At 73.7% G+C, this 230,686-nt stretch carries 178 protein-coding genes, 1 tRNA gene and 3 pseudogenes (1 of these 182 cut by a window edge); 99 read left to right on the top strand and 83 right to left on the bottom strand.

The window, feature by feature from the left end:
* Positions 1 to 229 precede the first annotated feature (229 nt).
* The 5 genes from IEZ04_RS10245 (at position 230) to IEZ04_RS10265 (ending at position 6,949) form a co-directional block, all read left to right on the top strand.
* Positions 230 to 655: an SHOCT domain-containing protein gene (locus IEZ04_RS10245; protein WP_189216414.1), complete on the top strand. Its 426-nt coding sequence runs from the start codon at positions 230 to 232 to the stop codon at positions 653 to 655.
* 63 nt (positions 656 to 718) lie between these two features.
* On the top strand, positions 719 to 1,159 hold the full coding sequence (locus tag IEZ04_RS10250) for a DUF7144 family membrane protein (protein ID WP_189216415.1): 441 nt from the start codon (positions 719 to 721) through the stop codon (positions 1,157 to 1,159).
* A gap of 16 nt (positions 1,160 to 1,175) precedes the next feature.
* Entirely contained in the window at positions 1,176 to 2,570 is a 1,395-nt protein-coding gene (locus IEZ04_RS10255) for a diacylglycerol/lipid kinase family protein (RefSeq protein WP_373296284.1), read from the top strand.
* 96 nt (positions 2,571 to 2,666) lie between these two features.
* Positions 2,667 to 5,462, top strand: a complete 2,796-nt coding sequence (locus IEZ04_RS10260; RefSeq protein ID WP_189216416.1) for an MGH1-like glycoside hydrolase domain-containing protein — start codon at positions 2,667 to 2,669, stop codon at positions 5,460 to 5,462.
* Positions 5,459 to 6,949 (top strand): alpha-amylase family protein, encoded by a 1,491-nt coding sequence (locus IEZ04_RS10265; RefSeq protein ID WP_189216417.1) that lies wholly within the window; start codon positions 5,459 to 5,461, stop codon positions 6,947 to 6,949. Before IEZ04_RS10260 ends, IEZ04_RS10265 begins: the two co-directional genes overlap by 4 nt.
* Positions 6,950 to 7,033: 84 nt before the next feature.
* On the opposite strand, the gene IEZ04_RS10270 is transcribed toward IEZ04_RS10265, so the two are convergent.
* Positions 7,034 to 7,510 (bottom strand): RDD family protein, encoded by a 477-nt coding sequence (locus IEZ04_RS10270; protein ID WP_189216418.1) that lies wholly within the window; start codon positions 7,508 to 7,510, stop codon positions 7,034 to 7,036.
* A complete protein-coding gene (locus IEZ04_RS10275; RefSeq protein WP_189216419.1) occupies positions 7,507 to 8,343 on the bottom strand; it encodes a hypothetical protein in 837 nt (278 codons plus the stop codon). The genes IEZ04_RS10270 and IEZ04_RS10275 overlap by 4 nt, the downstream gene beginning before the upstream one ends.
* A gap of 155 nt (positions 8,344 to 8,498) precedes the next feature.
* Here IEZ04_RS10275 and IEZ04_RS10280 point away from each other — a divergent pair, with 155 nt between their 5' ends.
* The gene (locus IEZ04_RS10280; protein WP_189216420.1) at positions 8,499 to 9,875 is read left to right on the top strand and encodes a diacylglycerol/lipid kinase family protein; all 1,377 of its coding nucleotides are present in this window, start codon (positions 8,499 to 8,501) and stop codon (positions 9,873 to 9,875) included.
* A gap of 311 nt (positions 9,876 to 10,186) precedes the next feature.
* Entirely contained in the window at positions 10,187 to 11,026 is an 840-nt protein-coding gene (locus IEZ04_RS10285) for a restriction endonuclease (protein WP_189216421.1), read from the top strand.
* Positions 11,027 to 11,029: 3 nt separating this feature from the next.
* Here IEZ04_RS10285 and IEZ04_RS10290 read toward each other — a convergent pair whose 3' ends face one another.
* From IEZ04_RS10290 to IEZ04_RS10310, 5 genes are all read right to left on the bottom strand, one after another.
* Entirely contained in the window at positions 11,030 to 12,205 is a 1,176-nt protein-coding gene (locus IEZ04_RS10290) for a zinc-dependent alcohol dehydrogenase (protein ID WP_189216422.1), read from the bottom strand.
* A complete protein-coding gene (locus tag IEZ04_RS10295; protein WP_189216423.1) occupies positions 12,202 to 13,203 on the bottom strand; it encodes an SRPBCC family protein in 1,002 nt (333 codons plus the stop codon). The genes IEZ04_RS10290 and IEZ04_RS10295 overlap by 4 nt, the downstream gene beginning before the upstream one ends.
* A 159-nt stretch (positions 13,204 to 13,362) precedes the next feature.
* Positions 13,363 to 13,515: a helix-turn-helix domain-containing protein gene (locus IEZ04_RS10300; RefSeq protein ID WP_268245663.1), complete on the bottom strand. Its 153-nt coding sequence runs from the start codon at positions 13,513 to 13,515 to the stop codon at positions 13,363 to 13,365.
* 669 nt (positions 13,516 to 14,184) lie between these two features.
* The gene (locus IEZ04_RS10305) at positions 14,185 to 15,147 is read right to left on the bottom strand and encodes a helix-turn-helix transcriptional regulator (RefSeq protein ID WP_189216424.1); all 963 of its coding nucleotides are present in this window, start codon (positions 15,145 to 15,147) and stop codon (positions 14,185 to 14,187) included.
* A gap of 190 nt (positions 15,148 to 15,337) precedes the next feature.
* The gene (locus IEZ04_RS10310; protein ID WP_189216651.1) at positions 15,338 to 16,135 is read right to left on the bottom strand and encodes an SDR family NAD(P)-dependent oxidoreductase; all 798 of its coding nucleotides are present in this window, start codon (positions 16,133 to 16,135) and stop codon (positions 15,338 to 15,340) included.
* Positions 16,136 to 17,189: 1,054 nt separating this feature from the next.
* Between IEZ04_RS10310 and IEZ04_RS34685 the strand changes: the two genes are divergently transcribed.
* On the top strand, positions 17,190 to 17,891 hold the full coding sequence (locus IEZ04_RS34685; RefSeq protein ID WP_229820928.1) for a helix-turn-helix domain-containing protein: 702 nt from the start codon (positions 17,190 to 17,192) through the stop codon (positions 17,889 to 17,891).
* Positions 17,892 to 17,979: 88 nt separating this feature from the next.
* The gene (locus tag IEZ04_RS10320) at positions 17,980 to 18,258 is read left to right on the top strand and encodes a metal-sensitive transcriptional regulator (protein ID WP_189216425.1); all 279 of its coding nucleotides are present in this window, start codon (positions 17,980 to 17,982) and stop codon (positions 18,256 to 18,258) included.
* A gap of 103 nt (positions 18,259 to 18,361) precedes the next feature.
* On the opposite strand, the gene IEZ04_RS10325 is transcribed toward IEZ04_RS10320, so the two are convergent.
* The 5 genes from IEZ04_RS10325 to IEZ04_RS10345 form a co-directional block, all read right to left on the bottom strand.
* On the bottom strand, positions 18,362 to 19,615 hold the full coding sequence (locus IEZ04_RS10325; protein ID WP_189216426.1) for a wax ester/triacylglycerol synthase domain-containing protein: 1,254 nt from the start codon (positions 19,613 to 19,615) through the stop codon (positions 18,362 to 18,364).
* 127 nt (positions 19,616 to 19,742) lie between these two features.
* Complete coding sequence (locus IEZ04_RS10330; RefSeq protein ID WP_189216427.1) at positions 19,743 to 20,951, bottom strand: beta-ketoacyl-[acyl-carrier-protein] synthase family protein; 1,209 nt, start codon at positions 20,949 to 20,951, stop codon at positions 19,743 to 19,745.
* On the bottom strand, positions 20,948 to 21,223 hold the full coding sequence (locus IEZ04_RS10335) for an acyl carrier protein (protein WP_189216428.1): 276 nt from the start codon (positions 21,221 to 21,223) through the stop codon (positions 20,948 to 20,950). The genes IEZ04_RS10330 and IEZ04_RS10335 overlap by 4 nt, the downstream gene beginning before the upstream one ends.
* Before the next feature lie 323 nt (positions 21,224 to 21,546).
* Positions 21,547 to 21,900: a DUF1330 domain-containing protein gene (locus IEZ04_RS10340; RefSeq protein WP_189216429.1), complete on the bottom strand. Its 354-nt coding sequence runs from the start codon at positions 21,898 to 21,900 to the stop codon at positions 21,547 to 21,549.
* Between the two features lie 322 nt (positions 21,901 to 22,222).
* Positions 22,223 to 24,097 carry a glycoside hydrolase family 2 protein gene (locus IEZ04_RS10345; RefSeq protein WP_189216430.1) on the bottom strand — a complete coding sequence of 625 codons (1,875 nt, stop codon included), beginning with the start codon at positions 24,095 to 24,097 and terminating at the stop codon, positions 22,223 to 22,225.
* Between the two features lie 228 nt (positions 24,098 to 24,325).
* Between IEZ04_RS10345 and IEZ04_RS10350 the strand changes: the two genes are divergently transcribed.
* The 3 genes from IEZ04_RS10350 to IEZ04_RS10360 all read left to right on the top strand — a co-directional run bounded on the left by IEZ04_RS10350 (position 24,326) and on the right by IEZ04_RS10360 (position 26,105).
* Entirely contained in the window at positions 24,326 to 25,339 is a 1,014-nt protein-coding gene (locus tag IEZ04_RS10350) for a LacI family DNA-binding transcriptional regulator (RefSeq protein WP_189216431.1), read from the top strand.
* A 180-nt stretch (positions 25,340 to 25,519) separates the two neighbouring features.
* Complete coding sequence (locus IEZ04_RS10355) at positions 25,520 to 25,732, top strand: hypothetical protein (RefSeq protein WP_189216432.1); 213 nt, start codon at positions 25,520 to 25,522, stop codon at positions 25,730 to 25,732.
* Positions 25,733 to 25,904: 172 nt separating this feature from the next.
* Positions 25,905 to 26,105, top strand: coding sequence for a hypothetical protein (locus IEZ04_RS10360; protein WP_189216433.1), 201 nt, complete (start codon positions 25,905 to 25,907; stop codon positions 26,103 to 26,105).
* A 60-nt stretch (positions 26,106 to 26,165) separates the two neighbouring features.
* Here IEZ04_RS10360 and IEZ04_RS10365 read toward each other — a convergent pair whose 3' ends face one another.
* From IEZ04_RS10365 to IEZ04_RS10375, 3 genes are all read right to left on the bottom strand, one after another.
* A complete protein-coding gene (locus tag IEZ04_RS10365; protein WP_189216434.1) occupies positions 26,166 to 27,824 on the bottom strand; it encodes an FAD-dependent oxidoreductase in 1,659 nt (552 codons plus the stop codon).
* Between the two features lie 44 nt (positions 27,825 to 27,868).
* Complete coding sequence (locus tag IEZ04_RS10370; protein WP_189216435.1) at positions 27,869 to 28,786, bottom strand: AurF N-oxygenase family protein; 918 nt, start codon at positions 28,784 to 28,786, stop codon at positions 27,869 to 27,871.
* A gap of 945 nt (positions 28,787 to 29,731) precedes the next feature.
* The gene (locus IEZ04_RS10375; protein WP_346158611.1) at positions 29,732 to 30,277 is read right to left on the bottom strand and encodes a superoxide dismutase family protein; all 546 of its coding nucleotides are present in this window, start codon (positions 30,275 to 30,277) and stop codon (positions 29,732 to 29,734) included.
* Positions 30,278 to 30,712: 435 nt separating this feature from the next.
* Between IEZ04_RS10375 and selA the strand changes: the two genes are divergently transcribed.
* Together selA and IEZ04_RS10385 are read left to right on the top strand one after the other, a co-directional pair.
* Positions 30,713 to 32,095 carry an L-seryl-tRNA(Sec) selenium transferase gene (gene selA / locus IEZ04_RS10380; protein WP_189216437.1) on the top strand — a complete coding sequence of 461 codons (1,383 nt, stop codon included), beginning with the start codon at positions 30,713 to 30,715 and terminating at the stop codon, positions 32,093 to 32,095.
* A 7-nt stretch (positions 32,096 to 32,102) separates the two neighbouring features.
* Positions 32,103 to 33,809, top strand: a pseudogene (locus IEZ04_RS10385) (GTP-binding protein); the annotation flags it as partial.
* A gap of 107 nt (positions 33,810 to 33,916) precedes the next feature.
* Here IEZ04_RS10385 and IEZ04_RS10390 read toward each other — a convergent pair.
* Positions 33,917 to 34,009 (bottom strand) — tRNA-Sec (locus IEZ04_RS10390).
* Positions 34,010 to 34,129: 120 nt separating this feature from the next.
* On the opposite strand from IEZ04_RS10390, the gene selD reads away from it, so the two are divergent.
* From selD to IEZ04_RS10410, 4 genes are all read left to right on the top strand, one after another.
* On the top strand, positions 34,130 to 35,188 hold the full coding sequence (gene selD, locus IEZ04_RS10395) for a selenide, water dikinase SelD (protein WP_189216438.1): 1,059 nt from the start codon (positions 34,130 to 34,132) through the stop codon (positions 35,186 to 35,188).
* 186 nt (positions 35,189 to 35,374) lie between these two features.
* Entirely contained in the window at positions 35,375 to 36,565 is a 1,191-nt protein-coding gene (locus IEZ04_RS10400) for an acyl-CoA dehydrogenase family protein (protein ID WP_229820930.1), read from the top strand.
* The gene (locus IEZ04_RS10405; protein ID WP_189216439.1) at positions 36,562 to 37,413 is read left to right on the top strand and encodes a phosphate/phosphite/phosphonate ABC transporter substrate-binding protein; all 852 of its coding nucleotides are present in this window, start codon (positions 36,562 to 36,564) and stop codon (positions 37,411 to 37,413) included. Before IEZ04_RS10400 ends, IEZ04_RS10405 begins: the two co-directional genes overlap by 4 nt.
* The gene (locus IEZ04_RS10410; protein ID WP_229820931.1) at positions 37,410 to 38,672 is read left to right on the top strand and encodes a ferritin-like domain-containing protein; all 1,263 of its coding nucleotides are present in this window, start codon (positions 37,410 to 37,412) and stop codon (positions 38,670 to 38,672) included. Before IEZ04_RS10405 ends, IEZ04_RS10410 begins: the two co-directional genes overlap by 4 nt.
* Positions 38,673 to 39,250: 578 nt before the next feature.
* On the opposite strand, the gene nrfD is transcribed toward IEZ04_RS10410, so the two are convergent.
* The 4 genes and pseudogenes from nrfD to IEZ04_RS10430 form a co-directional block, all read right to left on the bottom strand.
* A complete protein-coding gene (gene nrfD / locus IEZ04_RS10415) occupies positions 39,251 to 40,339 on the bottom strand; it encodes an NrfD/PsrC family molybdoenzyme membrane anchor subunit (RefSeq protein WP_189216440.1) in 1,089 nt (362 codons plus the stop codon).
* On the bottom strand, positions 40,336 to 41,355 hold the full coding sequence (locus IEZ04_RS10420) for a 4Fe-4S dicluster domain-containing protein (protein ID WP_189216441.1): 1,020 nt from the start codon (positions 41,353 to 41,355) through the stop codon (positions 40,336 to 40,338). The genes nrfD and IEZ04_RS10420 overlap by 4 nt, the downstream gene beginning before the upstream one ends.
* An 89-nt stretch (positions 41,356 to 41,444) precedes the next feature.
* Positions 41,445 to 44,669 (bottom strand): annotated as a pseudogene (fdh, locus tag IEZ04_RS10425) (formate dehydrogenase); the annotation flags it as partial.
* 75 nt (positions 44,670 to 44,744) lie between these two features.
* Entirely contained in the window at positions 44,745 to 45,398 is a 654-nt protein-coding gene (locus IEZ04_RS10430) for a YceI family protein (RefSeq protein WP_189216443.1), read from the bottom strand.
* A gap of 182 nt (positions 45,399 to 45,580) precedes the next feature.
* Here IEZ04_RS10430 and IEZ04_RS10435 point away from each other — a divergent pair, with 182 nt between their 5' ends.
* Together IEZ04_RS10435 and IEZ04_RS10440 are read left to right on the top strand one after the other, a co-directional pair.
* Positions 45,581 to 46,408, top strand: a complete 828-nt coding sequence (locus IEZ04_RS10435; RefSeq protein ID WP_189216444.1) for an SDR family NAD(P)-dependent oxidoreductase — start codon at positions 45,581 to 45,583, stop codon at positions 46,406 to 46,408.
* 100 nt (positions 46,409 to 46,508) lie between these two features.
* Complete coding sequence (locus IEZ04_RS10440) at positions 46,509 to 46,787, top strand: hypothetical protein (RefSeq protein WP_189216445.1); 279 nt, start codon at positions 46,509 to 46,511, stop codon at positions 46,785 to 46,787.
* Between the two features lie 153 nt (positions 46,788 to 46,940).
* On the opposite strand, the gene IEZ04_RS10445 is transcribed toward IEZ04_RS10440, so the two are convergent.
* Positions 46,941 to 47,612, bottom strand: a complete 672-nt coding sequence (locus tag IEZ04_RS10445) for a hypothetical protein (protein ID WP_229820933.1) — start codon at positions 47,610 to 47,612, stop codon at positions 46,941 to 46,943.
* Between the two features lie 484 nt (positions 47,613 to 48,096).
* Here IEZ04_RS10445 and IEZ04_RS10450 point away from each other — a divergent pair, with 484 nt between their 5' ends.
* Both IEZ04_RS10450 and IEZ04_RS10455 read left to right on the top strand, forming a co-directional pair.
* Entirely contained in the window at positions 48,097 to 48,957 is an 861-nt protein-coding gene (locus IEZ04_RS10450; protein ID WP_189216446.1) for an esterase/lipase family protein, read from the top strand.
* Between the two features lie 173 nt (positions 48,958 to 49,130).
* Positions 49,131 to 50,111: an alpha/beta fold hydrolase gene (locus tag IEZ04_RS10455; RefSeq protein ID WP_189216447.1), complete on the top strand. Its 981-nt coding sequence runs from the start codon at positions 49,131 to 49,133 to the stop codon at positions 50,109 to 50,111.
* Between the two features lie 16 nt (positions 50,112 to 50,127).
* Here IEZ04_RS10455 and IEZ04_RS10460 read toward each other — a convergent pair whose 3' ends face one another.
* Entirely contained in the window at positions 50,128 to 51,513 is a 1,386-nt protein-coding gene (locus tag IEZ04_RS10460) for an amino acid permease (protein WP_189216655.1), read from the bottom strand.
* A gap of 451 nt (positions 51,514 to 51,964) precedes the next feature.
* Between IEZ04_RS10460 and IEZ04_RS10465 the strand changes: the two genes are divergently transcribed.
* A complete protein-coding gene (locus IEZ04_RS10465; protein ID WP_189216448.1) occupies positions 51,965 to 52,360 on the top strand; it encodes a hypothetical protein in 396 nt (131 codons plus the stop codon).
* Between the two features lie 66 nt (positions 52,361 to 52,426).
* On the opposite strand, the gene IEZ04_RS10470 is transcribed toward IEZ04_RS10465, so the two are convergent.
* Positions 52,427 to 52,900, bottom strand: coding sequence for a carboxymuconolactone decarboxylase family protein (locus IEZ04_RS10470; protein ID WP_189216656.1), 474 nt, complete (start codon positions 52,898 to 52,900; stop codon positions 52,427 to 52,429).
* A gap of 179 nt (positions 52,901 to 53,079) precedes the next feature.
* On the opposite strand from IEZ04_RS10470, the gene IEZ04_RS10475 reads away from it, so the two are divergent.
* From IEZ04_RS10475 to IEZ04_RS10490, 4 genes are all read left to right on the top strand, one after another.
* A complete protein-coding gene (locus IEZ04_RS10475) occupies positions 53,080 to 55,800 on the top strand; it encodes a SpoIIE family protein phosphatase (protein ID WP_189216449.1) in 2,721 nt (906 codons plus the stop codon).
* A 47-nt stretch (positions 55,801 to 55,847) separates the two neighbouring features.
* Complete coding sequence (ltaE, locus tag IEZ04_RS10480; RefSeq protein WP_189216450.1) at positions 55,848 to 56,897, top strand: low-specificity L-threonine aldolase; 1,050 nt, start codon at positions 55,848 to 55,850, stop codon at positions 56,895 to 56,897.
* Between the two features lie 194 nt (positions 56,898 to 57,091).
* Positions 57,092 to 57,289: a hypothetical protein gene (locus IEZ04_RS10485; RefSeq protein WP_189216451.1), complete on the top strand. Its 198-nt coding sequence runs from the start codon at positions 57,092 to 57,094 to the stop codon at positions 57,287 to 57,289.
* 115 nt (positions 57,290 to 57,404) lie between these two features.
* Positions 57,405 to 60,932: a protein kinase domain-containing protein gene (locus IEZ04_RS10490; protein WP_189216452.1), complete on the top strand. Its 3,528-nt coding sequence runs from the start codon at positions 57,405 to 57,407 to the stop codon at positions 60,930 to 60,932.
* A gap of 78 nt (positions 60,933 to 61,010) precedes the next feature.
* Here the strand turns inward: IEZ04_RS10490 and IEZ04_RS10495 are convergent, their stop codons facing one another.
* Positions 61,011 to 62,303 carry a YeeE/YedE family protein gene (locus tag IEZ04_RS10495; protein WP_189216453.1) on the bottom strand — a complete coding sequence of 431 codons (1,293 nt, stop codon included), beginning with the start codon at positions 62,301 to 62,303 and terminating at the stop codon, positions 61,011 to 61,013.
* Between the two features lie 473 nt (positions 62,304 to 62,776).
* On the opposite strand from IEZ04_RS10495, the gene IEZ04_RS10500 reads away from it, so the two are divergent.
* From IEZ04_RS10500 to IEZ04_RS10520, 5 genes are all read left to right on the top strand, one after another.
* A complete protein-coding gene (locus IEZ04_RS10500; protein ID WP_189216454.1) occupies positions 62,777 to 63,169 on the top strand; it encodes a hypothetical protein in 393 nt (130 codons plus the stop codon).
* Positions 63,170 to 63,447: 278 nt separating this feature from the next.
* Complete coding sequence (locus IEZ04_RS10505) at positions 63,448 to 64,365, top strand: class I SAM-dependent methyltransferase (RefSeq protein ID WP_189216455.1); 918 nt, start codon at positions 63,448 to 63,450, stop codon at positions 64,363 to 64,365.
* Positions 64,366 to 64,524: 159 nt separating this feature from the next.
* On the top strand, positions 64,525 to 65,673 hold the full coding sequence (locus IEZ04_RS10510) for a glycoside hydrolase family 12 protein (RefSeq protein WP_189216456.1): 1,149 nt from the start codon (positions 64,525 to 64,527) through the stop codon (positions 65,671 to 65,673).
* A gap of 175 nt (positions 65,674 to 65,848) precedes the next feature.
* Positions 65,849 to 66,934, top strand: coding sequence for a lytic polysaccharide monooxygenase auxiliary activity family 9 protein (locus tag IEZ04_RS10515; RefSeq protein ID WP_189216457.1), 1,086 nt, complete (start codon positions 65,849 to 65,851; stop codon positions 66,932 to 66,934).
* Positions 66,935 to 67,144: 210 nt separating this feature from the next.
* Complete coding sequence (locus tag IEZ04_RS10520; RefSeq protein WP_229820973.1) at positions 67,145 to 67,768, top strand: tellurite resistance TerB family protein; 624 nt, start codon at positions 67,145 to 67,147, stop codon at positions 67,766 to 67,768.
* Positions 67,769 to 68,278: 510 nt separating this feature from the next.
* On the opposite strand, the gene IEZ04_RS10525 is transcribed toward IEZ04_RS10520, so the two are convergent.
* Positions 68,279 to 68,920, bottom strand: coding sequence for a flavin reductase family protein (locus IEZ04_RS10525; protein WP_189216458.1), 642 nt, complete (start codon positions 68,918 to 68,920; stop codon positions 68,279 to 68,281).
* A gap of 193 nt (positions 68,921 to 69,113) precedes the next feature.
* Between IEZ04_RS10525 and IEZ04_RS10530 the strand changes: the two genes are divergently transcribed.
* Positions 69,114 to 70,982, top strand: a complete 1,869-nt coding sequence (locus IEZ04_RS10530) for a CocE/NonD family hydrolase (RefSeq protein WP_189216459.1) — start codon at positions 69,114 to 69,116, stop codon at positions 70,980 to 70,982.
* An 84-nt stretch (positions 70,983 to 71,066) separates the two neighbouring features.
* On the opposite strand, the gene IEZ04_RS10535 is transcribed toward IEZ04_RS10530, so the two are convergent.
* On the bottom strand, positions 71,067 to 71,414 hold the full coding sequence (locus tag IEZ04_RS10535) for an STAS domain-containing protein (protein ID WP_189216460.1): 348 nt from the start codon (positions 71,412 to 71,414) through the stop codon (positions 71,067 to 71,069).
* A gap of 285 nt (positions 71,415 to 71,699) precedes the next feature.
* On the opposite strand from IEZ04_RS10535, the gene IEZ04_RS10540 reads away from it, so the two are divergent.
* Together IEZ04_RS10540 and IEZ04_RS10545 are read left to right on the top strand one after the other, a co-directional pair.
* Positions 71,700 to 72,182, top strand: coding sequence for a hypothetical protein (locus IEZ04_RS10540; RefSeq protein WP_346158613.1), 483 nt, complete (start codon positions 71,700 to 71,702; stop codon positions 72,180 to 72,182).
* 100 nt (positions 72,183 to 72,282) lie between these two features.
* Complete coding sequence (locus tag IEZ04_RS10545; RefSeq protein WP_189216461.1) at positions 72,283 to 72,975, top strand: response regulator; 693 nt, start codon at positions 72,283 to 72,285, stop codon at positions 72,973 to 72,975.
* Between the two features lie 332 nt (positions 72,976 to 73,307).
* Here IEZ04_RS10545 and IEZ04_RS10550 read toward each other — a convergent pair whose 3' ends face one another.
* The 6 genes from IEZ04_RS10550 to IEZ04_RS10575 all read right to left on the bottom strand — a co-directional run bounded on the left by IEZ04_RS10550 (position 73,308) and on the right by IEZ04_RS10575 (position 79,072).
* Positions 73,308 to 73,925, bottom strand: a complete 618-nt coding sequence (locus IEZ04_RS10550; protein WP_189216462.1) for a TetR/AcrR family transcriptional regulator — start codon at positions 73,923 to 73,925, stop codon at positions 73,308 to 73,310.
* Positions 73,926 to 73,936: 11 nt separating this feature from the next.
* On the bottom strand, positions 73,937 to 74,518 hold the full coding sequence (locus IEZ04_RS10555) for a sugar O-acetyltransferase (protein ID WP_189216463.1): 582 nt from the start codon (positions 74,516 to 74,518) through the stop codon (positions 73,937 to 73,939).
* 67 nt (positions 74,519 to 74,585) lie between these two features.
* Complete coding sequence (locus IEZ04_RS10560) at positions 74,586 to 75,965, bottom strand: GH1 family beta-glucosidase (protein WP_189216464.1); 1,380 nt, start codon at positions 75,963 to 75,965, stop codon at positions 74,586 to 74,588.
* A gap of 31 nt (positions 75,966 to 75,996) precedes the next feature.
* Positions 75,997 to 76,848 (bottom strand): carbohydrate ABC transporter permease, encoded by an 852-nt coding sequence (locus tag IEZ04_RS10565; protein ID WP_189216465.1) that lies wholly within the window; start codon positions 76,846 to 76,848, stop codon positions 75,997 to 75,999.
* Between the two features lie 5 nt (positions 76,849 to 76,853).
* Positions 76,854 to 77,804: a carbohydrate ABC transporter permease gene (locus tag IEZ04_RS10570; RefSeq protein ID WP_189216466.1), complete on the bottom strand. Its 951-nt coding sequence runs from the start codon at positions 77,802 to 77,804 to the stop codon at positions 76,854 to 76,856.
* Positions 77,805 to 77,812: 8 nt separating this feature from the next.
* Positions 77,813 to 79,072 carry an ABC transporter substrate-binding protein gene (locus tag IEZ04_RS10575; RefSeq protein WP_189216467.1) on the bottom strand — a complete coding sequence of 420 codons (1,260 nt, stop codon included), beginning with the start codon at positions 79,070 to 79,072 and terminating at the stop codon, positions 77,813 to 77,815.
* A gap of 471 nt (positions 79,073 to 79,543) precedes the next feature.
* Here IEZ04_RS10575 and yicI point away from each other — a divergent pair, with 471 nt between their 5' ends.
* Positions 79,544 to 81,814: an alpha-xylosidase gene (gene yicI, locus IEZ04_RS10580; RefSeq protein WP_189216468.1), complete on the top strand. Its 2,271-nt coding sequence runs from the start codon at positions 79,544 to 79,546 to the stop codon at positions 81,812 to 81,814.
* Positions 81,815 to 81,892: 78 nt separating this feature from the next.
* Here the strand turns inward: yicI and IEZ04_RS10585 are convergent, their stop codons facing one another.
* On the bottom strand, positions 81,893 to 82,681 hold the full coding sequence (locus IEZ04_RS10585) for a glucose 1-dehydrogenase (protein ID WP_189216469.1): 789 nt from the start codon (positions 82,679 to 82,681) through the stop codon (positions 81,893 to 81,895).
* A gap of 174 nt (positions 82,682 to 82,855) precedes the next feature.
* On the opposite strand from IEZ04_RS10585, the gene IEZ04_RS10590 reads away from it, so the two are divergent.
* Complete coding sequence (locus IEZ04_RS10590) at positions 82,856 to 83,437, top strand: TetR/AcrR family transcriptional regulator (protein WP_229820934.1); 582 nt, start codon at positions 82,856 to 82,858, stop codon at positions 83,435 to 83,437.
* A gap of 110 nt (positions 83,438 to 83,547) precedes the next feature.
* Here IEZ04_RS10590 and IEZ04_RS10595 read toward each other — a convergent pair whose 3' ends face one another.
* A complete protein-coding gene (locus IEZ04_RS10595) occupies positions 83,548 to 83,934 on the bottom strand; it encodes a nuclear transport factor 2 family protein (RefSeq protein WP_189216471.1) in 387 nt (128 codons plus the stop codon).
* Between the two features lie 542 nt (positions 83,935 to 84,476).
* The gene (locus IEZ04_RS10600) at positions 84,477 to 88,808 is read right to left on the bottom strand and encodes a GH92 family glycosyl hydrolase (protein ID WP_189216472.1); all 4,332 of its coding nucleotides are present in this window, start codon (positions 88,806 to 88,808) and stop codon (positions 84,477 to 84,479) included.
* Between the two features lie 238 nt (positions 88,809 to 89,046).
* Between IEZ04_RS10600 and IEZ04_RS10605 the strand changes: the two genes are divergently transcribed.
* Positions 89,047 to 90,162: an AI-2E family transporter gene (locus IEZ04_RS10605; protein ID WP_189216473.1), complete on the top strand. Its 1,116-nt coding sequence runs from the start codon at positions 89,047 to 89,049 to the stop codon at positions 90,160 to 90,162.
* 102 nt (positions 90,163 to 90,264) lie between these two features.
* On the opposite strand, the gene IEZ04_RS10610 is transcribed toward IEZ04_RS10605, so the two are convergent.
* Positions 90,265 to 91,299: a zinc-binding alcohol dehydrogenase family protein gene (locus IEZ04_RS10610; RefSeq protein ID WP_189216474.1), complete on the bottom strand. Its 1,035-nt coding sequence runs from the start codon at positions 91,297 to 91,299 to the stop codon at positions 90,265 to 90,267.
* 169 nt (positions 91,300 to 91,468) lie between these two features.
* On the opposite strand from IEZ04_RS10610, the gene IEZ04_RS10615 reads away from it, so the two are divergent.
* A complete protein-coding gene (locus tag IEZ04_RS10615; protein WP_308429790.1) occupies positions 91,469 to 91,834 on the top strand; it encodes a winged helix-turn-helix transcriptional regulator in 366 nt (121 codons plus the stop codon).
* 30 nt (positions 91,835 to 91,864) lie between these two features.
* Here the strand turns inward: IEZ04_RS10615 and IEZ04_RS10620 are convergent, their stop codons facing one another.
* Together IEZ04_RS10620 and IEZ04_RS10625 are read right to left on the bottom strand one after the other, a co-directional pair.
* Entirely contained in the window at positions 91,865 to 92,179 is a 315-nt protein-coding gene (locus tag IEZ04_RS10620; RefSeq protein WP_189216476.1) for a putative quinol monooxygenase, read from the bottom strand.
* 289 nt (positions 92,180 to 92,468) lie between these two features.
* Complete coding sequence (locus IEZ04_RS10625; protein WP_189216477.1) at positions 92,469 to 93,638, bottom strand: L-talarate/galactarate dehydratase; 1,170 nt, start codon at positions 93,636 to 93,638, stop codon at positions 92,469 to 92,471.
* A gap of 219 nt (positions 93,639 to 93,857) precedes the next feature.
* Between IEZ04_RS10625 and IEZ04_RS10630 the strand changes: the two genes are divergently transcribed.
* The 4 genes from IEZ04_RS10630 (at position 93,858) to IEZ04_RS10645 (ending at position 98,797) form a co-directional block, all read left to right on the top strand.
* Positions 93,858 to 94,733 (top strand): LysR substrate-binding domain-containing protein, encoded by an 876-nt coding sequence (locus IEZ04_RS10630; protein WP_189216478.1) that lies wholly within the window; start codon positions 93,858 to 93,860, stop codon positions 94,731 to 94,733.
* Between the two features lie 232 nt (positions 94,734 to 94,965).
* Positions 94,966 to 95,886, top strand: coding sequence for a 5-dehydro-4-deoxyglucarate dehydratase (kdgD, locus tag IEZ04_RS10635; protein ID WP_189216479.1), 921 nt, complete (start codon positions 94,966 to 94,968; stop codon positions 95,884 to 95,886).
* A 64-nt stretch (positions 95,887 to 95,950) separates the two neighbouring features.
* A complete protein-coding gene (gene gudD, locus IEZ04_RS10640) occupies positions 95,951 to 97,297 on the top strand; it encodes a glucarate dehydratase (RefSeq protein ID WP_189216480.1) in 1,347 nt (448 codons plus the stop codon).
* Positions 97,298 to 97,459: 162 nt separating this feature from the next.
* Positions 97,460 to 98,797 carry a gluconate:H+ symporter gene (locus IEZ04_RS10645; protein ID WP_189216481.1) on the top strand — a complete coding sequence of 446 codons (1,338 nt, stop codon included), beginning with the start codon at positions 97,460 to 97,462 and terminating at the stop codon, positions 98,795 to 98,797.
* 105 nt (positions 98,798 to 98,902) lie between these two features.
* Here the strand turns inward: IEZ04_RS10645 and IEZ04_RS10650 are convergent, their stop codons facing one another.
* Together IEZ04_RS10650 and IEZ04_RS10655 are read right to left on the bottom strand one after the other, a co-directional pair.
* On the bottom strand, positions 98,903 to 99,667 hold the full coding sequence (locus tag IEZ04_RS10650; RefSeq protein WP_189216482.1) for an MBL fold metallo-hydrolase: 765 nt from the start codon (positions 99,665 to 99,667) through the stop codon (positions 98,903 to 98,905).
* Between the two features lie 113 nt (positions 99,668 to 99,780).
* Positions 99,781 to 100,311: a hypothetical protein gene (locus IEZ04_RS10655; protein WP_189216483.1), complete on the bottom strand. Its 531-nt coding sequence runs from the start codon at positions 100,309 to 100,311 to the stop codon at positions 99,781 to 99,783.
* Between the two features lie 299 nt (positions 100,312 to 100,610).
* Here IEZ04_RS10655 and IEZ04_RS10660 point away from each other — a divergent pair, with 299 nt between their 5' ends.
* Positions 100,611 to 101,471 (top strand): helix-turn-helix domain-containing protein, encoded by an 861-nt coding sequence (locus tag IEZ04_RS10660; RefSeq protein ID WP_189216484.1) that lies wholly within the window; start codon positions 100,611 to 100,613, stop codon positions 101,469 to 101,471.
* 39 nt (positions 101,472 to 101,510) lie between these two features.
* On the opposite strand, the gene IEZ04_RS10665 is transcribed toward IEZ04_RS10660, so the two are convergent.
* Positions 101,511 to 102,563 carry an alpha/beta fold hydrolase gene (locus tag IEZ04_RS10665; RefSeq protein WP_189216485.1) on the bottom strand — a complete coding sequence of 351 codons (1,053 nt, stop codon included), beginning with the start codon at positions 102,561 to 102,563 and terminating at the stop codon, positions 101,511 to 101,513.
* 198 nt (positions 102,564 to 102,761) lie between these two features.
* Between IEZ04_RS10665 and IEZ04_RS10670 the strand changes: the two genes are divergently transcribed.
* Complete coding sequence (locus tag IEZ04_RS10670; RefSeq protein WP_189216486.1) at positions 102,762 to 103,208, top strand: DNA-binding protein; 447 nt, start codon at positions 102,762 to 102,764, stop codon at positions 103,206 to 103,208.
* Between the two features lie 16 nt (positions 103,209 to 103,224).
* Here the strand turns inward: IEZ04_RS10670 and IEZ04_RS10675 are convergent, their stop codons facing one another.
* The 6 genes from IEZ04_RS10675 to IEZ04_RS10700 all read right to left on the bottom strand — a co-directional run bounded on the left by IEZ04_RS10675 (position 103,225) and on the right by IEZ04_RS10700 (position 112,075).
* On the bottom strand, positions 103,225 to 106,038 hold the full coding sequence (locus IEZ04_RS10675; protein ID WP_189216487.1) for a M4 family metallopeptidase: 2,814 nt from the start codon (positions 106,036 to 106,038) through the stop codon (positions 103,225 to 103,227).
* Positions 106,039 to 106,555: 517 nt separating this feature from the next.
* On the bottom strand, positions 106,556 to 107,908 hold the full coding sequence (locus IEZ04_RS10680; protein ID WP_189216488.1) for a serine hydrolase domain-containing protein: 1,353 nt from the start codon (positions 107,906 to 107,908) through the stop codon (positions 106,556 to 106,558).
* A 203-nt stretch (positions 107,909 to 108,111) separates the two neighbouring features.
* Positions 108,112 to 108,732 carry a histidine phosphatase family protein gene (locus IEZ04_RS10685; protein WP_189216489.1) on the bottom strand — a complete coding sequence of 207 codons (621 nt, stop codon included), beginning with the start codon at positions 108,730 to 108,732 and terminating at the stop codon, positions 108,112 to 108,114.
* Between the two features lie 58 nt (positions 108,733 to 108,790).
* A complete protein-coding gene (locus tag IEZ04_RS10690; protein WP_189216490.1) occupies positions 108,791 to 109,645 on the bottom strand; it encodes an alpha/beta hydrolase in 855 nt (284 codons plus the stop codon).
* A gap of 52 nt (positions 109,646 to 109,697) precedes the next feature.
* Entirely contained in the window at positions 109,698 to 111,266 is a 1,569-nt protein-coding gene (gene ulaA, locus IEZ04_RS10695; RefSeq protein WP_189216491.1) for a PTS ascorbate transporter subunit IIC, read from the bottom strand.
* Positions 111,267 to 111,286: 20 nt separating this feature from the next.
* Positions 111,287 to 112,075 (bottom strand): PTS sugar transporter subunit IIAB, encoded by a 789-nt coding sequence (locus IEZ04_RS10700; protein ID WP_189216492.1) that lies wholly within the window; start codon positions 112,073 to 112,075, stop codon positions 111,287 to 111,289.
* Positions 112,076 to 112,399: 324 nt separating this feature from the next.
* Here IEZ04_RS10700 and IEZ04_RS10705 point away from each other — a divergent pair, with 324 nt between their 5' ends.
* Positions 112,400 to 113,587, top strand: a complete 1,188-nt coding sequence (locus tag IEZ04_RS10705; RefSeq protein ID WP_189216493.1) for a DUF418 domain-containing protein — start codon at positions 112,400 to 112,402, stop codon at positions 113,585 to 113,587.
* Positions 113,588 to 113,602: 15 nt separating this feature from the next.
* Here the strand turns inward: IEZ04_RS10705 and ppk2 are convergent, their stop codons facing one another.
* From ppk2 to IEZ04_RS10720, 3 genes are all read right to left on the bottom strand, one after another.
* On the bottom strand, positions 113,603 to 114,625 hold the full coding sequence (gene ppk2 / locus IEZ04_RS10710; protein WP_373296286.1) for a polyphosphate kinase 2: 1,023 nt from the start codon (positions 114,623 to 114,625) through the stop codon (positions 113,603 to 113,605).
* Positions 114,626 to 114,692: 67 nt separating this feature from the next.
* Positions 114,693 to 114,935, bottom strand: coding sequence for a DUF6411 family protein (locus IEZ04_RS10715; protein ID WP_189216495.1), 243 nt, complete (start codon positions 114,933 to 114,935; stop codon positions 114,693 to 114,695).
* Positions 114,936 to 115,019: 84 nt separating this feature from the next.
* Entirely contained in the window at positions 115,020 to 115,346 is a 327-nt protein-coding gene (locus tag IEZ04_RS10720; protein ID WP_189216496.1) for an ArsR/SmtB family transcription factor, read from the bottom strand.
* A 123-nt stretch (positions 115,347 to 115,469) separates the two neighbouring features.
* Between IEZ04_RS10720 and IEZ04_RS10725 the strand changes: the two genes are divergently transcribed.
* Positions 115,470 to 116,576, top strand: coding sequence for an alkene reductase (locus IEZ04_RS10725; protein WP_189216497.1), 1,107 nt, complete (start codon positions 115,470 to 115,472; stop codon positions 116,574 to 116,576).
* A gap of 188 nt (positions 116,577 to 116,764) precedes the next feature.
* On the opposite strand, the gene IEZ04_RS10730 is transcribed toward IEZ04_RS10725, so the two are convergent.
* Positions 116,765 to 117,094 carry a hypothetical protein gene (locus tag IEZ04_RS10730; protein ID WP_189216498.1) on the bottom strand — a complete coding sequence of 110 codons (330 nt, stop codon included), beginning with the start codon at positions 117,092 to 117,094 and terminating at the stop codon, positions 116,765 to 116,767.
* A gap of 58 nt (positions 117,095 to 117,152) precedes the next feature.
* On the opposite strand from IEZ04_RS10730, the gene IEZ04_RS10735 reads away from it, so the two are divergent.
* From IEZ04_RS10735 to IEZ04_RS10750, 4 genes are read left to right on the top strand one after another with little or no spacing between them, the layout of a single operon-like run.
* Entirely contained in the window at positions 117,153 to 118,388 is a 1,236-nt protein-coding gene (locus tag IEZ04_RS10735; RefSeq protein ID WP_189216499.1) for an aminotransferase class V-fold PLP-dependent enzyme, read from the top strand.
* A 46-nt stretch (positions 118,389 to 118,434) separates the two neighbouring features.
* Positions 118,435 to 119,484, top strand: coding sequence for a Gfo/Idh/MocA family protein (locus tag IEZ04_RS10740; protein WP_189216500.1), 1,050 nt, complete (start codon positions 118,435 to 118,437; stop codon positions 119,482 to 119,484).
* Between the two features lie 38 nt (positions 119,485 to 119,522).
* Complete coding sequence (locus IEZ04_RS10745) at positions 119,523 to 120,149, top strand: GntR family transcriptional regulator (protein ID WP_189216659.1); 627 nt, start codon at positions 119,523 to 119,525, stop codon at positions 120,147 to 120,149.
* A gap of 31 nt (positions 120,150 to 120,180) precedes the next feature.
* Positions 120,181 to 121,197, top strand: coding sequence for a 2,3-butanediol dehydrogenase (locus IEZ04_RS10750; RefSeq protein ID WP_268245664.1), 1,017 nt, complete (start codon positions 120,181 to 120,183; stop codon positions 121,195 to 121,197).
* Positions 121,198 to 121,290: 93 nt separating this feature from the next.
* On the opposite strand, the gene IEZ04_RS10755 is transcribed toward IEZ04_RS10750, so the two are convergent.
* Together IEZ04_RS10755 and IEZ04_RS10760 are read right to left on the bottom strand one after the other, a co-directional pair.
* The gene (locus tag IEZ04_RS10755; RefSeq protein ID WP_189216501.1) at positions 121,291 to 122,112 is read right to left on the bottom strand and encodes a carbon-nitrogen hydrolase family protein; all 822 of its coding nucleotides are present in this window, start codon (positions 122,110 to 122,112) and stop codon (positions 121,291 to 121,293) included.
* 96 nt (positions 122,113 to 122,208) lie between these two features.
* Entirely contained in the window at positions 122,209 to 123,567 is a 1,359-nt protein-coding gene (locus IEZ04_RS10760) for an MFS transporter (RefSeq protein WP_189216502.1), read from the bottom strand.
* A 214-nt stretch (positions 123,568 to 123,781) separates the two neighbouring features.
* Between IEZ04_RS10760 and IEZ04_RS10765 the strand changes: the two genes are divergently transcribed.
* A complete protein-coding gene (locus IEZ04_RS10765; protein WP_189216503.1) occupies positions 123,782 to 124,468 on the top strand; it encodes a DUF2848 domain-containing protein in 687 nt (228 codons plus the stop codon).
* Positions 124,469 to 124,556: 88 nt separating this feature from the next.
* Here IEZ04_RS10765 and IEZ04_RS10770 read toward each other — a convergent pair whose 3' ends face one another.
* A complete protein-coding gene (locus tag IEZ04_RS10770; protein WP_189216504.1) occupies positions 124,557 to 125,444 on the bottom strand; it encodes a GntR family transcriptional regulator in 888 nt (295 codons plus the stop codon).
* Positions 125,445 to 125,752: 308 nt separating this feature from the next.
* On the opposite strand from IEZ04_RS10770, the gene IEZ04_RS10775 reads away from it, so the two are divergent.
* Genes IEZ04_RS10775 through IEZ04_RS10815 form a run of 9 tightly spaced genes read left to right on the top strand, consistent with a single transcriptional unit; the run spans position 125,753 to position 138,944 of the window.
* Positions 125,753 to 127,687, top strand: coding sequence for an FAD/NAD(P)-binding protein (locus IEZ04_RS10775; protein ID WP_189216505.1), 1,935 nt, complete (start codon positions 125,753 to 125,755; stop codon positions 127,685 to 127,687).
* Positions 127,684 to 128,868, top strand: coding sequence for a C45 family autoproteolytic acyltransferase/hydrolase (locus IEZ04_RS10780; protein ID WP_189216506.1), 1,185 nt, complete (start codon positions 127,684 to 127,686; stop codon positions 128,866 to 128,868). The genes IEZ04_RS10775 and IEZ04_RS10780 overlap by 4 nt, the downstream gene beginning before the upstream one ends.
* The gene (locus tag IEZ04_RS10785; RefSeq protein ID WP_189216507.1) at positions 128,865 to 130,409 is read left to right on the top strand and encodes an ABC transporter substrate-binding protein; all 1,545 of its coding nucleotides are present in this window, start codon (positions 128,865 to 128,867) and stop codon (positions 130,407 to 130,409) included. Before IEZ04_RS10780 ends, IEZ04_RS10785 begins: the two co-directional genes overlap by 4 nt.
* A complete protein-coding gene (locus IEZ04_RS10790) occupies positions 130,410 to 131,351 on the top strand; it encodes an ABC transporter permease (RefSeq protein ID WP_189216508.1) in 942 nt (313 codons plus the stop codon).
* 3 nt (positions 131,352 to 131,354) lie between these two features.
* A complete protein-coding gene (locus tag IEZ04_RS10795; protein WP_189216509.1) occupies positions 131,355 to 132,239 on the top strand; it encodes an ABC transporter permease in 885 nt (294 codons plus the stop codon).
* On the top strand, positions 132,239 to 133,423 hold the full coding sequence (locus IEZ04_RS10800) for a M24 family metallopeptidase (protein WP_189216510.1): 1,185 nt from the start codon (positions 132,239 to 132,241) through the stop codon (positions 133,421 to 133,423). Before IEZ04_RS10795 ends, IEZ04_RS10800 begins: the two co-directional genes overlap by 1 nt.
* Positions 133,424 to 133,451: 28 nt before the next feature.
* Positions 133,452 to 135,530, top strand: a complete 2,079-nt coding sequence (locus tag IEZ04_RS10805) for a dipeptide ABC transporter ATP-binding protein (RefSeq protein WP_189216511.1) — start codon at positions 133,452 to 133,454, stop codon at positions 135,528 to 135,530.
* Between the two features lie 34 nt (positions 135,531 to 135,564).
* Positions 135,565 to 136,632, top strand: a complete 1,068-nt coding sequence (locus IEZ04_RS10810; RefSeq protein WP_189216512.1) for a peroxidase-related enzyme — start codon at positions 135,565 to 135,567, stop codon at positions 136,630 to 136,632.
* Positions 136,629 to 138,944, top strand: a complete 2,316-nt coding sequence (locus IEZ04_RS10815) for a molybdopterin-dependent oxidoreductase (protein WP_189216513.1) — start codon at positions 136,629 to 136,631, stop codon at positions 138,942 to 138,944. The genes IEZ04_RS10810 and IEZ04_RS10815 overlap by 4 nt, the downstream gene beginning before the upstream one ends.
* A gap of 127 nt (positions 138,945 to 139,071) precedes the next feature.
* Here IEZ04_RS10815 and IEZ04_RS10820 read toward each other — a convergent pair whose 3' ends face one another.
* A complete protein-coding gene (locus IEZ04_RS10820; protein WP_189216514.1) occupies positions 139,072 to 139,791 on the bottom strand; it encodes a cation efflux transmembrane domain-containing protein in 720 nt (239 codons plus the stop codon).
* Positions 139,791 to 140,126 (bottom strand): ArsR/SmtB family transcription factor, encoded by a 336-nt coding sequence (locus IEZ04_RS10825; RefSeq protein ID WP_189216515.1) that lies wholly within the window; start codon positions 140,124 to 140,126, stop codon positions 139,791 to 139,793. The genes IEZ04_RS10820 and IEZ04_RS10825 overlap by 1 nt, the downstream gene beginning before the upstream one ends.
* A 114-nt stretch (positions 140,127 to 140,240) precedes the next feature.
* Between IEZ04_RS10825 and IEZ04_RS34700 the strand changes: the two genes are divergently transcribed.
* From IEZ04_RS34700 to IEZ04_RS10850, 5 genes are all read left to right on the top strand, one after another.
* On the top strand, positions 140,241 to 140,588 hold the full coding sequence (locus IEZ04_RS34700; protein WP_308429791.1) for a MerR family transcriptional regulator: 348 nt from the start codon (positions 140,241 to 140,243) through the stop codon (positions 140,586 to 140,588).
* Between the two features lie 281 nt (positions 140,589 to 140,869).
* Positions 140,870 to 147,394: a type I polyketide synthase gene (locus tag IEZ04_RS35585; protein ID WP_189216517.1), complete on the top strand. Its 6,525-nt coding sequence runs from the start codon at positions 140,870 to 140,872 to the stop codon at positions 147,392 to 147,394.
* 42 nt (positions 147,395 to 147,436) lie between these two features.
* Positions 147,437 to 148,669, top strand: a complete 1,233-nt coding sequence (locus IEZ04_RS10840; protein WP_189216518.1) for a geranylgeranyl reductase family protein — start codon at positions 147,437 to 147,439, stop codon at positions 148,667 to 148,669.
* 272 nt (positions 148,670 to 148,941) lie between these two features.
* Positions 148,942 to 149,460: a lytic polysaccharide monooxygenase auxiliary activity family 9 protein gene (locus IEZ04_RS10845; RefSeq protein WP_189216519.1), complete on the top strand. Its 519-nt coding sequence runs from the start codon at positions 148,942 to 148,944 to the stop codon at positions 149,458 to 149,460.
* Between the two features lie 157 nt (positions 149,461 to 149,617).
* Complete coding sequence (locus IEZ04_RS10850; RefSeq protein ID WP_189216520.1) at positions 149,618 to 150,352, top strand: chitinase; 735 nt, start codon at positions 149,618 to 149,620, stop codon at positions 150,350 to 150,352.
* Between the two features lie 119 nt (positions 150,353 to 150,471).
* On the opposite strand, the gene IEZ04_RS10855 is transcribed toward IEZ04_RS10850, so the two are convergent.
* Positions 150,472 to 151,335, bottom strand: a complete 864-nt coding sequence (locus tag IEZ04_RS10855) for a glycoside hydrolase family 16 protein (RefSeq protein ID WP_189216521.1) — start codon at positions 151,333 to 151,335, stop codon at positions 150,472 to 150,474.
* 244 nt (positions 151,336 to 151,579) lie between these two features.
* Between IEZ04_RS10855 and lplAB the strand changes: the two genes are divergently transcribed.
* On the top strand, positions 151,580 to 152,641 hold the full coding sequence (lplAB, locus tag IEZ04_RS10860; RefSeq protein WP_189216522.1) for a lipoate-protein ligase LplAB: 1,062 nt from the start codon (positions 151,580 to 151,582) through the stop codon (positions 152,639 to 152,641).
* A gap of 198 nt (positions 152,642 to 152,839) precedes the next feature.
* On the top strand, positions 152,840 to 153,019 hold the full coding sequence (locus IEZ04_RS10865) for a hypothetical protein (protein WP_189216523.1): 180 nt from the start codon (positions 152,840 to 152,842) through the stop codon (positions 153,017 to 153,019).
* Positions 153,020 to 153,111: 92 nt separating this feature from the next.
* Here the strand turns inward: IEZ04_RS10865 and IEZ04_RS10870 are convergent, their stop codons facing one another.
* From IEZ04_RS10870 to IEZ04_RS10885, 4 genes are all read right to left on the bottom strand, one after another.
* Positions 153,112 to 154,335 carry a beta-ketoacyl-[acyl-carrier-protein] synthase family protein gene (locus IEZ04_RS10870; RefSeq protein WP_189216524.1) on the bottom strand — a complete coding sequence of 408 codons (1,224 nt, stop codon included), beginning with the start codon at positions 154,333 to 154,335 and terminating at the stop codon, positions 153,112 to 153,114.
* Positions 154,322 to 154,582, bottom strand: coding sequence for an acyl carrier protein (locus IEZ04_RS10875; RefSeq protein ID WP_189216525.1), 261 nt, complete (start codon positions 154,580 to 154,582; stop codon positions 154,322 to 154,324). The genes IEZ04_RS10870 and IEZ04_RS10875 overlap by 14 nt, the downstream gene beginning before the upstream one ends.
* Before the next feature lie 38 nt (positions 154,583 to 154,620).
* Positions 154,621 to 155,520 carry an acyl-ACP desaturase gene (locus IEZ04_RS10880; protein WP_229820977.1) on the bottom strand — a complete coding sequence of 300 codons (900 nt, stop codon included), beginning with the start codon at positions 155,518 to 155,520 and terminating at the stop codon, positions 154,621 to 154,623.
* Between the two features lie 291 nt (positions 155,521 to 155,811).
* Positions 155,812 to 158,838 (bottom strand): MMPL family transporter, encoded by a 3,027-nt coding sequence (locus tag IEZ04_RS10885; RefSeq protein ID WP_229820936.1) that lies wholly within the window; start codon positions 158,836 to 158,838, stop codon positions 155,812 to 155,814.
* A 312-nt stretch (positions 158,839 to 159,150) separates the two neighbouring features.
* Here IEZ04_RS10885 and IEZ04_RS10890 point away from each other — a divergent pair, with 312 nt between their 5' ends.
* Together IEZ04_RS10890 and IEZ04_RS10895 are read left to right on the top strand one after the other, a co-directional pair.
* Positions 159,151 to 166,452 carry a non-ribosomal peptide synthetase gene (locus IEZ04_RS10890; protein WP_189216527.1) on the top strand — a complete coding sequence of 2,434 codons (7,302 nt, stop codon included), beginning with the start codon at positions 159,151 to 159,153 and terminating at the stop codon, positions 166,450 to 166,452.
* 102 nt (positions 166,453 to 166,554) lie between these two features.
* A complete protein-coding gene (locus IEZ04_RS10895; RefSeq protein WP_189216528.1) occupies positions 166,555 to 166,785 on the top strand; it encodes an MbtH family protein in 231 nt (76 codons plus the stop codon).
* A gap of 51 nt (positions 166,786 to 166,836) precedes the next feature.
* Here the strand turns inward: IEZ04_RS10895 and IEZ04_RS10900 are convergent, their stop codons facing one another.
* From IEZ04_RS10900 to IEZ04_RS35945, 3 genes are all read right to left on the bottom strand, one after another.
* Positions 166,837 to 167,133 (bottom strand): hypothetical protein, encoded by a 297-nt coding sequence (locus IEZ04_RS10900; protein WP_189216529.1) that lies wholly within the window; start codon positions 167,131 to 167,133, stop codon positions 166,837 to 166,839.
* A 200-nt stretch (positions 167,134 to 167,333) separates the two neighbouring features.
* A complete protein-coding gene (locus IEZ04_RS34720; protein WP_346158620.1) occupies positions 167,334 to 167,906 on the bottom strand; it encodes an SLC13 family permease in 573 nt (190 codons plus the stop codon).
* Positions 167,906 to 168,463, bottom strand: coding sequence for an SLC13 family permease (locus tag IEZ04_RS35945; RefSeq protein WP_229820937.1), 558 nt, complete (start codon positions 168,461 to 168,463; stop codon positions 167,906 to 167,908). The genes IEZ04_RS34720 and IEZ04_RS35945 overlap by 1 nt, the downstream gene beginning before the upstream one ends.
* Before the next feature lie 245 nt (positions 168,464 to 168,708).
* Between IEZ04_RS35945 and IEZ04_RS10910 the strand changes: the two genes are divergently transcribed.
* Together IEZ04_RS10910 and IEZ04_RS10915 are read left to right on the top strand one after the other, a co-directional pair.
* Positions 168,709 to 169,572, top strand: a complete 864-nt coding sequence (locus tag IEZ04_RS10910) for a DMT family transporter (RefSeq protein WP_189216530.1) — start codon at positions 168,709 to 168,711, stop codon at positions 169,570 to 169,572.
* Between the two features lie 362 nt (positions 169,573 to 169,934).
* Positions 169,935 to 170,657, top strand: a complete 723-nt coding sequence (locus IEZ04_RS10915) for a VOC family protein (protein WP_189216531.1) — start codon at positions 169,935 to 169,937, stop codon at positions 170,655 to 170,657.
* Positions 170,658 to 170,676: 19 nt separating this feature from the next.
* Here IEZ04_RS10915 and IEZ04_RS10920 read toward each other — a convergent pair whose 3' ends face one another.
* Together IEZ04_RS10920 and IEZ04_RS10925 are read right to left on the bottom strand one after the other, a co-directional pair.
* On the bottom strand, positions 170,677 to 172,257 hold the full coding sequence (locus tag IEZ04_RS10920; RefSeq protein WP_189216532.1) for an alkaline phosphatase D family protein: 1,581 nt from the start codon (positions 172,255 to 172,257) through the stop codon (positions 170,677 to 170,679).
* Between the two features lie 166 nt (positions 172,258 to 172,423).
* Positions 172,424 to 175,852 (bottom strand): phosphodiester glycosidase family protein, encoded by a 3,429-nt coding sequence (locus IEZ04_RS10925; protein ID WP_229820938.1) that lies wholly within the window; start codon positions 175,850 to 175,852, stop codon positions 172,424 to 172,426.
* A gap of 209 nt (positions 175,853 to 176,061) precedes the next feature.
* Here IEZ04_RS10925 and IEZ04_RS10930 point away from each other — a divergent pair, with 209 nt between their 5' ends.
* From IEZ04_RS10930 to IEZ04_RS10940, 3 genes are read left to right on the top strand one after another with little or no spacing between them, the layout of a single operon-like run.
* Positions 176,062 to 177,033, top strand: a complete 972-nt coding sequence (locus IEZ04_RS10930) for a TIGR03557 family F420-dependent LLM class oxidoreductase (RefSeq protein WP_189216661.1) — start codon at positions 176,062 to 176,064, stop codon at positions 177,031 to 177,033.
* Between the two features lie 40 nt (positions 177,034 to 177,073).
* Positions 177,074 to 178,636 (top strand): NAD(P)-binding domain-containing protein, encoded by a 1,563-nt coding sequence (locus tag IEZ04_RS10935; protein WP_189216534.1) that lies wholly within the window; start codon positions 177,074 to 177,076, stop codon positions 178,634 to 178,636.
* Positions 178,629 to 180,077, top strand: a complete 1,449-nt coding sequence (locus IEZ04_RS10940) for a class I adenylate-forming enzyme family protein (protein WP_189216535.1) — start codon at positions 178,629 to 178,631, stop codon at positions 180,075 to 180,077. Before IEZ04_RS10935 ends, IEZ04_RS10940 begins: the two co-directional genes overlap by 8 nt.
* Positions 180,078 to 180,197: 120 nt before the next feature.
* Here the strand turns inward: IEZ04_RS10940 and IEZ04_RS10945 are convergent, their stop codons facing one another.
* The 4 genes from IEZ04_RS10945 to IEZ04_RS10960 are packed head-to-tail and all read right to left on the bottom strand — an operon-like array spanning position 180,198 to position 185,477.
* Positions 180,198 to 181,451 carry a cation:proton antiporter gene (locus tag IEZ04_RS10945; RefSeq protein WP_189216536.1) on the bottom strand — a complete coding sequence of 418 codons (1,254 nt, stop codon included), beginning with the start codon at positions 181,449 to 181,451 and terminating at the stop codon, positions 180,198 to 180,200.
* Positions 181,448 to 182,827, bottom strand: coding sequence for a cytochrome P450 (locus IEZ04_RS10950; protein ID WP_189216537.1), 1,380 nt, complete (start codon positions 182,825 to 182,827; stop codon positions 181,448 to 181,450). The genes IEZ04_RS10945 and IEZ04_RS10950 overlap by 4 nt, the downstream gene beginning before the upstream one ends.
* Positions 182,821 to 183,906, bottom strand: a complete 1,086-nt coding sequence (locus IEZ04_RS10955; protein ID WP_189216538.1) for an alpha-hydroxy acid oxidase — start codon at positions 183,904 to 183,906, stop codon at positions 182,821 to 182,823. The genes IEZ04_RS10950 and IEZ04_RS10955 overlap by 7 nt, the downstream gene beginning before the upstream one ends.
* Positions 183,903 to 185,477, bottom strand: a complete 1,575-nt coding sequence (locus IEZ04_RS10960) for an NAD(P)-binding domain-containing protein (RefSeq protein ID WP_189216539.1) — start codon at positions 185,475 to 185,477, stop codon at positions 183,903 to 183,905. The genes IEZ04_RS10955 and IEZ04_RS10960 overlap by 4 nt, the downstream gene beginning before the upstream one ends.
* 61 nt (positions 185,478 to 185,538) lie before the next feature.
* On the opposite strand from IEZ04_RS10960, the gene IEZ04_RS34730 reads away from it, so the two are divergent.
* Positions 185,539 to 187,059, top strand: a complete 1,521-nt coding sequence (locus tag IEZ04_RS34730) for an aromatic amino acid ammonia-lyase (RefSeq protein WP_229820940.1) — start codon at positions 185,539 to 185,541, stop codon at positions 187,057 to 187,059.
* Here IEZ04_RS34730 and IEZ04_RS10965 read toward each other — a convergent pair.
* Together IEZ04_RS10965 and IEZ04_RS10970 are read right to left on the bottom strand one after the other, a co-directional pair.
* The gene (locus IEZ04_RS10965; protein ID WP_229820941.1) at positions 187,040 to 188,269 is read right to left on the bottom strand and encodes a sensor histidine kinase; all 1,230 of its coding nucleotides are present in this window, start codon (positions 188,267 to 188,269) and stop codon (positions 187,040 to 187,042) included. The genes IEZ04_RS34730 and IEZ04_RS10965 overlap by 20 nt on opposite strands.
* A gap of 26 nt (positions 188,270 to 188,295) precedes the next feature.
* Positions 188,296 to 188,976 (bottom strand): response regulator transcription factor, encoded by a 681-nt coding sequence (locus IEZ04_RS10970; protein WP_189216540.1) that lies wholly within the window; start codon positions 188,974 to 188,976, stop codon positions 188,296 to 188,298.
* A gap of 329 nt (positions 188,977 to 189,305) precedes the next feature.
* Here IEZ04_RS10970 and IEZ04_RS10975 point away from each other — a divergent pair, with 329 nt between their 5' ends.
* From IEZ04_RS10975 to IEZ04_RS11000, 6 genes are all read left to right on the top strand, one after another.
* Positions 189,306 to 196,748, top strand: a complete 7,443-nt coding sequence (locus IEZ04_RS10975) for a non-ribosomal peptide synthetase (RefSeq protein ID WP_189216541.1) — start codon at positions 189,306 to 189,308, stop codon at positions 196,746 to 196,748.
* A gap of 1 nt (position 196,749) precedes the next feature.
* Positions 196,750 to 197,946: an FAD-dependent monooxygenase gene (locus IEZ04_RS10980; RefSeq protein ID WP_189216542.1), complete on the top strand. Its 1,197-nt coding sequence runs from the start codon at positions 196,750 to 196,752 to the stop codon at positions 197,944 to 197,946.
* Positions 197,943 to 198,413, top strand: coding sequence for a nuclear transport factor 2 family protein (locus IEZ04_RS10985; RefSeq protein WP_189216543.1), 471 nt, complete (start codon positions 197,943 to 197,945; stop codon positions 198,411 to 198,413). Before IEZ04_RS10980 ends, IEZ04_RS10985 begins: the two co-directional genes overlap by 4 nt.
* Before the next feature lie 58 nt (positions 198,414 to 198,471).
* Entirely contained in the window at positions 198,472 to 198,729 is a 258-nt protein-coding gene (locus IEZ04_RS10990) for a hypothetical protein (RefSeq protein ID WP_189216544.1), read from the top strand.
* A 14-nt stretch (positions 198,730 to 198,743) separates the two neighbouring features.
* Positions 198,744 to 199,082 carry a DUF6233 domain-containing protein gene (locus IEZ04_RS10995; RefSeq protein WP_229820942.1) on the top strand — a complete coding sequence of 113 codons (339 nt, stop codon included), beginning with the start codon at positions 198,744 to 198,746 and terminating at the stop codon, positions 199,080 to 199,082.
* 166 nt (positions 199,083 to 199,248) lie between these two features.
* A complete protein-coding gene (locus IEZ04_RS11000) occupies positions 199,249 to 199,860 on the top strand; it encodes a hypothetical protein (RefSeq protein ID WP_189216545.1) in 612 nt (203 codons plus the stop codon).
* 74 nt (positions 199,861 to 199,934) lie between these two features.
* On the opposite strand, the gene IEZ04_RS11005 is transcribed toward IEZ04_RS11000, so the two are convergent.
* The 3 genes from IEZ04_RS11005 to IEZ04_RS11015 form a co-directional block, all read right to left on the bottom strand.
* A complete protein-coding gene (locus IEZ04_RS11005) occupies positions 199,935 to 200,591 on the bottom strand; it encodes a 4'-phosphopantetheinyl transferase family protein (RefSeq protein ID WP_229820943.1) in 657 nt (218 codons plus the stop codon).
* Positions 200,588 to 201,442 carry a metallophosphoesterase family protein gene (locus tag IEZ04_RS11010; RefSeq protein WP_189216547.1) on the bottom strand — a complete coding sequence of 285 codons (855 nt, stop codon included), beginning with the start codon at positions 201,440 to 201,442 and terminating at the stop codon, positions 200,588 to 200,590. Before IEZ04_RS11010 ends, IEZ04_RS11005 begins: the two co-directional genes overlap by 4 nt.
* A 65-nt stretch (positions 201,443 to 201,507) precedes the next feature.
* Complete coding sequence (locus IEZ04_RS11015; protein ID WP_189216548.1) at positions 201,508 to 202,011, bottom strand: MarR family winged helix-turn-helix transcriptional regulator; 504 nt, start codon at positions 202,009 to 202,011, stop codon at positions 201,508 to 201,510.
* 57 nt (positions 202,012 to 202,068) lie between these two features.
* Between IEZ04_RS11015 and IEZ04_RS11020 the strand changes: the two genes are divergently transcribed.
* The 3 genes and pseudogenes from IEZ04_RS11020 to IEZ04_RS11030 all read left to right on the top strand — a co-directional run bounded on the left by IEZ04_RS11020 (position 202,069) and on the right by IEZ04_RS11030 (position 203,599).
* Positions 202,069 to 202,905 (top strand): alpha/beta fold hydrolase, encoded by an 837-nt coding sequence (locus IEZ04_RS11020; protein ID WP_229820944.1) that lies wholly within the window; start codon positions 202,069 to 202,071, stop codon positions 202,903 to 202,905.
* Positions 202,906 to 202,971: 66 nt separating this feature from the next.
* A pseudogene (locus IEZ04_RS11025) lies at positions 202,972 to 203,052 on the top strand (2Fe-2S iron-sulfur cluster-binding protein); the annotation flags it as partial.
* Positions 203,053 to 203,329: 277 nt separating this feature from the next.
* On the top strand, positions 203,330 to 203,599 hold the full coding sequence (locus tag IEZ04_RS11030; RefSeq protein ID WP_189216550.1) for a hypothetical protein: 270 nt from the start codon (positions 203,330 to 203,332) through the stop codon (positions 203,597 to 203,599).
* 33 nt (positions 203,600 to 203,632) lie between these two features.
* Here IEZ04_RS11030 and IEZ04_RS11035 read toward each other — a convergent pair whose 3' ends face one another.
* Together IEZ04_RS11035 and IEZ04_RS11040 are read right to left on the bottom strand one after the other, a co-directional pair.
* Complete coding sequence (locus tag IEZ04_RS11035; protein ID WP_229820945.1) at positions 203,633 to 204,208, bottom strand: class I SAM-dependent methyltransferase; 576 nt, start codon at positions 204,206 to 204,208, stop codon at positions 203,633 to 203,635.
* Positions 204,209 to 204,333: 125 nt separating this feature from the next.
* On the bottom strand, positions 204,334 to 205,269 hold the full coding sequence (locus tag IEZ04_RS11040) for a DMT family transporter (protein WP_189216552.1): 936 nt from the start codon (positions 205,267 to 205,269) through the stop codon (positions 204,334 to 204,336).
* A gap of 78 nt (positions 205,270 to 205,347) precedes the next feature.
* On the opposite strand from IEZ04_RS11040, the gene IEZ04_RS11045 reads away from it, so the two are divergent.
* On the top strand, positions 205,348 to 205,980 hold the full coding sequence (locus IEZ04_RS11045) for a TetR/AcrR family transcriptional regulator (protein WP_189216553.1): 633 nt from the start codon (positions 205,348 to 205,350) through the stop codon (positions 205,978 to 205,980).
* 99 nt (positions 205,981 to 206,079) lie between these two features.
* On the opposite strand, the gene IEZ04_RS11050 is transcribed toward IEZ04_RS11045, so the two are convergent.
* The gene (locus IEZ04_RS11050; protein WP_189216554.1) at positions 206,080 to 207,117 is read right to left on the bottom strand and encodes a sodium:calcium antiporter; all 1,038 of its coding nucleotides are present in this window, start codon (positions 207,115 to 207,117) and stop codon (positions 206,080 to 206,082) included.
* Between the two features lie 295 nt (positions 207,118 to 207,412).
* Between IEZ04_RS11050 and IEZ04_RS11055 the strand changes: the two genes are divergently transcribed.
* The 6 genes from IEZ04_RS11055 to IEZ04_RS11080 all read left to right on the top strand — a co-directional run bounded on the left by IEZ04_RS11055 (position 207,413) and on the right by IEZ04_RS11080 (position 216,127).
* The gene (locus tag IEZ04_RS11055; RefSeq protein ID WP_189216555.1) at positions 207,413 to 207,658 is read left to right on the top strand and encodes a DUF5133 domain-containing protein; all 246 of its coding nucleotides are present in this window, start codon (positions 207,413 to 207,415) and stop codon (positions 207,656 to 207,658) included.
* Between the two features lie 391 nt (positions 207,659 to 208,049).
* On the top strand, positions 208,050 to 209,591 hold the full coding sequence (locus tag IEZ04_RS11060) for a CYTH and CHAD domain-containing protein (RefSeq protein WP_189216556.1): 1,542 nt from the start codon (positions 208,050 to 208,052) through the stop codon (positions 209,589 to 209,591).
* A 735-nt stretch (positions 209,592 to 210,326) separates the two neighbouring features.
* Positions 210,327 to 211,643, top strand: coding sequence for a UDP-glucose dehydrogenase family protein (locus tag IEZ04_RS11065; protein WP_189216557.1), 1,317 nt, complete (start codon positions 210,327 to 210,329; stop codon positions 211,641 to 211,643).
* A 62-nt stretch (positions 211,644 to 211,705) separates the two neighbouring features.
* On the top strand, positions 211,706 to 212,923 hold the full coding sequence (locus IEZ04_RS11070; RefSeq protein WP_189216558.1) for a glycosyltransferase: 1,218 nt from the start codon (positions 211,706 to 211,708) through the stop codon (positions 212,921 to 212,923).
* 116 nt (positions 212,924 to 213,039) lie between these two features.
* On the top strand, positions 213,040 to 214,782 hold the full coding sequence (locus IEZ04_RS11075) for an MDR family MFS transporter (RefSeq protein ID WP_189216559.1): 1,743 nt from the start codon (positions 213,040 to 213,042) through the stop codon (positions 214,780 to 214,782).
* Positions 214,783 to 214,903: 121 nt separating this feature from the next.
* Positions 214,904 to 216,127: a lipase family protein gene (locus tag IEZ04_RS11080; protein WP_229820946.1), complete on the top strand. Its 1,224-nt coding sequence runs from the start codon at positions 214,904 to 214,906 to the stop codon at positions 216,125 to 216,127.
* Positions 216,128 to 216,211: 84 nt separating this feature from the next.
* Here IEZ04_RS11080 and IEZ04_RS11085 read toward each other — a convergent pair whose 3' ends face one another.
* Both IEZ04_RS11085 and IEZ04_RS11090 read right to left on the bottom strand, forming a co-directional pair.
* On the bottom strand, positions 216,212 to 218,785 hold the full coding sequence (locus IEZ04_RS11085) for a glycoside hydrolase family 9 protein (RefSeq protein WP_229820979.1): 2,574 nt from the start codon (positions 218,783 to 218,785) through the stop codon (positions 216,212 to 216,214).
* A 277-nt stretch (positions 218,786 to 219,062) separates the two neighbouring features.
* Positions 219,063 to 219,803, bottom strand: a complete 741-nt coding sequence (locus IEZ04_RS11090; protein WP_189216560.1) for an AraC family transcriptional regulator — start codon at positions 219,801 to 219,803, stop codon at positions 219,063 to 219,065.
* 54 nt (positions 219,804 to 219,857) lie between these two features.
* Here IEZ04_RS11090 and IEZ04_RS11095 point away from each other — a divergent pair, with 54 nt between their 5' ends.
* A complete protein-coding gene (locus tag IEZ04_RS11095; RefSeq protein WP_189216561.1) occupies positions 219,858 to 221,069 on the top strand; it encodes an MFS transporter in 1,212 nt (403 codons plus the stop codon).
* Complete coding sequence (locus IEZ04_RS11100; protein WP_189216562.1) at positions 221,066 to 221,329, top strand: hypothetical protein; 264 nt, start codon at positions 221,066 to 221,068, stop codon at positions 221,327 to 221,329. The genes IEZ04_RS11095 and IEZ04_RS11100 overlap by 4 nt, the downstream gene beginning before the upstream one ends.
* A gap of 203 nt (positions 221,330 to 221,532) precedes the next feature.
* Here IEZ04_RS11100 and IEZ04_RS11105 read toward each other — a convergent pair whose 3' ends face one another.
* The gene (locus tag IEZ04_RS11105; RefSeq protein WP_229820947.1) at positions 221,533 to 222,009 is read right to left on the bottom strand and encodes a MarR family winged helix-turn-helix transcriptional regulator; all 477 of its coding nucleotides are present in this window, start codon (positions 222,007 to 222,009) and stop codon (positions 221,533 to 221,535) included.
* A gap of 90 nt (positions 222,010 to 222,099) precedes the next feature.
* Here IEZ04_RS11105 and IEZ04_RS11110 point away from each other — a divergent pair, with 90 nt between their 5' ends.
* The gene (locus IEZ04_RS11110; protein ID WP_229820948.1) at positions 222,100 to 223,206 is read left to right on the top strand and encodes an ABC transporter permease; all 1,107 of its coding nucleotides are present in this window, start codon (positions 222,100 to 222,102) and stop codon (positions 223,204 to 223,206) included.
* A 65-nt stretch (positions 223,207 to 223,271) separates the two neighbouring features.
* On the opposite strand, the gene IEZ04_RS11115 is transcribed toward IEZ04_RS11110, so the two are convergent.
* Both IEZ04_RS11115 and IEZ04_RS11120 read right to left on the bottom strand, forming a co-directional pair.
* Entirely contained in the window at positions 223,272 to 224,612 is a 1,341-nt protein-coding gene (locus IEZ04_RS11115) for an MFS transporter (protein WP_189216563.1), read from the bottom strand.
* A 243-nt stretch (positions 224,613 to 224,855) separates the two neighbouring features.
* Positions 224,856 to 225,539, bottom strand: coding sequence for a helix-turn-helix domain-containing protein (locus tag IEZ04_RS11120; protein WP_189216564.1), 684 nt, complete (start codon positions 225,537 to 225,539; stop codon positions 224,856 to 224,858).
* 464 nt (positions 225,540 to 226,003) lie between these two features.
* On the opposite strand from IEZ04_RS11120, the gene IEZ04_RS11125 reads away from it, so the two are divergent.
* The 4 genes from IEZ04_RS11125 to IEZ04_RS11140 all read left to right on the top strand — a co-directional run.
* Positions 226,004 to 227,278, top strand: coding sequence for a cytochrome P450 (locus tag IEZ04_RS11125; protein ID WP_189216565.1), 1,275 nt, complete (start codon positions 226,004 to 226,006; stop codon positions 227,276 to 227,278).
* Between the two features lie 214 nt (positions 227,279 to 227,492).
* Positions 227,493 to 228,119, top strand: coding sequence for a hypothetical protein (locus IEZ04_RS11130; protein ID WP_189216566.1), 627 nt, complete (start codon positions 227,493 to 227,495; stop codon positions 228,117 to 228,119).
* Positions 228,119 to 229,753 (top strand): DUF6545 domain-containing protein, encoded by a 1,635-nt coding sequence (locus IEZ04_RS11135; protein WP_189216567.1) that lies wholly within the window; start codon positions 228,119 to 228,121, stop codon positions 229,751 to 229,753. The genes IEZ04_RS11130 and IEZ04_RS11135 overlap by 1 nt, the downstream gene beginning before the upstream one ends.
* Before the next feature lie 381 nt (positions 229,754 to 230,134).
* Positions 230,135 to 230,686: the 5' portion of a glycoside hydrolase family 15 protein gene (locus IEZ04_RS11140; RefSeq protein ID WP_189216568.1), read on the top strand. Its footprint extends 1,251 nt past the window's final position; 552 of the gene's 1,803 nt are visible here — the first part of the coding sequence; its start codon is at positions 230,135 to 230,137; its stop codon lies beyond the right edge, outside the window.

Genomic DNA, 230,686 nt, shown 5'->3' on the forward strand with positions numbered 1-230,686 from the left:
CGCCGGACCGCCGAAGGCGTCCCGTGCTCACCCCACCGGGGCGGACGCCGCCCCGGATCACCCGCCGGGGGTGATCCGGCGGTGTCCGGCGCGCGGCACGCCACGGCGCGACGGTGGACCGTTCACCCGTCTCGGGTGAAGCGCCCGGTGTCCACGGCGAACACGCTGGAGGGGACACGACCGGCACGCGACGCGGGGCAGGGCGCACGCCCTGGAACGGAGGAGAGAAGTGGACGCACAGCTGTACCTCGCCTACGACTACCCGCTGTTCAGCGCCTTCTGGACGATGCTCTGGTTCTTCCTGTGGATCCTGTGGTTCATCCTGCTCTTCCGGATCGTCGTCGACCTGTTCCGCGACGACGACCTGGGCGGCTGGGCCAAGGCGGGCTGGCTCGTCCTCCTCATCGTGCTGCCCTTCCTCGGTGTGCTCGGCTACGTCATCGCGCGCGGCAAGGGCATGGGCCGGCGCGAGGCCGCCCATGTGCGCGCGCAGCAGCAGGCGTTCGACTCCTACATCCGCAGGACGGCGGCCGGCCCCGACCACTCCCACGGCGGCAGCGAGATCGCCGACCTGGCCAGGCTGTCGGACATCCGCGCCCGGGGCGACATCTCCGACGAGGAGTTCCGGCTGGCGAAGGAGCGGATCCTGCACTGACCCGCGACGGCTGCCGCACCGGCCGCGCCGGGACGGCGCCGACCGACGAGACGAGGCATCAGGATGACCACGACACATCCACACCGGGTGGCAGCGAAACAGCAGTTCGCCGGGGGCCTGACGGCCTTCGCGGCCGTCATGCTGGCCATCGTCGGGGTCCTCGACATCTGCCGGGGCATCATGGCGATCGTCCAGGACGACATCTTCGTCGCCACGCCCGACTACATCTTCGCGTTCGACCTGACCGGCTGGGGCGTGGTCCACCTCGTCCTCGGCGCGGTGGCCGTCGTGGTCGCCCTCGGGCTGTTCCGGACAGCGACCTGGGCACGCGTCGCCGGAGTGGTCCTCGCGGCGTTCGTCGTCATCGCCAACTTCCTGTCCCTGCCCTACTTCCCGGTCTGGTCACTGGTGATGATCGCCTTCTCCGGGTTCGTCATCTGGGCCCTGTGCGTGATGCGGCGCGACGACGCCGGGCCGTACGAGCGCCTGCCGCGAGACCTGTGAACCGCCGGACCCGAGGGTGAGCCGGGACAGGGGACGGCACGGTGCGCCGGGTGAGGGACGGGCGGCGCCCGCCCGCGAGGGTCACGCCGGGTGGGCGCGCCTGGCACTGCTCGCCCTGCTGGGCAGCGTCCTGGTGCCGCTCGTCGTCGCCGGACTGCGCAGCGTGTTCTGGATCCTGCTCGGCGTCGCGGGGCTCGCCCTGACCGCGGCCGGCCTGTGGTGGACCCTCGCGCACACCGCCCTGCTGCGCGTGAGCGGCATGGTGCTGTCGATCGCCGCCCCGGTCACCGTCCTCGCCGTGTACGCCGCGTACGGCCTGCTGTGGCCCGCCCTCGTCTCGCTCGGGCTGTGGGCGCTGGCCGTCCTCGCGGCCCGCACCGCGCTGGCCCCGGGCGGCGCGGCCGGCGCGCACGAGCAAGGACCGCGGCCCGCCCCGCCCCCGCTCCACCCGTGGATCGTGATGAACCCGCGCTCCGGCGGCGGCAAGGTGGAACGCTTCGGCCTGGTCGAGAGGGCGCGGGCCGCGGGCGCCCGGGTGACCCTGCTGGACACCGGGCAGCCACAGGACGTGGCCGGACTGGCCCGCCGCGCGGTGGCCGACGGCGCGGACCTGCTGGCCGTCGCGGGCGGGGACGGAACCCAGGCACTGGTGGCCGAGGTGGCGTGGCGGTACGGCCTGCCGTTCGCGGTGGTCCCCGCGGGCACCCGCAACCACTTCGCCCTGGACCTCGGCCTGGACCGCGACGACCCGGCGGCCGCCCTCGACGCCCTCACCGACGGTGTCGAGCTGCGCGTCGACCTCGGGCTCGCCGCCGACCGGGTGTTCGTCAACAACGCCTCCTTCGGGGCCTACGCGGCCGTCGTCGGCGACCCCGCCTACCGCGACGACAAGACGCGCACCGCCCTGCGCACCCTGCCCGGCCTGCTCACCGGCGACGGTCTGCCCCGGCTGCGGATGCGGACCGCGGACGTGCGGCTCGACGGGCTGCAGGCGCTGCTGGTGAGCAACAACCCCTACCGGGGCGGCCTCGACCCGGTGCACCCGGGCCGCAGGGAGCGCCTGGACTCGGGGCGGCTCGGGGTGCTGTGCGTGCGCGTCGACAACACCGCCGGGGCGGTGGGCACGCTCCGCGGCCCGTCCTCCTCCGGTGTGACCCGGCTGACCGCGCGGGAGGTCGTCGTCGAGACGGACTCGCCCACCGTGCCGGCCGGCATCGACGGGGAGGCGGTGAGCCTGTTGGCCCCCGTGGTGTGCCGGACCGTGCCCGGGGCACTGCGGGTCCGGGTGCCGCGGAACCGTCCCGGTACGCCCGTGAGCAGGCCACCGGCCGACTGGCAGCGCGTGCTGCGGCTCGCGCTGGCCACGGGGCGGGGCCGGCACGCCACGGGCCGGGGCCGGCACGCGAGGTGAGGCCGGGCGGGCCTCACCCGGTGCGGGGGAGGCCCGGGCCGGGAAAGGCGCCGACACTGTGCCCGGGATTCCTGCGAGCCGGATCGGGTGAGCGCGATGGCCACACGGGACAAGGCGCGGAAAGCCACCAGGGCCACCACGGCCAAGAAGGCCACGAAAGCCTCCAGGGCGCCACGGAGCAGGGCGCAGCGCACGGAACGCGAGCGCGCCGGGGACGCGGCCTGGCGGCAGTGGGGGCCGTACCTCGCCGAGCGGCAGTGGGGCACGGTCCGCGAGGACTACAGCCGGTCCCAGGACGCGTGGTCCTCCTTCCCGCACGACCACGCCCGCTCCCGCGCCTACCGCTGGGGAGAGGACGGCCTCGGCGGCATCAGCGACGACCGGCAACGGCTCTGCCTGGCCCTCGCGCTGTGGAACGGCCGCGACCCGATCCTCAAGGAGCGCGCCTTCGGGCTGACCAACGCGGAGGGCAACCACGGGGAGGACGTCAAGGAGTACTACTTCTACCTCGACAGCACACCGAGCCACTCCTACCTGCGCTACCTGTACAAGTACCCGCAGGCCGCGTACCCGTACGACGAGCTGGTGGCGGTCAACGGGGCGCGCAGCCGGCAGGAGTTCGAGTACGAGCTGCTCGACACCGGCGTCTTCGACGACGACCGCTACTGGGACGTGACCGTCGAGTACGCCAAGGCCGCCCCCGACGACATCCTGATGCGGATCACCGCCGCCAACCGCGGACCCGCCGAGGCGACGCTGCGGGTGCTGCCGACGCTGTGGTTCCGCAACACCTGGTCGTGGCCGGATCCGCCGAACGCGGGCGCGGCACTGGCGAAACCGCGCCTCACCGCGGCCGGCGGCGTCCCCGGCGAGACGGCCGTCCGGGCCGAGCACCCGGACCTCGGCACGTGGGAGCTGCGCTGCGCGGACTGCGCGGGCGAGGACGCGCTGCTGTTCACGGAGAACGAGACGAACACCGAGCGGCTGGACGGCACCCCGAACCCGTCGCCGTACGTGAAGGACGGCATCGGCCGGTACGTCGTCGACGGCGAGACGGCGGCCGTCAACCCCCGGCGCACCGGCACCAAGGCGGCCGCGGACCACTCGCTGACCGTCGCGCCGGGGGGCTCCGCGAGCGTCCGGCTGCGGCTGGTGCGCGTGTACGGGGGCGCCGAACCCGCCGCCCTGGGCGACGACCGGGCCGACGCGGTGCTGGAGGAGCGGCGCGCGGAGGCCGACGCCTTCTACCGTGCCCTCACCCCGCCGGGCCTCGGCGAGGACGAGGCCCTGGTGCTGCGGCAGGCGCTGTCCGGGATGCTGTGGAGCAAGCAGTACTACCGGTTCGACGTCAACGCCTGGCTCGCCGAGCACGGCGTCGACCCCTTCGGCCCCGCGGCGGACGGCATCCGCAACCACGACTGGTTCCACCTGAGCGCCGACCACGTGGTGTCCATGCCCGACACGTGGGAGTACCCCTGGTTCGCGGCCTGGGACCTCGCCTTCCACGCGGTCGCGCTCGCCATGGTCGACACCGTCTTCGCCAAGGAGCAGCTCGAACTGCTCCTCACCGACCTCTACCTGCATCCCAATGGGCAGATACCGGCGTACGAATGGAACTTCACCGACGTCAACCCGCCCGTCCACGGCTGGGCCACGTACTTCGTGTACCAGCTGGAGAAGCGGCTCACCGGCCGCGCGGACCGCGCCTTCCTGGAGCGCGCCTTCCAGAAGCTGCTGACCAACTTCACCTGGTGGGTCAACCGCAAGGACCCCGACGGACGCAACGTCTTCCAGGGCGGCTTCCTCGGCCTCGACAACATCGGCGTCTTCGACCGCAGCGCGCCCCTCCCGACCGGCGGGCACCTCGAACAGGCCGACGGCACCGCGTGGATGGCGCTGTACTGCCAGACCATGCTCCAGATGGCGCTCGAACTCGTCGAGGACAACCCGTCCTACGAGGACCTCGTCGTCAAGTTCGCCCAGCACTACCTGTGGATCACGGCCTCCCTGGACCGCGTCGGCGACCACGACGACGAGATGTGGGACGACGAGGACGGCTTCTTCTACGACGTGCTGCGGCTGCCCGACGGCCGGGCCCAGCGGCTGAAGGTGCGCTCCATGGTGGGGCTGCTGCCGCTGTGCGCCGCCACCGTCATCCAGCCCCGGCAGCTGGCCCGGGTCGCCGGGCTGCGGGAGCGGATGGACCGGTTCGTCGGCCGGCATCCCTCGCTGGCGGCCGTCTGGGCGTCGGCCATGGCCGGTTCCGCCGGCGGCCCCCGGCTGCTGTCCGTCGTGGACGACAAGAAGCTGGAGCGCGTCCTCGCCCGTCTGCTCGACGAGGAGGAGTTCCTGAGCCCGTACGGCATCCGGTCGCTGTCCCGGTACCACGCCGGCCACCCGTACACCCTCACCGTGCACGGCGAGGAACTGCGCGTCGGCTATCTGCCCGCCGAGTCCGACTCCGGCATGTTCGGCGGCAACTCCAACTGGCGCGGACCGGTCTGGCTGCCGATGAACATGCTCGTCGTCCGCGCACTGCTCAACCTGTACGGCTTCTACGGCGACGAGCTCACCGTGGAGTGCCCCACCGGCTCCGGGAACCGGGCGACCCTGTACGAGGTGGCGCGGGAGATCTCCGGCCGGGTCGTCCGCATCTTCCTCGCGGAACCGGACGGGCGGCGGCCCGTCCACGGCGGCCAGGAGAAGTTCCGCACCGACCCGCACTGGCGGGACCTGATCAGCTTCCACGAGTACTTCCACGGCGACAACGGCGCGGGCATCGGCGCCGCCCACCAGACCGGCTGGACGGGCCTGGTCGCCACCCTGATGATCACCTTCGGCAGGCTCGGCCCCGAGGACTTCCGCGACCCGTGGGACGGAGACGAATCATGAGCGCGCTGCCCGCACAGCCCGTCGTGCACGAGGTGAACACCCGCGTCTGGCTGCGGGAGACCGAGCGGCGCACGGGACGCCCGGTACGCCTCGGCGACGTGCCCAAGGACGCCTGGGACGAGCTCACCCCGCACGGGGTGGACGCCGTCTGGCTCATGGGCGTGTGGGAGCGCAGCCCCGAGGGGCTGCGGATCGCCCTGGAGGACCCCGGCCTGCGTGAGTCGTTCGCCCGGGCCCTCCCGGACGCCGCCCCCGAGGACATCGCCGGATCGCCGTACTGCGTCCGCCGCTACACCGTCGACGGCGCCCTCGGCGGCACCGCCGGGCTCAAGGCCGCCCGCGCCGAACTCGACCGCCGCGGCGTCGGCCTGGTCCTCGACCACGTGCCGAACCACGTCGCGCCGGACAGCCCCTGGCTCGCCGCCCACCCCGACTGCTTCGTCCGCGGCACCGAGGACGACCTGCGGCGCGACCCGGCCGCCTACCTCGCGGCGCACGGCCGGGTCTACGCACGCGGCCGGGACCCCTTCTTCCCGCCGTGGCCCGACGTCGTCCAGCTCAACGCGTATCGCCCCGCGCTGCGCGCGCTGACCGCCGACACCCTCACCCGGATCGGCGACCTGTGCGACGGGGTCCGCTGCGACATGGCGATGCTGATGATGAACGACGTGTTCGCCCGGACGTGGGGCGGACGCGCCGGGCCCGCGCCCGACGAGGACTTCTGGCCGGCCGTGCTGCCCGCCGTGCGCCGCCGCCACCCCGGCATGCTCTTCCTGGCGGAGGCCTACTGGGACCTGGAGTGGGCCCTGCAGCAGCAGGGCTTCGATTACGCCTACGACAAGCGGCTCTACGACCGGCTGCTGCACGAGGACGCCGGTGCCGTCCGGGACCACCTGCGGGCCGACGAGGGCTACCAGCGCGGCCTGGTCCGCTTCCTGGAGAACCACGACGAGCCGCGCGCGGCGGCGACCCTCGCGCCCGTGGCCCGGGAACGCGCGGCGGCCGTGGTGACCGCCACGCTGCCGGGCGCGACCCTGTGGCACGAGGGCCAGTTCACCGGGCGCCGCGTCCGGCTGCCCGTCTTCCTGACCCGGCGCCCCGACGAACCGGCCGACGACGGACTGCGGGCCTTCCACGAACGGCTGCTGACCGCGGTCCGCAACAGCCGTATGCGCGACGGCCGCTGGCAGTTGCTGGACGCGACGGGCTGGCCGGACAACGACACCTGCCGTGAGCTGCTCGCCTGGAGCTGGACGAACGGACCGGGCCGCTTCCTCGTCGTGGTGAATCACTCCGGCCGCCCGGCCCAGGGCAGGATCAGGCCGCCGTGGCCCGAACTGGCGGACGGCACCGGCGACACGGACCTGCTGGACCTCATGGACGGCGCCCGCTACGTGCGCTCCGGCAGCGAACTGGCCGGCCCGGGGCTCTTCGTCGACCTCGACGCGTGGGGCGGCCACGTGTTCGCCGTCGAACCCGGCGCCTGACGGACCGCAGGAGGGCACGCGTCCGCCGGAGTGAACGGAGCGCCGGGAACCGCGCGGTGGAGAGGGCTGCGCGGAGGGGGCCGATCACCGCTCGGTCACCTCCGCGGCCCGCCCTCGGGACCTGCCGTACCAGTCGTGCACGACGGCGCTGTTCACGACGAGGTCCTGCACGGACGCCCCGCGCCGGTCGACCGGTATCCACAGCAGGCCCCAGGGCAGGAAGACGCACAGCACCGCCCGCAGCACGGCGGCGGCCACGGTGAACCGCCCCCGGGAGCGGCTCAGCACCCGCAGGCCCAGCAGCTGGTCCCCGACGGTGCGCCCGCCGACGAGCCAGCCGGCCGCCAGATAGGAGACGGCGGTGACGTAGCCGAGGACGAGGGTGAACCAGCCGGCGGGCCGCGGCAGCGCGAACGGCGGACCCAGCAGCAGATAGCGCCCCGCCGCGTAGCCGAAGTGGACGGCGAAGACGGCACAGAGCACCACGAGGAGGTCCACGAAGCCCGCCGCCGCTCGCGAGACGACCCCGGCCGGCCGCCCCTGGAGGACGGGTGACGTCACGGCCGCGGCCCGGCCCGCAGCGGCACGAGGGCGGCGTCGTCCGAGGCGTCCGAGGCGCTCCTGCGCAGCAGCCGGTCGGTGAGTCGCTGGACCAGCCGGTCGGCGCGGGCGTTCTGCCGGCGGAACGCGTCGAGCGTCTCCCCGGCGATGCTCCCGCCCGTGTCCCGCACGATCCTGCCCAGCTCCAGCTCGTCCAGGACGCCCTCGGTGTACGCCACCAGGTCGAGCTCGGCCAGGACCCGTTCCGTGTACGCGACCAGGTCGACCCGGTCCAGCACGGCGTCCACGTCCACGCGGCCGGCCACGGCGCCCACGTCCACCCGCCGGGCCACGCGCTCCACGTCCACCCGGTCGGCCACCGCGTCCACGTCCACCTCGGCGAGGACGGCGGCCGTGAGCGCCCGCGTCACCGCCCGCGCCGTGGCCCGCAGTTCCTCCCGCGCCCGCAGCCGCTCCGCCGCGCCCCGCGCGCTCCACACGGCGACGCGCGCTTCGACCGCCCCGGCGATCCCGGCCGGCACGGCGCCGCGCGCGACGGCCCGCACGCGGGACAGGACCCGCGTGTCCACGGCGGCCACCGCGGCGAGCGCCCGCTGCTCCAGCTCCAGCGCGAGGCCCAGCGCCGCGTCGGGCAGCACGCCCCACCCGTCGTCCTCCGGCCGCCCGCGCGCGGGGCCCCCGACGGCGATGGTGACGCCCCGCGCGGCGGCGTCGGCCAGCCCCACGACGAGGCGCGTCGCGTACCCGGCCGCCCTGCCCGCGAGGCCGCCGCGGGCCGCCCCGCCGGCGGGCACCGGACCGGGCGGGCCGGCCGGACCGGTCGTCACCGTCACCGCACGAGCACAGCAGCCCGCGGCCGACGGGACATCACCCGCCGGGGGTGACCGGCGCCCCGCGCCCGGGCCCCCGCCGTGAACGACCCGTGCCACGAGGGCAATCGCCCCTCCGGGGTGATGCGGGCCAGGCACCCGGACAGCACAGTGCGCCCATGGAACCGACGAGGCGAGAGCAACGCCCCGCGCGCGTGGCGCTGGGGGCCGCGGCCGCGGCCGTGCTGGTCCTGCTGGTGGGGGCGGGCCTGCGGTCCCCCGCCCTGGCGGCCGTGGGCCTCGTCGGCTGTGCGCTCACCGCCGCCGGGACCTGGTGGGGCGTCACCCGGCGCGGTGCGCGGCGGGCCGCCGCCAGGGCGCTGGCCCTGACCGCCCCGGTGTGGGTCCTGTGGCAGTACACCTCGGCCCGGCTGGGCTGGGCCGTCGCCGTCTCCGCGGCGCTGTGGCTGCTGGCGGCCGGCGCGGCCCGGACCGCCCTCGTCCGGCACGACGCGCCGGTGCCGCCGCCCGAGCACCCGGCGCCCGGCATCCACCACCCCTTCCTGATCATGAACCTGCGCTCGGGCGGCGGCAAGGTGCGGCGCCACTCGCTGCGCGAGCAGGCCGAGGCCCTGGGCGCCGAGGTGCTCCAGCTGGAGTGGCGCGGCGAGACCGACGTCGCCGAACTGGCCCGCAAGGCGGCCTCCGAGGGCGCCGACCTGCTCGGCGTCGCGGGCGGCGACGGGATGCAGGCACCGGTCGCCGACGTCGCCGCCGCCCTGCACCTCCCCTTCCTGGTGATCCCGGCGGGCACCCGGAACCGGTTCGCGCGCAGCCTCGGCCTGGACTGCGACGACCCGGTCAGGGCGCTGGACGCGCTGTACGACGGGGTCGAGCTGCACGTCGACATGGGCAGGGTCGGCGACCGCCCCTTCGTCAGCGACGTGGCGTTCGGCGCGTACGAGGGGACGGCGGCCGGCTCCTGGTACCGCGGCGCCGCGCGCCGCCCCTGGCACCGCGACCGCCCCGTCCGTACGGCCCTGAAGGCGCTGCCCGGCCTGCTCGCCGAGCACCGGGGCGTCCCCCTCACCGCGCACGCCGGCACGGTCACCTGCCGCGCCCCGCAGGCCCTGCTGATCAGCAACAACCCGTACGGCACGGGCGACATCGCCGGGCTGGGGATCCGGCCGCGCCTGGACGGCGGCGAGCTGGGCTGCGTCGGCGTCGAGGTGACCGGTGCCCCGCACGCCGCCGGACTGCTGAGGGGCTGGCGCTCCTCCGGGCTGACACGGGCGGCGGCGACGGACGTACGGGTCGACGCCGACGCGCCGTGGCTGGCGGCCGACGTCGACGGCGAGGCGTCCCGGCTGCGCGTGCCCGTCCGCTGCGAGGTGCGCCCCCTGGCGCTGCGGGTGATCGTGCCCCGCCGGCGGCCGGGCCCCCGCGGCGCCCGGCCGCCGCTCGACTGGCGGCTGCTCACGCGGCTGGCGTCTCCGCCGGCCCGCCCACCGGACGGGCTCCCCGCCCTGAAGCCGACGCGGAGCGGCGCACCGTAGACCGGGACCGCCGCGGACCGGGACCGCCGCGGACCGACACCGGCCGGTACCGGAGTACGCCGCCGGAGCGTCCCCTCCCCGACGGCGTACGGCCGGTGCGGCGCCGCTCCCCGTGCCGGCGCCCGCGCGGGCTCCCGCACGGCCGTTCCATCAAGCCGCGGAACGCGCGGCGCCGCGTCACCCGCCAGGGGTGAGAATCCGGTGCCCCGGGCCCGCCGGCGGGCGCACCGGCTGAACTCCTCGATCGCGGGCACACGACCGTAGTGATCTTCGTGCCGCTCCGTTCATGAGGGGGAATCAGCATCGTGGCCATGCCCGTACGACGCAGCCGGCCGGTGCGGCCGGTGGACCGCAAGCGCGCCTTCGACCTGCGCTCCACGGCGTTCTTCTTCGTCCTCCTCGCCATCCTGGTGGGCCTCGCGGGGTTCACCGTGCGCGCCCTGGCCGACGTCGTGGAGCGGCGGCCCGTCTGGGCGGTGCTCCTGGCCGTGGCCGGGGTGGCACTCGTGGCGGCGGCCCGCAGACGCGGGCGGCGCCGGTTCTCCGCGGCCGGAACGGTGCGCAGGGCGACCGAGGCCCTCGACGAGGCGGCGAGAACGGCGGCGGACGCACTGGACGCCGGGGGCCCCTCCGGCCGGGCCGCGGCCGTGCCGGCACCGCCCGCCGCCGGCGCCGCCGGGAGGACGCTCGTCCTCCCGGACGACCCGGTCACCGCGCAGGCCCCGGCCGCCGGCCACGACACCGCCGCCGGGACGGCCGCCGTCGTCGACTACGACGCCATGGACGCCGACGAGTTCGAGCAGGCGGTCGCGGCGCTGTGCGAACGGGACGGGTGCGCGGACGTCGAGGTGGTGGGCGGCGCCGGGGACCTCGGCGCGGACGTCGTGGCCAGGACCCCGGACGGGCGCGCCATGGTGATCCAGTGCAAGCGGTACAGCGACACCAACCGCGTCGGCTCCCAGGACCTGCAGCGGTTCGGCGGCACCTGCTTCACCGTGCATGGGGCCGACGTCGCCGTCGTGGTCACCACCAGCGACTTCACCGCCCCGGCGGCCGAGTACGCCGAGCAGTGCGGCATCCTGTGCGTGGCCCGGGAGACCCTGCTGGCCTGGAGCGACGGCACGGGGCCGGCGCCCTGGCTCACGGCGTGAGGCTCACGGGGTGAGTACCACCTTCTCGCAGTCGTCCTGCTTGTTCTTGAACAGTTCGAAGGCGTGCGGGGCCTCCGCCAGCGGCATCCGGTGGGTGATCACGCGGGTGGGGTCGATCGTGCCCTCCTCGATCAGTCCCAGCAGCCGGTCCAGGTACCGCTGCACATGGCACTGCCCGGTCCGCAGGGTCAGTGACCTGTTCATCCAGGCCCCGGCCGGGAACTTGTCCATCAGCCCGCCGTAGACCCCGACGACCGACACGACGCCCCCGCTGCGGCAGCACATGACGGCCTGGCGCAGGGCGTGCGGCCGCTCGGTCCCGGAGCGCACCGCCTGCTTGCCGCGGTCGTACATCCGCACGTGGGGAGCGCCGTGCGTGGCCTCCAGACCGACCGCGTCGACGCACTTGTCCGGACCGCGCCCGCCGGTCATCTCCAGCAGGGCCGAGCGGACGTCGACCTCCTCGAAGTCGATCGTCGTGTACCCCTCGGCGGCGGCCATGTCGAGCCGGTAGTCCTCCTTGTCGATCGCGACGACCTCCTCGGCGCCCAGCACCCGCGCCCCGTCCATGGCCATCTGGCCGACCGGTCCCGCGCCCCACACGGCGACGACGTCACCGTCCTGGATGTCGCACATGTCGGCGCCCATCCAGCCGGTGGGCAGCACGTCGGAGAGGAACAGCACCTGCTCGTCGGTGAGGTCGGACTCGATCTTCAGCAGGTTGACGTCGGCGAACGCGACCCGCGCGTACTCGGCCTGCCCGCCGGCGAAACCGCCGGTGAGGTGCGAGTAGCCGTAGATCCCCGCGGTGGGGTGGCCGAAGATCTTCTCCGCGATGCCGGCGTTGGGGTTGGTGTTCTCGCAGCACGAGTACAGCTCCGCCCGGCACGACGCGCACGCGCCGCAGGCGATGGGGAACGGCACGACGACCCGGTCCCCGACCCGGATCCTGCCGGTGTCCACGCCGGGACCGACCTCCACCACCTCGCCCATGAACTCGTGGCCCATGATGTCGCCGGACTGCATGGTGGGGACGTACCCGTCGAGCAGATGCAGATCGGAGCCGCAGATCGCCGTCGAGGTGACCCGCACCACGGCGTCCCGGCTGTTGAGCAGCGAGGGGTCCGGGACGTCCCGGACCTCCACGCTGTTGCGGCCCGTCCAGCAGTTCGCCTTCATGACAGGGCCTCCCTCAGCTCCTGCTCGGTGAGGGGGCGCGCCGGGTGCTGCGGGAACTCGTGGCGGGCCGCCTTGCCGAACGGCGCGCCCTCGGAGCGGACCACCTCGCCGGTCTCCGCGACCTGCTTGAAGCGGCGCAGGTCGTCGTCCAGCTGCTGGGCGGGAGCCTCGCCGGCGTAGCGGGCCGCGGCCCTGCCGAGCGCCCCGGCGGGCATGTCGTGGCACAGGGACACATGGACCTCGGTGCCGCGTCCGCCGGGCGCCGGGGTGAACCGGACCTCGCCCCAGTTGTCGACGTCCGCGCCGTCGGCCGCACACCAGGCGATGCGCCGGCCGGGCTCGTCGGCGACGATCTCCGCGTCCCACTCGACACAGCCGCCGAACGGCGCGCTCACCCTCCAGTGACTGGTACGGGGGCCGGTGACCCGCACCTCGTCGACGTGCGCCATGAACGACGGCAGCCGCTCCAGGTCGCGCCAGAGGCCGTACGCCTCCTGGGGCGTCCTGGCCACGGTCGTGGCCGCGGCCCGGCGGACGGGCGCGCTCCGGGTGCGGGTCACCGCGGCGTACACGTCCGCGGCGGTGACCAGCGCGGCGGCCGCGGTGGCGAGGGCGGTGCGGCCGTGTCCGCGGCCGTCGTGGTGGCGCAGCGCCCTGCCGAGCATCGCCAGGTCGGTGATGTCGCCGCCGACCCGGCTCCACAGCCAGACGGGGGAGGGCCGGCCCAGCAGCCCGGCCGCCGCCGTGAGCTCCCGTACGCCGACCGCGGTGGTGGCCGCGCGGTGCAGCGGCGTGTTCCCCACGCCCAGTGCCCGGGCGACCCCGTCCGGCCGGGCGACCTGGGGCACGCCCAGGACCGCGCTGACCAGGCCGAGGCCCCGGACGAGCGGATCGTGCCGGAGGGCGGCGGACGTGTCGCGCCGGCCGGGGGAGAAGTCGACGGCGCGGGTACGGGCGTGCCGGTGCCGCGCCGTCCCGGTCTCGGAAGCGTTACTCATCGCGTGCTCCGTACGGAGTCGGACGGGCGGGTCGCGAGGAGGGGCCGCTCCCGCGGCCCGCGGGGCACCGGGGCGAGGTCCCCGTCCCGGAGCCCTTCAAACGGCATCCGGAGGGGTTCGTTCCGCTGTCTCCCCGGACACCGGCGCCGTCAGCCGCCGTCAGCGCCCCTGCGCGGTCCGCCCCGGGATGCTGATGCCGTACTGCCCCAGCTTGCGGTACACGGTGGCGCGGCTCATGCCGAGCCGGTCGGCGGCCTGCGCCACCGTGGTCGCCGGCTCCGTCAGACAGCGCACGATCTCGTCCCGCTCCAGCGTTCGGCCGGGTGCGGGGCCGGGCGATCCTGGTGCCCTGACCCGGGCACCCGTGGCTCAGGAGTGCCGCTTGTGACGGGGGGAGCGGCGCGGGCCCTCCTGCTGGTGGACCAGCAGGAGGGCCAGGAGCAGTGGTACGGCGGTGCACAGCGTGAAGATCATGACGTCCCCTCTCGCTTCGCTGAACGCTGCATGCCCGGTACCCAGCCAAAGCAGTCCCAGTGTGCGCAGTTCAGCTCATATGAGGAGCCGCAGGTGCCGCGGGGTCCCGTCACCCGAATGGACCCCGCGGCTGCGTGCGCACGGCCCATGTGCGGTCTGCTGGAGGGAGAGAGGCGTCCATCAAGGGAGCCGATCATGTACGAGATGTGTGCAGGCCACGAAGAGCACGGCGGAACGCTGGTGTGGCACGTGATGGCCAAGCGGTCCAGCGAACCCCTGTGCGGCCGGCGGTTCATCCGCGCGGCAGACGCCGCGAGCGCGGAACGGGCGGGTCACTGCCCGGCGTGCATGGCGTCGTTCATGAAGCTGATGACGGCGCCACCGGATGCGGAGTCCCCCGCCGGCACACCCCGTTAGGGTTCGTCCCCAGCGGTCCTCGTATCCCATGTCCGGGCGTCGGCGGATTCTCCCGCCGGCGCCCGGACGCTCGTCGCGCCCCGGAGGGTGTCAGACCTCGGCGAGGGTCTGGAGGGGAGTGCGGCCGTACGCGCCCCGGTAGTGGGCGGCGAACCGCCCGGGGTGGAAGAAACCCCAGCGGGCGGCGATCTCGGTGACCGTGACACCGCCGCACGGTGAGGCGGCCACGAGGTCCTGGTGGGCGTGGGACAGGCGTACCCGGCGCAGATGGGCCAGCGGGGTGGTGTCCAGGTGCCGGCGGAAGGCGTACTGCAGCGCCCGGATGGTGACGTGCGCGGCGTCGGCGATGTCGGCGACGCTGATGGGCTGGTCGGCATGACCGTCGATGTAGGCGATCGCGCGGCGCAGCGTGGTGGGGTGGGCGTCGTTGCGGTCGGGGCCGGTGGGGTCCGTCAGCGCGGTGTTGGGGAAGGCCGCCAGGACGGTCGCGGCCAGGTGTTGCACGGCGGTGGCGACGACCAGCGGCTGTTCCGTGACGACGGGGACGGACATGATGTGGTCCCGCACGTACAGGACGGAGTGCCGCAGATGCTGTGCCGCGGCCGGCGAGTGGGGCCGGTGCCAGGTCAGACGTACCGGTTGGGGCCTGCGCTGTGGGGCCGTCTCCGCGACCTGGGCGAGCAGGCCGGGCTCCAGCAGGGCGATGGTGTACTGGGCGTTGTCGCAGATCCGCCCCGAGTACGGGAGGTGCGGCGGGGCGAGGGTCCCCACCTCGCCGGGCCCGTAGGCGTCCTCGACCCCCGGAAAGGTGTGGTCCCGGAGGGTGCCGGAGTGCATGCAGCACACGCTGACCCTGCCGAGGGGCGCGACGTCGTAGGTCATCTCCAGGCGGATGTCGAGCCGGTCGGCGGTGACCGCCGTCAGGGCGTCGCGCCGGATCCGTATCCGGCCGGCGTCGGGCGACCTGCTGCCGATGCGGATCTTCGCATAGGTCCGGCTGAGCCACTCCTCGGCCGCGTCCAGATCGTCGCTGTCGAATACCAGCGTGTCCATACGACCTCCGCAGTGCCGAAGGGAGACAGCCCGGCACCGGGCAGCGTACGACCGGGAACACTCCGTCACCAGGGGCGCGGGGCCACCGCCACAGGAGAACCGCGCAACGGGACATGGGCGCTCCTCGCACGGGACACCGGCAGCGACCGAGCCGTCCGCGCCCCCGACCGGGGCGAGAGGCGACCCGCCCCTACTCGGAACCGTTCCCCGCCGTCCCCGGCTCGGCCATCCGCCGGTGCAGGGCCGCCTTGGCGCCGTCGGGCAGGACCCTGTCGGCCACCCCCTGCGCCTTGGTCGTCACCGAGCCCGTGACCAGCTTCTTCCTGCCCTTCATCACCGCGTCGAACGCCTGCTGGGCGACCTGGGCGGGATCGTCCTTGTCCGAGGTGCCGATCCTCGTGTCGCCCATACCGGCCCGGTGGAAGAAGTCGGTCTCCGTCGGCCCCGGCATGAACGAGGTGATCGTGACACCGGTGTCCTTCAGTTCCTCCTGCAACGCCTGGGCGAAGGACTGGATGAAGGACTTGGACGCGTTGTAGACCGCCTGGAAGGAGCCCGGCATCATCGCGGCGACGGACGAGGTGAACATCAGCCGGCCCTCGCCCCGGGCCACCATCTCGCGCAGCAGCGGCTTGGCGAGCCGTACGGTCGAGGACACGTTGAGGTCGATCACGGACTGTTCGTCGGCCGGATCGGCGTCCAGGAACGCACCGCCCCGCCCGATCCCGGCGTTGAGGGCGGCCACGTCCACCGTCAGCCCGGTCGTGGCCGCGACCAGCCGGTCCACACCGGCGGGTGCCCGGAGGTCGGCGCGTACGGGACGCACCTGGGCGCCCGTCTCCCGCAGCAGTTGCGCGGCGTGCTCCAGCCGCTCGTCCTCGGCGTTGATCAGCAGGTCGAAGCCGTGCTCCGCGAACCGCCTGGCCAGTTCGTACCCGATTCCGCTGGAGGCCCCGGTCACCAGGGCGAGCGGCCTGTTGCCGTCCATGACGTCCATGAGGACGGAGTAACCAGGCGGACCACGGCCAACCGCACGAGGGAGAACGAGGATGAACGAGGGCGAAAGGGGGAAGGCCCCGGTCAGAGGGGGGAGGCCGACCGGGGCCGCGGGAGGGTGACGTGCGGAGGGCGGTCGCCTCGCGGCGAAAGGCTCCATGGGGCTTCAGCCGAACGATCGTCCCCATGGGCGAGAGGTGAGGCCCGGGGACACTGTCCCCTCCGCAGCCACGTCGCTGTCAACGGCCGACCGGCACCGCTTGTTCCGGGACGCCGCGCCGACGCGGGGTGATCCGGCCCACATCCGCTTTCGTTTCCCGGACAGTCCCGGCGAGGCGAATTGCGCATACGGCGCTGCACGGACGCTTCGGGGTTGGGACGCTGAGCCCGGACAGTCGCCCGGTGGGCGCGGCACGAGCCCGGCGCGAGCTGGGGAACGGCCGGGTGCCGCACCGTCGGGTGACCGGTCCGGGAAGGTACGGCTGCCGTCCTTGGTCGGCGATGACGGCGGCTGCCTCGCGCAGTGACTCGTGTCTTCGGTGACGCGGAGACGCTGTGCGGGGTTGTTCTCACCGTCCGATGGGACGCAGCGGGAGTGAGCCCCATGGGAGAGGGTTGTGAGGACGGGGGACCGGGGTCCGCGACGCCGCGCACGGGCTGCGGACTCCGGTTCCCGATAGCGACGGCTGCGAAGACCGGTCCGGCGGCGGTGGCACCCGCGCGGCCCGCTGCGGGGCGTCTCCCGCTGCCGCGTCCGTCCTCCGCGCCTCGCTCCGAGGAGGGCGCCGCTCCGCGCGCCCCCGCCGCGTTCACCACGTCCTCCCTGCTGTCGGCCGGTGCCGGGCCCGCGGCGCGGGGGCATGGCCGACCTCCATCGGCGGCCGTTCCCTGACAGGTGTTCAACTACGCCCTCGCACGGAACAATGGGGGGTCGGCGCCAAGCTTCACGAACGGGAACGGCGCCACGGTCCGAGGTGGGGGTTGGTCGCACGGTGGAAGCGGAAGAACGGCGCACGCCGCCCGACGCGGCGGCGACGGATCCGGCGGTGATCGCGACACGCCTGGCCGTCCTCGCGCGCCATCTCGGGCACGTTCCGGACAAGATCCTCGACGAGCGCGCGCTGGCCGAGGCCTCCGGCGTGCCGCAGGCCGTGGTCGCGGCGCTCCTCGCCGGCCGGCAGGTGCCGCCCAGTGATCCGGACAAACGTTTCGTCCGGCGGATGGCGATCCTGCGCGACTCGCGCCGCAAGGCGAACGGACGCATGTACACGCACGAGGAGATCGCCGAAGGCTCCCACATGTCCCGCCAGCAGTGCTCGGCGCTCCTGGCCGGGGAACGGCGCCCGACGGCCCGGCACCAGTTCCATCTCGAACGTTTCTTCGGTGTCCCCGACGGTTTCCTCACCGCCACGGACGCCGACGCGTTACGCCGCTGTCTGCTGGACATCGAGCTGAGCCTGTTACGGGAACTGTTCGAACAGATCGCGACACGGGCGGCGGCCGAGAACCGGCCCACGACCGCGGAGAAGCCGAGCAGCCCGGCCCTGCCCGCGCCTGCCGAACGCCGTCGCCGACGCGAAGCCCTCGGGCTCCGGCCGGCCGACGTCGCCGCGAGCGTCGGCGTCGACGCCGAGGAGGTCCGCGCCTGGGAGGAGGGCCGACGCGAGCCGGACGGCACGGTGCGCGTCCGTTACGCGGCCTACCTCAACGCCGCCTCCGGACTCGCGGGCCTGACGGAGGCACAGTAGGGCGCCCGTGGCTCACCGGGCGGGACCGCGCCCGGACGGCTAGGTTGCCCCCGGGGCATGTGATCCGGGGACGAACGGAGGACGGTCCGTGGAGCTGGACATCGCGGCCGACGAGCTGAAGAGCGCGCTCGACCGGCTGAGGCGGGCGCAGGGGCAGATCGCCGGCATCATCCGGATGATCGAGGCGGGCCGCGACTGCGAGGAAGTGATCACTCAGCTCGCGGCGGCCTCCCGGGCGCTGGACCGGGCCGGCTTCGCGATCATCGCGACGGTCCTGCAGCACTGCACGGCCGTGGGCGCGCCGGCGGGCGAGGACGCCGAGCGGATGCGGGCCCGGCTGGAGAGGCTGTTCCTGTCCCTGGCCTGACGCGCGGCGGGGGCGGTCGAGCCGCCCTTCCCGCCGCCGGTACGCGCACCGCCGGTACGCGCACCGCCGGTACGCGCACCGGCGCCGGGCCCGCGCCGCGGCGTCAGGTGCCGGCCGTCGCGTGGTGCGTCGGCGCGGCCAGCTCCTCCAGCTCCCGTGTCACGGCGTCGCCGAGCATCGTGGCGTCCCCCGGACGCAGGTGGCTGACCACGGTGAGGGTGTACGCGTCGGCGGTCTGTACGAGACAGAGGTTCGCCGAGCCGGGCGGGTTGAGCTGGGGCACGGGAAGGACCCGCGTGAGCCGGCGGCCGTTCAGCGCGCACGGGTTGTCCCGCCACTTGAACGCCGTGCACACGGTGGGCGTGACGTCCGGCCGTACGAGACGCCGTGCCATGGCGTTCGACAGTCCCGGGACCAGCCGGGCCGCCGCCTCCACCGTGGGCAGGGCCGCCCGGTGGGCGTCGCAGCGGTGCTGCAGCGAGGCGACCAGCTGCTGGCAGGTGCGGAGGCGGTCGACGGCGGACGGGGCGTCGACGGGGAGCGGGACACGCAGCGCCGTGACGATGTTGCCCAGCTCGTAGGTGTTCTGCCGGGCCCTGAGGTCGACCGGGAGTGTGGCGTAGACCGGCACGGCGCCGTCGGGCCAGTGGCCGAGCGGCCCGTAGCAGGCGCGCAGGGCACCGGCGAGGGACGCCAGGAGCAGTTCGTTGAGGGTGGCCCCGCGCCCCCGGGCGGGCTGGCGCCGGGCCGCGCCCACGACCTCGGGCGGGAGTTCCACCACGGCCAGCTCCGGCCGCGCCTCCTCCGCCGCCACGGGGAGGGACTGGCCCCGGGCCCCCAGGCGCTGCAGCTCCCGGCGCAGGGCGGCCGGCACGGCGGGCGGGCGGGGAGCGGCGGGCCCCGGCGGACGCGGGGTCGCGGCGTCGTCCATCAGCAGCCGGAAGAGCGTCTCCAGCGACCTGCCGTCGAGCAGCCCGTGGTGGGCGAGCAGGACGAGGGCGTGCTCGCCGGCCGGTGTCGCGTTCTCCGCCACGACCAGCCGCCACAGGGGCCGGCCGGCGGGCAGCGGCCGGCTGACACCGGAGGTCAGCACGGACTCCAGCCCCTCACCGGAGGCGACGACATGCGTCTCGGGCACGAACGGCCCCGCGGGCGACCAGTGGTGGCCCGACACCGCGGCCGGTCCGGTGGGCCGCCTGAGCACCCAGCTCATCCGGTCCAGGCCACCCCACCGGGCACCGACACGGGACCGCACCTGTGCCAGGTCCAGCGGGTCCCCGGAGAACAGCGCGGCGATGCCGATGGTCCCCGGCTGTCCGCTGCGAATGTGCCCTTGGTCTACGACCGACAGCCTCATCTGGTGGCTTGCCTTTCCTCACGTGCTCGGGCACCGCTGCCGGCCGCCCGTCAACGACTTGTCCGACGGGGCCCGGTACGGCCCCCGTGCCTGCGCCTTCCTCGCGCATCCGCCCGTCCGCCCGCGGTCATCCGTTCGACGAGGCGAACACGACACAGGCGTTGTGCCCCCCGAAGGCGAAGCTGTTGCTGATCACCGGACCGTCCGGAAGCTTGCGGGGCTGTCCGGTGACCACGTCCAGCGCGCACCGCGGGTCCGGATCGGTGAGGTTGGCGGTGGGCGGCGCCAGCCCCTCGCGCACGGACAGGACCGCGATCACGGCCTCCAGCGCTCCCGCCGCCCCCAGCGGGTGCCCCGTCACCGACTTGGGGGCGGTGACGGGGACCGCGGCGGTGCCGAACACGGCGTTGACGGCCCGCGCCTCCGCGACGTCGTTGAGGTCGGTGCCGGTGCCGTGCGCGTTCACGTGGGCGACCGCGTCCGCGCGCGTGCCGGCGTCGGCGAGCGCCAGCTCCATGCAGGCCCGGGCGCCGGTGCCGTCGGGATGCGGGGCCGTGAGGTGGTGGGCGTCGGAGGTGCGCCCGTAACCGTCGAGCGTGGCGTGGATCCGCGCCCCGCGCGCGCGGGCGGCGTCCAGCCGTTCCAGCACCAGGAACGCCGCCGCCTCGGCGAGGACGAACCCCCGCCGGCCGGCGTCGAAGGGCCGGGACGCGCCGGCCGGGTCCTCGCACCCGGTGGCCATCGCGCCGGCCCGCCCGAACGCCAGCGCGGTCGTGGGCGTCAGGGGGCTCTCGTGCCCGCCGGCCACCACCACGTCGGCGCCTCCGGCGCGGATCATCTGCAGCGCCTCGCCCACCGCGTGCGTGCCGGAGGCGCAGGCGGTCGAGAGGGTGAAGCCGGGGCCGGTGATGTCGTGCCTCGCGCTGATCCAGTACGCCCCGGCGTTGTGCATCAGCCGGGGCGCGTAGAGCGCGGTGGGGTGCCCGATCCCGTTCTCCTGGGTGATCACCCCGCCGTAGCCGGTGCCGGTGACCACCGCCCGCCGGACGGGCGGGGCCGCGAGCCCCCCGGCGTCCCGGACGGCGTCCGTGGCGGCACACAGGGCCAGTTGCACGGACCGGTCCGTGCGGCGGATCTCCTTCGGCGTCAGATAGCCCGTGGGATCGAAGTCGGGCACGTGGCCCGCGGGGCGGACGACGGTGCCCTCCTCGTCGAACGTGTGCAGCGAGGTCGCGGAACGGCCCTCCAGCAGCCGTTCCCAGAGGGCCGTCGGGCTCGCTCCGGCGGCACACCGCACGCCCAGGCCCGTGACCGCGACCACGTCGTGGCGAGTCATGCGACGGCCTGCCTCCGGTCGTCCGCGGCGCGCAGTCTCACGATCAGGTCCGCCACGTCGCCGACCGTGGCCACGGTGCCGGTCTTCGCCGCCTTGAGGGTCACGCCGAACACCTCCTCCACGGCGGCCTCGAGTTCGGTGACGTCCAGGCTGTCGGCTCCCAGGTCGGCGACCAGCCGGGCCTCCGGCACCACCGACTCGGGCGGCACCGACATCACCCGCGCGCACAGAGGGTGCAGCGCCTCCATGACATCCCGGTGCGCAAGGTCCATGCAGCTCTCCCATCTCCCGCTGCCGCACCCGGTCCTGGTGCGGCCGTGTTCTTCCTGGTCGGCGAGACGTCCACTGCGAGCGGTGCTCACCCGGCGATTCGCGTCGGCCGTCAGCACAGCGGAGGCCGGGCACCCGAAGGGCGCCCTCTCGTCGCTCAGTCGGCTCTGCTCACTCAGCGGCCAACGACGGCGACCGAGACGCAGTTACTCAGGGGGCGGGCCGATGGCACGTTCAGGTGATGTGCCGGGCGGTTGCGGTCACGGCGGTCCGCACGCGGGACCGATCGCCGGACGAGAGTTCCACCGTGGGCGTCGTGCCGGTGTCACTCCGCGCTCCGGGCCGCCCGGAGCGCGGCGGCCGTGGCGGCCGGCTCGTAGCCGGGTCCCACACCGTCGACCAGCAGGACGTCCCCGCCCATGTGCCGGGTGCGCAGGGGCAGTATCTCCCGGTAGGCCGGGGAGGCGTACCAGGCGCGGGCCTCGGCGAGCGACGGGAAGACGATGACCACGAGCGTCCCGGGCCAGTCGCCCTCCAGCACCTCCTGTTCGGGCGCCCCGTGCACCAGGAAGCGCCCGCCGAAGGGGTCCAGGGTCTCCTGGATGCGCTCGATGTAGGTCAGCACGTCCTCGTGGAGTTCCTCCGGCGGGCGGAGGCGGGCGATGCCGTAGGCGGGCATGGTGGCTCCTGTTCGTCCGTACGACGCGGTGGGCGGGGCGCCCGGCGGGGCGCGCCGACGACGACCACACTGCCGGGAGCCGGGGCGCGGGTCGATTACCCGGCAGGTAACCGCCTCCGCCACGCGGCCGACGTCGACTCGACCGCGGCGGGACTTCTTCCGGCAGGTCGAACACCCTGCCGGGCTGCCGGTACAGGTCGTGGGACAGCCGCCGGGCCCGGGCGGAGACCACTGGCGTGGCCGAACGCGAGGCCGTCCGGTTTCTGCCCGGAGGTCCGGGGGCGCGTCCGCCGTCCCCGCCGAGCGGGCGGGGACGGCGGGGTCAGTCGGTCCCGACCGCCCACCCGGACTTCTCGTAGGCGGCCGGCCGGGTCTGGGCGTCCCGCAGGACGGTGGTGTCGACCTTCTCGGAGCGGTCGAACCGGTAGACGCCGTTGCGTTCCTGGAAGACATCGGTGAGCTGGGTGTAGCAGTAGCCGAACATGTCCGGGTCGCTCAGCAGCACACCGGTCAGCGCGGTGAAGCGGCCGGTGAACTCCTCGGCGGTGCGCGGGCGTTCGCCGTACCCCCAGGAGTCCGCCTGGTCGTTCCCGGCGGTGCTCGCCGCGGCCTCGGGGTCCCACCAGATGCCGCCGAACTCACTGCAGAAGTAGGGCTGCCCGCGGTACGGCACGGACCAGGGGCGCCCGTCGGGAGCGGCGTTGACGAACGGCTGGTCCCGGTCGAGCCCGGACATCTGCTCGGCGAACCTCGCCGGGTCCTGCTCGTAGAGGTGCGAGTCGTACACGTCCGTCTCCGCGATCCGGTGGGCGTAGCCGGAGGCGTCGATCACCGGGCGGGTGGGATCGGCCTGCTTGGTGGCCAGGAACATCGCGCGGGTGACGTCGTCGAGCTGGGTGACGCGGTCGTGCAGGTGCTGGTACGTCTCGTTCAGCGGGCACCAGCCGACGATCGAGGGGTGCGAGTGGTCCCGCTCCAGGGCCTCCAGCCACTCGGCGACGTAGGAGGCGTCGGGGCGCTGGTTGTCGTCCCGTACGCCGACCTCGCAGCCCCAGTCGCCGAACTCGCCCCACACCAGGTAGCCGAGACGGTCCGCGTGGTAGAGGTAGCGCTCCTCGAACACCTTCTGGTGCAGCCGGGCGCCGTTGAAGCCGGCGCGCAGGCCGAGCTCGATGTCGCGGACGAGGTCGGCGTCCGTGGGGGCGGTCATCAGCCCGTCCGGGTAGTAGCCCTGGTCGAGCACCAGCCGCTGGAACACCGGCTCGCCGTTGAGCAGCAGCCTCTTGCCGTGGATGGCGACCGAGCGCAGACCGGCGTACGAGCGGACCGTGTCGACGGCGTTCCCGTCGGCGTCCAGGACCTCGATCGCCAGCCCGTACAGGTACGGGTCCTCCGGCGACCAGACGCGCCGCCGGTCCTCGGGCACCGGCAGCACCAGGCGCGGGGCGAGGTCCAGGTCGGCCCGGGTCTCGGCGCGGGCGGCCTCGCCCCGGTCGTCGGTCAGGACGGCGCGGACGCGGTGACCGGGGAGGTTCGCGGTCAGCGGCAGTTCGAGGAAGAAGGACCCGGACGCGAGGTCGGGGGTGATCCGGGGACGCCGCAGGGACACGGACCGGGGCACCGGCTCCATCCACACGGTCTGCCAGATACCGGTGGTGCGGGTGTAGTGGGCGTGGGAGTTGGCGTACCAGGTGGACTGCTTGCCCCGGGCCTGGACGCCGTGCCGGCTGTCGCGCGCCCGGACGACGAGGGTGATCTCCCGGCCGGGCACCGCCGCCTCGCCGAGGTCGGCGGTGAAGGGGGTGAAGCCGCCGCGGTGGCGGGCGACCTCGACGCCGTCGGCCCACACGGTCGTGTCGTGGTCCACGGCCCCGAAGTGCAGCAGCACCCGCGCGTCCGCCCACTCGGCCGGGACGGTCACCGTCCGCCGGTACCAGACCGCCTCCAGGAAGTCCGTCTCGCCGATCCCGGAAAGCTCCGACTCCGGGCAGAACGGGACGACCACACGGTCCGTGAGCTCGCGGTCCCGCAGGCCGCGCTCCAGACCGGTGTCGGCGCGGTCGGTCTCGAACTGCCACTCGCCGTTGAGGTTGAGCCAGGCGTCCCGGGCGAACTGCGGCCGCGGGTACTCCGGGCGGGGCACGTCCGAGGGGTGCGGGGCCGGGAGGTGCGCGTCCGCGGGGTGCGGCAGGGACATGGTGCTCCTCCTTGCTAGGGGAGTGCCGGTCGGTGCGATGCCCCATGGCACCATGCGTTTACATCGATGTAAACGGGTTGGCGCCCGCCACTTCGGCAAGCGATCCTTTCGTGGCGGAGCGCGCCCGGCGATGTCCGGCCATGCCCTGCCCGGCGATCCGCGGCGGCGCTCGGCGAGGCCCGACGAGCGCCGGTCGATACGATCACGGAGGCGGAAGGAAGGGGCGGTGTGGCGGCCAGACCGAGGATCAAGGACGTGGCGGAGTACGCGGGTGTCTCCCCGAAGACCGTCTCCAACGTCATCAACGACTTCGAGCACGTGTCGGACCGGACCCGGGCCGCCGTCCGGGAGGCGATCGACGCGCTCGGCTACCGCGTCAACCTGGCGGGGCGTCAACTGCGCCAGGGCCGCACCGGCGTGATCACCCTGGCCGTCCCGGAGCTCGACGTCGCCTACTTCTCCGAACTGGCCAAGTACGTCATGGCGGAGGCCGACCGGCGCGGGCGCACCGTACTGCTCCACCAGACCGGGGCGGTGCGCGAGCGCGAACTGGCCGCGCTGCACGGCTTCGACGCGCAGTTCTGCGACGGCGTCATCCTGAGCCCGCTGTCCCTGGTGCCCCGGGAACTGGCCACCCGCGACCGCCGGCTCCCGGTGGTCCTGCTGGGTGAGCGGCCGGCCGGGGGCGCCACCGACCACGTGGGCATCGACAACGTCCGTGCGGCGCGCGAGGCCACCGAGCACCTGCTGTCCCGGGGGCGCCGCCGTATCGCGGTCATCGGCGGAGCCGTCCGCGGCCGCCAGGGCACGGACCGGCTGCGCACGGACGGCCACCGGCAGGCGGTGCAGGCGGCCGGTCTGCCGTTCGACGCGGAACTGGTCGTGCCGGTGGACGCGTACCACTGGCGGGACGGTGCCCGGGCGGCGGCCGGGCTGATCCGCCGGAACGATCCGCCGGACGCCCTGCTGTGCCTCAACGACCACCTGGCGCTGGGGGCGCTCCGCGCGCTGCACGAGAACGGCCGTTCGGTGCCCCGGGATCTGGACGTGATGGGCTTCGACGACATCGAGGCGTCGAGCTTCAGCGTGCCGAGCCTGACCACGGTCGCCCCGGACAAGGAGGAGATCGCGCGGACCGCCGTGTCCCTGCTGCTGGAACGGATCGACGACCCGGAGTCGGGTCCGTTGCGCGACCATGTGGCCGGACACCGGATCATGGTGCGGGAGAGCAGCGGGGGGTGACTCCGCCGCCCCGCGCGTCGGAGCGGCGGGTGTGCGCCAACAAGCCAGAGGGGCGCTTTGTCGCCAACCCCCGTCCGGCCGGGCGCGGTAGCGATGGTTCCACGCTAAACAAGTAAGCCGGGTAAATGTTCCTGCTTCCACCGACCAGGACGGGCGCGGCCCGACGGGAGGTCCTGGCCCATGGTGCTCACCATCAATCTGGCGCTGTTGTTGGCCGTCATCGTGTTCCTGCGATTGCGTCGCCGGACGGAGGCCCGGAGCCGACGGGACGAGCAACTGACCGTACTTATCGCCGTCGTCCTGGGACTGCTGCTCGCCTCGACCGAACTGGGGCAGGGCACCCTCGACGTCCTCGGCCGGCTCGCCGAAGGTGTCTCACAGGCCGGTCAGTGACGGCGGGTAACAGACCGTCCCGCATCCAGCCAAATGGGCATTTTGTTGCCAAGTCCCGCTCTGCTGGCAGCGGTACTGGTGGTTTCGCGCTACACAGGAAGCCGGGGTGAACGTTGCTGCTTCGCCGCTCCCGTCGAGCGGGACGGGGGTGGCCCGACAGGAGGTCCTGTCCATGGATCTGACCGTCGACCTGGCGGTGCTGCTGGGTGTCATCCTCGTCGTGCTGTTGGCCCGACCGGTCGCAGCCCGGAAGCGCTGGGACCAGATCCTGGTCGTGGCCATCGCCATCGTGCTGGGGATACTGATCGCTCCCACCGACTTCGGGCAGTCGATCCTCAACAGCCTCGGTCGAGTGACCCATGGCTTCTCGTAGGCCGTCCGGCATCGGCATCGCTCCGGGCGCGCAGGCGTGCGGGCCCGGAGCGAGAGCGGCTCAGAGCGGAAGCCGTCGCCGCTTGGAGGCCGCGACGAGTTCCGGCACGGTGGCCAGCTTGCCGCGCGGTCTGCCGGCGCCGGCGCGTGACAGTTCGGCGCGTTCGATGGCGGCGAGCCCGCGCGCGTCGACCACGTCACGGCCGCGGCGCCGCACCAGACGCCGGAACGACCGCGACGTCCCGGCCGGCGTCGGCAACGCCCCCGCGACGGCGTCGGCCAGCAGCGTGCCGACGGTCTCCGCAGCGCAGGTGCGGTTGGCGCCGATGCCGCCGGAGGGGCCGCGCTTGATCCACCCCACGACGTACGTGCCCGGGTGTCCGGCGACCCGGCCGTTCTCGTGCGGGATCGTTCCCGTGACCTCGTCGAACGGCAGACCCGGTACGGGAGTTCCCCGGTAGCCGACGGCCCGGAGCAGCATTCCGGTGCCGATCTCGGTCGCGTCGCCGTCCGCCGGCCCGGTGACCCGTACCGCGCCGACGGTCCCCGTGCCGTCCCCCGCGAGCACCTCCATGGGCCTGGAGTGGAAGCGGAGGACGATACGGCGGCCGGCGGGCGGCGGGCCCGACCAGTCGACCCCGGTGCGGGTGACGCCCTTCAGCAGGGCCGCCTTGTCGTGCGGTCCGGCCGCGTCGACGGCCGCGCCGGTCCGCGGGTCGTGGTCGTCGACGACCAGTTCCACGCCCGGGAGCCGGGTCAGGGCGAGCAGTTCGGGGCGGGTGCAGGCGGCGTCCTCGGGGCCGCGGCGCCCGAGCAGGACGACCTCGCGGACCCTGCTGCCGCGCAGTGCCTCGAGCGCGTGCCCGGCGATGTCGGTCCCGGCCAGGGTCTCGGGGTCCGACATCAGGATGCGGGCCACGTCGAGGGCGACGTTGCCGTTGCCCACCACGACGACGCGTTCCGCCGAGAGGTCGACCGCGTCGGGCGCGACGTCGGGATGGGCGTTGTACCAGGCGACGAACGTACGGGCCGAGACGCTGCCGGCCAGGTCCTCGCCCGCGATGCCGAGGCGCCGGTCGCCGGACGCGCCCACCGCGTACACGACGGCGTGGTGGTGCGCGGCGAGCTCGTCCACGGTGACGTCCTCGCCGATCCGCAGCCCGAGGAGCATGCGTACGCGCGGGTGGTCGTACAGGCGGGCGAAGGTGTCGCCGACCTTCTTGGTCGAAGGGTGGTCGGGCGCCACGCCGTACCGGACGAGGCCGCCGGCCACCGGGAGCCGGTCGATCAGGGTGACCTCGGCGCTGGTGTGCAGCAGCAGGTCCTCGGCGGCGTACATGCCGGCCGGGCCGGTGCCGACGACCGCGACGCGGAGCGCCGGGAAGTCGGCGGGCAGCGTGCGGTCGAACGACGGCGCGCCCCAGTGGTGGAAGTTCGGGCTGTCGTCGGGGACGTCGTCCGGGGTGGTGCCGGCGTAGTACGCGGCGTTGATGTCGGCGTACGCCTGCTGCGGGCCCGTGAGCGTGTCCGCGGGGAAGATCGCGTCCACCGGGCAGGCGTCGGCGCACGCGCCGCAGTCGATGCAGGCCCTCGGGTCGATGTACAGCATCTCCGTGCTGCCGAAGGAACGTTCTTCCGGGGTCGGGTGGATGCAGTTGACCGGGCAGACGGCGACGCACTTGGCGTCACTGCAACAGGTCTGGGTGATGGCGTAGGTCATGGATCCTGGTCGTCCGGTCCTCGGTGTCCTGGAGGTCCTGGGTGCTAGATCAGGTGGGCGCGCTTGTAGAACGCCAGGGCCGGCCTGGTGAGCAGCCTGCAGGAGGCCAGGAACTCCATGAGCCCGGCACAACTCGAACGCATCATCGCCTTGTGGTGCTCGTTGGCGCGGGCCTCGGCGAGCGCGCGCTTCTCGTCGAGGCCGGCGTTCGCGTACACCTTCCTGCTCACCATGCTGGTGACGATGACGTACGCCGCCACCGCGATCAGGAACGCGTGGAAGTACCGGCGGGCCCGGCCGGCCTTCGCCAGGTTCCTGCGCATCTCCTCCCGCGCGAACTTCATGTGCCGGGACTCCTCGACGACATGGATGTTGTTGATCGTGCGTACGAACGGCACGACCCGCTCGTCCCGCATCCAGTCGCGCTGCATGACGTCCAGCACCTCCTCGGCGACCAGGATCGCCGCGTAGGCGGCCTCGCCGAACGCGGTGGTCTTGAAGAGCCGGCCGAGTTCCACGGCGACCCGGTGCGGGCGGTACGCCGGGGCGCCCAGCTTCTGGGCGCCCCGGGCGAACATGATCGAGTGGCGGCATTCGTCGGCTATCTCGGTGAGGGCCCACTGCACCCGGTCGTCGGTGGGGTCCTTGGCGTAGACGTCGCGCAGGATGAGCTGCTGGAGGATCATCTCGAACCAGATGCCGGTACTGGCGACGGAGGCGGCCTCCTGCCGGGTCAGCTCCTTGCGCTGCGGCTCGGTCAGCTCGTCCCAGTACGCGGTGCCGAACAGGGTGCTCCACTCCGGGCTCGCGCCGTGGAAGTCCTTGTCCAGCGGCGTCTCCCAGTCCACTTCCTTCGCGGGGTCGTACGACAGCGTCGCCGACGAGTCGAGCAGCCGCCGCGCGACACTGGGGCCGCTCTGCGCGCTGGCGTCGACGTCCGGCCGGGCTGTGCTGCTTGCCATGCTCCCAACTCCTCGGTCCGAGTGACTGCGGTGCAGTGCCCTTTTCATGGGGGTGATGGGGGTGATGGGTAAGGGGTGTGATGAGAGGCGGGGCCGCGGTGGCATGGGGGCCGTCGGAGTCGCCACCCACCTTGTTAGACGCAATGTATAACAAGGGGCGGCCGTCGGCCTACCCCCCGGTAGCAATCATTCGTCGCGCCCGCCACCGGAGTTCGGCACGCCGGGTCAGCCCCGCGGCCGGCCGTCCTCGGCCCGGCGGCGTCCAGGTCCGTCGCCGCCCCGATCGGAGCGAGGTGGGTGTACGCCTGCGGGCGGTCCCCCAGCACCGTCCCGTCCTCGGTCAGCTCCGTGACCAGCCCGTCGGCGCAGCCCGCCGCCCGGGCGGCGGCCACCGGGGTGAACGCGACGGCGGGCAGGACCGGCGGCCGTCCGGGCGGCGATCACAGCCGGGCCCGGTCGGCCCGCACCGGTCCGTCGTGCGGCACGGCCTCCCCGGGACGTACTCGCCGAGCGCCCGGCCGGTGCCGAGCGCGACCCACAGCCTGCCCGGAGGTGTCCGCGCCGGCACCACCGGGTGGTGACGCCGCGGCGAGGCGACCACCTCCGTCGGCGGCCCGGTCGCCCCCGGGGCCGGAACGAGTCGGGCCCGGGCGTGCTCGGCGTGCCCCTGCCGGGCACGTCACGGCACGCAGCGGGCGGAGTACGAACCGGTGGCGAAGCCCGCGTCCCGCGCGGCCCGGACCAGGGCGGGCAGCCCGGACGGAGGGAACCGCTCGTGCGGGCCGCGGTGGCCGTACGCGGTCGTCGGGCTCCTTCCCCCGAGCCGGCGTACGGACGGCTCGGCTCCGGGGCGTGGCGGCGGCGCGCAGCCCCCGGCGTCCTGCTCCGCCGGGGGCTGCCGTGGTGCTGTGCCGCCGCGGTGCCGCGAGGGCCGCGACGGAGGTCTCACCTGAACGGCACGGTGATGCAGGCCAGCCGCGACCCCGCCGTGCCCGCGTGTCCGGGGTGGGTCAGCGTGGCGTGCTCGTGGATCACCACGGAGCCGGCCTGGCCGGTCCGGAAGCGCCAGTCGACCGTGGCCCTGGCGCCGCCGTCGCCGCCCGCGTCCGTGGTGAGGTCGAGCCACACCTCGTTCCTGCGGTTGGCGAACCGGGGATCGACGGAGGGCTGCACCGGGTCGACGCGGTTCTGGTAGTGCGGGCCGGAGTCGTCGGGCTTGGGGCCGCACGGCCTGGTGTGGACGTGGGCACCGAAGGTGCGGTTCGGTTCGAGGTCCTTCACGGCGAGGTCGACCGTGGTCGTGCCGTCCCGGTTGAGCCACTCCGCCACCACGGCGCGGCTCCCCTTCGGCACGGCGGCCCGCTCGTACGTGATGGCCTTCTCCGGCGCGGTACCGAAACGCTCGTGGACGACCACGCTCGGGTGGTGCGTGCCCCCGGTCGGCAGGGTCGCCATCGCCACAGCCAGGAATGTTGTCGCGATCACGGACATGAGTGCTCCATCTCCTCCGGAAACTCGTGCGCCCGCCATGAACCCTCGCCCCTGCGCGGACCCGGCACCACCGGATAACGAGCCATGCCGCCGTGTCTACGCACGCCGCGCACGCTCACTGACACCTCATCAGCCGCCGGACGGGCTCCGCGGGGGAAGGGACGGAGGGGGCGGCGAGTACGGCGTCCCGGCATCGGCCCGCGACGGGCGGGCCGGAGGAAGGACGCCCGTCCGCCCCGGACGTGCCGCCCGGTGTGGCGCCGCCGCCCGGTCACGTGCCGCCCGTACGCTGACGGCTCGTCGGCCCTGTCCGGTATCCGGCAGGGGCCGATGCGGGCCGGTGGCGGAACGAGGGCCCGAGCGGCGGCCACCCCGGCCCCCGGTCACCCCGCCCACCGGCCGTCCCCCGACCCCGGCGAAGGCGCAGCGGAGCTGATGGACAGCGACCACACCTCGACCATGCCGGACGGCGTCCGCCGCCCACCGCCCCATGCCGACGGCGTACGGCGCCGGCTGCCCCGTACCGACGTGACGCTGGCCGACCCCCGGCTCGCCGCCGCCACGGAGCGGCTGGGACGCGGGATCGTGAAGGCGGTGGTGGCCGGGGCGCAGGAACGGGCGCGGGCCGGTGAGATCCCGCCCCACGAGGTCACCGAACAGGCGGTGGCCGCGCTGCCCGCCACGGCCGGCCGGCTGCGGCCCGTGCTCAACGCGACCGGAGTGCTGCTCCACACCAACCTGGGCCGGGCCCCGCTGTCCTCGGCGGCGCGTGAGGCCGTGCTCGCCGCGAGCGGCACCACGGACGTCGAACTCGACCTCGCCACGGGCGCACGCTCCCGGCGGGGCCGCTCGGCGACCGAGGCGCTGCTGGAGCGGGTGCCGCCCGCGGAGGCCGCCCACGTGGTCAACAACGGGGCGGCGGCACTGGTCCTCGCGGCCACCGCGCTGGCACGGGGCCGGGACGTCGTCGTCAGCCGGGGCGAGATGGTGGAGATCGGGGACGGCTTCCGGCTGCCGGACCTCCTGGTGAGCACCGGTGCCCGGCTCCGGGAGGTCGGCACGACCAACCGCACCTCCCTCGCCGACTACGCGGCGGCCGTCACGCCGGAGACCGGGTTCGTGCTCAAGGTGCACCCCTCCAACTTCCGTGTCACCGGCTTCACCCGCGACGTAGGCGTCGCCGCCCTGGCCCGCCTCGGCGTGCCCGTGGTCGCGGACATCGGCTCCGGGCTGCTGGCCCCCGAACCGGCGCTCCCGGCCGAGCCGGACGCCGCCACCTGGCTGCGTGCCGGTGCCGACCTGGTGACCGCCAGCGGCGACAAACTGCTCGGCGGCCCGCAGTGCGGCCTCCTGCTCGGCCGCGCCGACCTCGTACGGCGGCTGGCCCGGCACCCCCTCGCACGGGCGCTCCGCGTCGACAAGCTCACCCTGGCCGCGCTCGAAGCCACCGTGCGGGGACCCGAGACCCCGGTGCACGCCGCGCTGCACGCGGACCCCGGACGGCTCCGGGAGCGTGCCGAGCGGATGGCGGCACGCCTCCGCCGCCACGGGCTGGACTGCCGGGCGGTGGACAGCGAGGCGGTCGTCGGCGGCGGCGGTGCGCCCGGTGTCACGCTGCCGAGCGCCGCGGTGTCGCTGCCCGCTTCGTACACGGGCCCGCTCCGCCGCGCGGAGCCCGCGGTCATGGGCCGGGTGGAGGGCGGACGGTGCCTGCTGGACCTGCGGGCGGTGCCCGAGGCGGCGGACGGCGCGCTGGAGACCGCCGTGCGCCGCACGTGCCCCGTACCCGCCGGCGCGCCCACCGGCTCCGGGGAGTGACCCGCGCATGCACGTAGTCGCCACCGCCGGACACGTCGACCACGGCAAGTCCGCCCTGCTGCGCGCCCTGACCGGGATGGAGCCCGACCGGTGGGCCGAGGAACGGCGCCGCGGCATGACGCTCGACCTGGGGTTCGTGTGGACCCGGCTGCCCGGCGCCGGAGACCTGGCCTTCGTCGACGTCCCCGGACACGAGTGGCTGGTGGGCAACATGCTCGCGGGCGTCGGCCCCGTACCCGCCGTGCTGTTCGTGGTCGCCGCTGACCAGGGCTGGCAGCCGCAGTCCGAGGAGCACCTGGCGGTCCTGGACGCGCTCGGCGTGCGCCACGGCGTGCTCGCCGTCTCCCGCTGCGACCTGGCGGACCCCGCGCCGGCCCGGGAGGAGGCGCTGGCCCGGCTCGCCCGGTCCTCGCTGGGCGCGGTGGAGTGCGTGGCGGTGAGCCCGGTGACCGGCGCCGGCCTGGACGGCCTCCGCACGGCCCTGACCCGGCTCGCCCGCGCGCTGCCCGCCGCCGACCCCGCCGCGGACGTACGGCTCTGGGCGGACCGCGTCTTCACGGTGCGCGGCCGGGGCACGGTCGTCACCGGCACCCTCGGCGCGGGCACGGTCCGGGTGGGCGACCACCTCGAACTCGCCCGCGACGGGCGGCGGTTGCGGGTACGGGGCCTGGAGACGCTCAAGCGGTCCCGGCCGGAGGCGGTCGCGGTCGCCCGGGTGGCGGTCAACCTGCACGGCCCCGGAGCGGGCACGCTGCGCCGGGGCGACGCGCTGCTCACCCCGGGACAGTGGCTCACCACCGACACGGTGGACGTCCGGCTCGGCGACAACACCCCGTCGGAGGACCGCTCACCGGCCCGCGACCTGCCCCGGCACCTGACTCTCCACATCGGCTCCGCCGCCGTCCCGGTGACGGTCCGTCCGCTGGGCGGGGACACCCTGCGGCTGCGGCTCGCCGCCCCGCTGCCCCTCCGCGTCGCCGACCGGGCGCTGCTGCGCGACCCGGGGCGCCACCGCGTCCCGGGCGGGGTCACCGTCCTCGACGTACGCCCGCCGCCGCTCACCCGGCGCGGCGCGGCCGCCGCCCGCGTCCGGGACCTCGGCACGGCGGGCGGACCCGCCGGCGCGGCCGCGGAACTCCGCCGCCGCGGCCTGGTGCGCCGCGGGGACCTGCTCGCCATGGGGGTCAGGCCGCCGGCCGGGGCCGGTCCGGTCGCCGGGGAGTGGCTGGCCGACCCGGCCCACTGGGCCGGCCTGCGCGACGGACTGCGCCGCGCCGTCGAGGAGCACGCAGCCCGCCACCCCCTGGAACCGGGCCTCCCGCTGGAGGCCGCCCGGCAGGCGCTCGGCCTGCCGGAGCGCCGTCTGGTGGAGGCGCTGCTCGCGGCCGACCCCGCCCTGCGGCAGCGCGAGGGACGGCTCTACGGCGAGCGGACCCGTCCCGTCCTCCCGCCGCCGGTCGAGGCCGCCGTCGAGGAGGTACGGGCCGACCTGGCCCGCGCGCCGTTCCGCGCGCCCGAGGCCGAGCGGCTGGAGCGACTGGACCTGACGGCCCGTACGCTCGCCGCGGCCGCCGCCGCCGGGGCACTGCTGCGGATCGCCGACGGCATCGTGCTGCTGCCGGGCGCGGACGCGCGGGCCGCGGCGGTGCTCGCCCGGCTGGAGCAGCCGTTCACGGCGAGCGAGGCGCGCCGGGCCCTGGACACCACCCGCCGCGTCGTCATCCCCCTGCTCGAACACCTCGACCGGCACGGCTGGACGGTCCGGCTGGACGGCGCCCTGCGCCGCTGCGCCGCGGCGGCGGACGGCACGGAACGGGCCGGCGGAGACGGACGGGAATCGAACCCGCCTGCCCGAGCTGCTCGGACACCACGGTTTTGAAGACCGGGAGGGCCACCAGGCACCTTTACGTCTCCCCGCCGGACGTGCGGCCGCGCCGCCGCCCGGACGAGCCCCCATTCGATCCCCCGGCCCGGACGGCGGTCAACGCGCCGCGCCGGGCACGCGCCGCGACCCGTGCACGAAGGACGGCATCCATGACGACGAGCACGACGACCACGGTGACCCCGCAGGAGGGTGTCCGCCTGACCCGGTACGCCCGTGGCGGCGGCTGCGCCTGCAAGATCCCGCCGGGCGAACTGGAGGAGGTCGTCGCCGGGCTGACCGGCCGCACCTCCCGCACCCGGCCGGCCGGGGAGCTGCTCGTCGGCCTCGACAGCGGGGACGACGCCGCCGTGGTCCGGCTGCCCCGCGGCACCGGCGGACGGGACGGCACCGGCGGGCGGGCCGTCGTCGTCACCGCCGACTTCTTCGCCCCGGTCGTCGACGACCCGTACGACTGGGGCCGGATCGCCGCGGCCAACGCGCTGTCCGACGTCTACGCCATGGGCGGCACCCCCCTGGTCGCCGCCAACCTGCTGGCGTGGCCGCGCGGGGCGCTGCCCCTCGACCTGGCCCGGGAGGTGCTGCGCGGCGGACTGGACGTCGCCGACGAGGCGGGCTGCCACGTGGCGGGCGGGCACAGCGTGGACGACCCGGAGCCCAAGTACGGCATGGCGGTCACCGGGACCGCCGACCCGGAGCGCCTGCTGCGCAACGACACCGGCCGGCCGGGGACGCCGCTGTCGCTGACCAAACCACTGGGCCTCGGCGTCCTCAACACCCGGCACAAGGCCACCGGCGAGGTCTTCCCGGAGGCGGTGCGGACCATGGTGGCCCTCAACCGCGACGCGGCGGCGTCCGCCCTGGCCGCGGGGGCGGTCTGCGCGACCGACGTCACCGGGTTCGGCCTGCTGGGGCACCTGTACAAGCTGGCGCGCGCCTCGCGGGTGACCGCCGTGGTGGACGCCTCGGCGGTCCCGTTCCTCGACGGCGCCCACGAGGCCGTCCGGGACGGTCACGTCAGCGGCGGTACCCGCCGCAACCTCGCGTGGGTCGCCCCGTACACCGACTTCGGCGGGACCGGCGAGCCGGCCCGGCTGCTGCTCGCGGACGCCCAGACGTCGGGCGGACTGCTGGTGGCCGGGGAGGTGCCCGGGGCGCCGGTGATCGGGGAGCTCGTCCCCGCGGGCGCGCACCGGCTGGTCGTGCGCTGACCCGCCGGTCCTATGAGCGGCGCCGGAATCCTATGAAAGGCGCCGGTCAGCGGCGTACGCGGTGGAGCGCGTCCCTTCGGGTGAACCGGCGGGGAGCACCCTCCTGATGGTCCGGGCGAGCCCCTAGCGTGGCCCGCGGTCTTCCGGGACCGACCCCACCCCCCACGATCTCCGAGGCAGGCAGCCGTGCTCTCGACAGCCACCGACACCGCCCCCGCGACCACCGTCCCGCCGCCCGGCATCCCACCGGGCGGCATCGACGAGATCCTCACCCGGGTGATCGAGCGCACGGTCGCGCCCGCGGCCGCCGAAGTGGACCGGCAGGGCGCCTTCCCGGCCGAGGGCGTGGCGGAACTGGGCCGCGCGGGCGTGCTGGGCCTGGTCAGCGCCCCCGAGGTCGGCGGCGGGGGAGTGTCGCCGGCCGTCGCCGCGCACGTGGTCGAGCGGCTGGCCGGAGCGTGCTCCTCCACGGCCATGGTGGTGCTCATGCACTACGCCGCGACCGCCGTGGTCGAGGCGCACGGCCACGAGGACGTCCGGCGGGCGATCGCCCGCGGCGGGCACCTCACGACGCTGGCCTTCTCCGAGACGGGGTCCCGCAGCCACTTCTGGGCGCCGCTCGGCACCGCCTCCGCCGACGGCGACCGGGTGCGGCTCGACGCCGAGAAGAGCTGGGTGACCTCGGCGGGCCACGCCGACAGCTACGTGTGGTCCAGCCGTTCCCTCACCGGCACGGCGCCCATGACGCTGTGGCTGGTCCCCGGGAACGCGCCCGGCCTGACCGTGAAGGGCGCCTACGACGGCTTCGGACTGCGCGGCAACGCGTCCAGCCCGGTCACCGCCGAGGCCGTCACCGTGCCGCGCTCGGCGATGCTCGGCGGCGACGCGCAGGGCATGGACATCGCCCTGGCCACCGCGCTGCCCCGGTTCCTGGTGCTGAACTCGGCCTTCTGCCTCGGCCTGTGCGAGTCGCTGCTGTCCCGGGCCCGCGCCCATCTGTCCGGCTCCCGGCTCGGCCACTTGGACCAGACCCTCGCCGACCAGGACGCGGTGCGCGACGGGTACGCCCGGCTGCACACCCGCGCCGACTCCGCACGCGTCTTCCTGGCCGACACGCTCGCCGCCCTGGAGACCGGCCGGGAGGACGCCATGCTGCGCGTCCTGCAGGTCAAGGCCGTCGCGGCGGAGACGACGGCGGACGTCGCGGACGGGGTCATGCGGCTGTGCGGCGGCGCCGCCTTCCGCCGCGACCTGGGGGTCGAGCGCCGCTTCCGGGACGCGCTCGCGGCCCGCGTCATGGCGCCCACCACACAGGCCCTGTACGACTTCACCGGCCGCGCGAGCCTGGGCCTGCCGCTGTTCGGGGAGACCTCGTGACGCTGCTGACGGGCGCGGTGGCCTACGACCCCAAGGTGGTGGCCGTCTGGACGGGCTTCCGCACCTGGCTGACCGAGCGCGGCCTGCCCTTCGACTTCCTGCTGTACTCCCACTACGAGCGCCAGGTGGAGGACCTGGCCGCCGGGCGCATCCACGCGGCCTGGCTCTCGCCCCTCGCCTGGATCCGCTGCCGCCGCCTGGCGGCGGCCCGGGGCGCACGCCCGCGCCCGCTGGTCATGCGGGACACCGACCGGGGTCTGCGCTCGGTGATCGCGGTGCGCGCCGACGCCCCGTACGCGAACGTCCACGACCTGAAGGGCAGGACGGTGGCCGTGGGCGCCGTCGACTCGCCCCAGGCCACCCTCATCCCGCTGTCGCTGCTGCGCGCCGAGGGACTGAAGCCCGGCGAGGACGTCCGGGTGCGCCGCCACGACGTCGGGGTCGGCCTGCACGGCGACCACGTCGGCGGCGAACGCGAGGCGGCCCGCGCGCTGCTGTCGGGCGAGGCGGACGCCGCCTGTCTGCTGGACGCCAGTCATCTGCTCTTCGGCCAGGAGGGCACGCTGCCGCCCGGCAGCACCCGGCTGCTGACCTCGACCGCCGCGTACGACCACTGCGTCCTCGCCGTCAGCGACGCCGTGCCCGCGGCGGCGGCCGACCGCCTCCGCGACCTGCTGCTCGGCATGGACCCCGCCGACGCCGAGGTCAGGCGGCTGTTCGACCTGGAGGGGCTGAACGCCTGGCTGCCCGGCCGGGACGAGGGCTTCACGGCCCTTGCGACGGCGGTCGACGAGACGGGCTTCTACGACGCGGCGGGCCGGGTGACGGCGGAGGACTACCGGCCGTGAGCCCGCACCCCGGCCGGCCCGGTCCGCGTGTCGCGCTGGACCTGGCCGGCCTCCCCTTCGGCCAGGGAGCCCATCTGCTCGTCCAGCGGGCCCTGGCCGGTCTGGAACCCGGTCAGGAGCTCGCGGTGACCGGCCGCGATCCGGAGCTGTTCGTCCACCTGTCGGCGTGGTGCCGGGGCCACGGGCACCGTGTCCGCCCCGGGGAGGACCCGGACGGCACGGCGCCTGCGGACGCGCCCGGCGGTCCGCCCCGCGGCCCGGTCCGGGCGGTGATCGGGCGCGGTCCGGGCGGTCCGGACCGCTGGGCGGGCGCGGCGCGGGCCGGCGGCGCGGCGCCGGACGGCATCGTCGCCCGGCCGGACGCCGGGTGGGGGCTGGCCGCCCGGGGCGCCCTGGTCGAGGACGGGGCACCGGCGCCAAGCTTCGACCTGGCGGAGCGGGACCTGGTGTGGGCGGAGGTCGCCCCGCGGCTGTACGCCCACGCGGCGTCGGCCCAGTGGGACCCCGCGACCGCGGTGCCCTGGGACGCGCCCGTCGACCTGCCGCCCGCGGTCGAGGCGGCGGTGGTGCAGGTCATGACGTACCTGGTGGAGAACGAGCAGGCGGCCCTGGTGGTGCCGGCGAGACTGCTCACCCGCATCCACCCGCACTTCCGGGAGGTCGTCCAGCTCCTCGCGGTACAGGCCGCCGACGAGGCCCGCCACGTCGAGGTGTTCACCCGCCGGGCGCTGCTGCGCGACGCCACGATGGGCACCTCATCGGCCGGTGGCCGGGCCTCCCTCGCCGGACTGCTCACCGAACCGGACTTCGCCCTCGCCTCGTTCCTGCTGTCCGTCCTCGGCGAGGGCAGCTTCCTGAACCTGCTGTCGTTCCTGGACCGCCACGCCCCCGATCCGGTGACCCGCGCGGTGGTCCGCCTCGCCCACCAGGACGAGGCCCGCCATGTCGCGTTCGGGGTCGCCCACCTGGAGCACCGGGCGTCCGTGGAGCCGGCGCTCCGGGGCCGCCTGCGGGGCGCGGTCGAACGCCGCCACGACATGCTGCGGGACACCGCCGGACTCAACCAGGACGTCATGGACGCGCTCGTCGTCCTGGCCGCCGGCGGCTGGGAGCCCGCGGCGATCGGCCGGGGCCACCACCAGGTCCAGGGCCTCCTGGCGGCCATGGACCAGGGGCGGCAGCGACGGCTCGTACGGCTGGGGTTCCCCGCCGACGAGGCGGCGGACCTGTCGGCCCTGCACACCCGCAACTTCATGTGACCGTCGCCGTCGTGGCCGTACGGGTCGGACGGGCGGCGGGCAGAGGAGCACGCTGAGGACGGTCGACAGGTACGCCTCCGTCCCGGCTTCGGCCTCGCCCTCGGGCCCGGCGCCGACGGCACCGGTGTTCTCGGGCTCGAGCTCCTGGAGTTCGATGATGTCGTGCATGCGGGGCGGTTCCTCTCGGGTGGTGTCTTCTTCCGCTCCCGGACCGGGCGGAACGAACGGTCCGGGCGGACCGGGCCGTGCCTGACCGAGGACGGTGTGCGCGGCCAGCAGCACGCCGGCCGCGCCGGTGGCCAGACCGGTGGACAGCCGCAGCAGGCGGTTCCCGGGGAAGGCCAGCCCGTCGGGGGCGGGGACGGACTGCCGGGTGCCTCGGCCGCCGCGAACCGGTCGCCGTCGTCCCGCAGCCGCCCCGGCGTCTCGAAGAACCGCTCACCGGGCAGACAGTGCGCCGTCAGGTAAGCCGTCGACGGCACCGTGCTCACCGACACCCCTCCGCCCCGCTGTTCGGGAAGGCCGCGGGGTGCCACAGCGTAGTGAAGCGACCCCGGAGGAGCGTGGGCGAAATGCGGCTAGACGGGTGATTCGCCTCCAGCCGCCGCCCGCCTCAGCCGCTCCCGCTGCGGCACCACCACGTACGCCGGGTCCCGCGTGGAGGCGACGCCCGCCTCGAAGGTGCCGAAGCGCTGCAGGACGCTGCCCGCGAGCAGCGCGAGCCCGGCGGCCGCGGCGGCCGTCCGGCTGCGCCGGGCGAGGGTGGCCGCGACGGCCGCCCCGCCGAGCGTCAGACACTCCGACGCCCGGCGCAGCCGGTGCGCCCGCCCGGTGGTGAACGCCTCGGTCACCAGTCCGGGCCGCCGGTCGATCAGCCGGGACGTGACGAGTTCCGCCGCCGCACCGGCCGCCGCGAGCCGCCGGGCCGGTCCCGCCTCGGCGACCGGGGCCACCACCATGCCGAAGCCGCCCCCGGCGGCCGCCGCGGAACCGGTGAACAGGAACGGCAGGTGCCGGTGTGCCTCGTGCCAGGCCGGCACGGCCGTCTGGGAGAGCAGCACCGCCGTGTACGAGGCGACCGCCGGGGCGACGACGGCCGAGGCCAGCCCGGCGGGCCGGGCGGCGAGGCGCACCAGCCTCCCGGGCAGCGTGGCGCGCACGGAGGCGGGCAGCAGCTCGGCGGCGGATGCCAGCACGGTGCCGGGCCCGTACGCGACGAGGATCCAGGTGCCGATCGACATCGGCGAACTCGGCTTGGCGACCCGCAGCATGTGGTGGAACCGCTCGGGCCGGCCCAGGTCCGCGACCAGCAGGTACATGCTGGCCAGCAGACCGGCGGAACTGCCCAGCCGGCAGCCGCGGCGCAGGGCCGGACGGCCCGTCAGGTCCGCCCCGGCGGCGAGCAGCGCCGCGCTCGCCGACAGCCCGCCGGTGAACAGATAGCCGGCGATCTTCCAGTCCCACACCGGCGGCTTCAGCACCGGGCGGCCGTAGTACGAGCGGAACTCCGCGCGCGGCACCATCGACCGCTCCCGGCCCCCGTCACCGCCGTCGCCGCCCCGGCCCTTCCCGGGCCCGTGCCGGTCGGTGCCGAACGGTCGGGCGCCGGTGTCGGCCGCCCCGGCGTCGCTGCGCGGCTCCCGCAGGATGCCGTCGTCCTGGCTCATCGCCGTCCTCCGCCCACGAAGACCGCCACCGCCGCGGTCAGCAGCGCGGACGCGGCCACGCCCGCGTACTTCCACATCTCCGGCAGGTCCCGGGTCGGCACGACCGGGTCCGGCGGCAGCCCGTACACCTCCGGTTCGTCCAGGAGCAGGAAGAACGCGCCGTCGCCGCCCACCCCGTCGTCCGGGTCGCGCCCGTACAGCCGCGCCTCGCCCACCCCCAGCCCGTGCAGCTGCTCCAGCCGCCGGTCGGCCCGCTCCCGGAGTTCGTCCAGCACGCCGAACTGGATGGAGTCCGTGGGGCACGCCTTCGCGCAGGCCGGTTCCAGGCCGCCGCGCAGCCGGTCGTAGCAGAGGGTGCACTTCCAGGCGCGGCCGTCGTCGGGCCGCCGGTCGATCACCCCGTACGGGCAGCCGGACACGCAGTAGCCGCAGCCGTTGCAGATGTCCTGCTGCACCACCACGGTGGAGAACTCGGTGCGGAACAGCGCCCCGGTCGGGCAGACGTCGAGGCAGCCGGCGTGCGTGCAGTGCTTGCACACGTCGGAGGACATCAGCCAGCGGAAGTCCGTACGGCCCTCCGCGCCGGTGGTGGCGCCGGGCAGCTCGAAGGAGGGAAAGCCCACGTCGACCGGGCCGGTGCCCAGCTGCGCGCCGCCCCGCTCGGCGTGCCGCATCCCCTCGGCCACCACCTCCTGCTGCACCCCGGTGACGGAGGGCCCGGTGGGCAGGTCCGGCAGGCCCGTCTCCTGCCGGCCCAGCGGGAGCTGCTGCTCGACGAAGGCGACGTGCCGCCAGGACGACGCGCCGAGCATGCCGGTGTTGTCGTACGACATGCCCGTCAGGTCGAGGCCGTCCTCGGGGACGAGGTTCCACTCCTTGCAGGCCACCTCGCACGCCTTGCAGCCGATGCAGACGGAGGTGTCGGTGAAGAAGCCCACCCGGGGCGGGTGGTCGGTGTGACCGGCGTCCGCGGCGGGGTCGTCGAGCGGCCCGTAGAAGCTGTTCTCGCGGGTCATGGGGAGCCTTCCGGTGGGGCCGGGTCCTGGTCCGGGTCCTGACCCGGTTCCATGTGGGGCGGCCCGGGATCGTCGTCGCCGGCCGTCATGATGCGGGTGCCGGTCCGCGGGGTGATGCCGGCCCGGTCGCGGTAGCCCTGGAGGTACTCCAGCAGGGCCGGGCCGCGCGGCCGGCGGCCGGGCCGGATGTCGCAGGTCAGCACCTTGCTCTCCTGGATGAGCACGTTCGGGTCGGCGACCACGCCGATCAGGTCGTTGACCACGTCGCCGCTGACCAGCCCCGTGTGGCCCCAGTGGTAGGGCATCCACACCTGGTGGACCGTGCGGCCGTCGATCCGCAGCGGTGCCAGCCGGTCGGTGACCATCACCCGGGCGTCCACCGCGGCCCTGCTGGTGACGACATGGGCCCAGTCCAGGTGGACGAGGCCGCGCAGCGCCGCTAGCTCCGGCGACACCTCGACGGTCAGCTCCGGCTGGAGTTCCGCCAGGTAGGGCAACTGCCGGCTCATGCCGCCAGCGGTGTGGTGCTCGGTGAGCCGCGAGGCGGTGAACACGTACGGGAACACCTCGTGGTGCGCCTCGGGCGGGGCCGGGTTGGACGGGTTGTCGGGGCGCCCGTACACCTTGCGCACCGGGCTGCCCTGCTGGCCGTACAGGAGGTTGCGCACCGGCGACTCGTGGGGCTCGTAGTGGGTGGGCAGCGGGCCGTCGGCCAGCCCGGACGGGGCGAACAGCCACGCCTTGCCGTCCGTCATCATGATGAACGCGTCGTCGCCGCCCAGCCCCTCGGGCCCCTCTGCCCCCTCGGGCGGCCGGTAGTGCGGTGGCTTGGTCAGCTCGAAGTCCGGGATGTCGTGCCCGGTCCACTCGCCCTTCTCCTCGTCCCACCAGACGAGGGCCTTGCGCTCGCTCCAGGGGCGGCCCTCGGGGTCGGCGGAGGCACGGTTGTAGAGCACCCGCCGGTTCAGCGGCCAGGTCCAGCCCCACTCCGCCTCGTACGGGCCCTGCTCGAAGCGGGACTTGCGCCGCCGGGACTGGTTGACCTCGTCGGCGTACACCCCGCTGTAGATCCAGCAGCCGCAGGCGGTGCTGCCGTCGGCCTTGAGGTCGGAGTAGCCGTTCACCGTCCGGCCGGTGCGCAGGTCGATGCCGTTGATGTGCCGCAGCACGTCGGCGCCGTCCGGCTCGTCGCCCTCCATGCGGTAGTCCCAGGCCAGGTCGAGCACGGGACGGTCGCGCTCGTCCGCGGAACCGGCCAGCCGCTCCTTCAGCCTCCGCCCGAGGTGGTAGAAGAACCACAGCTCGGAACGGCAGTCGCCGGGCGGCTCGACGGCCTGGTCGCGCCACTGGAGCATGCGCTGCGTCTGCGTGAAGGTGCCGGACTTCTCGACGTGCGAGGCGGCGGGGAAGAAGAACACCTCGGTGCGGCAGCGCTCGGTGGCGATCTCGCCGGTCTCGATCTCCGGCGCGTCCTTCCAGAACGTGGCACTCTCGATCATGGTGAGGTCGCGGACGACGACCCAGTCCAGGTTGGCCATGCCCAGCCGCTGCAGCTTCCCGTGCGCCGAGCCGACCGCCGGGTTCTGGCCCAGCACGAAGTAGCCGGAGACCTTGCCCTCCACCATGTCCATCACGGTGCGGTACGTGCCGTGGTCGCCGTTGATGCGCGGCAGGTAGTCGAAGCAGTAGTCGTTCTCCGCGGTCGCCGCGTCGCCGAAGTACTCCTTGAGCAGCGAGACCGTGTACGCGTCCGCGTTGCGCCAGTAGCCCTTCGTGTGCCGGGGCCCGATGGCCTCCACGTAGCCGGCCAGGTCCTCGTGGGTGGTGTCCGGCATGGGCAGGTAGCCGGGCAGCAGGTTGAACAGGGTCGGGATGTCGGTGGAACCCTGGATGCTGGCGTGCCCGCGCAGCGCGTAGATCCCGCCGCCGGGGCGCCCGATGTTGCCCAGCAGCAGCTGGACGATGGCCCCGGCCCGGATGTACTGGGCGCCGACCGAGTGCTGCGTCCAGCCGACGCTGTACACGAGCGCGGCGGTGCGCTCCCGCCCGGAGTTCGCCGTCCACGCGCGGCACACGTCCAGGAACTGCTCCCGGGGCACCCCGCAGATCCGCTCCACCATCTCCGGCGTGTAGCGGGCGTAGTGCCGCTTGAGCACCTGGTACACACAGCGCGGGTGCCGCAGCTCCGGGTCGGACGCGATCTCGGCGGCGGTCCCCTCGACGGCCGGTCCGGCCGCCCCGTGCCGGAACGGGTCGGTCTGCTCCTTCTCCCGGCAGCCCGAGCGCTCCTCCGCCCGGACGCTCTCGTACGCCCAGCTGGACGGGTCGTACGAGGCGGTGTGCGGGTCGTACCCGCTGAACAGCCCGTCCAGGTCCTCGGTGTCCCGGTAGCGCTCGCTCAGCAGGAACGGGGCGTTGGTGTACGCCCGCACGTACTCACGGAAGTCCAGCTCGTTCGAGAGGATGTAGTTGATCACTCCGCCGAGGAAGGCGATGTCGGTGCCGACCCGCAGCGTGACGTGCTGGTCGGCGTGGGCGCTCGTACGGGTGAAGCGCGGGTCGACGTGGATGACCCGGGCACCGCGCGCCTTGGCCTCCATCACCCACTGGAACCCCACCGGATGGGCCTCGGCCATGTTCGAGCCCATGATGACGATGCAGTCGGTGTTGACCAGGTCCTGCTGGTAGTCGGTGGCGCCGCCGCGCCCGAACGAGGCTCCCAGACCGGGAACCGTGGCGGAGTGTCAAATGCGCGCCTGGTTCTCGACCTGCAACGCGCCCAGGGCCGTGAACAACTTCTTGATGAGGTAGTTCTCCTCGTTGTCCAGCGTCGCCCCGCCGAGGCTGGCGATGCCCATGGTGCGCCGCAGCCGCCTCCCGTCGCGGTCGGTCTCCTGCCAGCCCTTCTCCCGCGCGTCCAGCACCCGGTCCACCACCATGTCCATGGCGGTGTCGAGGTCCAGGTCCTGCCACTCGGTGCCGTAGGGCGGCCGGTAGCGCACCTTGAGCTCACGCTGCGGACCGGTGACCAGCTGCTTGCTGGCCGAACCCTTCGGGCACAGGCGCCCGCGCGAGACGGGGCTGTCCGGGTTGCCCTCGATCTGGGTGACCCGTCCGTCCTTCACGTACACGCGCTGCGCGCAGCCCACCGCGCAGAACGGGCAGACCGAGTCCGCCACCCGGTCGGCCTCGTCCGTCCGGGGGACCAGCCCCGCCGAGCGCGCGGACCGTGCCGCCCTGCCGCGCCCGAGCGGATCCGTCCCGGTGAGCTGCCGGTACACCGGCCATGCGTCGAGCCACCGTCTCACGCCCATCAGCCCGCTCCTTGCGTACGGTCGCGGTCGCCTCCTTCGGACCGTACGCCGTTGTGGCGGCGCCGCAACCCGGGATCAGCCGGTGAAGTCCGTGCGGATCGCGGCGATGTCGAACTGGAGACGCACCTTCTCGCTCACCATGGCCCCGCCCTCGGCGAGCCTGGCGTTGTAGGTCAGCCCCCAGTCGGAGCGGTTGATCGTGGTGGTGCCGTCGAACCCGACGCGCTCGTAGCCGAAGGGGTCGACCACGTGACCGATGTAGGTCAGTTCCAGGACGACGGGGCGGGTGGTGCTCTTGATGGTGAGGTCGCCGGTCATGCGGTAGACGTCCTTGTCCGTGAGCTCCACCTCGGTGCTCCGGAACGTCATCCGGGGGAATCGCCGGGAGTCCAGGAAGTCCCGGCCGACCAGGTGGCCGTCGCGCTGCTCCACACCGGTGTCGACGCTGCCGGTGGATATCGCGATCTCGGCGAGGGAGTTGGCCGGGCGGCGGCCGTCGAAGTAGAGGCGGCTCTCGTACTCCGTGAAGCTGCCCCGCACCGTGGTCACCATGGCGTGCCGCACGGAGAAACCGATCCTGCTGTGAGCGGGATCGATCATCCAGTCCCCGGTGAGGGCCGCCAGGGTGGGGTCCGGCTGAACGGCGGTGTCGGGTTCCGTCATCACCGGAGCCGGCTGCGCCTCCGCACGCCGGTGCGAGGAACTGGAACCGCGGCTGAACAAGTTCATGAGGCGTAGTTACTTCACCGGAAGAAGCGCCCGCAAGTCTTGATCATGAAAGGAGTCGCATCCGGAACAAGACCTTCACACAAACAGTGTTCCCCGGTTTCGTTCGCCCGGTACGGGGACCTCCTCGGTGATCATGTGGTCACACAGGGGCCGCGGGATCGCCGAACGAAGGGACACGGGAGATGGCAGGGAACGGTACGGCCGGTACGGCCGTGGTGACCGGGGCGTCGTCGGGAATCGGCGCCGAGTACGCGGCACGGCTGGCCGCGAGCGGCAGGCGCCTGGTCCTGGTCGCCCGGCGCGCCGACCGCCTCACCGGCCTGGCGCGACGGCTGCGCGAGGACACCGGCGCGGAGGCGGAGACGCTGGTGGCCGACCTCGCCCGGGCGGAGGACGTCGCCCGGGTCGCGGAGCGCGTCGTCGCCGAGGACGTGGACCTGCTGGTCAACAACGCCGGCATCAACGGGTACGGACCGTTCGCCGAGGTCGGTCCCGCGCTGCTGGCCAAGGTGCTCGACGTGAACGTCGTGGCGCCCACGGCGCTGACCCGCGCCGCCGTCCCGGGCATGCTGGCGCGCGGCCGGGGCGCCGTCGTCAACGTCGCCTCGCTGCTGGCGTTCGCCGGGTCCCTGCCGCCCGAACCCCTCCCGTACCGGGCCGTCTACGCGGGCACCAAGGGGTACATGGTCACGTTCACCAGGACCCTCGCCGCCGAGCTGGCCGGCACACCGGTACGGGTGCAGGTCGTCTGCCCCGGCCTCACCGCCACCGAGTTCCACCTCGGCGCGGGCGAGACCCCCGTGGCGGGCGAGCGGCAGCGCGTCCACGACGACGGCGGGATGCCCGCGGCCGACGTGGTGACCGCCTCGCTCGCCGCGCTGGCGGCCGGGGAGGTGGTGTGCGTGCCCGGCCTGGAGGACGCCGGGGCCGTGGACCGCCTGGCCGCCGTCGAACTCGGCCTGCGCCAGGGCTCCGGCGCCTCGCTGGCGGGGCGCTACCGGGCCGGGTAGCGCCCGCCGGACGGTTCGTCGCCGTCGAGCGCGGCGACGGCGCGAGTGAGCGCACCGGGGGAGATGCTCGGGCCCGGGCCGGTTGTCAGTGGCGGCTGCGATGCTGCCGGGTGTGAACGAGTGGCAGATCATGCGGGGCCGGGTCTACGGCGCCGACCACACCGACCCGGGCCCCCGGCCCGGGCGCGCCTACGCGGAGCTGGTGGGCGGCCCGCTGGACGGCCTGCTCCTGGACATCACCGACCGGCCCGCCCGCGAGGTGCGCGAGGGCGTCGCGTTGCGGACCGAGATAGGACGCTACGGCGCGGGCGGCCGCGCCCTGTACGTGCCCCGGGGCGACGGTGGGCGCCGGTTCGACTGGGCCGGGGACACGCCGTGACATGAGCGCCCCGCGGGCACAGCGGCGCCGGTGCCCCGACCGGCGCGGCCACCGGGCCGGTCGGGGCACCGGCCCGGTACGGCCCTCCGGGCACCGGGACGGGAACCCGGGGCCCGTCGGGCCACGGCGGCATGCCCTGTGCGCCGTCCGTCCCTAGTCCGCCTGGCCGGCCTCGGGCTCGGACCCGGCCCGGTCCTCACCCTCGGCCGGGGGCTGCGGTGTCCGCTCACCGTCGTCGGGGGCGGTGTAGTAGACGGACGTGCCCTGCTTGGTGCGGTGGGCCTGGTTCCTGGCCACGAGGCCCTCGACCGTGGTGCGCACGACCGTGGTCTTGATGCGGCGCTCGGGATGGGCCTGGTCGAGCGCCGTGGCGATCTCCGCCGCCGAGCGGGGCTCGCTCTGCTCGGCGAGATGACGGCGGACCAGCTCGACCAGGGTGGGCTTGTCCGTCTTCCCGGTGGTGGTCTTGCCCGAGGGCTTGCGGGCGGCGGGCTTCCTGTCCGACGTGCGGGCCCGCGCGCCGGCGCTCTTCTTCGGCTGCGCCCGCCGCTTCGTGCCGGACGGGGCGGCGTCCTCCCGGGGGGCGGGCACCGTGGTGCCGCCGGGCTCGGCCGCCGTGGTGACGGCGGCCGGTACCGTGCCGAGCGCCTGCTGCATGGTCACCAGTACGGCGTGGTCGTGCTGCAAGGCGGTCAGCTGCTGCTGCAACGCGGCGATGTCCGCGCTGATCCTTTCCTGCTCCGTGGCGTTGCGCTCCAGGTCGGCGGCCACCTGGGTGGCATATTGCGACGTCAGGTCGGTGGTGGCTGCGGCACTTTCGGGCATGCGGTGGACCTTTCCTCAAGTCTTCTTGCCGGGCCTGTGACGACCCGGCGGGAGCCGGGCGCACGGTGTCCCGGAACGGCGTCCGAGCGGCAGCAGTGGTGGCTGCCGCGAGGAGCCCGGCGTGGAGATAGTACGGATGAGGGCTGTGCTTTGCGGGGTTGTGGGTGGTGTGTTGGGCGTGATCCGGGCGGGCGTACCGACGGCCTCACCGGCGGACGGGCCCCGGACGGCGGCCGGTTGACGCTTCGGATGCCGACGGCGTCAGCACGAACGGTCCGTTAACCGGCGCGCATGATTGTGTGACCGTACGGTGTCCCCCTCACCGTACGACTCGTTCATCAGCTCACACGACGCCCGGAGCGACGTCGCGTTCCGGGCGCGGCACAGGAGCTGACACGTCGTCCACCGGACGCCCGGTGCCACTCCACGCTGATCCCCAGCGACTCACGTCCGTTGTTCCCTGCTGCCCGATTGAGGATTCTCGATGGCCCGTCTGTTCCCGCACGCCCTGCGCACGCTGCTCGCCGCCGCCGTACTGACCGGCGCCGCCCTGACCGGCACGGCCCAGGCCGTACCGGTGAAGGAGGCGAGGGGGGCCTGGAACGACTACCGCTGCCGGCCGTCCGCCGCCCACCCGCGGCCGGTCGTCCTGGTCCACGGCACGGGTTCGAACTCGGCCACCAACTGGCCCGTCCTGGCTCCCGACCTGGCGCGGCGCGGCTACTGCGTCTTCTCCCTCGATTACGGGCAGGTGGGCCTGCCCGGCATCGGCGGCCTCGGTCCGATCGAACGGTCCGCCGGGGAACTGCGCACGTTCGTCGACCGGGTGCTCTCGCTCACCGGCGCCCGCCAGGTCGACGTCATCGGCCAGTCGCAGGGCGGCATGATGCCCCGTTACTACCTGAAGTTCCTGGGAGGCGCGGCCAAGGTGCACCACTTCATCGGTATCGCCCCCAGCAACCACGGCAGCACCCTGAACGGGCTGGCCCCGCTCGTGCGGGCGATCGCGCCGACGGACCCGCCCGCCCCGACCGCGTTCCCCGCCCTGCCCCAGCAGGTCGCCGGATCGCCCTTCATGGAGAAGCTGAACGCGGGCGGCGACACCGTTCCCGGCGTCCACTACACCGTGATCTCCACCCGCTACGACATCGTGGTCACTCCGTACCAGTCCCAGTTCCTCCGCGGTCCGGACGTACGCAACGTCCTCATCCAGGACCTGTGCCCGGCCGACCTCTCCGACCACATCTCCCTCGGCACGACGGACCGCATCACCCACCACGAGATCCGCAACGTCCTCGACCCCGCCCACGCCACCCCCACCACCTGCGCCTCCGCCCTCCAGTAGCCGGACGGCCGGGCCCGGGAAGCGGGTCGCACGGCGGCGAGGGCTGTTTGCCGGTTCGGCAACAGGATTCCGTTCCCCGTGGCCCGCGCAGCAGGATGGGCACGGAAACCCCGGGTACGGTGCGTCGGCACCGTTCGGGCACGCCGAGGACCGACGGACACGACGGAGGACGCATGCCAGCGCGCGCCGCGAACCCCACCCACCGCCTGATCCCCGCACCGGCGGGCCGGATCCACCTGGTGGAGCAGGGAACCGGGCCGATGGTGCTCCTCGTGCACGGTTTCCCCGAGTCCTGGTACTCCTGGCGCCACCAGCTGCCCGCACTGGCGGCGGCCGGTTACCGGGCGGTCGCCGTCGACGTCCGCGGCTACGGGCGCTCCTCCCGGCCCGGTGACGTGGCCGCGTACCGGATGCGCGAGCTGGTGGCGGACAACGTCGCCGTGGTGCGCGCGCTGGGCGAGGAGTCCGCGGCCGTCGTCGGCCACGACTGGGGCGCGGGCATCGCCGCCCACTCCGCGCTGCTGGAGCCGGAGGTCTTCCGCGCGGTGGGCATGCTCAGCGTGCCCTACACCCCGCCCGGCGGACCGCGGCCCACCGAGGCGTTCGCGCGGATGGGCGGGGACGACGAGTTCTACGTCTCCTACTTCCAGCGGCCGGGCCGGGCCGAGGCGGAGATCGAGCCCGACGTTCGCGGCTGGCTCGCCGGTCTCTACGCCGCGCTGTCCGCCGACACCATGCCCGCCCCCGGCGCCCCGGACCCGCACTTCGTCGGCCGTGGCGGGACGATGCGCGAGCGCTTCCCCGGCGGCCGGCTCCCGGCCTGGCTCGGCGAGGAGGACCTCGACGTCTACGCCGGCGAGTTCGAACGGACCGGCCTGACCGGGGCGCTGAACCGCTACCGGAACATGGACCGCGACTGGGAGGACCTCACCGACCTGCACGGCGCACCCGTCACCCAGCCGTCGCTGTTCGCCGGCGGCCGCAAGGACGCGAGCACCATGTGGCTGTCCGACGCGATCGACGCCTACCCCGCCACACTGCCCGGGCTGACCTCCTGCCACCTCCTGGACGACTGCGGTCACTGGGTGCAGCAGGAACGCCCCGCCGAGGTGAACCGCATCCTGACGGACTGGCTCGGCGCGCTGCCCTCCTGAACGCGGCCGGCCGGGACTAGGGCGTGCGCTGCCGCCGGGCCGCCATCACCGCGTACACGATGACGCCCGCGAAGAGGAACAGCACGCCCTGGTACACCGCCGCGTAGCCGGCGCCCGCCACGAGCCACATCGAGAAGGCGGCGGCGACCGCCGCGACCACGGTGTCCCGCACCAGCCGCCGGCGGTTCACCAGCTCGCGCCGCCCGGAGACGAGGTGGAACAGCTGCGCGGCGGTGGCCAGCAGGTACGGCACGGTCGCGGTGAACGTGGTGACCAGGACCAGGACGTCGAAGACCCGGGCCGAGCCCGCCGTGTAGTTGTAGACGGTGAGCAGCGAGGCGAGGACGACGGTGACGCCGACGCCGACGGTCGGGACGCCCCGCCGCCGGCGTGCGAAGGCGGCGGGGAACAGGCCGTCCTTGGCCGCCGCGTACGGGGTCTGGGCGCTCAGCAGCGTCCAGCCGTTGAGGCAGCCGGTCATCGACACCAGCGCGGCGAGGGCGACGGCCCAGCCGCCCCAGGTGCCGCCGAACATGGCGTTCACGGCGTCCGTGAAGGGGGCGCTCGACTCGGCCAGCCGGTCGTGGGCGACCGTGCCGAACACGGACAGCGTGCCGAGCAGGTAGACGAGCGCCGCGCCCGTCGTGCCGATGACGGTGGCGCGCCCGACGTTGCGCCGGGGGTTCTTCACCTCGCCCGCGCTGACCGAGGCGGACTCCACGCCGAGGTAGGAGAAGAGCAGCAGGCCGGCGGCGGCGGACACCGCGCCGACCGCGCTGCCGCCGCTCGCGTTGAACGGGCCGAGGTTGCCGGAGTCGAAGAAGAACAGCCCGCCGACCGCGACGAGCAGCAGCGGCGCGAACTTCAGCACGGTCGAGACGAGCTGGACGGCGCCCACGTAACGGGTGCCCGCGAAGTTGGCGAGCGCGGGCAGCCACTGCAGGACGAGCGCGGCCAGGCACGCGGACCAGACGTGGTCGTTCACCGGGACCAGCACGTCGAGGTAGCCGACGGCGGCGACGGCGAGCGCCGCGTTCGACACCCAGGTGGTGATCCAGTACGCCCAGGCGGCGAGGAAGCCGGCGAAGTCGCCGAAAGCCTCGCGGGCGTAGACGTAGGGGCCGCCGGTGCGCGGGTCGCGCTCGGCGAGCCGGCCGAAGACCAGCGCGAGGGCGATGGCGCCCACGGTCAGGACGCCGAAGGCGACCAGGCTGACCGTGCCGTACGGGGCCACGGAGGCCGGGAGCAGGAAGATGCCGCCGCCGATGATGTTGCCCATGACCAGGGCGGTGGCGACGGGGAGCCCGAAACGGCGGGCGTGCCTGCCGTTGCCGTCGGCGGGGGCCGCGGGGTTTCCCCGCGAGGCCGGAGCCGGCTGCCGGGCGGTCCCGGTGACGTGCATGGGGTGGTGCGCCTTTCTCGAACAGGTGCCCGGGATCGCCGGGACACTCTCCATGGTCGGCCATGGTCCGAGGCGCGTCCAAACCGCACTTTTTTGTTCTGTACGACCACATCCTCGCCGTAAAAGGTGCACTCCCGTGCTTCCTGGGCCGGGAATCGTCCCGCCGCGCGCGACGTCCACGGCTCGGTGCTCGCCGTTCGTGCGCATCGCGTGACAAGGACACGCGACGAGAAGAAAGTTGGGTAAATGAGATCAAGATCTGGTTCGATTGGGTAGGTGATCTTGCGCACCTGATCCCGGAAAGGCAGCAGTTGATGTCACCCGTCGCCCAGCAGTCTCCGACCGTCGCTCTGTCCACCGAGTTCCGCAGGGCAGCGGGGGAATCCGATACGCCGCTCGAGGCCTCCCGGCGCCCCGGGATCCCGTACCTGGCGAGGGCGGGGGTCTGACCATGTTCGCGACCCGTTCCCGCTCCCGTTCCGAGATCCCGTTCGAGGCCGCCGACGCCGACGTGCTGCGCATCATCTGCGACTCCCGTACGCCGGTGTTCGTCACCGTGCACGCGGGCGGGCGGCGCCGGTACGGCTACTGGCAGGCGTTCGACGCCCGTACCAACAGGGGCGGCTGTTACGTCGCCCTGCCGACCGAGATATGCGACCGGCTGCACTCCGCGGGACACATCGCGCTCGGTGACGCGCTGGAGGACCCGGGAAAGACCACGTACCGCGTCACGCCCGGCGACGTCCCGGCCCCGCCCGCCCGCCGCAGGCCGGCCGCCCCGGCGGTACGCATGCCCGTGCCGCCCGTCCCGCCCGTGCGCCCGGTGCGGGAGACGCTCGTCGCCTGACGGCAGGGGATCGGGGCGGCCTGCCGGCCCGGAGGCGGTGCCCCCGGGCCGGGTGCCGCACGCGGGTCATCCGAACTGGCCGACCTCGTAGTCGCCGGCGGGCTGCCGGACGATGACGTTCAGACGGTTGTAGGTGTTGATGAGGGCGATGAGGGCCACCAGGGCGGCGAGCTGGTCCTCGTCGTAGTGCTTGGCGGCCTCCGCCCACGCCTCGTCGGTGACGCCCCCGGCCGCGTCGGCGATGCGGGTGCCCTGCTCGGTCAGCTCCAGGGCGGCGCGCTCGGCCTCGGTGAAGACCGTCGCCTCCCGCCAGGCCGCGATCATGTTGAGGCGGAGGGAGGTCTCCCCGGCGTGGGCCGCCTCCTTGGTGTGCATGTCGGTGCAGAAGCCGCAGCCGTTGATCTGGCTGGCGCGGATCTTCACCAGTTCCTGCGTCGCGGCCGGCAGCGCCGAGTCGGCGATGACCTTGCCCGCCGAGTTGAAGTGCCGCATGAGCTTGCCCGAGACCGGGTTGCCGAACAGGTTGAGACGAGCGTCCACGGTGACTCCCATGCCGTCGAAGGTGCTTGCACATCTCTGACGGGACAGCCCGGCGCCGTGTGACAGGAACGGATGTGACGTGCGTCTCTCCCGAGGCGACCCGGCGACCCGGCGACCCGGCGGCCCGCGCGTCGCGTGTCAGGCGGCCGCCGGGCGGCCGGGTGGCGCACACTGAGACCATGGACAGCCCTGATCCGCCGGGGATCTCACGGCGGTTCCCCGCGCGAGCGGACAGTGCGGCGGCGGCCCGGCGGTTCGTGCGGGATGCTGTCGACGGCGCCGCCGCAGGCGTCGGACCGGCCGCGCGGGACGTGGCCGAGCTGCTGGCCGGCGAGCTGGTGACCAACGCGGTGCTGCATGCCCGCGGCGAGTGCGAGGTGCGGGTCCGGACGGCCGGCGGCACGGTGGACGTACGGGTCCTCGACGACAGGCCGGACCGCCCCGTGGTCCCGTGGTACGGCCACCCCTACGCCGCCACGGGATGGGGCTGGACCCTGGTCGAACGGCTGGCGTCCCGCCACGGCGTCACGACCGACGGGGACCGCAAGGCGGTGTGGTTCGAGCTCCGCCCCGAGGACGCGCCGCCCGCGCCCCCCGGCTCCTTCCTTCCCGAACCGCGCGACTGCCCGGCCGGGAACGTCACACTGGTCGATCTGCCGTGCGCGCTGTACTCGGCGTCGCAGCAGCACCGGCACGCGCTGCTGCGCGAGCTCCTCCTCGCCCCGTCCGCCGGAGCCCGGCTCGGTGTGCGGCCGGCGGACCTCGCCACCGCCCACGACATCAGCGCCCTGATCAGCGGCCGCGTGACGCAGGCGTTGCGCGCGCACCCCTCCGGGGCGGACATGGTCACCGTCGGCGTGTCCCTCCCGCCGGAGGCCATGAAGGCCGTCCCCGTCCTGCGCCGGGTGCTCGTCCGTGCCGAACGGGCCGCCCGGCAGGAGCTCCTGCTCAGCCGGCCGAGCCTGCCCCAGATGCGCGCCTTCCGCGACTGGCTGTTCGAGGAGATCACCCGCCAGCTCGCCGGCGAGGAACCTACGGCGTGGACGCTCGTCCCCCGGGAGCCCAGTGCGAGGCCGTCCGAACTGACGCCGTGGGACACCCGGCAGGTCGAGGACAGCAGGGTCCCGACGATCGCCGCCGACGACGCCAACCAGATCATCGCGGCGAACCGGGCCGCGGCGGACCTGCTGGGCTGGCACGCCGACGAACTGCTCGGGCAGCGGATCACCGCCCTCGTCCCCGAACACCTGCGGGAACGTCACCTGGCCGCGTTCACCTCCCTGCTGCTCACCGGGGAGCCCCGCATCCTGGGCCGTTCGGTACCGCTCCCGGCGCTGCACCGCGACGGCGGGCTGCTGCCCGTCCGCCTCTTCATCCAGACCCAGGAGGCCGCCGACGGCCGCACCGTGTTCGTCGCCCAGCTCATCCCCAGGGCGAGCGCACCCGCCGCCTCGCCCGACACCGCCGGAAGCGGCCGGCGCGAGCCGGGCGAGGAACCGGACGAGCCGCGTCCGGAGCCCGCGGCGGACAGGGAGGCAGCGCGTACCGAGGCCCCGGGGCACACGGCCGGGCCGCGACCGGCGGCCGGCGGCGCGCGCACGGCATCGGCGGGACCGGGCCGGGAGGACGCGCACCTGACGGCGCTGGAGGGGCTCTCCCTGCTGGCCGACACCAGGAGCGCACTGGCCGGCACCCCGGACCTGGACGCGCTGGTGCGGCGGGTGTGCGAGGTGCTGGCGGGACAGCTGGCCGACTGGTGCGTGGTGGACCTGCTGGACGAGCACGAGCAGGTGGACCGGGTCTGCGTCGTCCACCACGACACCGAGGCGCTGCCGCCCGAGGCGTACGAGGGCAGGCTCCCGCCGGTGTCCGAGGCCGGGCGGGGACCGCTGCCCCGGGTGCTGCGCGGCGCGGGCCCCCTGCTGCTCACCGAGATCCCGCCGCCGGACCAGGCCACCAGCGCGCTGGACGCCCGTCAGCTCGACCTGTTCGAGCAGCTGGGCGCGCGCAGCGCCGTCGTCGCCCCGCTGCGCGCCCGCAGGGAGGTCCTCGGCGCCCTGACGGTGGCCCGGATCGGCGGGCAGCGCCCGTTCACGGACGAGGACCTGCCCCTCGTCTCCGACGTGGCCGCGGCACTGGCCCTCGGTGTGGACAACGCCCGCCTGTACCAGGAGACGCTGAGCATCGCCGAGCGCCTCCAGCGTTCCCTGCTGCCCGCGCTGCCGGACACCGGGCACCTGCAGCTGGCCGCCCGCTACGCGCCGTCGTCCGCCAGCGCGCAGGTCGGCGGCGACTGGTACGACGCCTTCGTCGTGCCCGGCGGCGACACCGTGCTGGTCATCGGCGACGTCACCGGACACGATCTGAAGGCGGCCGTCGCCATGAGCGCACTGCGCAACATGCTGCGCGGCATCGCGGTCGACCGGCAGGAACCGCCCGGGGACGTGCTGCGCCGGCTGGACCTCGCCAGCCACACCCTCTACCGGCACGCCACCGCCACCTGCATCTACGGCCTGGTCAAGGACGACCCCGCGAGCGGCTCCCAGACCCTGCACTACTCGCTCGCCGGACACCTGCCGCCCCTGCTGGCCACCCGGGAGGGCGACACCCGCTTCCTCGACGCGGCGGCGGGCCTGCTGATCGGCCTGGACCCGGAGATGCCCCGCCCGACCGCCCACGCGGAACTGCCGCCCGACTCGACGCTGCTCCTGTACACCGACGGCCTGATCGAGCGCCGCGGGGAACACCTCGACGACGCCATGACCCGCCTCCGCCGGCACGCCGCCGCCCTGGCGCGCGAACCGCTCCACGTCTTCTGCGACGAACTCCTCATCGGCCTGGCCGCGGACAGCACCGACGACGTCGCCGTCCTCGCGGTGCGCTCCACCCCGCCGTCCTGACCGCCCCCGCGGGCACCGCCGGTGAGGCGGACCGGTAGGAAGGAGGCATGAACGACGTGGACCACCCCATAGACCTGCGGAGCGACACCGTCACCCGCCCCACCGACGCGATGCGCGCCGCCATGGCGCACGCCGAGGTGGGCGACGACGTGTTCGGCGACGACCCCACCGTGAACGCGCTCCAGGAGCGGGTGGCGGACCTGCTCGGCTTCCCCGCCGCGCTGTTCGTCTCCTCGGGCACCCAGAGCAACCTGTGCGCGCTGCTCGCCCACTGCGGGCGCGGTGACGAGTACGTCGCCGGGGCCGACGCGCACATCTTCACCCACGAGGGCGGCGGGGCGTCCGTGCTCGGCGGGATCCAGCCGCAGCCGCTGCCGCACCGGGCGGACGGGACGCTCGACCCGGCGGACGTCGAGGCGGCGGTCAAGCCGGACGACCCGCACTTCGCGCGGACCCGGCTGCTGTGCCTGGAGAACACGCTCGGCGGCGCGGTGATCGCTCCCGAGGACCTGGCGGCGGCCACGGCACCGGCCCGCAAGCACGGGCTGGCGACGCACCTGGACGGTGCCCGGCTGTTCAACGCGGCGGTGGCGGGCGGCGGCGACCCCTACGCGGCGGCGCGGCGGATCACGGAGCACTTCGACAGCGTGTCGGTGTGCTTCAGCAAGGGCCTGGGCGCGCCGGTGGGCTCGGTGCTGCTCGGCTCGCGGGAGTTCGTCGGCGAGGCCCGGCGGTGGCGCAAGGTGCTGGGCGGCGGGCTGCGGCAGGCGGGCGTCCTCGCGGCGGCCGCGTCGTACGCGCTGGACCACCACGTCGAGCGGCTGGCCGAGGACCACGCCAACGCGGCCCTGTTCGCCGGGGCGCTCGACGGAGTACCGGGACTGGAGACCGGCGCGGCCCGCACCAACATGGTCTTCGCCCGGCCCGTCCCCGGCGTCGCCCCGCGGGACCTGGTGGAGCGGCTCGCGGCCCGGGGCGTGCTGTGCACGGGCGGCCGGCCCCGGTTGCGGTTCGTGTTCCACCTCGGTGTCTCACGGGCGGACACGGAGCGCGCGGCACGCGTGGTGCGGGAGGTCCTGACCGAGGGCGTCGCCTGAGCGGGGACGGCGACGCCCCGGCACCCGGAGCCGCCCGAACCCTGCCGGGCACCGGCAATGCGCGCGTGCGCGCCGTCGGGCACGATGCCGTACGGGGAGCACTACGGACGGACCCGGCGCCGGACACCTGACGGCGCCGGGTCCCGGCCGAGGCAGCGGGAGGCAGCGGGAGGCAGGGGGGACGGGGGCGCGGGATGCGGATGCCCGTGGAGGCGGCCACCGGCCTTCCCCTGATCCTGTGCACCGCGGCCCTGGTCGTGGCCGGCTGTTTCCGGCTGCTGGTCGCGCTCCTGCGGCCGCCGGTGTCGGCCGCCGCACTGTTCGCCGCCTGGCGGCTGACCTGCCTGCTCGTCCGGCCGCTGCACCGCCTGATCGCCGTTCCCGCGTCCTGACGGCGGAACCGGGCCGATGTCCCGCCCGTCCACAGGACGAGTGGCCCTGTCGCGCGTGCCGGGTCCGCGCTACGTTCCGTCCGGATCGTCCCAGAGGCTTGAGGGGGGACCCCGTATGAGCCGCCGCAGTCTGTTCCCGGAGGACCCGCAGCGGCTGGGCGAGTACTGGCTGGCGGCGCGGCTGGGTTCCGGTGCGCAGGGCGTCGTCTACGAGGCGTACGGTCCCGCCGGGGCACGCGTGGCGGTGAAGGTGCTGCACCCGGACGTCGCCTCGGGGCCGAGGGCGCGGTCCCGGTTCGCCAAGGAGGTGCGGGCGGCGCAGCGGGTGGCGTCCTTCTGCACGGCCCGGGTGCTGGACGCGGACACCGAGGCGGAGAGCCCGTACATCGTCAGCGAGTTCGTGCCCGGGCCGAACCTGGCGGCGGCGGTGCGGATCGCGGGCCCGCTGCGCGGGGACGCCCTGCTGCGGCTGGCGACCGGGGTGGTCACCGCGCTGGCCGCGATCCACCAGGCCGGAGTGGTGCACCGCGACCTGAAGCCGAGCAACGTGCTGCTGGGCCCGGACGGCCCGCGCGTCATCGACTTCGGTATCGCCCGCACCGCGGAGATGACGCTCACCGAGACCGGCGCCGTCATGGGCACCGTCGGCTACCTGGCCCCGGAGACCCTCCAGGGACGGCACGCCGACGCCGCGGCGGACGTGTTCGCCTGGGGCGCGGTCGTGCTGTACGCCGCGACCGGCACCGAGCCGTTCCGCGGCGAGAACCTCGGCGAGGCCGTCGTCCGCGCCATGGAGTACGACCCCGACCTGTCCGCCCTGCCCGAGCCGCTGCAGCCGCTGGTCCACGACGCGCTGGCCAAGCGGCCCGAGGACCGGCCCGGCGCCGCCGCCCTGCTGCTGCGCCTGCTCGGCGGCGACGGCGTCACCGACGCCACCCTCCAGGCGCTGCGGGCCGGCGCCCACGCCGCGGGCAGCGGGCCCCTCGCGGAGGGCGCGGTCACCCCGGCGGTGGGTGAGGCGGCCGAGGCCGCCTACCGGTCCCTGTCGCCCGAGGTACAGGCGGTCGCCCGCGAGGTGTGGCTGCGCCTGGTGGTGCCGGGCAGCGCCCCGGACGGCTCCCACGACAGCGTCCGCACCGCCGACGAGGCCGAACTGCTGGCGGACCGGCCGGAGCACGAGCAGGCCCGCGTGCGCCAGGTGCTCACGGCCTTCGCGCACCCCGCCGTGCTCGTGCACGAGGGCACCACCGTCCGGCCGGCGAGCGCGGCGGTGCTCCGGGCCTGGCCCCGGCTGCGGACCTGGGCGGACACCGACCGCGCCGGGCTCCGCGTGCACCGGCGGCTGGGCGCGGCCGCCCGCACCTGGCAGCGGGGCGGGCGGCGCCCGGACGACCTGGCGCGCGGCACCGCCCTGCACGACGCCCTCGCCTGGGCCGCCACCGCCCCCACCCGGCTGCGCGCGAACCGGGTGGAGCGGGCGTTCCTCCAGGCCAGCCAGGAGGCCGAGGTCCACCGCGCGCGCCGGGCCCGCCGCCTCAACACCGTCCTGACCGGCGCGCTCCTGCTGACGCTGCTCTCCGCCGGCGTGGCCCTGTGGCAGCGCGGCACCGCCATCGACGCGCTCACCGCGAAGCAGCAGGCCCTGTCCCGGCAGCTCGCCACCCAGTCGGGCTCGATCCTCGACAGCAACCCCGATCTGGCCTCCCTGCTGGCCGTCCAGGCCTACCGCGCCAGCCCCACCAGGGAGGCCACCGAGAGCCTGTTCGACGCGGCGGCCTTCCCGCTGCGCCGTACCCTCACCGGCCACGAGGCCAGCGTGACCTCGGTGGCCTACGGGCCCGACGCACGCGTCCTGGCCACCGGCAGCGAGGACAACACGGCACGGCTGTGGGACACCACCACCGGCCACGCCCGCGCCCTCGAGGGCCACCGGGGTTACCTGAACGCGGTGGCGCTCAGCCCCGACGGGAAGATCCTGGCCACGGGCAGCGACGACCGCACGGCGAGGCTCTGGGACACCGCCACCGGCCGGCTGCGCACCACCCTCACCGGCCACCGGGACGACGTGGACGGGATCGCGTTCAGCCCCGACGGGCGCACCCTGGCCACCGCGAGCGACGACGGCACGCTGCGGCTGTGGGACACCGGCACCTTCCGCACCCGCGCCCGCCTCGGCGACCAGGGGCACATGAACGCGGTGGCCTTCAGCCCCGACGGGCGCGTCCTGGCCCTCGGCAGCGACGACGACAAGGTGCGGCTGTGGGACCCGGCGTCCGGTCGGCTGCGCGTCCTCACCGGTCACCGGCGCACGATCGAGTCGGTGGCGTTCAGCCCCGACGGGAGGACGCTGGCCACGGGCAGCGACGACCGTACGGCACGGCTGTGGGACGTCACCACGGGCCGGCCCCGCGCCACCCTGACCGGCCACCAGGGCTACGTGAGCTCGGTGGCCTTCAGTCCCGACGGGCACTTCCTGGCCACCGGCAGCGAGGACCGCACGGTGCGGCTGTGGGACACCGCCACCGGCCACGCCCGCACCCTCACCGGCCACCAGGGCGCGGTCAAGTCGGTGGCGTTCAGCGCCGACGGGCACACCCTGGCCACGGGCAGCGACGACCGCTCGGTGCGGCTGTGGGATCCCACCACCGTCCGCGCCCGTACCGTCACCGGGCACCGGGGCGACGTGGGGGCGGTGGCGTTCGGTCCGGGAGGAAACGTTCTGGCGACGGCGAGCGGCGACCGTACGGTGCGGCTGTGGGACCCGGCGACGGGCCGCCTGCGCCGTACGCTCACCGGCCACGCGGGGGCGGTGGACGCGGTGGTGTTCTCCCCGGACGGGCGGACCCTGGCGTCGGGCGGCGAGGACCGTACGGTGCGGCTGTGGGACGCCGCCGGCGGCCGGTCCCGTACGACCCTGGACGGGCGGCAGGGCGCGGTGCGGGCGGTGGCGTTCAGCGCCGACGGGCACACAATGGCCACGGCCGGCGCGGACCGTACGGTGCGGCTGTGGGACGCGGCGACGGGCCGCCCGCTGCGTACGCTCTCCGGCCACGTGCGGGCGGTGGACTCGGTCGTGTTCAGCCCGGACGGGCGGACCCTGGCGTCGGGGAGCGAGGACCGTACGGTGCGGCTGTGGGACGCCGCCACCGGCCGGGTCCGCGCGACCTTGCCGGGGCACCAGGGAGCGGTGCGCGCCGTGGTGTTCTCCCCGGACGGGCGGACGCTGGCGTCGGGGAGCGAGGACCGTACGGTGCGGTTGTGGGACGCCGCCACCGGCCGGGTCCGCACCACCCTCGTCGGCCATCGGCGCGGCGTGGACGCGGTGGTGTTCTCCCCGGACGGGCGGACCCTGGCCTCGGGCGGCGAGGACCGTACGGTGCGGCTGTGGGACCCCGCCGGCGGCCGGTCCCGTACGACCCTGACCGGCCACCGGGGCGCGGTGGAGGCGGTGGCCTTCCGGTCCGACGGCCGCACCCTCGCCTCGGGCGGCGGGGACCGTACGGTGCGGCTGTGGGACGTGAACCTGCTGAACCAGGCCGCGGCGATCGCCCGGATCTGCGAGGTCGTCGGCCGGGACCTCACCCCGAACGAACGGGCCGCGTACCTCCGGGGACAGTCGACGAAGGCGGTGTGCCCCTCCTGACGGGGAGGGGCCGACTGACGGGGAGGGGGCCGACGGACGGGAGAGGTCCGCTGACGGGACGGGAGCGCGCCCGCCCCGTCAGCAGACGCCGTCGCCCGGCTTCGGGTTGCCCAGGCCGAACAGCGGGCGCAGCTTCAGCCCCACCCACGTGCCGGCCAGCGCGAACGCTCCCCACAGCCAGCCGCTGAGGCTGCCCGAGGCGATGCCCGCGAGGTAGGCGCCGATGTTGCAGCCGCCGGCCAGCCGGGCGCCGATGCCCATCAGCACACCGCCGAGCACCGACGCGAGGGCCGTGCGCCAGGGGATGCCGCGGTGCAGGGCCCAGGTGCCGGCGAGCGAGGCGGCGACCGCCGCGCCCAGCATGATGCCGATGTCGGTGAGGCTGTTCTTGTCGGCGAGGACCGGGCCCGCCAGCATCCTGGCGTTGCCGGGCTGCTGCCAGAACGTCCAGGTCTCCGGGTGCCCGCCGAGCGCGCGCACCAGCTCCGAACCCCACAGGCTGAAGGCGCTCGTGATGCCCCAGGCGCCGCCGGACACCAGCAGCACGCCCGCGCCGAGCACGGCCAGCGCCAGGGCGCCCGCGGCCAGCGGCCAGGAACCGCGCAGCGCCCGCAGGGCCGCACCGCGCGCCGAGGGCACGGGCCCGAGCGGCGGCGGGTTGCGGCGGGCCTGGACCCGCCGGCTGACCAGCACCACGAGCAGCAGCGCGGCGATGGTCACGGCCCACGAGCCGAACCAGCCGATGTGGTCGGACATGACGACCGGCTCCCAGGCGGGGAGGTCCTTCCACAGGTCGAACCGCCAGGCGGCGAGCGTGGCGCCGAGGACGAATCCGCCGAGGGTCAGCAGCACCGAGGTCTGCCCCGAGCCGACCACGTAGAGGGTGCCCGAGGCGCAGGCGCCGCCGAGCTGCATGCCGATCGCGAAGAGCGCCGAGCCGACGATCAGGCCGACGCCGATCGACCCGCCGGACGGCGCGGGCTGCGAGCCGAACAGCCCGGTCCCGGTACCGATGATCAGGGCGAACAGGGTGGCCGTGGTACCGAGGAGCAGCGCGTGCGCGCGCAGCCCGACGCCGTTGCCGACCGCGACGAGCTGCCGCCAGGCGGAGGTGAAGCCGAACCGGGAGTGGAAGAGCGCGACGCCCAGCCCGATCCCCAGCAGGAGCAGCACGCCCGGCTTGGCGCCGTGCGTGGCCCACACGTACGCGGTCAGGGCCACGGAGAGCAGCCCGGCCACCACGAGCGGCGTCCGCCGCACCGGCTGCAGGGGCGGCGCCTCGGGCCGGGGCGAGGAGGTGGGGGAGGGAGTGAACAGGACGGCGGTCGCACGCGACGGCGCGGCCTGCCCGGCGGGTGGTGCGGTGGTCACGGAGGTTCTCCGGTGTGATGCACGGGGGACGGCGGGGACGGAGCGGTACCGGCCGGCGGCGCGACTGACGCGCGGCGGGCGCTGGGCTCAGCGGCGACAGAGGCCGTCGTCGACGCACCACGCCGAGTGCGCGAACAGCGCGAGGCCGAGGCGCGACGACGGGGCGGATGCAGACATGCGTACGAATATACGGACTGGGACGTTCCGAACGCCCCGCCGTCTCGCCATGTGGAAGGCGGGATGAGACGGCGGGCCGGAACGGCGGACCGGAACAGCGGGGTGGGGGGGCGCTCGGCCCGCGTACGTCCGGACGTGGGCGAGGGCGGCCCGCGGGCCGGGGAACGGGCGCGGTGGTCGTGCACCGGTGCACGCTCAACGGAACAAGTTCAGGGGGAAGTTGGGTAAAGGAGATCGGCATCTGGTTCGATTGGACAAGTGATCTTGAGTTCCTGCCCCAGGAAAGGCAACCGCTGATGTCATCCGTCGTCGACCGGCCCCTCTCCCCCTACCGTTCCGCTGTCCCGTCCGACGCCGTCGACGCCGGAGTGTTCCGCATCATCGCCGATCCCCGCACCCCGGTGTTCGTCAGCGTGCACGCGAGCGGACGGCGGCGGTACGGCTACTGGCAGCCGTTCGACGCCCGCACCAACAGGGGCGGTTGCTACGTCGCCCTGCCGACCGACGTCTGCGACCGGCTGCACTCCGCGGGGCGGATCCTGCTCGGCGACCCCCTCGAGGACCCGGGCAAGACCACGTACCGCGTCTGGCCCGCGCGCACTCCGGCGCCGGCCGTCCGCAGACCGGCCGCGGCGGTGCGCATACCCGTCCGGCCGGCGCCCGCGGGGACCCGGACGCTCGTCGCCTGAGCCGGATCGCGCCGCGTTGGGACCCGATGCCGGGGGCCGGGGCGTGGTGCGTGATGCAGGGACGCCGAGTACGGCGGGAAAGGCCCCGTGACGGCCGTTGGGGAAGGCGTGCGTGTCCCGCGCGCCCTGCCCTGCGGCCGGAGTCCGGCCGGTCGCCGACAGCCCGCAGCGTGACCGTACACCGCTTCCGCGCATGCCGCCTGAGCTGGGCTTTCGTACCCGTTGGGGCTACGATCGCCGACGTCGGCAGCGTGACGGGAAGAGGGGGAGGTGCGCGAGTGGACCGCTCCACGCGCACGGTCGAGGACGTGCTGCGGCTTCTGGACGGCCTGTTCGCCGGGAACGCCGACCGCTGGACGGGTGACGCCGGTGACTGGTGGGACGCCTTCTACGCGGATCGTTCCGGACCGGTGCCGTTCTTCGTTGCGGCACCGGACGAGAACCTGGTCTCGTACGCCGACCGCGGTCTGCTCACCCCGGGCCGTGCGCTGGACCTGGGGTGCGGACCGGGCCGCAACGCCCTCCGTCTGGCCTCGCTCGGCTTCGAGGTCGACGCCGTGGACCTGTCGCCCGCGGCCATCGCCTGGGCCCGGGAGCGGGCGCGCGAGGCGGGGGCGGACGTGCGGTTCCTCTGCGGGGACGCGTTCTCGCCGGTGATGGCGGCCGGAGGTGACGGAGTCACCGGGTCCGCCGGCCTCACCGCCCCCACCGGGTCCGCCGCGCCCACCGGGTCCGCCGCGCCCACCGGGTCCGCCGGCCCCACCGGCCCAGGCGGGTCCGCCGGGTCCGGCGCTTCCGCCGAACTCACCGGAGCCAACGGGTCGGAGCGGCTGACCGGCCCGTACGACCTGATCTACGACTCCGGCTGCTTCCATCATCTGCCGCCCCACCGCCGCGTCACCTACCTGGCGTTCCTCGACAGGTTCCTCGCCCCCGGCGGCCTGTTCGGGCTGACCTGCTTCGCCGCGGGCGCCGAGAATTCCGGATCCGAGCTGTCCGACGCGGAGTTCTACCGGCGCCGCCGTCTCGAGGGCGGTCTCGCCTACACCCCGGAGTCCCTGAGGCACATCTTCTCGGGCCTCACGGAGATCGAGATGCGGCGGATGCGGGACGAGCCCGCGGGATCCGCGTGCTTCGGCGAGCCCTTCCTGTGGACGGCGCTGTTCCGCCGCGAGGAGCGGGCGGTGTCTCGGTAATTCCGTGCGCCCCGTCTTGTCAGGGACATGAACCGACTCTAGAGTCCCGAGGCAACCGGAGAAGTGGGAGCGCTCCCATATGGGCTGCGTGAAGCCGGGCCCGAGCACCTCCCGCACTCGCGTCCCCACGGCGCCCTCCCGTTGAGAGGAACCCCCCGCATGCGACCGTCCTCGCTCCACCCGCGTCCCCGCCGACACTTACTGCGCACCCTCCTCGGGGCGCTGGTCACCGCTCTGGCCGCCCTCGCGGCCATGGTCACCGCCGTCCCAGCGGCCCAGGCGGACACCACGCTCTGCGAGCCCTTCGGCACGACGACCGTCCAGGGGCGCTACGTCGTCCAGAACAACCGCTGGGGCAGCAGCGGCACCCAGTGCGTCACCGCCACGGACACCGGCTTCCGGGTGACGCAGGCCGACGGCTCGGTGCCGACGAACGGCGCTCCGAAGTCGTACCCGTCGATCTTCAACGGGTGTCACTACACCACCTGCTCCCCGGGCACGAACCTCCCCGCGCGGATCAGTGGCATCTCCAGTGCGCCCAGCAGCATCACGTACACGTATGCCGGCAACGCCGTCTACAACGCCTCGTACGATATCTGGCTGGACCCGACGCCCCGCACGGACGGCGTGAACCGGACCGAGATCATGATCTGGTTCAACAAGGTCGGCCCGATCCAGCCCATCGGCTCGCAGGTGGGCACGGCCACGGTCGCCGGGCGGTCCTGGCAGGTGTGGTCGGGCAGCAACGGCTCCAACGACGTCCTGTCCTTCGTCGCCCCGGCGGCGATCGGCAGCTGGAGCTTCGACGTGATGGACTTCGTCCGCGAGACCGTCTCCCGTGGACTGGCGCAGAACAGCTGGTACCTGACGAGCGTCCAGGCGGGCTTCGAGCCCTGGCAGAACGGCGCGGGGCTCGCCGTGCAGTCGTTCTCCTCGACCGTCACCACCGGCGGCGGCACCCCGGGCGTGCCCGGGGACCCCGGCGGGCAGGCGACCTGCGAGGTGTCCTACGCGACGAACGTCTGGCCGGGCGGCTTCACCGCGGACGTCACCGTGACCAACACCGGCGCGGTCCCCGTCGACGACTGGCGGCTCGCCTTCGCCCTGCCCGCGGGGCAGCGCGTCGCGAGCGCCTGGAACGCCTCGCTCACGGGCGCCTCGGGCGCGGTCACGGCGAGCGGCCTCGGCCACAACGCGCGGATCGCGTCCGGGGGCAGCCAGACGTTCGGCCTCCAGGGGACCTACAGCGGCACGTTCGCCGAGCCGGACGGCTTCACCCTGAACGGCGTCGCCTGCACGGCCGGCTAGCGCGACGGACCGCCGACGTCGGGCGGGCCCCCGATCTCCCTCGCCCCTCCGGGCGGCACGTTCCCCGGCGGGGGCGAGGGCCCAGCACTGGACCACCCGACCACCGCCACCGATCACCCGACCACCGACCCGTAACCCCGACTGCCTGACCCCTGACCACCCGAATGGAGCGAACGTGGCTCGACGCAGCAGAATCCTCGTGGTGGCGACCGCCTTCGCCACTCTGCTCGCGGCGCTCGGCCTGACCCTGCTGGGGAAGGACCGCGCCGAGGCGCACGGAGTGGCGATGACGCCCGGATCGCGCACGTACCTGTGCTACCTGGACGGCCGCAGCGGCAACGGCGCCCTGAACCCGTCGAACCCGGCCTGCCGGGCCGCGCTGGACAAGAGCGGCGGGACGCCGTTGTACAACTGGTTCGCTGTGCTCGACTCCAACGCGGCCGGCCGCGGCGCCGGTTACGTGCCGGACGGCACCCTGTGCAGCGCCGGCAACCGTTCCCCGTACGACTTCTCCGCCTACAACGCGGCCCGCGCCGACTGGCCCCGGACCCATCTGACCTCCGGGAAGAGCATGCGGGTCAAGTACAGCAACTGGGCGGCGCACCCGGGTGACTTCAAGGTCTACCTGACCAAGCAGGGCTGGTCACCCACGTCCGCGCTGCGCTGGAGCGACCTCGACCTGATCCAGACCGTGACGAACCCGCCGCAGCAGGGCTCGGTCGGCACGGACGGCGGCCACTACTACTGGGACCTGAACCTGCCGTCCGGCCGCTCCGGTGACGCGCTGCTCTTCATCCAGTGGGTGCGCTCGGACAGCCCCGAGAACTTCTTCTCCTGCTCCGACGTCGTCTTCGACGGCGGCAACGGCGAGGTGACCGGCATCGGTGGCTCGAGCGGCACGCCGGACCCGGCGCCCGACCCCACGGACCCGGCGCCCGACCCCACGGACCCGCACACCGGCTGCATGGCCACGTACAACGTGACCAGTTCGTGGTCGGGCGGCTTCCAGGGCTCCGTCGAGGTGATGAACCACAACACCGCGCCCATGAACGGCTGGGCGGTGGCCTGGAAGCCCGGCAGCGGGACGAAGCTCAGCGCCGTCTGGAACGGTTCGCTGTCCACGGCCTCCGACGGTACGGTCACCGTGCGCAACGTGGACCACAACCGCACCATCGCCCCGGACGGCAGTGCGACCTTCGGGTTCACCGCCACCTCGACCGGCAACGACTTCCCGGCCGGCACGGTCGGCTGTGTGCAGTAGAGGTATGAAGCGGTAGCCGTGTGAAGCAGTGGCCGCGCGGGCGCGCGGCGCGTCGGTCCCGCCGGCGTGCCGTGCACCCGCGCGGCCTTTGCTTCTGCTTTACCATTTGGGAACCCGGCCGCGCCCGGGGGCGTTGACCTGACGGACCGCAAAGACGCGACCGACGACGAAGAGCCGGACAGGCAGCAAGAAGAAGCCGAGGTGGCACCAGTGGCGATGTGGGACCGGATCAAGGACCAGGCCAAGAACTTCCAGCAGTCCCAGGGCTCACGGGGAGCCGGTGGGCACGGTCAGGGGCAGAGCCCGTACGGCCAGGGGCAGCACGGCAGCCCCTATGGCCAGGGGCAGCAGGGCAGCCCGTACGGTCAGGGGCAGGGCTCGCCCTCCGGCGGCTCCAAGGCCCAGTTGATCGGGCTGCTGAAGTCCCAGCTCGCCTCGGTGAAGACGGAGCTCAAGAGCGGTGCCTACCGGGACGCCAGCATGGCGATGTGCGCCCTGGTGGCCGCGGCCGACGGACACGTGGAGCCGGCGGAGCGGCAGCGCGTGGAGGAGCTGATCGTCACCAACGAGGTGCTGCAGAACTTCCCCGCGGACCAGCTGCGCCAGCGGTTCAACAAGCACGTGGACCGGCTCGTCGCCAACTTCGAGCTGGGCCGGGCCGAGGCCCTCCAGGAGATCGCCAAGGCCGCCAAGAAGCCGGCGGAGGCCCGCGCGGTCATCCAGACCGGCATCGTCGTCGCGGGGGCGGACGGGCACTTCGAGCAGTCCGAGCAGTACGTCGTCCGCGAGGCCTGCGCGGCCCTCGGCGTCCCGCCCGCGGAGTTCGGCATCTGACGACGGCCGGGACTCGCAGGTCCGTTCCGCCGCCCGGCGCTGCCGCCGCGACCGGGCGGCTCCCGCAGCCGACGGGGCAGTGGGCCCGCATGACGTTCGGCACGGTCGTCCCGTGACCGTGCCGCCTTCGCAGCGGTGCGGTCCGCAGGCCGCAGTCCGCAGTCCGCAGACCGCCGGGCGCTGGCGCCCCGGGGCCGGTCCGCGGCCGGCGGGCGCCGGGGCCCGTGAGCCGCGTCGCCCCGTGCCCCGCGGCCACCACCGGGCCGCGGTCCGGCGACATGCGTCTCACGTCCGCCGGCCACGCCGGGCGGTGACGTCCCCGCCCCGGTCCCGCCTCCGGCCGGCGGGCACCGGAGCCCGTGACCCGCGGCCACACCCGGGGCGCGGTCCGACGCCATGCGCACCGCCTCCGCCCGGCCGCACCGGGCGATGCCCCGGCACGGTCGTCGGCCGGGGCGTCGTTGTGGTTTCCGGCCGGCTGACCGGCCGGCCGTGGAGCGGGAGGCGCGGTCAGGCGGGATTCTCGTCCGGGCGTCGGCGTGCCGGGTCGGAGGCCCAGTCGCGGTACCGGATGCGGGCCAGGTCGTGAACCTCTCCGACCGTGCCCCACTCGTTGCCGCCCAGCCGGGCCAGGGGGCGCAGCAGCCCGATGTCCGGCCGGCCGTCCACCAGGACGTCGTCGCTCACGACGGCGTGCACGACACGGCCGAACACCACTGTCGAGTTGCCCAGCCCCAGGGTCGCGTGCAGCGTGCATTCGAGCGCCACCGGGGACGCGGCCACGCGCGGCGGTCTCACCCGCAGCGACGGTTCCCGCTCGATCCCCACCGCCTCGAACTCGCCCTCGTCGCCGGGGAAGTCGGTCGCCGTCGCGTTGATCTGCTCGAAGAGCGGCTCGGGGGTGAAGTTGACGACGAACTCGCCCGTCTCCTCGACGTTGCGCAGCGAGTCCTTCCGCCCGACGGAGGTGAACTGGACGATCGGCGGATCCGTGGAGGCGACGGTGAAGAACGAGTGCGGTGCCAGGTTGGCCGTCCGGCCGTCCCCGGTGAGGGTCGAGACCCAGGCGATCGGCCGGGGCACGATCACGGCCGTGAGCAGACGGTAGAACGAGCCCGGATCCATGGATTCCGGTGAGTGGTCGACGCGCATGACAGCACGTTATCCGCCGTCGGCGCAGGTAGGTGAGCACGCCCGGACCACATCGGTAACACAGCCGACATACCGAGGCGATGACTAATTCCCAGGTTGATCATAGGATCCCTCGTCATCGGCCCAGCCCGAGCAGTACCACTGCCACCTGCACCACCCCGTACCCCCGCCCCCCACCCTCCGGGAGGAGCAAGTGAGAAGACGTCGTGCGGCCGTGTCGGCCGCCTCGGCACTCGTCACCGCCTTCGCACTCACCGGCACGCTCACCGGCCCCGCCGCCGCGGCGCCGGACACGGCGGCGGTCGCCACCGCCACCGACCCCGTCACCCACGAGGAGAACGACCGCGTCCCCGAGGGCTCGGTCTGGACGCAGCACTACTTCCCGTCCTCGGACGGCTCCGGCACCGAACTGCACGCCGACGTCCTGCTGCCCGAGGGGCTGCGCGAGGGCAGGAAGGTCCCCGTCATCCTGTCCGTCGGCCCGTACTTCGGGCACTCCGGACAGACCGGCCCCGAGGGCTTCACGCACACCGGCCCCTCGGCCCGCTTCAACGACTTCATCGAGGGCACCGACCTGTTCGCCGAGGGCTACGCCTTCGTCATGGTGGACCTGCGCGGCTTCGGCGGCTCCACCGGCTGCCTCGACTGGGCGGGCCCCGGCGAGCAGGCCGACGTCAAGGCGGCCGTCGACTGGGCCGCGAAGCAGCCGTGGTCCACCGGCGCGGTGGGCATGTACGGCAAGTCGTACGACGCCGCCACCGGCCTCATCGGCAACAACCTGGACCAGCGTGCGCTCAAGGCGGTCGTCGCCCAGGAGCCCGTCTGGGACATGTACCAGTACATCTACTCGAACGGGGTGCCGCGCCCGAACGTCACCGGCACCGCGAACGCCTACAACGGCATCGCCACGATCGACCCGTTGCCGGACGACGACCCGCGCTACCAGGCCAACGCCCGCTGGGAGGAGTCCCACCCGGAGTGCCTCACCCAGAACTCGGCCGGGTACCGAATAGCCGACCAGCAGGACCCGCACTGGAAGGCCCGCGACCTGGCGAAGCTGGCCAAGGGCAGTGACACCCCGCTGTTCGTCACCCAGGGCTTCATCGAGCCCAACACCAAGCCCGAGGAGATGGAGGAGTACCTCGCCAACCACAAGGGACCCGAGCGCGGCTGGCTCGGCCCGTGGGACCACGTGCGCGGCGGCGACCGCGTGGGCGACGGGCGCCTGGCCATGGGACGTGAGGGCTGGTACGAGGAGACGCTCTCCTTCTTCGACCAGTACCTCAAGGGCGTCAAGCCGAAGGTCCGGTACCCGGACTACTCCGTCGAGGACAACACCGGCGCCTGGCGCGCCCAGAAGACGTGGCCGGTCGTGGAGAAGTCCGTGACCCTCCCGCTCGGCGGCGGCTCGTACGTGGACGACGGCGGTGCCTCGGCGAGCGCGGCCCTGGCCGAGTCCGGCGCGGCGGCCCCGCGCACCCTGGCCGACCCGTCGCCGTCCGGCGGCGAATGGGACCTGGAGAACGCGCCCCGGCTCGACCGGGCCGCCCCGAACGGCCTGGCCGAGGAGCAGGCGGAGCGCCAGCGGGCCGGCGACGTCACGTCCAGCTTCTTCGTGTTCTCGAAGCCGGTCCGGCACGACGTGCGGGTCACCGGCACCCCGCGCGTCTCCCTGAGCGCGAAGGGGACGGGCAACATCATGCTCAAGCTGTACGACGTCGCCCCGGACGGCAGCGCCGTCATGTTCGACGAGCAGGTCTCCCTGCTGGAGTCGGGCAGGCTGTCCGTCGACCTGAAGTCGGCCGACTGGACCCTGGCGGCCGGACACGTCCTGGCCGTGGAGATCGGCTCCATCCAGACCGGCTCGTGGCGCGACACACCGTCCGGCGAGACCATCGAGGTCAAGGGCGCACAGCTGAAGCTGGCCCTGGACGACCCGGCCGACGACATCGCCACCGGCGGCAAGCGCTCACCGTACCTGGACACCTACCTGCGCCAGTACACGGTGGACCTCCCGGCCGGCCCGGGGACGTTCACGGTGCCCTCCGGACGCCGCCTCTGATCCCCGCACGCCCGCACGTACGGGCCGGCGCCTCCGGGTGCCGGCCCGTACCCGTACGAGGACGCCGGGCGTCCCGTCGCATCGTCAGGGCACGGGCAGGCGGGGCTGCACCTCGAAGGCCCGGCCGAGGCGTACGCAGCGCAGGATGCGCAGGAAGCGGTCGTCGTCGCTGACGAGGCGGATCCGGCCCCGCCGGGCGAGCACCCGGTTCCGCGCCCGGCACAGGACGCTCAGGCCGGTGCAGTCGATGAAGGACATGGCGCGCAGGTCCAGCACCACGTCCGGGTGCGGGCCGGCGGTGACGGCGTCCAGGCGGGCCCTGACCTCCGGCGCCGTGTGGATGTCGATCTCACCGTGCAGCTCCACGACGGCCGTGCCGCCGACGCGGTGCTCCGCGTAACACGTCATCAGCTCGGTGTGCGTCTCGGACATGGTCCGAGACAAGCCCGGAGGACGGGGGGCGCGGAAGGGCCGGTCGGCCCCTGCGCGCGTAACCGCCCGGCGGCCGCGTGCGCGGGGCGGCACGGACGCGCGGCCGCAAGGGCCCGGTGGTCCCCGTCCGGGGGCCGTCGGCCCGAGGGATCACCGCCGCCGCGGCCCCGATCATCGGTGTCGGAACCGTTCATGGCGGACGTCGACCTCCCCGTGCGACCGCCCGCCCACGCCGCCCCCACCCGTGCCTCCGACAAGCGGGTGGGGGAGAAAGGACGACCGTACGTGATCGCGACCGTGGGACATCCCGACCTCACAGCGCCGGCCCTGCAGCTGATCGAGGAGCAGCTGCGGTCCCGGCTGGCCCGCTTCGCGCGCGCGGGCGGAACCGGGCTCGTCCGGGCCGCCCGGGGACTGCCGCCGGTGTTCGGGCGGGCCGCGCGTTCGGCCGGGCTCGCCCTGGTGACGGTGCTGCCCGCGCGGGGCGGGCTGCCGGCCCTGCTGCGGGAGCCCGACCGCGCCGCCGCGGGCGAACTGCTGATCCTGTCCGAGCGGGCGGAGCTCCTGGAGTACGACCCCGAGGACCGCGGCTCGTGCATCGGCGCCGACGAGCACGTCCTGCGCAACTGCAGCAGGCTGCTGGCGGTGTGGGACGGCTCGCCCTCCACCGGCCGGGACGCCACGGCCCACCTGGTGGCCTTCGCGCGCAGCCACGGGGTCCCGGTCGATGTGCTCTGGCCCCGCGGCGCCCGTCGATCCCGTCCATAAGGGCCGATCGGCCCTGGTCCTCCGGCCCGGAGGCTGGAGAATGCCCAGTGGTGGGGGATTTCCCTCCGGCGGCGACGAGACAGAGCGCAAGGAGCGACCGATGGCGGACAGCGAGCAGGCCGGCCCGGACACCTCGATCCGGGTCTTCCTGCTGGACGATCACGAGGTGGTCCGGCGCGGGGTGCACGACCTGCTGGACGACGAACCGGACATCACGGTGGCCGGGGAGGCCGCCACCGTCGAACAGGCCCTGGTACGCGTCCCCGCCCTGCGCCCTGACGTGGCGGTCCTCGACGTCCGCCTGCCGGACGGCGACGGCGTCAGCGTGTGCCGGGAGCTGCGGTCGCGCATGCCGGAGCTGGCCTGCCTGATACTGACCTCCTTCGACGACGAGGAGGCCCTGCTGGACTCGGTCATGGCGGGCGCGGCCGGGTACGTGCTCAAGCAGATCCAGGGCTCGGACCTGGTCTCGGCGGTGCGCACGGTGGCCCGCGGCCAGTCGCTGCTGGACCCGAGCGCCACCACGAAGCTCATGGCCCGCCTGCGCGACGGCGGGCAGCCGCCGGAGGAACCGGACCTGCTGCCCGGACTGACCGAGCGGGAGCGGGAGATACTCGCCCTGATCGGCGAAGGGCTGACGAATCGTCAGATCGGGCAGCGGCTGTACCTCGCGGAGAAGACGGTGAAGAACCACATCTCCCGGCTGCTCGCCAAGCTCGGGGTCGAACGGCGCATCCAGGCGGCCGTCATCGCCACCCAGGCCCAGGACCGGCTGCGGGGCGCGGGGACCTGAGGGCCGGCCCCCGAGCGGTCCGTCACCTGCCGCCGCTGCCGCTTGCGCAGGGGGCGTACAGGCCGAGCGGCCGGACGCGGGTCGCGTGCAGCCGGGGGAGACCACGTGGCCGACCCGGACGGCGACCGCGCGGGCGGCCCGCATCAGCCGCTCGCGGTGTTCGGTCGGGAGGGCCGCGGCCGGGGTGGTGGCGGAGGGCATCGCTCCGGCTCCCTTCGACGCCCGCTTCGGATCACGCGGACGTCCTGCGCCCCGCGAGCCGGACCGCGGCAGGGGCCGAACGTCTCGGGGAAGGGACCGGCAGACCCTGACGCCCGACACGGCTGCCCGGCTCAGGCCGGACGCGGCCCGGGGCACGGGCCGCCGTCGTCACCGGCGTCACCGGTCGCACCGCCCCGTGCTCCTGGCGCCGACGACGTGATACGGGCGACGGCCCCGGCCGTCAGGGCGCGGTCGTGGGGCTCGCTCGCCAGCGCGCGGTGCAGCGTCAGGCCCTCGATCAGGGCGTCGAGCCGGCGCGCCGTCTCGGGGTCGAAGTGCCGCTCCAGGTGGACGCGGCTGCGGCGCATCCATTCCTGGGTGAGCTCCCGGTAGGCGGGCCGGCGGGCGGCGAGGGTGTACAGCTCCTGGGTGAGGACCAGGTCGCGCCGGGCGCCCTCGGACGTGGCGTGCACGAGGTCGACCACCGCCGCGCGGGCCCCGTCGCGGTCGGCGGCACCGGCGAGGTGCGCCCCGAAGACCGCGTCCATGTGGTCGATGAACCGGCTGAACGCCTCGCGCAGCAGTGCGTCCATGCCGTCGAAGTGGTACGTCATCGATCCCAGCGGGACGCCGGCGCGCGTGGCGGTCTTCCGGTGCGAGATGCCCGCGACACCCTCCTCGGCGATGAGGTCGAGGGCGGCGGCGATGATGCGTTCGCGGCGCAGGGGATCGCTTCGTCCGGTGGCCATGGCGGGACCCCTCAGAGGTCGCGGACCGGCCGGGCGGGACTGCCGACCGCCACGACGTTCGCGGGGATGTCCTTGGTGACCACCGCGCCCGCGCCGATGACGGAGTTGTCGCCGATGGTCACGCCCGGCAGCACGATGGCACCGCCGCCGAGCCACACGTTGTCCCCGATGGTGATCGGGCGGGCGGCCTCCCACTTGTCGCGCCGTGGCCCGGGCTCCAGCGGGTGCGTCGGGGTCAGCAGCTGGACGTTCGGCCCGATCTGGCAGTCCTCGCCGATCACGATCGCGGCGACGTCCAGGGCGGTCAGGTTGTAGTTGACGAAGGTGCGGGCGCCGATCGTGATGTTGCTGCCGTAGTCGACGTACAGCGGCGGTCTGACGTGCGCCTCCTCGCCCAGCGCGCCCAGCAGTTCCGCGAGGACCGGCTGCGCCGCCCCGGCGTCCTCGGCGTAGACGGCCTGGTAACGGGCGGCCAGCCGGACCGCCCGCTGCTGCCGGCGGGCGATCCCGGGGTCGTCGGCGATGTAGGGGTCACCGGCCTGCATGCGCTCCAGGTTCGAGCGGGAGTCCTGCGCGAAGTGGTCCGTGGTCATGGTGTACGACCGTACACTCCGAGGCGTACGGTCGTACACTTCCCGCACCCGGCGCCGAAAGAGGACGTCAGCCGCGCTGGGCCGCGATCATCGCCTTGTACCAGTGGTAACTGTCCTTCGGCGTGCGCCGCTGGGTGTCGTAGTCGACCCGGACCAGCCCGAAGCGCCTGTCGTAGCCGAAGGCCCACTCGAAGTTGTCGAGCAGCGACCACACGTAGTACCCGCGGACGTCCACCCCCGCGTCCATCGCCGCCCGCAGCGCGCCGAGGTGGTCGCGCAGGTAGGTCACCCGGTCGTGGTCGTGGACGACTCCGTCGGCGTCCGCCTTGTCGTCCTCCGCGGAGCCGTTCTCCGTGATGTGGACCGGCGGCAGCGCGTCCCCGTACCGCTCCTTCAGCCCCACCAGCAGCTCGGTGAAGCTCCCGGGGTCGACCGGCCAGTCCATCGCGGTGTGCCGTACGCCCTCCAGCCGCACCTCCGCGTAACGGTTGTCGGTGGCCACGCGCCGCGCCGGGTCGCTCTCGCGGTACGGGGCGTCGGCGACCACGATCGGCCGGTAGAAGTTGACGCCGAGGAAGTCCAGCGGCTGGGAGATCAGTCCGAGGTCACCCTCCCGCCGGAAGTCCTGGCCGGTGATCAGCTCGCCCCAGGTCTCCTCCTCCGTCTCCGGGTAGCGGCCCGCCAGGATCGGCTCGGTCCACACCAGGTTGTGCAGGGTGTCGGCGCGGACGACGGCCGCCCGGTCGGCGGGGGAGCCGGAGGCCGGCAGGTTGCGGTCGACGTTGAGGGTGATGCCCACCTCGCGGGCCCCCGCCGACCGCAGCGCCTGTACGGCGAGGCCGTGACCGACCAGCAGGTGGTGGGCGGCGGCCAGGGCACCCCGGCCCTCCTGGGCGCCCGGCGCGTGCCGGCCGACGGAGTAGCCGAGGAAGGAGCTGCACCACGGCTCGTTCAGCGTGATCCAGCGCGGCACGCGGTCGCCGAGGTGCCCGGCGACGACGGCCGCGTACTCGGCGAACCGTTCCGCCGTCTCCCGCACCCGCCAGCCGCCCCGGTCCTCCAGGGCCTGCGGCAGGTCCCAGTGGTAGAGGGTGGCGGCCGGCGTGATGCCCGCCGCGAGCAGTTCGTCGACCAGCCGGGAGTAGAAGTCCAGCCCCGCCGGATTCACCGGGCCGCTGCCGTCCGGCACGACGCGCGGCCAGGCGATCGAGAAGCGGTACGTGTCCACGCCCAGGTCACGCAGCAGGGCCACGTCCTCGGGGTAACGGTGGTAGTGGTCGCAGGCGACGTCTCCGGTGTCGCCGTTGGCCGTCCGGCCGGGGGTGTGGCTGTAGGTGTCCCAGATCGACGGGCCGCGGCCGTCCTCCTGTGCCGCGCCCTCGATCTGATACGCGGCGGTCGCGGCACCGAACTCGAAGCCGGGCGGGAAGCTGGGGAAGTCACTCATGTGCTGCTGCCCCTTCCGAGGCGGGATACGGTCACTTGACGGAACCGCCGGTGATCCCGGCGGCGATGTACTTCTGGGCGAGGACGAGCAGGATCGCCGCCGGCACCGCGGACAGCACGGACGCGGCCATCACCGAGCCCCAGTCGCCGACGTGCGCGCCGATGTACTGGTAGATGCCGAGCGTGATCGGCTTGACGTCGTCCGTGGTGTTCAGGGTGAGCGCGAACATGAAGTCGCTCCACGCGAACAGGAACGCGAACAGCCCCGAGGTGATCAGCGCGTTGCGGCTCATCGGCAGCACCACCTGGAGGAAGGTGCGCACCGGTCCCGCGCCGTCCATCTGCGCGGCCTCGATGACCTCGCCGGGGATGGACACCATGAAGGAGCGCATCAGCACGATCGAGAACGGGATGCCGAGCGAGGCGTCCGCCAGCATCAGGCCGAAGTAGGAGTTGACCAGGCCCAGGTCGACGTAGGAGTTGTAGAGCGCGTTGGCGATGACGATGCCCGGCACCATCTGGGTGATCAGCGTGCCGAACACGATGGTCCGCGAGCCGCGCAGCCCGAACCGCGCGAGCCCGTACGCGGCCGGGGCGGCGACCGCCAGGCAGATGGCGACGGCGCCGAGCGAGACCACCAGCGAGGTCACCAGGTGACCGCCCTGGTCCTCGACGGCCTTGGCGAAGCCGGACAGGTCCAGGCTGCCCGGCACCGGGTCGACCGAGAGCAGCCCCGAATCGGGCTGGAGCGCGGTGTTGAGCATCCAGTACAGCGGGAAGAGCATCACGCCCAGGATGAGCACACCGGCGACGGTGGAGCCCAGGCGGCGCCGTCCGCGGGTCCCGGTCCGGGCGGCGGCGGGAGCAGGAGTGTGCGCGGCCATCGTCGTCACTTCCCCTCGGGGCGGTTGGCCCGCAGGTAGAACACCGCGAACACCGCGGAGATCAGGATGAGTACGTTGCCGACGACCGCGCCCGCCCCGAAGTCCAGCTGGACGAAGGAGTTCTGGTAGGTGAGCGTGCCGAGGGTCTGGGTGGCGTCGGCGGGGCCGCCGTCGGTGAGGGCGAGGATCAGGTCGAGGATCTTCACCGTCGACATGAAGCCGAGCACCAGGACGACCGTGATCACGGGCTTCAGCAGCGGCACGGTGATGGAGCGGAAGGTCCGCCAGGCGGAGGCGCCGTCGAGGGAGGCCGCCTCGTACAGCTCCTTCGGTATCTCCTGCAGACCGCCGTACAGGATGACCATGTTGAACGGGATGCCGATCCAGATGTTGACCAGGATCACCGACAGCAGGGCCATGCCGGGGCTGGTCAGCCACGGGGTGTCGCCGCCCAGGCCGATCGTGCCGAGGAAGGAGTTCAGCACGCCGGTGTCCTGGTCGAGGACGCGCCGCCACACGACGCCGGACACCACCATGGGCACCAGCCAGGGCAGCAGGATCAGCGACCGCAGCACACCGTTGAGCGGGAACCGGCGGCTGAAGAACACGGCGAGCGCCAGCCCGATGCAGAACTGTCCGAGCAGTGAGCCGGCGGTGAAGACGAGCGTGTGCCACAGCGCCTTGCCGAACAGGGCGTCGTGGAACACCGTCGACCAGTTGTCGAGGCCGTTGAACGGCGCCTCGCCGGTGAAGAACGTCTTCGGCGTGTAGTGCTGGAAGCTCATCACGACGTTGCGGACGAGCGGGTAGCCGAAGAACAGGAGCATGAAGACGACCGCGGGGGCGACGAAACCCCACTGGGCGAGCGCGCGGCGGCGGCGCAGCCGGGCGGGGTCCGGGGCGTCGGCACCGGCCTCGGCCGCGGTCCCGGGAGCGGTGAGGGTGGACATGGTCATGATCTACCTCAGTTCCCGCTCGTGGCCCGCTGCTGGGCCCGCGTCAGTGCGTCCTGGCTGGACTGGCCGGTCAGGGCGGACTGGAAGGCGCTCTGCAGTGCGAGGGACACGCCTGGCCAGCCGTCACCGAGCTTCGCGGTACGGGACCGGGCGGCGGCGACCTGGTCGGCGAGGGAGTCCAGCTCGGGCACCCGCTCGCGCCACACGGCGGCGGCCTTCTCGTTGGCCGGCACCATCCAGCTGTTGAGGGCGTAGGTGAGCTGCTCCTCCTCCCCCGCGAGACAGGCGACGATCCGGCCTGCCATCCGCTGTCTGTCCTCGTCACCGGTCCTCGGCACGGTGAGGACGGCACCGCCGAGCGGGCCCACCGAGTCGTCACCGGCCTCCGGCACCGGGATGCGGGCGATGCCCCAGTTCAGCGACTCGTCGCTGTTGAGGGTCTCCACCTGCCACGGACCGTTGATCATCATCGCGGCGTTCCCGGCCATGAACTGGTCGTTGACGTCCGCCTGCGTCCAGTTGACCGTCGACTTCGACAGTGAGCCGTCCTGGAGGAGGCTCTTCCAGTAGTCGAGGGCCTCGACCACCTCGGGGCTGTCGAGCTTCGTCTCGTCGCCGCCGTTGGACCACATGAACGGCGTGAACTGGAAGACGCCGTCCTCGGCGCCGCCCGCGCTCAGCGCCAGGCCGTACCGCTTGCCCTCGGTGAGCCGGCGCGCGGTCTCCCGCAGCTCCTCCCAGGTGGTCGGTATCTCCACGCCGGCCTCGGCGAGGATGTCCTCGTTGTAGAAGAGAGCGAGCGTATTGACCGAGCGGGCCGCGCCGTAGTACGTCCCCTCGTACGAGCCGAAGTCGACGATGCCCTCGGGGATGTCGGCCGTGCTCAGGCCGAGCGTCTCCAGGTCCACGAGCCCGTCGGCCTCGGCGAAGGTCGGCATCTCCGAGGCGTCGAACTGCACGATGTCCGGCAGCGACTTGGACGAGGCCATGCGCAGCGCCTTCGTCATGACCTGCGCGGCCGGCACGCTCTGCTGCTCGATGGTGATGCCCAGCTGCTCGCCGCAGCGGCCCATCGCCTCCTCGTCCCACCGGTGGTAGGTCTCGTCGGTCGAGGAGTTCATCACGGTGTACACGTCGTCGTCGCGCTGCGAACCGCAGCCGGTCAGCGCCGCGCCGGCGATCAGTACGGTGACGGCGGCGAGAGGTGCGACGGCCCGGCGTGAGCGCCCGCGCCCGCCGCGTGCGGGACCCGGAGGATGTGCTGTCACGGTGGAAGCCCTTGTATGCGGGGGAGTGCCGGCCCGCCCGTGCGACCACGGCGTCGCGCGGGGGCTTGTGGGGAGGGCGCGGGCACCGGCGGACCCGCGAGGCGCGAAGGGGTCAGCGCGCGCCGAGCAGAAGGTCCACGGTCGGTCTGCCCCGATGGTTCTGGGACGGGGAGTTGAAGCGCTTCGACATCGTGTTGCCCCTGCGGTCGTCCGACCCGGCCGCATCGCCGGATCGATTTGTTTGTTGCGATGACTAATACGTCAAGGGGGCGTGCCGGCGCTAGCCCCCAGCGCCGGTCTCTTCCCGCCACGTTGGGCGACGGCAGCGCGTTTTTCTGTGATTGACGCTGGTCAGAACCGTGTTGTGGCAACGGGAGGCTCGTGCTCCGGGAATCCTCCGGTTACGATCGCGGTGCCGCGTGACGCTCCCGGACCCCTATCCGACGGTCCCCGCTCCCCCCGAGGTAGAACATGAAGTTCACCGATGGCTTCTGGCTCATCCGCGATGGCGTGCAGATCAGCTTCGCCACTGAAGTGCGTGACATACGAGCCGAAGCGAAGCGCTTCACCGCTCATGCGGCAGTAAAGAAAGTGACGCGCAGGGGCGACACGCTCAACGCGCCGCTCATCACGGCCGAGTGCTTCTCTCCCGCCGAGGGCGTCATCGGCGTCCGGCTCACCCATCACGCCGGCAAGCGGCGGCCGGGCCCCGACTTCCGTCTCACGGGCGCGGCGGACGGCGCCGGTGAGGTGCGCCGGGACGGCACCGTCACCGAGCTCACCAGCGGCCCGCTGACCCTGCGGCTGGACGGGTCCGGTCCCTGGACGCTCACCTTCCACGACGCCGACGGACGCGAGCTGACCCGCGCGGACGCCAAGAGCACCGCGTTCGCCACCACGGCCGACGGGGCCCACCACATGCTGGGCCGGCTCTCGCTCGGCGTCGGCGAGAACGTCTACGGCCTCGGCGAGCGCTTCACGCCGTTCGTCAAGAACGGCCAGGTCGTCGACGTCTGGCAGGCGGACGGCGGCACCAGCAGTGAACAGGCCTACAAGAACGTCCCGTTCTACCTCTCCTCACGCGGGTACGGCGTCTTCGTCAACCACCCCGGCAAGGTCTCCTACGAGATCGGCTCCGAGTCCGTCGGGCAGGTCCAGTTCAGCGTCGAGGACCAGACGCTGGAGTACTACGTCATAGCCGGCCCGACCCCCAAGGAGGTCCTCGGCCGGTACACGGCCCTCACCGGCCGCCCGGCGCTGCCGCCCGCCTGGTCGTTCGGGCTGTGGCTCTCCACCTCGTTCACCACGTCCTACGACGAGCGGACCGTGACGTCCTTCGTCGACGGCATGGCCGAGCGCGGCATCCCGCTGTCCGTCTTCCACTTCGACTGCTTCTGGATGCGCGAGTACCAGTGGTGCGACTTCCAGTGGGACCCGGACGTCTTCCCCGACCCGGAGGGCATGCTCGCCCGGCTGAAGGACAAGGGCCTGCGGATCAGCGTCTGGATCAACCCGTACATCGCCCAGAAGTCGCCGCTCTTCGACGAGGCCGCCCGGCTCGGGCACCTGGTGCGGCGGGCCGACGGCGACGTGTGGCAGTGGGACCTGTGGCAGGCCGGCATGGGCCTGGTCGACTTCACCAGCCCCGACGCCCGCGCCTGGTTCCAGTCGAAGCTCAAGCCGCTCCTCGACCAGGGCGTGGACTGCTTCAAGACGGACTTCGGCGAGCGCATCCCCACCGACGTCGTCTGGCACGACGGCTCCGACCCGGAGCGGATGCACAACTACTACACCCACCTGTTCAACCGGACCGTGTTCGAGCTCCTGGAGAAGGAGCGCGGGCAGGGCGAGTCCGTGCTGTTCGCCCGGTCGGCGACCGCGGGCGGCCAGCAGTACCCCGTGCACTGGGGCGGCGACTGCTGGTCGTCGTTCGAGGCCATGGCCGAGTCGCTGCGCGGCGGCCTCTCCCTCGCCCTGAGCGGCTTCGGCTTCTGGAGCCACGACATCGGCGGCTTCGAGGGCACGCCCGACCCGGCCGTCTTCAAGCGCTGGCTGGCGTTCGGGCTGCTGTCCTCGCACAGCCGCCTGCACGGCTCGTCGTCCTACCGGGTGCCGTGGGAGTTCGGTGCCGAGGCGGTCGACGTCGCCCGGGAGTTCACCCTGCTCAAGCACCGCCTCATGCCGTACCTGTACGGTGCCGCCGTCGAGGCCCACCGCGCCGGCGTGCCCATGATGCGGCCCATGGTCCTGGAGTTCCCGCACGACCCGGCGTGCCGCCCGCTCGACCGCCAGTACATGCTGGGCCCCGACCTCCTGGTCGCCCCGGTGTTCAGCGAGGACGGCGAGGTGGAGGTCTACCTCCCCGAGGGCACCTGGACCCACCTGCTCAGCGGCGAGCGGGTCACCGGCCCGGCGTGGCGCACCGAACGGCACGGCTACGACAGCCTGCCGCTGTACGTCCGCGAGGGCGCCGTGCTGCCGCTGGCCGCCGACGACCAACGCCCCGACGGCGACTGGCTGGACGCCCCGACCCTGCTGGTCCACCCGACGGCCGCCCCCGGGTACACGGCCGAGGTCACGGTGCCCGGCCCGGCCGGCGCGCCCGCCGCGACGTTCCGCGTCCGGCGCGACGGCGGTCTGCTGCGGGTCACCGCGGACGGCACGGACGGGCCGTTCACGGTGCGGGTGGCGGACGGTGCGAGCGCCGAGGGCCGGGGAGAGGTGACCGTACCGCTGGGGTGACGCGGCACGGGACGCGCCCGCCCGCCGTCGAACGGCGGGCGGGCGCGTCCCGTCCGGTCAGGAGCCGTCGCCGCCGGCTCAGTACTTCTCGGACTGGCCGCCGTCGACCGCGACGACCGTGGCGTTGATGAAGGACGCCTCGTCCGACAGCAGGAAGGCCACCAGGTGGGCGACCTCCTCGGGGCGGCCCGCGCGCTTCATCGGATTGGCGCTCAGGAACTGGCGGCCGGCCTCCTCCGGGTTCTCCGGGTCCAGCTGCTTGAAGGACTCCTCGACCATCGGCGTCCAGATGACACCCGGCGCGATGGCCTTCACGGTGACGCCGTACTGGCCGTACTCCACACCGGAGTTGCGGGTCAGACCGACCACACCGTGCTTGGCGGCGGCGTAACCGGACTGGTTGCCGACGCCCCGGATGCCGCCCACGGAGGCGGTGTTGACGACACTGCCGGCGCCCTGCTCGCGCATGACCGGCAGCACGTGCTTCAGGCCGAGGAAGACGCCCTGCAGGTTGATCGCCACGACACGCTGGAACTCGTCGCTGCCGAAGTCCTCGGTGGGGTTCTGCCGGCCCTCGATGCCGGCGTTGTTGAAGAAGCCGTCGATACGGCCGCCGAAGGCCTCTCTGGTCTCCGTCACATAGCGCTCGACGTCGGCCTCCTTGCTGACGTCGGCGGCGATCCGCAGCACCTCGGTGCCGGGGTGCGCCTTCTCGATCTCGGCGGCGGTCTCGGCGAGACCCTTCTCGCTCACGTCGACGAGGGAGACCTTCGCGCCCTCGGCGGCCACGCGCAGCGCCGCCGCCCGGCCGAGACCGGAGCCGCCGCCGGTGATGAGCACGACCTTGCCGTCGAACCTGTTGTCCATGACCAGACCTCCTGGGATGTGACGATCACGGTCGGTGATCTCCGAGGATGTCGCCTGGTGGTCGCCGCCGCGGGTCCGTCCTCGCCGACGGACCTTCGCTATCATTTATATACGATACGTACTGTCTAGTTATTCCTTCAATCATTCCGTCGAACCGAACCGGAGGCAGACGTGATGACCCAGGAACCGGTCGCCCGCTCCCGGCGCGGCCGCCGCCGTGACCCGGACGCGCACGCCGCCGTCCTGCGGGCGACCCGCGAACTGGTGGCCGAACTCGGCTACCACCGGGTCACGATGGAACGGATCGCGGAACGCGCGCAGGTCGCGCGCATGACCCTGTACCGCTGGTGGCCCAACAAGGCGGCCGTGGTCACCGAGGCGGTCGCCGACCGGCTGGCGCCCGGGCCGCTGCCCGACACCGGGAACACGCGCGCGGACGCGATCGCCTACCTGAGCGGGCTGGTGCACACGCTGACCCTGCTCGGCGACCCCAGCGTGGTCGCCGGCGCCCTCGTGGAGCAGGGCGAGACCGGCCGGGCCGGTCTGCGCGACCTCCTGGCCGCCCGGCTGGAGCCCGGCGGCCGGCTGCTCGACCGCGGCAGGGAACGCGGTGACCTGCCCGCGGACCTGCGCACCGCCACGGTGATCGACAGCTGGCTCGGGTTCGTCCTCTACCGCGTCGTCTTCGCCGAGCGGGTGCCCGACGAGGCGGAGATCGAGGCTCTGGTGGACCTGCTGCCCTTCACCGGCACCTGACGGAACGGGAGACACGCGAAGGGAACCGGAGCGTCCCCTCCGACGCCCCGGTCCCACGGACCGGTACCTGGTGCCGGTGCCCCGGTGCGGGCGGCTGCCGGGCGCTCGTCTCAGACGAAGAAGGCGTTCATGCCGTCGACGTCGGAGAGGTAGGTCTCGATGGACTCCACCTTGCCGTTCCGCAGCCGGCACACCGTGGCGAGGTGCTGGTCCAGGACCGTGTCGCCCCTGCGGGCGGTGTTGTGTATCGAGAGTGCCACGTTCTCCGCGCTGACCAGGACGTGCAACAGCTCGAACGACACCCCGTAGCCCGCGATCCGCCGCGCCCGCTCCACGACGGCCCCGGCTCCCTCGGCCCGGCCGGACACGGTGTTGTCACCGGGCAGCACCCAGACCGCGTCGGCGTGCAGCAGAGCACGGATGCCGTCCCAGTCGCCCTTCGCCAACGCGGCGAGGAAGGCCTCGCCCACACGCCGCTGTGCGTTGTAGTCGCTCATGTGTACGCCTCCGATCCGGTGCTATCCGGTGCGATCCGGTGCGTCACGGGCGAAAGTAGCCGGGTTGCCGCCGCCCCGCCACGGTTCGGCGAGGAAGGCGGCGCTTCCGAGCCGGTCGCGACAGGCCCGTACGGGCGGGCCCTCCGTACGCGGGACGCGGTGCTCGGCCGCGTGGGCCGGGGTGCCGGGTCCTCCCACTGGACGAGCCCCGGTTCCTCCGGGCGCCTCAGGCCGAGCATGACGGGGTACAGGCCCCGGCCCAGCGCGAAGGCCATGTCCCGCGGTGTGCGTCGGCCGTCCGTGGGGACCAGTACGTTGTGCGGGCGCGCGGGCTGGGTGCGGGCGGTGCCGGCGACCACCGGGGCCGGCCGCATCCGGGTACGGGCGGACCGGGCGACGGAACCCGGCTCCTCGGACAGCAGACCGATGCGCCGCGCGGTCTCCGGCACCAGCCGCTCGGGCGGTCGCGCCCGCGGGGCCACCCCGACCGGTGGCCCCGCGGACGGACGTCCGGCGTGCCGGCGGGACGGCCCTCGGGCCCCCTACCTGCGGGCAGGCACCGCCACCCCGTCCTCGGTCACGTACTTCGTGCCGTCGTCGTCCTTGGTGATGGTGAACGCGTCCATCACCTCACCGACCTCCTTGTCCGTGGTCGACCGGTCGTCCCACTTCGCGGCGACGACCGACTCGTACCTGATCCGGTCCTCGGTGACCTTGATCCCCTGGAACGTGGAGGTGTGTCCGGCGCGGAAGACCTGCGTGGCACCGTTGCGGGTCCACACGTTGTCGTCCTCGGGGGCCTGCTCGTAGTACTTGGGTCCCGAGACGGCGACCGTGTAGACGGGGCCCGTGGTCACGCCGGGCGTGGACGTGGCGTCCTCGTCGACGTACCCGCGCGCGTACACGTGGTCATGGCCCATCAGCACCAGGTCGATGTCGTTGCGCTGGAACACCGGCAGCCAGGCGTCCCGCACCGGCTTCTCGTCGCGGCCCTCGGCACCGGAGAAGACGGGCTGGTGGAAGACCGCGACCGCCCACTTGTCGGGGTTGTCGGAGAGGATCTCGTCCAGCCAGCGGCCCTGGAGGCCGAGCCAGAGCTTCTCCGGGTCGGGGCAGTTCTCGCTGCACGCCGGCAGGTCGTCCGGTGTCATCAGCCGGCGCGCGTCGCCCGTGCCGGCGTTGAGGGAGATGAACCGCACGCCCTGGTAGTCGGTGTAGTACGCCGTCTCCGCCAGCGCCTTCGCCATGTGCGCCTCGTACGCGGCGCGCTGCCGCTCGGCGGGGGTGTCGTCCTTGGCCGGCGTCCCCGCCGGGCCGTTGGCCGGGTACTCGAACGTCGACTTCCACGTCCTGAGGAAGGTGTCGCCCGCGTACTCGTGGTTGCCGGGCGCGGCGATGACGTTGCCGGTCTGGCTGTAGCCGTCCATGGCCCCGAACCAGTCGCGCCACTCGCTGTCGTTGCCCGAGGTGTTCACCAGGTCACCCGCGTTGACGCTGCCGACGGCCTCCGGGTAACGCTCGTACGCCTGCTTCACCACGGGCGCCCACTTCGCCGACAGCTCGTTCTGGGCGTCACCGAAGTAGAGGAACGTGAACTCCTCGCCCGCGGGACGTGCCGTGGTGAACGTGTACGCGTCGCTGAACCAGCGGCCCGTGCCCACCCGGTACTCGTACGCGGTGCCGGGGGAGAGCCGGTCGACGACGGCCGAGTGCGTGCGCACCTGCACCCCGGAGCCGCTCAGCTCCTCGTTGGCGCGGGCGGCGACCGTCCGCCACTTCTCCGTGCCGGCCTCGCGCACCTGCACCTCGCCCGCGGTCACCGCCGCGCCCGTGCGCCAGGTCACGGCCTGCGAGGTCTCCGGCTGCTCGGTCGGCGTGAGGACGATCCGTTCGGGCGTCGAGCCGGGGACCTCCAGCTCCGCGTCGTCGGTCAGGGCGACGTCGAAGACGTGCATGATGCCCTGGTCGGTGCCCTGCGGCAGCACGACCGCCGCGACCCGCCTGGCCGGGTCGAGGAGCCGGGGGCTGGTGGCGAACACCTTGGCCTGCGTGGTGTCGGAGCCGCCCGCGGCCCGGTTGCGCCCGGTCGTCGTCACCAGGGGCTCGTTGCCGAACTGGTGGTTCGTGCCCGGCGTCCAGTCCGTGAACTGCACGGGGACCGACTGGGCGGAGCCGTCGGTGTACTCGACGGTCGCGGTGCCCTGCGCCGGGCCGTTGGTGGCGAGGCCGAGGAAGGAGATGCCGGTCGCCTTGGCGCCGTTCATGGTGATGCGCTGGCCGTGCGGGATCCAGTTGTCGGGCTCGCCGGGCTCCGTGTCGGGCCAGGTGAACTCGATGCCGGTGTCACCGAGCGGCAGCTTCGCGCCCGGGGCCGCGCCCGCCTCGGCGAGCCGCTCACGGGAGAGGGAGTTGTCGCTGAGGTCCAGGGAGCCGAGATTGCCCTTGCCGTCAGGAGTGGTGCCGATGTTGTTGCGCGCGTCGGCGCCGTCCGTGTACGACGGCGGGACGTCGGACGCCTTCGTGCCCCAGGTGCCGGGCCCGGACGACATCGTGAAGTCGAGCCGGCCGCCCTTGCGCGTGAAGTCCTCGCTCAGCGAGCTGCGCGTCGTGGACCGACCGTCGACCTTCAGGGACTTCACGTACGGCACACGGTCGGCGCCGGGCGCGTTCAGCGTGATCTTCCGCCTGCTGTCCGCGCTGTCCAGCACCACCCGGTCGAACATCGGGCCGCTGACCACCAGGTCCGCGGTGCCGGGCACGGCGGGGAAGAGACCGATGCCGGCCCACACGTACCAGCTGCTCAGCGAGCCGAGGTCGTCGTTGCCGGGCAGACCGGACGGCGTGGTGTCGTACATCTCGTCCACGGCGCGGCGCAGCACGTCCGCCGTGCGGTGCGGCTGCCGCAGCCAGTTGTAGACGTACGGCATGGCGAAGCTGGGCTGGTTGCTCAGGTAGGCGCCCGTGACGTGGTAGACACCGGCGTCGAGCTGCTCGGTGTGCTTGTCCAGGTCCTCGGTGGCCGCCTCGATGCCGCCCCGCTTCTCGACCAGCGTGCCGACGTTGTGCGGCACCATCCACCCGTACTGGTAGCCGGTGGCCTGCTCGAACTGGTCACCCCGCTCACCCAGGTCGAAGCCGCGGTCGAAGCCGGTACGGCCGCGCGGGCGGATGTGGTCGCTCTGGTCGTCGAAGACGTTCTGCCAGTTCTGCGCCCGGGCCATGAACCGGTCGTACGTCTCCTCGTCGCCGAGCCGCTTCGCGAGCCGGGCGATGCCGAAGTCGTCGATCGCGTACTCCAGCGTCTTGGACGTCGCGGAGTCGCCCTTGCGGTTCTCGATGAAGCCGGTGGAGAAGTACTGGTAGGCGTGGCGGCGCCGCGTCGTGTCGGCGGGCAGGCTCTGCGTGTCCTTCATCGACGCGAGGGCGGCCGCACGGTCGTAGTCCGTGCTGCCGAACGCGTCGATCGAGGCGACGGCCGACTGCAGCGAGTCGCCGCTCATCTTCTGCTGCGACTGGTTGAGGTGCGGCCAGTTGGGCCAGGAGCCGGTCTGGGTCACCATGTCGGTGATCGACTGGTTGATGTCGCTGCCGACCTCCGGGAACAGCAGGGCGACCAGCTGCGCCTGGCTGCGGTAGATGTCCCAGCCCGCGTAGGTGACGTAGTGGTGGCGGCCCTCGGCGACCTTGCGCACCTTGCCGTCGTGGCCGAGGTACTGGCCGTTGACGTCGTCGAAGACGTTCGGGTGGAGGAGGGAGTGGTAGAGCGCGGTGTAGAACTTCACGCGCTCCTCGCGGGTGCCGCCGTCCGCGTCGACGGTGCCGAGCGCGTCCTTCCACACCTTGGCGGAGTCGGCGCGCACCCGGTCGAAGCTGCGGCCGCGTGTCTCGCTCGTGGCGTTCTGCTCGGCGTTCGCGACGCTGACGTAGCTGAGGCCGGTCTTCGCCGTCACCTTCGCGCCCCGGTCGAAGACGAGCCAGGCGCCCGCGCCGTGCTTGGTCTCCCCGCCGGCGGCCGACGACACGCCCGGGCGCAGCTCGGAGCCCTGCCAGGTGCCGTGGGCCTTCACCGGCCGGTCGAAGGTGGTCGAGAAGTACGCCTTGTAGCGTCCGCCCTCGTCGCACACCGAAGCGGTCTCCACCCAGCCGCTGACGGTGTTGCCCTCGACCTTCACCTCGCTGCCGAAGACCCGGTTGTTGGATCCGGCCACGTCGAACAGCAGCGTCGAGGTGCCCTTCTCGCCCTTTCCGCCCTTGGGGAAGTCGTAGCGGCTGACGGCGGTGCGCGTGGTCGCGGTCAGCTCCGCCTCTACGCCGCCCGCCAGCTCCACCGAGTAGTAACCGGGGTCGGCCTTCTCGTCGGCGTGGTCGAAGCCCAGGTAGTAGTCGGTGACGGAGGAGGCCGGGCTGGAGGGGAGGGCACCGTCGTTCAGTTCACCGGTGTACGGGAGGACGGGGAAGTCGAAGCCGCTGAAGCGGCCCTCGCAGCCGGTGCCGGACAGCCGGGTCATGCCGAAGCCCCGGATCCTGTCCGCGGTGTACTCGTAGCCGCCCTTCTGGTCTCCGTCGGAGGAGCGGTACGTGGTCGGGCTGGACTGCACCATGCCGAACGGCACGGTCGCGCCCGGCCAGGTGTTGCCGTACGCGCTGTTGCCCTTGTTCTGGGAGGTGTCCAGCTCCGTGCCGATGAACGGGTCGACGGCGTCGAAGGCGGAGAGCTCACGGCCCGGGAGCTGCGGGGCGGCGGCCGTCGCGGAGACCGGGGCCAGTCCGGCGACGAGCGTGCCGAGGGCGAGAGCGGTCGTGAGGAGTCTTCGGCGCCCCGGCGGGTACGAGGGCGGTTCGGGTGCCGGCTGCCGTGCGGCGGATGCCCACATGGTGTCCGTGCCTTTCCGGTCGACGTGCGGTGATGCGAGGTGACAACGATGTCGGACGGTGTCATGCCCAAGTGCTGGTTCGCGCACAACAGTCGGTGCCGGCGCGTGCGGCGCCGCGACGTTCTGGAGAAGGCCGGGTGAACGAGATGGGAAGTCGAGGATCGGCATGCCGGCGTGCAGCCGGTTGCGGCCGAGCAGGCAGACGGTGGGTGGTCGGCGGCGATAATAAGGTGGGTCCATGTCAGCCACGTTGAGTTCCGAAAGAACCCGCGCCGCGCTCCGTACATCGGCACGCATCTCCGCCGAGTCGTTGCTGGTGCTCCTCATGCTCACCGTGGCCATGTGGCTGCTGGGGCGGATGTGGTCGATCGTCTGGCCTCTCGTCGTCGGCCTGCTGCTCACCACACTGACCTGGCCCCTGACCCGCTTCCTGCGTCGGCACGGGTGGCGTCCCGCCCTGGCCGCGTCGGTGGTGACCGTACTGTTCCTCCTCGTCGCCGCGGGTGTCGTGGCACTGATCGCGGTGCCGGTGGCCTCCGAGTCCGGCAAGCTGGCCGACGGTGTGGTCGAGGGCATCCAGAGGCTGCGCGAGTGGGCCGCGGGACCGCCGCTGAACATCGGGGACGACCAGGTCACCAGTGCCTTCGACACCGCGATCGCCCGCATCCAGGACAGCGTCGACAGCGTGATCACCGTGCTCTTCACCGGTGTGAGCACCGTGGTCAACGGCATCGTCACGGCCGTCCTGGCGCTCTTCCTGATGTTCTTCTTCCTCAAGGACGGCCCGCGGTTCCTGCCGTGGCTCACCCGCCAGCTGCCCGGCCGGCTCGCCACCGACATCCCCACCGTGGCCGCGCGCGGCTGGGCCACCCTGGGCGCGTTCGTGCGCTCCCAGGCGCTCGTCGGTCTCTTCGACGCCGTCTTCATCGGCCTGGGACTGTGGATACTGGACGTTCCCCTGGTGCTCCCGCTGGCGGTGCTGACCTTCATCGCCGCGTTCGTACCGATCGTGGGCGCCCTGTTCGCCGGCTTCGTCGCCGTGCTCATCGCCCTGGTGTCGAACGGCCTGACGGACGCCCTGATCGTGCTGGCGATCATCATCGTCGTGCAGCAGATCGAGGGCAATGTGCTCCAGCCCGTCATCCAGAGCCGCGGTCTGGGCCTGCACGCGGCGGTGGTCCTGCTCGTGGTGACGCTGGGCGGCAGCCTGGCCGGCGTCGTGGGCAGCCTGCTCGCCGTACCGGTCGCCGCGGTGATCGCGGTGGTCTGGAACTATCTGCGCGATCAGCTCAGCGACCCGCCTCGGGAGCCGGAGGACGACGAGACGCCCGCCGGGGGGACGCTTCCGGCGTAGGCGTAGGCGTAGGCGTAGGCGTAGCGAGGCGCCCGGCCCGGACCTCCTGCCGGGGCCCGGGCCTTCGTACCGGCCGGCGGACCGGGTGCCGCACCCGCCGGATCAGAACCCCGTGAGCGTGATCTTGCCGATCGCGCTGCCGGACTCCAGGATGCGGTGGGCCTCGCGCAGGTGGGCCGCGTTGACGGTGCCGAGGTCCGTGGTGGCGGTGGTGCGCAGGATGCCCGCGTCCACGAGCCGGGCGATCTGCGTGAGGATGTGGTGCTGCGTCGCCAGGTCGGCGGTCCGGTACAGGGAGCGGGTGAACATGAGCTCCCAGTGGAACGAGATGCTCTTGGACTTCAGCAGCCCGATCTCCACCGCGTCGAAGTCGTCGATGGCGACGATTCCGCCCATCGGCTTGAGCATGTCGGCGTACGCCGCGAGGTTCCGGTCGGTGGCGGCCGTGCTGAACACGTGGTCCAGGCCGTCGGGCGCCACCTCGGCCACCTGCTCCGGCAGCGGCCGGTGGTGGTCGACCACGTGCGTCGCGCCCATCGCGCGGGCGAACTCGACGGTCTCCGGCCGGGAGGCGGTGCCCACCACGGTCAGGCTGGTCAGCGCGCGGGCGAGCTGGGACACCATCGCCCCGACACCGCCCGCGGCCGCCGTCACCAGCAGCGTCCCGGTCTTCTCCAGGGCCCCCTGGTGCAGGCCCAGCCGCTCGAACAGGCCCTCCCAGGCGGTGAGCGACGTCAACGGCAGCGCCGCGGCCTCGGTGAAGGACAGGGTGGCGGGCTTGCGGCCGACGATGCGCTCGTCGACGGCGTGGAAGCGGGCGTTCGTACCGGGCCGGTCCAGCGCGCCGGCGTAGAAGACCTCGTCGCCGACCGCGAACAGCTCGACCTCGTCGCCGACCGCGACGACGGTCCCCGCGGCGTCCCAGCCCAGGACCTTGGGGTGACCGCCGGGGTCGTTGTTCCGCCGCACCTTGTAGTCGACGGGGTTCACCGCCACGGCCTCCACCCGCACCAGGAGATCGCGCGGGCCGGGGTCGGGCACCGGCAGTTCGACGTCGATCAGGCTCTCGTCGTCCTGCACGGGCAGGCTCTTGCGGTAGGCGACCGCGGGCATCGTGGTGTTACGGATCTCGCTCATCGTCGTGTCTCCTCTTCAGGTCCGTCGGGCACGTCGGGCCCGTCGGGCGCTTCGGCTGGCCGGTGACGCGTGACGACGCTATCTCCGGAGGGGTAGTAACCTTCAAGGGCGTTTACTTCCCTTAGGGAAGTGAGGCAGCGACAGGGGAGAGGGAGAGACGCGGATGGTCATGACCTGTACGACGGACCAGCACGACCACCACGACGTGTACGCGGCCCAGTGCCCGTGCCGCGAGGTGCTCGACCTGCTGGCCAACAAGTGGTCCGCGCTCGCGATCGGGGCGATGGAGGAGGGACCGCAGCGCTTCGGCGCGCTGCAGCGCCGCCTGGAGGGCGTCAGCCCCAAGGTCCTGACGAACACGCTGCGGCGGCTGGAGGAGCGGGGATTCGTCGACCGGACCGTCTACCCGGCGGTGCCGCTGCACGTCGAGTACGCGCTCACTCCGCTCGGCCGCAGCGTGGCCGAACCGCTGGCGGGCCTGCGGCACTGGGTGGAGGACCACCTCGACGACATCGCCGGCGCCACCTCCGTGTGACGTCGCACCGCCGCCCGTGCGCACCGACGCCTAGACGTCGAGCACCCTGAACGGTTCGACCGCGATGCCGCCGTCCAGCAGGGACTCCGACGTCCTGACGAACTCCCCGAAGTGGGAGCTCTCCGAGTGGACGCGCAGGTGTGCCTCGCTCCGCCACACCTCGTGCACCACGAACAGGGCGGGGTCGTCCTGTCCCTGGTGCGGTGTGTACGTGATGCAGCCGTCCTCCCGGCGGCTGGCCCGCACCAGCGGCGCGAGCGCGTCCTTCAGCTCCCCCTCCCTGCCGGTCCGCGCGCGCAGGCGTGCGATCAGGACGACGGGCGGTTCGGAGACGGTGTCCGTCATGGCGTGCTGCCTTCCCTGCCGGGTCTGATGTTCATGGACGGGAGTGTGCGGCGCAAACTTCGCCGGACGGCGGGCGTGCACCGCACACCGTGTTCATAGCAGCGGGACCGCGGACACGGTGGGAGGGCGCGACGTGTCCGGCGGAGAAAGCGGCGGACGTGTCCGGCGGGGACGGCCGCGACAGGGCCGGCGCGGGCCCCGCGCTGTCCAGGTCAGCGGGGCCCGCGCCGGGGGAGTTCCCGCCGGCCGAGGCAGCGCGGCGGGCGGTCGGTGGACGTGGTGCGGGGGGTCAGGGGCGGACGCCGGCCTCGTGTGTCGCCCGCGTCCACGCGCGGGCCTGTTCGCTGATCGTGACGCCCAGGCCGGGCCGGGCGGGCACGTGCATCCGTCCGTCGCTGATCGTGAGACGCTCGTCGAACAGCGGCTCCAGCCAGTCGAAGTGCTCCACCCACGGCTCGATGGGGTAGGCGGCGGCGAGGTGGAGGTGGATCTCCATGGCGAAGTGCGGGGCCAGCTGGAGGTTGTGGTGCTCGGCGAGCGCGGCGAGCTTGAGGAACTGGGTGATGCCGCCGATGCGCGGGGCGTCGGGCTGGATGATGTCGGCGGCGTTGCCGCGGATGAGCTCGTAGTGCTCGGCGACGCTGGCCAGCATCTCGCCGGTGGCGACCGGGGTGTCCAGGGAGGCCGCGAGGGCGGCGTGGCCCTGGGTGTCGTAGGCGTCCAGCGGCTCCTCGATCCAGACGAGACCGAAGTCCTCCATGGCGCGGCCCATGCGCTGGGCGGTGGGCCGGTCCCACTGCTGGTTGGCGTCCACCATCAGCGGCACGTCGTCCCCGATGTGCTCGCGCACGGCGGTCAGGCGGCGCAGGTCCTGCTTGCTGTCCGGGTGCCCGACCTTGATCTTGATGCCGCCGATCCCGCCGGCCAGTGAGGCGGAGGCGTTCTCCAGGACCTCCTCGACGGGGGCGTGCAGGAATCCGCCGGAGGTGTTGTAGCAGCGCACCGAGTCGCGGTGCGCGCCCAGCAGCTTGGCCAGCGGAAGCCCGGCCCGCTTGGCCTTCAGGTCCCACAGGGCCACGTCGACCGCGGCGATGGCCTGGGTGGCGACACCGCTCCGGCCGACCGAGGCGCCGGCCCACACCAGCTTGGTCCACAGCCGGCCGATGTCGCTCGGGTCCTCGCCGATCAGCTCGTCGGCTATCTCCTTGGCGTGGGCGAACTGGGCCGGCCCGCCGGCGCGCTTGGAGTAGCCGAACCCGACGCCCTGGTGCCCCTGCTCGGTCTCCACCTCCACGAACAGGAAGGCCACCTCGGTCATCGGCTTCTGCCGCCCGGTCAGCACCTTGGCGTCACTGATCGGGGTGGCCAGCGGCAGGGTGACGGAGGAGAGCCTGATCCAGGCGATGCGGTCGAGGGTCGCCTCGCCTTGACGGCCGGCGGAGTTGGCTGAGTGCGTCATGGTCACCAGTTCGTGTCTCTGGGGGCGGTGGACGGGTGCGGGTCCGGCCGGGCCCGCGCGGCGGCGCCTCCTCGGGAAGCGCTCGTCAGGCGGGTCCCGCGCGCTGCGGCGGTACGGACCGGAGGGGGCGGTTCCCCGCTGATTTTCCCTGACGCTAAGGTCGGCGATTGATCCACGTCCAACTTAGTTTTTGGATCGTTCAATACCTGGAGGGCATCGTTGTTCACACTGGTGCAACTGGTGAGCTTCGTCGCGGTGGCCGAGGAACTGCACTTCACCCGGGCCGCCAAACGCCTGCGCATGACCCAGCCGCCGCTGAGCCGGCAGATCCAGCTGCTTGAGCACGAACTCGGTGTGCAGCTCGTGGACCGCACCAACCGCACCGTGCGTCTCACACCGGCCGGCCGGGCCTTCCTCAACGAGGCGCGCAACATCCTGCGCCAGGCCGAGGCGGCCACCCTCTCCGCCAAGCAGGTCTCCGCCGGGCAGGCCGGGGCGATCGCCATCGGCTTCACCGCGGCCGGCGCCTACTCCGCGCTCGGCACGCTGCTCGACGTCGCCCGCTCCACCATGCCCGGCACCGAGATCGTGCTGCGCGAGAAGGTGACCCGCGACCAACTCGAGGCGATCACCGAGGGCTCGCTCGACCTCGGCATGATCCGTCCCGCCGGCACCGGACCCGACCTGGAGACCCGCCCCGCCATCCGGGAGGGCCTGCTGGCCGCCGTGCCCCGCGGCCATCCGCTCGGCACGGAGGACGGACCGCTGCGCGTCGGCGAACTCGACGGGCAGGAGGTGCTCATGTACTCGCCGGTGGAGGCCCGTTACTTCCACGAACTGCTGGTCAGCGTCTTCCGGGACGCCCGGGTCACCCCCCGGTTCACCCAGTACCTCAGCCAGGTGCACAGCCTGCTGGCGATGGTGAACGCGGGCTGGGGCATCGCCCTCGTGCCCGAGGCGGCCGCGCAGATGCGGTTCCCCGGCATCACCTTCCGGCCCCTGGAACTGCCCGACCCCACCCCGGTCGAGCTGCACCTGGTGTGGCGGCGGGCCAACGACAACCCGGCCCTGCACGCCCTGCTCCGCCACCTGTGAACCAGGAGGGCCGATCATGCGCTCCGGGTATCACAGGATGCCGAAAAGGTGTTGGACCTGCATCGCAACCGGCTCTTAACGTTCCGGCCAAGCAATCGAAACGGCTCTCGCCCAGGGCATGACCACCTCTTCTCCCACCCGGCAGGTCCAGGCGTCGAGCACGGGCCGCGCCCGGAGGAACCGGGCAGCCGCGTGAGCCGTACGCCTCTCCACACGCCAGGAGCTCCTCGCGATGACCGACCTCACCCCCGCCGAACTGGGCCGCCGCATCGGTTCCGGCCTGCTCTCCTTCCCGGTGACGCACTTCCGGCCCGAGGACCTGTCCTTCGACGAGGACGCGTACCGCGCGAACGTCGCACGGCTCGGCGCGTACGAGGTGGCGGGCCTCTTCGCGGCGGGCGGCACCGGCGAGTTCTTCTCCCTCTCCCCGGCGGAGGTGGAGCGGGTGGTCGCCGCCGCCGTCGCGAGCGCCCCGGCGGGCATGCCGATCGTCGCCCCCGCCGGCTACGGCACGGTGACCGCCGTCGAGTTCGCCAAGGCCGCCGAACGCGCCGGCGCGGACGGCCTGCTGCTCTTCCCGCCGTACCTCACCGAGGCCTCGCAGGACGGGCTCGCCGCCCATGTCGAGGCGGTCTGCCGGGCCACGGACCTCGGCGTCATCGTCTACAGCCGGGCCAACGCCGTCTACGCCCCGGAGACCGTGGCCCGCGTCGCCGAGCGCTGCGAGAACCTGATCGGGTACAAGGACGGCATCGGCGACATCGACCACATCACCCGCCTCTACGCCCGCATGGGCGACCGCCTCACCTACATCGGCGGCCTCCCGACGGCCGAGACGTACGCCCTGCCCTTCCTCGAACTCGGCGTCACCACCTACTCCTCGGCCCTCTTCAACTTCGCTCCGGAGTTCGCGCTCGCCTTCTACGCGGCGGTCCGTGAACGCCGCCGCGAGGACGTGCTGCGCATGCTCGACGACTTCGTGCTGCCGTACACCCGCATCCGCGACCGCAAGCAGGGCTACGCGGTGAGCATCGTCAAGGCCGGCATGACGGTCACCGGCCACCCGGCGGGGCCGGTGCGGCCGCCGCTGACCGACCTGGAGCCGGAGGAGCTGGAGCAGCTCTCCGCCCTGATCAAGGGAATCGGCGGCTGAACCGCCGCCGACGCCCGCTCGGCACTCGCGTCGCCCGACCCCGCTCGCGAAAGGCACCCGCACCATGACCAACACCGCACAGCCCGCCGGCCCGCCCGTCGTCTCCGCGATGCGCGTCATCCCGGTCGCCGGTCAGGACAGCATGCTGCTGAACCTCAGCGGCGCGCACGCCCCGTACTTCACCCGCAACCTGGTGATGCTCACCGACTCCGAGGGCCGTACCGGCGTCGGCGAGGTGCCCGGCGGCGAGGGCATCCGCACCACCCTGGAGGAGGCGCGCGACCTCATCGTCGGCCGGTCCGTCGGTGACCCGCAGGCCGTGCTGCGGGCGATACGCGAGCGGTTCGGCGACCGCGACGCGGGCGGGCGCGGCGCCCAGACCTTCGACCTGCGCGTCACCGTGCACGCGGTGACCGCCGTCGAGTCGGCCCTGCTCGACCTGCTGGGACAGCACCTCGGCGTGCCGACCGCCGCACTGCTCGGCGAGGGCGTGCAGCGCACCAGCGTCCCCGTGCTCGGCTACCTGTTCTTCGTCGGCGACCGGAAGCGCACCGACCTGCCCTACCGCCACGACGCGGACGCCGGGGACGCGTGGCTGCGGCTGCGCGACGAGGAGGCGCTCACCCCCGAGGCCGTCGTCCGGCTCGCCGAGGCGGCCCAGGAGCGGTACGGCTTCCAGGACTTCAAGCTCAAGGGCGGCGTCCTTGCCGGACACGACGAGGCCGCGGCCGTCACCGCCCTCGCCGAGCGCTTCCCCGAGGCCCGCGTCACCCTCGACCCCAACGGCGCCTGGTCGCTGCGGGAGGCGATCGAGATCGGGCGCGGCCTGCGCGGTGTCCTGGCGTACGCGGAGGACCCCTGCGGCGGCGAGGGCGGCTACTCCGGGCGCGAGACGATGGCCGAGTTCCGCCGCGCCACCGGTCTGCCCACCGCGACCAACATGATCGCGACGGACTGGCGGCAGCTCGGCCACGCCGTCAAGGCCGACGCCGTCGACATCCCGCTCGCCGACCCGCACTTCTGGACCATGAACGGTTCCGTGCGCGTGGCCCAGCTCTGCGACGCCTGGGGCCTGACCTGGGGTTCGCACTCCAACAACCACTTCGACGTGTCGCTGGCGATGTTCACCCACGTCGCCGCCGCCGCGCCCGGTGACATCACCGCGATCGACACGCACTGGATCTGGCAGGACGGACAGCGGCTGACCCGCGAGCCGTTCACCATCCGCGACGGGGCCATCGCCCTGCCCGACCGCCCCGGCCTCGGCGTCGAGCTCGACATGGAGCGCGTCGAGGCGGCCGAGGAGCTGTACTTCGGCCTCGGCCTCGGCGGCCGCGACGACGCCGCCGGCATGCAGTACCTCCTGCCCGGCTGGGAGTTCGATCCGAAGAAGCCGGCGCTGGTGCGCTGAGGTCTCCCCGTCACGGGCCTCGCTCCGCCTCCGGGCGCGGGGCCCGTACGTGTCCGTGCGCGGACACTCCCCCCGCCTTCGTTCACCACCCGGGATCCCGGTCCGCCCGCGCCCCCGCCTCCGGCGGCCCGCGTCCCGGCATCACTTCAAAGGAGAAGTGATATGCCCCTGCTCGTCGTAGCGCTCAGCGTGGTGGCGCTGCTCTTCCTGATGACCCGGCTCAAGCTCAACGGGTTCATCGCCCTGCTGCTCGTCGCGGTGGCCGTGGCGGTCGTCCAGGGAATCGCCCTGGAGGAGATCCCCGAGGTGCTCGCCGACGGTGTCGGCGGCCAGATCGGCGACACCATGCTCGTGGTCGGACTCGGCGCGATGGTCGGCCGGGTGATGGGCGACTCGGGTGCGGCCCAGCGCATAGCGATGCGGATGGCCGACCGGTTCGGCGACCGGTGGGTGCAGGTGGCCATGGTGGTCACCGCCATGCTCATCGGCGTCACCATGTTCTACGAGGTGGCCTTCGTCATCATCGTGCCGGTGGCGTTCACGCTGGTCCGGATGACCGGCAAGAACCTGCTGTGGATCGGTCTGCCGATGTCGATCGCGCTGTCCACCATGCACAGCTTCCTGCCGCCGCACCCCGGCCCCACCGCCGTCGCCGCCATGTTCGACGCGTCCATCGGCAAGACCCTCTTCTACGGCCTGTTCATCGCGGTCCCGGCCGGTGCGTTCGTCGCGCTGCTGTGGCCCCGGCTGGCCTTCGTCCGCAAGATGAACCCCTCCATCCCGACCGGACTGGTGAGCGACCGCTCCTTCACCGACGAGGAGATGCCCGGTATGGGCTGGGCCCTCTCGGTCGCGCTCTTCCCGGTGGTGCTCATCGCGGGCGCGTCGGTGGCCGAGATGGCGGCCGGTGAACACGCTCCCGGGATGGCGTTCGTCGCCTTCGTCGGCTCGGCCCCGATCGCCCTGCTGCTCACCCTGGTCCTGGCCGTCTGGGCGTTCGGCCCGCGCATCGGCCGCCCGCTGGGGGAGGTGGCCGCCTCCTGCAACGACGCGGCCAAGGCCATGGCGATGATCCTGCTGGTCATCGGCGCCGGCGGTGCCTTCAAGAACGTCCTGGTCGAGGGCGGGATCGCGGACTACATCAAGGACCTCACCGACGGGTGGAGCATCTCACCGATCCTCCTGGCCTGGCTGATCGCCGCGATCCTGCGCATCGCGCTCGGTTCGGCGACGGTCGCGGTGACCACCGCCGCGGGCATCGCCGTGCCGCTCGTCGCCGGCAGCGGCATCCACCCGGAACTGATGGTCCTCGCGGTCTCCTGCGGTTCCATCGCCTTCTCGCACGTCAACGACCCCGGCTTCTGGATGTTCAAGGAGTACTTCAACCTGTCGGTCCTGGACGCCATCAAGGCGCGCACCACCTATACGACGGTCCTCGCCGTACTGGGCCTGGGCGGCGTCTTCGCACTGCAGGCTGCGCTGGACGCGCTCGGGGTGTAGGGGCTCGGCGGGGGAGGGGCGCCGGGACCGGACTCCGGCGCCCCCCGCCCGGTCTCGACCCGGTTCAGTCCGGTCTCCGCCGGTCTCCGCCGGTCTCCGCCGGTCTCAGCGCCCGGCGTGCTCCCGCGCGCGGGCGACGGCGGCTTCGACGGGGCCCCGGTGGACGGGTCCGTGCCCCGGCAGGAGCACGTCGGCGTCGATGCCGGCGAGGACACCGAGACTGTCGAGGGTACGGGCGCGGTCGGTGTGGAACATGCCGGGCAGCAGCTGGGGGCCGTCGACGCGGGAGGTCGGGTGTGCGGTGACCAGGGCGTCGCCGCTGACGAGGATGCCGCTGCCGGGCAGGTGGTAGGCGCAGTGCCCGCGGGTGTGCCCCGGCGTGTGGACGGGCACCGGACCGCCCGGCAGGTCGAGTGCGCCCGGCGCGGGGAACGGCCGTGGCTCGGTGACCGGGACCTGTGTGGTACCCCCGGCACGCAGCGCGTGCACGGCCCACGGCAGGACACCGGGGCGCCACGCCCGCGCGAGTATCTGACCGACCGACACCTGGTCCTGGAAGTCGCGGCGGGCGTGCGGCACTTCCGCCTCGTGCATCAGCACGGGCACACCGTGTGCGGTCCGCAGGCGTTCGGCGGCGCCGATGTGGTCGATGTGCGCATGGGTGACGAGAACCGCGGTGACCGCCTCGGGACGTACCCCGACGGCGGCCAGCGAGGCGAGCAGCCGGTCGTGGTCGCCCGGGTATCCGGTGTCGATGAGGGTGGCGCTGTCGCCGTCCCTGACGATGACCCAGTTGGTGTTGCTGCCGGACACCAGATACACGTTGTCCGCGACGCGCACCGTCTCGCCGTCGGGCGGAACGCTCGGCATGTTCTCTTCCCCTGTGGTGGACTGCTGTGGTGGGCTGCGGAGAACCGGTGTGGTTCACACGGTGTGCGTGGTGGCGTCCCCGCAAGCTGTGACACGGTCGGCCGCTGCGCCTCTTACGGGTTCGCGCGGTACAGACCCCGCCCGGCGCGCTGGATGCGGGACGAGCCGACGAGCCGGTCGAGCGTGCTGCGGACGGCGTTGATGCTGCCCGCGTCGGTGTCGCGACCCAGGGCCGCGGCCACATCACGGGCCCGTACGTCCGCACCGCCCGTACCGGCGAAGTACTCCATGATCCGCTCGGTGAGGCTGCCGTACGTGCCGTCCCCGGCCGAGCGCGTCCCGGGCCGCCCGGCCGGTGATCTCCGCACACGCGCCGCGGGCCTGGCCGGTTCGGGGAGGATCCGGACGTCGACCGACCGGCCGGAGACGGTCGCCGCATCGGCATCGGCCCCCTTCGCCCCCGTCACCCGCTTGAGGTTCTCGAGCGCCTGCAAGGCCTGCTGCACGGAACCGAGATGGGCCACGACGGCGGCCATCTCCTCCTCCAGGGACCGCCGCCGGGCCTCCAGGCGGTGCAGCTCCTCCTTCAGGTTCTCCGTGGTGACGGCGATGTTGTGCGCCGTGTCGGTGGCTGTGGAGACCATGGGTTCCTCTCGTCCTCGACCCTTGCCGCGGAATCAGTACGGTAGGCGTCGGTTGATCCGTGAGCAGGGTGACACGAAAAAGTCACCCTGAACAGTGACAAAGGCGCGGATGAGGCCCACTGCGTCGGACTTGTGTGCGTGCGGGTCGGGGGAGTTGCGCCCGCGGTGCCGGTGAGGCACGCACGGGGAAGATGTGTCATGACACGGTGGGCCGTGCGGGAAGCCGTCGTGGGGGTAGGAGTGTCACGGCCACCCTGAGGACTCCCGGACGCCGGTGCCACGTGTCTATCGTTGCGGTCATGGACGCCGTGAACCCGCTCGGGGAGTATCTGCGGGCCCGCCGTGCACTGGTGCGGCCCGAGGACGCAGGACTGCCGACCACCGGCCGGCGCCGGGTGGCGGGCCTCCGCAGGGAGGAGGTCGCCGCCCTGGCCGGGGTCAGTGCCGACTACTACGTCCGGCTGGAGCAGGGCCGTGAACGCAACCCCTCGGCACAGGTGGTCGACGCCCTGGCCGGAGCGCTGCGCCTGGACCGGGAGGCGCTGGAGCACCTGCACCGGCTCGCGTACCCCGGCCCGGCACCGAGCCGGTCCCCGCGACCGGAGCGGGTCGGCCCGACCCTGCTGCGGATGATGGAGGACTGGCACCGCACACCCGCCGTGGTCCTGGGCCGCCGGCTGACCGTACTGGCCCACAACTCCCTGGGCCGCGCCCTGTTCGCCGGGCACACCTACAGCGGCGATCTCGTGCGGCTCGTGTTCCTCGACCCGGACGCGCGCGAGTTCTACCCGGACTGGGAGCGGGTGGCGGCCAACACGGTGGGAGGGCTGCGCTCGGCGGCGGGCACCGGCCAGGACGACCCCGAGCTGGTCCGGACGGTGGGCGAACTGTCCCTGAAGAGCCCGGACTTCCGCCGGCTGTGGGCCCGCCACGACATCCGGCAGAAGACGCACGAGACCAAGCGCTTCCGGCACCCCCTGGTGGGCGACCTGACCCTGGACTACGAGTCGCTGACCGTCAACAGCGCCCCCGGCCAGCAACTCGTCGTCTACCGGGCCGGCGCCGGCAGTCCGTCGGAAGAGGCCCTCGCCCTGCTGGGCAGCCTGACCGCGACCGCCGGCGCGTCCGCCCCGGACACGGCGCCGGCCGGTCACCAGTGACGCGACCGGCCGGTGTGACGCCCTGGCTCACGAGTGACGCTACGCCGCCAGGAACCGCGTCACCTCACGGTGGAAGCGCGGTGCCGCCTCCAGGTGCGGGAGGTGACCGACGTTCTCGAGTGCGACCAGGCGGGCGTCCGGGATCGCCGCGGCGGCCCGTTCGCCCAGGACCGGGTAGTCGCCCAGCTTCCCGCGGTCCTCGGGGGCCGCGTACTCCTTGCCCAGCGCCGTACGGTCCTCCTGCCCGACGACCAGCAGCGCGGGCACCGTCAGTGCGCCGAACTCGTGGACGACGGGCTGGTGGTACGCCATCTGGTAGGTGAGCGCGGAGGCCATCGCCCACCGCGGGTACTCGCCGCTGAGGGTGACCCGGCAGCGGATCTCGACGTTGCGCTCGTACTCCGGACGCCAGCGCACCACGTACCCGCGGTAGAAGTCGCGCAGGGCCGCCTGGTCGGTCTTGGCCAGCTCGTCCCGGAAGACCTTGTCCGTGGAGTGCTCGGGGACCAGCTCGCGGTAGTCCTCCAGGCCGATGGGGTTGGCCAGCACCAGACGGTCCGTGCGCCCGGGGTGGTCCAGGGCGAAGCGGGTGGCGAGCATGCCGCCCATCGAGTGCCCGACGACATGCGTGCGGCGCACCCCGAGGTGGTCGAGGAGGGCGGCGGTGTTGTCGGCCAGCATCCGGAATCCGTAGTCGACGGCGGGCTTGCCCGACCGGCCGAAGCCGATCTGGTCGGGCACCACGACCCGGTACCCGGCGGCCGACAGGGCCCGCGCGGTGGGCTCCCACGCGCCGCCGTCGAAGTTCTTGCCGTGCAGCAGCGTCACCGTGCTGCCGTTGGCCCGTCCGCGCGGGGCCACGTCCATGTAGGCCATGTCCACGGTCTCGCCCTGCACTTCGAGGCGGAGGAAGGAGTACGGGAAGGGCGAGGGGTAGCCCTCCAGACCGATGCCGAGCGGCTCGGTGTAGGTGCGGTCGCCGCCTTCCCGCTGCCCGGCGGAGGCGGCAAGGGCGGGGGAGGCGGTCGTCAGGAGGGCGGTGGCGGGAGCCGCCGTGGCGGCGGCCAGGAGGAGGGAACGGCGGGAGGTCATGCGGTCTCGTGTCCTCTCGGTCGTCTGCGCCTGCGTCAGTGGTTCAGCGTGTGGCGGGAGTGAAAAGTTCCGGCAGGGCCGCACGCGAGAGCCCTCGGAAGCCTGCGGGAGCGATGAGAGCGATCAACAACGGTGCTTGAACGACCTGTTCACAATAATCCGTTGCCCAACAGGCTGTGCACCGTCCACCCTTGCCCCATGACCTCGATCCCCGACCACCAGCAGCAGCCGGACCCCTTCACGCCCCCGCGGCCCGAACAGGCGCGGGCGCGGCGGGTGTACGCCTCCCTGTTCCGCATCGCGGAGCGCCACGCGGCCACGGACGAGCAGCGCCGCCGGCAGACCCACCCTTCCGTCCTCGGACCGCACGAGGCCGTCAGGCTCGTGTCCTTCCTGCTCAGCGGCGCCGCACAGCCCGACGACGGCGAACCGGAGGTGGATCACGCCGACATCACGGCCGCGCTCAGCCTGATGCCGCTGGTGCGCGGGGAGCTGGACGAGCTGGAGGCCGGGCTGCTCCGGATGGCCCGGGGCCGTGGGATGACCTGGCAGGACATCGCCTTCGGCCTCGGGCTCGGTACTCCGCAGGCAGCCCGGCAGCGTTACGAGCGCCTCGCCGACCGCGTCGCGGCCGACGAGACGTGAGACCTCGCTCCGCGGATCAGCCGCACCGGCCCGCCGGCCGGGTGCGGGTCACCACGTCGGTGGTGCCGGTGGTCGAGTCCAGCCACACCACCTGGCTGCCGGCCACCGCGGCGGCCGACGCCTGCTCGCCGCGGTTGCAGGAGACCCGCCCCCTGCGGGTGGCGGGATCCTCGGGCGAGCCGCCCGCGGCGAACTGGTGGAGCTTGGTGGTCGACTCGTTGCGGAGCCCGGTGCCGGGGACACCGGGGTCGGCCGGGGCGAGAGCGCCGACCGTCACCGTGTCCTCGGAGGCCGTGAGGGTGCGGGCGTTCAGCGCCTGAGCACCGGCCTCCGGGCTGAGGTCCACCACGCCACTGCCGTCGAGCGAGGCACGGCGCAGGGCCGTCCCGCCGCCGTCCCCCTCGTTGAGGAGCCAGAAGACGTGCGTGCCGTTGACGGCCGTCGGGCCGAGGCTCGTCGTGCCGGACGCGCGCTGGATCAGGGTCTCCTCGCCGGTCGCCACGTCGACGACGCGCGTGTTCAGCGCGTACTCGGCGGCGCGCACCCGCTCCCGCTCCTGGAAGGCGACCTTGCCGTCGCTCACCGACGGCGAGTACGCCCGGTGGTAGGTGCCACCGCCGATCGTCACCTTCTTCGCGGGATCCTTCAGGCTCAGGTAGGCCACCCCCTGGCGCCCGCCGTGGTTGGCGTACGAGAAGGCCACCACGTCACCGTCGACGTCCACGGAGGCCCCTCCGCTGCGGCCGCTCCACAGCGTCTTGACGGGGCCGCCCGCGATCGGCCTGGCCAGCACGTCGACCCCGGCCGAGCCGTACGCCTGCCACACCACGGTCCGGCCGTCGGTGGCCGGATTGACGTGGAAGCGGCCGTCGTTGGGGCTCATCAGCTTCGGCTGCCCCGTGCCGTCGGCGCGTCCGGCCCACACCGAGTACGGCTCCGAGCCGTCCTCGTTCGACTTGGACGCCGCCCACCAGCCGCCGCCCGCACCGAGGTTCGTGTCGGTGGTGTTGACCCGGTCCAGGAGGGGGTCGGAGTCCACACCGAGGGCCAACTCCCAGCCCGGCACGATGCCGTGCGCCGAGAAGGCGCGCTGGAGCGCCCGGTCCTCGGCCGCCGTGACCCCCAGGTCCCCGGCCGCCGCGAGGACGGCGGCCCGCCCCTCGGTGAAGCCGTCGAGCGGCGTGAGGTACTCGGTCAGCGCCTTGTACACGATCCGGTCGGTGAGTTCCGCGCCCAGGTCCTCGCGGGCGTCCCACAGCGCCCCGCCGAAGATGGTCGAGTTCAGGTGGACGCCGCCGTTGTCGGTGCCGAAGCCGACGCCGAGGAACGACCCGGCCGTGGTCCGCCCGTCACCGAGGTCGCGCAGCGCGCACTCGCGGGGTGTCTTCGTCCGGCAGAGCCGTTCGCCGACGAGGCCCGAGTCCGGGTCCGTGGCCGGGACGCCGTACACGTCGGCCTCGACGGCGTTGCCGAAGTAGTCGGCGAGGGCCTCGTTCATGGCCCCGGACTGGCCCGCGTACACGAGGTTCGCGGAGTGCTCGATCACACCGTGTGTCATCTCGTGGCCGACGACGTCCAGGGCCGCGGAGAGCGGACGGTACTCGGCGTCGCCACTGCCGTACACCATCTTCTGGCCGTCCCAGAAGGCGTTGACCCACGGCTGCCCGTAATTGGTGACGCCCACCAGGGAGTCGACGGCCATGCCGTGACCGTCGAGGCTGTTCCGGCCGTGCCTGTCCCGGAAGTAGTCGTGGACCCGCCCGGCCGCCCAGTGCGCGTCCACGGCGCCGGAGTCGGTGGCCTCGGCGCCGAACGCGGGAGTGGGCGAGCCGAACTCCTCGACGCCCGCGGGCCACTGCCCGGAGACGTCACCGGCGTCCTGGCCGCGCGCGTCCCAGGTGGTGAGGACATTGGCGTCGGTCCAGTCGTCCTCGGCGGCGCGGGAACGGTCACGCAGCACGTACAGGTCACGGCTGTCGTCGCGGTCCACCTCCAGGGGGACGGCCGTGCCGTCGAGCCTCGTGCCGGACCCCTTCTCGGCCGCCGGGCCGGCCGGGGCGGCGGCCTCCGGGGAACCCCCGGCCGCTCCGGCCGCCGGGCGGAGCTCGCCGCCGAACGTCCGGATACCGCTGTACTGGAGCACCGGGTACCCGGCGCGGGCGTCGATGTAGACCTCGCGCAGCACGGGCTCGCCGCTCGCCGGGTCGGTACCGCGCACGCTGACGTGCCGGGTGAGGACGCCCGTCCCGGTGGGCAGGACGACGAGCCCGCGGGCGGTGCCCTCCAGCGGCGGCCGTGTCCCGTCGTCCTCCGCGTGCGACGGCGCCGCGGCGAAGCCGGTGTCCGTCAGGCCGGCGAGGACGGCGTCGACGGCGCGTTCGACGGCGAGCGCCTCACCGACCTGCGCCGTCGCGCCGGTGGTGAGCTCGGTGAAGTACTTGCCGGAGGTACCGGTGACGACCCGCCGGCCGTCCTCCCGCTCCATGCGGACGACGTACTGCCCGCCGAGGACGGGCACGCCGCGGTGCCGCTGCTGGAGCCGTACCACCTCGTGGCCGCCCGCGGAGGTGGTCCCGGCGGGCGTCAGATCGCGCTCGGCGTCGGCGATCCGGTACCGCCCCCGCTCGGCGTCCAGGTGGGCGCGGGCCGCGTCCGCCGCGCTGCCGGCGGCCGGCGCCTGCTCACGAATGCCCCGTACCAGCGCCGGTGTCTCCGTCCGCTGTCCCGGGAGCACTTCCCCGGGGCTCGGCGGCGGTGCGGCTGCCGCCGCCGTCACGGCGCCGGCGGGAGCCGCGGAGACGACGAGTGCGGCGGCGCCGAACAGCGCCACCGCACCTGGTAATCCGATCGGTCGTGCTCCGCGGCCGGCGCTGCGGCCGCCCGCTCTCCCGGTTCTCCTGGTTCTCCTGGGATGACGCACGGTCTCCCCACCCCCCTTGTCAGTGGCGCCGGACGGCGGAGCGCGGCCCGGCAGGAGGCCATCGAACCGGTGATGCGGTGCCTCATCAATGGGGAGTGGGAGACGGCAGTCGAGTTCCGGCCGGTTCGCGCGGTGCCGTCACGCGGCGGGAAGCGCTGCTCGGCGATCCGGACGGCAGCATCGCCGGGCGGCGTTCCGGCTGCGCCGCCGGACAGGTCGACGCCGTCCTCGCCCGCGCCGCCGGCCGCGGGGAGACGGTGCCCGAGGCGGAGACGGTCGTCGACGGCGTCGTCGCACCCGTCATGTACCGAGTCCTCCTCGCCCCACCGGGCTCGACGCCGCGTACGCGCGCCGCCTCGTGGCGGAGGTGCTCGGCTCGGACACCGGGCGCCCCGCCGTGCCCCGACGGAGCGCCCGGCCGTACGGCTCAGCGGCTCAGGCGCTCCACCGAGAGCAGGGACGGGGCGTCGTCCGGGGCGGCCGACGGGAACGTGTCGGTGAGCGCCGTGACCACGTGGTTCCCGAACGCCGGGTCGATGGGGTTCGGCAGCTCGACGATCTCCTCGCCGCTCTCGTCGAACCGCTGGTATTTCGTCAGGTTGTAGCCGACGGCCAGCTGCCGGCGGCCGTCCTCGCTGGACAGCGCCAGGGTGCCCGCGCCGAAGACGATCCCGTCGTGTCCCCAGTACGAGCGGCCGCCGAGGGGCTGGGTGTAGATGCCCAGGCCGTAGCCCGCCGCCGAGCCCTCCGCCATGGGAACGGTGGTCTTCATGGCGCGCAGCGCCTCGGGGCCGAGCAGCTTCCCGCCGAGCAGCCGGCGGAAGAAGTCGTTGAGGTCCTGCGTGGTGGAGACCATCGCCCCGGCCGTGCCGAACAGGGACGCGTCGTAGACGCCGTAGTCGCGGGGCGGGTCGATGTAACCGTAGAACGACTCGTACATCCTCGCGTGCGGACCGGTGAGGCGCGGGGAGTCAGGGAAGTAGGTGTGCCGCAGCCCGGCCTCGCGGATCACCTCGCGGGTGATGTAGTCCTCGGCGTCCTGACCGGTGACCTTCTCGAGCAGCAGCCCGGCGACGATGTAGTTGGTGTTGGAGTAGGAGAAGGTGCCGCGCCGCGGGGCCGGCTCGGCGGCCAGACCGATCCGGACCAGTTCCTCGGGCTCCCAGTGCCGCAAGCGCGCTCCGTCGAGTGCCTTCCCCGGGTCCGTGGCGAGCTCGGGGAGGGCGCCCAGTATGTAGTCGCCGATGCCGCTGGTGTGGTTGAGCAGCATCCGCACCGTCACCTCGCGGCCGCGTTCGCCCCGTACGAGCTCGGGGAGGTAGCGGCCGATCGGCGCGTCCAGGTCGATCCGTCCCCGCTGGACCTGCTGGAGGACGGCCACGGCGGTGAAGGTCTTGGTGACGCTGCCGATCCGGTGCTCGAAGTCCGCCCGCACCGGTCGCCCGGTGTCCACGTCGACGACCCCGGCGGCCCCCTTCCACCGGTCGGAACCGTCACGGACCGCCGAGTAGGCGCCGTACATCCCCGCCTGGTGGAGCGCGTCCAGCGTCTCACGCAGCGCCGTGCGGTCGAGGCCGCCGGTGCGGGACGTCGCGGACGGCCCGGACACGGTGGCCGTGAGGGAGACCGTGGACGCGCCGTCCGGTGCGGACGGCCGGGGCGCCGCCTGGGCCGGTACCGCCGCGACCGCCAGCGACAGGATCGCGGTCGACGCCGCCGCGGCCAGGTGGACTCTCCTCCGGGTCGGGCGGCGGCGGGTGCTCGGGCGGGCAAGGCGCATGGTCGCTCCTGTCTCGCTGCGTGACGCACATGTGGTCATGTGCATGGGGCACCCATCCTGACCGCCGGGCCCGGCGGGGGTCCTCCTCCCTCGGAACGACCTTGTGCACGCGGACGGATGACATGTGTCAGGTATACGCCGCTCAGGCCAGGAAGATGCCGCGGGCGCGGCCCGGAGCGGTGCGACGCGGGTGAGGGGAACCGTCAGACATGGAGCTCGGGCGGGAAACCGGTCCAGCGCAGCTCCGCGGGAAGGTGACCCGTGTCGTTGTAGAGGAGCACGGAGGCGGGGCGGCCGGGTGCGTAACGGATGACCGTCAGCGCCGCGTTGGCGTGGTTCAGCCCGATCCAGCGCCACTTCGGCGCGTCCAGGGCGGCACGGACCAGCCAGCCGATGAGGAAGTTGTGCGTGACGACGAGCTCGTGGCGCGGCTCGTCGCCGTCGGCCGGCCCGGTGAACAGGGCGAGCGCCTCCCGCGCGAGCCGGGGCCCGGGCTCGCGCTCCTCCGGAGGGAACCGCGCCAGCCGCTCCAGGGTCGCGTCGGCCGACTCCGGTGGCAGCTCCTCCCGCGCCGGGAGGTACGGCAGGTAGTCGCCCGCGGCTTCCGAGGCGAAGAGGGGCACGCCGTCGAGCCGTTCACCGACCAGCCGCGCGGTCTGCGCCGCTCGCGGCAGCGGACCGTGGTGGACCGCCGAGAGCGCGGTGCCGCGCAGCCGCTCGCCGAGCAGCGCGGCCTGGCGGCGTCCCCTCGCCGTGAGTTCGCTCTCGTCCTCCGACGCCTCACCGTGCCGGGCCAGGTAGAGGTGGCGCGCAGCGGTTGCCATGGAAGCCTCCAAGATCGTATGGCTGGCTTCCACGACGTCCGCCGGGGTGCCGCGGTTCCTACTCGGTGAGTCCCGCGAGTTCCGCCAGCACGCGGGCCGCCGGTGCCGGATCGACCAGCCACTTCAGGTGGCTGCCCGCGAGTGTGCGGACGTCGTACGGGTTGTCCGGCGTCAGCGCGTCGCCCTCGCGGATCAGCCGGTCCTGGAGGGCGGGCGGCATGATCGCGTCGTCGGCCAGCCGGACGTAGGTCTTCGGGATCCGGCCCCAGGTGTCGGCCCGCGCCCGGTCGGCGGAGGTGCCGACGTCCAGGTTCTCGTCGGGCTGGAAGGTGTTCAGGAAGGTCAGGAACTCCTCGTCGGTGCCGTCGGCGAGCATGGTCGCCTTGAGCGCCGTGAGGGCGGCCGGGTCCGCGGTGCGGAAGTTGACGCGGAGCAGCCCCAGTTCGGCGGGGTTCCCGACCGCCGCCAGGGCCAGGGAGGCGACATCGGCCGTGGCCATCTCCGGCTCGGAGTGGTATTCGCCGACGGTGAGGTCGACGGGGCACCAGGCCGACACGTAGACGATGCGGTCGATCAGGTCCGGCCGTGCGTTGGCCGCCGCGGTGGCCGTGACGCCACCGCGGCTGTGGGCGACCAGGATCACCGGCCCGTTCCGCTTGGCCCGTTCGAGGACGCCGATCAGGTGCGCCGCGTTGTCGGCGAGCGTGACGCCCTTGATGGAGCCGGGCGCCGTGGCGAACTCCTCGGTGACCTGCGGCGCCTGATAAGCCCGCGTGTAGGTCGCCGCGAAACCGTGGCCGGGCAGGTCCACGGCGACCGAACGGTGCCCCAGGAGGCCGAGTTCGGCCTGGAGCGGAGCGAAGGAGAAGGAGTTGGCGAAGGCTCCGTGCACGAGCACGAACGTCGGTTGCATGTGATCCCCGTTGTGGTGTTCCGGTGCGTGGCGGGTGCCACGGCGGCACACGCTACCCCGCGGAACTCCCCGGCGGCGGAGGCGGTGTCGGGGCACCGGCCGGCGGCGCGATCCTCGCGTGGGCGCGGGTCTCCGCGCCGGTGCCGGCGCCGGTGTCCGTGGCGGCCGTGGCCGGAACCGTGGCGGGACCGGGGGACCAGCCCCGGTCGACGACACGGATCTGCACGAGCCAGGCGGCGGCGAGGACGACCGCTCCGAGGGCGAGCATGCCGACGAGCCCGGCGGCGCCGTCGAGCTTGGCGACGTTGCCGAGGAGCGCGCCGAACCAGCCGAAGTCGGCGTCCCCGAAGGTGGTGTTGGCGTCGCCGAAGGTGCCCAGGACCTTCAGCAGCAGGGCGGGCAGGAACGTGATGAGCAGGCCGTTGAGGAAGGAGCCCACGACGGCGCCGCGGCGGCCGCCGGTGGCGTTGCCGTAGACACCGGCCGCGCCTCCGGTGAAGAAGTGCGGGACGAGGCCCGGCAGGACGAGCGCGAGGCCGAAGGCGGGGTTGAGGACCCAGATGAGGACGGCCAGGCCCGCGAGTCCGCCCAGGAAGCTGAAGATGAAGCCGATCAGGACGGCGTTCTGGGCGTACGGGAAGACGATCGGCGCGTCGAGGGCGGGCTTGGCGCCGGGGACGACGCGCTTCGCGATGCCCTGGAACGCGGGCACGAGCTCGCCCAGGATGGTGCGCACACCGAAGAGGATGACGGCGACGGCGATGCCGAACTGCAGGCCCTGCATCAGTGACTGCATGAGGTAGTCGCCCACGCCGGTGGCGGCGCCGCCGCTGCCGGCGAACGCCTCGAAGGCCGTGTCGCGGCCGGCCTTGGCGAGGAACAGCAGGCTCATCACCAGGTAGACGAGGACCATGGACAGGGCGGTGGCCACCATGGAGTCGCGCAGGAAGCGCAGCCCCTCGGGCAGGCGCATGTCCTCGGTGCTGCGGCTCGGCCTGCCGATCCTGCCGACGAGCTGGCCGGTGGCACCGGAGGCGATGTAGCCGGCGGTGCCGAAGTGGCCGATGGCCACACTGTCGTTGCCGGTGACCTTCTTCGTCCAGGGATGGGCGAAGGCGGGCATGGCGACGAGCAGGATGCCCAGCAGCACACCGCCGCCGAGGACGACGGCGAGCGCGGACTGCCCGGCGGTGGCCATGACGATGGTCAGCATGGTCGCCATGAACAGCATGTGGTGACCGGTGAGGAAGACGTAGCGCAGCGGCGTGAAGCGGGCCAGCAGAAGGCTGATCAGGAAGCCGACGATCATCAGCCAGGCGACGCGGGCGCCGAACTGCTCCTGGGCGATACCGGCGATGGCCTCGTTGGTGGGGATCACCCCGTGGGCACCGGTGGTGCCCTGGATCATCGTGCCCAGCGGGTCGAGCGCGGCGGTGACCAGCCCGGCCCCCGCGCTGACCAGCAGCAGCCCCAGGGTGGCCTTGATGGCGCCGCCCGCTATCTGCCCGGCCGTCTTCTTCAGGGCGACCAGGCCGACGGCGGTGATGATGCCGATCAGGTAGGCGGGCTGACTGAGGACTTCGTTGACGAGGAACTTGGCGAGACTGACGAGCCAGTCCATGAGAATGCGTCCTTTCGCGTTCAGACGCTGTAGGTGTCCCGCAGGACGGCGTCGACCTCGGTGGTGCTGGTGAAGTCCTGGACGACCTTCACGGGCACCCCGACGTCGCCCAGCGTGCGGGCGATCTCGCGGGAGGTGAGGATGGCGACGGCCTCGGCGGCCTTGCCCTTGGCGGAGATGGTGTCGGTCGCCTCGACGGTGACGTGCGGGGACCAGCCCCAGCGGTCGAGGACCTGCTCGAGGGTGTTCTTCAGGAACAGACTGGTGCCCACGCCGTTGCCGCAGACGGTGAGGATCTTGTGCTGCGACGCGGCGGGGGCGGAGCCCTCGGCGGCATCGGTGCCGGCGGTGGCGGGGCGCTGCCCGCCGTCGAGGAGTCCGAGGACCTCCTCGGGTGTACGGGCGCGTTCCAGGGCCTCGCCGGTGGCCGGATCGGAGAGGACCCGGGCCAGCGCGGCCATGGCGTCGGTGTGCGCGGCGGAGTCGGTGGCCGCGAGGGCGACCACCAGACCGACCGGGTCGTTGGCCTCGTGCCCGAACGGCACGGGACGGGCCAGGCGTACCCAGGACAGACCGGTCTTCAGCACGGCGGGCGAGGGGCGCGCGTGGGCGAAGGCGAGACCGGGCGCGATGACGATGTACGGGCCGTTCTCCTCGACGTTGGCCAGCATCTGCGCGGTGTAGTCGGCGGTGCTGATGCCGTCGTCGACCAGTGCCCGGCCGGCCGCGCGGATCGCGGCGCGCCAGTCGCCGGCGTCCACGTCGAGCCGTACGGCGGCGGGGGAGAGCAGCGCGGTGAGTGCGTTCATGACGCGTCAACTCCGTTGATGAGCAGGGGAGCGGGCACACTTGTGGTGCCCGTGAGAAAAGGGGGGAGTGAGGCGTGCCGGTGACGTGACGCGCTCAGGAAGGACGCGTCACCGGACGCCGGACCGGCACGGCCACCCGTAACACGCGGGAGGGGCGGGTCGGCTCCGGCACGGCGGCCCCTGTCGGAACGGCGGGTGACGACACCCGCGACGGAAGGTACGGCGCGCATCCTACCTTCGGAAGAAATACTGCATCGTTCGGTGTACGCCTGATTCGTCTCCGCGCACGACGATCGGCCCGGAGTACGCCGGGACGATGAAGACATGAGCGACATCGGCACCCGGGTCGAACCGGCGACGGCGCCCCCGGCACACGGACGACGGCTCGTCCTCCTGGACGTCCTCCGCGGGACGGCCGTCCTCGGCACCCTCATGACCAACGTCTGGATATTCACCGGCCCGGGAGCCGAGTGGGGCGTCCTCCAGTCCGGTACGGCCGAGGTGTCCTTCGCCTCGCCGGCCGACACCGCCGAGAGCGTGTTCGTGCTGCTCGCGAACGGCAAGTTCCTGTCGCTGCTGACCATCCTGTTCGGGGCCGGCCTGGCCATTCAGTACGGCTCGGCGGCACGGCGCGGGCAGCCCTGGCCGGGGCGCTACAAGTGGCGTGCGCTGTTCCTGTTCGCCGAGGGCACGCTGCACTTCGTGCTGGTCTTCGCGTGGGACGTGCTGATGGGGTACGCGGTCACCGCGCTGCTGGTGGCCTGGCTGCTGACCCGCTCGGAGCGGGCGCGGCGCCGGGTGATGCGGTGGGCGGCGGGGGCGCACCTCACGGTGATCGGTCTGCTGACGGCCGTGCTCGTCCGTACCGGCCCCGAGGACGACGGCGGGGTCTCCCGGCAGGTCGTCGAGCTGTACGCGCACGGCGACTACCCGGACCAGGTCGCCTTCCGGCTCCAGAACGCGATCGCGCTGCGCATGGAGCCGGTGCTGACCTTCTTCCTGCTGGTGTTCCTCTTCCTGCTGGGCGTCCGGCTGTTCCGGGCGGGCGCGTTCGGCGCGGACGGCACCGGACGCCGCCTGCGGCTGCGCATGCTCGCCTGGGGGCTGGGACTCGGGCTGCCGCTGAACGTGGCGGTGGCGCTGGGCGGCCCGGACCTGTTCCTGCTGGACCGGTACGGCGTCGCCCCGCTGCTCGCCGTCGGGTACATCGGGCTGATCGGCGCGCTGGTGGACCGGGTGCGGCGGCCCGGCGCCCTGATGACGGGGCTCACCTCCGTCGGCCGTACGGCGATGTCCGGTTACGTTCTGCAGAACGTGCTGTGCATGGTCGCCGCCTACGGCTTCGGACTGGGCCTGGCGACGCGGTTCGGCACCGGGGCGGGGCCGTGGTGGGTCATGGGGCTGTGGGCGGTGGTCTGCGCGGTGCTGATGGTGGGCTCCACGCTGTGGCTGCGACGGTTCACGGCGGGGCCGCTCGAGGCCCTGCAGAAGTGGGCGCTGCGCCGCCGCTGAACCGTCCGTTCACGTTCACGTGGAGGTGTGGGCGTCCCGCTCCTCGCCGGGATGCTCACCCGGGCCGTCGAGCCGTGGCGTCAGCGGCGTGGGCGACAGGTCGGTGGGCTCCTCGCCGCGCTCCAGGAGGGTGTTGGCGGCACCGATGATGCGGGTGTCGGCGACGCCGACGGCCTCCTCGTCCTTCGCCGCGTAGTCGCAGCGCAGCAGCAGGTGCCGCATGGCCTCCAGCCGCCCGCGCCGCTTGTCGTTGTTCTTCACCACGGTCCACGGGGCGTGCGGGGTGTCCGTCGCCCGGAACATCTCGACCTTGGCCTCGGTGTACGCGTCCCACAGCTCGAGCGAGGCCAGGTCGGTGGGGGAGAGCTTCCACCGCCGCACCGGGTCGACCTGGCGGATGGCGAAACGGGTGCGCTGCTCGGCCCGGGAGACCGAGAACCAGAACTTCACCAGGATGATGCCGTCGTCGGCCAGCAGTTTCTCGAAGACCGGCGCCTGGGCGTAGAAGTGCCGGTACTCCTCGGGCGTGCAGAAGCCCATCACCCGCTCCACACCGGCCCGGTTGTACCAGGAACGGTCGAAGAACACGATCTCGCCCCGCGCGGGCAGATGCGTCACGTAGCGCTGGAAGTACCACTGCCCCGACTCGCGTTCCGTCGGCTTCTCCAGGGCGACGACCCGGGCGCCGCGGGGGTTGAGCCGCTCGGTGAAACGCTTGATCGTGCCGCCCTTGCCCGCGGCGTCACGCCCCTCGCACACCACGACGACCCGCTGGCCGGTCTCCCGTACCCACTTCTGCAGCTTGAGCAGTTCGATCTGCAGGATTCTCTTCTGGCGCTCGTACTCCTTGCGGCCGAGCTTCCTGTCGTACGGGTAGTTCTCGCGCCAGGTGTCGAGGGGGCTGCCGTCGGCGTCGAGCAGGATCGGCTGCTCGGGCCGCTCCTCGTCGATGAGCAGCCCGTCGAGCAGGTCGACGTCGTCGCGGGTGCCGGCGGCGTTCGCGGGGATCGCCTCCTGCGCGGGTACGGGTTCGGCCACGTGCGGGTCCCTTTCCATGACCGGTGCTGCGGACTGACGATGGTGCCGCGCCTCCTCGGAACGGCGCTCAGAACGGCATGCGGCCGCGGGCCCTGCGCCCCGTGGAGCCGCTGCGGCTCACCGCACGGGAGCTGCTGCTGAACGGCTTGCTCAGCCAGTGGCCGAGCCGTCCCGGCGCCTTGTTGGCCGTCCGGGAGCCGACCCCGAGGGTCCGCTGCGTACCGCGCTCGGGATGGCGCGACAGCCGCGGCACCAGGAAGGCCAGGACGAGCAGGACGACACAGACAGCCACGATGCCTGCAATGGCCATGACATACCCCTCACCTCTGTTGACTGACCGGCGGAACCGGCGGCCGCAGCCGCACAGTGGTGCAAGTGCCCGGGGTTCGTGGAGTTACGCCCGGCCGGTGCCCTCCTTGACCACCAGGTCGATCAGGCCGGGGAAGCGGCGGTCCAGCTCCTCCTTGCGCAGGGTGTTGATGCGGCGGGTGCCGACGTCGTGCTGGCGGATCAGGCCGGCCTCGCGCAGGACGCGGAAATGGCGGGTCAGGGCCGACTTGGCGACGTCCTGGTAGAAACCGCTGCAGGCGAGGCCGGGACGGGAGGCGAGCGTCACGACGATGCCGAGCCGGACCGGGTCGGCCAGCGCGCCCATGATGCGGAACAGGTCGAGGTCTGCCTCGTCGGGGTGGACGAGCGGGGAGGAGGTACGGCTGGCCATGGCGCCAGGGTATCGCCCGGGACCCTATGTTCGCGGAGATGCGTACATGGATTAAAGTGACAGGACGGGGGTGTTGCTTATCCCGTTATCCGTACTTTTGCGTTTTCGTGAGGAAAGCTTCCTGTGACTGCTTCATCGGTTCCCTCCGGCACCTCCCTCTTCACGCCGGTGACCCTCGGGGACATCGAGCTCGCCAACCGCGTCGTCATGGCCCCCCTGACCCGTATGCGCTCCGGCTCCTCCGGCGTCCCCGGCGAGCTGGTGGCCGAACACTACGGGCAGCGGGCGAGCGTCGGTCTGATCATCACCGAGGGCGTCTACCCGAACCACGAGTCGCAGGCATTCGTGGGGCAGCCGGGCATCGTCACCGACGAGCAGGTGGCCGGCTGGCGCCGGGTCGCCGAGGCGGTGCACGCCCGCGGCGGACGCATCGTGATGCAGGTCATGCACGGCGGCCGGGTCACCCACCCCGACGTCAACGGCGGCCGGCGCGTCGTCGCGCCCAGCGCGATCGCGATCGACGGCGAGGGCCACACGGAGAAGGGCAAGCAGCCCTACCCGGTGCCGCACGCGCTGACCGTCGAGGAGGCGCGCGCGGTCCGCGACGACTTCGTCACCGCCTGCCGCCGGGCGGTCGAGGAGGCCGGGCTGGACGGCGTGGAGATCCACGGCGCCAACGGCTACCTGCTCCACGAGTTCCTCTCCCCGGCGTCCAACCGGCGGACCGACGAGTACGGCGGCTCCCCGGAGAGCCGCGCCCGCTTCGCCGTCGAGGTCGTGACCGCGGTGGCCGAGGCCGTCGGCGCCGGACGGGTCGGGCTGCGGATCTCCCCGGAGCACAACATCCAGGACGCCCTCGAGACCGACCGGGACGACGTCCTCGCCACGTACGGTCACCTGATGGACGAGCTGCGCCCGCTGGGTCTGGCGTACCTCTCCGTGCTGCACAAGGAGCCGGCCGGCGACCTGGTCCAGGAACTGCGCCGGCGGTTCGGCGGCAAGCTGATCGCCAACAGCGGCTTCTCCTCGCCGACCACCCGCGCGGAGGCGGTGCAGCTGATCGAGGCCGCCCACGCCGACGCCGTGGCCGTGGGCCGCGCGGTCATCGCCAACCCCGACCTGGTCGAGCGCTGGCAGGGCGAGCACCCGGAGAACGAGCCGCGTCCGGAGCTGTTCTACGCGCCGGGCGCCGAGGGCTACACCGACTACCCGGCCCTCCGGGCGAGCTGACGCGGACGACGGCGGGGGCGGTCCCACACCGTGGGGCCGCCCCCGCCGTCGTGTCCGGACCCGGGCGGCCGGTCACCGCCCGGGGGACTCCGCTCCGCGGCGGCGGCCTCCGCCGGCGTGCGCGCCTCGGTGGCCTGCTCGAACGGCGTGTCGCCGTGCGCCGTACGGTCGCCCGGCGAGGCGTACGACTACGGGGCGGCGACGGCGGCCGAGTCGTGACGGGTCGCGACTCCTTCGTCACCGCCCAGTCCCTGGCCGGCGTGGTCCGCGTCCTCGAAGGCCGCGGTCACGTCGTCCGGCACCCCGGCCCGGCCGACCGGCGCGAACTCCTCATCGCGCTGGCCGGCCCCGGTCACCGGCTCCTTGCCGACTACGCGCAGCCCGCGCGCGAGGCGGGGCTCAGGACGACCGGCGGCCTGACCGCCGAGGAGACCGACCGGCTGCGCGCCGCGCTCGACCACGCCCGGCGCCGGCTCTCCCGGCGCGGTGCGCGGGCGCCCGCCTCCCTTGATCGTCACCAGGGCGACTGCCAGGATGCTCGAAGCCCTGTTCGGCAGCCGGCGGATGTGGAGTCAAGTGAGCGAGACCGAGGTCGTCACCGCGCCCGGACCCCTGCTGCTGGCCGACGGCCGGCCCGCCGCGAAGGCATGGTCCCTGGATCCCGCCCTGCGCCATCTCAACCACGGCTCGTTCGGCGCGGTCCCCGTCGTGGCGCAGGAACGGCAGAACGTACTGCGGGCGGAGATGGACCGCGCCCCGGTCGTGTGGTTCCCCGAGCTGCCGCGGCGGATCGCCGCCGCCCGTACGGACATCGCCGCCTTCCTCCGCGTCGCTCCCGACGACCTGGCGCTCGTGCCGAACGCGAGCGCCGGCGCCAGCACCGTGTACGCCTCCCTCGGCCACCGCCCCGGCGGCGAGATCGTCGTCACCGACCACGGCTACGGGGCCGTGACCATGGGAGCCGAACGGCTGGCCCGCCGCTGGGGCGGCCGGGTGCGGACCGCCCGCGTGCCGCTCGACGCGGACGAGGAACAGGCGTACGAGGCCGTGGCCGCCGAGTTCGGCGACGCGACCGGGCTCGTCGTCCTCGACCACATCACCTCGGCCACGGCCCGCCGCATGCCGGTCGCGAGGATCGCGGCGGAGGCGCGACGGCGCGGGATCCCGCTGCTCGTGGACGGCGCGCACGCCCCCGGTCTGATCGCCGCCCCGCTCGACGGCGTGGACTGCGACTTCTGGGTCGGCAACCTCCACAAGTGGGGGTGCGCGCCACGGGGTACGGCGGCACTGGTCGCCCGGGGGCCGCTGCGCGAGCGGCTGTACCCGCTCATCGACTCCTGGGGCGCCGCCGACCCGTTCCCGGACCGCTTCGACCAGCAGGGCACGCTGGACTCCACGAGCTTCCTGGCCACGCCCACGGCGCTCGGCCTCATCGGCGGCACCTGGGGCTGGGACACCGCCCGCACCTACATGGACGAACTGGCCGGCTACGCCGAGCGCGTCGTCGGCGCCGCGTTCGCCGAGGGCACCGGCACCGGCTACGCCGGCCCCGTCGACGTGGGCATGCCGGTCCCCGGGATGCGGCTGGTACGGCTGCCGGACGGCCTGGCCACCACCCGGATCGAGGCCGACGCGCTGCGGGACCGCGCGCCCGGGGAGCTGGGCGCGGAGGTGGCCTTCACCAGTTTCGGCGGCGTCGGCTACCTGCGGCTGTCCGCACACGTCTACAACACGCCCGCCGACTTCGAGCACTTCGCCGAGGTGTGCGTCCCCGTCGTCCGCGAGTGGGCGCGGGCCGGACGTACCCGGTAGAAAAAGCGGTTGCCGCCGGGCACGGGCAGCGCGACAGGATGGACCCGTGCGCGTGGGTGTGGTGGGTCTCGGGATGGGGCTCCACCTGGCGGTGTGGTGCCGCAGGGTGGGCATGGACGTCGTGGCGGTCTGCGACCGCGACCCGGAACGCCGGGCGGCGGCGCGGGCCGAACTGCCCGGGGCGGCGCCGGTGGAACGGTGGGAGGAGCTGCTGGAGCACCGCCTCGACGGGGTGGTGCTGGCCAACGACTTCGACGAGCACGCGCCGCTCGCCATCGCCTTCCTGGAGCACGGGGTGCACGTGCTGTCCGAGTGCGCGGCGTGCGTGTCCGCGGAGGAGGGGCGCCGGCTGGTCGCGGCGGCGGACCGGTCGAGCGCGACCTACTCCTTCGCCGAGAACTACGTGACGCATCCGCACGTCCGCCTGGTCCGTGCGGCGGTCGACGCCGGTGAACTGGGCCGGATCACCCTGATCGAGGCCGACTACCTGCACGCCATGTCCCCGCGGCAGGTCACGGGACTCGTCGGCGACCCCGCCCACTGGCGCGGGCGCATCTCCCCGACGGCGTACTGCACCCACACCCTCTCGCCGGTGCTGGCGCTCACGGACGCCCGCCCCGTGGAGGTGACGGCGTTCCGCGCCGACGACGCGGAGCGGCCCACCGCGGTCGTGATGGCGACACGGCTGTCCTCGGGCGCGCTGGCCCTCACCCGGCACGGCTTCCTCCAGGGCGAACCCGACAGCCACTGGAGCTGGATCTCCGTACGCGGCACCCGGGCACTGGCCGAGTCCGTCCGTGCCTTGGGCGACCGGGCCTGGTCGGTCCGGGTCCGCACGGAGGGGTGGGCCGCTCCGGACGGCCGCACCCGGGAGGAGGAACGCGTCCCGCCCCCGTTCTCCCTCGCCGGTGAGCCCGTGGACCGCAGGGCGGAGGGCACCGTACGGGTGCTCCTCGCCTTCCGGGACACCGTCGAGCGCGGGCGGCCGCCGCTCGTCCCCGTACGGCCCGCCGTGGCCGCCTCCCTGGTGGGCGTGGCCGGTGCCGAGTCGCTGGGAGACGGTTCCCGCCCGGTGCCGGTGCCCGACGTCTGGTAGCTTCTGTATACGAGTTGTATGCGATCCAGGGGGCAGTGGTGCAGTCCGGTCGGGAGAAGGCGTACGCGTACCTCAAGGAGACCGTGCTGACGGACCCCGCCATGCAGGGGGAGTTCCTGTCCGAGCAGGAGATCGCCGACCGGATCGGCGTCTCCCGCACCCCGATCAGGGAAGCGCTGCTGCTGCTCGCCGCCGAGGACCTCGTCCAGCTGGTGCCCAAACGCGGTGCCCGCGTCGCACCGCTGTCCGGCCGTGAGATCGCCGAGCTGATGGAGCTGCGCGGCATCGTCGAGCGGTACGCGGCGCAACGCGTCATCGAGAACGACAGCTGCCCCGTGCGCGAACTGGGCGAACTGCTGGAGCGGCAGCGCGGCCTGAGCGGGCCGGAGCAGGCCAGGGAGTTCATCGCCGTGGACCAGCAGTTCCACATGACGCTGGTCGCGGCGGCGGGCAACACCCTGCTCGGCCGGCACTACGAAGGGCTGCGCAGCCGCCAGGTGCGGGCGGGCCAGGTCGCGCTGTTCAACGCGCAGGGCCGGCAGGACGCGGTCCTCGCCGAGCACCGGGCGATCCTCGACGCCCTCGCCGCGGGGGACGCGCGCGCGGCGTGCGCCGCGATCGACGGGCATCTGGAGTCCACTCTGAAGGTGCTGCTCGCCGGGTGAGCCCGGGTACTACGACAAGAAGGACATCCGGATCGAGGACGCCCCGGAGCCGGGGCTGAAGCCCGGCACGGTCCTGATCGACGTGGCCTGGTGCGGGATCCTCGGCACCGACCTGCACGAGTACATGGACGGGCCCATCTTCGTCCCGCCGGCCGGGCACCCCCACCCGATCTCCGGTGAGGAGGCGCCCGTCACCCTCGGGCACGAGTTCTCCGGCACCGTGGCGGCGCTGGGGAAGGGCGTCACCGGGCCCGAGGTCGGCGAGCGGGTCGTGGTCGAGCCCTACATCATCGGCGACGACGTCGAGGCGAAGCCCGGCGTGAGCCACCAGCTGTCACCGGACATGAACTTCATCGGCCTCGGCGGGCGCGGCGGCGGTCTCGCCGAGCGCATCGTCGCCGAGCGCCGGTGGGTGCACCCGGTCGGCGACATCCCGCTGGACCAGGCACCGCTGATCGAGCCGCTGTCCGTCGCCCACCACGCGTTCACGCCCAGCGACGCCGAGTCCGGTGACGTGGCGCTCGTGGGCGACGCCGGGCCCATCGGGCTGCTGACCGCCGCGATCTGCAAGGCGGAGGGGCCGACGGTCGTCATCTCCGAGCTCAGCCAGGCCCGGAAGGACAAGGCGCCCGCCACGGGCGTCGCCGACCACGTGCTCGACCCGAGCGAGGTGGACGTGGCCGAGAAGGTCCGGGAGCTCACCGGCGGCCGGGGCGCGGACGTCGGTTTCGGGTGCTCCGGCGTCGACGCCGTGCTGGACACCCTGCTGGACGCGGTGCGCCCGTCCGCCGTCGTGGTCAACGTCTCCGTCTGGGGCCACCGCCCGTCGGTCGACATGCACAAGCTCGTCATGAAGGAGATCGACCTGCGCTGCACCATCTCCTACGCCAACGACCACAAGGCGACGATCGAGCTCGTGCAGCAGGGCAGGATCGACCTGGAGCCGTTCATCACGGGCCGCATCCCCCTGGACGACCCGGTCGAGGGCGGCTTCGGCCAGCTCATCAACCACAACCAGGACCACGTGAAGATCCCCGTGCACCCCTGATGGGCTGACTTTCTGCTCGGCGCTCCGCGGGGAACCTCGTGACGGAGCGGCGGACCGGGCACGCCCGGTCCGCCGCTCCGTGCCGTCATGGCGTCATGCCGTCCGTCGGCGCACCGCGCCGCCCTCCAGCCGGCGGTTGGCCAGCACGGAGATCTTCTCCCGCACCGCCGTGACCTCCTCCACGTCCACGTCCGCGAGCAGCAGTTCCGGCCCGGCGCCCGCGCTCTGCCGCACGCTGCCGTCCGGGCCCGCGACCAGGCTGTACCCGATGCCGGTGGGGGCCTTCGGCGGTACGGCGACACCGCTCGCCTCCGGGTCGGCCTGGTCCACGGCCGCCACCCACAGCGTGGCGTCCAGCGCGCGGGCCCGTACCAGCAGCTCCCACTGCTCCCGCTTGCCGGGACCGGCGCCCCAGGAGGCGGGCAGCAGGGTCACCGCGGCGCCCGCGTCGGCGTGCGCCCGGAACAGCTCGGGGAAGCGGACGTCGTAGCAGGTGGCCAGGCCGAACCGGACGCCGTCGACGTCGACGGTGACCACGCGCTCGCCCGGGGCCACGGTGTCGGACTCGGCGAAGCCGAAGGCGTCGTACAGGTGGATCTTGTCGTACGACGCCTCGACGCCGGGGCCGGTCGCCAGCAGGGTGTTGGTGACCCGGCCGTCCGGCGCGGGCGTGAACATGCCCGCCACCACGACGACGCCCGCGTCGGCCGCGATCCTCCGCAGCTCCCCGGCCCACGGGCCGTCCAGCGGCTCGGCGACCGGCTTCAGCGAGGTGCCGAAGCACACCATCGCGGCCTCGGGGAAGACGACGAGCCGGGCGCCGGCCTCGGCGGCCCGCCGTGTCTCCTCCTCGATGAGCGCGAGGTTCTTCGCCGGGTCGGTGCCGGTGGTGAGCTGGCTCAGCGCGATGCGCATGGTGCGGTGTCCCTTCGTCGTATCGGCTTCACGGTGCGGTCGGCTTCACGGTGCGGTCGGCTTCACTGTGCGGTCGGCTTCACTGTGCGGTCGGCTTCACGGTGCGGTGGGCGCGTGCTGCCGGGCCTCGTTCACCAGACGCGTGTCCTCGTCCTCCGCCTGGTCGGCGTCCCGGCCCAGGGCCAGACCCGCGACCGTGACCACGGCCGTGACCGCGATGTACAGGGCCAGCGGCACCCAGCTGTCGTAGGCACTGAGCAGCGCGGTGAACAGCAGCGGCGCCACCGCACCGCCGATCACTCCGGCCAGGGTGTACGCCAGCGAGGAGCCGGTGTACCGCAGCCGGGGCGAGAACTGCTCGGCGATGAAGGCCGCCTGGGGACCGTACATCAGGGAGTGCAGCACGAGGGCCACCACGACGCCCAGCGCCAGCAGCGGCCAGGAGCCGCCGTCCACCATGACGAAGAACACGAACGGCCAGACGCCCGCCGCGACGGCCGAGACGCCGTAGACCAGCCGCCGGTTGACCCGGTCGGTCAGCGCGCCGGCCAGCGGGATCAGCACCACCTGGAGCGAGGAGCCGATCAGCACGGCCGCCAGCGCGGACCCGCGGGACATGCCCAGTTCGTCGGTGGCGTAGGTGAGCACGAAGACGGTGAACATCGCGTACAGCACGTCGGGGGCGACCCGGCTGAGGATGGCGGCGGTCAGCGCCCGCGGCTGGGTGGTGAACACCTCGCGCACCGGCGCCTTCGGCCGGGACTGCTCGGCCTCCATCGCCTGGAAGACCGGCGTCTCCTCCAGCTTCGCCCTGATCCACAGTCCGAAGCCCACCAGCGCGGCGGACAGCAGGAACGCCACGCGCCAGCCCCAGTCGAGGAACTGGTCCTCGGTCAGCAGCGCGCCGAGCGCCGCCAGCACGCCGTTGGCCATGAGGTTGCCGGCGGGCGGCCCGATCTGGGCGGCCGAGGCGTAGAAACCGCGTTTGCGCGGGTCGCCGAACTCGCTGGAGAGCAGCACGGCCCCGCCCCACTCACCGCCGACCCCGACGCCCTGCGCGAAGCGCAGCAGCACCAGGATGATCGGCGCGGCCACGCCGATCGAGTCGTAGGTGGGCAGGATGCCGATCAGGAAGGTGGCGAAACCGATCAGCACCAGCGTCGCGATGAGCACCTTCTTACGGCCGATGACATCGCCGAGGCGGCCGAAGACCAGACCGCCCAGCGGCCGGGAGACATAGCCGACCGCGTAGGTGGAGAACGCCAGGAGGGTGCCGGTGAGGGGGTCCTCGGAGGGGAAGAACAGATCGCCGAAGACCAGCGCCGCGGCCGCGGAGTAGACGGCGAAGTCGTACCACTCCAGGGCGGTGCCGGTGAGGCTGGCGAAGAAGGCCCGGCGGATCCCGGACCGCTCGGGGAGGGACGGGGCCGGGCCGCCCGGCTTGGTGTCGTGCATGCGTGCCGTCCTTGCGTCGGTTGAACGTCGGCCTTGTGACCATCGACCTTTCGGCATACTTCTTGTATACAGGTCGTATGCGCAAGCCCCACGACGGAAATTAACCCACCCGAAACCCCCTTACCGGCCCGTCGGCCGTGCCGGGCCGCCGTGGGGCCGCGCCACCCGTTCGACGTTCACGTTGTTCCACGTTGTTCCACGTTTGGAGACACCCATGGCCGTGCTGACCTTCGAACTGCCCGACGGCACCACCCGCGACGTCGAGGTGCGGCGGCTGCTCAACGCCGGTTACGCCGGACGCAGCCAGGACGACGTGGCCGCGCACGTCCGCGAGCTGGCGGAGCTGGGCGTGCCCGCACCCTCCGTCACGCCGGCCCTCTACCCCGTCTCGCCCTACCTGGCCCAGCAGACCGGCACGGTCGCCGCGCAGCACGGGCGCACCTCCGGGGAGGCGGAGTGGGGTCTGGTGGTCGCGGACGGCGGGGAGCTGCTGCTGACGGCCGCCTGCGACCACACCGACCGTGAGCTGGAGGTGCACGGGGTGGCCTGGAGCAAGAACGCCGGCCCGGACGTGCTGGCCCGGCGCGCGTGGCGGCTGGACGACGTGCAGGACCGGCTCGACGAGCTGACGCTGCGGGCCTGGGTCAGCCACGGAGGAGTGGAGAGCGAGATCCAGAACGGCACCCTGGCCGAGCTGCTGACCCCCGCCTACTGGGCCGAGGTGCTGCGCGAGCGGGGCGAACTGGAGCCGGGCACCGTGCTGATCTCCGGGACCATCCCGATGCACGGCGGGGTGGACCAGTTCGCCGACGGCTGGCGCGTCGAACTGGCCGACCCGGCCACGGGCAACACGATCGACCTCGCGTACGAGGTGGTCCCGATGCCGGAGCCGATCGGCTGACCGGCTGAGCGTGCCCGTCGGAAGCCCGGGCCGCGCGGGGCGCCCGCGCCGCGCGGCCCGGCCTCGGGCGCCGCCGCCCGCCACAGAACTACCCGGGGCCGTCGGACTCACCGTGGCCGTCGGGCTCACCGGCTCCGCCCGACTCACAGTGCCCACCGGACTCATGGGGCCCACCGGACTTTGCAGCGCCCACCGGACTCGCTGGGCCCATCGGACTCGCAGGGCCCACCGGGAACTCGTACACCAGCTGGAAGCGGCCCGCCGGGAGGACCAGGTCCGCCGTCTCCACCGGGAGGTCCCCGGCGTAGTACGTGCGTTGCAGCGCCTGCACCGGGCTGCCGGCCGGCACGCCCAGGGCGGCCGCCTCCTCGGGCGCCACCGCACGCGCCGTCACCGCCTCCGTCGCGCGGTCGACCGTCACGCCGATGTGCGCCATGCGGGCCACCACCCCCATCCCCGCCATCGGCCCCGCCTCCGGCAGCACCACCGGGGTGCCGCCGGTCAGGCTCAGCGGCTCCCAGCTGGTGGAGACCGTGCGGCGCTCCGGCCCGCTGTAGAAGACGTACTCGCTGCGCATCACCGGGTCGCCCGGAGTCACGCCGAGCCGTTCCGCGATGTCCTCCGGGGCGGGCACGGTGCCGGAGGAGCAGTTGCGGCGGGAGCCCGCGCTCTCGCCGGACTCGTCCGGCACGAGCAGCGTGCCGCCGAGCCGCCCGGCGTGCCAGGAACGGATCATCGGGCGCAGCTCGGCGGGCCGCCGGACGTAGATCCCGCTGCCCGCCCGGCCGTGCACCAGCCCCTCCGCCGTCAGCAGCCGCATGGCCGCGATCACCACATTGGGCCCGACCCCGTACTCCTTGGCCAGCCGCGCCCGGGACGGCAGCCGGGAACCGGGCGGCAGATCCCCGTCGGCCCCTTCGGTGATCCGTCGGCGCAGGTCCTGTGCGACGCGGAGGTAGGCGGGGGTCTCGGACATGACGGGCGGTTCTCCTCGGTACGGGTGGGCGGGCCTGCGGGGCGGAATGTGGCGAAGCGCACACTCCGTACCTGCTGCAACAGGCGCAACACAGTCGCAACCGCCCCAACTCCAGGAGTGCGCGGGCTGTTCCCGACCGCGCCCCGAGTTGTTGCAACAGCTTGTGGCGGACGGCGGCGTACTCGGCGCCGTAAATCAAAGCCGATATTTGAGACGGTCAAAGGAAGTGTTTGACAGAAGATCGCCGCAACAGGCACTTTTGCTTCCCGCCCCCGGCCGGCAAAGCCCCGCAGATTGTGATGACCGTCATGCCGCATTCCACGCCCGAAGCCTCCGGCGATACCGGTCTGGTCATCGTCGGAGGCGGGCCCCGCGGCATATCCGTACTGGACCGCGTCGTCACGCGAACCCCCGCGGACGCGACGTCGTTCCCGCCGATCGTGCTGGTCGAGCCGGTGCCGGGCGGTGGCGGAAAGGTCTGGCGGCCGGACCAGCCCGCCGGTCTGCTGATGAACACGATGAACGCCGACAACACCGTCTTCCCCGATGGATCGGTGCGGCTGGATTCCCCGGTCGGCACCGGCCCCACATTCCTGGAATGGCTGCGCCATATCGCGGTCGAAGGTCATCACGACACCGCCGTACGGGACTTCGCGCGGAACTCCACCGACCGCGATTACGCGCCGCGCCGCGTCTACGGCTTCTATCTCGCCGACGCCCTGGCGACCGTCCGCGCCGAGGCCGACCGCAAGGGACTGCGCGTCGAGGTGCTGACGGACTCGGTGCAGCGCGTCGTCCCCGCCGGACCCGACGGCCACGGCGTCGAGCTGGCCTCCGGCCGCCGGCTCACCACCCGTGCCGTGGTCCTGGCCACCGGCCACCTGGACGCGCCCGGCCCCGGACCGCGCCCGGCGGCCGGCCCCCGCCTGCTGCCCGGCGGCCACCCCGGCGACTACCCGCTGGAGGAGATAGCCCCCGGCTCCGAGGTGCTGCTGCGTGGCGGCGGGCTCAACGCCTACGACGTCCTGGAGCTGCTGACGGCCGGACGCGGCGGCCGGTTCGGTGAGCGGGGGTACGAGCCCAGCGGCCGCGAGCCCCGCATCTGGATCACCACCCGCCGCGGCGTGCCCTACCGCTCCCGGGTCGACACCCTCGGCGTCCGCGTCCCCGTCGCCCACCTGACCCCGGAACGGGTCGCGGAGCTGGCGGCCCGCGAGCGTCTCGACTTCCGCCGGGACGTGCTGCCGCTGTACCTGGCCGACCTCGAACTGGCCTGGTACGACCGGGTGCTGGCGCTGCACCGCGCGGAACTCGGCCCGGACGCCGCGGACGTCCCCGTACCGCTGACCGCCGAACGGCTGCCGGAGATACGCCGGGCCGCCCCCGAGCGGTGGCGCTTCGACCCGGAGGCGGTCGCGTCCCCGCTGCGCGGCCGCCGGTTCCCGGACTCCGCCGCGCTGCAGGAGTGGTTCGCCGCCCACCTGGACGCCGACCTGGCCGCCGCCACCGACCCGGCGCTGCCCCCGGCCGCCGCCCTCGCGGTCGCCGCCCGCCAGGCGCGCCCGGCCCTGATCCGGCTGGTCACGGCGGGCCGGCTGACCGGCGAGTCGTACCGCCGCGACATCCTCGGCCACCTCAACGGCTTCGCCAACTTCCTCTCCGCGGGCCCGCCCGCCCGCCGTGTCCGCGAGCTGCGCGCCCTGGTGGCGGCCGGCGTGGTGCGGCTGCTCGGCCCGGCCGGCCCGGACGGCCACGGCGGCTGGAGGGCCGACCTGGTCGACGGGAGGGGTGAAGGCGATGAGGGACCGACCGTGCGGCCCGACACGGTGATCGACGCCTGGATGCCGCCGGTCGACGTGGCCGGTCCGGGCGGCGGCCTCGTCCGCAGGCTGATCGCCGACGGGGTGGCCCGCCCCCACCTGCTGCCCTCGGAACGGCCCGGCGGCACGCCGCTGCCCACCGGAGCCCTCGACGTACGGACCCGCGACGGCCGCGTGTACGCGGGAACGGGGGCGTCCTCGGCCCCGGACGGACCGCAAGCGGAGTGTCCGGGAGGACTCGAACCCGTCCACCCCGCCCTCTTCGCCGTCGGCGTCCCCCTCGAAGGGGTCCGCTGGACCACCGCCATCGGCGCGCGTCCCGGAACGGACGCCGCCTTCTTCCACGAGACCGACCGGGTCGCCGCCGAAGTGCTCGCCCACCTCGCCGCACACCCCCGTACAGCCCAGGAGCCCACCCCGTGACCACGCTGGACCTCGCCCCGGACACCCGCACCGGCCGCTGGCTGGAGTGGGGCCTCGCGGCGGCGTCGGCCACCACCGCCGAGCACCCCGCCTTCCTCGATGTGAGCGGCACCGCCGCCGAGCAGGGAGTTGCGCACGGGCGCGCCGCCCGCGACCTGATCGCCGCCAACATCGCCGCCGTACGCCGTGACGTCACCGAGCTGTGCACCGGCCAACCCTCCCGCGACCGCTACGAGGAGTGCCTGGACGCCAACGCGGGCTTCGTGCGCGCCCACGACCCCGAGCAGTACGCGGAACTGGAGGGCATCGCCGAGGGCGCCGGGCTCCCGCTGCGCGACGTGCTCGCCCTGAACCTGCCCGCGCACATGGTGCTGCGCTGGGTGCCGCAGGAGTGCAGCCAGCTGATCGTCGGCGGCGACCGCGCCGACCGGGGCCGCACCCTGCTCGCCAAGACCCGCGACATGGCGGGCCACTTCGCCGAGCACGTCGTGCTGCGCCGCCAGTACCCCGACGGGCGCCGGCTGGTGGAGGTGACCGTCGCGGGCAGCGTGCTGTGGCCCGGCAGCGGCCTGAACGACGCCGGTCTCGCCATGTCCACCTCCGGTGTGTGGAGCGTGCGCACCGGCGTCGACTGGCGGGCGTCCGCCACCGGCTGGATCCTCGTCAACTCCCACGACCTGCTGCGCCGCTCGGCCACCGCCGACGACTTCGCCGCCGCGCTGCGCGACCAGCCCCGGCTGTCCGGCCTGAACATCGCCCTGGCCGACCGGGCGGGCCGGCAGCTCGCCCTGGAGGCCACGGCGGGCGACGTCGTCGTGCGGGACTCCGCCGACCACCACGTGCTGACCAACCACTACGTCTGCCCGGCCACCGCACCGCTCGCTCCCAGCCCGCGGGAGAACCCCTCCTCCTACCACCGCAGCACGGTCGCCGGACGGGCCCTGGCCGCCGCCGGACCGATGACGCCGGGCGAGCTGGCCGGACTCCTCGCCGACCACGACGGCTACCCGCAGGACTCCCTCTGCCGCCACCGGACCGACGGCGGCCAGGGCTCGCAGACCACGTACGCGTCGGTCGCCGTGCTCCCCGACGGCGCGTTCTACGTCACCCTCGGCAACCCGTGCGCCTCCGACCGCACGGTCTTCGACGCCGCGGGCACGGACGCCGGAGGTGACCGGTGAGATCTCCGACCCGCAGGGGCTTCCTCGGCCTGGGCGCGGGCCTCGCGCTGGCCGCCACCCTCTCCGGGTGCGTGGGCACCGGTACCGCCGCCACCCGCGCCACCGACTCCTCGGTGGTCATCGGGCTGTCCGCGGCCGTGAACACCCTCGACCCGATGAACACCACCTCGGTCGGCTCCGACCTGTCGGTGCTGTCCTCCGTGTACTCCTCGCTGGTCACCCGCCGCCCGGACCTCACCATCGGCCCGGACGCGGCGACGTCCTGGGACCGGGTGGAGCCCGACCGCTGGCGGTTCCGCCTGAACGAGAAGGCCGCGTTCGCGGACGGCACCCCGCTCGACGCCGACGTCGTCGTGTGGAACGTCGAACGGCTCACCGACCAGGACAACGGGCTGCGGATGACCTCCAACTTCGCCTCCCTCCTGCGGGCCGAGAAGGTCGACGACCACACCGTCGACCTGGTCACCGACGGACCCGACGCCGACCTGCTCGGCGCGCTGTCCTTCCTGTACCTGCTCAGCCCGGACTGGACCGAGGACCACGACCCGGCGACCGCCACCATGGGCTCCGGACCGTACGAGATCACCGACTACGCGGCCGGCGGCAACGTGGAGCTGCGCGCCCGCGACGACTACTGGGGCACCGCCCCGGACATCGACCGCGTCACCTACCGGATCACGCCCTCCGAGGCCGCCCGCGTCTCCGGGCTGCTCTCCGGCGAGCTGGACGTGGTGGCCGGCCTCGACCCGCAGGACCTGGAACGGCTGCGCACCGACCGGGCGCTGGAGGTGCAACAGTCCGACACGACACGGATGGCGTTCATCAAGCTCAACACCCTCAAGGGCCCGATGAAGGACGTCCGCGTGCGGCGGGCGGTGAACTACGCCGTGGACAAGGAGTCCATCGCCACCAGCCTCCTCGGCGGCACCGTCGCGCCGAGCCCCGGACAGCTGCTCACCTCCGACTACGCCGGATACTCCGACGACACCAGCGGCTACCCGTACGACCCGGAGAAGGCCGAGGAGCTCCTCGCCGAGGCCGGGTACGGCTCAGGGAATCCGCTGCGGGTCGAGCTGACCGTGCCCAGCGGCCAGTACGTCGCGGGCGACCTCATCGCCCAGGCCGTCACCCAGCAGCTCAGCGAAGTGGGCGTGCGGGCGAGGATCAACAGCGTCCCCTTCACCGTCTACATGCAGAAGTACCTCGTCGACCAGGACATGTCGGACATGCAGTACATCACGCAGGCGTGGCCGACCCTGGCCGCCGGCGGGCTGTACAACCTGTTCGTCTCCGACAGCCCGTACGCGTACTGGAAGGACGCCGAGTTCACGGACGCGGTCACCCGGGCCCGCACCGAGACCGACCAGGACGAGCGCGACGCGCTGTACGCCGACGCCGCCGAACGCGCCCGCGCACAGGCCCCCGTCCTCTTCCTCTTCCCGCAGCCCGGCATCGCCGCCTCCTCGGACGGCCTCGACTGGCAGGCCCGGCCAGACGACTGGGTGCGCCCGGCCGAGATGTCCTGGAAGGGGAACGACTAGATGCTCCGCTTCGTGCTCCGGCGGCTGGGGCTCACCCTGGTCGCCGTCTGGGGGGCGCTCAGCGCCGTCTTCCTGGTGCTGCACTCCTCCGGCAACCCCGCGGTGATGATGGCGCCGGTCGGTGCCTCCGAGGAGCAGATCGCCGCGCTCGGCCGGGCGCTCGGTTACGACCGGCCGCTCGCCGAGCAGTACGTCACGTTCTTCGGTGACGCGCTGCGCGGACAGTTCCCCGACTCGCTCACCTTCCAGCAGCCCGCGCTGACCGTCGTCACCGACCGGCTGCCCGCCACCCTCACCCTCGCCGCCACCGCTCTGGTGCTGGCCTGCGTCGTCGCGGCCGCGGTCGGGCTCTGGTCCGGCGCGGGCGTGCTGCGCGGCCGCCGCCCCGGGGCCGCCCGTGAGTGGCCCATGGGGCTGGTCTTCCTCGCGCAGTCCGTGCCCGGCTTCTTCATCGGCGTCCTGCTGGTGTGGATCTTCGGGGTGCGGTTGCAGTGGCTGCCCACCTCCGGCGCGAGCGGCGCGGGCGCCCTCGTGCTGCCCGCGATCACCCTCGCCTGCGGCGTCGTGCCGCCCCTCGCCCGGGTCTTCCGCAACAGCCTCACCGGCGAGCTGGCCCGCCCGTACACCCGCACCGGGCTGGCCCTCGGCATGCGGCGGGGACGGGTGCTGCGGCACGCCGCCCACGGCTCGATGCTGCCCACCGTCACGGTCCTCGGCCTGGAGGCCGGGGCGCTGCTCGGCGGCACCGTCATCGTGGAGAACGTCTTCTCCTGGCCGGGGGTGGGCCAACTGGTCATCACCGCCCTGCAGAACGAGGACTACCCGCTGGTGCTGGCCGACCTCACCTTCCTGATCACCGCCTTCGTCGTGGTCAACCTCGTCGTCGACCTGCTGTACGGGGTGCTCGACCCCCGGGTCCGCCACTCGAACGGAGGGCACTGACCGATGAAGACGGACACATCGACGCGCAGGCGCCGCTTCAACGCCGGGACGGCGGGCGCCGTCGTCCTCGGCATTATCGTCCTGCTGACCCTGCTCGCTCCCGTCCTCGCCCCGCACGACCCGCTCGCCCAGGACCTGGCGCACACCAACGCCGCTCCCGGCGAGCACGGTTACCTGCTCGGCACCGACCAGCTCGGCCGTGACCTGCTCAGCCGGCTGCTGTACGGCGCGCAGACGCCACTGCTGGTCGGCGTCCTCGCCGTCCTGTGCGGCGGTGTCTTCGGCACCGCGCTCGGGCTGCTCTCCGGGTACGCCCGCGGCTGGGCCGACCAGTTGCTGTCCCGGCTCGCGGACATCCAGCTCGCGCTGCCCGCCATCCTGCTGGCCCTGCTGATCCTCACCTTCGGCGGCCAGTCCACGGCCGTCCTGGTCCTGGTCATCGCACTCACCGGCTGGCCCGCCTACTTCCGGCTCGTACGGTCCCGGGTCCTCGCCCTGCGCACCAGCGCCTACGTCGAGGCCTCCCGCCTCCAGGGCGCCCCCGCCCACTGGATCATCCTGCGCGACCTCCTCCCGGGCGTCCGCGGACTGATCGCCGTCACCGCCACCCTCGACCTCTCCCGGGCCGTCCTCATGGAGGCCGGGCTCAGCTACCTCGGCCTCGGCGCCCAGGCGCCCGCCGCCGACTGGGGCCTGATGGTCGCCGAGGGCCAGGGCCGGCTGCTCAGCTCCTGGTGGATCGCCGTCCTGCCGGGTCTCTGCCTGGTCGCCCTGGTCATCTCGGCCAACCTGCTGGGCGAGCACCTCTCCCGGCGCAAGGACACGGGCGGCGAGCCCCGCCGCGCCTTGTCCCGCATCTCACGTACCCGCACAAGGAGCGCCGCCTGATGCTTCCCGACTCCGCCGCCGTCCGCGCCCGCTGGGCCCGCGTCCAGGAGAACCTGCGCGCCGAGGGCGCCGACGCGATGATCGTCGTCAAGCCGCAGAACACCTTCTACCTCTCCGGCTACACCCCGATGATCTACAGCCACCCGGTCCTCGTGGTGCTCCCCGCCGAGGGCGACCCGGTGTTCGTGCTGCACGCCCTGCGAGCCCACTCCTCCCGGCAGACCTCCCTCATCACCGACATCCGCCCCTACGGCCGCTGGGCCAAGGAGATCGGCCCCGACCACTGGTGGGAGGTGCTCGTCGACGTACTGCGCGAGCGCGGCCTGGCCGCCGGGCGCATCGGCATCGAGGGCGAGTTCCTGCCGTACGCCTACCATCAGCGGTTCAGCGAAGTGCTGCCGGAAGCCTCCTTCGCCGACACCGGCGCCGCGCTGATGCGCGCCCGCTACGTGAAGGACGCCGCCGAACTGGAGTCGCTGCGCGTCGCCTCCGCGATCGCCGACGCCGGCATGGACGCCGCCCTCGCGGCCATGGCCGAGCGCCGCAGCGAGGTCGAGGTGTCCTCCGCCGCGATGCAGGCCATGCAGCGCACGTGGTCCACCGACCACCCCGACCGGCTCGCCATGGACTTCGGCAACCTGGAGGGCGGCGTCTTCAACGCCCTGTGGGCCTACTCCCTGGTCGGCGACCGGGTGCCGATGAACTCCGCGCCGCCCACCACCCGCCGCCCCGTCGACGGCGAGATCCAGTGGACGGTCATCTGGACCGCCGTGGACGGCATGCACGCCGAGAACGAGCGCTCCGTCGCCTTCGGCAGGCTGAACGCCGAACGGCAGGCGGCCTTCGAGGCGCTGCTCGCCATCCGCGAGGAGACCGCCCCGTACCTCCGCCCCGGCCTGACCTGCGCCGAGGTGTACGAGGCGGCCCGCGAGGCGTACCACCGGCACGGTTACGGCGACTACCTGCCGGGCCGCATCGGCCACGGCCTCGGCCTCGGCCCGCACGAGCAGCCCAGCCTCGGCCCGAACGACGACCTGGTCCTCGCCCCCGGCATGACGCTCACCTTCGAGCCGAACCTGCGCATCCCGAGCTTCGGCGGCCTCCAGCACTCGGACAGCCTCGTGATCACCGAGGACGGCTACGAGTTCCTGACCCACACCCGCCGCGACCTCATCCAGGTCTGACGTCCGCCTCACCCACAGGAGATCCGCCATGGCATCCGCCACCCCCACCGCGCCGGACCCCGGCGGCCCGCCGCTGCTGGAGGTGGCCGGGCTGCACGTCGCCTTCGACGGCACGCCCGCCGTCCGCGACGCGACCTGGTCGGTACGGGCCGGCGAGATCGTCGGCCTGGTCGGCGAGTCCGGTTCCGGCAAGAGCGCCACCGGACTCGCCGTCCTCGGCCTGCACGGTCCGGCGGCCGAGGTGACCGGTTCCGTACGGCTGTCGGGCCAGGAGCTGGTCGGCGCGGACGAGGCGGCCCTGCGCGCGATACGCGGCCGGCGCGTCGCCATGGTCTTCCAGGACGCCCTGGACGCGCTCAACCCGTACCGCAGGGTCGGTGACCAGATCGCCGAGGCGTACCGGCTGCACCACCCGGACGCGGGCCGTGCCGAGGCCCGCGAGCGCGCGGTGGAGATGCTGGCCCGTACCGGCATCGACCGGCCCGAGGAGCGCGCCCGGGAGTACCCGCACCAGTTCTCCGGCGGCATGCGCCAGCGCGTGATGATCGCCCTCGCGCTCGTCAACGAGCCCGAACTGATCATCGCCGACGAGCCGACCACCGCCCTGGACGCCACCGTGCAGGCCCAGGTCCTGGAGCGGCTGGTGGAGCTGCAACGGGAGATGGGCCTGGCGGTGGTGCTGATCACGCACGACTTCGGCGTGGTGGAACGGGTCTGCCACCGGGTGGTGGTGATGTACCGGGGCCGCGTCGTGGAACAGGGCACGGCCGCCGCGGTCCTGGCCGGTGGCCGGCACCCCTACACCCGTGCCCTGGTGGCCTCCGTCCCCAGCACCGACGACGAACCGGGCAGCCGCCTCCCGACGGTGCCCGAGGTGGTGCGCGGCCTGCTGGGCGAGGTCGACGGGGAGACGCTGGCGGACCCGTCGCTCAGGGTTCCGGACGGGGCGGTCGGCCTGCCGGCCGCGGCCCGGGAAACCACCGGCCCCGGCCGGACCGGCGCCGGCCGCGGCACCCCGACACCGGCGGACGAGAGCGCCGGGCCCGGGGACGGTGCGGCGACCGCCGCCGTGACCGGCGGGGTCGACCGGGCGGACGCGGCCGGGGCGAGCGACGCGGCCGCCGGGGACGGTGCGCCGGCCGGGGACGGCGTGTCTGCGCCTGGCGGGTCGGGCGACCGGGCCGGTGACGGCCCGGCGACGGCCGCCGTGACCGCCGAAGGCGGCCGGGCGGACGCGGCCGGGGCGACCGGCGCCGGCGCCCAGGGCAGCGCCCTTGCCGACGCCGGCGACGGCGGAGCCGTCGCCGCGTCCACCCCCGCGCCCCTCCTCAGCATCACCGACCTGCACGTCAGCTACCCCGGCCGGTTCGGGCGGCGCACCACCGCCGTTCGTGGGGTGTCCTTCGGCATCGCGCCGGGGGAGACCTTCGGGCTCGTCGGCGAGTCCGGTTCCGGCAAGAGCACCGTCTCCCGGGTGGTGGCCGGGCTGTACCGGCCCGACTCCGGGCAGGTGCTCTTCCGCGGCGAGGACATCGGCGGCGCCGGACGGCGCGGGCGCCGGAAGCCGGTCACCGGCATCCAGATGGTCTTCCAGGACCCGTACGCCTCCCTCAATCCCGACCGCACCATCGGTGACACGATCGGCGCCGGACTGCGCTTCCACCCCACGTTCGCCTCGCTCTCCCGCGGCAAACGCCGGGAGCGCGTCGCCGCGCTTCTCACCGAGGTGGGACTCGACCCCGACCTCGCCGACGCCTACCCGGGCCGGCTCTCCGGCGGCATGCGCCAGCGCGTCGGCATCGCCCGCGCCCTCGCCCCGGAGCCCGAGCTGCTCATCGCCGACGAACCCGTCTCCGCCCTGGACGTGTCCGTGCAGGCGCAGGTCCTCAACCTCCTCGCCGACCTCCAGCGCGACCGCGGTCTCGCCATGCTGTTCATCTCCCACGACCTCACCGTCGTACGGCACATGGCGACCCGTGTCGCCGTGATGCGCGCCGGGGAGATCGTCGAGATCGGTGACCGCGACCAGATCATGGAGCGCCCCGCGGACGACTACACCCGTGCCCTGCTGGAGGCCTCCCACTCCGTACGCCGCACCGCCGCCTGAACACCCTTAACACCCTGAACACCCGCAACATCCGATGGAACCCACCGAGGAGCACCGCCCCGTGTACGACGTGATCGACCGCCTCGCCGGAGACCTGCCCCGGGTGACCGGGCTGCGCGCCCTGCGGCCCCGCCTGGTCGAACTCCAGCAGCGCGCGCACGGGGTGCTGTTCGACGACCCGCACCCCGACCTCGTCGCGGGAGCGCTCGCGGTGGCGGCCGAGCACCGTGCCCCGGCCGCCGTGGCGCACTACACCGCCCTGCTCGGCGACGACTCCCTGGCCCGCGCCATCACCGAAGGAGCGGACGTCGACGGCCGCACCGGCGCCGCCGTGGCCCACGCCCGGCTGCTCACCCGTACGCCCTCCGCCGCCTCGCGCGAGGACATCGAGGCGCTGTACGGGGCCGGGTTCACCGACGCCGCCGTCGTGACGTTCTCCCAGGCGGTGGCCTTCGTCAACCAGCAGCTCCAGCTCGCCGCCGGACTGCGGCTGCTGGCCGGCGGCGAGCCCGCCACCGGACTGATCCCCACGGTCGACGGCGGCAGGGAGTTCACCCTGGACGTGCTGACCTGGCACCCGTTCGTCCGGCCGATCCCGAAGGACGAGCTGAGCGAGGAGCACCGGCGGGCGCTGCGCGGCAAGAAGGCCGACACCCCGTACTTCCGCACCCTCGGCCACGATCTCGCCGTCCTCGCCGAGCGCACCGCGATCGACCTGGCCGCGTTCACCTCCGAGGGCGGACTGCCGCGCGCCGAGCGGGAGTTGGCCGCCACCGCCGTCTCGATGCACAACGGCTGCGTCTACTGCGCGTCCGTGCACGCCCGGCTCGCCGCCCGCAACGGCCTGGGGGAGGGGCCCGTGCGCCGGCTGCTCGCCCATGGCTCCCGGGCCGTGACCGGACGCCGCCCGAACCTGGTCGCCCGGTTCGCCGCCGGGCTGGCCCCGGTCCCGGCCACGGCCACCGGCGGAGACGTCACCGACCTGCGCGCGGCCGGCCTCACGGACCTGGAACTGGTCGACCTGGTGCACTGCGCCGCCTTCTTCGCCTGGGCCAACCGCCTGATGCTCAGCCTGGGCAGCCACCGGGAGCCCGCCGCATGACCCGGCGACCGGCTGCCCACCGCCCCCACAGCTCCCACTGGGGCACCTTCCACGCCGCGTACGACCCCGCCGCGCCCGCCGGGCACCCCCGCCTCGACGTGGTCCCCGATCCCGCCGACCCCGAGCCCTCGAAGCTGCTGGGCAACCTCCCCGGCTTCGACCGGGCCCGCGTCGACCGCCCCTACGTACGGCGCGGCTGGCTGGAGAACGGCCCCGGACCCGATCCGGCCCGGGGCGCGGACCAGTTCGTCCCCGTCACCTGGGAGGAGGTCGTGCCGCTGCTCGCCCGCGAACTGGACCGGGTCCGCACCGAGCACGGCAACAGCGCCATCTTCGGCGGCTCCTACGGCTGGGGGAGTGCCGGCCGTTTCCACCACGCCCAGAGCCAGATCCACCGCTTCCTCAACTGCCTCGGCGGCTACACCCGCAGCGTCAACACCTACAGCCTGGGCGCCTCCCGCAACCTGCTGCGGCACGTACTGGGCGACGAGGCCGTCCTCACCGAGCCCACCACGCTCCCCGTCCTCGCCGAGCACACCGGCCTGTTCGTCTGCTTCGGCGGCATGCCCGCCAAGAACATGCAGGTGAACGCAGGCGGGGTGAGCCGTCACGACAGCGCGGCGCAGCTGCGTGCCGCCCGCGCCCGGGGTGCCCGGTTCGTCCTCGTCTCACCCCTGCGGGACGACCTCGCCGAGGACCTGGACGCGGAGTGGCTGGCGCCCGTACCCGGCACCGACACCGCGCTCATGCTGGCCCTCGCCCACGTCCTGATCACCGAGGACCTCTGCGACGAGGACTTCCTCGCCCGCTGCGTCACCGGTCACGAGGTCTTCCGGGACTACGTGCTGGGCCGCCGCGACGGGGTGGCGAAGACCCCTAAGTGGGCCGCCGCGGTCTGTGGCATCCCCGCCGCCCGGATCGCCTCCCTCGCCCGCGAGATGGCCGCCCACCGCACCATGGTCTCGGTCGCCTGGTCCCTGCAGCGGGCACGGCGCGGTGAGCAGCCGCTGTGGGCCGGGATCGCGCTGGCCGCGCTGCTCGGCCAGATCGGGCTGCCCGGCGGCGGCTTCGGCCACGGCTACGGCGCCACCGCGGGCACCGGCGCCGGACTGCTGCCGTACAAGCTGCCCACCCTCCCGCAGGGCACCAACCCGGTGCCGGACTTCATCCCCGTCGCCCGCATCGCCGAGCTGCTGCTGCACCCCGGACAGGAGTACGAGTACGACGGGCGGCGGCTCACCCACCCCGACATCCGCCTGGTGTACTGGGCGGGCGGCAACCCCTTCCACCACCACCAGGACCTGGGCCGGCTGCGCCGCGCCTTCACCCGGCCCGACACCGTCGTGGTGCACGAGCCGTACTGGACGGCGACCGCCCGCCACGCCGACGTCGTGCTGCCGGTCACCACCACCCTGGAGCGCGAGGACATCGGGGCCGCCCGCCAGGACCCGGTGCTCCTCGCGATGCACCGGATCGCGGAGCCGGTGGGCGAGTCCCGCGACGACTACGACGTCTTCGCCGCGCTCGCCGCCGAGCTGGGCGTGGAGCACACCTTCACCGAGGGCCGCACGGCCCGCCAGTGGCTGGAGCACCTCTACACGGGGTGGCGGGCCGGACTGCCCGGGGAACACCGCCCCGGGCAGGACTTCGCCGCCTTCTGGCAGGCGGGCCGCATCCCCCTGCACGGCCTGCGCACCCACCACGTCCTCTACGAGGGGTTCCGCGCCGACCCCGACGGGCACCCGCTGCCCACGCCCAGCGGCCGCGTCGAGCTGTTCTCCTCCGTCGTCGACGGCTACGGCTACGACGACTGCCCCGGCCACCCGGCCTGGCTGCCCCCGGAGGACGACGAGGAGCGGGCCGCGTACCCCCTCCACCTGATCGCCAACAACCCGGCCACCCGGCTGCACAGCCAGCTCGACCAGGGACCGGTGAGCGCCGCGTCCAAGTCCGCCGGGCGGGAACCGGTACGGGTGCACCCCGCGGACGCGGCGGCCCACGGCGTCGGCGAGGGCGACGTGGTGCGGCTGCGCAGCGCGGTCGGCTCCTGCCTCGCGGCGGTCGTCCTCAGCGACGCCGTGCGCCCCGGCGTGGTGCAGCTGTCCACCGGCGCCTGGTTCGATCCGTCGGCACCGGAGACCGCCACCTGCGTGCACGGCAACCCCAACGCCCTCACCCACGACACCGGCACCTCCCGCCTGTCGCACGGCTGCACGGGCCAGCTGACCCGGGTGGCACTGGAGCCGTACACCGGGCCGCTGCCCCCGGTGCGGGCGTACGAGCCTCCGGCCGGCATCCGCGGAAAGCGATAGGCGGGCACCCGCCGGAAGACGCCGGAAGCGGCCTCGGGACGGAACAGCCGTTGGCGCCAAGCGCATGATCTTGAACGCGAAGCGGGCCCCGTTGTGCTGCCGGGGCCCGCTCCGCGCTGGTGGATGGTCAGTTGCAGCAGTCGCAGCCGGGGCGGCAGCCGCACGCGTCCGCCTTGGCGTCGGCGGAGGAGGTCGCTGCGGCGGTGGGCGCGCAGCAGCCCTTGCCCCGCCAGGCGTCGTGGCCCTCCTTGACGGCGATGGCGGCGATGACGAGGGCGGCGACGGGGTCGGCCCAGGACCAGCCGAGGGTGGCGTTGAGGACCAGGCCGAGCAGGAGAACGGCGGAGAGGTAGGTGCACAGCAGGGTCTGCTTGGAGTCCGCCACTGCCGAGGCCGACCCGAGTTCGCGGCCCGCGCGGCGCTGGGCGGCGGACAGGAACGGCATGACCGCGAGCGACAGGGCGGCAACGGCGATGCCGGGGACCGACCGCTCCGCCTCTCCGGTGCCGGCCAGCGCGCGGACGGCGTCGACGGCGACGTAGGCGGCGAGCGCGAAGAAGGAGACGGCGATGATCCGCAGGGTGCGCTGCTCGCGTGCTTCGCGGACGGCGTGGTCGGAGGCGGAGAACTGCCAGGCGAGGGCGGCGGCGGAGGAGACCTCGATGACGGAGTCGAGGCCGAAGCCGATCAGGGCGGTGGAGGAGGCGAGGGTGCCCGCGGTGAGGGCGACGGCCGCCTCGATGGCGTTGTAGGTGATCGTGGCCGCGGCCAGCAGCCGTATCCGGCGGGTGAGCGCGTCGCGGCGGGCGGGGGAGGGAGCGGGGGATGTCGATATCCCGGCGGCCATCAGCAGCAGCCCTTCTCGCCGGCGTCCGGGCAGGTCCGGTCGGTCTCGACGGCGACCACGGCGGTGCGCAGGTCGTCCAGGGCGCGGCCGAGGCGTTCGTCGGCGAGCTCGTAGCGGGTGCGACGGCCGTCGGGCACGGTGACGACCAGGCCGCAGTCGCGCAGGCATGCCAGGTGGTTGGAGAGCCGGGTCCGCGAGATGCCGAGCGCGTCGGCGAGGTCGGCGGGGTAGGCGGGGGCGTCGCGCAGGGCGAGCAGGATGCGGCAGCGGATCGGGTCGGCGAGCGCGCGGCCGAACCGGGCCAGCACCTCGATGTCGGAGGCAACAGTCAGCACCCCCCGAAAGTACACGCAAACTTGAATTCAGGAAACCGTGGATCGTTGATGGGGCCTCCTGCAGGAATCACCGCCTTGACCTTCGAGCCGAGTCGAGGGTGCACCGTCGATGCTGTGAGCACGGTGCGGATCCTCCAGCCGGCCGAGCGCTCCGGCGTTCCGGCCACCACGTTGCGGCTTCACGAGAGCGCCGGGCCGTTGCCTGCCGACCGGTCCCCGGCCGGCTACCGGCTCCACGGCGGGGACGCCGTGGAGCGCCTGGCGTTCACCGGCGCGGCCAAGCACCTCGGGCTGCCGCTGGAGGAGGTCGCGGAGCTGCTGGCGGTGCGGGAGACCGGCGCGTGCGCGGAGGTGGAGGCCGACGGCGGTGCTCGGCGCGGTCCGCCAGGCGCCCGGCGCCGATGTCGCCGCGGATCCCCCAGGGGCGGCTGGCAGTCGGCGTGCTGGGCCGGCCGACCATGATCGTTCCTCACCGGTGACCGCTGTGCCGATGGTCCCCGAGGCCGGGAAGCGCCGGAAGCGATAAAAGTCCCGGCTGAGCCTACGAATGCGCCCGATCGGGCGGTCTTGGTGCATGGGCGCATTCACGCTTCCCGGCGTGCTGCCTCGCGCGGTTTGCGCATCCTTTGTGCGAGACCTGTGACGTGGGGGAATGGCCGCGTATCGCAAGATCCGTAAGTGCGGTGGAGCACGGGCCGTGACCGGCCGTCCCCCGCCCTTTCCAGGTGAAGGACGGGCAGCCCATGAGCGCGCAAGCCGACATGACGGAGCCGGGAGCGGGCCGGGACGAACCCGTCGCGGTCGTGGGGGCGGCCTGCCGGTTCCCGGGCCGGGCCGATTCCCTCACCTCGTTGTGGCGGCTGCTCATGGCGCGCCGGGACACCGCGCGGGAGGTCCCCGCGGAACGGTGGGAACAGGCGGAACTGGCCGGCCTGCCGGACCGGGTGGCGGACCGGCTGCGGTACGGCTGCTTCCTGGACGAGGACGTGTACGCCTACGAGCCGGAGTTCTTCGGGATCAACGCGCAGGAAGCGCCCTGGGTCGACCCGGAGCACAGGCTGCTGTCCGAAGTGGTGTGGGAGGCGATCGAACACGCCGGCATCCCGGCCCGGCGGCTGTCGGGCACCTCGACGGGCATGTTCTTCGGCATCTACCAGAAGGACTACATGCTGCGGGTGCAGCGGCCGCTGGAAGAGGTCGACGCCTACGCCATGTACACCGGTTTCGACAGCATCGGTCCCGGCCGCGTGGGCTTCCTGCTGGACCTGAGAGGGCCTCAGGTGGTCGTCGAGAGCGCCTGCGCCTCCGGTCTCGTCGCCGTGCACACCGCCTGCCAGAGCCTGCGGACCGGCGAGTCGGACGTCGCGCTGGCCGGGGCCACCATGCTGACCCTGGGCCCGGAGGGGGTCACCGCGCCCGCACTGTGGGGCGTGTTCTCGCCGACCGGCCGCTGCCACGCCTTCGACGCCGCCGCCGACGGCTACGTACGCGGCGAGGGCTGCGGGGTCGTCGTGCTCAAGCGGCTGGCGGACGCGGTACGCGCGGGTGACCGTGTCCTCGCGGTACTGCGCGGCACGGCCGTCAACCAGAACGGCCGGGGCACGCGGCTGAGCGCCCCCTCGGAGCCCGCGCAGATCGACCTCTACCGGCTGGCGCTGCAGCGTGCGGGCGTCGAGGCGGGCGACGTCGGCATGGTGGAGGCGCACGGCCCGGGCACGGCGGTGGGCGACCCCATCGAGTTCGGCGCGGTGGCCGCCGTGTACGGCAAGGGACGCGACCGGTGCGCGCTCGGCTCGGTGAAGACGAACATCGGCCACACCGAACCCGTGTCGGGCGTCGCCGGTCTGCTGAAGGCCATCGCGTCCCTGCGCCACGGCCTGGTGCCCGCGAGCCTGCACTTCCGCGACTGGAACCCGCAGATCGACGCCGGCGGCACCCGGCTGTTCGTGCCCACCGACACCACCGAGTGGCCGGTGCGGGACGGCGTCCGGCTGGCCGCCGTCTCCTCCTTCGGCATCAGCGGCACCAACACCCACGTCGTGCTGGAACAGCCCCCCGCGCCCCGTCCCGCCCGGCACGCCGCCCGTCCGCTCCTGCCCGGCCAGTCCGGCGGGCCCGATGCCCCCGGCGGGCCCGGCCGCGTCCGGGAGGACGGGACACCGCGCGTGTTCCCGCTGTCCGCCGGTACCCCCGTCGCCCTGCGCTCCGCGGCCGGCCGCCTGGCGGAGTGGCTGCGCGGGGAGGGGGCCGGAACCCCGCTGGACGACGTGGCGCACACGCTGGCCGTGCGCCGGTCGCCCGCCCGGGAACGGGCCGCCGTCGTCGCCGCCGGCCGCACGGAACTCGTGGCCCGGCTGGAGGAACTGGCGGCCGGGACCGTGCCGCCGGCCGGGGTGGCGACCGGCAGGGCGGTGCCGGATGCCGGGCAGGGCGTGGTGTGGGTCTTCGCGGGCCACGGCTCGCAGTGGGCGGGCATGTGCCACGGACTGCTCGACCGCGACCCGGAGTTCACCCGCGTCATCGACGCGCTCGAACCACTGGTCGCCGAGGAGTCCGGCTTCTCCCTCCGGGAGACCCTGCACCGGCCCGAGGTGGTCGCCGGGTTCGACCGCGTACAGCCGGTGATCTTCGCCGTCCAGCTGGGTCTCGCGGCCATGTGGCGGTCCCACGGCGTCGAGCCCGCCGCCGTGATCGGCCACTCCATGGGCGAGGTCGCCGCCGCGGTCGCGGCCGGCGGGCTGAGCCTGAGGGACGGCGTACGGGTCATCTGCCGGCGGTCGCGCCTGATCCTGCGCACCGCCGGGCGCGGCCTGATGGCCTCCGTCGCCCTGGGCCGGGACGAGGTCGAACGGCTGCTGGCGGAGCAGGAGGTGCGGGGGGTGACCGTCGCGGTCGTCGCGTCCCCGGAGAACACCGTCGTCGGCGGCGACGCCGACCGCGTCCGCCGGCTCGCCGAGGAGTGGGACGCGCGCGGCATCGGCATCCGCGTGATCGAGGTGGACGTCGCCTCCCACACCGCCCACATGGACACCGTCCTGCCCGACCTCGCCGACGCGCTCGCCGACGTCACCGGCAGGACACCGGAAACGGCCTTCTACAGCACCGTCACCGACGACCCGCGCGACCGCGCCGCCTTCGACGCCGCCTACTGGTCGGACAACCTGCGCCGGACGGTGTGCCTCACCGACGCGGTACGGGCCGCGGCCGAGGACGGACACCGGATGTTCGTGGAGATCGGCCCGCACCCGGTGCTGTCCCAGCCGGTCCAGGCCACGCTCGCCGCGCACGGCCACACCGGCACCGTGGTCGTGCCCTCCCTGCTGCGCGACACCGACGACGCGCTGGCGTTCCACACCCACGTGGCGGCGCTGCACTGCGCGGGCCACCCGCTGGACTGGGCCGACCGCCACGCCGACGGCACCCTGGCCGACGTACCGCCGACCACCTGGGAACGCACGCGGTACGTCGTCGATCCGTCCCCCCTGCGCCGGCCGGCCGGGGCCCGCTCCGCCCCCGCCTCCCACCCGCTCACCGGACCGCGCACCGCGGACCCCGACGACGACGGGCGGCACCTGTGGCAGACCGGCATCACGCCCACGACGCTGCCCTGGCTGGCCGGGCACCGGGTCGACGACGTCGTCGTGGTGCCCGGCGCCGCCCTGTGCGAGATGGCCGTCGCGGCCGCCGCCGACCTGTACGGCACGGGCCCGGAACGCCTGCGCGTCACCGGCGTCGACCTGGCCCGGCTGCTGCTGCCGGCCCCCGGGGGCACGCCCGTCACCGCCACCGCCGAGGCGACCGGCCCGGACACCGCCCGCTGGCGGGTGGTGAGCACGGCCCCCGACGGCACCCGCGTCCGGCACGCACAGGCGTACCTGCACAGGACGCCCGAGGAGGAGACCCTCCCGGAACACGGCGACCCGCAGGCCCTGCTCGCGCGGTTCCCGTACGCCGTGGACGCGTCGGAGATCTACCGTCAGATGCGCGAGGAGCGCGGCGTCCACCACGGCCCGCCCTTCCTCGGCCTGCGGTCCCTCTTCACGGACACGGCGCCGGAGGAGCCCGCCCAGGGTGTCGGCAGCCGCCTCCTGGCGCGCGTCCGGGTACCCGACGAGGGACGGGCCGGCGTCCAGGCGCTGCACTGCCACCCCGTCGCCCTGGACACGTGCCTCCAGGCCGTCGCGGGCGCCGTGCTGCGCACGGACTCCGTGCCCGCCGGGGGCATCCTGCCGCGGCGCATCGAGGGCCTGCGGCTGTACGGAACGGTCCCGCTGAGCGGATACTGCCTGGTCACCCTCACGCACGCGGACGGCTGCCGGTACACGGCGGACTTCCGCCTGTGGGCCGACGACGGGGCGGTGGTCGCGGACGCCACCGGGGTGGAGTTCCACCACGTGCCCGCGGAGAGCGCCGAGGAGCGCTTCGCCCGCCGTCTGCTCGGGACGTCCTGGGAACCCTGCGAGCGGCCCGCGCCGGAGGCGGCGGCCGGAGCCTGGACCGTACTGGCGGAACCCGGGCGCGAGGCGTACGGATCCGCGCTGGCCGAGGCCCTGGCGGAACAGGGCGCCGCGGTGGACGTCCGCACCCTCGCCCCGGACGCGACCCCGGAGGACACCCCCGTACCGCCGCCGTCCGCGCCCGGCGCACCCGCGCCGCGAGCCGTGGTCTACCTGCCGGCCCCCTGCACGGCGCCCGGAGCCGCGTCGCCCGACCTCCAGGCACGGGACCAGGTCGCCCGCCTCGTGGGAACGGCCCGCCGGCTGGCGGAGGAGGGCGGCGCGGCGGCACCGCGCCTGTGGACCGTCACCGGCGCGGCCCAGCAGGTCCTGCCGGGGGACCAGCCGGACCTGGGCCAGGCGGGCCTGCGCGGCCTGGTACGGGTCCTGAGCTACGAACACCCCGAACTGCGTCCCGGCGTCCTCGACGTCGACGCGCACACCCCGGTCCGGGACGTCGCCGCCGAACTGCTGGCCTGCCCCGACGAGCAGGACGAGGTCGCCTACCGGCGCGGCGCGCGCCACCTGGCCCGGCTGCGCAACGCCCCGCTCCAGGAGCACGAACGCCGCCACGCCACCGTGGACCGCGGCCAGGACCGCGTGGCCCTGCACCTCGCGCGCCCCGGCGACCCGGACTCCCTCGAGTTCACCGCCCAGTCGCGCCGCCGCCCCCGGGCGGGCGAGATCGAGGTCCGGCTCGACGCCACCAGCGTCAACTTCATCAACGTGCTCCAGGTCATGGGCGTCTACCAGGGCTTCAGCACGGGCGAGGAGCACCCGGAGGTCTCCGCGTTCGACGGCGCGGGCGTCGTCACCGCCGTCGGGGAGGGGGTGCGGGGCGTCCGTGAGGGCGACCGGGTGGCCGCGATGTTCGTGGACGGGGACCGCTCCGCCGTCATGGCCTCCTTCGCGACCGTCCGCGCCGACTGCGTCCTGCCGGTCCCCGACGCGCTGAGCGCCACGGACGCCGCCGGACTGCCGTGCGCCTACCTGACCGCCTGGTACGCCCTGCGGTACCTGGCCCGGCTGCGGCCGGGGGAGCAGGTGCTCGTCCACTCGGCGAGCGGCGGCACCGGTCTGGCCGCGCTGAACCTCGCCCGGGCCTGCGGCGCGGACGTCCTGGCCACCGCGGGCAGCGAGACCAAGCGGGCCTACCTGCGCTCGCTGGGCGTCCGCCACGTCATGGACTCGCGCACCCTGGACTTCGCCGGGCAGGTGCGCGAACTCACCGAGGGCCGCGGCGTCGACGTCGTGCTCAACTCCCTCACGGGTCCGGCCCAGTCCGCGAGCCTCGACCTGCTGGCGCACCGGGGCCGGTTCGTCGAGCTCGGCAAGCGGGACATCCACGCGGGCACCCGCCTGGGTCTGCTGCCCTTCCGCCGCAACGTCACGTTCACCGGCGTCGACGTACTGATGCTGATGCGGCGGGAGCCGTCCCTGCTCGCCGAGGGCTACCGCGAACTGACCCGCATGTTCGCGGACGGCACCCTGCCGCTGCTGCCCGTCACCGAACACCCCGTCGCCGAGGCGCCGTCGGTCTTCCACACCATGGCCGCCGCCCGGCACACGGGCAAACTCGTCCTCACCTGGCCGACCGAGGGCACCGCCGGCCTGCCCGTGCGGCCCGAGGACGTCACGGCCGTCCGGCCCGACGGCAGCTACCTGGTCACCGGAGGGCTCGGCGGCCTCGGTCTCCTCGTCGCCCGGTGGCTGGCCGAACGGGGCGCGGGAAGCGTGGTGCTCGCCTCCCGCACCGCGCCCACCGCCGCCGCCCGTACCGCGCTCACCGCCTTCTCCGGCACCCGCGTGAAGATCGTCAACGGCGACGTCGCGGAACCCGGCACGGCGGACGCCCTGGTGCGCGCCGCCCGGGCCAGCGGCCACCCGCTGCGCGGCATCGTGCACGCCGCGGCGGTCGTCGAGGACGCCACCGTCGCCTCTCTCTCGCCCGACCTCCTGGAGCGGGTCTGGCGCCCCAAGGCGACCGGCGCCTGGCTGCTGCACCAGGCCGTCGAAGCCGCGGGCGATGCCGGCCCGGAGCTGGACTGGTGGGTCACCTTCTCCTCCGCCGCCTCCCTGCTGGGCAACCCGGGGCAGGGCGCGTACGCGGCCGCCAACGCCTGGCTGGACGAGTTCACCTCCTGGCGCCGCGCCCAGGGGCTGCCGGCCACCTGCGTCAACTGGGGGCCGTGGGCGCAGGCCGGCCGCGGCACCGTGATGGCGGAGCGCGGCTACGCGATGATCGCGCCCGAGGAGGGCATCGCCGCCCTGGAGCGCATCCTCGCCCACGGCCGCGACCGCACCGCCTACACCCCCGTGGACCTGCCGCGGTGGCTGGACTCCTACCCCGCCACCGCCCGTACCGCCTTCTTCGCCGGGCTGGCCGCTCCGGCGGCGGGCGCGGACCCCAGCGACACCCGCAGTGCGCTGCTGGAGTCGCTGCGACGGACGGACGAACCCGAGCGGCGCCGGCAGATCCTGCGGGACGGGGTCGTCGCGCACGTCTCGGCGGTCCTGCGGCTGGGCACCGACCGCTTCGACGCCGACACGTCCCTGGTCACCCTCGGCCTGGACTCCCTCCTGGCCATCGCCCTGCGCAACCGTCTGCAGCGCGAACTGGGCCTGGACATCCCCACCACGGTGATGTGGACCCACCCGACGGCCGCCGCCCTCACCCGCTACCTGCTGGCCCGCCTCCACCCCGACCGGGACCGGGGCGACGCGCACGCCGGGCCGGAGCCCGCCGTCACCGTGCCGGCCGCCGGCAGCTGACCGACCCCGTCCACCCCCGAACCGACCTCAGGTGACCACCGCATGCCAGCGCCTCCCGCTCCCGCCCCCGCCTCCTCCCGTCCTTCCCCCACCTCCCGGACCTGGGACGTCACCGTCGTCGGTGCCGGTCCGGCCGGCACCACCGCGGCCCGCGTCGCCGCCGAGCACGGCTGCGACACGCTGCTGCTGGAACGTGCCGCCATCCCCCGCTACAAGACCTGCGGCGGCGGCCTCATCGGAGCGTCCCTCGCGGCCCTGCCGCCCGGCCTGCCCCTGAACGTCAGGGACACGGCACGCGCGTTCACCTTCAGCCTGGGCGGCCGCAGGGAGCGGACCCGGATCAGCGCGTCCCCGACCTGCGCCATGGTGTTCCGCAGCGAACTCGACGCGGCGCTCACCGAGGCCGCGGCCGCCGCGGGCGCCACGGTCCACGACGAGACCGCGCTGACCGGGCTGGACCAGCGGGACGGCACCGTCACCCTGCGCACCAACCGCGGCGAGAGCCTCCGCACCCGGGTCCTGATCGGCGCCGACGGCAGCGCCGGCCGGGTCGCCCGGTACGTCGGGGTGCAGTGCGCCCAGGTCGACCTGGCCCTGGAGGCGGAGGTGCCCGTGGACGACCGGACGGCCGAGCGCTGGCGGGGCCGCGCCCTGATGGAGTGGGGGCCGCTGCCGGGCTCCTTCGGCTGGGTGTTCCCCAAGGGGGACGTCTGCACGGCCGGCGTGGTGGCCGCCCGGGGCAACCCCGCCGCCCTGCGCGCCTACAAGGAGGACTTCCTGCGCCGCCACGGCCTGCTCTCCGCCCACCCCCTGCACGACACCGGCCACCTGACCCGCTGCCGCCGCCCCGGCTCCCCGCTGTCCCGCGGGCGCGTCCTGGTGGCCGGGGACGCCGCGGCCCTGGTCGACCACTGGTCCCGGGAGGGGATCTCGTACGCCCTGCGCTCGGGCGCGCTCGCGGGCCGGGCGGCCGCCGGTGTCGTCTCCGCCGCCGGCGAGGCGGAGGCGGAGACCGTCACCCGCCACTACGGGCAGCGGATCGACGACGTGCTCGGCGCCGAGATGAGAGCCAGCGCCACCCTGATGAACCTGTTCGCCCGGACCCCGTCCCTCGTCCACACCGCCCTGACCCGCCTGCCCCCGGTCTGGCGGCACCTCGACGCCTACATCTCCGGCCGTTCCAGCGTCGCCGGCATCATGGCCACCCCCTTGGCCCGCACCGCCGCGGCCCTCGGAGCAGCGCTGCCCGCCCGGTCGGCACAGGGCGCCCGGTGACCGGAGCGTCACCTCAAGCACACCGTCGCGTCACACTCTTGACAGGGTCACGATCACCGCTTGTATGGTCTAGTCCATAGAACTCACCGTTCCGTTCCGACAGTTGCCCCCCACGGGTGAGCAGGGCTTCCCTGCGTACCTTCCGGCACGGACGGTGGGAGCGCGTCACCTTCGCGCCTCTCTTGGCCCCACCCACGAGAGGCCGGTCCGTCGCGCGCGGTCCCCCACACGGCCGTGCGTGCCCGGGCAGGCCTGATGTGAAGGAGTTCCGCATGCACGCCAGCAGGAAGGCCGCTGCCCTCATGGGCGCCGCCCTCGCCCCCGTCATCGCCGTGAGCCTCCCCGCGGGTTCGGCGAGCGCCCACGGGTACATATCCGACCCGCCCAGCCGCCAGGCGCAGTGCGCCGCGCGAACGGTGTCCTGCGGGGACATCACCTACGAGCCGCAGAGCGTCGAGGGCCCCAAGGGCCTGACCGGCTGCAGCGGCGGCAACAGCCGCTTCTCCGACCTGGACGACGACAGCAGGGGCTGGACCGTCACCCCGGTGCAGAAGAACACCACGTTCTCCTGGAAGCTCACCGCGCGCCACTCCACCAGCACCTGGGAGTACTACGCCGGAGGACAGCGGATCGCCGTGTTCGACGACGGCGGAGCCCAGCCGGGCGAGGTGGTGAACCACCCGGTCGACTTCGGCGGCCTCACGGGCCGGCAGAAGGTGCTGGCCGTCTGGAACGTGGCCGACACCGGCAACGCCTTCTACGCCTGCATCGACGTCAACGTCGGCGGCTGACGAACCACCCGTGGCCGGTCCCTCGCGGGACCGGCCCGTCCGGGCCGGGCCCGGCTGCCCGGCCGTACTCCGGCGCGGGCACGCGGCGTCCCCACTCAACTCCCGCCGCCGCCCGCGTCGTTCCTCCCCCCACACTCACATCCCAGGAGCCGACACCGTGCACCGCCGCATACTCGGGCTGCTGACCGCCACCGGCGCGGCCGCCGCCCTCTGCACCCTGACGTTCGCCCCGACGGCCTCCGCCGAGAAGGTGTCCGGGGACACCGCCGCCGCCGAGTTCGTCGTCAGCGAGGCGCAGTTCGACGAGATGTTCCCGAACCGGAACTCGTTCTACACGTACGGCGGCCTCACCGCCGCGCTCGACGCCTACCCCGGCTTCGGCGACACCGGCAGCGACACGGTGAAGAAGCAGGAGGCCGCCGCCTTCCTCGCCAACGTCAGCCACGAGACCGGCGGGCTGCAGTACGTGGTGGAGCAGAACACCGCCAACTACCCGCACTACTGCGACACCACCCAGCCCTACGGCTGCCCGGCCGGCGACGACAAGTACTACGGCCGCGGCCCCGTCCAGCTCAGCTGGAACTTCAACTACAAGGCCGCGGGCGACGCGCTGGGCATCGACCTGCTGGGCAACCCCGACCTCGTGCAGAACGACGCGTCCGTGGCCTGGAAGACGGGCCTGTGGTACTGGAACACCCAGAGCGGTCCCGGCACCATGACGCCGCACGACGCCATCGTCGACGGCGCCGGTTTCGGCGAGACGATCCGCGCCATCAACGGCACCCTGGAGTGCGACGGCGGCAACCCGGCGCAGGTCCAGAGCCGGATCGACAACTACCAGCGCTTCACCCGGCTCCTCGGCGTCGAGCCCGGCGGCAACCTCGGTTGCTGACCTCCCAGCCGTACGATCGCGGGGCCGTCCAGGGGACGGCCCCGCAGTCGCGTGGACGGCCCCGTGGCCGCGTTCAGAACTCGAACGCGACCACGGGGCCGTACCGGTGCCGCCGGCCGTCAGCCGCCGCTCGTCGTCACCGTCACCTCGTCGACCACCAGCTGCTGCGGGAAGGCCGTCGAGCCGTCGGGGTCGCCCGGCCAGTAGCCGCCGACCGCGAGGTTGAGGATGAGGAAGAACGGCTTGTCGAACACCCACGGGTTGCCGTTCAGATCGGCTGGGGTGCGCGTCTGGAAGACCTCGCCGTCCACGGACCAGGAGATCTTTCCGGGCTCCCAGTCCACCGCGAACGTGTGGAAGCCGTCCGCGAACGCCTGCCCGTCCGGCAGCGTGTAGCCGGCGCCGATGCCGCCCTCGCCGGAGTAGCCGGGCCCGTGCAGGGTGCCGTGGACCGTGGAGGGCTCGTGACCGACGTTCTCCATGACGTCGATCTCACCGGAGTCCGGCCAGCCGACCTCGCCGAAGTCCTGGCCGAGCATCCAGAAGGCGGGCCAGACGCCCTGTCCGCGGGGGAGCTTCATCCGGGCCTCGACGTGCCCGTACGTGGCGGCGAACCGGCCCGAGGTGTTCAGCCGGGCGGAGGTGTACTCGCACGTCCCGTACCAGCACTGGTGGCCGGCCGGGTTCTCGCGGCGGGCCTCGATCACCAGGTTGCCCCGGCCGTCCAGCTGCGCGTTGCCGGTGCCGGACGTGTAGTACTGCCGCTCGTGGTTGTTGACGTTGTCACCGGTCTCGAGCTGCCACTTGCCCGGGTCGACGCCGGAACCGGCGGGGCCGTCGAAGGTGTCGGAGAAGGCCACCGCCATCGGTGCCCTCGGTGCGGGTCCGGCGGCCGCGTGGGCGGGGGCCACGGCGGCCGTCGCGACGAGGGACGCGGACAGGACGGTGAAGAGGCATCTGCGGAGCAGGCGCGGGGAGTTCATGACTCTCCCTTTCGTATGGTGCCCCTGTGCAGGGGCGGGCCTACCGAGGTGGGGGGAATGCTTCGCCTCTCGTTCTAAGAATCGAACGAAGCGACTGTCAAGGCTCAGGTCTGGACCAGTGGACCACGCGTGCGCATCCGCCCCGCACGGTCACCGTTCGCCCATACGGCCCCCACACGGTGCTGCCGGGAACACCGCGGCGCTCGCGGAGGTTGTCCCAGCGGCAGAAACGGAGGCCAGAACAGTGCACGGTGAGTACAAGGTGCCCGGCGGCAAGCTCGTCGTCGTGGACGTGGAGGTCGAGGACGGCGTGCTGCGGCACGTGCGCGTGGCGGGGGACTTCTTCCTCGAACCGGACGAGGCGCTGGACGCCGTGAACCGCGCCCTGGAGGGTGCCCCCGCCGACACCGACGCGGCGGGGCTCGCCGCCCGTATCGACGCGGCGCTGCCCGGGGGGACCGTGATGTACGGGCTGACCTCCGAGGGCGTCGGTGTCGCCGTACGCCGGGCCGTGGCGCAGGCCACCGACTGGACCGACTACGAGTGGCAGCTGATCCACGACGCCCCGCAGCCGCCCGCCCTGCACATGGCGCTGGACGAGGTGCTGACGGCCGAGGTGGCCGCGGGACGGCGGCCGCCGACGCTGCGGGTGTGGGAGTGGGGCGCCCCGGCCGTGATCATCGGGAGCTTCCAGTCGCTGCGCAACGAGGTCGACGCCGAGGGCGCCGCCCGGTACGGCATCGAGGTGATGCGCCGGATCTCCGGCGGCGGCGCGATGTTCGTGGAACCCGGCAACACCATCACCTACTCGCTGTCCGTGCCCGAGGCGCTGGTGCAGGGACTCTCCTTCCAGGACAGCTACGCCTACCTGGACGACTGGGTGCTGGGCGCGCTCGGCGACATGGGCATCAAGGCCTGGTACCAGCCGCTGAACGACATCGCCACGGAGGCCGGCAAGATCGCGGGCGCGGCCCAGAAGCGCATGGTCGGGCCGGACGGCGGCCGCGCGGTGCTGCACCACGTGACGATGTCCTACGACATCGACGCCGACAAGATGCTGGAAGTGCTGCGCATCGGCAAGGAGAAGCTGTCCGACAAGGGCACCCGGAGCGCGGGCAAGCGCGTCGACCCGCTGCGCCGGCAGACGGGGCTGGCCCGGGAGGCCGTGATCGACAACATGATCGCCTCGTTCCGGAACCGCTACGGGCTCACCGGGGGCGGGGTCACGGACGAGGAGATGACCCGCGCGCAGGAGCTGATCGAGACGAAGTTCGCCACCCGGGCGTGGACCGCCCGGGTGCCGTGACGGCGGCGCCGCCACCGGCGCCGTTCCCGGCGACCGGATGCCGGTGATCGGAGATCTTCACACTGCTGATCGAGGACGTCACTGGTTGGGATGAACTCCCATCTGGTCGTACTTGCTGCTCACCGGCCTGGGCATGCCATGGGAGCCATACCGTTACGAACCCCGGAGGTTCTCATGCGCCGTCGCATCCTCACCCTTGTGACCGCTCCTCTCCTGGCTGCCCTGTTCGGCCTGGGCGCCGCGACCACCGCGTCCGCGCACGAGCACGGCCCCGGCGGCAACGCGGTCGCCGGGGCCGACGGGCTCGTCGGCCTCAACGTTGCCGCCTTGTCCAACCAGGCTTCTCCGGGCGGCAACGCCGGTATCGACCTGCTGTGAGGCACTGAGGGGACTTCGACGGCCTGCCCGGCCCGCGCACCGCGCGGGCCGGGCAGGCCGTTCGTGTGTCACCTTGTGCCGTCGCAGGGGCGTCAGTCGGCCGTGAACAGCAGGACCGCGTTCTGCCCGCCGAATCCGAAGGAGAAGGTCAGGGCCGCGCCCGTGGAGACCGGACGCGGGCTGCCGGCCACGATGTCGAGCTTGTGGTCCCCGGCCTGGTCCTCGAAGTTCGCCACCGGCGGCACCATTCCGTGGCGGAGCGCGAGAACGGTGTAGGCCGCCTCGATCGCCCCGGCCGCCCCCAGGGAGTGACCGACGACGCCCTTGGGCGCGGTGACGGGCGGGGCGTGGTCACCGAAGATCCGTACGATGGCCGCCGCCTCCAGCGCGTCGTTCCTGGGGGTGGAGGTGCCGTGCGCATTGACGTGACCGATGTCGCGGGGCCGGCATCCGCCGTCCTCGAGGGCGGCGGCGATGGCCTGGAGCACACCGCGGCCCTCGGGGTGCGGGGAGATGGGATGGTGCGCGTCGGCGCTGGCCGCGAAACCGCGCAGCAGGGCCTGCACCTGCGCGCCGCGGGCCCGCGCGGCGGACGGGCGCTCCAGCACCAGGACGGCCGCGCCCTCGCCGAGGACGAAACCGTCGCGCGCGGCGTCGAACGGCCTGCTGGCGAGATGGGGCCGGTCCCGCCGCCGGGACAGGGCCCGCATCCGTGCGAAGGCCGTGGAGATCATGCGGGACCGGGCCGACTCCGCGCCGCCGGTCAGCACGATGTCGCAGACGCCGGAGTGCAGGAGGGCCCGCGCGGTCCCGATCGCCGTCGCGCCCGAGGCGCACGCCGTGGAGATGATGAAGTTCGGGCCCCGCGCGTCGAGGTCGATCGCGACCTCGCCCGCCGCCATGTTGGGAATGCTCCGCGGCACCATCAGCGGGGAGACGCGGTCCGGCCGGCCCGCACCGAGACGGCGGTACTCGGAGTCGTAGGTGACCAGGCTGTTGCCCGTGACGCCCAGCACGACACCGATCCGGTCCTTGCGCCAGGTGAGCGGATCGAGGCCCGCGTCGGCGACCGCCCGCCGCGCGGCGACCACGGCGAAGCGGGTGAAGGGGTCCAGCCGCTCCGCGAGCCGGCCGAGCTCCGCCTCGGCGTCGAAGCCCTCGACCTGGCAGGAAAAGTCGACGGGCAGTCCTTCCAGCAAGGGGTCGGCGGTGGCCGTCGAGCGGCCCCGGCACAGGGTGGCCCAGTTCTCCGCCGTGGTGTGCCCTGCCGGGGTCACCAGGCCGAGACCGGTGACCGCGATGTCAGCCTGCTTCATGGAACACCCTCGCGGCGTCGCCGAGCGTGGAGGACGGGGAGAGGTCCAGGAGGTCGTCGGGCAGGACGATCCCGAAGGTCTCCTCCGCCGCCACCACGAGCTCCATCAGGGCCAGCGAGTCGATGTCGAGATCCTCCAGTGTCGTCGTGGGGGAGAGCTGTTCGGTCGGCATCGAGACTTTCAGGTGGTCGGTCAGCAGGGTGATGAGGTTCTCGGGCAGCGTGGCCTGTTCCGATGGATCCGTCATGCTCATGGTTCCTGTCCTCTCAGGGTTGCGGGCAGCGGTTACCTGCTCGTGTGCTGACGTTCGTAGAGTTCGCGTGCTCGGGCCGCCTGCGCCTGCAGCCGTTCCGCGTGCAGGCCGATGCGCTCCTGGGCCCGTCGGCCGGCCGGGCCCAGTCCGGACGCCGTCAGCACCGCGAGGGTGCGCAGCAGCGGCGCGACGACGTGCTCGTGGTGGATGTCCAGGTTGTAGACGCCGGCCGCCGCGATGCGCGCGGCCCGCGCCCGGAAGCCGCGGATACCGGTCCCCGGCATCGCGAAGTCGCAGAGCACGTCCGCCAGGGCCGTCGTCGCGTCGTCGGGGAAGGCCTGGAGCGCGTCGGCGAACACCTGCCGGTAGAACAGCATGTGCAGGTTCTCGTCGGCGGCGATCCTGGCCATCAGCGACTCGCCCAGCCGGTCGCCGCAGAGCGCGCCGGTGTTGCGGTGGGCCTGCCGGGTCGCCAGTTCCTGGACGGTGGTGTACGCCAAAGTGTGCAGCGGCGTGCGCCAGTTGCCGGGGGACCAGCCGGCCGCCACGTGGCGCATCCGCAGCTCTTCGAGGACGGCGGGGTCCACCGCCCGCCGGGCGTGGAGGAAGGCACGCAGCACCGACGAGTGCCGGTCCTCCTCCGCCGTCCACCGGTGCACCCAGGTGCCCCAGGCGCCGTCCCGCCCGAGCCGCACCGCGATCTCGAAGTGGTAGCTGGGCAGGTTGTCCTCGGTGAGCAGGTTGACGATCAGGGCGTCCTGTACGGCCTGCGGCAGCGCCGACTGCTCCGGCTCCCAGGCGGCACCTCCCAGCGGCCCGTCGAAGTCCCGCGCCTCGCTCCACGGCACGTACTGGTGCGGGAGCCAGTCACGCGCGACTCCCAGGTGCTGGTCCAGCAGCCGTTCCACCGACGGTTCCAGTTCCCGCAACACATTCTCCGGCGCGACAGAAGGCACACACCTCACCCCCTTTCTTCTGGTCGGAAATCACCGAGATGACGAGATGACGAGATGGCGAAATGACACTGGGGCGACACATACGTTTTTCGTTTTATCGGCACCGTCTCTCGGTTTTCATTACTTAATGGGAGTATGGCGCGGGTGCGGCGCCTGTATTCCGGTCGCGGGGGAAAGGCCGTCTGCGCGAAGAGGCGGCGGACGGCGTGCCGTTCATCATGGAAACGCCCGCGCGCGCCGGAGAACCGGGCTCGACGGCGGCGCCCGTCACGCGGCGGGGCGGACGTCGAGGACGATGGTGACGATCTCGGTGTCCTCGCCCGAGGTGCCCGCGTCGGCGACGGCGGCGGTCACGGCGTCCCGGGCGCGCTGGTAGAGGGCGTCGGCCAGTGCCCAGGTGACCAGGTCCTGGTCCTCGTCCTCGGCGTCGAGGACGGCGCGCAGGGCGGTCAGTACGGCGAGCAGGGACCGTCCGGAGAGGAAGACCTCGACCTGCCCGTCCCGGGTGTCGTCGAGGCCGGTGACGCGGTCGGGCAGGCGGAAGTGCCGGTGCGAGGAGGCCTGTTCGAGCAGGAAGGCCCAGGTGTCGCGGTGGCAGATCAGCCGCGCGGAGGCCACGGCCGCGGCGGCCCGCAGGGCGTCGCGGTGCGCACGCCCGACCTCCCCGGGCACCTTCACCCGGTCGTCGCCGGGCGTCGCCCCGCCGCCCGCCGCGGGCGTGACGGCGGGTGCGATGCCGGCCGCACCGTCCGGCGGGCCGGCCGGCCCGGGTGTCTCCTCGTGCATCGTGTGCTCCTCCCACCCGACGTCGCCGCTGTCCGCGCCGCCGCCCGGTTCCCGCGGACCGTACTGTTCCGCCTCGGTCAGTTCCCCTGTGTGGTGCAGGCCTGCGGGCGGGTGCGGCGCGCCCGTCGTCTCCGTCCAGGCGAGCGCGATCTCCCGGCTCAGCGCCTCCACGGCCGCATGGGTCTCCAGCAGACCGTCGAGCATGGTCGCGCTCGTCGGCCCGGCCGCCCGGGCGGCCGGGCCGACGCAGGGCTCCGCCGTGTCCTCGGCGAACCTCCCGTCGTCCTCCTCGTCGTGCTCCCACACCTCTGGGGAGGCGCGCGCGGTGAGGAGGGCGGCACGTTCCGGCGCCGCGGTCGCCCGGAGCCCGGCGCCCTCGATGTCGATGTCGGGGATGACACGGTCCAGGAAGCGGGGCAGGTACCAGGCATGGCGCCCGAGCAGGGAGAGGACGGCGGGGACGAGGGTCATGCGGACGACGAAGGCGTCGACGGCCACGCCGAAGGCGAGGGCGAAGCCGATGGGCTTGATGATCGGGTCGTCGTTGAAGATGAAGCCGGCGAAGACGGCGACCATGATCAGGGCGGCCGCGCAGATGACGCGGCCGCTGCGGGCGAGACCGTGGGTGATGGCCCCGGCGGCGTCGCCGGTGTGCTCGTAGTGCTCGCGCATGCGGCTGACGAGGAAGACCTCGTAGTCCATGGCGAGGCCGAACAGTACGCCGATGAGCAGCACCGGCAGGAAGCTGACGACCGGTCCGGCGGACGCGACGGACAGGGCGTCCCCGAGGTGGCCGTCCTGGAAGACCCAGACGGTGGCGCCCAGGGCGGCCGCGATGGACAGCAGGAAGCCGAGGACGGCCTTGAGCGGGACGAGCAGTGAGCGGAAGGCCGCCGTCAGCAGGACGAGGGCCAGCACGACGATGACGGCGACGAACAGGGGCAGGGCGTCGGAGAGTTTGTCGGAGGTGTCGATGGCGGCGGCGGTGGTGCCAGCGATGTAGAGGGCCCCTCCCACCCGGTCGACCGCCGGTGCGTGCTCGCGCAGCCGGTGCACCAGGTCGGTGGTGGCCTTCTCGTCGGGGCCGGTGGTGGGCACGACACCGATCACGGCGAGTGTGGAGTCGCGGTTCGTCATCGACGGGGCGACGGCGGCGACGCCGCGTTCGCCGGCCAGCGTGATGCGCAGTTTCTCGACGGTCGCGGCGCTGTCACCGGCCGGGATGCCGGTGGTGTCGACGACCGCGGTGAGGGTGGCGTTGAAACCGGCACCGAAGCCCCTGGTGAGCAGGTCGTAGCTCTTGTGCTGGGTGGAGGCGGCCGGTTTCGAGGCGTTGCCGGGCAGGCCCAGACGCAGGTCCAGGGCGGGCAGGGCGAGGACCAGCAGGCCCAGCGCACCGGCGAGCAGGACCGGCACGGGGGCGCGGGTGACGGCGCGTGCCCAGACCAGGCCCCAGGTGCCCGGGGCGCTCCCGCGCAGGTCCGGGGACGAGGGACGCGGGCGGGGCCGCAGGCGTTCCCCCAGCAGGCCGAGGGCGGCCGGCACCAGGCTGATGGCGACCAGCACGGCGAGGAGGACGGTGCCCGCGGCGGCCAGACCCATGACCGTGAGGAACGGGATGCCCGCGAGGCACAGGGCGCCCAGCGCGACGATCACGGTGGCGCCCGCGAAGACCACGGCGCTGCCCGCGGTGGCGACGGCGCGCGCGACGGACTCCTCGACGTCGGTCGCGGGGTCGGTGAGCTGTTCCCGGTGGCGGGCGATGATGAACAGGGCGTAGTCGATGCCGACCGCGAGGCCGATCATCAGGGCGAGCACCGTGGCGGTGCCGGTCATCTCGACGAAGCGGGAGAGGAACAGCACCCCCAGGACGCCGATGCCCACGCCGACGAAGGCGGTCACCAGCGGCAGGCCCGCGGCGACGAGGGAGCCCAGCGCCAGGGCGAGCACCGCGACGGCGACCACCAGCCCGACGATCTCCGCCGGACCCCCGACCTCGGTCGGGGGCTCCATCGCCGAGCCGCCGAACTCGACGCGCAGACCCGCGTCGCGGGCGCTCTCCATCGTCCGCCGCAGGGTGTCGCGCATCCCCTCGGTGATGTCGGACGGCTGCTCGGCGAAGGTCACGTCCGCGTAGGCGATGGTTCCCCGCCGGGAGACCGTGCCGCTGCGCACGGGATCGGAGACGGCGACCACCTCCGGCAGGTCCGCCGCCTTCCGCAGTCCCGCGGCGAGGGCACGCCGCGGCGCCGCCTCCGTGAGCCGGGTGCCGTCGCCGGTGGCGAAGACGACCCGCGCCACGGCGCCGGAGGCCCGCGGGAATCTCTCCCGCAGGAGGTCCTGGGCGTCCTGCGACTCGATGCCCGGAATGGTGAACTCGTTGCTCGTCCTGCCCGCGAGGGTCGTTCCCAGCCCTCCGACGACAGCCAGCAGGAGCAGCCAGCTTCCTATGACCAGACCGCGCCGGTGCAGTACCCACCGAGCCCACGCGTACAGGCGTGACGCCATTCCCCTCCCACCCTTCATCTCTCCGGAGCCGACAGCCGGAGAGCCACCCCGCAGGCGAAAGCAGGGGGTGCCCATGAAGTATCGACGCCGTTCATGAGAGCGCGGCAGGGGACAAGTCCCGGGGAACGCAGCAAAACCCGGCGCAGGGAGCAGTCAGGGTATTGAAACGCACGAGCCGTCGTACTTCCGCGAACGATCCGCCCGGGCGGATCGTCATTCCTTCTTTCCAGTGGTTTATGAGCTCATAAAAGCCGTACGGCGTAATGCTTCCACGAGCGGGGAGATCTGTCTGGACTCATTGGAGGTCTGCCGATGCCAGGTTCCGCCGAGGTTGCCGTTACCGATGCCGACTCCGATTCCGAGCCACGATCCGGGCCCCGGGCCCGGCACCGGGGGACGGCACGCGCCTCCCACGTACTGCCGCTCACCGCGGCCCAACGCGAGCTGTGGCTGGCCGAACAGCGCGCGTCCGGTACGGACGGGGCCTACCGGATCAGCGAGTGCCTGCGGATCGAGGGACCGATCGACGCGGCGCTGTTCGAGACGGCGCTGAGGAGGTTCGTCTCCGAGGCCGACACACTGCGCGTACGCATCACCGACACGCCGGACGGCCCGGTTCAGGTGGTGGACGCGGAGGTGGACTGGACCCCGGCGCTCGTCGACGTCAGCGGTGCCCCCGATCCCTCCGGCGCGGCGAGGGACTGGATGACGGCGGACATGGCCGACCCGATGGACCTGGCCCGCGGCCCCCTCTTCAGGTCCGCCCTCATCGCGCTGGGCACGGACCACTGGCTGTGGTACGCCAGCGGCCACCACATCGTCATGGACGGGTTCGGCTTCTCCCTGGTGGCGAGCCGGGTCGCGGAGATCTACACCCGCCTGGCCGCCGGCGAGCCGGTGGGAGCCACCTCGTCCGCGTCGCTGGCGGACGTGGTGAGGGCCGACCTCGACTACCGCACCTCGCCCGAGTACGCCGCCGACTCCGCGTACTGGACACGGGAGTTCGGCGATCCGCCGGAACCGGCCCCGCTGCCCTCCCGGCCCGACCTCCCGGCCGCCGGGGACGACACGGACAGCGGGTACCTGACCCCGCAGGCCGTGCGGACCAGCGGGGAACGTCCGCTCGCGCGCCCCGAGGCACTGCACAGGGCGGCCCGGCGGGCCGGAATGGCGCGCTCACGGTTCTTCCTCGCCGCGGCGGCCGCGTACGCGCACCGGCTGACGGGCGCGACCGAGGTGGTGATCGGACTGCCCGTCACCGGCCGCCCCCGGCGCGAACTCATGACCACCCCCGCCGCGCTCTCCAACATCCTGCCGCTCCGGCTCACCGTGCGCCCGGACATGCCGCTGGCCGAACTGCTGGACCGGACCGACCGCGTGGTGGCGCGGGCCGTGCGGCACCAGCGCTACCGCGGTGAGGACCTGGCCCGCGACCTCGGACTGCCCGGCGGCATCGCCCCCCGGTTCTCGCTCACCGTCAACGTCATGACGTTCGGCCGGCCCCTCGGCTTCGCCGGGGTGCCCTGCACCGTCTCCGGCGTCTCCGTCGGCGTGCCCGCCACCGTGTCGCTCGTGGTCTGGGACCGGCGCGAGGAGGACGGCCTGCGGCTGGAGGTACGGGCCGCCGCCGACCGGCACACCCGGGCGGACCTGGCCGACCACCAGCGGCGGCTGCTGCTCCTGCTCGACGCCATGACCGGCGCGGAACCCGACCGGCTTGTCGGCACGTTCGACCTGACGACCGCCGAGGAGCGGCACGAACTGCTGGGCCGGTCCCGCGCCGCGCACACCCCGGCCGGACCCGCGCCGTCCGTGCCGGAGCTGTTCGCCGCGCAGGCGGAGGCCACCCCGGACACGGCCGCGGTGGTCACCGACGGCGAGTCGCTCACCTACCGCGAGCTCGACAGGCGGGCCGACCGCCTCGCCCACGCGCTCCGCGCGCGCGGCATCGGCCCGGAGGACATCGTCGCCGTGGCACTGCCCCGCGGGACGGACCTGGTCACCGCGCTGCTGGGAGTGCTCAAGGCCGGCGCCGCCTACCTGCCCCTCGACCTCCAGCACCCCGCCCCGCGTCTGCGGGCGGTGCTCGCCGACGCGCACCCCGCCCTGCTGCTCACCCACTCCACCGCGGCCGTCCCCACCGGCCCGGACGTGACCCGCCGACTGCTGCTGGACGACCCGTCGTTCGCGCGGGAGCTCGCCCGCTGCCCGGACCGGGACCCGGCGCAGGCGGACCGGCGCGTACCGCCGCGCCCGGAACACCCCGCCTACGTCATCCACACCTCCGGCACCACCGGCACACCCAAGGGCATCGTCATGCCGGCCGGCGCGCTGGCCAACCTGCTGCGCTGGCACCACGACGCCGTCGGCGGCGGGCCGGGCACCGGCGTCGCCCAGTTCACCGCCCCCGGATTCGACGTCTCCCTCCAGGAGACCCTCTCCGCGCTCTGCTCCGGCAAGACCCTCCACGTGCCCACCGAGGACCAGCGCCGCAGCGCCGAACTCCTCGCCCGCTGGCTGCACGAGCAGAAGGTCGACGAACTGTACGCGCCCACCCTGGTCATCGCGGCACTCGCCGAGGCCGCCGGGGAGGCCGGACTGGACCTGCCCCGCCTGCGCACCGTCGCCCAGGCCGGCGAGGCCCTGCGCCTGGACGGGCCCCTGCGCGCGTTCCACCGCGCCGTCCCCGGGCGGCGCCTGCACAACCACTACGGTCCGGCCGAGACACACGTGGTCACCGCCCACACGCTGCCGGACGGCCCGGACGACGTGCCCGCCGCACCGCCCATCGGCCGCCCCGTCGCGGGTGCCCGCCCGTACGTGCTCGACGCCGCCCTGCGACCGGTCCCGCCCGGCGTGCCCGGAGAGCTGTACGTCGCCGGTCCGGGCCTGGCCCGTGGCTATCTGCACCGGCCGGGCCCGACCGCCGAGCGGTTCGTGGCCTGCCCGTACGGCCCCGCGGGGGAGCGCATGTACCGCACCGGCGACCTGGTGCGGTGGGGACCCGGCGGTGAGCTGGAGTTCGTCGGGCGCGCCGACCACCAGATCAAGATCCGCGGCCATCGGGTCGAACCCGGCGAGGTCGAGACCGTGCTGACGGGGCACCCCGAGGTGGCGCACGCCGCGGTCGTCGCCCACACCGACGAGACCGCCGGCCCCCGGCTGGTCGCCTACGCCGTGCCCGCGGCCGGGGCGCACCCGGTGCCGGACGACCTCCTGCACCACCTGCGCGACCTGCTGCCCGCCTTCATGGTGCCCTCGGCCCTCGTCCTGCTGGACGCGCTGCCGCTGACCGTCAACGGCAAACTGGACCGCGGCGCGCTGCCCGTGCCGCCCCCGGGAGCGGCACCGGGCGGCCGGGACCCGCGCACGCCCCGCGAGCAGGTCCTGTGCCAGCTCTTCGCGCAGGTGCTCGGCCTCGCCCGGGTGGGCGCCGACGACTCCTTCTTCGACCTGGGCGGACACTCCCTGCTCGCCTCCCGCCTCATCTCCCGCATCCGTACCGTCCTGGGCGTCGAGGTCGAGCTGCGCACCCTGTTCGAGGCGCCGACGGCGGCCGGTCTGGCCACCCGGCTCGACACGGCCGGGCAGGCCCGTCCGGCGCTGCTCCCCGAGGCCCGGCCGGACGTCGTACCGCTCTCCTCCGCCCAGCGCCGCCTGTGGTTCCTGCACCGTCTGTACGGCCCGAACGCCACCTACAACATGCCGCTCGCCCTGCGGCTGTCCGGGGAACTGGACCGCGCCGCCCTGCGGGCCGCCCTGGCCGACCTCGTGACCCGGCACGAGATCCTCCGCACCGTGCACCCCGAGCACGACGGAGTGCCGTGCCAGCGGATCCTCGCACCGTCCGACGCGGAGCCGGACCTGCCGGTCACGGAGACGGACACGGAGGGACTGCCGGACGCCCTGGCCGGGGCGGCACGGCACGCCTTCGACCTGACCGCCGAACCGCCGGTGCGCGCACGGCTGTTCGCCCTGGCCCCGGACGAGCACGTGCTGCTGCTCGTCGTCCACCACATCGCGGGTGACGGCTGGTCGATGCGGCCCCTGGCCGACGACCTGGGCACCGCCTACACGGCGCGCCTCGCGGGCCGGGAACCGGACTGGCGGCCCCTGCCGGTGCAGTACGCCGACCACACCCTGTGGCAGCACCGTCTCCTCGGGGACCCCGCCGACCCGGACAGTGTGTTCGCCGCGCAGTCCCGCCACTGGACCGGTGCCCTCGACGGCCTGCCCGAGCACCTTCCCCTGCCGTTCGACCGGCCGCGGCCCGCGAGGGCGTCCTTCCGCGGCGGCACGGTGGACCTCGCGCTGGACGCCGGGCTGCACACCGCCCTGACCGGGCTCGCCCACCGATACGGGGTGAGCCTGCACATGGTCCTCCACGCCGGGCTGGCCGCCCTGTTCACCCGGCTGGGCGCGGGCACGGACATCCCGATCGGCACCCCGGTCGCCGGCCGCACCGACGAGGCCATGGACGACCTGATCGGGCTGTTCGTCAACACCCTGGTCCTGCGCACCGACACCGGCGGCGACCCCACCTTCGCCGAACTCCTCGGCCGGGTGCGCGAGACCACCCTCAACGCGCACGCCCACCAGGACCTGCCCTTCGAGCACCTCGTCGAACAGCTCAACCCCACCCGCTCCCTCGCCCACCACCCCCTGTTCCAGACCATGCTCGTGCTGCAGAACACCCCCGCCGGGCGGTTCGCCCTCCCCGGCCTGCGGGTCGACGCCGCGCCGGTGCGCACCGGCACCGCACGTATGGACCTGATGCTCAGCCTGACCGAGGGACACACGGCCACCGGGCAGCCGACCGGGCTCACCGGCGACGTCGAGTACGCGGCCGACCTGTTCGACCGCGGCACGGTCGAGGCGATCACCGAGCGCTGGGTGCGGCTGCTGCGGGCGGTGGCCGCCGACCCGGACCGGCGCATCGGCCGCGTCGACATCCTCTCGGCCGCCGAGCGACGCCGTCTGCTGCCCACGGAGGACGCGGGGACCGCGGCTCCGAGGACCCCGGAGACGCCGGAGACGCCGGGGATCTCGGTCGCCGGGCTGTTCGCGGCACGGGTGCGGGCCGTCCCGGACGCGGCCGCGGTGGTCTGCGGCGACGCCACGCTCACCTACCGGGAGCTCGGCACCCGGGTGCACCGCCTCGCGCGCCTGCTCCGTTCCCGGGGGATCGGCGCCGAGAGCGTCGTCGCCCTGGCCCTGCCCCGCTCCGCCGGGACGGTCGTCGCCCTCCTGGCGGTGCTCGAGGCCGGCGCCGCCTACCTGCCCGTCGACCCGCGCCACCCCGCCGCGCGGATCCGGCACATGCTCGACGACGCCCGGCCCGCCCTGGTCCTCACCGACAGGGCGACCGGCCGCGCGCTCCCCGCCCTCACGGACCTGCCGTACCTGCTGCTCGACGACGCCGGGACGGCGGAGGAGCCCGCGGCCCTCCCGCGGACCGCTCCCGGCGGTCCCCGCCCCGCCCCGCCGCACCCGCCGCACCCGTCCGGCACCGCCTACCTGCTGTACACCTCCGGCTCCACCGGCAGCCCCAAGTGCGTGCTGGGTACGCACGGGAGCCTCGTCAACTGGCTGCTGTGGTACGGCAGGACCTACCCGTGCCGTACCGGCGAACCCGTCCTGGCCAAGACCACCCTCACCTTCATCGACGGCACCACCGAACTGCTCGGCGCCCTGGTCCACGGCGCGACGGTCGTCCTCGCCGACAACGACCAGGCCACCAGCCCCGCCGCCCTGGCCGACCTGATCTCCCGGCACCGCTGCCGCCGCGTCATCCTGGTGCCCAGCCTGCTGCGCGCCCTGCTCGACCTGGACGCCACCGGCCTGCTCGCTCCCTGCACACTGTGGATGACCAGCGGCGAACCCCTGCCCGTCGAGCTGTCCGTGCGGTTCGCGCGGGCCCTGCCGGACGCGCGGCTGGTCAATCTCTACGGCGCCTCCGAGTCCGGCGGCGACCTCCTGCACGGCCTGTGCCGGGGCCCCGACGTCCCCGTCGGGCGCCCGCTGCGCAACGCCCGCGCGTACGTCCTCGACGCCGCCCTGCAGCCGGTCCCGCCCGGCGTGACCGGTGAGCTGTACGCCGCCGGGGCGGGCCTGACACGGGGTTACCTGAGGCGGCCCGGAGCGACCGCCGAGCGGTTCGTGGCCTGCCCGTACGGCCCGCCCGGGGAGCGCATGTACCGCACGGGCGACCTCGCCCGGTGGCGTCCCGACGGCCTGCTGGAGCACCTGGGCCGGACCGACCACCAGATCAAGATCCGCGGTCACCGGGTCGAACCCGCCGAGATCGAGAGCACGCTCACCGGCTGCCCCGGTGTGGCGCAGGCCGTGGTGACCGGCCGGCCGGCGGGGGACGGTGACGTCCGGCTCGTCGCCCATCTGGTGCCGGCCGCCGGTGTGGCCGTGCGCGTCACGGAGGTCCGGGCGCACGCCCGGCGGCACCTGCCCCCGTACATGGTCCCGGCGGCCTTCCTGCTCCTCGACGCGCTGCCGCTGACCCCCAACGGGAAACTCGACCGCGCGGCGCTGCCCGAGCCCGCGGCCGGGCACGGGGCGGGCGACGGCCGGTCGCCCTTCACGCCCCGGGAACGGCTGCTGGCCGAACTGTTCGCCGAGGTCCTGGGCATCCCGTCGGTCGGCGCCGACGACTCGTTCTTCGACCTGGGCGGGCACTCCCTGCTCGTGCCGCGTCTCACCCGCCGCATCCGCGCGCTGCTCGGCACCGAGGTCGGACTGCGCACCCTCTTCGAGGCCCCCACTCCCGCGGCCCTGGCCGAGTACCTGGAGGGCGGCCGTCCGGAGCGCGCCCTGGACGTGGTGCTGACCCTGCGGCCCACCGGGACCCGGCCCCCGCTGTGGTGCCTGCACCCCGTCGGGGGGATCGGCTGGTCCTACACCGGACTCCTGCGCCATCTCGGCCCGGACCAGCCGGTGTACGCCCTTCAGGCCCGTGGGCTGGACGGCCGCGAGCCCCTGCCCGCCTCGGTCGAGGAGATGGCGGCCGACTACGTCGGGCAGATCCGCGCGGTGCAGCCGACCGGGCCGTACCACCTGCTCGGCTGGTCCGCCGGTGGTCTGATCGCGCACGCGGTCGCCACCGAACTGGCGGCGCAGGGGGAGCGCACGGCGCTGCTGGCCGCACTCAACTCCTACCCCTCACGCCGGAAACCGCTCGATCCGCCGGACGCCCTGCCCGACGTGCGCAAGGTGCTGGCCTACCTGCTCGACGTCACCGTGGACGAGCTCCCCGCCGGCCCGGTGACGTACGAACGGGCCGTCGAGATCCTGCACGAGCACGGACACGCCGTCGTCGGCCTGCAGCCGCGCCAGCTCGAGACCATCGTGGCCGTCATGGCCAACACCGCCCGGCTGACCGGCGCGTTCACACCGAAGGTCTTCGACGGGGACCTGCTGCTGTTCACCGCCACCGTCGACCGCGACCCGGACACCACCGACCCCGCCGCCTGGAACCCGTACGTCACCGGGCCGGTCGAGGTCCATGACATCGCCGTCCGGCACGAGCGGATGGCCCACCCCGAGGCGCTCGCCCGGATCGGCCCCGTCCTCGCGGCCCGACTGGGAGCACCCGGCACCTGAACCGGCCATCGGCCATCGGCCAACGGCAGGCCATCGGCCAACGGCAGGCCATCGGTCATTGGCCACCGACCATCGGTACGGCAATCGGCAAGGAAGGCTGACATGACCCACTTGACCAACCCCTTCGAGGCCGACGACGCGGCCTACGTCGTGCTCGTGAACGCCGAGGGACAGTACTCGCTGTGGCCGGCGGCGACCGACGTACCCGGAGGCTGGACCGTCGACCACCCCCGGGACAGCCGCCGGGCATGTCTGGAACACGTCGAGCGCACCTGGACCGACATGCGCCCCGCCAGTCTGGTCCGCGCCATGGAGGGCGACCGCACGACCTGACCGGGCCGGGCGGACGACAGCCGGTCCAGGCCCCGATGCGCGGATGCGGATCTACAGGATGCCGAGAATGCCGAGGCCCAGCAGACCACCGCGGCCCAGACCCGCGCCGTTGCCCCCGTTCCCGTAGCCGTTGCCTCCGTAGCCGTAGTCGTAGCCGTTGCCGTTTCCGTGGCCCGGCCGGTTGCCGTGGCCGGAGCCGTGACTGTAGTCGTAGCCGTGGCTGTCCAGATGCTGGTGGACGGTTTCGGGGCCGCCGAAGGGATCGGGGCCGGCGGCGGCCGGACCGGCACCGGCGAGCAGCACGCCCGCGGTCAGGACGGTGGCGCTCAGGAAGACGCGCATACGCATCAGGTCACTCCTCATGTGTTACGTGGCCCTGTGTGGGCGGGCCCGGAAGGACCGGGCCCGTACACATGGCCATAACCGGGCGGACGCAGACGCACGCGGGATGTCCCCTGTGCGGAGGGCCGACGTCACACGGGTGGAGCAGGACGGCCTGTGCGGTGGGTGAGCCAGGGGCCATTGGTAGGGGTGTGACGGCAGTGAGATCAGGTGACGGTGATGGCACCGGTGAGGACGGCGAAGGCGATGTAGGCGAGGGAGACGGGGACGCCCCGGCGCAGTGCGTGCTTCTGGAAGTCGCCGAGTTCCGCCTTGACCAGGCCGAGCAGGACCCACAGGGGCGCGCTGGTGGGGCCCGTCATGGGGAGTATCTGGCCGATGGCGCCGGCGCGGGCCATCTCGTTGGCGTCGATGCCGTAGTGGGCGGCGGACTCGGCGAGGACGGGGACGACGCCGAACCAGTAGCCGTCGTTGGACATGAAGAAGCCGAGCGGCAGGGCGAGGACGGCGGTGAACAGCGGGATGAGGTCGCCCATCGGGTCGGGCACGACGGCGAGGGCGGCGTCCGCCATCGCCTTGATCATGCCGGAGTCGGTCATGATGCCGGTGAACACACCGGCGGCCAGGACGAGGATCATCACGGGGACGGCGTTGGCGGCCTGCCGCTTGATGAGCTCCTGCTGGTCCTCGATGGCGCGGATGTTGACGAGCAGGGCGATCACGAAGGCGATCATGAACAGCACCAGGAGGTCGGCGGCCTCCAGGACGAGCAGTGCCATCAGCAGCACGGTGAGACCGGCGTTGAACCACAGCCGCCAGTCGGCCCTGACCGGTTCGAAGGCCTCGCCGGAGGCGATCTCCAGCTGGTAGGCGGCGAGGGTCTCGCCGTCGAGCTCGCGCCGTTCACGCAGGCCGAGCCAGTAGGCGACGGCGATGATGGCCACATGGCGGCGATGGTCGCGATGATCCGGGGGTTCATGCCCAGCCGGCGGTAGACGGGCAGGAACGCGGAGCAGACGATCATGTAGCTGGTGGTGCCGTCGCCGTCGAGCGCGACGAGCAGGGCCAGCACGGCGGTGCCGACGCAGATGCGGACCGGGTCGCCCTTGGAGGCGCGGACGATGGCCTGGACGACGGGTGCGAAGAGCTTGCACTCCATCAGGCCGAAGTGGAGGACGGCGAACAGCAGCAGCGCCGCGGTGGGCGCGACGGTGTCCAGACCGCTCATCACCATGTCGCCGAGCTCGGTGCCCCGGCCGGCGACGAGGGCGGCGGCGATCGGTGTGAGCATGATGGCGGTGAACGCGGAGAGGTACTCCCGCATCACGAGCAGCATGAAGCTGCCTCACGGAACCGGACCGCCCCGTACGCCGCACCCAGCCGCGCTGGATCATCGCCCCGCCGCCCCGCCGCCCCGCCGCCCCGCCGCCCCGCCGCCCCGCCGCCCCGCCGCCCCGCCGCCCCGCCGACATCGTGACCGTCCTGACCCGTCGCCTACCGACCCGTCGCGTACTGCCGGGGCCCTGCGGTGCGACCGGTCGTCGGCGCGCGCTCCGGAGCGGACGGCGGGAGGATCGGTGGATGGGTGTTCTGCTGCCGGTGCTCTTCGCCTTCGTCGCCGCGTTCAGCAACGCGCTGGCCACCGTGCTCCAGCGGCGGGCCGCGCTGAGTGTGCCGCAGACCCGGGGGTTCCGCCCGGGGCTGGTCCTCGATCTCGTGCGGCGGCCGGTCTGGGTCGGCGGCATGCTGGCCGTCGTCGTCGCCGGGGCGGGCCAGGCGGCGGCCCTGGCGACCGGGCCGCTGTCGCTGGTCCAGCCGCTGTTCGTCCTCGAACTCCCGCTAGCGTTGCTGCTGGCCTCGCTGATGACCGGACGGGGGCTGCCCGGGGTGCTGTGGGCGGCCGTGGCCGCGGTGGTCGCCGGGCTCGGCCTGGCGCTGGCGTCGGCCGCACCGGGCGGCGGCGGCACGCAGGTGTCCTTCGCCCGCTGGGTCCCCGCGCTGGCCGTCTGCGTGGCGACGGTCCTGCTGCTGGCCGGAGCCGGACTGAAGCGGCCCGACGGCAAGGCCCGCGCCGGCTTCCTCGGCGCGGCCACCGCGGTCTGCTACGCGCTGACGGCCGCCCTGATGAAGGACGCCATGCGGTTCCTGGACGCCGGTGACGTGACGGGCTTCCTGACGGCGTGGCAGACGTACGCGTTCGCCGCGGCCGGTGTGGGAGCCGTGCTCCTGCTGGAACACGCCATGCAGGGCGGCCCCCTGGTCGCCTCCCAGCCGGCCCTCACCCTGGGGGACGCGACGGTGAGCCTCCTGCTCGGCGTGTTCCTCTACCGGGAGCACGTCCGCACCAGTTGGTGGGTCCTGCCCCAGCTCGTCGGTGTCGCCCTGGTCGTCGTGGGCGTCATCATCCTGGCCCGGCGCGGGTTCGACCTGAGGACCGGCCGGTGAGCGGCGCGGGCCGGTCCCCTCCCGCCTCTCCCGGGCCCACCGCTCGCCCCGCACCACCACCGGACCGCCGAAGGTGCCGGCCGTGCAGCCCGGGGCCGGCAGGGCGGCCCGGTCACGGGTGCCCGCCACGGGCAGCGCCCCGGTCACCGAGCTGCCGCAGATCTCCGCCGTGCCGGCGCCGACCTCCGCACGGCGCCCGCGGTCTCCGAGCCCCGTACCACCGGGTCCGCTCACCAGGTCCGCTCCGGAGGTGACGAGGACCGCGCCGGCCACCCGGGCGTTGTCCGCCCACGGGCGGGAAAACCGTTCGCGCGGACGCGTGGACACCCGGTAACCAGCTTCGGGACGACAAGGAGCACCGCATGACGTCCCGCACACCGTCCCGCCCGGGCGCGCTCGGCGAGTTCTGCTGGATGGACCTCAAGACCCGCGACCTGCCCGGCACCGCCGCCTTCTTCGCCGCGACGCTGGGCTGGCGCTTCGCGGTGGACGAGACGGACTGGCGCCGCGCCACCAAGGTCTTCGCCGACGGCCGTCCGATCGGCGGCGTGAGCGATCTCGCCGACCCGGTCTACCCGCCGGGGACCCCCGCCCACGTCGCCTACTACCTGGCGGTCGACGACGTCGACCGCCGCACCGGGGCGGCGACGGCGCACGGCGCGCGGGTGATCGTGCCGCCCTTCGACGCGGGCGACCAGGGCCGCATGGCGACACTGGTCGATCCGGTGGGTGCCGCCTTCTCCCTGTGGCAGGCGCGCCGCTTCGGGGGATGGGACATCCCGGCGCACGCGACGGGCGTCCCGCACCGCATGGTCCTGGTCTGCGAGCGGCCCGGCGAGGCCCGGCGCTTCTACCGCGAGGCGCTCGGCACCGCCCTGGCCCACGCCGACTTCGTCGCGGGGAGCACGACCGGGTGGGAGCTCGAGGTCGGCGTCACGGACCTGGACCGCGTCGTCGCCCGGGCCCGCGACCACGGACAGGACCCCGTCGTCCGGCCCGACGAAACCGGCGGCCCCGTCGTGCGGTTGACGGGCCCCGAGGGGCTGACGTTCCGGGTGCGCCGCGTCGAGGAGGAGGCCGGGTAGGAGGCCGGGCAGGCCCCCGTCAGCCCGCCTCGCGCAGACCGGGGCGGTCGGCCTCGACGGTGAAGCGGGCGACGGTGGTGACCGGGGCGTCCGCGTCCGCCTCGACGTAGGGGACGGCCCGGTAGTCGGCGGTCAGCTCGGTGCCGGTGACGCGGCCGAGGACGTAGCCGCGATGGCCGTCGTAGAACTTCGTCCACGGGTGCTGCAGCCAGTCCGCCGCGTAGCCGTCCGTCGCGGAGCCGTCCCCGTCGGAGGCGATGGAGGTGCCGACCAGCTCCGAGGCGACGACGGCCGAGTCCGGGCGGGAGAAGTCGGCGAGCAGGTCGCCCGCGACCGCGCGGTGGGTGTCACCGGTGAGGACCACGGTGGGGGAGGTGCCGGGCTCGGCCAGCACGTCGAGGAGCCGCTGCCGCGCGGCGGGGAAGCCGTCCCACTGGTCGGTGCGGGAGTCGGTGACCCTCATGACGGCGACCTGCTGGGCCAGCAGGTTCCAGCGGGCGCGGGACCGGCGCAGCCCGGAGTACAGCCAGCGCTCCTGGTCCGCGCCGAGCAGCGAACGGGCCGGGTCGGCCTGCTCGGCGGCGTCCGCGGGTCTCCCGTCGCGGTGCTGGCGGCCGTCCAGGACGTGCACGTCGGCCAGGGGGCCGTACGGCAGGCGGCGGTGGAAACGGGCGTCGGGGCCGTGGGCCAGCGCGGCCGGCGGCAGCGGGGTGTTCTCGTAGTAGGCGCGGTAGGCCGCGGCCCGCCGTCTCCGGAAGGCGGCGGGGTCCAGGCCGTAGTACGACGTCTCGTCGGCGTAGTCGTTCTGCACCTCGTGGTCGTCCGGTGTCAGCACCCACGCCGCCGCCGCGTGCGCCGCCCGCAGGTCGGGGTCGGACTTGGTGAGGCCGTAGCGCACCCGGTACCGGGCCAGGGAGTTCGTCTCGGCGTCGTGGCCCTCGCCGAGCGTGACGCCCCGCCGCCACAGGTTCCTGGCGGTGATCGCGTACTCGTATATGTAGTCGCCGAGGAAGAGGACCACGTCCGGATCGTCGGCGGCCATGCCGCGGTAGGCGGAGAAGTGGCCGTGGTACCAGGCCTGGCAGGAGGCGGTCGCGAAGGTGAAGGCGCCGCCGCCGGAGCGTGCCGAGGGGGCGGTGCGCACCCGGCCGGCCGGGCTGAGCCGCCCGGCCGCGCGGAACCGGTAGAAGTACTGCCGCCCGGGGCGCAGCCCCGTCACCCGGGGGTGCACGGAGTGGGCCAGTTCGGGCACGGCGACGGCCCGGCCGCGCCGTACCACCCGGCGGAACCCCTCGTCCTCCGCCACCTCCCACTCCACGTCGTACGCGGTGGGCGGCATGCCGCCGTGCCCGTCGAGCGCCGTGGGGTCGGGAACGAGACGGGTCCACAGCACGAAGCCGTCCTCGGCGGGCTCCCCGGAGGCCACGCCCAGCCGGAAGGGGTCGTCCGGCAGCCGGACGGCGGGACCGGCGGCCTCGGCGGACGCACCGGCCAGCCCGGCACCGGCGAGCAGGGCCCCGGCGGTCACGCCGGACATCCGGAGCATCGCGCGGCGGCCCGGGCCGCTGAGGCCGTTGCGTCCGGACGGCGGTGGTGTCATGGCGGTTCTCCCTGGTCGCGCACGGGCGGGACGGACAGGGCCGACGATCGGCGCGGCATGTTACGCGGCCCTGGCAGGCGGACGGCCGGTCCCCCAACAGCGCGTGTACGGCGCGCGGAGCCGCCCGGGGCGGCTCCGCGCGCCGCGGTGGCGCGAGGGGCCGCCGTCACTCGGGTCCGGCGAGCTCCACGGTCGCCGACGCGCTCCGGCCGCCCGCGGCGACCGTCATGGTGACCGTGCCGGGGCGGACGGCGGTGAGGGTGGGACCGGCCAGATCGAGGACGGCCAGGGTCCGGCGGTCACGGGCGGCCGTCCGGGCCCCGGCGGCCGAGCCGGCGACCACCAGGCCGCGGGAGCCGGTCCAGGTGACGCTGGCGGGGTGGCGCAGGGGGAACTCGAGGCCGTACTCGCTGGTGACGCCGGTCGCGGAGACGGCGGCGGAGGTGCCGGCCGCGAGCCGGGCGGGGGCGGACAGGTTGATGGCGTCGATCAAAGGACGGCTCTCGGCGCGGAGCCAGTCACGGGTCTCCGGGCTGGGCAGTCCACGCCGGACGCGGGCGGGGCGCGGGTCGACGGCGACGTTCATCCAGCCGAAGAAGCCGCCCTGGTCGGGGGAGCTGTACGGGGTCTTGCCGACGGCGGGGGTGGTGACCTCCAGGACACCGTCGCGGCGGGCGACGGACGCGGTGTGGGCGTGGCCGGTGAACAGGGCGACCGGTTTGCCGGAGGTCTCCCGGAACTCGGCCAGCCAGCGTCTGAGCAGGCCGGCGGCGAGCCGGTCGGAGAGCTGGGACGATCCGGCGCCGGACGGGTCGTGCAGGGGGTGGTGGAAGGAGACGACCACGCCGGTGACCCTCCGGTCCCGGGCGGCCCTCTCCAGCTCGGACCTGAGCAGCGGCACCTGGTCCCAGTCGGAGGTGCGCAGGTCGCCGGTGTGCGAGTCCAGCAGGACGAAACGGGTGCCCTTGTGGTCGAAGACCTGGCGGGCGGGGCGGCCGGTGGCGGCACGGAAGGCGTCGAGTCCTCCGTCGGCGGACAGGCCCGCCTCGTGGTTGCCGGGCGTCCAGTACACCGGCAGGTCCGCCGGGACGTGGTCGCGCAGCAGGCCGTTCGCCAGCTCGAAGTCGGCGGGGCCGTTGTCGTCGACGAAGTCGCCGTTGATCAGCACGAAGTCCGGTTCGCTCGCCACCACTTGCTCCAGCGCGGCCACCGCCTGCCGTCCGGCGAAGGAGTCCGGGCCGGCCGCCGCGCTGATGTGCAGGTCGGACAGGACCGCGAACGTCCACCGGCCGCGCGGCAGCCCGCCCTGTCCGACCACGTACGGGTCGGGCGGCGGCGCCTCGGCGGTCTCCGGCTGCTGCCCGACCTGGGCGGCGAGGCCGTCGAAGTCCAGCGCGCCCGCGTTCTTGTTCGCCTGCGAGGTCTCCGCGACGTACAGGCGCAGCAGCGTGACGGGGGCGGAGAAGCCGTCCGGGAGCTCGCCGACGACCTGGCGCCAGCCCGTCCAGTCGACGGCGGTGGAGAAGGTGAACGGCACGTTGGTGGTGCCCTGCGAGCGCAGCATCGCACGCAGCCAGTGCCCGCGGCCGTCGCCCTTGACCCACAGGGCGAGCCGTCTCGTACCGGCGGGCAGGGTGAGCGGGGCGCCCGCCACCGCGTACGCCGCCGAGGTGCTCGACTGCCCGGTGAAGTCGTACGTCAGGCGCAGGGCGTGGTTCCCGGCTCCGGCGCCGGGGCGGTCGGCGGCCCCGACGATCGCGACCGACGCGGTGCCGCGCGCGGACAGCGCGGTCCAGGGCCCGTCCGGTCCGTCCGGCTCGAACTCCGCCAGCGGTACGTCGGCCAGGCCGACGGTCACCGCGAGCCTCGCCGAGACGCCGTTCACGGTCGCCGTCAGGACCGTGGCCCTGCCGTCCGCCTCCGCCGCGCCGGTGACGGTGAGGCGGCCGTCGGTCCCCACTCTCACGCCGATGACGGCCCCGTCGTGGTCGAGGGCGACGTCGCGGGCGGCCACGGGAGCGCCGAAGCCGTCGGCGTCGTACCCGGTCAGGCCGACCCTCGCGGCGGCGCCGGGTTCGATGGTGAGGGCCCGCTCGGTGAAGGCGAGCCGGTGCAGCTCCCCGACGACACGCAGTCCGTGATCCCCGCGGGCGGCACCGGAACGGGCCTGCAGGATGCCGATGCCGGGCCGGCCGGCCCGCAGGACGCCGTCGGTGACGCGGCCCAGGGAGCCGGGCCGGGCCGACCACGTGATCCGGTGCCGGCCGGCGTCGACCGGCGACCAGGTCTCGTCGTGACCGGCGGCGGTGACGTCCAGGGTGAGGCCGGGGACCACGCGGTCGGCGCCGGTCCGGACGTCCAGCCCGCGCAGCCGGCCCGATCCCTTTGGGCCGAACAGCCCGACCGCGTTGGGCACCGGCCGTTCGCCGCCGTCCGACGGGGTGTTGACCACGCTCACCCCGGCGTCCCCGGGCCGCCGGGCGACCATGCCGGTGGAGCCGCCGCCGTCCAGCATGAACGCCTCGGCGGCGCCCAGGCGGACCAGGAGTCCGGCGGTGGCGTCGTAGGAGAGACCGGCGGAGAAGTTGGCCGAACCGTCCACCGCGACCAGCAGCAGGCGGCGCCCGCCGGCCGTCCAGCCGATGACCGTACGGGGCTTGGCGGCGTCGTTGCCCTCACTGGGCGGGAAGTCGACCGCCTCGCCGTCCCTGACCAGTACGGCGTTGCTGCCCAGCGCCATGCGGGGTGCGACGGGCGAGTCGGAGCGCGGCGCGAAGGTCACGGTGACGGCGTCGCCGGGGCGGGCGGCGGCGAGCCGCGCGGCGGCCGTGCCCCGGCCGACGACGACCAGCCCGCCGTCCGGCACGGCGGTGTCGGTCAGCCGGTCGTGGACCGCGGTCACCGCGCCGCCGGAGACGACGAGTTCGGTGTACGGGCCCGCGCCCCGGATCGCCGTGCGCGGGCCGGGGCCCCACAGCGGGGTGTGGACGGCGATCCCGTCCACGGGCACCGTCGCCGAGTTGAGCGCGGCGAGCGGGCGGCCGGTGCCGGCCACCGTGACCGTGCCCTCGACCAGCAGGTCGGCCAGGCGCGCGATGCGGTCCACGCCGACCGTCGCGACGGTCGTGGCCGTACGGCCGCCCTTGCGCAGCTCGCCGTCCTGCATCTCGGGCCCGACGGCCGCGTTCGTCTCCGTGATGTCGAAGAAGTCGCCGTTGACCGCGGCGACCGCGCCCTGCGCACCGGCCGCCGCCGACGGCGTCCGGGTCTCGCTGACCTTGCCGGCGAGGAGGTCCACGCCGACGGCGGCGTCGCGGAGGTCGGCGTTGAGGACGTGGACCCGCGTCCAGCCGGTCCGGCCGAAGGTGTCGTAGGAGGTGAGGACGATACCGGGGGCGACCGGGCGGTCCACCCGGCGGACCTCGAGGGACTCGCCCGGGACCGCGGTCCGGTAGCCGGGCACCTCGTGTCCCAGGCCGCCCGGGCCGGTCCCGGTGCCGGGCGGGGGCGTGTCGGCGGGCCGGGCGGGGGCCGCGGTGGCCACACCTGCGGTGAGGGTCGTGGTGAGGGCGGCGGCCACTGCTCCGGCGAGCACGTCACGCCGTGTCGGACTCGTTCGTGGTGCGGAGAGTTCGCTCATGGGGCGTGAACCTATGGCGTGTGGGCGACGGAGGGCTTGACGGCAGGTTGATACCCGGCCGGCCGTGCGGGAAGCGGGCGGCCGTCCCGCCGTTCGTATGGAGGTGGACGCGCGTGGCGGTGGCGTCCGCCCGGATCGGGGCCGCCCGGTGCCAGGGTGCCCGCATGGAGATCGGTTACAAACTGGCCGCAGAGGCCTTCGGCCCGGAGGAACTCGTCCGTCAGGCGGTCCGCGCCGAGGCGGCGGGCTTCGACTTCGTCGAGATCAGCGACCACTACCACCCCTGGCTCGACGTCCAGGGCCACTCGCCCTTCGCCTGGACGGTCCTCGGCGCGATCGCGGCGCGGACCGAACGCGTCGGCCTGGTGACCGGGGTGACCTGCCCGACGATCCGCTACCACCCCGCGGTCGTCGCGCAGGCCGCCGCGACCCTCGCGCTGGTCTCGGGCGGCCGCTTCGTCCTGGGCGTGGGCTCCGGCGAACGGCTCAACGAACACGTCGTCGGCCGCGGCTTCCCCGACTCGGTCCGGGTCCGCCACGAACTGCTGCGCGAGGCCCTGGAGATCATCCGGCTGCTGTGGCGCGGCGGTTACCGTTCCTACGAGGGCAAGCACCTGCGCCTCGAGGACGCCCGGGTGTTCGACCTGCCCGAGGAACTGCCGCTGATCGCAGTGGCCGCCGGCGGGAGCGCGGCGGCGCGTATCGCCGCCGAGCTCGGGGACGGCCTGTTCGCCACCGAGGACAAGGCGTCGATCGTCCGGCACTACCGGGCCGCGGGCGGCACCGGGCCCGGGTACGCCGAGGTGCCCATGGCCTGGGCGCCGGACGAGGACGGCGCCGTCGAGGCCGCGTGGAAGACCTCGCGGTGGGCGGTGACGGGCTGGAAGGTGATGAGCGAACTGCCCAACCCGGTCAACTTCGAGGCCGCGACCACCACGGTCCGGGCCGAGGACATCCGGGAGAAGTTCGCCTGCGGCCCCGACCCGGACCGGTACGTGACAGCCGTCCAGTCCTACGTCGACGCCGGTTTCGACCGGCTGGTCCTGCAGAACGCGGGCCCCGACCCGGACGGGTTCACCGACTTCTACCGGCGCGAACTCGACCGGCCGCTGCGCGGCCTGCGGCCGTCCGGCTAATCTCAGAGGCTTCTGATGTGGCGCCGCTAGCGTCCGGTCCATGGTGCGCGATTACCTGATCATCGGGGCCGGACCGGCCGGACTTCAGCTCGCCGCTTCACTCGAACGTGACGGACGGGACTACGTCGTCCTGGAGCGGGGGAGCGGACCCGGCACGTTCTTCACCAGATACCCCAGACATCGGCAGCTGATATCGATCAACAAGGTGAACACCGGATACTCCGACCCGGAGCTCAACCTCCGGATGGACTGGAACTCGCTGCTCAGCGACGATCCGGAGCTGCTGTTCACCAAGTACAGCGAGGAGTACTTCCCCCGCGCCGAGGAACTGGTGCGCTACCTGGCCGACTTCGCGGACCGCACCGGCGTCCGCGTCGAGTACGGCACGGACGTCGTCCGGATCTCCCGTGGGGACGGCGCGGACGGCGCGGAGGGCCTCTTCACCGTCCGTGCCGCGGACGGGCGGACCTGGCAGGCACGGCGGATCGTCGTGGCGACCGGTGTGTCCCGGCTCAACGAGCCGCCCATCCCGGGCGTCGAACTGGCCGAACGCTACGACACGTTCGACCCGGAACCGGCGTCGTTCACGGGCCAGCGGGTGCTGATCGTCGGCAAGGGCAACTCCGCGTTCGAGACCGCCGACTCCCTCATGGCGAAGGCCGCGGTCATCCACGTCGCGGGCCCGCACTCGCTGAAGATGGCCTGGAAGACCCACTTCGTGGGCCATCTGCGCGCGGTGAACAACAACTTCCTGGACAGCTACCAGCTCAAGTCGCAGAACGCGGTCCTGGACGGCACCGTGGAGAACATCGAGAAGACCGCCGACGGCCGGTTCCGGGTGGTGTTCCGCTACGCCCGCACCGTGGAACGGCTCCGCGAGCTGGAGTACGACCGGATCATCCTGTGCGCCGGCTTCCGCTTCGACGCGGACGTCTTCGACGAGAGCTGCCGCCCGGCCCTCGTCATCGACGACCGGTTCCCCGAACAGACCTCCGCCTACGAGTCGGTGAACGTCCCCGGCCTCTACTTCGCCGGCACGCTGACCCAGCAGCGGGACTTCAAGAAGGGCACCAACGGCTTCATCCACGGCTTCCGTTACGGCGTGCGCGCGCTGCGCCGCGTCCTGGACGCCCGCTACCACGACGCGCCCTGGCCGGGCCGGCCGCTCACCGCGGCCCCCGAGGCGATCGCCGACGCGATCGTCGCCCGCGTCAACCGCTCGTCCGCCCTCTGGCAGCAGTTCGGCGTCCTCGGCGACGTCGTCGCGGTCGACGGGGACCGGGCCCTGTACCAGGAGGAGGTGCCGCTCGCGTACGTCACCGACGGCGGTCTCGGCCCCGCCGCGCACCGGTTCGTCGTCGACCTGGAGTACGGGCCCGACCACGACCACGTCGACCCGTTCGACGTCACCGTCCCGCGCGTGACCGAGAACGACGTGGAGCACGCCGAGGACTCCAGCTACCTGCACCCCGTCGTCCGGCACTACCGCGACGGCGTCCTCGCCGGCACCCACCACCTGGCGGAGAACCTGGAGAACGAGTGGGACATCCCCACCGTCCACCAGCAGCCGCTGGCCGCGTTCGTGAAGGAGAGCCTTGGCTGAGCAGTTCCCCGGCGGCGTACTGGACCTCCTCGACGCGGCGGGCGACCGGACGGTGTTCGAGCACGGCGACCGGACGGTCTCCGGGGCTCAGCTCCTCGAGGCCGTACGCCGGGTGACGAACGGCCTGCGGAAGCACGGCGTCGGGCCCGGCGACGGTGTGGCCCTGCTGCTGGGCGTCGGTCCCGAGGCGTTCGCCGCCGTCGTCGCCGCCCATGCCGTCGGCGCCCGCGTCGTCGGCGTCCGGCCGGGCCTCACCGGACGCCAGCGGGAACACCTCCTCGCGGACGTCGCCTTCAAGGTCACCGACCGGGCCGCCGGCCCGGCCGGTGACCGGCCCGGGGGCGACCTCGTGCTCGACGACCTGCTGTCGGCGCCGGACGACGGGGTCCGGCCGCGGGTCACGGCGCGGCCCGAGGACGTCGCCCGGCTCATCCACACCAGCGGCAGCACCGGCGTCCCCAAGGCGTGCGCCCAGACCTACGCGGCGATGACCGCGGCCTGGGCGCTCCGCCCGGACGCCTGGCCGCCCGCCGTCCGCGAACTCGCCTCCCGCCTGGACCGGTTCCTCGTCTTCGGCACCCTGGCGAGCCAGGTGATGATGGAGTACGGGCTGCTCGCGCTCGCCGCGGGCGGCACCCTCGTCACCGCCGACCCGCCCGCCTTCCCCGACGCCCTCGTACGGCACCGGGCGACCGCGAGCGTCATCACCGTGGCCCGGCTGACGAGACTCGTGGCGAGCCAGCGCGCGTCACCCGTGGACCTCGGCACGCTGCGCGCGCTGATGGTCTCCGGGTCCCCGGTGACGCCGGGGCGGCTGCGCGAGGCCGCCGAGGTGCTCGGCCCGGTCGTCTTCCACGGCTACGGCCAGACGGAGACCGGCATGATCTCCATGGCCACCCCGGAGGACGAGCCGGGCTCGCTGGGCGTGCCGCCCGTCGAGCTGGAGGTACGGGACGACTCCGGCCGCCCCGTACCGCCCGGCACCGACGGCGAGCTGTTCGTCCGGACCCCTGCGCAGAGCAGCGGGTACTGGCAGGAGCCAGGTCTCACCGCCGAGGTGTTCACCGACGGCTGGGTGCGCACCCGCGACCTCGGCCACCTCGACGCCGAGGGCCGGCTGTGGCTCACGGGACGCGCCCGCGACGTGATCATCGTCAACGCCAACGTGCACTACGCGGGGCCCGTCGAGCGGCTGCTCGCCGCGCACCCGTCGGTGGCCGAGGCGTACGTCGTCGCCGTCCCCGACGACAGCACCGGGGAGGCCGTGCACGCCTTCGTCGTACCCGCCGCCGGACATGTGCCGTCCCTCGGGGAACTGCGCACGCTGGTGGCGGCCGAGCTGGGTGAGGCGTCCGCGCCGACCCGTCTCACCCTCATCGACGAGGTGCCGCTCACACCCGCCGGGAAGCCCGACAAACGGCGGCTCGCGGCCGGAGCGTAGCCGGTTCCCCGCGCCCCTTCAGGGGCGCGGGGCCGTGCTGACATGCGGCTCCGCCGCGCGGGCGCGACCAGCCACGACGGACCCGCACCGAAGCACCGGCCTCGCAGCGCAAGGCGGCACTCAGGCATCCACGGTCGGCCGCGGCAGCGACTCCCGCGGCCGCTCCCGCCGGTCGAAGAACGTCAGCAGCGGTGTCGCCATGACGGTGGTGACGATGGCGACGACGACCAGGGCGCTGAACATCGCCTGCGTCACGATGCCCGCCGCCAGACCGAGGTTGAGCGCGATGAGCTGCATCAGGCCCCGCGCGTTCATCAGCGCCCCGACCCGCAGCGCCACGTCGTTCGGCTCGCCGGCGATGCGGGCGGCCAGCCAGCAGGCGCCGAACTTCCCCAGGACCGCGACCAGCACGCACCCCGCGGTGAACAGCAGCACCGGTCCGGAACCCAGCAGGGTGAAGTCCGTGTTCAGTCCCGAGTAGGTGAAGAACAGCGGCAGGAACACCGTGCCCACCGGCTTGAGCGTCGCGACCGTACGGTCCAGCTGTTCCGATCGCGGGAACACGAGGCCGAGGCAGAACGCGCCGAACACCGCGTACAGCCCGATCTCGTCGGTGTACCAGGCCACCAGGAACAGCGCGCCGACCAGCGTCAGCAGCAGCCCGTCCGGCGTCGCCCGGTCGGCGAGGAGCGCGGTGCGGCCGTGCAGGCGCACCACGGCCACCATCACCAGTACGAGACCGAACCCGCCCGCCACGGCCAGGGACACGAGCCCCGCGCTGCCGCCGGCGATGCTGAACACGCCCGCGAGCAGGATCCACGCCACCGCGTCGTCCACGGCGCCGGAGCCGAGCGCGAGCGACCCGAACCGGGTACCGGCCAGGTTCCGTTCGGAGATGATCCGGGCCAGCATCGGGAACGCCGTCACGGCCAGCGCCACCCCGACGAACAGGGCCGACACCACCAGCGGCACGTCCTCGGCCAGGGCGCCGGTCCGTTCCCCGACGGCGTAGATCAGCACCACGCCCAGCAGCACCGGTACGAGCACACCCGCGGCGGAGACCAGCCCGGCCGACCGGGCCACACCGCCCAGCCGGTCCATCCGGAAGTCCCAGCCGACGTGGAACATGAACGCGACGAGGCCGATCTGCCCCACCACGTACAGGACCGGCCGCAGCTCCTGCGGGAAGAGGCTCTCCTCGACGCCGGGGAGCAGGGCGCCGAGCACCGACGGGCCCAGTACCACGCCCGCGATCATCTCGCCGACGACGGGCGGCTGCCCGACCGTCTGCAGCAGCCGGCCGACGAGACGGCAGACGACCAGGATGACCACGACGGCGAGGAAGAACGTGGGGGCGAGTTCCGCGGGAGTCATCTGTTCCCTCCGTTTCCGTGGGCGACCGGGCAGCGACCGGCCGGGGGCTCCTCGAAGTAACGGGCCGCCGGCCGCAGCCGGCGGGCGTGCAGCACCATGACCGTGCCGAGCACCAACTGCCGTACGCCCCGCGTGACGTCCTCCACCCCGTCCCGCACCCGGACGAAGGCCCGCAGCGCGTCCAGCCGGCGAGGCTCGGGGGACAGCCCGCGCGGGATCAGCAGACACGGCGCGCGGTGCGGGTTGGAGCGGGTGTGCGAGGCCGTGGAGTCCAGCTCGAAGCGGCGCAGCACCTCGCGGACCGCGGCGCGCAGCACGAGCGGGGAGAGCCGCCACGCCGGGCAGGGACGGTTGGCGGCCACGCCGAACGGGATGTGGTGGGCGTCCTTGGCGGACAGGGTGTCCCAGCGGTCCGGGTCGAACACGTCGGGCCGGTCGTAGCCCGTGGCGTGGTAGGCGGGGTAGCTGAAGCACACCACGGAGCCGGCGGGCAGCGTGGTGTCCTCGTCGAGCGGGATGTCGCCCGTGGTGATGCGGTGCGCGATGCCGAACAGCGGGTACAGCCGCATCGTCTCGTCGAGCACGTGCGTGAGGTACCGGTCGTCGTCGGGGGACCCGGCCACGCGGCGCTGCACCTCGCGGTGGCGGGCCAGGGCGAGCAGGACGTGCGCGGTCGCCTCGGAGAGCTGCACGACGGCCGTGTTGAACATCGTCCCCTGCAGGAAGTGCACCTGCTCCGGCAGCGACAGCGAGGCGGGGAGCTCGTGCCGCACGTCGCCGGCCGCGACCCGCTCGCGCAGGTACGCCGTCAGCCGGGCCCGGCGCCTCGGGTGGCGCAGGCCGGTGCACTTCAGGGCGTTGATGACGTCGGTGGAGTGCGCGGTGATCAGGTCCCGGGCGTGCGGCGGGCACGGCTCCCTGAACACCAGCTCGTAAGCGAACTCGGCCCACGCGGGCATCACCAGGTCCCGCAGCCGGACGAGGCTGATCCGTGTGTCCGGCACCGTGTCGAGCACGCGCGCCACGGCGCGGGCGGCCGCCGCCGAGAGCTCGGCCGAGTTGCCGGCGAGCATCCGCCGCGTCGCCGCGGCCACGTCCTCGTACCGCTCACCGGGCTCCAGGTGCTCCTGGTGCACCTCGGGTCCCGGGGACAGCCAGTACCAGAACAGGTCGGACAGACCCGCCCCCGCGCTCCGGCCGTTCGCCGCCGGATGCGCGTAGACCCGCTCGAACACCTCGGGCCCGTACCGGGCGTTGGGCAGGGTCAGTGTCCGGTCGCCGTTGACCTTCTCGAAGATGCGCCCGCGCAGCGCGACGACGCCGCGCGGCAGCCACCACGTGTCCGCCGTGGCCTGCTTCGGCCCGCTGCTCACCACGTTCCACCCCTCGTCACGACGTCCCTCGTCACGACCATGTCCTCCGTCAGATCGGCGTTCCGGCGCCCTCCGCACAGCGCGAGCGTGTGGTCGTACTCGTCGCGCAGCGTCGCGAGGACCGACCGGACCCCGGCCTCCCCCTCGGCGGCCAGCCCCCACACCACCGGGCGGCCCACGCCGACGGCCGCCGCGCCCAGCGCGAGGGCGACGGCGACGTCGCTGCCCCGGCGCACCCCGCCGTCCAGCAGCACCGGCACCCGGCCCGCGACGGCGCGGACGACCGCGGGCAGGCAGTCCACGGCCGCCGGGACGGCGTCGCTCTGCCGGCCCCCGTGGTTGGAGACGACCACCCCTGCCGCACCGTGCTCGACGGCGAGCCGCGCGTCCGCCGGGTGCAGGACTCCCTTGACCAGCACGGGAAGTGAGGTCATACGCGCCAACTCGCCGAAGTCCCGCCAGGTCGGGGAAGCCGACATGGGGATGTCGGTGAGGGCACCCGGCGGGGCGCCCGGCAGGTCGCGCATGTTCTCCGCGGCGTAGCCGGGCGGCAGGTCGGTGAACCCGTTGCGCAGGTCCCTGGTGTGCCGGCCGAAGACCGGCGAGTCGACGGTGACCACCAGCGCCGTGCAGCCCGCCTTCTCGGCGCGCCGCACGAGCGCCTCGGTGACCGCCGGGCGGGGGTGCAGATAGAGCTGGAACCACACGGCCGGGTCCGGGGCCGTCTCGCGGGCCGCCGCGACGACGTCGGCGACCGCCGTCGTCGCGGCCGTACCCGTGATCAGGACGGCGCCCTCCGCCGCGGCGGCACGGGCCGTGGCGCGCTCGCCGTCCGGGTGCATCAGCCGGTGGAACGCGGTCGGCGCGACGACCACCGGCGCCGCCCGCCGGGCACCCGGCAGGTCGGCGGCGGTGTCCCGGTCCTCGGCTCCGCGCAGCACCCTCGGCAGCAGCGCGTACCGGTCGAAGGCCCGCTCGTTGCCGGCGAGGACGCGTTCCTCGCCGGCCCCGCCCGCCACGTAGTCGTAGTGGGCGGGGTCCAGCGCCTCGCGGGCCGCGTCGTGCAGCGCGCGGAGCGTCACGGTGTCACCGGGGCGGTCGGGGCGAGGTGGTCGGTGAGGAAGGCGCGCAGCGGGGCGCGGTGGACCTCCTCGCTGTCCCACTCGTTCTCCAGGTTCTCCGTGATGTGGTGCTCGGAGACGAACTCGCCGCCCCGGTACCAGCGGACGACCGGGTGCAGGTAGCGGCCGTCGAGCCCGGCCACGTCCTGCTGGGACTTGCGGCCCGCGGTGACGTCGAAGGGGTCCACCCGGTCGTGGTCCGCGCCGTACTCCAGGGTGATCACCGCGTGGGCGTCCACCTTCCCGAAGTCGCCCTCGCGCACGGCGTCCGGCACGTGGCGGACGGGCACCTCCTCGGCGTAGCGCATGGTGCCGTCCGGGGCGACGAGCAGCACGTCGCCGAGGACGGCGAACTGCTGCCACAGCGCGGAGGACCGGTTGACGCGGGTGATGACCGCGTCGACGGCCCGTTCCGTGGCGTCCCCGAGCTCCGTGACCGGCCAGTCCTCGCCGTGGTGGCGCTTGCGCAGCGCACGGTGCAGGGCGCGGACCGTGTAGCGGAACCCGTGGATGAACCCGGTGGTGGACTTCTTGAAGTCGGGGCCCTGCGTGATGGTCCCGGCGAAGTACAGGCCGGGCACGTTGACCGACTCGCCGACGGGCGTGAGCGCCGGGAAACGGTCGTCGACGATCAGGTCCGGTACACAGCCGTCGTCGAAGATCGAGGTGTCGAACCGGAAACCGGTCGCGACGATCACCCGGTCGTAGCGGATGTGCTTGACCACCTCGTCGACCCGCTCGAAGGCCACCGGCACGCGGAAGCCGTCGCCCTCGCGCCGGATCTCGACCACCCGGCCGTCCAGGAGCGCGTTCTGCGACTTGAGCTGGTAGCTGTCCAGGAAGTTGTTGTTCACCGCGCGCAGATGCCCGACGTAGTGCGACTGCCACGCCATCCGCAGCGAGCCCGAGCCGACGACGTGGATGACCGCCGCGGTCTCCATCAGGCTGTCGGCCGTCTCGAAGGCCGAGTTGCCCCGCCCGATGATCAGCACCCGCTGACCGGTGAAGGACTCCGGGTCGGGGTCGAACGTGTCGTAGCGCTCGGCGAGTTCGATGCCCGGGACCGGCGGTACGTTCGGCTGGGACACGCCGGTGGCGACCACCAGACGCCGCGCCCGCCGTGTCGTCCCGTGCTGATCGGTGACGGTGAACCCGTCACCGTCGCGGGCCACCTTCCGCACGGCGGTGTCGTACTCCACCCGCACCCCGGTCCGGGCGGCGAAGTCCGACAGGTAGCGGACCATGTCGTCGGCCGGCGGGAAGTACCGCGGGCTGTACCGGGTGAACAGCAGCTCCGGGTCGTCGGTCAGCAGGGAGTTCCAGTCCATCCGCAGCCGCAGCTCCGGATCCTCGTATCCGGTGTGCACCTTGTTGATCGAGATGAGTTGGCGGTGCCGGGGGAACCGGGTGAAGAACGCGCCCGGACCGCTGCCGCGCTCCAGAACGACGTAGTCCGCACCGTCACGCTCCAGGAAGGAGGCGAGCTGCAGTCCCGCGGGTCCCGCTCCGATGATCAGATAGTCGTGCGCCATGGCCCGGAAGCTATCCACCCGTTCTCAGAGCGCTCTGAGATTCCCCGCCTATGTTTCCGGCGTGCTCACCACCACGGACACCGTCACGCTCACCGGCCCCCTGGATCCCGCCGCCCTGCGCCGCGCGGCGGCACCGCTCACCGTCACCGTGGACGCCGAGGCCCGCGCGCGCGTCGAGCGCGGCCGGAGCGCCTTCCGCGCCCTGCGGCAGGGCGACGGCGGCGAGGAGCGCCGGATCTACGGCGCCGACACCGGCTTCGGCGCCCTCGTCGGCTACGCCGGCCGCAGCGACGAGGCCGACCAGTGCGACAACACCCTGGCCCACCTCGGCGCCGGTCAGGGCCCCGACCTGCCGCACGACATCGTGCGCGCCGCCCTGCTGCTGCGCACCCGGTCCCTCGCCCAGGGGTACTCCGGGGTGTCCGCCGAGGTCGTGGAGCGGCTCGCCGCGATGTTCGGCACGACGTTCACGCCCGCCGTCCCCCGGTACGGCTCCGTCGGCGCGAGCGGCGACCTCGTCCCGCTCGCCTACGCCACCCAGGCGCTGCGCGGCCGGGGCCACGCCCACCTGGACGGCCGCCGCCTGCCGGCCGCCGAGGCGCTGGCCGCCGCCGGGCTGCGCCCGCTCGTCCTGGACGGCCGTGACGCGCTCGCCCTCGTCAACGGCACCTCCGTCACCACCGCGGCCCTCGCCCTCGCCCACGACACCGTCCGCGCCGCGCACCGCGCCCTCACCGCCCTCACCTGTCTGCTCGCCGACCTCCTCGGCTGCGACCCCGGCTTCCTCGACGAGGACCTGCTGCGCGCCTACGGCCACCCCGGCGCGGCCGACGCCGGTGCCCGCATGCGGCGGACGCTCGCCGGTACGGTGCCCTCCGGCACCCGGCCGCTGCAGGAGCCGTACAGCATCCGCTGCGCCCCGCAGCTGCTCGGCGCGGCGGAGGACGCGCTGCGTTACGTGGACGGCGTGGTCGCCGCCGACCTCGGCGGGGTCAGCGACAACCCGCTGTTCTTCCCCGAGGGCACCGAGGGCGAGAGGCCGGGCAAGGTGGTGCACGGCGGGAACTTCTTCGGGCAGCCCGCCGCGTTCGCCGCCGACCTGCTCGCGAACGTCACCGCCCAGCTGGGCAACCTCGCCGAACGCCAGCTGGACCTGCTGGTGGACCCGGCGCGCAACGGGGGGCTGCCGCCGATGCTCGCCACCGCGCCGGGCCTCCAGCACGGACTGCAGGGCGTCCAGCTGGCCACCACCGCGTTCGTCGCGGAGATCCGCCGCTGCGCGACACCCGCCGGCATGCAGAGCCTGCCGACCAACCTGCACAACCAGGACGTCGTCCCCTTCGGCACCCAGGCCGCCCTGCGCTCCCACGACATGGCGGAGCTGCTCGCCCTGCTGTGCGGGTCGCTCGCGCTCGGTCTGCGCCAGGCCGTCCACGTCGGGGCCCGCCGCCCCACCGCGCCCCGCTGCGGCGAACTCCTCGACGCCCTCGCCGACGCGATTCCCCCGGTCGACCCGGACCGCCCGCTGGACGCGGACGTCCGCGCCGCGGCCCGCCTGCTGGTCACGTACGACCTGCCCTGACCGGGCGTGCCGACGGGAGAGGGGCGGGCGGGGGAGCGCACTCCGGGAGCCGGACGGTGAACCGGGCGCCGCGCCCCGGACGGCCGGCGGCGGCGACCGTGCCGCCGTGGTGCGTGACGACCTCCCGCAGCAGCGCGAGTCCCAGCCCGTACCGGCCGCCGTCGCCGCTCCGGTGGAACCGCTCGAACAGCCGCTCCGCCTCGGCGGGTTCGAAGCCCGGTCCGGTGTCCGTGACGGTCAGCTCGACCGCGCCGCCGACGCGCACGAGCACCACCTCGATCCGCCCGCCCGGCGGGGTGTGGCCGATCGCGTTGGACAGCAGCTCGCCGACGGCGCGGCGCAGCGCGGACTCGATGCCGTCGACGTACAGCGGATGCGGCGGGCCGTCCACGGTGACGGCGAGGCGGCCGTCCCGTGTCCGGTCCGCCTCCTCCGCGACCACCGACCGGGCCAGCGCCACCACGTCGACCGGCCGGTGCTCCGCCCGCCGTGCCGGACCCGCCGTGAGGCTCGCGGACAGCAGCAGGTCGTCGATCACCTCGCCGAGCCGGCCGACCGAACCGGCCAGCCGGGCCAGCCCCTCGCGGTGCGGGGCCGGCAGGTCCTCGGCGGCCGCCTGCCGCGACAGCACCTGCACCCGGGTGTACACCTGGGTGATCGGGGTGCGCAGCTCGTGGCTGGCGTCCGTGACGAACCGGCGCTGCCGGGTGAGCGCCTCGGCCAGCGGGGCCACGGACAGCCGCCCGAGGACCACGCCGGTGACGGCCGCGGCGAGCAGACCGACCACCTCGGCGACGCCCAGCGCGTACCAGAGGTGGGCGCGGTCGGCCAGCTGGAAGCGCATGTCGAACACCGCCTGCACCACGTTGCCGTCCGCTCTGGCCTGCGTACGCACCAGGTAGACCGTGTTCTCGCGGCGCACGGTCCGCTCCACGGCCTCCCGGGTCCGGCGCACCTGGACGAAGTCGTCGCGCACCGGGAAGCCGGCCGGGGCGCCTGCGAGCGGGGTCACGCCGGGCGCGTACAGCCAGGTGCACCCCGGCGGGCTCGACAGATCGCCGCGCGCCGCGCCGTAGCGCAGCTCCCGCCGCACCTGCTCGTCCTGCGCCCGCGTCATCACCGTGCTCGCGATGCCGCCGACGAGCGTGACCAGCAGCGTGATGATCGCGCCGGTGATCACGGCGATCCGCAGGCGCGCCCGGCGCACCACCGCCCACTCCCCGCGCGCCGGCGCCCTCACAGCGTCCCCAACCGGTAGCCGAGTCCGCGGACCGTGCGCACCACCCGCCGGCCCAGCTTGCGGCGCAGGTAGTAGACGTAGGTGTCGACGATGGACGTCGCCGGCGTCTCCTGGAACACCATCCGGCGCAGCTCCGCCCGCGAGTACACGGTGTCGGGGCGCGAGGCGAGCACCCACAGCAGCGCGAACTCCCGTGCCGTGAGGGTGATCCGCCGCCCGTCGGCGAGCTCGACCTCGCGGTGGCCGACGTACAGGTGACCGGAGCCGATCCTGAGCGTGTCCGTGACGTCGAGCGCCCGTCTGCACAACGCCCGTATCCGGGCGCCCAGTTCGTCGATCTCGAACGGCTTGACGAGGTAGTCGTCCGCACCCGCGTCCAGTCCGTCGACCCGGTCGTGCACGCTGCCCATGCCGGTCAGCATCAGCACCGGCGTGCGCACCGCACGGGACCGCAGCCGGGCCAGCAGGTCGAGTCCGTCGAGCACCGGCAGCCGCCGGTCGACGACGAGCACGTCGTACTGCCGGGTGAGACCGAGGTGCAGGCCGCGCTGACCGTCGTGCGCGACGTCGACCGCGTACCCCTCGTCCAGCAGTACATCGGAGAGCATGGTGACCAGCTCCCGGTCGTCGTCGACCAGTAGCAGTCGCCAAGGATGCCGTGCACGCTCCTTTGCCATCGTCCCACTCCCCTCACCCCCGTTCCCTGTCAACACCGTGGTGCCGCAACCGAGTTGCGGACCGGGTGCGGCCGAACGAGGACTCGATCGGCAAGATCACGCTAGCGCGTGACCCCACCCGCGTTGCTTGAAAACGCAAATGTCGGTTCCGTTCTCCGTTCCGCCTCCCCGTTCCGCCCGGCTGTCTAGGCGTTTCCTTGGAGCGAACGCACAAGGCTGGAGAACGGGCGGCCGCGTCGCTTTGATCGTTCCGCGAGCCATGGCCAGAGCACCCACCCGCACCCGACCGCAGGCGCTTCGTGCCGTTCAGCCGAAGGAGCAGACGGAGCATGCACGTGGACGACCGCACCCTCGCGGAGACGACGTACGCCGCCCGAGAGTCCGCCCCCCAGCCTCCACCGCACCCGCTGACGCCCTACCAGAAGGACATCTGGGCCGCAGAGGCGCAGGCGCCGGGCAGCACCCAGTTCCTCGCGGTCATGCACCAGAGGCTGAACGGCCCCGTGGACGCCGGACTCCTGCGCGCGTCCTTCGCCCACGTCCTGCGGCGCCACGACACCTTCCGGCTGCGCTTCGGGGAACGGGACGGCGTGCCCTTCCAGTGGCTCGCCGGCAGCCCCGGCGCGGAGCGCGGCGACGACGCCGTGGACCTGGTCGACCTCTCCTCGCGGGCCGACCCGCGGGCCGCCGTCCGGGCCCGCGTCGACCACGCGCTGGCCGTCCCGTTCGAGACGCACGGCCGGCCCCTGTTCCGGGCCGAGGTCCTCGTCGAGAGCGGAACCGTCCACCACCTCCTGCTCAAGTGCCACCACCTGGTCGTCGACGGCTGGGCCGTGGACCGGCTGCGCAACCAGGTGCTGGAGGAGTACACCGCCCGGTCGCGGGGCGAGTCCCGTACGGCGGCCGCCCCCGAGCCGTCCCCGCTGGACGTGGCCGACGCACGCGCCCCCTACTTCGGCTCCCCGGAGTACCAGGAGGACCTGTCCTTCCACCGCGGCGCGCTCGCCGGCGCGGAACCCAGCTTCTTCCCGCGCAGCTCGCCCTCGGCCGGAGGGCACGTCGGCAGGCACTCCTTCACACTTCCCGGGCATCTTGTCGAGCGGATGAAGCTGGACGGCGGCACGCCCTCCGCGTACCTGCTGGCCGCCCTCGGCGTGTACCTGGCACGGGTCCACCGGACCGACCACGTCGTGGTCGGTGTGCCCCTGCTGAACCGCCGCACCCGGGCCGAACTCGCGGTCGCCGCCACGTACGCCAACACCCTTCCCCTGCGCATCGACGTCCCCGAGGACAGGACGCTCGCCGACGTCGCCCGCTGCGTACGGGAGTCCCTCGGCGCCCTCCAGGAGCACCAGCGCGTGCCGGCCGGGGACGTCATCAGGGACTTCGCGGCCGGCGGTGGGCGCGACCGGCGGCTGTTCGACGTCACGTTCTCCTACATGATGCTGAAGCAGCGGGTCACCCCGGAGGGCGTCGAGGCCGAGCCCCCGGTCCACCTCGCGCCGCCGCACGACCAGGAGGCGCTCGCCCTCCACGTCACGGGCTTCCCCGGCACCAAGGACCTGACCGTCGAACTGTGCCACGCGACCGGTGTGTTCGACGCGGACCTCCCCATCGGCTCGGTGGCCGGACACCTCACCGAACTCGTCACCCGCGGCCTGGCCGAACCCGGCCGGCCGGCCCGGGAGCTCCCGCTGCTCACGCCCGGCGAGCGGGAGACGCTCTCGGACCTCGGCCGGGGACCGCGCGTGCCGTACGCCGCCGGCAGCACCCTGCACGGCCTGTTCGAGGAGCAGGCGCGGCGCACACCGGACCGGCCCGCGGTCCTGGCGGCCGACGGGACGGTGCTCACGTACGCCGGACTCGACGCCCGCGCGGGCCGGGTCGCCCGTGCGCTGAGACGGCGCGGCGTCGGGCCGGACGACCGGGTGGCCCTGCTGGCGCGACGGGGACCGCGGCTGCTCGTCGGACTGCTGGGCGTGCTGAAGGCCGGCGGCGCGTACGTGCCGGTCGATCCCGCGTACCCGGCGGAGCGCATCGCCCACATGATCACCGACAGCGGGGCCGGGGCGGTGCTGGCCGACGACGGCGAGCTCGACCTCGCGAGGGCCGCCGTCCCGGCGCAGGTCCCGGTCCTGCCGGTGGGGGACCTCTCGGAGGGGCGGTCCGGGCCGGTACCGTCCGAGCCGGCACCGTCCGGGCCGGGGGAGCCCGCCGCCACGGCGCGCGACCTCGCGTACGTCATCTACACGTCCGGCTCCACGGGACGGCCCAAGGGTGTGGCGGTCGAGCACCACTCGGTGGTCAACCGCCTCGCCTGGATGCAGCGGGCCTACCCGATCGGCCCCGGCGACGTCGTCCTGCAGAAGACGCCCGCCACTTTCGACGTGTCGGTGTGGGAGCTGCTGTGGTGGGGCCAGGCGGGCGCCGCCGTGGCGCTGCTGGAGCCGGACGGCGAGAAGGACCCGCTGCTCATCCTGAAGTGCGTCGCCGAACGCGGGGTGACCGTCCTGCACTTCGTGCCGTCCATGCTCGGCCCGTTCCTCGACGCCCTGGAGGAGCGCCCGGAGCTGCTGGCCGGCGTACGGACGCTGCGGTACGTCTTCTGCAGCGGCGAGGCGCTGCCGCCCGCCCGCGTCGAGCAGTTCCACCGCGTCCTCGGCACCGGGACGGAGCAGGGCGGACCGCCCGTGCTGGTCAACCTGTACGGGCCGACGGAGGCCACGGTCGACGTGTCGGTGTACGAGTGCCGGGTCCCGGAGGCCGGACCCGTCACCCGGGTCCCGATCGGACGGCCCATCGACAACATCGACCTGCACGTCATGGACGAGAGCGGCCTGCGGCAGCCCGTCGGCGTCCCCGGCGAGCTGTGGATCGGCGGCGTCGGCGTGGCCCGCGGCTACCTCGGCCGGCCCGAGCTGACCGCGGCGAAGTTCCTCGCCGACCCGGACGTCCCCGGCGGCCGGCTGTACCGCACGGGCGACCTGGTGCGGTGGCTCTCCGACGGGAACCTCGAATACCTGGGCCGGATGGACGGGCAGGTGAAGATCCGGGGCAACCGCGTCGAACTCGGCGAGGTCGAGGACGCGCTGCGCCGCCTGCCGGGGGTACGCGACGCCGTCGCCGCGCTGCGCGTCCGCGCGGACGGGGAGAGCTTCCTCGCGGGCTACTACGTACCCGACGAGGGACCCGGCCGGGGGAGCGCCCCCGACCCGCGGGACCTGCGCGAGCGACTGGCCGAGCGGCTCCCGCAGTTCATGATCCCGTCCCGGCTCGTCGCGGTGGACCGGATACCGCTCGGCGCGACCGGCAAGGCCGACCGGAAGGCGCTGCCCGACCCGGACGACGCGAGCGGCTCCGCGGCCCGTGACCGGACACCGCCCCGGACGCCGACCGAGGCGGCACTCGCCGGCATCTGGGCCGACGTGCTCGGCACCGGCCCCGTCTTCCGCCACGACGACTACTACGCCCTCGGCGGCGACTCCCTCCAGATGCTGCGCATCCGCTCGCTGGCGGAACGGCGCGGCATCCACTTCGCCCTGAGCGACCTGGTGTGGCACCCGACCGTGGCGGGACTCGCGGCCCGCGCCACCGGCACGGTCACGACGGTGGCGGCCCCGGCGACGGACGAGCCGTTCGCCCTCGTACCGGCGGTGGACCGGGCCCGGCTGGCCGACGCCGTCGACGCCTTCCCGCTCACCCGGCTGCAGCTCGGCCTCGTCTACCACAGCCGCCGCCACGAGCGGTCCGCCGTCTACCACGACGTCTTCCGCTACCGGCTGGCCATGGAGTGGGACGAGGACCGGTTCCGCCGCGCCTTCGGCCGGCTCGTCGCCCGGCACCCCGCACTGCGGTCCTCCTTCGCGCTGGGCGGCTTCACGGAGCCGCTGCAGATCGTCCACCCGACGGCAGCCGGCGGACTGGAGACGGTCGACCTGCGCGGGACCGACGAGGACGCGGCGGAGGCGGTGATCGGCGCGCACGTCGAGCAACGCCGGTTCCACCGGTACGACTTCGAGCGGGCGCCGCTGTACCTGTTCCGGGCCCACGTCCGCGAGGACGCCGTCGACCTGGTGCTCAGCTTCCACCACGCCCTGCTCGACGGCGGCAGCGTCGCCGTCCTCCTGCGGGAACTCCTCCAGGACTACCTCCACCCCGTGGACCGCACCCTCGAAGCCGTGCCGGACGGACCGCTGCCCGGCGCCGCCCAGTACGTCCGGCGGGAGCGCGAGGCCCTGGCCGACCCGGCCGCACGGGAGCACTGGGCGGGCGTCCTGTCCGGCACCCGGGCCCTGCGCCTGGACGGCTTCGCGCCGGCCGAACCGCCGCGCGGCGAGGACCGTACGACCGTGCACCACGGCCGGATACCGGACGAACTGGCCGAGCGCGTCCGCGACTTCGCGCGCCGACACGCCGTGCCCGTGAAGTCGGTGCTGTTCGCCGCCTACTGCCGGACCCTGCGGGCGTACACCTCCCTCGACGGTGACCTCACCGTCGGCCTGATCACGCACGGGCGGCCGGAGACGGCGGGCGCGGACCGCATGACCGGGCTGTTCCTGAACACCGTCCCCGTGCGGCTGCCGGACCCGGACGGGGACGGGAGCGGGCCCACCGACCGGCTCGGCGCCGTCCGCGACCTGTTCCACCAGGAACGGTCGGCACAGGCCCACCAGCGGTACCCGCTGAGCGCCATGCAGGAGGACCGGGGCGGCGCGCCCGTGCTGCACACCGCCTTCAACTACGTCCACTTCCATGTCCTGTCCGAGGTGCTGCGCTCACCCGCCGTCCGCCTCGACTCCTTCCTGACCTGGGAGGAGACCGACTTTCAGCTGCTGGTCAACGTCTTCGTCGACCCCGTCGACGGCCGTATGGGCCTGCGCGTCGACGGTGACGGCCGCACCATCACCCCCGGCCAGGCGGAGCTGCTCACCGACACCTTCCTCAAGGTCCTGGACCGCATCGTCACGCACCCCGGCGAGCCGCCGGCCACCGACTTCCTCCCCGCGGCGCGCATCGGCGGCCGTCCGGCCACCGGTACGGCCCGGACGGAGGACGTCGTGACCCTCTTCGACCGGCAGGCCGCGAGGCGCCCCGAGGCCGTCGCCGTGCTGGCCGGCAGCGGCGGCGCGCGCCGGCTGTGGACGTACCGGCAGCTGTCCCGGGCGGCCGCGCGGGTGGCGGCACAGCTGCTGGCGCTGGGTGTCCGGCCCGGCGACCGCGTCGGGATCGCCATGGACCGCGGGCCCGAGACGATCGCCGCCGTGCTCGGCACGGCCATGTCCGGCGCCGCGTGCGTCCCGCTGGACACCGCCTACCCCGTGGCGAGGATCGCCGCCATGCTGGAGCAGGCCCGGCCGGTCAGGGTCATCGCCCACCGCGCGCACGCCCACCTCGTGCCGGACCCGGACCTGGTCGTCCCGGCGGAACCGCTCTTCGACACCGGCACCGATACCGACACCGACACCGGCACCGACGCCGCTGTTGCCGCCGTACCGGACGGCGCGAGCGCGGTACGGCGCCCCGCCCCCGACCCCGCGAGCACCGCGTACGTCCTGTTCACCTCCGGCTCGACGGGACGGCCGAAGGCGGTCGCCATGCCGCACCGCTCCCTGGCCAACCTGATCGGCTGGCAGATCGGGCAGCCCAGCGGGGCCGCCGGCGGCACGACGGCCCAGTACGCGCCGCTCAGCTTCGACGTCTCCTTCCAGGAGATCTGGTCCACCCTCTGCTCCGGCGGCACCCTGCGGCTGGTCCCCGCGGACGACCGCCGCGACATGGCCGCCCTGCTGCGCCTGCTCGACGAGGACGCGGTGGAACGGATCTTCCTGCCGTACGTGGCCCTCCAGCGGCTCGCCGAGGCGTATGTGACCCGGGGCAGGGCCCCGCGGCGGCTGCGCGTGGTGGTCTCCTCCGGGGAGCAGCTCCGGGTGACCGACGAGATACGCCGCTTCCTGGCCGCGCTGCCCGGGGCGATCCTGGAGAACCAGTACGGCCCCACCGAGTCGCACGTGGTGACCCGGCACACCATGACCGGCGACCCCGCCGCGTTCCCCGCGATCGCCCCGATCGGCACACCCGTCGACGGCGTCGGCGTCCACGTGCTCGACCCGCGGCGGCGCCCCGTACCGGCCGGCGTCCGGGGCGAGCTGTACATCTCGGGGGCGGCCCTCGCGGACGGGTACCTCGACGCCCCCGGTCCGACCGCCGAACGCTTCGTCACCCTCGACCTGCCCACCGGCGACGGCGTCCGGCGGCTCACCGCCTACCGCACCGGAGACGTCGGATGGGTCCTCCCCGACGGAACCCTGGTGTACGGCGGACGCTGCGACGAGCAGGTCAAGGTCGGCGGCCACCGCGTCGAACCGGCCGAGGTGGAACTGGCCGTCGGCCGGATCGCGGCCGACGACCCGGCCGTCGCCGTCACCGAGACGGCCGTGGTGGCCAGGGAACGGGCCCACGGCGAGACCGTCCTCGTCGCCTTCCTGGTGGGGGACCCCGAGGGGACGGACCTGGGCGTGCTCAAGGAGAGACTGCACGAGACGCTGCCGTCGTACATGGTCCCCGCGCACTTCGAGTGGCTGCCCCGGCTGCCCCTGACCCCCAGCGGCAAGCGCGACGACCGCGCCCTGCGCGGCACGCCCCTGACCCACCGCGCGACGGGAGCGAGGTCCGCGCCCCGCGACGCCACGGAGCGGCAGCTCGCCGACATGGCCGCCGAACTGCTCGGCATCGACGGCATCGGGACCACCGACTCCCTCTTCGACCTGGGCGCCACGTCCCTCACCGTGATGCGCCTCGTCGCCCGCATCGAGCAGCGGTACGGGGTCGGCGTCCCGATGGCGGCCTTCATCGCCGCGCCCACCGTGCGCGACCTGGCCGCACTGCTGCGCACCCGGGGCGCCGCCGCGCGCTTCGACCCCCTCGTGCCGATCCGCGCGACCGGCACCGGACGGCCGCTGTTCCTCGTCCACCCGATGGGCGGCAACGTCCTGTGCTACCTGCCCCTCGCCCGGCACCTCCCCGGGGACCGGCCCCTGTACGCGCTCCAGGCCCCCGGCGGCGACGCGGGCACCGTACCGCTGGAGTCCGTCCCGGAGCTGGCCGCCACGTACCTGCGGGCCCTGCGCCGCGTCCAGCCGGAGGGGCCGTACACGCTGGCCGGCTGGTCCTTCGGCGGGTTCGTGGTCTTCGAGATGGCCCGGCAGCTCCGCGCGGCCGGCGAGCGGGCCGACCAGGTGCTGCTGCTGGACACGACCGCGCTCGGCCCGGACGCCCGGCGCGACGCGTACACCGACGAGGCGCTCGTCGGCTGGTTCTTCTGGGAACTCCTCCTGACGGGCCGCGGCAGCGACGCCCCGCCGGTGGAGATACCGGCGGAACTGGCCACGCTCGACGAGAAGTTCGCCTACATCGCGCGGATCGCCGCCGAGGCGGGCGTGCTGCCCGGGGACGGCGGCACGGCACTGGTCCGCCGGATGTTCCACATGTACGCCGCGCACTGGCGGGCCACGATCGCCTACCAGCCGAAGGACACGTCGCTCGACGTGACGCTCCTGCGGGCGGGCGAGCCGCTCCCGGAGGTGCTGGTGCCCATGCACAGCGCGGGCGGCACCCGGCACCAGGACCCGGCCAACGGCTGGCGGTCCATGACGAGCGGCACCGTGACCGTCGTCCCGGTGCCCGGCGACCACCTGACCCTGATGGAGGAACCGCACGTGCGCGACGTCGCCCGCATCGTGTCCTCCCTCATCTCCGCACCGGAAGGACAGTGACATGCCACAGCCGACACCCTCACCCCGCGGCGTACCCAGGGTCGTCATCGTCGGAGCGGGCATCGGCGGCCTCGCGGCGGCCGTCGCCCTGCGACGCGTCGGCATCGAGGCGGAGGTGTACGAACGCGCCGAGGCCCTCCGGCCGGCCGGCTCGGGCCTGTCCGTGATGGCCAACGCCCTGCTGGCGCTGCGCGCCCTGGACATCGACCTCGGCCTGGAGAAGCGGGGCCGCACGATCGGGCGCAGCGACCTCCTCGACGCACGCGGGCGCACCCTGCGCTCGATGCCCTTCCGGGAGGCCGGCGAACGGCTGGGCGCCCCGAGCGTCCTCCTGTACCGCGGGGACCTGCAGGCAGCCCTGCTGGACGCGCTGGGCGACGGCAAGGTGCACCTGGGCGCCGCCGCCACGGGGTACGAGGTCACGGACGCCGGTGTCCGCGTCCGCTTCCGGGACGGGCGGGAGGCCGCCGGTGACGTCCTGATCGGCGCCGACGGCATCAACTCGGTGGTGCGCGCGCAGCGCGCGGGCGCCGAGCCGCCCCGGGAGGCCGGCTACATCTGCTGGCTCTCCGTCACCCCGTTCGAGCACCCGCGCTTCACCGAGGGCTTCAACGCCCACTACTGGGGCCGCGGCCGCCGCTTCGGCCTGCACGACGTGGGCCACGGACGGGCGTACTGGTGGGGGACGCGGAACATGCCCGCGGAGGCGGCCCGCGCCTGGGACGGCGACAAGGAACAGGTGCTCCGCGCCTTCGACGGCTGGGCCGACGAGGTGCGGGCGGCGATCGGCTCCACACCCGCCGAGGCGATCATCGGCGTACCCGCCCGGGACCGCCCGTTCCTCGAACAGTGGGGCGACGGCCCGGTGACCCTGCTGGGCGACGCCGCGCACCCCATGCTGCCCAGCCTCGCGCAGGGCGGGAGCAGCGCCATCGAGGACGCGGTCGTCCTCGCCCAGTGCCTGCGCGCCCACAGCGAACCGGTCGCCGCCCTGCGCGCCTACGAGGACCTGCGCCGGGACCGCACCCGCGAACTGGTCGAGGTCTCCCGCAGGTTCAGTGGCACGGAACAGCTCGACCACCCCGTGCTGTGCGCCCTGCGCGATCTGTACCTGCGGTTCGGGCCGCAGGCGGCACTCTTCAAGCCCTTCGAACGGGCCCTCACCCCGCAACTGCTCACGGAAGGCGCACAGGCATGACACAGGACACCCGGGACACCTGGGACGGCCGCGATGGCCAGGACGGCCAGGACGTCGTGCGGCGCTACCTCAAGGCGCTGAACGACCGCGACGGCGACACACTCATGGCGATGATCGCCCCCGACGCCGTCTTCACCATCCCCGGTGACCACCCGCTGGCGGGCACCTGGCGCGGGCTGCCCGAGATCGTCGAGCGGTTCATGCTCCCGATGGGCGGCCTGTTCGCCCCGGACGCCCCCTACGTCACCGAGGTGACGGGAACCGTCGCCGAGGGGGACCGGGTCGTGGTCTTCTGCACCTCCCGTGCGACGACCCGGGGCGGCGAGCCGTACACGATGGACGCCGCCGTCCTGTTCACGGTGCGGGACGGACGGATCGCCGGTATGCGGGAGTACTTCGACACCCAGTACTTCACGCACATGCTGTTCCGGGACCCGGCGGGTCCCGGGCACGTCGCTGGACCGTGAGCCGGTCGAGCCCGCCGGTGACACGGTCACCCGGTGTGAGCGCGCCGGGACGCGTGCCGTGCCGAGGGAGGTCGCCGAGCAGCCCGGCGCCATCGGCTGCAGCGAACCCGCCCGCGCCGCCCCGCGCGGTGACGTGCGCACGGTGCCCCTGGGCGGCGACGGGCCCGACGCCGGGAGGATCGCGCCGGGCGACAGCCGCTGTCCGTTCGAGGACATCGAGTACGCCTGCACCTACGGCGAGCCGCGCCCCGCCTCCCTCACTCAGCGTTATCGAACTAGAATTCGAAACCGTGAGGTGCGCATGGCGCAAGGCTGACCCCGGGATGGAACGTGTTCGACGATCTGCCGCCTGACCTGGCTCGACTGCTCACCCTGCGGGTGTGGCACGCCATGTGGCTGGAGCGCATCGACCGCAGGATCGCCGCGGTGCGCCGCCGAGAGGCCGAGCAGGAGCGCGGGCGGCAGCGGCGCCCGCCCGGACCGGACTGGATCGTGGAACTGGGCATCGGCGACGGCCGTCCGCCCGTCGAGCTCCACGCCGGCGACTGCTACGCCGCGGGCGGGCGGCGCCGCGCCGTCGACCGGGGCGAGGCCCGCCGGCTGCTGGCCGCGGGACTGCGCGCCTGCACCCACTGCCGGCCCGACCGGCGCCTGGGGATCCTGGAGTGACCGTGCCCGCCCGGCCACCCGGTGGAAGCCGGGGAATCGAGATGTCTTCGTGACAAAGGGGCGGGGCAACGATCGGACGAGCGGACGGGTCGTACCGGATACGCAACGGGTCGTACCGGATACGAAGACGAACGATCGACAACGATCGACACGGGGGAGATCGCACATGAACAGCAGAACCGTCCCGACCGCCGTGACCGCGTTCGCGGTCGTGGCCGCCGTCGCCGCGGCCGCCGTCCCGGCCGCCGCGGCCCCGACGGGCACCGGCACACCCCGGTTCCTCGAGCCGGCCGAACTGCCGCCCCACCCGTCCTCCGCCTGGTACGCCGGGCAGGTCACCGGCGGGCAGCCGGACCCGCTGCCGGTCTGCGTGGGCGAGGCGCTGCCGTCCATCGCCTCCCACCGCCGCTACCGCACCGAGTACGACACCGGGGCCCTGCAGGTCACCGTGGTGGAGCGCAGCACGCGGCGGGCCGAGAACCTGGCCGCCCTGCTGCGCGAGGACCTCGACGGCTGCGCGCGGAAGCTGATGGAGCGGTACCCCGACATCACCGCGGCGCAGCGGTACCACGGCCGGCTGAACGTCGAGGAGGGCGCCCACGTCTACGGGCTCCACACCCGCTCCGCATGGGGGGCCTCCGACATCAACCTGCTCTCGGTCGGCCGGGACGGAGCGACGGTGACCGTCGTCCTCTGGGGGCAGATGGGCACCTTCGAGCACGCCCGGGTCGCCGACTTCAGGACCACGACGACCACGGCGGTCGACAAGCTGTACTGACCGCTGCCCCGTACGGCCGGCCGGTGCGGCGGAGCACCCCGGGGCGGGCCCGCGCGGGCCCGCCCCGGGGGAGGTCAGGCGTCGCGTTCCACCGTGATCGCCGTGGCGACGATCCCGCCGTCCACGATCCAGCGTCCGGAGAAGCCGGTCAGCGGTCTGCCGAGCAGGTCCGGTCCGGGGACGAGGACGCGCGCCGTGAACGTGCCGTCGGCGGCGAGCGCCACGGTCGCCTGCTGGAAGTCCAGGAACGTCCGGGCGACCGGGAACCACGCCTTGTACACGGACTCCTTGGCGCTGAACAGGACGCGGTCGAAGGCCACTCCGGCCGACGAGGGCAGCGTCGCCAGTACGGTCAGGTCCTCGGGCCGGGCGATGGCCTCCAGCACGCCCTCGGGCAGTGCGGCGTGCGGCTCCGCGTCGATGCCGACGGTCGCCACGTCGGTCTCGCGGGCCACCACCGCGGCGTAGTACCCCGCGCAGTGGGTCATGCTGCCGACCACACCGGCCGGCCAGCCGGGAGCGCCCCGCTCCCCGGGCACCAGCGGCACGGGCGGGTGGCCGATCCCGGCCAGCGCCTCCCGCGCGCACGCGCGGACGGTGGTGAACTCGTTGCGCCGCTTGTCGACCGCGCGGGCCACGGCGGCCTGCTCCTCCGGGAAGAGGCCGATGTCGGTGCGGTGGGTGAAGGACTCCGACCAACGCACCGTGGCCGGCAGGATCTTGTCGATCACGCTCTCGTTCCCTCCCTGCGGGGCAGGATCTGCCGCGCCAGATCGTTCCGCAGACCGAACCGGCGCCATTCACGGGGGTAGCCGATCGAGACCTCCTCGAAGGGCACCCCGTCGTAGACCGTGCGCCGGGGTATGTGCAGATGGCCGTAGACCACCGTGTGCACGTCGAAGCGCGTGTGCCAGTCCGCGGTGCGCACGGTGCCGCACCACTGGACGAACTCCTGGTGCGTCATCACCTCGGTGGGCCTGCGCACCAGCGGCCAGTGGTTCACCAGGACCAGCGGCAGATCGCCCGCCACCTCCGTGAGGCGCCGCTCGCTCTCCTCCACCCGGGCCTCGCACCACGCCTGGCGGCTCGGGTAGGGGTCGGGGTGGAGGAAGTACTCGTCGGTGCAGACGATGCCGGCCTCGTGCGCCTTGGCGAGCGACTCCTCGCGGTTCGTCGTACCGGGCGCCAGGAAAGTGTAGTCGTACAGCAGGAACAGCGGGGCGATGCGTACGGGCCCGCCCTCCCCGTCCCAGACCGGGAACGGGTCCTCGGGAGTGAGCACGCCGATCCGCCGGCACAGCGCGACCAACTGCTCGTAGCGCTCCACTCCGCGCGCGGGGCTGGTCTCCTGCTTCACCGTCCACAGTTCGTGGTTGCCCGGCACCCAGATCACCTGCGCGAACCGGTCGCGCAACAGGGTCAGCGCCCATTCGATGTCCGACATCAGCTCGCCGACGTCCCCGGCCACGATCAGCCAGTCGTCGGGTGAGCCGGGCCGGAGCCCTTCCACGACCTCGCGGTTCTCGGCGTAGGCGACGTGCAGATCACTGACGGCCCGGAGTGCCCCTTGTGTTGCTGTCACAGGAGCAACTTAGACGATCACCACTACGAACACCTGTCGTACGGACAGCTTCCGGGAAAAGGCCGTCACCGGCGTGTGCCCGGCGAGTCGACGTCCACGTCGTCGAAGAGCGCGTGCAGCGCCCCGAGGACCCGGAGGCACGCGTCGATGTCCGCCATGGCCAACTCCCCGTCCACGCGCCGCAGCAGCGCGTGTTCGCGGGCCCGTACCGCGTCGATCGCGGCCCGTCCCGCGGCGGTGGGGCGGATGAGCGGCGACCGGCGGTGAGCGGGGTTGGCGGCGCTCTCCACCAGGCCGTGCCGCGCCGCGTCGTTCACCATGCGCTGCACGAACTGCCGGCTGAGCGCCTGGGCCCGGCCCATCTGAGGCACCGTCATCGGCCCCCGGGTGCGCAGGAGGTCGAGCACCGCGCGCACCCCGACGGACAGGCCCTCGGTCGGCGCCGCCTCCGTCACCTTGCGGTGGACGCGCCGGTAGAGCGGGCCGACCAGGTCGAACACCTCGGTGAGGCGTTCGGCCAGCTCGTCCTGCGAGGGCGGGGCAAGTACGGGGGAGCGGTCGTTCGTCATGCCACCAGAATGACACCTCGGTTGCCAACCCCTGGCGAACATGACACCTTGGTTGTCATGACTGCCGCCGAGTCCGTACCCGCACCGCCGCTCCGCTCACTGCGGATCCCCGACGGCTCGTTCGCCTACCGCGAGGCGGGTTCCGGACCGTCCCTGGTGTTCCTGCACGGGGGTTTCCTCGACCACCGCATGTGGGAGCGGCAGATCGCCTCCTTCGCCCCGCGCCACCGGGTCATCGCGTGCGACGCCCGGGGGCACGGCGGTTCCGGCAACGCGACCGGTCCCTACCGGCCCGCCGACGACGTCGCCGCGCTGCTGCGCGGCCTCGACGCGGCACCCGCGGTGCTCGTCGGCCTGTCGATGGGCGGGGCCACCGCGGTCGACTGCGCGCTGGAACACCCGGAGCTGGTCCGCGCGGTCGTCGTCAGCGGCGTCGGCACCAGCGAGCCCGTCTTCGAGGACCCGTGGGCGCTGGACGTGATCGCCGCCCAGGGCCGGGCGCTGGCCGCGGGCGACGTGGCCGGCTGGGCCGACGCGTTCAGCCGTTTCACCGTCGGCCCGCACCGCGATCCGGCCGCCGTCGACCCCGACGTGATGCGCCGCGTACGGGAGATGGCGCTCGGCACCGTCGCCAAGCACACGCCGGGCGAGCCCGACCACCGGGTGCCGGTCACGGCCACCTGGGAGCGCGTGCCGGGCATCCGCGTCCCCGTGTGCGCGATCAACGGGGCCCTGGACGCCCCGGACCACCTCGCCATGGCCGGCCGGCTGACCGAACTCGTCCCCGACGGCCGCACCGTCACCGTCCCGGACGCCGCGCACTACCCGAACATGGAGGACCCGGTCCGCTTCGACGCCGCACTGGCGTCGTTCCTGAAGGCGGCTCTCCGCTGATGCGGTCGTGCGGCCACGCGACGGAGCCGCTCGACGGCCGCCGGGCGCTGAGCTGCCCGGCGCCCCGTGCAACGCGCGTTCATCGAGCACGACGCCCCGCAGTGCGGCTGCTGCACGCCGGGCCGGGTCGTCTCGGCGGCCGGGACGCCGGCGGAGGCGCGGGCGGGCCGGCCGAGCGCGGTCACCGCCGGTCCGGACGCCGACCGCACGGTCCGGCGCCGCTGCCCGGTGCTCTCCCGGGCGGTGCCGGCGGGCGCCTCCGGGCGACTGCGCAACAATGCCGCCACCACCGGCGAGATACGGGTCCCGCGCCTGCTCGGAGTGTCCGACGTGGGCCGGGTCGTCGATCCCGGGACGGCCCGCTCGCAACTGCTCGGGCGCATGGCCATGGAGCTGTCGATGGCCCTGCGCGAGCGAGCGGAGTGTGCTCGACCCCCGCTACGGACACGTGGTCGACGCCGGCTTCCCCTCGTACCACGTCGCCTCCGACGCCGACGTCGGCTCGATCGAGGCGCACCGGCTGAGCACGGGAGACCGGTACGCCGATCCCGTGCGCGCCAAGGGTGTCGGCGAGGTCCGCATCGTCGGCACCGCCGCGGCGGTCGCGAACGCCGTGCACCACGCCACCGGTGTCCGGGTGCGGGACCTGCCGATCACCTCGGACGAGCTCCTGGAACCGCTGTCGTCGCCGTAGCCGTCGTCGGGACGGCGTCGCACCGGGCACCTCTCAGGCGCGCGCGGCCGGGGCGTCGTAGACCAGGGTGTACCGCCAGAACAGGCGACGGCGCATCCGGGCGCCGGGCAGTTCCCGGGCGGCCACGGCCCGGATGTCGTCCAGGGTGTCCTGCGGTTCGGCGGTGGGCGCCGTCATGTGCGGGGGCGGCGCGGCGGCCCGGGCCGGATGCCTGATCAGCCCCATGACCGGATTCGCGAGCACGGCGGGCAGGGCGGCGAGCAGGTCGACGGGACCGGCCTGCCGGTAGCACCCGACGACCACGAGGCGCCCGCCCGGGGCGAGACAGCCGCGGAGTTCCCGCAGGGTGGGGGCCAACGGCAGATGGTGCAGGACGGCGACGAGCGTGACGGCGTCCCAGCGCCGCTGCGCGGGGCGTCCGGCGAAGTCGGTCGCGGCGATGGTGACCGCGGGGTCGTCCGCGAAGCGTTCTACCGCCGTACGGGCGGTGGCGGGGTCGGGTTCCAGTCCGGTGACGGTGACGGCGGCGTCGCGCTCGCGGAGCAACGCGATGAGGTTCCCCGTGCCGCATCCGACGTCGAGAACATGACGGGCCCCGGATTCCGTCACGCGCCCGACGACCCAGGGACCGTAGTGGTCGTTGTGGCTCCACGGGTGTCTCTGATGGAAACGGTGCAGAGGAGACAGTGACGCCATGGCACCAAAGTAGCCGGGCACGGCTGTTCGACGGGGCGTCAGGCGCCGTACGGGGACGTCGCCACGGCCTTTCGCGTGTCCGTGTCCCGTGCGGGCGCCCCGCCGGGGGAGGTCCCGCCGCGACGGACGACCACCACGGCCGCGAGTCCGACGGCCAGGCCGCAAGCGGTCTGCGGGCCGAAGGGCTCGCCGAACAGGAGAGCTCCCCAGACCGCAGTGACGGGGGCCATCAGGAACATGAGCGTGTTGACCTCGGTGACCCCGGAGCGCCGCAGGATGAGCCAGTACAGCCCGTAGCCGCCGAAGGTCGACAGGACCACGAGCCAGGTGACCGAGGTCCAGAACGACAGCTCGGCGGGCGGCTTCGCCCCGCCGGTGCTCAGGGCGAGCGCCGTGAAGACGACGGCGCTGGTGGCGCAGTGGACGGTCATCGACACCATGGGCGCGACCCGCACACGGGACCGGCTCTCCAGGAACGTGGCCGCCACCAGCGACAACATGCCGAGGAACGGGACGAGATAGGCCCACCAGGGCGCACCCGTGCCGGCCGTGGCATCGGCCAGGGTGACCATGGCGACGCCGCCCACCCCCAGGCACAGGCCGAGCCACTGCCGACGCGAGACGTACTGGCGCAGCAGCGGCCCGGCGAGCGCTCCGGCGACGAGGGGCTGCACGCCGTCGATCAGGGCCGTGGTGCCGCTGGAGACGCCCAGCTGGATCGCGTGGTAGACGGTGAGCAGATAGCCGCTCTGGGACAGCACGCCGATCACGGCCTGACGGCCCACGTCCCGCGCCGTCAGCCCCCGCCACGCCGCCGCCCCGAGGACGGTGGCGAAGAGCAGCAGGAGGACGGCCGGCGGCAGGAACCGCCACATCAGGACCGTGGTCGCGGGCGCACTGCCCGCCCCGAGCTTGGCCCCGATGAACCCGGAACTCCAGCAGAGCACGAAGGCGGCCGGGAGCAGGAGGTTCATGTCTCATCCTTCGCCGAGCAGGTTGGTAAACAGATCGGTATACCTGTGCCCGCTATACCGATCCGTATACTCCTGGACATGGAGACCACCGGCACACCGCGACGGGTCACGCTGACGCCCGCCGCGCGGCGCATCCTCGGGGCCGCGGCGCGCCTCTTCTACGAACGCGGCATCCATGCCGTCGGGGTGGACCTGATCGCCGCCGAGGCCGGGGTGACGAAGAAGACCCTCTACGACCGGTTCGGCTCCAAGGAGCAGATCGTCGTGGAGTACCTGGCGGACCGTGACGAACGCTGGCGGGCCGTCCTCGCCCGGCACCTCGAAGCCGCCGGGCCGGAGCCGGCGGCGCGCGTCCTGGCCGTCTTCGACGCCTCGCGCGCGTGGTCGGCGGAGCACGGTGCCAAGGGGTGCGGCATGGTCAACGCCCACGCCGAGATCAGTGATCCGTCCCACCCGGCCCACGCCGTCATCACCGGGCAGAAGCAGTGGATGCTCACCCTGTTCACCGGCCTGCTCGGGGACGATGCCGGGGACGTCGCCGGACGCATCGCCCCGGAGGAGGCCGGCCGTCTGGGGCGGATCCTCATGCTGCTCCACGAGGGAGCGCTCGTCGCCCACGGTCTGCGGGTCTTCGCGGACCCGTTCGTCCAGGCCCGGGAGGAGGCGCGGACGCTGCTCGCCGCCGCGGGGGGTGCCGCGGCGGCGAGGTGAGACGGTACCGGGCCGGGAGGGGGGCGGCTCCGCGGTGCCGTTCCGGGGACGCTGTTCCGTGGGCGCCCCGGTTCGGTTCCGTTCCGGAAGGGCCCGCTGTCAGAGAGCGAGTACGGCGACCGTGCCGAAGTAGATCGCGATCAGCAGCACGCCGTCGAACCCGATCCGCAGCCAGCCCTTGCGCTGCCGCACCAGCAGCCCTCCGAGCAGCACGGCCGTCATGACCAGCGCCCCGGCGGTGAGGAACAGCTCGTCCGGCTGCGCCGCGTGGTACAGCGACCCGCCGCCGTAGGCGATGTCGCCGATGACGAGGTTCAGCGCGTCCAGGCAGTTGCCGCCGATGATGGCCGCGACCGCGAGGGTGAGGGCCCCGCGGCGGACCGCGGCGATCGACGTGACGGTCTCCGGGAGCGCGTTGACCAGGCCCATCAGCACCGCGCCGACGAAACCGGCGCTCAGTCCCGTGCCCTCCACGATGCCCTCCGCCGCGTGGGCCACGGCCCAGCCGCCGATCATCACGACGGCGGCGATCCCGATGAACTCCGCCCACAGCGCGGCGGTGGAGCGCCCGGCGGCCTGCTCCTCGTCGGGCACGTCGGGCAGGGTCTCCGTCGTCTCGACCGCTTCCCACATGGGCGTCGACGACTGGGCGCGGATCAGCCGCAGACCACCGGCGTAGAGACCCACCAGGACCAGTGAGGCCGGGTGCACGCCCAGCACCGTCACGTCGGGGCTGAAGGTCGCCATCAGCGCGATGCCGAGCAGGACGATCAGCAGGCAGCCGAACATCATGTTCTGCACCGACGCGGCCGCGTGTTCCAGGTTGACCTTGCGGTGGAAGCCGTCCGCCACCGCGAGTGCCAGGGTCTGGGCCGCGATGCCGCCCACCGCGTTGCTGTAGGCGAGGCCCGGCTGGTCGCCCGCCGCGGTGACGGCGGTCATGACGATGCCGGAGAGGGAGGTCACCAGGCCGAAGAAGACCGCACCGAACAGCGCCTCGCCCCAGCCGGTCCGGTCCGCCAGGGTGTCTCCCAGGGTCGCCAGCCGCACACTGCACACGACGGTGACGCAGGTGGCGAGAAGAAAGACCGCGGCGCTCCAGCCCAGGGTCCATTGGTCGGTCAGTACTGCGGGCACGCGAGGCCTTTCCCGAGAGTCCGTCCGGCGATGGAGGTTTTCTCGATCTGGCCTACCACGGACCCCGGTAAGTATTCCCGTGCAACTTCCGCCTGCGACGGAGCCGTTGCGTCACGCGCGTCCCGTCCGTACCGGCGGCGGCCACAGATATGTATGTATGGAACACGAAAGTCGGGGCACGCGAAGGAACGGATCTGATGCTGTCCTGCGCCGTGCGGGAGCCGCTTCCCGCGGCGCACGGCTCACAGCGTGGCCGGCCGGCTCGTGAGCCGTGCTCCCAGGGAGAGGAACTGTCGTGCTGCTGCCGAACGAGAAGGAACTGCGGGCCGTGCTCGCCCGCTTCGCCGACGCCCGTATCCGCCACGACGTGTGCCCCACCGGCCGCACCAGCCGGGAGCTCGAGGACGCCACGTACACCCTGTGCGTCATGACCGCGACCCGCACGGCCGACGAGGCACTCGTCGCCGCGGACGCGTTCCTGGCGCACCTCTGCGCCGACCACCGCGGGAGGACGCAGGCGGACGAGGCGCTGGCCGCGTGACGACAGGGCTCCGGCCGCTCCCCGGCGTGCGGTGAGGGCAGCGGGGAGCCGGCACCGGAAGGGGGAGCGGTGCCGTACGGCAGCGCGCCGCCGGCCGGACCCCAGGATCACCCGCTCCGGCGGTGCCCGTGCCGCCGCGACCCGCGCCTGCGCCGAGGCGGCCTTCGAGGCGGGCATCGACTCCTTCGACACCGCCGACGTCTGCGGGCGCGGCGCGGCCGGGGAGGCCCGGGCGCCCTCGGTGAGCCGGTCCCGCTGCTGCGGGCTGGTGTGCGGGAGGGCCGAACGGGACCGGGTGGGGTGCGGCGGACCGGGCGGACCGCAGCGCCGGACAGCCCGGAAGTGGCGTACGTACGGGTTTGATCCCCGGAATCGCGTCAAGTGGCTCTGTATGGCCCAGTCGACACGAGAGACAGAACGCAAGTACGCGGCGCCCGCAGCCGACGACACCGCATGGCTGTCCGCCCTGACCCGTGTGGGGCCGGTCGCCTCGGTCGCGGAGCGCGAGGCGCAGAAGCTGGACGCCGTCTACTACGACACCGACGACCTGCGGCTGACCCGCACCCACGCCTCCCTGCGGCGCAGGACGGGCGGCACGGATGCCGGCTGGCACCTGAAACTGCCCCTGTCGGAGAGCACCCGGGAGGAGATCCGGGCGCCGCTGACCTCCGGGGACACGCCTCCCGAGGAACTGCGGGAGCTCGCCCTCTCCCGTACCCGCGGGGCGGCGCTGCGGCCGGTGGTGCGCATCCGTTCCACCCGCGCCCTGCGCCATCTGCTGGACGCCGGGGGCGAGGTCCTGGCCGAGCTGAGCGTGGACACGGTGCGTGCCGACTCGCTGCTCGACGACGGCGGGCGCACGAAGTGGACGGAGATGGAGGTGGAGCTCGCCGACGGCGTGCACCCCGCCCTCCTGGACCGCGTGGAGAAGGTGCTGCGCAAGCACGGCGTCGACCGCGCGCAGAGCCCGGCCAAGGTGGTCCGCGCCCTGACGGAGACCACGCCCTCCCTGAAGCGCACGGCGGACGCGCGCGCCGAGGTCCGCCGGGGATCGGCCGGCGCCCACGTGGTCGCCCACGTGAGGAAGCTGGTCGACACCCTCACGGACCTCGACCCGGCCGTGCGTCGCGACGTGCCCGACGCGGTGCACCGGATGCGCACCACGTCGCGCCGGCTGCGCAGCTGTCTGCGCGCCTACCGTTCCGTCCTCGACCGTGAGGTCACCGACCCGGTCCGGCACGAACTGAAGTGGCTCGGCGGTGAACTCGGCGCGGAACGCGACCACGAGGTGCTCCGGGAGCGGCTGACCGCCGGCGTGCGGGAACTGCCCGACGAACTGGTCCTCGGCCCCGTCACCGCGCGGCTGCAGTTCTGGGACGCGGCCCAGCAGGCCGAGGGGCGCCGGCGCACCCTCGACGCGCTCGCCTCGCCCCGCTATCTGAAGCTGCTCGACAAGCTGAGGGCCCTGGCCGACGCCCCGCCGCTGCGCGCCCAGGCGGCGGGCAAGCCGGAGAAGGTCATGGCCAAGGCGCTGCGGAAGGAGTACGGACGGCTCGTGAAGCGCATGGACCGTGCGCTCGGCCTGCCTGCCGGGCCCGACCGTGACGCCGCCATCCACCACGCCCGCAAGGCCGCCAAGACGCTCCGCTACGCCGCGGAGACGGCCCGCCCCGCCCTGGGGAAGCCCGCACGGCGTCTCGGCAAGCGTGTCAAGGCCGTCCAGCAGGTGGGCGGCGACCAGCACGACAGCGTCGTGACCCGCGACGCGCTGCGCCGCCTGGCGATCTCGGCGCACTCGGCGGGCGAGCCCGGCTTCACCTGGGGCCTGCTGCACGGCCAGGAGGGGGCCTCGGCCGACGCCCGGGAGCGGGAGCTCCCCGAGGCGTGGGCCCGCGCCCGCGCGGCGGCCCGGCACAAGGCCCTCCGCCGCTAGGGCGCTTCTGACGGCTCTTGGTCGGACATCATCCGGCCGGGTGGCACTACGAGAGACGGCTCGCGAGGCGTCGGCTGACTCATCGGGCCCGCCCGCAACCGTCCGGGGACGGTCTCAAGAGCCGTCAGAAACGGCCTAGTCCGGCGCGCTGGTTCCTCGCCGCCGGTTCCTCCTGCCCCGCCCGCTGACCGACCGCACCGATCCGCCGGTCACCGGGCGGGGCAGCCTGCGTTCCGGGTCTCCGGCAGCGGGTCGAACACCGCAGTGTCCGCCGACACCGTGCCGAAGAGCGCCTTTTCGACTCGAAGCAGCGGTGGACGAGCGCCGGGCCGGACCCCGCGTCCCCGGCTGTGTCGCGGATACCGGCGCACCTCCTGCCCGTACCTGCTGAAACGCGACGCGGCGGCGCCACCAGGACGCCGCGCGTACCCGGCGCGTGCTCCTCTTGCGGACGCCCGGCGGCCGGGCGCCCGCCGCTTCGCCCGTTCCGGGTGCGTCCGCTGCTCGTGCCGCTGCCTCGGGTGGTGTGGCACGACCCATGATCCCGTCCGGCGTGATTGTCCGGAAGTCACCGATCGTTGTCATCGACTGTTGACTACGAGGTGGGGTGGTGACCTAACGTGGGGCAACGCAAAGTGATCACCGCATGACTGCCCGTCCGTGCCCCGAGGTTCACCGAGGCACCGAGGCGGTCGCCGGGCACGTCAGGCCGACACGTGGGGATGATGACCGAACATGCAGGCAAGACGCGTTGCTGTCATAGGAACGGGATATGTCGGACTGACCACCGGTGCGTGCCTGGCCGCCCTCGGTCACCGGGTGGTGTGCGCGGACGCCGACGCGGGCAAGGTCGAGCGGCTGCGCCGGGCCGAGGTCGACATCATGGAGCCCCGGCTGCCCGAACTGGTCGAGGAGGGGCTGGCCGCCGGCCGCCTCACGTTCGTCCAGGACACCCCGGCCGCCGTCCGCGAGGCCGAGATCGTCTTCCTCTGCCTGCCCACGCCCATGGGCTCCGGCGGGGCCGCCGACCTGGCGGCCGTCGAGGCCGTCGCGGATGAGATCCGGGCCGTACTGCCGCACGGGTGCGCCGTGGTGAACAAGTCCACCGTGCCGGTGGGTACGTCGGAACGGGTCGCGGCCCTGCTCGGCCGGCCCGACGTCAGTGTGGTGAGCAACCCGGAGTTCCTCCGGGAGGGCCGTGCCGTCCAGGACTTCATGCACCCGGACCGCCTCGTGGTCGGTTCCGCCGACGAGGACGCCGCGCGCCTGGTGGCGGACCTGTACGCCGGTCTCGACGCGCCGACGCTGCTCATGGACGCCGCCGGTGCCGAACTCACCAAGTACGCCGCCAACTTCTTCCTGGCCATGAAGCTGTCCTTCGCCAACAACCTCGCCACCCTGTGCGAGGCGCTCGGCGCGGACATCGACGACGTGACCCGGGGAATCGGCCACGACCCGCGCATCGGCGGCGCCTTCCTCCAGCCCGGACCGGGGTGGGGCGGGTCCTGCCTGCCCAAGGACACCCACGCGCTGCTGACCGTGTGCGAACAGGCCGGGGTGGACTTCCCGCTGCTGCGGGCCACCATCGAGACCAACCTGAAGCATCAGCAGACGCTCGTCGAACGCGTCGTCGCCGGGTGCGGACAGCCGGACGGCTCACTGCGCGGCGTACGACTGGCCCTGTTCGGCCTCACGTTCAAGGCGGGCACCAGCGACCTGCGGGACTCCCCGGCGCTGGCCGTCGCCCGCGCGCTGCGGGAGCGGGGCGCCGAGCTGTACGCCTACGATCCGGCCCTCAGCGAGACCCGCCCGGATCTGAGCGACCTGCTGACGCTGACCGCCACGCCGGAGGAGGCCGCCGGGGGCGCCGCCGCCTGCCTGGTGCTCACCGAGTGGCCGCACTTCCACGACCTGGACTGGGAGGCCGTCGCCGGCCGGCTGGCGTCCCCCGTGGTCCACGACTTCCGCAACTTCCTCGACGCCGAGCGGCTGCGCCGTGCGGGACTGACCTGCCGCGCCGTCGGCCGTCCCGTCGCCGTCGCGGCCGGCTGACCCCGCCGGCGAGACGCTCGACCCCCCACACGCTGCACTTCACAGAGAAAGGCCCGAGACACATGAGGGTCCTGTGCACGACCATCGGCAGTCCTTCCCACGGACGTGCCCAACTGCCGCTGCTGCGAGCCCTCGCAGCCGCCGGCCACGACATCCAGGTGGCCACCACACCGCAGCTGGTCGACGTGTTCCGGCACGACGACGTCCGCGTCACCAGCTGCATCCCGCACTTCTCCCCGGGCGACTTCGCCTCCTCCGTCGACCTGCCCTCCGGCGACCAGCGGGACATGACGTCGCAGGAACAGCAGGCGGCCCTGACGGAGATGATGGCCCGGATCGTCTCCGGACCGATGGCCAGGCTCCTGCGGGACGCCGTGACCCCCCTCGCCCGGGAGTTCCGGCCCGACCTCATCCTGCGCGACGGCATGGACCTGAACGCCGTCCTGCTCGCCGAGGAACTCGGCGTACCCCAGCTGCCCACGCCCTCCGGCGCGAGCAACATGCTGGACCCGGCCGACTCCCTGCCCCACCTCAACGCCCTGCGGCAGGAGTACGGACTCCCCGCCCAGGAGGACCCGTTGTCCGTGGTCGCGCACGGCCGCGTCGACTACGTGCCGTCCGGCTTCTCCTTCGCGCGGCACCTCCCGGACTCACTGGCCTACCGCCAGACCGTCGAGGTCGACCGCAGCTCGATCCTGCCCCGCTGGGTGGCCGAACTCCCCACGGACCGGCCCCTCGTCTTCGCCGCGCTGGGCACGGCGCTGCCCATGCTCCACCAGCGTGAGGACGACGGGCAGCAGCCCGCGATACCCATCCCGTTCCCGGACCCGGTCGAAGCCCTGCGGACGCTCGTCGAGGCGGCCGGTCTGCTGGAGGACTGCACGGTGATCGTGGCCACCGCGGGCATGCCGGTGGACGGGACCGGCGCCGCCCCGCACGTCCACCTGACCGACCGGCTCCCGCAGCCGCTGCTGCTGGAGAACGTGGACCTGTTCCTGACCCACGGCGGCTTCAACAGCGTCCGCGAGTCGCTGCGCACCGCCACGCCCATGGCCGTGCTGCCGCAGTTCGGCGACCAGTACCCGAACGCCCGGCGCGTCGAGGAGCTGGGCCTCGGCCGGGAGATCACCGACCGCACGCCGGAGGGCATCGCCGCCGTGTGCCGGCAGATCCTGGGCGACCCCGGCATCGCCGCGACCACCCGCCGGGCGCGGCTGGCGATGCTGGCGCTGCCCGAGGTCGCCACCGCCGTGGACGACCTGCAGAAACTCGCGAGCTGACCGACACCCGGGCCCCCGCACCGCCCCGCGCGGTGCGGGGGTTCCCGTACGGACCCGCACCGGCCTCCGCCGCCCCTCCCCAGGCACCCGAACACCGAGACGACCGAGGAACCGACATGACCCCCTCCGACGCGCTCCCGCGCGAACCCGCACGATCCGGGGGCCCCGCACACCCGCCACCCCCCGCGACGGCACCGGACGACCCCGCCCCGCCGGCGGACGGCACCGCGGCGGACGGCACCGCGGCGGACGGCACACCCGGGGACGGGCCCGAGCCCGGCCCGCCCGTACGGCTGGCCCACCGGGAGATCGTCACCGTACTGTCCGGCCTGGTGCTCGGCATGTTCCTCGCGGCACTCGACCAGACCGTGGTCTCCTCCGCGCTCCGCACCATCGCCGACGACCTGCACGGCCTGAGCGCCCAGGCCTGGGTGACGACCGCGTACCTGGTCACCGGCACCATCGCCACACCGCTGTACGGCAAGCTCTCCGACATCTACGGGCGGCGCCGCGTCTACCTCTGCGCGATCGTCCTGTTCGCCGTGGGCTCCCTGCTGTGCGGCAGCGCCGGCTCCATCCACGAACTCGCCGCCTGGCGCGCGCTGCAGGGACTCGGCGGCGGCGGACTGATGTCCCTGGCCATGACGGTGATCGCCGACATCACCTCGCCCCGTGAGAGGGGCCGCTACCAGGGGTGGTTCATGGCCGTGTTCGCCGGTGCCAGCATCGTCGGTCCCCTGGTGGGCGGCGTGTTCGCGGGCTCCGGGAGCCTGCTGGGGATCGCCGGCTGGCGCTGGATCTTCCTCGTCAACGTCCCGCTGGCGGCCGTGGCCCTCGCCGTCACCTCCCGCGTACTGCGCCGCATACCGAACACGCAGGTGCGCCACCGCCTGGACTACGGCGGCGCGGCGGCGCTCACGGTGGGCGTGGTGCCGCTGCTGGTGGTCGCCGAACAGGGCCGTGTCTGGGGCTGGGCCTCACCGGCCGCGCTGGTCCTGTACGGGGTGGGTGCGGCAGGACTGGTCCTGTTCCTGGTGGTCGAGCGCCGCATGGGGAAGGAGGCGCTGCTGCCGCTGCGGCTGTTCCGCACCCGCTCCTTCCGGCTCGGCACGACGCTGCACTTCATCGTCGGCATCGGCATGTTCGGCGCGATGACGACGCTGCCGCTCTACCTCCAGCTGGTGAAGGGCATGAGCCCGATGGCGGCGGGGCTCGCCATGCTCCCCACCACGGTGGCGAACGTGGCGGTGACGCTCACCGTCGGCCGGCTGATGTCCCGTACCGGCTACTTCAAGGTCCACCTGGTGACGGGCGTCGCCTCCTTCACGGCGGCCATGGTGGTGTACGCGACGCTGGGCGTCGACAGCCCGCTGTGGCACGTCGCCCTCGGCATGGTGTTCATGGGAGCGGGTCTGGGCGCGGCCATGCAGACCATGACCACGCTGGCCCAGTCCGAGGTGCCGAGGCAGGACATGGGGGCGGCCACGGCCTCGGTGAACTTCTTCCGTTCGAACGGCGGCACCGTCGGCGCCGCGGCGTTCCTGTCCGTCCTCTTCTCGCTCGCCGCGGGCGGCATCGGCGAGCGCCTGACCGCGGCACTCGACCGTCCCGCGCTGCGGCGGCTGGCCGAACAGCCCGCCGACGCCGAGGCGTTGCAGGGGGTCGTGCGGAGCGACGGCAGCGTCAGCCTGGAGGACTCCGCCTTCCTCGACTCCCTCGATCCACGGCTGGCCCGGCCCTTCCTGGAGGGATACGTCGACGCCATGCAGGTCACCTTCATGACCGGTGCGGCCGTGATGCTGGTCGCGCTCGTGATCGCCGCCTGGCGGGTGCCGAACTCGAGGCTCTCCGACGCGTGACCTCTGCGGCCCTTGCGCCATTCGTGTCGTATGTGCGCGTTTCCGATGGTTCGCTCCGCGGCTCCCCGCGGCTCCTCGGGTAATCAGTGGGGTCCCCCTTCCCCATGCCTGAGGAGCCGTTGTGCCGCGTCGTCGTGCCCTGGGCAAGTGGGCCGTGGCAGCCCTCGTCGCCGTGGCCACCGCCGTGTCCCCGCTCGCCCCGACGTCCGCCGGAGCCACCGGCGCCCACCGGCCGCCCTTCTACGAACCGCCGGCGAACCTGCCCGCGCACAACGGCGACGTGATCCGCTCGGAGCCGGCCGCCTTCTACCTGAACCCCCAGAAGGCGGCCGAGTCCGGCGCGCAGGTCGACCGGATCATGTACCGCACGACCGACCGCACCGGAGAGCCGGTCGCGGTCACCGGCACCGTGCTCACGCCCACGACCCCCCGGCGCGGCCCACGGCCGATCATCGGCTACGCCCCCGGGACCCACGGCCTCGCGGACCGGTGCGCCCCCTCCCGTCAGATGGCCGAGGGCACCGACTCGGAGACGCTGTTCGTCAAGAGGCTCCTCGACGAGGGGTACGCCGTCGTCGTCACCGACTACCAGGGGCTGGGCACACCCGGGGTCCACACGTACATGAACCGCGAGGTGCAGGGCCGCGCGCTCCTGGACGCCGTCCGGGCGGCGCAGCGACTGGACGCCGCGCACCTGCCCGACTCCGGGCCCGTCGCTCTCTACGGCTACTCCCAGGGCGGCGGAGCGGCGGCGTCCGCGGCCGAACTCGCCCACACCTACGCGCCGGAGCTGAAGGTCAAGGGTGCCGTCGTCGGCGCGGCCCCCGCGGACCTGGACGAGGTGGCGAAGAGCCTGGACGGCACCTTCTACTCGGTGCTCGTCGAGTACGCCTTCGCCGGACTGGCCGCCGGGTACGGCATCGACACCGCCCCGTACCTGAACCGTCACGGGCAGCGGGTGCTGAGCGACCTGCGGAACAACCGGTGCACGACGGAGGCCGTCGCCGGGTACGCCTTCCTGCGGTCCCGTTCCCTGACCGCGGACGGACGCTCGCTGCCGGAGCGCAACAAGCTCGCGCCGTTCGACCGGATCGTGGCGGAACAGCGGCTCGGCGAACGCAGGCCGGCGCTCCCCGTCCTGGTCTCCCACAGCGTCCTCGACGACATCATCCCGCACCGGGTCGGTGCGCGGCTGGCCGCCGACTGGTGCCGCCGGGGCGCCACCGTGAAGTTCACCAGCAACCACATCCCCACCCACATCGCCGCCGCGGCGGGGGCGAGCGCCGAGGGCGTCCCGTGGCTCGCGGACCGCTTCGCCGGCGAGACGGCGCCGAGCACCTGCTAGCGGCCGCCCCCTTCCGGGCGGCCCGGCAGGAGCGCCGGGCCACGACGTGGCCCGGCGCCGGCCCCTGTCCCGTCCGGACGGTGGCTACCGGACCACGGCGCAGCGCTTCCCGCCGAGACTGAAGGCCCGGGGATCGGCCGGTGAGCCGCTCGCCGTGCCGTTGAAGCCGAAGTGCACCGTGGCACCGGGCGCCAGGGTGGTGTTCCAGCTCTCCGGCCGCGCGACCACGTCCCGCCCGGTCTGGGTGACCTTGGCGCTCCAGGCCTGGGTGATGCGCTGGTCGTCCGCGAAGGACCAGGCCAGCTCCCAGGGGCTGAGCGCGCGCTCACCGGTGTTCTTCAGCGTCACCTGGGAGGTGAAGCCGCTGTTCCAGCGGGACGAGTGGTAGGTCACCTGGCACGCCTCACCGCCGGGGACCTCCCCTCCCTGGTCCCCGCCGCCGAGGTCGTCCAGGTACGAGGCGACCCAGGCCAGCGGGGCGTTCCAGTTGATGGTGATCTCGTTGGTCGCCCAGGACTCGATGTGGTCGATGTAGCACATCGCGGGCGCGCAGCCCTGGAGCCTGGCCTGGGCGATCGGGTCGTCGATGCCGACGTTCGGGCCGCCGGCGACCGATCCGGGCGCCGGGTTGGGCAGCGAGGGGTCGAGCTGGTTCGCCCAGAAGCGGTGGTGCTGGTTGCGGGAGTCCCGCTCGCCGTAACCGGTGATGTAGGACTGGTTGAGCGGATTGCGGCCGAGCAGGTACTCCATGCCGTGCAGCACCGCGTCCCGGTAGCCCGTCTCGCCGGTCAGGTCGTGGGCCGTGGCGAGGACGACCATGTTGTTGAGGACCTGGCTGTTGGAACCCCAGACGTAGGCGTCGTTCCCGGGGGCGTACGGCACTCCGTAGGCCGAGTTCCGGGAGTCCGCCGCGTAGCCGTCGGCCGCCGCCAGCACCGTCGCGCGGACCGAGGCGAGCTGGCCGTCGGTGAGGCCGTTCGGCACGGTGGCCAGGCTGAGCGCGCCCAGTCCGCCGGTCGCGCCCCAGGAGAGCCCGCCGCGCGGGAAGACCGCGTCGGTGTCACCGTGCAACGGGGAGTCCAGCACCGCGCGGCGGAAGGTGTCCTCGCCCGTGGTCACGAACAGCTCGGCCGCCGCCCAGTAGAACTCGTCGCGCACATCGGTGTCGGAGTAGGCGCCGCCGCCCACGCCGTCGTTCGGGTCGGCCAGCACGTCCGGGTGCGCCTTCGCCGCCGCCCAGGCGCTGCGGGCCGTCTTCAGGCACCGCTCGGCGAACTCCGCGTCGTACTCCTCGAAGAGCCGCGCGCACTGGGCGGCGGTGGCCGCCACGTTCAGGGTCGCCGCGGTGGTCGGCGGGTGCAGCTCGCGCGGCTGCGGGTCCTCGGACGGGAGCAGCGGCAGACCGGTCCAGGCACGGTCATGGATTTTGTGGTGCACCATGCCGGCCAGCGGTTCGCCCTCGGGCACCTGCATCCGCATCAGGAAGTCGAGCTGCCAGCGGGCCTCGTCCAGGATGTCGGGGACGCCGTTGCCCCGTTCGGGGACGCGCAGCTTCCCGTCGCCGAGGGCGGAGCCGTCCGCGCCCTCGGCGTGCAGGGTGCGCTCGTGGGCGGCCATCACCTGGGCGACGGAGATCCCGCCGTTGACGACGTACTTGCCGTGGTCACCCGCGTCGTACCAGCCGCCGGAGACGTCGAGCCGGTAGTCGCAGACACCCGGCTGGCACGGCACGTCCGTGTCGCCCTGGTTGGGCGCCACGCCGATGTGCCCGGCGGGGCGCGCGTACTCCTCGCCGACGAGGTCCGCCTCGATCTCGATGCCGCTGCGGTTGTGGTAGAAGTACGCGAGCGCGTCGGTGCGCAGCCCCGAGTAGAGGTCGTCGCCGATGCCGAACGGCTCGCTGGTCTCGCCGTCGATGCTGACGGTGTATCCGTCCCCGGCCTCGTCGACCGCGCTGAAGTCGAAGGTGTGCACGTTCTGGCGGGAGGTCGAGTCGACGCCCGCCGGGCTGGTCGTGCCGCGCGCCCGCTCGGTGCCGCCGGCGTCCTTCAGCACCCAGGTCCGGGGCTCGGTCGCCTCGGTGACGAAGGTCCCGCTCTTGGGCCCGTCGGTGAGGTACCCGACCTGGTTCACCCGCACCGGGGAACCGGTGTCCGGCTCGTAGACGGGCGGTTCCGCGCCGCCGGTCAGCGAGACGTCGTCCACGCAGAAGGTGTACGCCCCCGCGCCGCCGCCCACCTGGAAGGCGAGCTGTGCCGAGTCGTTGTCGGCCGCCGCGGTGAAGACGTGCTCGAAGGTCTCCGGGGCGGTCCCGACCGGGTCGGCCGCGGACAGCTCGGCGGTGTACGGGTCCGTGGCCATCTGGACGTTGGCGCGGATGGTGAGCGGTGCGGTGGAGGTGGCGGTGTAGCGCAGGGTGTAGCTCTCGCCCGTGGTCAGGGGCAGGTTGTTCTGGCCGAGGATGGCGTCCCAGGGGTTGGCCGTACCGGCGGGGACATCGGCGCAGAGGCGCCCGTCGACGACGCTGCCCGGGGTGTTCTCGGTCCACCACCAGCCGGTGGTGCCGGCCGAGAAGTCGCCGTTGGTGACGAGTTCGGGGCCGTCCGCGGCGCGGACCCCGGCGGCGGTGGCGGTCCCGGCAGGGGCGGCGCCCAGCAGCGCGGCGACGGCGACGGCGGAGAGTAACGCGTGTCTGCGGCGGCGCGTTTGTCCACGCCGGGCCGGCGTGGACGGGAGGGGACGGGGGGACGGGAGGTGGGTCACGGCTCTGTCCTTCCGCGCGGGAGGGCGGGCGGTGGCGACGTGTGTCGGGACGCGTCGGACGATGCGGCCCCGGGGGCGCCCAGCGTCCTGGGAGCGCTCCCACGGCATCGTGGTGCCGCCCTGATCCCCAGTCAAGACATGGTGCACGGTGAGTGCCGCGGACGTTCCGCGGTCACCTCGGGTGCGCGCCCGGTGTATGACCGAAAGCACGGCGGAAGACGTCGATGAACGCGCTGGTGGACGACCAGCCGCACCGGTTCGCGACCGTCGTCACCGGAGTGTTGTCCGCGAGGAGCACCAGCGCGTGGTGCAGCCGCAGTTGGGTGCGCCACTGCGGGAAGGTCATGCCGAGGTCGCCGCGGAACAGCCGGGACAGGGTGCGAGCGCTCGCCCCCACCTCGCGCCCCAGTTCCGCGAGGGTGCGACCGTCGGACGGATCGGCGCGCAGCATGTCGCACAGTGTCCGCAGCAGGGGTGCGGTGGGCGCGGGCAGGTGCAGGGGCTGCTGCGGCGAGACGCGCAGCTGGTCGAGCAACACCGCCCGCAGCCGCCCCCGTTCCGGGCTGCCGTCGTCCTCGGTGCGCGTGTAGGCGATGATCAGTTCCCGGAGCAGGGGGCTCACGGCCAGCACGGCCGGGGAGCGCAGACCGAGCGGGTTCACCGTGGCGGGCAGCCCCACCAGGTGCAACTCGAGGTCACCGTGGGCCTGGTGGGCGTGCACCGTGTCGGCGGGCACCCAGATGGCGCGCGTCCCCGGGGCGACCCAGGAGCCGGCGCCGGTGGTGACGGCGAGTACTCCACGGCCCGCGTAGACGATCTGGTGGTCGTCGTGCCGGTGGGCGTCGATGGCGGCACCGGACGCCAGCCACTGGGTGCGGGTGGGAGCGATCGGCTGATGGCGGATCTGCGTCATTGTCTGGCAGGTTATCGAAAGCGCGTCACCGCGTCAGCAGCCGACCATGACGGGGTGCGAAAAAATGCATCGATCACACTGCTGTCCGTCGGGCATGCCTGCGTCGACGTCTATCAGGGTGCCGTGGCCTCGTTGGTGCCGTTCTTCGTGGCCGAGCGTGCCTACAGTTACGCCGCCGTCTCGGGCATCGTGCTCGCGGCCTCCCTGCTGTCATCGGTGGCGCAACCGGTGTTCGGGGTGCTCACCGACCGCTTCGCGATGCCCTGGCTCCTGCCCGTCAGCACCCTTCTGGGAGGAGTCGGCATCGCGCTGAGCGGGGTGAGCGACTCGTACGCGGTGACGCTCGCCGTCGTCGCGGTGTCCGGGATCGGCGTGGCCGCCTACCACCCGGAGTCCGCGCGGGTCGCCCGGCTCGTCGGCCGGGGCAGCCACAAGGCGATGGGATGGTTCTCGCTGGGCGGCAACCTCGGTTTCGCCGTGGCCCCGGTGATGGTCGCGGTCGTGGTGGCCACCGGAGGGCTGCGCCTGACGCCGCTGCTGGTGCTGCCGGCCGTCGTCGGAGCCGCGACCTGCCTGCTCGTGCTGCGCGCACTCGAGCGGCGGCAGGCCGGCGGCGCCGGCGCGACGGTGGTGACGGGGAAGGACGACAAGGCGTCGTTCGTACGGCTGTCACTGGCCGTCGTGTGCCGGTCCGTCGTCTTCATCGGTCTGAGCACCTTCGTCTCGCTGTACACCGCGGAACGCATGAACGGCAGCACGGCCGCCGGCACCGCGGCGCTGTGCGTGCTGTACCTGGGCGGCGCGGTGGGCAGCGTGCTGGGCGGCGCGCTGGCCGACCGGTGGGACCGGGTCACCGTCTCGCGCTGGTCGTACCTGATCACGGCCGGATCGGTCGCGGGCCTGGTGTTCGTACCCGGCCCGGCGCTCTTCCTGTTCGTCATGCTGACCTCGGCCGGCCTGTACGTTCCCTTCTCGCTCCAGGTCACGCTCGGCCAGGACTACCTGCCCTCCCGCGTCGGCACCGCCAGCGGCATCACGCTCGGTCTCACCGTGAGCATCGGCGGCCTGGTGAGCCCTCTCATCGGCGCCGTCGCCGACAGGACCTCCCTGCAGACGGCCCTGGCGCCGCTGGTCCTCATGCCCTTGCTGAGCTGGTTGCTGTTCCGCGCACTGCCGGAACCCGGCGTGCCCCCCTCCGTAGCCGCGCCACCGAAGGGAGACAACCCCGATGCCACGATCTCTCCGGCACAGCCCGGTCTCCGTTGACCGTCCCGCCGTACCGGAACCCCCCCGGCGCCGCCGGTGCGGACGGTCCGGAAGGCCCCGCGCCGCAGGAGCGCTGTCCGCTGCGCGCCTGGGGGTGCACCGCCAGCACGTACCGGCCGACCTGGCGCCTGCTCTCCGCCCACCCGGCCTCCGACGGCGAGGTCGAGTACTGCAAGTGCACCTGCGACGCCATCGTGACGCTCTGTCGAGGAGAGCTGACCGCGTTCACCGGTCCTCCGGCGGGCCGGCGTCTCACCTGAACCGGAAAGATCCGACTGGTGCCTCGTCGCCGCCCACGTCCGGTCGGCTTCTGGTCCGACGGCCGTTCTCGAAGCACCTCCCGGGCCGGTGCCCCGACCCGATGGCACTGGACCGGAGGCCGGCGGGCGCAGGGCCCGCCGTCGGGGGCGACCCGGGGAGCGGCATGTTCCGGCCGCCCGGATGTCCCGGCGCGGCCGTTCCCTCAGCCGTGCCGGGACATCCGGGCGGGACGGCCGGGCGGCGGGACGGCGTCGGGGTTGAGATCCGCGAGCAGGCGCAGCAGCAGTGCGTGCAGTGTGGCCCGTTCGCCGGGAGGGAGCACGGCGACCGCCTCCTCGTCGACTTGGTTCAGCGCCTCCTGCGCCCGCGTCGCGAGGACCTCGCCGGCTTCCGTGACGGCCAGTCGGGCGACCCGCCGGCTCGCGGGGTGCCGGCGGCGTACGAGCAGGCCGCGGTCGACGAGGGCGTTGACCGCGGCCCCCATCGACTGCGGTGTGATGCCGGTGCGCCGGGCGATGTCGGCGGCGGAGATGCCGGGGGAGCGCGCCACGTGCATCAGCGCGTTGTGCTGCGCCGTGGTGAGACCGAGCGGGCGCAGCGCCTTCTCGACGCGCACCCCCATGACGTGTGCCACCTGCCAGGCCACATAGCCGGTGCGGGTCCAGGGGTCATCGATCACACGGCACTCCGATCACGCACGGCGTCTGTAGAAGGCACCTTATAGTTGAACGATACAATTAACGGGTACCTTATGCAGAGGAAGGCACCTGTGCCCACATCGTCCAGACCCGCCACCACTTCCGTCCCCACCAAAGCGGCCACCGAAGCGACGGACGCGTCCCCGGGGCTCCCCCCGCAGGCGCGTCACCAGCACGCGGTGGACGCCGCCCCGCCGCGGCGGGGCGCCGACGGGCTCAAGGGCGTCTTCATGCCCGTCGCCATCGTGCTGGTCATCGGCTCCATCTTCGTCAGCGTGTACCTCGCGGCCTTCCACGCGCCCAGGCCGCACCGGCTGCCCGTGGCCGTGGTCGGCACCACGCAGCAGTACCAGCAGGTCGCCGACGGTCTGGAGCGCGGGCTGCCCGACGGCTTCGCCGTGCGGCACTACACCGAGGAGGCCGCCGGCCGGGCCGCCGTGCAGGACCGCACGGTGTACGCGGCCTACGTCGCCGACGCCGTGGACGGGCCCGAGCTGCTGTACGCGGGTGCCAACGGCCCCTCGGTGACCTCCACGGTCGGCGAGGCGTTCGCCGCGGTCGCCCGGGCGGGAGGGGACGGTCTCACGCAGCAGGACGTCGTGCCCGCGTCGGCCGGGGACACCCGCAGCATGTCCGTCTTCTACGCCGCCTTCGGAGTCGTCCTGGCCGGTTACCTGTTCGGCATGATGACCTATCAGATAGCCCCCCGCCTGCAGTTCCGCGCCCGCATGGCCAGCCTGGCCGCCTTCAGCGTGCTCGGCGGCGTGGTCGTGGCCCTGCTGACCGGGAGCCTCGGCTTCGCCGCGCTGCCCGGGCCGTTCCTGGGCATCGCGGGTGTCATCGCGCTGATGGCCGCCGCGGTCGGGGGCGCGACGATGGTGTTCATGCGGCTGTTCGGACCGGCCGGCATGTCGCTGGCCTCGGTGGTCCTGCTGATCCTCGGCAACAGCACCAGCGGCGGCACGCTCCCGGCCGAGTACCTGCCGGGCTGGCTGCAGCCGCTGTCGGGCATCCTGCCGGTCGGTGTCGGGGTGCGTGCCGTCCAGGGGCTGTCCCACTTCCGCAATGACGGGCTCGTGCAGGGCGTCGTCATCCTCTCGGTGTGGGCGGTGCTCTGTGCCGCGATCATCTACTGGCGCGACACGCACGTCCCGCGCCGCCGTGCGGCGGCCGCCTGAGAACGGCCCCGTGACAAGGGCGGCCGACGACCCGCCGTCCCCGCGCTCCGTCGGCTGCCCGCCGCTCACGTACGGGCGGTGTCGGCCGCCGGGCCCGTGCGCGTGGTGCGGAGCGGACCGGAGGCCAGCCCCAGCAGTCCGATGCCGGTGATCGCCGCGGCGCAGACGGCGACGGCGGCCGTCGGGCTCGCGAGGTCGGCGAGCGCGCCGAGGGCGTTGTTCATCAGCAGCAGGGCGAGAGCCTGGACGAGCGCGAGGACGGCCTGGATGCGCGACAGGTGGGTCTCGGGGGTCTCCCCGAGGACCAGGGGCGCCATGTGCGCCGAGAAGAGGCCGTTGCCGACGCCGATGACCAGGCCGGCGGCCGTCGCCACCGGCACGCCGGGCGCCGCCCCCACGCCCAGCACGCCGACACCCGCCACGACGAGTCCGGCCGCCGACAGGAGTCCCGGGCGGCCGAGCGGACCGCGGCGCACGACGGCCAGGGTGACGGCCACCATGCCCACTCCCTGTGCCCCGATCACGAGCCCCGCGGCTCCCGCACCCCAGTCCTGCTGTCGGGCGAGGAGGGGGAGCAGCAGCGGCAGCACGGGCAGCAGGAAGCCGGCCGCGGCGCCGGTGAGCAGGAGCCCCGGGCGCAGGACCGGGTGGGAGAACGCGACGCGTACGCCGTCCGAGGCGTCCTTGAGCAGGCTGGACGACCCGGTGGAGGGCGGCGCCCCGTGCCGTGGCCGGACGGCGATCAGCACGGCCAGGACGAGTGCGAAGGTGACGGCGTTGACCAGAGCGGCGCCGGCGAGCCCGGCGAGGCCCACGAGCACGCCGCCGAGCGGGCCGCCGCCCATGTTGATCACTTGGCCGCCGACCTGTCGCAGCGACAGCGCACGCGGCAGCTGTTCCCGGGGCACCAGGCGGCGCGGCATGGAACCGGAGGCCGGCAGGTAGAAGGCGTCGGCGACACCCACTGCCAGGCCTGCCGCGACGAGCAGGGCGGGCGGAGCCCCCAAGTGGTGGGCGACCGCCGCCAGGACGACGGAGAGGACCAGCATCGCCGCGTCCCCCGCGATCAGGACGCGGCGTGCGCTGACCCGGTCGCTCACCGCGCCGCCGACGAGCAGCAGGAGAACGCGGGGGAGCGTGACGGCGCTGAGAACCAGGCCCGCGACGGCTCCGCCGTGCTCGCTCGCCGCCCAGCCGAGGGCGAAGTAGAAGACCGCGTTGCCCGCCAGGGACGCCAGGATGCCGGCCAGCCACAGCAGGTAGGAGCGGGGGAGCCGGGGCCTGCCCCGCGCGGGGTCTCCGTCGGCCGAGCCGGACGGGGCCGCGGCGGACGGGGCCGCGGCGGACGCGTCGGCGGCGGACGCGCCGGCGGCAGGAGGTGAGGGATCTTTTCCAGGTGCTGGCAAGGGTCGCTCCGAAGTCGGCACGGTCGATGGCCGGCACAGGTGACCGTGGTGCCGGCGGGGCTCACAGTGGCAGAAGGCACTGACAACGCGACCCGACTGCAACGGGGCGATCACGAACGGGGCGTTCCCCAGCGGTGCCGAGGGAGTCGGCGCGCGACGGAACGGGTGTCTGGTCTCTCACCGAGGCGTAGGCGTCAACAATTGGGCACACCTCGCTGGCGTGCCGACATGGCCCCGTCCGTCCTACGCCTGCTCCGTGTCCTGGCCGGACGCCCGGTGGGCCGCGCGGTCCTGGGCGCGCAGGCGGGCGGCGAGGGCGTCGAAGGCGGGTACGAGCTGTCGCAGGGTCTCCTCCGGGGAGAGGTCGCCCGTGGCGCGCAGGGCGACGCCGGTCGCGTCCATCTCCTGCATGCCGGTCCGCAGGACCAGGACCGGGAGGTCCACCCTGGCCATCTTGCGCAGGTGGGCGCCGAGCGCCTCGCCCTCGGTGCGGGAGAAGAAGCCCTCCGGTACGCCGAAGTACTCCTCCAGGCGCCACACATGGTCCAGCCGTGCGCTGCGGTCGCCGTTGAGGAGGTGCGCGACCTGGGTGGACGAGATGCCGGTTCCGCCCGCGATCGTCCTGAGGCCCTCGCGGGCGGCGGGCGTCCCGCGCGCGCGGAGCCGCCTGGCCAGCGTGAGCCGCTGTGCCACCAGGGTGCGGAAGAAGGCCTCCCGGGCCGTCTTCTCGCGAGGCGGCTGCTGCGGCTCGGCGCCCTCCAGGAGTTCGCGCACCCGGTCCTCCGCGATGCCGGTCTGTTCGCAGATCAGGGCCGGGTCGAGGAAGTCGTGCCGGCTTCTGCCCAGACGCCAGGCGTAGCCGTCGACCTCGGCGAGGAGTTGGGCGATGTCGGCCGCAGTCACCTCTGCGCGCAGGGGCTGGTTCACCAGGGCATCTCCAAGCGGAACATGCAGGACCGTGCGATGTGGGGGTATGTGCCCGAAGAGTATCCACGACATTCTGCCCCGGCCACCCGCGTACCCAATTGTTGACAGTGGGGCAGGGGGTGCCTGAGTATCACTCCACGCTGTGTCCGGACGGGCGACGCCCACTCCGGACGGGCGACGCCCACCCGGCACACGCGCGCCGCGCCCCGCCGGAACGCACGACCCGCCTCCGCCCACGCCCTGCCACCGCCAGCCGCCGACACGGAATCGCCGACGATGACCCACTCCCCACGGCCGTCACCACCCCTCGGTGGCCCGTCCCGAGGTGCGCGCGGGGCCCGGCGGTGGCGGCCGGGCCGGGCGGCGGCGCTCCTCTCCCCGGCGCCCCTCCCGCCGGAGCACCGGGAACATCCGGTCGATCACCGGGTGCGTGCCCGGACCCCGACACCGGCTGGAGGCCGCTGATGACCCTCGGTACCACGGACCTGTTCTTCCTCGACCCCACGGCCTCCGACGTCATGGGGGACGGGGCCCTGCTCCGCGCCAGGGGGCCGCTCGTGCCCGTGGAACTGACCGGCGGGGTCACCGCCTGGGCCACCGGGCACCAGGACGTCGCCGAGTGGGTCATGCGCAGCGGCAGCTTCCGCCGCGACCCGTCCTACTGGGCCGACTACACCAGCGGCAAGGTCCGCCAGGACTGGCCGTTGCTGCGGCTGATCACCATCGACTCGATGCTCACCATGGACGGTGCCGACCACCGCGCCCTGCGCTCGCTGGTCGAGGCGGCGCTGGCACCCGCCCGGGTCGAGCGGCTGCGCCATCGCGTCGAGGAGATCGTCCAGGAGCTGATCGACGACCTGGCCGCCACCGGCCCGGACGAACTCGTCGACCTGCGGGCGCGCTTCGCGGCGCCGCTGCCGATGCGGCTCATCTGCCACCTCTTCGGTCTGGACGCCGTGAACAGCCGTGTGCTCGCCGAGAACTACCTGGCGCTGCACGACAGCGCCGGCACCCCCGAGCGCGCCGTGGAGGCGAGCGCCGCGATCGGCGCCGTCATCACGGACCTGATCCGGCGGAAACGCTCCCGGCCCGCGGACGACCTGACCTCCGCGTTGATCGGCGCGGCCGAGGCACAGGGCACCGCGCTCGACGACCGGCTGCTGACGGAGACCCTGGTGCTGGTCCTGTTCGCCGGCCACGAGATGACGACGAACCTGCTCACCAACGCCCACCTGGCGCTCGACGCCCATGCCGACCAGCTGGACCTCGTCCGGCAGGGCGCGGCCACGATGGCCGCCGTGGTGGAGGAGACGCTGCGGTGGAGGTCGCCCGTCTACACGATCATGTTCTACTACGCGGCCGAGGACGTCACGGTGCCGGGCACGGGCCGTACGGTGCGGACGGGGGAGGCGGTGGTGATCTGCCCGGCCGCCACCGGCCGCGACGAGCGGGCCTTCGGCCCGGACGCCGGCACCTTCGACATCACCCGGACGGTCACCAGGCAGCACCTGTCCTTCGGGCACGGGGCCCACCACTGCGTGGGCGCCCCCCTGGCACGCCTGACGTGTGCCACGGCGCTGGAGGCGTTCTACGAGCGTTTCGACACGGACCGTTCCGGACTCGCCGCGCCGATGCCGATCGGCTCCTACACCGCCAACTCCGCCACGGAACTGCTCACCCGGCTGCGGCCCCGCGACGGCCGCACCACCGACTCCGCAGGAACGCGCGGGCACCGGTGAATCCCGACTGCCCCCGCTGCCCCGGCTGGTACTGTCGCTCCGCAGGTCGACGGCCACAGCCTGTCACGTCAACAGGGGGGAACGGGAAGGTGGAAGGACCCGAGCGACCGACCGGCCACCGCACGCGGTCGGCACCCTCGACCGGCCCGGCGGCACCGTCCCGCGCCGGCCGCCCCGCCCCGCACGCGGGACCGCGGCGAAGGGGCTGACCAGCGTGTACCGCATCGACGCCGTTCCCCCGGCCCGCGCCGCCAAGGCCGGTGACCGGGCCCGTGCCGTCGTGCGCGAGCACCGCGCCTGGGTCCGCGCGCGCAGGAACGCGCGACGTGTGTTCCGCGACGACCTCGGTCTGCGGCCGGGGGCGCGGCTCCAGGACGTCGTCGACGCCGTCTCCGCGGCCCGCGGACGCCCCCTCACCCTGCTGCGTACGGAGCTGATGCCCCCGGGAGTCAGCGGGTTCGTCGTCGAGGGACGCACCCAGGACACCATCGTGGTCACGGCCACCGTCTCCGCCCGCCTGGCGGTGCACATCAGCCTCCACGAGCTGAGGCACCTGGTCCCCACCGCGTCCGGCGGCGTCCACGGCCCCTCCGTCGCCGGGCACGGCGCCTTCGGCCCGGACACCCTGCGGAACCTCACCACGGAGCTGTCGACCCTGCCCCCGGCCGTCGTGGACGAGGTGCTGGGCGGCCCGGCGAGGATGCGGTCCGCGTACGACGACGCGGAGGAACGGGACTGCGAGCTGTTCGCCACGATCGTGCTGCCCATGCTGGACCTGAGCGACGGCACGCGCAGCACCAGCCGGGTCGTCACCGCCTTCAGCAACCGCAGGTCCCTTTGATGTGGACCGCCTTCGTGACGGTGGTGAACCTGGCCTTCGCCCTCGGCACCCTGGCCCTGGGCACGGCCAAGGCGGTGGCCGCGCGCCGTGAGCGGGACCTCGCGCTGACGCTGACCGCTTCGGTGCTGCTGCACACGAGCGTCATCTTCCTGGCCGCCACCCCCGCCGTCTACCGCGCCGTCGGCGCCGCGCTGCACTCACCCAACATCTGCTCCCTCGTCATCCCCGTGACCACGCTCGTGACCGTCGCCCACGCCCACGCCATGACCCAGCTGTGGCAGCCGGAGGGCGACGTCAGGGCGGCACTGCGCCGCGCGGTCCGCGTCTGGGGGCCGGTGTACGTGGGGGCGGCCCTCCTGCTGACCGCCCTCTACGTCAAGGCCGACCTGGGCCCCGCCGCCCCGCTGGCCGTCGCCGCGGCCTACGCCCACGAACCGGAGATGGTGGTCTACCACCTCGCCTACGCGGCCGTCCTGAGCACCACCGTGGTGGTCACCGTGCGGCAGTGCCGGAGCCTGCACGTCCCCGGTCCGCCCGGGTTCGTCGACCACATCAGGCGGTGCCTCAGACATCTCGTCGTCGCGCTCTCGCTCGACATCGGGAACGCCGCCGTCACCGTGACCGCCATGATCGGCGCCCTCGCCGGCCACGACCACGTGTCCGGCCTCGCCCAGACGGCGTGGCTCGCCACCGTCGTCAGCTGCATGTCCGCCGTCGCCGCCCTCGGCCGGCTGATGCTGCTCTCGGTCGCGGACATCCGCACCCTGAAGCCGCTGCACCGGCTGGTCGTGGAGGCGGCCCCGCAGGTGGTCCTGGCCCCCGGCCACCTCTGGACCGGCTTCGACGTCCGCCTGCTCCTCGACCGTCGCCTCACCGAGATCAGTGACGGCGCCGCCAGCCTCAGCCCCTGGTGGAGCACCGCTCCCGGCCGTGCGGTGGAACGCCTCGCGGCGGACCGGCCCGGCGGGCGGCGGACCGACGGCTGGGACCCGGTGGCCGCTCGGGCCGCGGCCACCCTGGTGCACGCCGCCCGGTGCCGGCGGACGGGAGCGCCCCCCACACCTCCCGCGGACCGTCCGACGACGCTGCCGGGCACCGACATCGACATCGAGGAGGAGCGCCCGCACCTCGTACGGGTGGCACGCCACCTCACGCACCCGATCGTGCTGAGGGCGCTCGCCCTGGCCGACGAGCAGGCCCCCGGCCGGGGCGCGGCCGGGTCCCCGCGGCCGACGGGGCCCGGCGCGCAGGATCACCCCTCCTCGTCAGCCGGCCGGGCCGCCGGCGAAGGGCAGCTCCCGCCACCGGCCCCCGGCCGGCTCCGGACACTCCACCAGCGACGGCAGCCGCGGCACGACGGAGGCGACGGCCCAGAGCGTGCCCACGGCGTTCACGAAGCGCAGGACGTCCCCGTCCGGCGGCCGCATGCCGTTGCGCCGCGCGCCGCGGTCGTGGACGGACTCGGGGCCGGGCCCGAGCGCGGCCGCGTCCCGCCCGACGGGGCCCGGGGTGACCGGCCCGAAGCCGGCGCAGAGGCAGCCGTCCACGCCGGAGAAGAGGCCGGCGGGCGGGGAGCCGCCGCGGCCGGGCTGGAGATCGACCCCCGGGAACCGGCCTTCGAACGCCGTGCGTGAGCTCACGAAGCGTGCCACGTAGCCGGGCTCCGCGCCCCCGGACCTCGTCGCCGTACTGCCGGCACGTCATCGGGAACCCGTCACGCCGCACGGGCTCCCGCGGTACCAGGGGACCGGGCGGGGTCACGGGGGTGCCCGGTCCGTGAACCACCGCGTGCTCACGTCCGGCTCCGCCCGCCGGCGCCCCGCCGGATCGTCGGGGGTCGTGCCCGGAGTCCGTGATCGCCCCCCGCTCCGACCGTGCCCCGATCGTCCCCTCCCACCGCCACGAGCGCCGGCCAGGGTGACCGTGCGTACTTCCGTGACCGGCGGGAACCCAGCGGATCACGGAGATCGCGCACCTCGCGCACCCCACGCACCATGGGAAGGAACGACGCAACGATGGCCCAGGCCGAGACGGCGCCCCCGGAGCGGACGGACGGGTACGCGGAGCTGCGCTCGTACGCGGCGATCGGCGACGGCTACTGCGTGGCCCTGATCGCGGGCGACGGCGACATCGACTGGTACCCGGCCCCCGACCTCGACTCGCCGCCCGTCTTCGGCCGGCTCCTGGACACGCTGGGCGGCGGATACATCCGGCTCCGCCCCCGCGGCCCGTACCGGGCCGAACGGCAGTACCTGCCGTCCACCAACGTACTGCGCACCACCTACCGCACGCCCGGCGGCACCGTCCGGGTCACCGACTCCCTCAACGTCGGGCTGACCGGCAGACTGCCGTGGAGCGAGCTGGCCCGCCGGATCGAGGGCGTCGACGGCGAGGTGGACATGGAGTGGGCCGTGGTCCCCGGCAACGCGCTGAACACCGTCTCGCCCTGGGTGCAGCACACGGAGACCGGCAGCATCGTGCAGGCGGGTGACGTCAACCTCACCGTACGGCTGAGCGAGGCCGGGGACGTGCGGCAGGGGGAGCGCAGCGTCGGCGGGACGCTGACC

The sequence above is a fragment of the Streptomyces ruber genome, assembly GCF_014648075.1.
Taxonomy (GTDB): domain Bacteria; phylum Actinomycetota; class Actinomycetes; order Streptomycetales; family Streptomycetaceae; genus Streptomyces; species Streptomyces ruber.

Coding starts and splice junctions, on each gene's coding strand:
- IEZ04_RS10250 (WP_189216415.1), top strand. CDS start 719: ATGACCACGACACATCCACACCGGGTGGCAGCGAAACAGCAGTTCGCC.
- IEZ04_RS10260 (WP_189216416.1), top strand. CDS start 2,667: ATGGCCACACGGGACAAGGCGCGGAAAGCCACCAGGGCCACCACGGCC.
- IEZ04_RS10265 (WP_189216417.1), top strand. CDS start 5,459: ATGAGCGCGCTGCCCGCACAGCCCGTCGTGCACGAGGTGAACACCCGC.
- IEZ04_RS10280 (WP_189216420.1), top strand. CDS start 8,499: ATGGAACCGACGAGGCGAGAGCAACGCCCCGCGCGCGTGGCGCTGGGG.
- IEZ04_RS10285 (WP_189216421.1), top strand. CDS start 10,187: ATGCCCGTACGACGCAGCCGGCCGGTGCGGCCGGTGGACCGCAAGCGC.
- IEZ04_RS10290 (WP_189216422.1), bottom strand. CDS start 12,205: ATGAAGGCGAACTGCTGGACGGGCCGCAACAGCGTGGAGGTCCGGGAC.
- IEZ04_RS10295 (WP_189216423.1), bottom strand. CDS start 13,203: ATGAGTAACGCTTCCGAGACCGGGACGGCGCGGCACCGGCACGCCCGT.
- IEZ04_RS10305 (WP_189216424.1), bottom strand. CDS start 15,147: ATGGACACGCTGGTATTCGACAGCGACGATCTGGACGCGGCCGAGGAG.
- IEZ04_RS10310 (WP_189216651.1), bottom strand. CDS start 16,135: ATGGACGGCAACAGGCCGCTCGCCCTGGTGACCGGGGCCTCCAGCGGA.
- IEZ04_RS10325 (WP_189216426.1), bottom strand. CDS start 19,615: ATGAGGCTGTCGGTCGTAGACCAAGGGCACATTCGCAGCGGACAGCCG.
- IEZ04_RS10330 (WP_189216427.1), bottom strand. CDS start 20,951: ATGACTCGCCACGACGTGGTCGCGGTCACGGGCCTGGGCGTGCGGTGT.
- IEZ04_RS10335 (WP_189216428.1), bottom strand. CDS start 21,223: ATGGACCTTGCGCACCGGGATGTCATGGAGGCGCTGCACCCTCTGTGC.
- IEZ04_RS10340 (WP_189216429.1), bottom strand. CDS start 21,900: ATGCCCGCCTACGGCATCGCCCGCCTCCGCCCGCCGGAGGAACTCCAC.
- IEZ04_RS10345 (WP_189216430.1), bottom strand. CDS start 24,097: ATGTCCCTGCCGCACCCCGCGGACGCGCACCTCCCGGCCCCGCACCCC.
- IEZ04_RS10355 (WP_189216432.1), top strand. CDS start 25,520: ATGGTGCTCACCATCAATCTGGCGCTGTTGTTGGCCGTCATCGTGTTC.
- IEZ04_RS10360 (WP_189216433.1), top strand. CDS start 25,905: ATGGATCTGACCGTCGACCTGGCGGTGCTGCTGGGTGTCATCCTCGTC.
- IEZ04_RS10365 (WP_189216434.1), bottom strand. CDS start 27,824: ATGACCTACGCCATCACCCAGACCTGTTGCAGTGACGCCAAGTGCGTC.
- IEZ04_RS10370 (WP_189216435.1), bottom strand. CDS start 28,786: ATGGCAAGCAGCACAGCCCGGCCGGACGTCGACGCCAGCGCGCAGAGC.
- IEZ04_RS10375 (WP_346158611.1), bottom strand. CDS start 30,277: ATGTCCGTGATCGCGACAACATTCCTGGCTGTGGCGATGGCGACCCTG.
- selA (WP_189216437.1), top strand. CDS start 30,713: ATGGACAGCGACCACACCTCGACCATGCCGGACGGCGTCCGCCGCCCA.
- selD (WP_189216438.1), top strand. CDS start 34,130: ATGACGACGAGCACGACGACCACGGTGACCCCGCAGGAGGGTGTCCGC.
- nrfD (WP_189216440.1), bottom strand. CDS start 40,339: ATGAGCCAGGACGACGGCATCCTGCGGGAGCCGCGCAGCGACGCCGGG.
- IEZ04_RS10420 (WP_189216441.1), bottom strand. CDS start 41,355: ATGACCCGCGAGAACAGCTTCTACGGGCCGCTCGACGACCCCGCCGCG.
- IEZ04_RS10430 (WP_189216443.1), bottom strand. CDS start 45,398: ATGAACTTGTTCAGCCGCGGTTCCAGTTCCTCGCACCGGCGTGCGGAG.
- IEZ04_RS10435 (WP_189216444.1), top strand. CDS start 45,581: ATGGCAGGGAACGGTACGGCCGGTACGGCCGTGGTGACCGGGGCGTCG.
- IEZ04_RS10440 (WP_189216445.1), top strand. CDS start 46,509: ATGCTGCCGGGTGTGAACGAGTGGCAGATCATGCGGGGCCGGGTCTAC.
- IEZ04_RS10445 (WP_229820933.1), bottom strand. CDS start 47,612: ATGCCCGAAAGTGCCGCAGCCACCACCGACCTGACGTCGCAATATGCC.
- IEZ04_RS10450 (WP_189216446.1), top strand. CDS start 48,097: ATGGCCCGTCTGTTCCCGCACGCCCTGCGCACGCTGCTCGCCGCCGCC.
- IEZ04_RS10455 (WP_189216447.1), top strand. CDS start 49,131: ATGCCAGCGCGCGCCGCGAACCCCACCCACCGCCTGATCCCCGCACCG.
- IEZ04_RS10460 (WP_189216655.1), bottom strand. CDS start 51,513: ATGCACGTCACCGGGACCGCCCGGCAGCCGGCTCCGGCCTCGCGGGGA.
- IEZ04_RS10465 (WP_189216448.1), top strand. CDS start 51,965: ATGTTCGCGACCCGTTCCCGCTCCCGTTCCGAGATCCCGTTCGAGGCC.
- IEZ04_RS10475 (WP_189216449.1), top strand. CDS start 53,080: ATGGACAGCCCTGATCCGCCGGGGATCTCACGGCGGTTCCCCGCGCGA.
- ltaE (WP_189216450.1), top strand. CDS start 55,848: ATGAACGACGTGGACCACCCCATAGACCTGCGGAGCGACACCGTCACC.
- IEZ04_RS10485 (WP_189216451.1), top strand. CDS start 57,092: ATGCGGATGCCCGTGGAGGCGGCCACCGGCCTTCCCCTGATCCTGTGC.
- IEZ04_RS10490 (WP_189216452.1), top strand. CDS start 57,405: ATGAGCCGCCGCAGTCTGTTCCCGGAGGACCCGCAGCGGCTGGGCGAG.
- IEZ04_RS10500 (WP_189216454.1), top strand. CDS start 62,777: ATGTCATCCGTCGTCGACCGGCCCCTCTCCCCCTACCGTTCCGCTGTC.
- IEZ04_RS10510 (WP_189216456.1), top strand. CDS start 64,525: ATGCGACCGTCCTCGCTCCACCCGCGTCCCCGCCGACACTTACTGCGC.
- IEZ04_RS10525 (WP_189216458.1), bottom strand. CDS start 68,920: ATGCGCGTCGACCACTCACCGGAATCCATGGATCCGGGCTCGTTCTAC.
- IEZ04_RS10535 (WP_189216460.1), bottom strand. CDS start 71,414: ATGTCCGAGACGCACACCGAGCTGATGACGTGTTACGCGGAGCACCGC.
- IEZ04_RS10545 (WP_189216461.1), top strand. CDS start 72,283: ATGGCGGACAGCGAGCAGGCCGGCCCGGACACCTCGATCCGGGTCTTC.
- IEZ04_RS10550 (WP_189216462.1), bottom strand. CDS start 73,925: ATGGCCACCGGACGAAGCGATCCCCTGCGCCGCGAACGCATCATCGCC.
- IEZ04_RS10555 (WP_189216463.1), bottom strand. CDS start 74,518: ATGACCACGGACCACTTCGCGCAGGACTCCCGCTCGAACCTGGAGCGC.
- IEZ04_RS10560 (WP_189216464.1), bottom strand. CDS start 75,965: ATGAGTGACTTCCCCAGCTTCCCGCCCGGCTTCGAGTTCGGTGCCGCG.
- IEZ04_RS10565 (WP_189216465.1), bottom strand. CDS start 76,848: ATGGCCGCGCACACTCCTGCTCCCGCCGCCGCCCGGACCGGGACCCGC.
- IEZ04_RS10570 (WP_189216466.1), bottom strand. CDS start 77,804: ATGACCATGTCCACCCTCACCGCTCCCGGGACCGCGGCCGAGGCCGGT.
- yicI (WP_189216468.1), top strand. CDS start 79,544: ATGAAGTTCACCGATGGCTTCTGGCTCATCCGCGATGGCGTGCAGATC.
- IEZ04_RS10585 (WP_189216469.1), bottom strand. CDS start 82,681: ATGGACAACAGGTTCGACGGCAAGGTCGTGCTCATCACCGGCGGCGGC.
- IEZ04_RS10590 (WP_229820934.1), top strand. CDS start 82,856: ATGACCCAGGAACCGGTCGCCCGCTCCCGGCGCGGCCGCCGCCGTGAC.
- IEZ04_RS10595 (WP_189216471.1), bottom strand. CDS start 83,934: ATGAGCGACTACAACGCACAGCGGCGTGTGGGCGAGGCCTTCCTCGCC.
- IEZ04_RS10600 (WP_189216472.1), bottom strand. CDS start 88,808: ATGTGGGCATCCGCCGCACGGCAGCCGGCACCCGAACCGCCCTCGTAC.
- IEZ04_RS10605 (WP_189216473.1), top strand. CDS start 89,047: ATGTCAGCCACGTTGAGTTCCGAAAGAACCCGCGCCGCGCTCCGTACA.
- IEZ04_RS10610 (WP_189216474.1), bottom strand. CDS start 91,299: ATGAGCGAGATCCGTAACACCACGATGCCCGCGGTCGCCTACCGCAAG.
- IEZ04_RS10615 (WP_308429790.1), top strand. CDS start 91,469: ATGACCTGTACGACGGACCAGCACGACCACCACGACGTGTACGCGGCC.
- IEZ04_RS10620 (WP_189216476.1), bottom strand. CDS start 92,179: ATGACGGACACCGTCTCCGAACCGCCCGTCGTCCTGATCGCACGCCTG.
- IEZ04_RS10625 (WP_189216477.1), bottom strand. CDS start 93,638: ATGACGCACTCAGCCAACTCCGCCGGCCGTCAAGGCGAGGCGACCCTC.
- kdgD (WP_189216479.1), top strand. CDS start 94,966: ATGACCGACCTCACCCCCGCCGAACTGGGCCGCCGCATCGGTTCCGGC.
- gudD (WP_189216480.1), top strand. CDS start 95,951: ATGACCAACACCGCACAGCCCGCCGGCCCGCCCGTCGTCTCCGCGATG.
- IEZ04_RS10645 (WP_189216481.1), top strand. CDS start 97,460: ATGCCCCTGCTCGTCGTAGCGCTCAGCGTGGTGGCGCTGCTCTTCCTG.
- IEZ04_RS10650 (WP_189216482.1), bottom strand. CDS start 99,667: ATGCCGAGCGTTCCGCCCGACGGCGAGACGGTGCGCGTCGCGGACAAC.
- IEZ04_RS10655 (WP_189216483.1), bottom strand. CDS start 100,311: ATGGTCTCCACAGCCACCGACACGGCGCACAACATCGCCGTCACCACG.
- IEZ04_RS10660 (WP_189216484.1), top strand. CDS start 100,611: ATGGACGCCGTGAACCCGCTCGGGGAGTATCTGCGGGCCCGCCGTGCA.
- IEZ04_RS10665 (WP_189216485.1), bottom strand. CDS start 102,563: ATGACCTCCCGCCGTTCCCTCCTCCTGGCCGCCGCCACGGCGGCTCCC.
- IEZ04_RS10670 (WP_189216486.1), top strand. CDS start 102,762: ATGACCTCGATCCCCGACCACCAGCAGCAGCCGGACCCCTTCACGCCC.
- IEZ04_RS10680 (WP_189216488.1), bottom strand. CDS start 107,908: ATGCGCCTTGCCCGCCCGAGCACCCGCCGCCGCCCGACCCGGAGGAGA.
- IEZ04_RS10685 (WP_189216489.1), bottom strand. CDS start 108,732: ATGGCAACCGCTGCGCGCCACCTCTACCTGGCCCGGCACGGTGAGGCG.
- IEZ04_RS10690 (WP_189216490.1), bottom strand. CDS start 109,645: ATGCAACCGACGTTCGTGCTCGTGCACGGAGCCTTCGCCAACTCCTTC.
- ulaA (WP_189216491.1), bottom strand. CDS start 111,266: ATGGACTGGCTCGTCAGTCTCGCCAAGTTCCTCGTCAACGAAGTCCTC.
- IEZ04_RS10700 (WP_189216492.1), bottom strand. CDS start 112,075: ATGAACGCACTCACCGCGCTGCTCTCCCCCGCCGCCGTACGGCTCGAC.
- IEZ04_RS10705 (WP_189216493.1), top strand. CDS start 112,400: ATGAGCGACATCGGCACCCGGGTCGAACCGGCGACGGCGCCCCCGGCA.
- IEZ04_RS10715 (WP_189216495.1), bottom strand. CDS start 114,935: ATGGCCATTGCAGGCATCGTGGCTGTCTGTGTCGTCCTGCTCGTCCTG.
- IEZ04_RS10720 (WP_189216496.1), bottom strand. CDS start 115,346: ATGGCCAGCCGTACCTCCTCCCCGCTCGTCCACCCCGACGAGGCAGAC.
- IEZ04_RS10755 (WP_189216501.1), bottom strand. CDS start 122,112: ATGCGCATCGCGCTGAGCCAGCTCACCACCGGCACCGACCCGGCGAAG.
- IEZ04_RS10760 (WP_189216502.1), bottom strand. CDS start 123,567: ATGCACGACACCAAGCCGGGCGGCCCGGCCCCGTCCCTCCCCGAGCGG.
- IEZ04_RS10765 (WP_189216503.1), top strand. CDS start 123,782: ATGGCCGTGCTGACCTTCGAACTGCCCGACGGCACCACCCGCGACGTC.
- IEZ04_RS10770 (WP_189216504.1), bottom strand. CDS start 125,444: ATGTCCGAGACCCCCGCCTACCTCCGCGTCGCACAGGACCTGCGCCGA.
- IEZ04_RS10775 (WP_189216505.1), top strand. CDS start 125,753: ATGCCGCATTCCACGCCCGAAGCCTCCGGCGATACCGGTCTGGTCATC.
- IEZ04_RS10790 (WP_189216508.1), top strand. CDS start 130,410: ATGCTCCGCTTCGTGCTCCGGCGGCTGGGGCTCACCCTGGTCGCCGTC.
- IEZ04_RS10795 (WP_189216509.1), top strand. CDS start 131,355: ATGAAGACGGACACATCGACGCGCAGGCGCCGCTTCAACGCCGGGACG.
- IEZ04_RS10800 (WP_189216510.1), top strand. CDS start 132,239: ATGCTTCCCGACTCCGCCGCCGTCCGCGCCCGCTGGGCCCGCGTCCAG.
- IEZ04_RS10805 (WP_189216511.1), top strand. CDS start 133,452: ATGGCATCCGCCACCCCCACCGCGCCGGACCCCGGCGGCCCGCCGCTG.
- IEZ04_RS10810 (WP_189216512.1), top strand. CDS start 135,565: ATGGAACCCACCGAGGAGCACCGCCCCGTGTACGACGTGATCGACCGC.
- IEZ04_RS10815 (WP_189216513.1), top strand. CDS start 136,629: ATGACCCGGCGACCGGCTGCCCACCGCCCCCACAGCTCCCACTGGGGC.
- IEZ04_RS10820 (WP_189216514.1), bottom strand. CDS start 139,791: ATGGCCGCCGGGATATCGACATCCCCCGCTCCCTCCCCCGCCCGCCGC.
- IEZ04_RS35585 (WP_189216517.1), top strand. CDS start 140,870: ATGAGCGCGCAAGCCGACATGACGGAGCCGGGAGCGGGCCGGGACGAA.
- IEZ04_RS10840 (WP_189216518.1), top strand. CDS start 147,437: ATGCCAGCGCCTCCCGCTCCCGCCCCCGCCTCCTCCCGTCCTTCCCCC.
- IEZ04_RS10845 (WP_189216519.1), top strand. CDS start 148,942: ATGCACGCCAGCAGGAAGGCCGCTGCCCTCATGGGCGCCGCCCTCGCC.
- IEZ04_RS10855 (WP_189216521.1), bottom strand. CDS start 151,335: ATGAACTCCCCGCGCCTGCTCCGCAGATGCCTCTTCACCGTCCTGTCC.
- IEZ04_RS10870 (WP_189216524.1), bottom strand. CDS start 154,335: ATGAAGCAGGCTGACATCGCGGTCACCGGTCTCGGCCTGGTGACCCCG.
- IEZ04_RS10875 (WP_189216525.1), bottom strand. CDS start 154,582: ATGACGGATCCATCGGAACAGGCCACGCTGCCCGAGAACCTCATCACC.
- IEZ04_RS10885 (WP_229820936.1), bottom strand. CDS start 158,838: ATGGCGTCACGCCTGTACGCGTGGGCTCGGTGGGTACTGCACCGGCGC.
- IEZ04_RS10890 (WP_189216527.1), top strand. CDS start 159,151: ATGCCAGGTTCCGCCGAGGTTGCCGTTACCGATGCCGACTCCGATTCC.
- IEZ04_RS10895 (WP_189216528.1), top strand. CDS start 166,555: ATGACCCACTTGACCAACCCCTTCGAGGCCGACGACGCGGCCTACGTC.
- IEZ04_RS10900 (WP_189216529.1), bottom strand. CDS start 167,133: ATGCGTATGCGCGTCTTCCTGAGCGCCACCGTCCTGACCGCGGGCGTG.
- IEZ04_RS34720 (WP_346158620.1), bottom strand. CDS start 167,906: ATGGCACTGCTCGTCCTGGAGGCCGCCGACCTCCTGGTGCTGTTCATG.
- IEZ04_RS35945 (WP_229820937.1), bottom strand. CDS start 168,463: ATGCTGCTCGTGATGCGGGAGTACCTCTCCGCGTTCACCGCCATCATG.
- IEZ04_RS10910 (WP_189216530.1), top strand. CDS start 168,709: ATGGGTGTTCTGCTGCCGGTGCTCTTCGCCTTCGTCGCCGCGTTCAGC.
- IEZ04_RS10915 (WP_189216531.1), top strand. CDS start 169,935: ATGACGTCCCGCACACCGTCCCGCCCGGGCGCGCTCGGCGAGTTCTGC.
- IEZ04_RS10920 (WP_189216532.1), bottom strand. CDS start 172,257: ATGACACCACCGCCGTCCGGACGCAACGGCCTCAGCGGCCCGGGCCGC.
- IEZ04_RS10930 (WP_189216661.1), top strand. CDS start 176,062: ATGGAGATCGGTTACAAACTGGCCGCAGAGGCCTTCGGCCCGGAGGAA.
- IEZ04_RS10935 (WP_189216534.1), top strand. CDS start 177,074: ATGGTGCGCGATTACCTGATCATCGGGGCCGGACCGGCCGGACTTCAG.
- IEZ04_RS10945 (WP_189216536.1), bottom strand. CDS start 181,451: ATGACTCCCGCGGAACTCGCCCCCACGTTCTTCCTCGCCGTCGTGGTC.
- IEZ04_RS10960 (WP_189216539.1), bottom strand. CDS start 185,477: ATGGCGCACGACTATCTGATCATCGGAGCGGGACCCGCGGGACTGCAG.
- IEZ04_RS10970 (WP_189216540.1), bottom strand. CDS start 188,976: ATGGCAAAGGAGCGTGCACGGCATCCTTGGCGACTGCTACTGGTCGAC.
- IEZ04_RS10975 (WP_189216541.1), top strand. CDS start 189,306: ATGCACGTGGACGACCGCACCCTCGCGGAGACGACGTACGCCGCCCGA.
- IEZ04_RS10980 (WP_189216542.1), top strand. CDS start 196,750: ATGCCACAGCCGACACCCTCACCCCGCGGCGTACCCAGGGTCGTCATC.
- IEZ04_RS10985 (WP_189216543.1), top strand. CDS start 197,943: ATGACACAGGACACCCGGGACACCTGGGACGGCCGCGATGGCCAGGAC.
- IEZ04_RS11000 (WP_189216545.1), top strand. CDS start 199,249: ATGAACAGCAGAACCGTCCCGACCGCCGTGACCGCGTTCGCGGTCGTG.
- IEZ04_RS11015 (WP_189216548.1), bottom strand. CDS start 202,011: ATGACGAACGACCGCTCCCCCGTACTTGCCCCGCCCTCGCAGGACGAG.
- IEZ04_RS11020 (WP_229820944.1), top strand. CDS start 202,069: ATGACTGCCGCCGAGTCCGTACCCGCACCGCCGCTCCGCTCACTGCGG.
- IEZ04_RS11040 (WP_189216552.1), bottom strand. CDS start 205,269: ATGAACCTCCTGCTCCCGGCCGCCTTCGTGCTCTGCTGGAGTTCCGGG.
- IEZ04_RS11045 (WP_189216553.1), top strand. CDS start 205,348: ATGGAGACCACCGGCACACCGCGACGGGTCACGCTGACGCCCGCCGCG.
- IEZ04_RS11060 (WP_189216556.1), top strand. CDS start 208,050: ATGGCCCAGTCGACACGAGAGACAGAACGCAAGTACGCGGCGCCCGCA.
- IEZ04_RS11065 (WP_189216557.1), top strand. CDS start 210,327: ATGCAGGCAAGACGCGTTGCTGTCATAGGAACGGGATATGTCGGACTG.
- IEZ04_RS11070 (WP_189216558.1), top strand. CDS start 211,706: ATGAGGGTCCTGTGCACGACCATCGGCAGTCCTTCCCACGGACGTGCC.
- IEZ04_RS11075 (WP_189216559.1), top strand. CDS start 213,040: ATGACCCCCTCCGACGCGCTCCCGCGCGAACCCGCACGATCCGGGGGC.
- IEZ04_RS11090 (WP_189216560.1), bottom strand. CDS start 219,803: ATGACGCAGATCCGCCATCAGCCGATCGCTCCCACCCGCACCCAGTGG.
- IEZ04_RS11125 (WP_189216565.1), top strand. CDS start 226,004: ATGACCCTCGGTACCACGGACCTGTTCTTCCTCGACCCCACGGCCTCC.
- IEZ04_RS11135 (WP_189216567.1), top strand. CDS start 228,119: ATGTGGACCGCCTTCGTGACGGTGGTGAACCTGGCCTTCGCCCTCGGC.